This is a genomic window from Microbulbifer mixtoriginis (SeqCode) (genome assembly GCF_052467515.1).
The window spans coordinates 982,665-1,145,000 of record NZ_CP174314.1; the positions used below are offsets into that span (position 1 = coordinate 982,665).

At 50.2% G+C, this 162,336-nt stretch carries 143 protein-coding genes, 1 other RNA gene and 1 pseudogene (1 of these 145 cut by a window edge); 98 read left to right on the forward strand and 47 right to left on the reverse strand.

Translation table 11 applies throughout. From position 1 onward, the window contains the following. Both ACJJIT_RS04150 and ACJJIT_RS04155 read left to right on the forward strand, forming a co-directional pair. A protein-coding gene (locus ACJJIT_RS04150) for a GGDEF domain-containing protein (RefSeq protein WP_444900061.1) crosses the window boundary here: on the forward strand, window positions 1–692 show its 3' portion. Its footprint begins 409 nt before the window's first position; the window shows 692 of its 1,101 coding nt (coding positions 410–1,101); its start codon lies beyond the left edge, outside the window; it ends in the stop codon at window positions 690–692. Window positions 693–798: 106 nt separating this feature from the next. Then, window positions 799–1,422, forward strand: a complete 624-nt coding sequence (locus ACJJIT_RS04155) for a Yip1 family protein (protein ID WP_252082979.1) — start codon at window positions 799–801, stop codon at window positions 1,420–1,422. A gap of 19 nt (window positions 1,423–1,441) precedes the next feature. Here ACJJIT_RS04155 and ACJJIT_RS04160 read toward each other — a convergent pair whose 3' ends face one another. Further along, the gene (locus ACJJIT_RS04160; RefSeq protein ID WP_444900062.1) at window positions 1,442–3,337 is read right to left on the reverse strand and encodes a M48 family metallopeptidase; all 1,896 of its coding nucleotides are present in this window, start codon (window positions 3,335–3,337) and stop codon (window positions 1,442–1,444) included. 3 nt (window positions 3,338–3,340) lie between these two features. Further along, on the reverse strand, window positions 3,341–3,937 hold the full coding sequence (locus ACJJIT_RS04165; RefSeq protein WP_444900063.1) for a LemA family protein: 597 nt from the start codon (window positions 3,935–3,937) through the stop codon (window positions 3,341–3,343). Window positions 3,938–4,115: 178 nt separating this feature from the next. Between ACJJIT_RS04165 and ACJJIT_RS04170 the strand changes: the two genes are divergently transcribed. Further along, window positions 4,116–5,306: a thiolase family protein gene (locus tag ACJJIT_RS04170; protein ID WP_444886954.1), complete on the forward strand. Its 1,191-nt coding sequence runs from the start codon at window positions 4,116–4,118 to the stop codon at window positions 5,304–5,306. A 128-nt stretch (window positions 5,307–5,434) separates the two neighbouring features. Here the strand turns inward: ACJJIT_RS04170 and ACJJIT_RS04175 are convergent, their stop codons facing one another. From ACJJIT_RS04175 to ACJJIT_RS04190, 4 genes are all read right to left on the reverse strand, one after another. Beyond that, window positions 5,435–6,025: a BON domain-containing protein gene (locus ACJJIT_RS04175; RefSeq protein ID WP_252082975.1), complete on the reverse strand. Its 591-nt coding sequence runs from the start codon at window positions 6,023–6,025 to the stop codon at window positions 5,435–5,437. A 3-nt stretch (window positions 6,026–6,028) separates the two neighbouring features. After that, window positions 6,029–6,619 (reverse strand): SIS domain-containing protein, encoded by a 591-nt coding sequence (locus tag ACJJIT_RS04180; protein WP_226645585.1) that lies wholly within the window; start codon window positions 6,617–6,619, stop codon window positions 6,029–6,031. Between the two features lie 63 nt (window positions 6,620–6,682). Beyond that, complete coding sequence (locus tag ACJJIT_RS04185; protein ID WP_444900064.1) at window positions 6,683–7,045, reverse strand: YraN family protein; 363 nt, start codon at window positions 7,043–7,045, stop codon at window positions 6,683–6,685. Further along, a complete protein-coding gene (locus ACJJIT_RS04190) occupies window positions 7,032–8,945 on the reverse strand; it encodes a penicillin-binding protein activator (protein WP_444900065.1) in 1,914 nt (637 codons plus the stop codon). The genes ACJJIT_RS04185 and ACJJIT_RS04190 overlap by 14 nt, the downstream gene beginning before the upstream one ends. A gap of 39 nt (window positions 8,946–8,984) precedes the next feature. Here ACJJIT_RS04190 and rsmI point away from each other — a divergent pair, with 39 nt between their 5' ends. The 21 genes from rsmI (at window position 8,985) to mutT (ending at window position 34,249) form a co-directional block, all read left to right on the forward strand. Continuing rightward, the gene (rsmI, locus tag ACJJIT_RS04195) at window positions 8,985–9,827 is read left to right on the forward strand and encodes a 16S rRNA (cytidine(1402)-2'-O)-methyltransferase (protein ID WP_444900066.1); all 843 of its coding nucleotides are present in this window, start codon (window positions 8,985–8,987) and stop codon (window positions 9,825–9,827) included. Window positions 9,828–9,896: 69 nt separating this feature from the next. Beyond that, an RNA gene (gene rnpB / locus ACJJIT_RS04200) (RNase P RNA component class A) lies at window positions 9,897–10,264 on the forward strand. Window positions 10,265–10,729: 465 nt separating this feature from the next. Next, a complete protein-coding gene (gene mraZ, locus ACJJIT_RS04205; RefSeq protein WP_252082971.1) occupies window positions 10,730–11,173 on the forward strand; it encodes a division/cell wall cluster transcriptional repressor MraZ in 444 nt (147 codons plus the stop codon). Between the two features lie 12 nt (window positions 11,174–11,185). Then, window positions 11,186–12,118 (forward strand): 16S rRNA (cytosine(1402)-N(4))-methyltransferase RsmH, encoded by a 933-nt coding sequence (gene rsmH, locus ACJJIT_RS04210; protein ID WP_444900067.1) that lies wholly within the window; start codon window positions 11,186–11,188, stop codon window positions 12,116–12,118. Between the two features lie 4 nt (window positions 12,119–12,122). Beyond that, entirely contained in the window at window positions 12,123–12,398 is a 276-nt protein-coding gene (ftsL, locus tag ACJJIT_RS04215; RefSeq protein ID WP_252082969.1) for a cell division protein FtsL, read from the forward strand. A gap of 165 nt (window positions 12,399–12,563) precedes the next feature. Further along, the gene (locus ACJJIT_RS04220) at window positions 12,564–14,324 is read left to right on the forward strand and encodes a peptidoglycan D,D-transpeptidase FtsI family protein (RefSeq protein ID WP_444900068.1); all 1,761 of its coding nucleotides are present in this window, start codon (window positions 12,564–12,566) and stop codon (window positions 14,322–14,324) included. Beyond that, the gene (locus tag ACJJIT_RS04225) at window positions 14,321–15,850 is read left to right on the forward strand and encodes a UDP-N-acetylmuramoyl-L-alanyl-D-glutamate--2,6-diaminopimelate ligase (protein WP_444900069.1); all 1,530 of its coding nucleotides are present in this window, start codon (window positions 14,321–14,323) and stop codon (window positions 15,848–15,850) included. Before ACJJIT_RS04220 ends, ACJJIT_RS04225 begins: the two co-directional genes overlap by 4 nt. Further along, a complete protein-coding gene (locus tag ACJJIT_RS04230) occupies window positions 15,847–17,226 on the forward strand; it encodes a UDP-N-acetylmuramoyl-tripeptide--D-alanyl-D-alanine ligase (RefSeq protein ID WP_444900070.1) in 1,380 nt (459 codons plus the stop codon). Before ACJJIT_RS04225 ends, ACJJIT_RS04230 begins: the two co-directional genes overlap by 4 nt. Next, complete coding sequence (gene mraY, locus ACJJIT_RS04235; RefSeq protein ID WP_252082965.1) at window positions 17,226–18,311, forward strand: phospho-N-acetylmuramoyl-pentapeptide-transferase; 1,086 nt, start codon at window positions 17,226–17,228, stop codon at window positions 18,309–18,311. Before ACJJIT_RS04230 ends, mraY begins: the two co-directional genes overlap by 1 nt. Window positions 18,312–18,318: 7 nt before the next feature. Then, the gene (gene murD, locus ACJJIT_RS04240) at window positions 18,319–19,701 is read left to right on the forward strand and encodes a UDP-N-acetylmuramoyl-L-alanine--D-glutamate ligase (protein WP_444900071.1); all 1,383 of its coding nucleotides are present in this window, start codon (window positions 18,319–18,321) and stop codon (window positions 19,699–19,701) included. Beyond that, the gene (gene ftsW, locus ACJJIT_RS04245; RefSeq protein WP_444900072.1) at window positions 19,698–20,930 is read left to right on the forward strand and encodes a putative lipid II flippase FtsW; all 1,233 of its coding nucleotides are present in this window, start codon (window positions 19,698–19,700) and stop codon (window positions 20,928–20,930) included. Before murD ends, ftsW begins: the two co-directional genes overlap by 4 nt. After that, window positions 20,930–22,027, forward strand: a complete 1,098-nt coding sequence (murG, locus tag ACJJIT_RS04250; RefSeq protein WP_444900073.1) for an undecaprenyldiphospho-muramoylpentapeptide beta-N-acetylglucosaminyltransferase — start codon at window positions 20,930–20,932, stop codon at window positions 22,025–22,027. The genes ftsW and murG overlap by 1 nt, the downstream gene beginning before the upstream one ends. A 55-nt stretch (window positions 22,028–22,082) precedes the next feature. Continuing rightward, window positions 22,083–23,525 carry a UDP-N-acetylmuramate--L-alanine ligase gene (gene murC / locus ACJJIT_RS04255; protein ID WP_435583648.1) on the forward strand — a complete coding sequence of 481 codons (1,443 nt, stop codon included), beginning with the start codon at window positions 22,083–22,085 and terminating at the stop codon, window positions 23,523–23,525. Window positions 23,526–23,531: 6 nt separating this feature from the next. Beyond that, window positions 23,532–24,338, forward strand: a complete 807-nt coding sequence (locus tag ACJJIT_RS04260) for a cell division protein FtsQ/DivIB (protein WP_444900074.1) — start codon at window positions 23,532–23,534, stop codon at window positions 24,336–24,338. Window positions 24,339–24,450: 112 nt separating this feature from the next. Next, window positions 24,451–25,686: a cell division protein FtsA gene (gene ftsA, locus ACJJIT_RS04265; protein ID WP_444886942.1), complete on the forward strand. Its 1,236-nt coding sequence runs from the start codon at window positions 24,451–24,453 to the stop codon at window positions 25,684–25,686. Between the two features lie 88 nt (window positions 25,687–25,774). Beyond that, window positions 25,775–27,034: a cell division protein FtsZ gene (gene ftsZ, locus ACJJIT_RS04270; RefSeq protein WP_444900075.1), complete on the forward strand. Its 1,260-nt coding sequence runs from the start codon at window positions 25,775–25,777 to the stop codon at window positions 27,032–27,034. Window positions 27,035–27,465: 431 nt separating this feature from the next. Continuing rightward, window positions 27,466–28,377 (forward strand): UDP-3-O-acyl-N-acetylglucosamine deacetylase, encoded by a 912-nt coding sequence (gene lpxC / locus ACJJIT_RS04275; RefSeq protein ID WP_252082957.1) that lies wholly within the window; start codon window positions 27,466–27,468, stop codon window positions 28,375–28,377. Window positions 28,378–28,578: 201 nt separating this feature from the next. Further along, on the forward strand, window positions 28,579–29,514 hold the full coding sequence (locus tag ACJJIT_RS04280) for a peptidoglycan DD-metalloendopeptidase family protein (RefSeq protein WP_444900076.1): 936 nt from the start codon (window positions 28,579–28,581) through the stop codon (window positions 29,512–29,514). Between the two features lie 162 nt (window positions 29,515–29,676). Next, the gene (secA, locus tag ACJJIT_RS04285; protein ID WP_444900077.1) at window positions 29,677–32,421 is read left to right on the forward strand and encodes a preprotein translocase subunit SecA; all 2,745 of its coding nucleotides are present in this window, start codon (window positions 29,677–29,679) and stop codon (window positions 32,419–32,421) included. A 217-nt stretch (window positions 32,422–32,638) separates the two neighbouring features. Continuing rightward, window positions 32,639–33,841: a bifunctional glutamate N-acetyltransferase/amino-acid acetyltransferase ArgJ gene (gene argJ, locus ACJJIT_RS04290; RefSeq protein ID WP_444900078.1), complete on the forward strand. Its 1,203-nt coding sequence runs from the start codon at window positions 32,639–32,641 to the stop codon at window positions 33,839–33,841. Between the two features lie 9 nt (window positions 33,842–33,850). Further along, on the forward strand, window positions 33,851–34,249 hold the full coding sequence (mutT, locus tag ACJJIT_RS04295) for an 8-oxo-dGTP diphosphatase MutT (RefSeq protein ID WP_444900079.1): 399 nt from the start codon (window positions 33,851–33,853) through the stop codon (window positions 34,247–34,249). A gap of 53 nt (window positions 34,250–34,302) precedes the next feature. On the opposite strand, the gene yacG is transcribed toward mutT, so the two are convergent. The 5 genes from yacG to pilB all read right to left on the reverse strand — a co-directional run bounded on the left by yacG (window position 34,303) and on the right by pilB (window position 39,275). Next, a complete protein-coding gene (gene yacG, locus ACJJIT_RS04300) occupies window positions 34,303–34,518 on the reverse strand; it encodes a DNA gyrase inhibitor YacG (RefSeq protein WP_444889643.1) in 216 nt (71 codons plus the stop codon). 73 nt (window positions 34,519–34,591) lie between these two features. Beyond that, window positions 34,592–35,260, reverse strand: a complete 669-nt coding sequence (gene coaE, locus ACJJIT_RS04305) for a dephospho-CoA kinase (protein ID WP_444900080.1) — start codon at window positions 35,258–35,260, stop codon at window positions 34,592–34,594. A gap of 62 nt (window positions 35,261–35,322) precedes the next feature. Beyond that, entirely contained in the window at window positions 35,323–36,201 is an 879-nt protein-coding gene (locus ACJJIT_RS04310) for a prepilin peptidase (protein ID WP_444900081.1), read from the reverse strand. A 5-nt stretch (window positions 36,202–36,206) separates the two neighbouring features. Continuing rightward, the gene (locus ACJJIT_RS04315) at window positions 36,207–37,421 is read right to left on the reverse strand and encodes a type II secretion system F family protein (RefSeq protein WP_444900082.1); all 1,215 of its coding nucleotides are present in this window, start codon (window positions 37,419–37,421) and stop codon (window positions 36,207–36,209) included. A gap of 141 nt (window positions 37,422–37,562) precedes the next feature. Next, entirely contained in the window at window positions 37,563–39,275 is a 1,713-nt protein-coding gene (pilB, locus tag ACJJIT_RS04320) for a type IV-A pilus assembly ATPase PilB (RefSeq protein ID WP_444900083.1), read from the reverse strand. 395 nt (window positions 39,276–39,670) lie between these two features. Between pilB and ACJJIT_RS04325 the strand changes: the two genes are divergently transcribed. After that, the gene (locus ACJJIT_RS04325; RefSeq protein WP_444900084.1) at window positions 39,671–40,090 is read left to right on the forward strand and encodes a pilin; all 420 of its coding nucleotides are present in this window, start codon (window positions 39,671–39,673) and stop codon (window positions 40,088–40,090) included. A gap of 667 nt (window positions 40,091–40,757) precedes the next feature. On the opposite strand, the gene ACJJIT_RS04330 is transcribed toward ACJJIT_RS04325, so the two are convergent. Continuing rightward, on the reverse strand, window positions 40,758–41,933 hold the full coding sequence (locus tag ACJJIT_RS04330) for a Y-family DNA polymerase (RefSeq protein ID WP_444900085.1): 1,176 nt from the start codon (window positions 41,931–41,933) through the stop codon (window positions 40,758–40,760). Window positions 41,934–41,954: 21 nt separating this feature from the next. Then, window positions 41,955–42,662: a translesion DNA synthesis-associated protein ImuA gene (gene imuA / locus ACJJIT_RS04335; protein WP_444900086.1), complete on the reverse strand. Its 708-nt coding sequence runs from the start codon at window positions 42,660–42,662 to the stop codon at window positions 41,955–41,957. Between the two features lie 204 nt (window positions 42,663–42,866). Between imuA and dcd the strand changes: the two genes are divergently transcribed. Genes dcd through ACJJIT_RS04350 form a run of 3 tightly spaced genes read left to right on the forward strand, consistent with a single transcriptional unit; the run spans window position 42,867 to window position 44,860 of the window. Further along, window positions 42,867–43,436 carry a dCTP deaminase gene (gene dcd, locus ACJJIT_RS04340; protein ID WP_444900087.1) on the forward strand — a complete coding sequence of 190 codons (570 nt, stop codon included), beginning with the start codon at window positions 42,867–42,869 and terminating at the stop codon, window positions 43,434–43,436. Window positions 43,437–43,464: 28 nt separating this feature from the next. Further along, window positions 43,465–44,673 carry an NAD(P)/FAD-dependent oxidoreductase gene (locus ACJJIT_RS04345; protein ID WP_444900088.1) on the forward strand — a complete coding sequence of 403 codons (1,209 nt, stop codon included), beginning with the start codon at window positions 43,465–43,467 and terminating at the stop codon, window positions 44,671–44,673. A 1-nt stretch (window position 44,674) separates the two neighbouring features. Then, window positions 44,675–44,860, forward strand: a complete 186-nt coding sequence (locus ACJJIT_RS04350) for a hypothetical protein (RefSeq protein ID WP_252082943.1) — start codon at window positions 44,675–44,677, stop codon at window positions 44,858–44,860. Window positions 44,861–45,002: 142 nt separating this feature from the next. Here the strand turns inward: ACJJIT_RS04350 and ACJJIT_RS04355 are convergent, their stop codons facing one another. Continuing rightward, complete coding sequence (locus ACJJIT_RS04355) at window positions 45,003–45,272, reverse strand: hypothetical protein (RefSeq protein WP_444900089.1); 270 nt, start codon at window positions 45,270–45,272, stop codon at window positions 45,003–45,005. A 152-nt stretch (window positions 45,273–45,424) separates the two neighbouring features. Here ACJJIT_RS04355 and ACJJIT_RS04360 point away from each other — a divergent pair, with 152 nt between their 5' ends. Further along, window positions 45,425–45,634, forward strand: coding sequence for a DUF3820 family protein (locus ACJJIT_RS04360; RefSeq protein WP_252082941.1), 210 nt, complete (start codon window positions 45,425–45,427; stop codon window positions 45,632–45,634). 589 nt (window positions 45,635–46,223) lie between these two features. Here ACJJIT_RS04360 and ACJJIT_RS04365 read toward each other — a convergent pair. The 5 genes from ACJJIT_RS04365 to gltA form a co-directional block, all read right to left on the reverse strand. Continuing rightward, window positions 46,224–46,772, reverse strand: coding sequence for a Tll0287-like domain-containing protein (locus ACJJIT_RS04365; protein WP_252082940.1), 549 nt, complete (start codon window positions 46,770–46,772; stop codon window positions 46,224–46,226). Window positions 46,773–46,784: 12 nt separating this feature from the next. Then, on the reverse strand, window positions 46,785–48,137 hold the full coding sequence (locus tag ACJJIT_RS04370) for a cytochrome c3 family protein (protein WP_444900090.1): 1,353 nt from the start codon (window positions 48,135–48,137) through the stop codon (window positions 46,785–46,787). After that, complete coding sequence (locus tag ACJJIT_RS04375; protein WP_444900091.1) at window positions 48,138–50,168, reverse strand: FAD-dependent oxidoreductase; 2,031 nt, start codon at window positions 50,166–50,168, stop codon at window positions 48,138–48,140. Window positions 50,169–50,867: 699 nt separating this feature from the next. Beyond that, on the reverse strand, window positions 50,868–51,404 hold the full coding sequence (locus ACJJIT_RS04380) for a hemerythrin domain-containing protein (protein ID WP_252082936.1): 537 nt from the start codon (window positions 51,402–51,404) through the stop codon (window positions 50,868–50,870). Window positions 51,405–51,722: 318 nt separating this feature from the next. Further along, window positions 51,723–53,012 carry a citrate synthase gene (gene gltA, locus ACJJIT_RS04385; protein ID WP_252082934.1) on the reverse strand — a complete coding sequence of 430 codons (1,290 nt, stop codon included), beginning with the start codon at window positions 53,010–53,012 and terminating at the stop codon, window positions 51,723–51,725. A 442-nt stretch (window positions 53,013–53,454) separates the two neighbouring features. Here gltA and sdhC point away from each other — a divergent pair, with 442 nt between their 5' ends. From sdhC to ACJJIT_RS04435, 10 genes are all read left to right on the forward strand, one after another. Next, complete coding sequence (gene sdhC / locus ACJJIT_RS04390; RefSeq protein WP_252082932.1) at window positions 53,455–53,829, forward strand: succinate dehydrogenase, cytochrome b556 subunit; 375 nt, start codon at window positions 53,455–53,457, stop codon at window positions 53,827–53,829. Continuing rightward, the gene (gene sdhD, locus ACJJIT_RS04395) at window positions 53,823–54,191 is read left to right on the forward strand and encodes a succinate dehydrogenase, hydrophobic membrane anchor protein (RefSeq protein ID WP_252082931.1); all 369 of its coding nucleotides are present in this window, start codon (window positions 53,823–53,825) and stop codon (window positions 54,189–54,191) included. Before sdhC ends, sdhD begins: the two co-directional genes overlap by 7 nt. 3 nt (window positions 54,192–54,194) lie before the next feature. Then, entirely contained in the window at window positions 54,195–55,967 is a 1,773-nt protein-coding gene (gene sdhA / locus ACJJIT_RS04400) for a succinate dehydrogenase flavoprotein subunit (protein ID WP_252082930.1), read from the forward strand. Between the two features lie 19 nt (window positions 55,968–55,986). Then, window positions 55,987–56,691 carry a succinate dehydrogenase iron-sulfur subunit gene (locus tag ACJJIT_RS04405; protein WP_252082928.1) on the forward strand — a complete coding sequence of 235 codons (705 nt, stop codon included), beginning with the start codon at window positions 55,987–55,989 and terminating at the stop codon, window positions 56,689–56,691. Window positions 56,692–56,898: 207 nt separating this feature from the next. Beyond that, window positions 56,899–59,727 (forward strand): 2-oxoglutarate dehydrogenase E1 component, encoded by a 2,829-nt coding sequence (locus tag ACJJIT_RS04410; protein ID WP_252082927.1) that lies wholly within the window; start codon window positions 56,899–56,901, stop codon window positions 59,725–59,727. 46 nt (window positions 59,728–59,773) lie between these two features. Further along, the gene (gene odhB / locus ACJJIT_RS04415; RefSeq protein WP_444884076.1) at window positions 59,774–60,967 is read left to right on the forward strand and encodes a 2-oxoglutarate dehydrogenase complex dihydrolipoyllysine-residue succinyltransferase; all 1,194 of its coding nucleotides are present in this window, start codon (window positions 59,774–59,776) and stop codon (window positions 60,965–60,967) included. Window positions 60,968–61,031: 64 nt separating this feature from the next. Then, window positions 61,032–62,474, forward strand: a complete 1,443-nt coding sequence (lpdA, locus tag ACJJIT_RS04420) for a dihydrolipoyl dehydrogenase (RefSeq protein ID WP_020412682.1) — start codon at window positions 61,032–61,034, stop codon at window positions 62,472–62,474. A 162-nt stretch (window positions 62,475–62,636) separates the two neighbouring features. After that, window positions 62,637–63,803 carry an ADP-forming succinate--CoA ligase subunit beta gene (gene sucC, locus ACJJIT_RS04425; RefSeq protein WP_252082922.1) on the forward strand — a complete coding sequence of 389 codons (1,167 nt, stop codon included), beginning with the start codon at window positions 62,637–62,639 and terminating at the stop codon, window positions 63,801–63,803. A gap of 2 nt (window positions 63,804–63,805) precedes the next feature. Beyond that, entirely contained in the window at window positions 63,806–64,678 is an 873-nt protein-coding gene (gene sucD / locus ACJJIT_RS04430; RefSeq protein ID WP_020412684.1) for a succinate--CoA ligase subunit alpha, read from the forward strand. A 467-nt stretch (window positions 64,679–65,145) separates the two neighbouring features. Further along, entirely contained in the window at window positions 65,146–65,865 is a 720-nt protein-coding gene (locus ACJJIT_RS04435; protein ID WP_444900092.1) for a M12 family metallopeptidase, read from the forward strand. A gap of 176 nt (window positions 65,866–66,041) precedes the next feature. Here ACJJIT_RS04435 and ACJJIT_RS04440 read toward each other — a convergent pair whose 3' ends face one another. Further along, window positions 66,042–67,415, reverse strand: coding sequence for an MATE family efflux transporter (locus tag ACJJIT_RS04440; protein WP_444900093.1), 1,374 nt, complete (start codon window positions 67,413–67,415; stop codon window positions 66,042–66,044). Between the two features lie 12 nt (window positions 67,416–67,427). Next, the gene (locus ACJJIT_RS04445; RefSeq protein ID WP_444900094.1) at window positions 67,428–67,991 is read right to left on the reverse strand and encodes a DUF2239 family protein; all 564 of its coding nucleotides are present in this window, start codon (window positions 67,989–67,991) and stop codon (window positions 67,428–67,430) included. A 256-nt stretch (window positions 67,992–68,247) separates the two neighbouring features. Here ACJJIT_RS04445 and mtnP point away from each other — a divergent pair, with 256 nt between their 5' ends. From mtnP to ACJJIT_RS04475, 6 genes are read left to right on the forward strand one after another with little or no spacing between them, the layout of a single operon-like run. Next, entirely contained in the window at window positions 68,248–69,147 is a 900-nt protein-coding gene (mtnP, locus tag ACJJIT_RS04450; RefSeq protein ID WP_444900095.1) for an S-methyl-5'-thioadenosine phosphorylase, read from the forward strand. Window positions 69,148–69,152: 5 nt separating this feature from the next. After that, complete coding sequence (gene arsS, locus ACJJIT_RS04455) at window positions 69,153–70,100, forward strand: arsenosugar biosynthesis radical SAM (seleno)protein ArsS (protein ID WP_444900096.1); 948 nt, start codon at window positions 69,153–69,155, stop codon at window positions 70,098–70,100. A gap of 36 nt (window positions 70,101–70,136) precedes the next feature. Further along, entirely contained in the window at window positions 70,137–70,820 is a 684-nt protein-coding gene (locus ACJJIT_RS04460) for a TVP38/TMEM64 family protein (protein ID WP_444900097.1), read from the forward strand. Window positions 70,821–70,827: 7 nt separating this feature from the next. Next, a complete protein-coding gene (locus ACJJIT_RS04465; RefSeq protein ID WP_444900098.1) occupies window positions 70,828–72,303 on the forward strand; it encodes a dihydrolipoyl dehydrogenase family protein in 1,476 nt (491 codons plus the stop codon). A 42-nt stretch (window positions 72,304–72,345) separates the two neighbouring features. Continuing rightward, window positions 72,346–73,020 carry a TIGR04283 family arsenosugar biosynthesis glycosyltransferase gene (locus tag ACJJIT_RS04470; protein WP_444900099.1) on the forward strand — a complete coding sequence of 225 codons (675 nt, stop codon included), beginning with the start codon at window positions 72,346–72,348 and terminating at the stop codon, window positions 73,018–73,020. Further along, window positions 73,013–73,654 (forward strand): TIGR04282 family arsenosugar biosynthesis glycosyltransferase, encoded by a 642-nt coding sequence (locus tag ACJJIT_RS04475; RefSeq protein ID WP_444900100.1) that lies wholly within the window; start codon window positions 73,013–73,015, stop codon window positions 73,652–73,654. Before ACJJIT_RS04470 ends, ACJJIT_RS04475 begins: the two co-directional genes overlap by 8 nt. Window positions 73,655–73,986: 332 nt before the next feature. Here ACJJIT_RS04475 and ACJJIT_RS04480 read toward each other — a convergent pair whose 3' ends face one another. Continuing rightward, complete coding sequence (locus tag ACJJIT_RS04480; protein ID WP_444884086.1) at window positions 73,987–74,139, reverse strand: hypothetical protein; 153 nt, start codon at window positions 74,137–74,139, stop codon at window positions 73,987–73,989. A gap of 18 nt (window positions 74,140–74,157) precedes the next feature. Beyond that, window positions 74,158–75,633 carry a membrane-bound lytic murein transglycosylase MltF gene (gene mltF, locus ACJJIT_RS04485; protein ID WP_444884087.1) on the reverse strand — a complete coding sequence of 492 codons (1,476 nt, stop codon included), beginning with the start codon at window positions 75,631–75,633 and terminating at the stop codon, window positions 74,158–74,160. Window positions 75,634–76,046: 413 nt separating this feature from the next. On the opposite strand from mltF, the gene purL reads away from it, so the two are divergent. The 3 genes from purL (at window position 76,047) to ACJJIT_RS04500 (ending at window position 81,882) form a co-directional block, all read left to right on the forward strand. Then, window positions 76,047–79,913, forward strand: a complete 3,867-nt coding sequence (gene purL, locus ACJJIT_RS04490) for a phosphoribosylformylglycinamidine synthase (RefSeq protein ID WP_444900101.1) — start codon at window positions 76,047–76,049, stop codon at window positions 79,911–79,913. Between the two features lie 464 nt (window positions 79,914–80,377). Continuing rightward, on the forward strand, window positions 80,378–80,701 hold the full coding sequence (locus ACJJIT_RS04495) for a TfoX/Sxy family protein (protein ID WP_252082900.1): 324 nt from the start codon (window positions 80,378–80,380) through the stop codon (window positions 80,699–80,701). 299 nt (window positions 80,702–81,000) lie between these two features. After that, on the forward strand, window positions 81,001–81,882 hold the full coding sequence (locus ACJJIT_RS04500; protein ID WP_444900102.1) for an aldo/keto reductase: 882 nt from the start codon (window positions 81,001–81,003) through the stop codon (window positions 81,880–81,882). A gap of 80 nt (window positions 81,883–81,962) precedes the next feature. Here the strand turns inward: ACJJIT_RS04500 and ACJJIT_RS04505 are convergent, their stop codons facing one another. The 3 genes from ACJJIT_RS04505 to ACJJIT_RS04515 all read right to left on the reverse strand — a co-directional run bounded on the left by ACJJIT_RS04505 (window position 81,963) and on the right by ACJJIT_RS04515 (window position 83,986). Beyond that, window positions 81,963–82,481 (reverse strand): TrmH family RNA methyltransferase, encoded by a 519-nt coding sequence (locus tag ACJJIT_RS04505; protein WP_444900103.1) that lies wholly within the window; start codon window positions 82,479–82,481, stop codon window positions 81,963–81,965. A gap of 24 nt (window positions 82,482–82,505) precedes the next feature. Next, window positions 82,506–83,105: an SLATT domain-containing protein gene (locus tag ACJJIT_RS04510; protein WP_444900104.1), complete on the reverse strand. Its 600-nt coding sequence runs from the start codon at window positions 83,103–83,105 to the stop codon at window positions 82,506–82,508. A gap of 209 nt (window positions 83,106–83,314) precedes the next feature. Then, on the reverse strand, window positions 83,315–83,986 hold the full coding sequence (locus tag ACJJIT_RS04515) for an outer membrane beta-barrel protein (protein ID WP_444900105.1): 672 nt from the start codon (window positions 83,984–83,986) through the stop codon (window positions 83,315–83,317). A 400-nt stretch (window positions 83,987–84,386) separates the two neighbouring features. Here ACJJIT_RS04515 and ACJJIT_RS04520 point away from each other — a divergent pair, with 400 nt between their 5' ends. From ACJJIT_RS04520 to ACJJIT_RS04530, 3 genes are all read left to right on the forward strand, one after another. Beyond that, window positions 84,387–85,766, forward strand: a complete 1,380-nt coding sequence (locus ACJJIT_RS04520) for an SLC13 family permease (RefSeq protein WP_444884093.1) — start codon at window positions 84,387–84,389, stop codon at window positions 85,764–85,766. A gap of 149 nt (window positions 85,767–85,915) precedes the next feature. Further along, window positions 85,916–86,191 (forward strand): hypothetical protein, encoded by a 276-nt coding sequence (locus tag ACJJIT_RS04525; protein ID WP_444900106.1) that lies wholly within the window; start codon window positions 85,916–85,918, stop codon window positions 86,189–86,191. Between the two features lie 240 nt (window positions 86,192–86,431). Then, a complete protein-coding gene (locus ACJJIT_RS04530) occupies window positions 86,432–87,100 on the forward strand; it encodes a DNA-3-methyladenine glycosylase I (protein ID WP_252082888.1) in 669 nt (222 codons plus the stop codon). Between the two features lie 93 nt (window positions 87,101–87,193). On the opposite strand, the gene ACJJIT_RS04535 is transcribed toward ACJJIT_RS04530, so the two are convergent. Beyond that, on the reverse strand, window positions 87,194–87,964 hold the full coding sequence (locus ACJJIT_RS04535) for an SIMPL domain-containing protein (protein ID WP_444900107.1): 771 nt from the start codon (window positions 87,962–87,964) through the stop codon (window positions 87,194–87,196). A gap of 575 nt (window positions 87,965–88,539) precedes the next feature. Here ACJJIT_RS04535 and ACJJIT_RS04540 point away from each other — a divergent pair. The 4 genes from ACJJIT_RS04540 (at window position 88,540) to ACJJIT_RS04555 (ending at window position 92,671) form a co-directional block, all read left to right on the forward strand. Continuing rightward, a complete protein-coding gene (locus ACJJIT_RS04540) occupies window positions 88,540–88,716 on the forward strand; it encodes a hypothetical protein (RefSeq protein WP_444900108.1) in 177 nt (58 codons plus the stop codon). Between the two features lie 80 nt (window positions 88,717–88,796). Continuing rightward, window positions 88,797–89,501, forward strand: coding sequence for a hypothetical protein (locus ACJJIT_RS04545; protein ID WP_444900109.1), 705 nt, complete (start codon window positions 88,797–88,799; stop codon window positions 89,499–89,501). An 879-nt stretch (window positions 89,502–90,380) separates the two neighbouring features. After that, complete coding sequence (locus ACJJIT_RS04550; RefSeq protein WP_252082881.1) at window positions 90,381–91,598, forward strand: hypothetical protein; 1,218 nt, start codon at window positions 90,381–90,383, stop codon at window positions 91,596–91,598. A gap of 542 nt (window positions 91,599–92,140) precedes the next feature. Continuing rightward, window positions 92,141–92,671 (forward strand): redoxin domain-containing protein, encoded by a 531-nt coding sequence (locus ACJJIT_RS04555; RefSeq protein WP_444900110.1) that lies wholly within the window; start codon window positions 92,141–92,143, stop codon window positions 92,669–92,671. A 160-nt stretch (window positions 92,672–92,831) separates the two neighbouring features. Here ACJJIT_RS04555 and ACJJIT_RS04560 read toward each other — a convergent pair whose 3' ends face one another. The 4 genes from ACJJIT_RS04560 to ACJJIT_RS04575 form a co-directional block, all read right to left on the reverse strand. After that, a complete protein-coding gene (locus ACJJIT_RS04560; protein ID WP_252082877.1) occupies window positions 92,832–93,218 on the reverse strand; it encodes a DUF2750 domain-containing protein in 387 nt (128 codons plus the stop codon). A gap of 871 nt (window positions 93,219–94,089) precedes the next feature. Continuing rightward, on the reverse strand, window positions 94,090–95,586 hold the full coding sequence (locus ACJJIT_RS04565; RefSeq protein ID WP_444900111.1) for a hypothetical protein: 1,497 nt from the start codon (window positions 95,584–95,586) through the stop codon (window positions 94,090–94,092). Window positions 95,587–96,267: 681 nt separating this feature from the next. Next, the gene (locus tag ACJJIT_RS04570; protein ID WP_444900112.1) at window positions 96,268–96,429 is read right to left on the reverse strand and encodes a hypothetical protein; all 162 of its coding nucleotides are present in this window, start codon (window positions 96,427–96,429) and stop codon (window positions 96,268–96,270) included. A gap of 3 nt (window positions 96,430–96,432) precedes the next feature. Then, window positions 96,433–96,660, reverse strand: a complete 228-nt coding sequence (locus ACJJIT_RS04575; protein ID WP_444900888.1) for a metallophosphoesterase — start codon at window positions 96,658–96,660, stop codon at window positions 96,433–96,435. A 908-nt stretch (window positions 96,661–97,568) separates the two neighbouring features. Between ACJJIT_RS04575 and ACJJIT_RS04580 the strand changes: the two genes are divergently transcribed. From ACJJIT_RS04580 to ACJJIT_RS04615, 8 genes are all read left to right on the forward strand, one after another. Next, window positions 97,569–97,739 (forward strand): hypothetical protein, encoded by a 171-nt coding sequence (locus ACJJIT_RS04580; RefSeq protein ID WP_444900113.1) that lies wholly within the window; start codon window positions 97,569–97,571, stop codon window positions 97,737–97,739. Between the two features lie 94 nt (window positions 97,740–97,833). Continuing rightward, on the forward strand, window positions 97,834–97,998 hold the full coding sequence (locus ACJJIT_RS04585; RefSeq protein ID WP_444900889.1) for a DUF2793 domain-containing protein: 165 nt from the start codon (window positions 97,834–97,836) through the stop codon (window positions 97,996–97,998). An 18-nt stretch (window positions 97,999–98,016) separates the two neighbouring features. After that, entirely contained in the window at window positions 98,017–98,196 is a 180-nt protein-coding gene (locus ACJJIT_RS04590; protein WP_444900114.1) for a hypothetical protein, read from the forward strand. Between the two features lie 629 nt (window positions 98,197–98,825). Then, window positions 98,826–100,706, forward strand: a complete 1,881-nt coding sequence (locus ACJJIT_RS04595) for a DUF6531 domain-containing protein (RefSeq protein WP_444900115.1) — start codon at window positions 98,826–98,828, stop codon at window positions 100,704–100,706. A gap of 47 nt (window positions 100,707–100,753) precedes the next feature. After that, entirely contained in the window at window positions 100,754–102,625 is a 1,872-nt protein-coding gene (locus tag ACJJIT_RS04600; protein ID WP_444900116.1) for a hypothetical protein, read from the forward strand. After that, on the forward strand, window positions 102,622–104,538 hold the full coding sequence (locus ACJJIT_RS04605; protein WP_444900117.1) for an RHS repeat domain-containing protein: 1,917 nt from the start codon (window positions 102,622–102,624) through the stop codon (window positions 104,536–104,538). The genes ACJJIT_RS04600 and ACJJIT_RS04605 overlap by 4 nt, the downstream gene beginning before the upstream one ends. 89 nt (window positions 104,539–104,627) lie before the next feature. Beyond that, window positions 104,628–107,486, forward strand: a complete 2,859-nt coding sequence (locus ACJJIT_RS04610) for an RHS repeat-associated core domain-containing protein (protein WP_444900118.1) — start codon at window positions 104,628–104,630, stop codon at window positions 107,484–107,486. After that, window positions 107,487–107,939 (forward strand): hypothetical protein, encoded by a 453-nt coding sequence (locus ACJJIT_RS04615; protein WP_444900119.1) that lies wholly within the window; start codon window positions 107,487–107,489, stop codon window positions 107,937–107,939. Between the two features lie 665 nt (window positions 107,940–108,604). Here the strand turns inward: ACJJIT_RS04615 and ACJJIT_RS04620 are convergent. Next, window positions 108,605–108,892: a hypothetical protein gene (locus tag ACJJIT_RS04620; protein WP_444900120.1), complete on the reverse strand. Its 288-nt coding sequence runs from the start codon at window positions 108,890–108,892 to the stop codon at window positions 108,605–108,607. Window positions 108,893–108,993: 101 nt separating this feature from the next. After that, window positions 108,994–109,425 carry a metallophosphoesterase gene (locus ACJJIT_RS04625; protein WP_444900121.1) on the reverse strand — a complete coding sequence of 144 codons (432 nt, stop codon included), beginning with the start codon at window positions 109,423–109,425 and terminating at the stop codon, window positions 108,994–108,996. Between the two features lie 862 nt (window positions 109,426–110,287). Here ACJJIT_RS04625 and ACJJIT_RS04630 point away from each other — a divergent pair. From ACJJIT_RS04630 to ACJJIT_RS04640, 3 genes are all read left to right on the forward strand, one after another. Next, window positions 110,288–112,288, forward strand: a complete 2,001-nt coding sequence (locus ACJJIT_RS04630; RefSeq protein ID WP_444900122.1) for a DUF6531 domain-containing protein — start codon at window positions 110,288–110,290, stop codon at window positions 112,286–112,288. 66 nt (window positions 112,289–112,354) lie between these two features. Further along, window positions 112,355–113,842, forward strand: coding sequence for a hypothetical protein (locus tag ACJJIT_RS04635; protein ID WP_444900123.1), 1,488 nt, complete (start codon window positions 112,355–112,357; stop codon window positions 113,840–113,842). Between the two features lie 491 nt (window positions 113,843–114,333). Then, on the forward strand, window positions 114,334–115,068 hold the full coding sequence (locus ACJJIT_RS04640) for an RHS repeat domain-containing protein (RefSeq protein WP_444900890.1): 735 nt from the start codon (window positions 114,334–114,336) through the stop codon (window positions 115,066–115,068). Between the two features lie 1,097 nt (window positions 115,069–116,165). On the opposite strand, the pseudogene ACJJIT_RS04645 reads toward ACJJIT_RS04640, so the two are convergent. The 3 genes and pseudogenes from ACJJIT_RS04645 to ACJJIT_RS04655 all read right to left on the reverse strand — a co-directional run. Beyond that, window positions 116,166–116,327: pseudogene (locus ACJJIT_RS04645) on the reverse strand (ribonucleotide-diphosphate reductase subunit beta); the annotation flags it as partial. Window positions 116,328–116,635: 308 nt separating this feature from the next. Continuing rightward, window positions 116,636–117,883, reverse strand: coding sequence for a ribonucleotide-diphosphate reductase subunit beta (locus tag ACJJIT_RS04650; protein WP_444889675.1), 1,248 nt, complete (start codon window positions 117,881–117,883; stop codon window positions 116,636–116,638). A 451-nt stretch (window positions 117,884–118,334) separates the two neighbouring features. Continuing rightward, window positions 118,335–121,274 (reverse strand): ribonucleoside-diphosphate reductase subunit alpha, encoded by a 2,940-nt coding sequence (locus tag ACJJIT_RS04655; protein WP_444900124.1) that lies wholly within the window; start codon window positions 121,272–121,274, stop codon window positions 118,335–118,337. A 39-nt stretch (window positions 121,275–121,313) separates the two neighbouring features. Here ACJJIT_RS04655 and ACJJIT_RS04660 point away from each other — a divergent pair, with 39 nt between their 5' ends. Next, complete coding sequence (locus ACJJIT_RS04660) at window positions 121,314–121,568, forward strand: hypothetical protein (protein WP_444884105.1); 255 nt, start codon at window positions 121,314–121,316, stop codon at window positions 121,566–121,568. A 529-nt stretch (window positions 121,569–122,097) separates the two neighbouring features. Here the strand turns inward: ACJJIT_RS04660 and argF are convergent. Together argF and ACJJIT_RS04670 are read right to left on the reverse strand one after the other, a co-directional pair. After that, window positions 122,098–123,012, reverse strand: coding sequence for an ornithine carbamoyltransferase (argF, locus tag ACJJIT_RS04665; RefSeq protein ID WP_444900125.1), 915 nt, complete (start codon window positions 123,010–123,012; stop codon window positions 122,098–122,100). A gap of 22 nt (window positions 123,013–123,034) precedes the next feature. Further along, window positions 123,035–124,219: an acetylornithine transaminase gene (locus tag ACJJIT_RS04670; RefSeq protein WP_444900126.1), complete on the reverse strand. Its 1,185-nt coding sequence runs from the start codon at window positions 124,217–124,219 to the stop codon at window positions 123,035–123,037. A 322-nt stretch (window positions 124,220–124,541) separates the two neighbouring features. Here ACJJIT_RS04670 and grxD point away from each other — a divergent pair, with 322 nt between their 5' ends. After that, a complete protein-coding gene (gene grxD / locus ACJJIT_RS04675; protein WP_444884108.1) occupies window positions 124,542–124,874 on the forward strand; it encodes a Grx4 family monothiol glutaredoxin in 333 nt (110 codons plus the stop codon). A 112-nt stretch (window positions 124,875–124,986) separates the two neighbouring features. Here the strand turns inward: grxD and bfr are convergent, their stop codons facing one another. The 3 genes from bfr to ACJJIT_RS04690 all read right to left on the reverse strand — a co-directional run bounded on the left by bfr (window position 124,987) and on the right by ACJJIT_RS04690 (window position 127,498). Continuing rightward, window positions 124,987–125,478, reverse strand: a complete 492-nt coding sequence (bfr, locus tag ACJJIT_RS04680; RefSeq protein WP_252082861.1) for a bacterioferritin — start codon at window positions 125,476–125,478, stop codon at window positions 124,987–124,989. Window positions 125,479–125,777: 299 nt separating this feature from the next. Beyond that, a complete protein-coding gene (locus ACJJIT_RS04685) occupies window positions 125,778–127,106 on the reverse strand; it encodes a DUF2254 domain-containing protein (RefSeq protein ID WP_444900127.1) in 1,329 nt (442 codons plus the stop codon). Between the two features lie 149 nt (window positions 127,107–127,255). After that, window positions 127,256–127,498, reverse strand: a complete 243-nt coding sequence (locus tag ACJJIT_RS04690) for a bacterioferritin-associated ferredoxin (protein ID WP_435583619.1) — start codon at window positions 127,496–127,498, stop codon at window positions 127,256–127,258. A 305-nt stretch (window positions 127,499–127,803) separates the two neighbouring features. Between ACJJIT_RS04690 and ACJJIT_RS04695 the strand changes: the two genes are divergently transcribed. From ACJJIT_RS04695 to ACJJIT_RS04725, 7 genes are all read left to right on the forward strand, one after another. Continuing rightward, on the forward strand, window positions 127,804–128,406 hold the full coding sequence (locus ACJJIT_RS04695) for a peroxiredoxin (RefSeq protein WP_252082857.1): 603 nt from the start codon (window positions 127,804–127,806) through the stop codon (window positions 128,404–128,406). Window positions 128,407–128,652: 246 nt separating this feature from the next. After that, window positions 128,653–129,864: a serine hydrolase domain-containing protein gene (locus ACJJIT_RS04700; RefSeq protein WP_252082855.1), complete on the forward strand. Its 1,212-nt coding sequence runs from the start codon at window positions 128,653–128,655 to the stop codon at window positions 129,862–129,864. A 261-nt stretch (window positions 129,865–130,125) separates the two neighbouring features. Continuing rightward, window positions 130,126–132,042: a molecular chaperone HtpG gene (gene htpG / locus ACJJIT_RS04705; RefSeq protein ID WP_252082854.1), complete on the forward strand. Its 1,917-nt coding sequence runs from the start codon at window positions 130,126–130,128 to the stop codon at window positions 132,040–132,042. Between the two features lie 252 nt (window positions 132,043–132,294). Continuing rightward, window positions 132,295–133,326 carry an NAD(P)H-dependent glycerol-3-phosphate dehydrogenase gene (locus ACJJIT_RS04710; protein WP_444900128.1) on the forward strand — a complete coding sequence of 344 codons (1,032 nt, stop codon included), beginning with the start codon at window positions 132,295–132,297 and terminating at the stop codon, window positions 133,324–133,326. A 12-nt stretch (window positions 133,327–133,338) separates the two neighbouring features. Further along, entirely contained in the window at window positions 133,339–133,857 is a 519-nt protein-coding gene (locus ACJJIT_RS04715) for a DUF4389 domain-containing protein (protein ID WP_444900129.1), read from the forward strand. A 19-nt stretch (window positions 133,858–133,876) separates the two neighbouring features. Next, window positions 133,877–134,335, forward strand: a complete 459-nt coding sequence (sixA, locus tag ACJJIT_RS04720; RefSeq protein ID WP_444900130.1) for a phosphohistidine phosphatase SixA — start codon at window positions 133,877–133,879, stop codon at window positions 134,333–134,335. Window positions 134,336–134,468: 133 nt separating this feature from the next. Further along, on the forward strand, window positions 134,469–135,335 hold the full coding sequence (locus tag ACJJIT_RS04725; protein ID WP_444884112.1) for an alpha/beta fold hydrolase: 867 nt from the start codon (window positions 134,469–134,471) through the stop codon (window positions 135,333–135,335). On the opposite strand, the gene ACJJIT_RS04730 is transcribed toward ACJJIT_RS04725, so the two are convergent. Further along, window positions 135,332–135,676, reverse strand: a complete 345-nt coding sequence (locus tag ACJJIT_RS04730; RefSeq protein ID WP_444900131.1) for a 5-carboxymethyl-2-hydroxymuconate Delta-isomerase — start codon at window positions 135,674–135,676, stop codon at window positions 135,332–135,334. The genes ACJJIT_RS04725 and ACJJIT_RS04730 overlap by 4 nt on opposite strands. 61 nt (window positions 135,677–135,737) lie before the next feature. Beyond that, window positions 135,738–136,280 (reverse strand): GTP cyclohydrolase I FolE, encoded by a 543-nt coding sequence (gene folE / locus ACJJIT_RS04735; RefSeq protein ID WP_444900132.1) that lies wholly within the window; start codon window positions 136,278–136,280, stop codon window positions 135,738–135,740. A 373-nt stretch (window positions 136,281–136,653) separates the two neighbouring features. Between folE and prmB the strand changes: the two genes are divergently transcribed. Next, window positions 136,654–137,577: a 50S ribosomal protein L3 N(5)-glutamine methyltransferase gene (gene prmB / locus ACJJIT_RS04740; protein ID WP_444900133.1), complete on the forward strand. Its 924-nt coding sequence runs from the start codon at window positions 136,654–136,656 to the stop codon at window positions 137,575–137,577. 177 nt (window positions 137,578–137,754) lie between these two features. Then, window positions 137,755–138,831 carry a chorismate synthase gene (gene aroC / locus ACJJIT_RS04745; protein WP_444900134.1) on the forward strand — a complete coding sequence of 359 codons (1,077 nt, stop codon included), beginning with the start codon at window positions 137,755–137,757 and terminating at the stop codon, window positions 138,829–138,831. 52 nt (window positions 138,832–138,883) lie between these two features. On the opposite strand, the gene ACJJIT_RS04750 is transcribed toward aroC, so the two are convergent. Continuing rightward, on the reverse strand, window positions 138,884–139,918 hold the full coding sequence (locus tag ACJJIT_RS04750; protein ID WP_444900135.1) for an integron integrase: 1,035 nt from the start codon (window positions 139,916–139,918) through the stop codon (window positions 138,884–138,886). 363 nt (window positions 139,919–140,281) lie between these two features. Between ACJJIT_RS04750 and ACJJIT_RS04755 the strand changes: the two genes are divergently transcribed. After that, window positions 140,282–140,731 (forward strand): hypothetical protein, encoded by a 450-nt coding sequence (locus ACJJIT_RS04755; protein ID WP_444900136.1) that lies wholly within the window; start codon window positions 140,282–140,284, stop codon window positions 140,729–140,731. A 112-nt stretch (window positions 140,732–140,843) separates the two neighbouring features. Beyond that, window positions 140,844–141,230 (forward strand): hypothetical protein, encoded by a 387-nt coding sequence (locus ACJJIT_RS04760; RefSeq protein ID WP_444900137.1) that lies wholly within the window; start codon window positions 140,844–140,846, stop codon window positions 141,228–141,230. Between the two features lie 28 nt (window positions 141,231–141,258). Here the strand turns inward: ACJJIT_RS04760 and ACJJIT_RS04765 are convergent, their stop codons facing one another. After that, the gene (locus ACJJIT_RS04765) at window positions 141,259–142,200 is read right to left on the reverse strand and encodes an IS110 family transposase (protein WP_444900138.1); all 942 of its coding nucleotides are present in this window, start codon (window positions 142,198–142,200) and stop codon (window positions 141,259–141,261) included. A gap of 314 nt (window positions 142,201–142,514) precedes the next feature. On the opposite strand from ACJJIT_RS04765, the gene ACJJIT_RS04770 reads away from it, so the two are divergent. From ACJJIT_RS04770 to ACJJIT_RS04805, 8 genes are all read left to right on the forward strand, one after another. Then, on the forward strand, window positions 142,515–143,108 hold the full coding sequence (locus ACJJIT_RS04770; RefSeq protein WP_444900139.1) for a hypothetical protein: 594 nt from the start codon (window positions 142,515–142,517) through the stop codon (window positions 143,106–143,108). Between the two features lie 610 nt (window positions 143,109–143,718). After that, window positions 143,719–144,042 (forward strand): hypothetical protein, encoded by a 324-nt coding sequence (locus tag ACJJIT_RS04775; protein ID WP_444900140.1) that lies wholly within the window; start codon window positions 143,719–143,721, stop codon window positions 144,040–144,042. A gap of 115 nt (window positions 144,043–144,157) precedes the next feature. Then, window positions 144,158–144,610 (forward strand): hypothetical protein, encoded by a 453-nt coding sequence (locus tag ACJJIT_RS04780; protein ID WP_444900141.1) that lies wholly within the window; start codon window positions 144,158–144,160, stop codon window positions 144,608–144,610. A gap of 122 nt (window positions 144,611–144,732) precedes the next feature. Then, complete coding sequence (locus tag ACJJIT_RS04785) at window positions 144,733–145,032, forward strand: hypothetical protein (protein ID WP_444900142.1); 300 nt, start codon at window positions 144,733–144,735, stop codon at window positions 145,030–145,032. A 183-nt stretch (window positions 145,033–145,215) separates the two neighbouring features. Next, a complete protein-coding gene (locus ACJJIT_RS04790; protein WP_444900143.1) occupies window positions 145,216–145,614 on the forward strand; it encodes a VOC family protein in 399 nt (132 codons plus the stop codon). 68 nt (window positions 145,615–145,682) lie between these two features. Then, window positions 145,683–145,919 (forward strand): hypothetical protein, encoded by a 237-nt coding sequence (locus tag ACJJIT_RS04795; protein WP_444900144.1) that lies wholly within the window; start codon window positions 145,683–145,685, stop codon window positions 145,917–145,919. A gap of 193 nt (window positions 145,920–146,112) precedes the next feature. Beyond that, window positions 146,113–146,412, forward strand: a complete 300-nt coding sequence (locus ACJJIT_RS04800) for a hypothetical protein (protein ID WP_444900145.1) — start codon at window positions 146,113–146,115, stop codon at window positions 146,410–146,412. A 514-nt stretch (window positions 146,413–146,926) separates the two neighbouring features. After that, window positions 146,927–147,733: an amidohydrolase family protein gene (locus tag ACJJIT_RS04805; protein ID WP_444900146.1), complete on the forward strand. Its 807-nt coding sequence runs from the start codon at window positions 146,927–146,929 to the stop codon at window positions 147,731–147,733. A 161-nt stretch (window positions 147,734–147,894) separates the two neighbouring features. Here the strand turns inward: ACJJIT_RS04805 and ACJJIT_RS04810 are convergent, their stop codons facing one another. Further along, a complete protein-coding gene (locus ACJJIT_RS04810) occupies window positions 147,895–148,503 on the reverse strand; it encodes a tRNA-uridine aminocarboxypropyltransferase (RefSeq protein ID WP_444900147.1) in 609 nt (202 codons plus the stop codon). Between the two features lie 28 nt (window positions 148,504–148,531). Here ACJJIT_RS04810 and ACJJIT_RS04815 point away from each other — a divergent pair, with 28 nt between their 5' ends. After that, window positions 148,532–148,966, forward strand: a complete 435-nt coding sequence (locus ACJJIT_RS04815; protein ID WP_444886873.1) for a GNAT family N-acetyltransferase — start codon at window positions 148,532–148,534, stop codon at window positions 148,964–148,966. A gap of 302 nt (window positions 148,967–149,268) precedes the next feature. Here the strand turns inward: ACJJIT_RS04815 and ACJJIT_RS04820 are convergent, their stop codons facing one another. Then, complete coding sequence (locus ACJJIT_RS04820; RefSeq protein WP_444900148.1) at window positions 149,269–151,335, reverse strand: family 16 glycosylhydrolase; 2,067 nt, start codon at window positions 151,333–151,335, stop codon at window positions 149,269–149,271. Between the two features lie 511 nt (window positions 151,336–151,846). Here ACJJIT_RS04820 and ACJJIT_RS04825 point away from each other — a divergent pair. From ACJJIT_RS04825 to ACJJIT_RS04870, 10 genes are all read left to right on the forward strand, one after another. Continuing rightward, a complete protein-coding gene (locus ACJJIT_RS04825; RefSeq protein WP_444886871.1) occupies window positions 151,847–152,362 on the forward strand; it encodes a CinA family protein in 516 nt (171 codons plus the stop codon). 174 nt (window positions 152,363–152,536) lie between these two features. Further along, window positions 152,537–153,571 carry a recombinase RecA gene (gene recA, locus ACJJIT_RS04830; RefSeq protein WP_252082775.1) on the forward strand — a complete coding sequence of 345 codons (1,035 nt, stop codon included), beginning with the start codon at window positions 152,537–152,539 and terminating at the stop codon, window positions 153,569–153,571. Beyond that, on the forward strand, window positions 153,572–154,060 hold the full coding sequence (locus ACJJIT_RS04835) for a regulatory protein RecX (protein WP_444900149.1): 489 nt from the start codon (window positions 153,572–153,574) through the stop codon (window positions 154,058–154,060). Between the two features lie 97 nt (window positions 154,061–154,157). Further along, a complete protein-coding gene (glpK, locus tag ACJJIT_RS04840; RefSeq protein WP_444900150.1) occupies window positions 154,158–155,636 on the forward strand; it encodes a glycerol kinase GlpK in 1,479 nt (492 codons plus the stop codon). Window positions 155,637–155,683: 47 nt separating this feature from the next. Further along, window positions 155,684–156,703, forward strand: a complete 1,020-nt coding sequence (locus tag ACJJIT_RS04845; RefSeq protein WP_444900151.1) for a class I fructose-bisphosphate aldolase — start codon at window positions 155,684–155,686, stop codon at window positions 156,701–156,703. Window positions 156,704–156,749: 46 nt separating this feature from the next. After that, window positions 156,750–157,586 carry a lysophospholipase gene (locus ACJJIT_RS04850; protein ID WP_444900152.1) on the forward strand — a complete coding sequence of 279 codons (837 nt, stop codon included), beginning with the start codon at window positions 156,750–156,752 and terminating at the stop codon, window positions 157,584–157,586. Window positions 157,587–157,721: 135 nt separating this feature from the next. Further along, window positions 157,722–157,907 carry a Trm112 family protein gene (locus ACJJIT_RS04855; protein ID WP_152452364.1) on the forward strand — a complete coding sequence of 62 codons (186 nt, stop codon included), beginning with the start codon at window positions 157,722–157,724 and terminating at the stop codon, window positions 157,905–157,907. A gap of 4 nt (window positions 157,908–157,911) precedes the next feature. Continuing rightward, complete coding sequence (locus ACJJIT_RS04860) at window positions 157,912–158,259, forward strand: histidine triad nucleotide-binding protein (RefSeq protein WP_444900153.1); 348 nt, start codon at window positions 157,912–157,914, stop codon at window positions 158,257–158,259. 71 nt (window positions 158,260–158,330) lie between these two features. Further along, the gene (gene alaS / locus ACJJIT_RS04865) at window positions 158,331–160,943 is read left to right on the forward strand and encodes an alanine--tRNA ligase (RefSeq protein WP_444900154.1); all 2,613 of its coding nucleotides are present in this window, start codon (window positions 158,331–158,333) and stop codon (window positions 160,941–160,943) included. A 129-nt stretch (window positions 160,944–161,072) separates the two neighbouring features. Further along, a complete protein-coding gene (locus ACJJIT_RS04870; RefSeq protein WP_444884137.1) occupies window positions 161,073–162,296 on the forward strand; it encodes an aspartate kinase in 1,224 nt (407 codons plus the stop codon). The last annotated feature ends 40 nt before the right edge of the window (window positions 162,297–162,336 follow it).

A 162,336-nucleotide genomic window follows, 5' to 3' on the forward strand; every position in this document is an offset into this window, starting at 1 on the left:
CTTCAATGGGGGCATTCGCTCTATTGATCCTTTACCCAGGACCAACAGCCATGGGGTTGCTAAGTTGCAACCTGCTTATGCTTTATGGGGTTTGGAGTGGTATGCCCTTGGTTCCTCTGATGTCTGTAGCGGGCTTACTTCTTCTAACTTCGTTGCTTGGGAGTAGTTATGAGTTGGCTTTTCGCGATGAACTGACCGGGGTTAAGTCTCGGAGGGCGTTTCGCTATCAAATGCTTACACCGGGGTGGCACTATTGCATTGCGATGATTGATATCGATCATTTTAAAAAGCTGAACGACCGCTTTGGGCATCAGCTTGGAGATCAGGTATTACGGATGGTGGCTACCCAAATTGCCAGATATGCACCGGGGCAATTATTTCGCTACGGTGGTGAGGAATTTGTGTTGCTGATACCGGGGCGTGACCGGGAAGCGGCAGAGAAACAGCTGGAATTTATGCGGGAGAAAATTGCCTCTTACCCTATGCATCTTCGCTCAGGAAAACGTAGCTCTGGGAATAAATTTTGGCGTTCTGAGAACCGTACGGGCCAGCAAGTCAAGGTAACAGTTAGTATCGGCCTTGCCCAGAAAAGCAGGAGATTGAGAAGGGCTGAGGAGATTCTAAAAGCTGCGGACCAGGCACTTTATAAAGCCAAACGCAGTGGTCGAAATCGCATGAGCATCCACCTTTGATATAAATCAACCTGATTTGAAAGTGGCGCTTAATTTCTTATTTGCATTGGTTATTTTCGCGCCGACCCCCGATACTGCAAAGCAGGGTATTAAAGGGAGAATAAGCGTGCGGTTACTCAGTCACACTATTGGTATTCTGACCAACCCAGAGAAAGAGTGGAAGGCTATACGGGCGGACAGGCATTCTTTCTTCCAGGTATTCATGACCCATGTGCCATTTCTAGCTTTGATACCTACAGTTGCCGGTTATTTTGGTGTAACTAGGGTAGGGTTTGAGGTAGGCGGGCACTTGGCGAAGCTGACCCCTGAGAGTGCGGCGGTTTTATCAATCGTTACCTATTTTGCTCTTTTGGTTGGTGTTTATTGCCTAGGGGAATTTATCAACTGGATGGCTAGGTCCTATGGGGTCGAGGGGGATGAGCCCACTAGGCACTATGAAGGTACAGCACTCGCCGTTTTTATCACCACACCGATTTTTCTTGCCAGCATTGTCGTGCTTTTCCCACACCCCTGGTTGACTATGGCTGCGGTCGGAATTGCAGGTATGTATTCCATTTATCTGGTGTTTGCAGGCATCCCCATTTTGATGAATATGAATAAAGAGCGGGCCTTCCTTTATGCTTGCGCAGTGTTGACCGTGGCCTTGGTGTTGATGGTCACAGTACTAATCACCTCCGTTATTTTATGGAGTGTGGGCATAGGCCCAATCTATCAGCACCACGCGCCTTAAGAGTAAATAATTTGCCAGGCTAGTTTTCTTTTAATACTAGGGGCGGCATAGGGCAATCCAGGCTGTCCGCTATCGCTCTGAGCAACTCAATCTCTTCCGCCTTGATAATGCCATTGTGGTTTAGAGTGTAAACCAGCGCTTTTAGCAGTAAGGGCTTTTCTAAAGGCTTCATTTGACTGGCTATAGCGATCGCTTTGTCCAGGTGCTGCAGATCGATATCTTTGCGGCTTGGCAGCGGGGTGACCTCTAGCTGTAAAAACTTTAGCCCCTGCTCGTAGGCGCGTTTTGCCGGTAAGTACTCGCTATTACCCGCATGGGCAATGGCTGCGATCAGGAAGCGAGAGGCATCGTTACCAGCGCCTTTCTTGTTGGAAAGGCGTTGCCGATCGGGACTCTCTTCCATGGCGTGCATCAATACTCGATACAGGGCCCACTCCCAGATCTCAATCTTCCCATCGCTGCGCAATAGTTTAATCAGGTTTCTCTTGAATACCTGGTATTGCTGTGGAACCAGTACTTTGAGTGCGGGTACGCAGAGATCTAAAAGCGGTAGGCGCGCATTGTCGGGCAGGGCTTTTAGTTGTGGAGCTAACTTGTGCATTTCTCTTACTACCGCGGGATGGGCGATTTTCTTCAATAGCACCATCTGGGTCTCGCGCTCGCTCTCCCCGCTGTGCAGCAGCAGATGATAAATCAGAGCACGAGCGATGAAGGGGTCGTGAGCAGCCTGCAGGATAGCGGAGGGGATAGATTCCAGTAGCTGACGGCCGTATTGCACTTGTTGTGCACTGGGGCAGGCAATACTGTTGTCCACCGCTTCCAGGGCGACCTGGAAGGGGGCTGAGTCGACGAAATGGATAGTTGATCCGGAATTTGTTTCTTTAGTTTGTGTTTGTGCAGTGGAGCTTCGCTCATTGAGGTAGAGGCCATTCCAGCTAGGTTCTAGCCGCGCTATGCGTTTGCTCAGGGGAGGGTGGCTGGCGAACAGGTTGAAAAAAGAGCGCTTTAGGCCGCTGCTAAAAAACATATGACTGAACTCAGCCGCTCTGCCACTGCTGAGGTTTGAGCCAGTGCTGTAGCCGCCAATTTTCTTGAGGGCGTTGGCAATACCTGCGTTGTTGCGGGTGAACTGGACCGCAGAGGCGTCAGCAAGATATTCCCGTTGCCGACTCACAGCGGATTTGATTAGGTTGCCGAGTAATGTGCCTGCATAGCCCAACACCATCAGAGCTAGGCCCAAAGCAAACAGGGGTATACGACCGCGGTTATCTCTACTGTTGGGGTAGACGCCGCGCACCAGCCAGTGACCCAGCAGGCCGATAATCAATATGCCGTTCAGTAGGCCGACGATACGGATATTCAGACGTGTGTCGCCATTGAGGATATGGCTGAACTCATGCGCCACCACGCCCTGCAGCTCGTCTCGGTTGAGATTTTCAATGCAGCCGCGTGTAAGACCGATCACCGCATCGCAAGGCTTGTAGCCGGCGGCGAATGCATTGATGGCTTGATCTTCAATCAGGTACACATCTGGCACCGGGGTACCGGAGGCGATGGCCATCTCCTCTACCACATTCAGGGCGCGCTGTTCGGCAGGGCCCTGAGGGGCGATATTGAGTTTGCGCCCGCCCAGCGACTCAGCTACCACTTTACCGCCGGCGGCCAGCTGCTGCAGTTTGTACAGGCTGCCCAGGGCCACGATAGCCACAATCGTAAGTGCTATGTAGCCCACTGTCTGCCAGCCGAGCAGCTGCTCGATCGCCAGTGGGGAAAAAGCCTGGCCGCGGGAATACGAAACCGCAGCGGCAGCCACCAGGGTGGTCAATCCAACCAGCAGAATTAACGCCAAAGTAAAGAGTCCGACTAACAAGCCGCTGTTGCGCCTGGCCTTATCCTGGTGCTCGAAGAAGTTCATCGCTTAAAACTCGATTCGTGGTGCTACCTGGATGGCTTCGCAGTCGGCAAACTCCAGTAAGCGGCCGTCGGCGCGGTGGCCAAAGAATCCCGCCAGTAGAACGGGGGGAAAGCTCTGTTTGTAAATGTTGTAATTGGTGACTGCGTCGTTAAAGGCTTGGCGGGCAAAGGCAACCTTATTTTCGGTGCTACTCAGCTCCTCGTTGAGCTGCATCATATTCTGGTTGGCCTTGAGATCTGGATAGGCCTCCATAACAGCATTGAAGCGGCCCAGAGCGCTGTTCAGGGCACTTTCAGCACGGCCGAGGTTGTCGATCGCACTGGCGTTGGAAGGGCTGGCTGCCGCGGCTTTCAGGTCGCTAATGGCGGTGTTGCGTGCACTGACCACCGCTTCAAGGGTATCCCTCTCATGCTGTAAGTAGCCCCTGGCGGTTTCCACCAGGTTGGGGATCAGATCGTGGCGGCGCTTAAGCTGCACCTCAATCTGAGCGAAGGCATTCTCGTTGCGATTTTTTAGGGATACCAGCCGGTTGAAGATGCCGATCCCGTAGAACAACAGTGCGGCCAAAACAACCAGAACGACGATGCTTGAAATCTCCATAATCCCCTCGCCACTTTTTCTTGTGATTGGCGTCGATAGTAACATGCCCCTGTGGCGATCGAGACGTATTGCCCCGGGGTTCTGGCGGAACGGGGTATGGCTTCGGCTATAATGCCGCGACATTAAAAACAATTGCCGCCACGACAGGGATGGCGGCGCTGAACTGGGAGCAGACAGAATGAGCGATGTAACCTCAGATCCAGTAGTGATCGTTGGAATGGCACGCACCCCAATGGGTGCTATGCAGGGGAGCCTGTCGGCGTTGAGCGCGCCGCAGCTGGGCGCCGCGGCCATTCGCGCGGCGCTGGAAGACGCCGGCGTGTCTCCTGCCGATGTCGATGAAGTACTGATGGGCTGTGTGCTTCCGGCTGGTGTTGGGCAGGCGCCTGCCCGCCAGGCTTCCCTGGCTGCGGGTATTCCCGAAGGCACGCCCACTACCACAGTTAATAAGGTCTGCGGCTCCGGTATGAAGACCGTGATGATGGCCCGCGACGCACTACTCTTGGGTGAAGGCAAAGTTATCGTTGCCGGCGGTATGGAGAGCATGAGTAATGCCCCGTACCTGCTGGCCAAAGCTCGCTCCGGCATGCGCTTGGGACACGGCGAGGTCAAGGATTCAATGTTTCTTGACGGCCTGGAAAACGCGGCAGATGGCAAGTTGATGGGCACCTTTGCCGAGAGTACGGCCGAAAAATACGGCTTTACCCGTGAGGAGCAGGATGCTTTCGCACTGGAATCCCTGGCTCGGGCCCAGGCAGCCATCGAGAGTGGCAGTTTCGCTCGTGAGATCGCCCCAGTGACCATCGCTTCTCGTAAGGGCGAGGTAAAGGTTGATACGGATGAGGCTCCCGGCAATGCCCGCCCAGATAAGATTCCCCAGCTGAAGCCGGCCTTCCGCAAGGATGGTACTGTCACCGCGGCCAACTCCAGCTCTATTTCTGACGGCGCCGCCGCTCTGGTGCTGATGCGCAAGAGTGAAGCGGAGAAGCGCGGTCTCAAAGTGTTGGCAGTGATCAAGGCACAGGCTCAGTTTGCCCGCGAACCCGAGTGGTTCACCATCGCTCCGGTGGGCGCCATGCACAAGCTGCTGGAAAACTCTGGTTGGTCCGTCAGCGATGTAGACCTGTTTGAAATCAATGAGGCCTTTGCTGTGGTGACCATGTCGGCCATGCGCGAGCTGGATCTGCCCTGGGAGAAGGTCAATGTGAATGGCGGCGCCTGCGCATTGGGGCATCCTTTGGGCGCGAGCGGTGCCCGCATCCTGACCACCCTGCTGGCGGCGATGGAAAAGCGCGATGTGAAAAAAGGGGTGGCGAGCCTCTGCATCGGTGGCGGTGAGGCCACAGCAGTAGCGATTGAGCGGGTATAGGTCCCGCGCGATAGTTAGAAATAAAAAACGGAGGCTTTTGCCTCCGTTTTTTTGCGCTTGTTCTTTTTGACCGATATCACCAGGCTCTTATTAAGGCCTAGCTGCAGTAGCGTGCAGTGGATGTGTTGTTAGTTGATATATTCCACCGCTTTCACCACTTTCTGAACCCCGCCAATCGAGCGGGTGAGGTCAGCAGCGCGCTCGGCCTCGGCTGGGGTGAGCAGTCCCATCAGGTAAACGACTCCGTTTTCCGTCACGACTTTAATGCGCGCACCATCAATTTCTTTGTGAGCGAGTAAGTTGGTTTTTACTTTGGTGGTCAGCCAGGTATCACTGGTAGAGGCTAGAAAAGTAACTTTACCGCGAACCTGAGTTTCATTGTAAACCTGGCGAACATTTTGTACTTGGCTGGCAGTGCGCCCGGCGAGTAGGCGCAGTTCCTGATCGGGCACCTGTCCAGTGAGTAGCACGACTCCGTTAAAGGAGGTCACATCGATATTTGAGGTCTTCAGATCCGGATGTGCCTTGTTGATATTGACCGTCACTATCGTTTCGATTCTCTCGTCATCGATATAGGTGCCCAGTGAACGCTTGCCGGGATCTTGTTGAATGGGGCCATCGTGGGTGGCCTCCATAACGGTGCTGCAGCCACCGAGTAATGCGGTTGCGGCAAGGGCAGAGAGAAGGCGTTTTCCCAAGGAAAGTTGGTTTTTTTTCATGGTTCAGTCCTCGTAGCCACCAAAAAGGCTGCTGTCGATTAGATCACACAGGCAAAAAATAGTCAGAAGGTGCACCTGGTGTACCTCTGCTGCGACATCAGAAGGCACTCGCAGTTCAATATCGTGTGTGTCTAGCAGGGCTGCACAATCGCCACCGTCGCCACCGGTCAGCGCCAGTATGCCCATATCGCGATCCCGTGCAGCGCGCATGGCTTGAACGAGATTTGAGTCGCGACCATCACTGCTGATAATTACCAAAAGGTCGCCGGGTTGTCCCAGTGCGCGCACTGGGTGCGCAAAGGTATCGGCGCTGCCGTGATTTTGCGCAACGGTGCCCATGGAGACGCCGTCACTGTTAAGGGCCATGGCGGGCAGGCCTGGGCGCTCGCGCTGGAACCCCCCGGTAAGTTGAGAGCAAAAACTCTGTGCCAGGGCGCCGCTGACCCCATTGCCGCAGAGCAGCACCTTGCTCTCTGCTAGCAGTGTGTGCACCACCATCTCACTGGCTTCCGCAATCAGGGGCGCCAGTATCTCACCGGCGTTCATGGTGGCTTCCAGGCTGTGGTGAAAAAGGGTTACGACTCGCTGTTCCATTGTGTCCTTAATACTGGCGAACTGGGGTTCGCCATACTTGGCAAGGTAAATCTCGGTTTTGCCTCAAGTTTCGAAGGCGTTTTTAATCCACTGAATGTTTTGCGCATCGCCCTCTATAGCAAGGACATCGAAGCGGCAGGGACAGTCCAGTTTGTGTTGTTGCAAATAGCCGTGGGCAGTGGCGAGCAGTTTCTGTTGCTTGCGAATATCTACACTGGCTCCGGCCCCGCCGAAACGGTTGTTGCGGCGGAAGCGCACCTCCACAAACACTACAGTATCGCTTTCACGGGCGATAAGGTCTATCTCTCCGTGGCGACTTCGGTAATTTCGTTCGATCAGGGTGAGTCCGGCACGCTGTAAATAGCGTGCCGCGGCGTCCTCCATGTGGGCGCCGATACTGCCTGCGGAGCCTTTAAAAAGTTTCACTATTATCCGCTTGCAGGCTGGGCTGTCGCGCTGGCATCGGGGGTTCTATGGTTGTAATCGGTACCGGCACTCCTTTTTCAATTTGAGCCCACATCTGCTCGCGCACTATGCGCCCGTCGGTGCTTAGGCTCAGTGCGCCGGTGAGGCCGTGTACTTTTTGCTCTGGGAACTGGCGCAACATTGGCAGACGCGGGTAGAGGCGGAAAGCATCTGCGCCCAGAGCGTAAAGGCGAGCGAATGCTGCCTGCGGGGCTACCTGCTCTTCGATATCCCGTTTGGTTTCACTGTCTTCAAACAGCCAGGGCAGTGCGGTAAAGCGCACGCCATTGATATCGCGATCGCGATTTGGGTTGGCCTGGCCGGCAAAAACATGTGAGGTCGCATAAACTGGCAGGTCTCCAGCATAGAAGTAGGTCAACATGGGGTTGAGCTGTCGCGCCTGCTGCGGCAGGGCGGTAACAAAGATCATATCGACATCACCGCGCCGGCGCGGGGTGAACTCCAGTGGCGCCGATAGGCGTCCCTGGAGTACCTTCTTGCGTGCCTTACTGTCGGGAATGAGTAGGACATCGCTGACCAGGTCAGAAAATTTGCTGTTATTAGTGAAGGTTTCATTGATGCTTACGGAGCCGCCGAGTTGCTGCCACTCCTCCACGAACGTTTCGGCACCACGCCGTCCCCAGCTGCTATTGGTGCTCAAAACCATCGCTTGGCGATGTCCCTGGCGATAGGCGTGACGAGCAATCTGGCGAGCTTCATCCTCAACTGCCAGTCCAAATTGGACCAGGTCGCCAGTAAGTCGGCCCCTGTCGCCATAGTTCAGCGCGAGTGTGGGGACGGGTAGCTTTTCAGTGGCCAGCAAATTAGCGACCTTACTTTTATCGAGTGGGCCGACAATAAACTGCGCTCCTGCGTCTACAGCATTTTGATAAATCTCCTCGAAAGGTTGCTCGGTACCGGTGTCGTACACCAATACCCGAGGCGTTGCTGCACCAGCTTTTAAAGCGGTGTAGTGGGCGGCCATAAAACCATCGCGAATCGCGCGGCCGGCACTGCCCAGTGAGCCACTGATAGGCAGTAATAAGGCAATATTATCTGCCCGCTGCGCAGCTAGGCGTTCCAGTAGTTGTAGTGCCTCGGGTGGGTGGGAATTGGCACTGTGTGCCGGCCAGCGCTCCCGCCAGCGGCTCAGGGCGGTGAGTTGAGAGCTGATATCGGCCTGGGTATCGCGCCCCAGCAGGGCGAGCTGATACCAGCCGCGCATCTGGGTATCGCTGCTACTGTTAGCGCGCTGCTGAAGTTCGCTGGAGGGCAGCTGGGTTAACAGCTGCCAGAAACCGTTGTTGTTCTCGGTGATGCTTTCATCAGATTGGGCCAGGTAGGAAATCTCGCGGCGCTCAGATATAGCGCTATCCAAGTCTCCCAAAAGTCCCCATAGGTCGGCACGCAGGTTTCGCAACGGCAGGGCGGTATCGTGGGGTAGTTGCCTCCAGACGCTGTCGAGGCGCGTCGAGGTTGCTAGGTCTAAAGCCTCGAAGAAATCGTCATTATCAACCAGTAGATGGCCGTAAACCTGGGCGTAGCTGGCAAACAGGGTGTCGTCGAGCTGCTCGGGAATTATTAGGGTTACTGCGTCTTTGGCCGTCTCTTTGTCGCCCAGCTCGTATAGAATAGCCGCCGCTTGCAGACGCTGTTGGTCCCTAGCGGGTGCCTGCAGGGTATCTGCGCGGCGAAGCAGCCGCAGGGCATCACTGCGGCTGACTTGGTGGTTTGCCGGATAGGAGGGCTGGTAGCCCCCAGGCCGTGAGGCTGGAGTCTGGCAGGCAGCTAAGGCCAGTGTCAGGGCGGCGGCTGCCACGCTGGTGATCACAGTAGAGGTACGCCGGGAAGAGGCGAACATATTCTTCTCCCGCAATATTTATATTTGGAGTGAACAGCTATGGGGCCGGATCAGGCGCTGCTATATATTGTTGCTACGCCCATCGGTAATTTGGCCGATATGGTACCGCGAGCGATTGAAGTTCTACAATGCGCCGATTTGGTTGCGGCAGAGGACACACGTCACAGTCAGAGACTCTTTTCCCATTTCAATATCGATACGCCGCTAATGGCCTATCACGATCATTCCGATGGCAAGCGTACGGGACAGATACTACAGCGCCTGGAGCAAGGGCAAACGGTGGCGCTGATCTCCGATGCCGGTACCCCACTAATCTCCGACCCCGGCTATCGCCTGGTGCGCGAGGCGCGAGAAAAGGGTATTCGCGTGGTGCCAATCCCGGGTGCCTGTGCCTTTGTCGCCGCGCTGAGTGCTGCCGGCTTACCCAGTGACCGATTTAGCTTTGAGGGTTTTCTACCCGCTAAATCCGGCCCCCGTGAGCGAGCATTACAGGAGTTGGCATCAGACAGTCGAACTCTGGTTTTCTATGAGGCGCCCCATCGGGTCGCAGATACCTTGCAGGCGATGGCAGAGATTTTTGGCGCTGAGCGCGAAGCGGTCATAGCGCGGGAGGTGAGCAAGGCCTTCGAGACATTCCAGTTGATGCCTTTGGGTGAGTTGGTAAATTGGGTGCGTTCCGACAGTAATCAGCAGCGAGGAGAGATTGTATTGTTGGTGCGTGGTGCTGAGCGTCGCCACGACAACGAGCTGGATGGAGAGGCGCAGCGAGTGATGACTCTGTTGCTGGCCGAGTTACCACCGAAAAAGGCCGCCGCTATTGCTGCGGAGATTACCGGTGTTAAAAAGAAGGCTCTGTATAACTGGAGCCTGGAGCAAAAATAAGGCGCTGTCTTTCGCGGTTCAGGGAAAATGCCTGTTGCATTCCGGCTGTCGCCTCATTACTCTTCGCCGCGAGCTGGCCGGGCAATCGCTGTCGCCTTGTGCGATGGAGGAAAGTCCGGGCTCCATAGGGTGGAACGCCAGGTAACGCCTGGGGGGCGCGAGCCTACGGAAAGTGCAGCAGAGAGTAGACCGCCGATGGCTTCCCTCGATTTTGGTCTGGGGAAGCACAGGTAAGGGTGAAAGGGTGCGGTAAGAGCGCACCGCGCGGCTGGTAACAGTCCGCGGCACGGTAAACCCCGTTCGGAGCAAGACCAAATAGGCCCTCTATAGGTGTGACCCGCACTGAGGGCGGGTAGGTCGCTTGAGGTGTCTGGTGACAGGCATCCCAGATGAATGGTTGTCCTCGACAGAACCCGGCTTACAGGCCAGCTCACACATTTCTAAAGCCCGGCATCCGCCGGGCTTTTTATTTTGTTCCCTCTAGCCTGGCATAGCCTTTGGCGGAGAATGGAACGGATGTACCTCTATTTTTGATCGTGGCGCGCTTACTGGTGCTGTGGCGGCTAGTTTAATATGGTTGACTATTTTGTAGGTGGGCACTCACTCCATTTTGTTACTTTGTGACAGTGATTTATATGTCATTACTCCCATCTTTGCTGTAGACCCCGATTTTACTGGGGCTTATGCGGACTTTGCGGTCGATTTCCTTGACTTTGCGTCGACCAGTTTTATAGTGTCGAGAGTGGGTAAAAGTGGAAATTCGTGGAACTTTGTGGTTTATTCGTCGCCGGTAAGTGGGCATTTACACAGTGCGGCGTAAGTTTAAATTTTTCCCGCTATCGGCCTGCTGGATGAAGGGGCCTTCCGCGACAATCGCCTAGCAGAGCGAGTGAACTCACAAAGTGTATTTAGGCAGCCATGCAATCAATATGGACGCCAAGGGGCGTCTGGCGATACCGGCGAAGGTCCGCGACCGCTTGCTGGAGGAGTGCGCTGGTAGCCTGGTGATCACAGCTCATACAGAGGAGCGTTGCCTGCTGGTCTATCCGGCGCCGCAGTGGCAGCAAATATTGCCTAAAGTCGAGGCTCTTCCCAGCTTTAATAAGGTGGCGCGCCGGGCCCAGCGATTACTGATTGGTTATGCCTGTGAGCTGCAGGTGGATGGCAATGGCCGCGTTTTGATCCCTCCCACTCTGCGCGAATATGCGGGGCTGGAGAAAAAGCTGATGCTCGTGGGGCAGGGCAAGAAATTAGAACTTTGGAGCGAGGAGCGATGGATGTCCTGGCTCGATAATAGTGACGACGAGGAGGGAATGCCCGAGGAAATGGCTTCTCTTTCTTTATAAGGAGTACACCGAGTGTCTCAAGAATTGCATCGCAGTGTGTTGTTGCGCGAGGCCGTGGACGCTCTGGTGACTGACACCGAAGGTTTCTATGTGGATGGGACCTTCGGGCGCGGTGGACACAGCGCTGCGATCCTCGAACAACTGGGCCCCAAGGGGCAATTGTTGGCTGTGGATAAAGACCCCCAGGCGATTGACTATGCGCAGCAGCGTTTTGCTGCTGAGCCGCGCTTTTCAATTTGGCACGGCTCCTTTGCCGATATGGATCTCGCTGTTGGCGAGAGGGCGGGAAGTGTTAACGGAATCCTGTTGGACTTAGGGGTTTCATCGCCCCAGTTGGATCAGGCTGAGCGCGGCTTTAGCTTTATGCAGGACGGGCCGCTGGATATGCGTATGGATACTAGCCGGGGTATCAGCGCAGCGCAGTGGGTGAATACCGAGGCCGAGGATGAGATGGTCCGGGTGTTTAAAGAATATGGCGAGGAGCGTTTCGCGCGGCGAATGGCTGCAGCCATCGTTCGCCGTCGCACTGAAAAGCCCTTCGAGCGAACTTTGGATTTGGCTGAGGTAGTGAAGGCAGCCAATCCAGCTTGGGAAAAGGGTAAGCACCCGGCTACTCGAGTCTTCCAGGCTATTCGCATTCATGTAAATGGTGAGCTGGATGACCTGCAGAGCACATTGGAAAAGTCTCTGCAGTTGCTCGCGCCGGGAGGCCGGTTGGTGATTATCAGCTTCCATTCGCTGGAGGATCGCATGGTCAAGCGTTTTATCCGCGAAAAAGAGCGCGGACCCAAATTGCCCCGCGGACTTCCGGTAATGGATAGCCAAATCGCCAAGCCCCTGCGTTCAGTGGGCAAAGCGGTCAAGGCTAACACCATCGAGGTGGATGAAAACCTGCGCTCACGCAGTGCGGTGATGCGGGTTGCCGAAAAGCAGGGTGGGTGCTGATTCTGTGCCTATACGGTCGTTTCTTGGCATTGCTGTGCTCTGGGTGGGTGCAATTGCCTCGGCGTTGGCAGTGGTGTATTCGACTCAGCGCAGCAGAGAATTGACCGCAGAGCTAGGCCGCGCACAAAAGACCCGCGATGAATTGCGTTATGAGCAGGAGCGCCTGCTGCTTGAGCGGGGGGCCTGGTCTGCCTATAGCCGTGTGGAGAAAGTGGCCCGGGAAGAATTAAAAATGCGCATGCCGAGCCCTTCAGAGCAGATCTTGGTGCCAGTGGAGTGATTGGCTTGGTCGGAGTGTAGGCGGCCCTTTTAGGCAGTGTACACCGGAAATTGACTTAATAAGCATAAGAAAATTTGTTTATCGATGCGCTGTCGGGGTACCGGTTAAATTGCCCCGCTAAGAGGTTTGCCCTCAGGATGACAATATAACGCCAATTGGAAAATTATGGGCGCAGTAAAGAAAAAGCAAGTTCAACCGGGAATCGCTCGCTGGCGCTTTGTGCTGGTAGCGGTTCTGTTGTGCCTGCTCGCCCTGGCACTGGTGTCTCACTTAGCGCGGTTACAGGTGGTTCCTGCAGCAGAGCGGGGATATCGCTTCCTGCAGGATCAGGGGCGCGCGCGCACCATCCGTACCGAGGAGATAGCCGCCTATCGGGGTTCCATTGTCGATCGCAACGGAGAGCTGTTAGCGGTTAGCACCCCGGTGCACAGCCTCTGGGCCAATCCCAAATTATTGCGCGAGAGCAGTCCCGAACAAGTAAAGCAACTGGCTAAGACGCTGAGGTTAAAGGCGGATAAGTTGACCGCGCGCCTGGAAAAATACCGCAATAAGGAATTTATGTATCTGCGTCGCCACCTGACCCCAGAGCAGGCGGAGCGGGTCTTGTCTCTCGATTTGCCCGGTGTCTACAGCAAAAAGGAATACCGCCGCTTCTATCCCGCCGGCGAGGTGGTTGCGCAGCTATTGGGCTTTACCAATATCGACGATCGCGGTCAGGAGGGCATTGAGCTTGCTTACGATAACTGGTTGTCCGGAGAGCCAGGTGCGCAGCAGGTGGTTAAGGACCTGAAAGGTCGCACGGTGCAAGAACTGGCTATTCAGAGAGAGGCTCAACCCGGTCAGGAGTTGCGCCTCTCGATTGATATGCGTCTGCAATACCTCGCCTATCGGGAATTAAAAAGTGCTGTGGCAGAAAATGGTGCCGCTTCCGGTTTTATGGTGATTTTGGATATCCACAGTGGCGATGTCCTCGCCATGGCTAACCAGCCCTCTTTTAACCCCAATAACCGCAAGGGAGTTAGGGCGGCGGCCATGCGCAATCGCGCCCTGATTGATCAGTTTGAGCCGGGCTCTACGGTAAAGCCTTTGACGGTATTGGCGGCGCTGGAGACAGGTCGCTACAAGCCCCATACCCAAATAGATACAAGCCCGGGTTATATCCGCGTGCCCGGTAAAACTTTGGTGGATCCGGTCAACTACGGCAAGTTGGATCTAACCAGCATTATCACCAAGTCGAGTCAGGTGGGTATTACAAAAATTGCCCTGGATTTGGAACCAAATACGCTTCGAGAACTCTTTTACCGCCTGGGTTTGGGGGAGGCGGTTGGCAGTGGTTTTCCTGGTGAGACGCCGGGAATCCTACCTAGCCGCAGCCGCTGGCACCCAATCGAGCGGGCTAATTTTGCCTTCGGCTACGGTTTAACCGTGAATGGGGTGCAATTGGCCCAGGCCTACAGCGTGTTGGCTAACGGTGGGCTTAAACGTCCGGTTTCCCTGATTCTATCTGACGATAAGCCCGATTCTGAGGCGCAGCGGGTAGTCGAAGGGCCGCTCGTTAAGGATGTGAGCGCCATGCTGGAGACCGTAATTGGCAGCCGCGGCACTGGCCGTCAAGCCGCTGTAGAGGGTTACCGAGTGGCGGGCAAGACTGGCACTGTTCACAAGGTTGGTAGTGGTGGTTATGCCGATAATCGCTACCGTTCAGTATTTGCGGGATTTATTCCCGCAGACAAGCCGCGCCTTGCCGCGGTTGTAGTAATAGACGATCCCAGCCAGGCGAAGTACTACGGCGGTGAAGTGGCAGCGCCGGTATTTGGCGCTGTGATGGCTGGGGCTATGCGCCTGCTGCAAGTACCGCCAGAGCTCAAAGAGCCGGCGGAACGGCAGCTGGCCGCGCAGTTAACCGGAAGGGGTTCAAAGTCGTGACTCAGCGCGAACAATCATTTATCTCCCTGCAGGAATTGGTGCCCGGATACGCGAGCATACCCGATGTACCTGTTAGTGGTGTTGCTCTGGATAGCCGCAAGGTGAAAGCTGGCGATGCTTTTATGGCGCTGCGCGGCTCTGTCGTGGATGGGCGGGAATATATTGATGCCGCAATAGAAGCTGGCGCTGCCGTAGTGTTGGCGGATGGGGACAAACTGGAAAGTAAAACCCACAAGGGTATCCTTGTGGTTACTGTACCCGGGCTTGCTAAGCGGGTGGGGGAAATAGCCGCGCGCTTCCACGATAATCCCAGCGGAAAAATGCATTTGGTGGGAGTGACCGGCACCAATGGTAAAACTACCTGCGCTTATCTCACCTCCCAGTTATTGGCTCGGCATTTTGGCAGCGCTGCCCTGATCGGTACCATTGGTAATGGCATATGGAATCACGGGGTGATTGAGCTGCATGAGACGGGGCTCACAACTCCTGACCCTGTGCGGCTACAGGAGGATTTTGCCGATTTTTGCCGACGCGGAGTAGGTGCTGCGGCGATGGAAGTTTCCTCCCATGCCCTGTCTCAGGGCCGAGTACATGGTCTTATTTTTGATACTGCAATTTTTACCAATCTTTCCCGCGACCACCTGGATTATCACGGCAATATGGCAGCCTACGGGGCTGCCAAAGAGAAATTATTTGGCCTGCCAAAATTAAAGCGCGGCATTATAAATCTGGATGACCCTTTCGGCGCACAACTGGCGGAGCGTTGCAGATTGCGCGGGCTGCGTGTATTGACCTATGGCCTGCAGGCGGGCGACCTGCATGTGACAGATTTACGCCGTCATGAAAAAGGCTTTTCTGTCCAGCTCAGCTCTCCCTGGGGGAGTGGTGAACTCAATGCATCGCTGATTGGCGACTTCAATATTTATAACGCACTTGCAGTTATCGCTGCTGCTGCTTCGGCGGGCATGCCGTTCGAGGAAATTCTCACGGTTTTTCCCTCTATTCAGGGGGTACCCGGTCGTATGGAGCGAGTTCAAGTCGAAGGTGTCTATGAAGTGGGTGTGTTGGTCGATTACGCCCATACTCCAGATGCGTTACGAGCGGCGTTGGCCGCTGCACGCCCTTATTGCCGTGGGAAATTGTGGTGTGTATTTGGCTGTGGTGGTGATCGTGATACTGGCAAGCGCGCTTCAATGGGGCGTATAGCTTCGGAAATGGCCGATCGGGCCATTGTTACCAGCGACAATCCCCGCAGTGAAGAGCCGCAAAAAATTATCGACGATATCCTCGAAGGTGCTGCCAGTAATATTGAAGTAGAAATTGATCGGGCCAAGGCTATTGGCCAGGCAGTGGCTGCGGCACAGCCGGGAGATATAGTGCTGATCGCTGGTAAGGGCCATGAGAATTACCAGATTATCGGCAGCGAAAAAATTCATTTTTGCGATCGCGAGCAGGCAGCTTCTGCGTTGCTTCGGCGTATGGGTAAGCCCCTCAAGGTTGAAGGAATGAAGGGGGAAGCCCAGTGATTGGGTCGTTATCTCTTAAGCAACTGCAAGAACGCTTCGGTGGTGAGTTGATCAATGGCTCGGTCGAATTTTCTGAGGTGTGTACAGATACTCGTAAATTAAACCCCCAAGCACTGTTTGTTGCATTGGTTGGTGACAATTTCGATGCTCATGATTTTGTCGGAGAGCTTGATGGTCAGGCACTTGGCTTAGTTGTTGATCGGGAGGTTCGGGGTTGCGGCCTGCCTCAGTGGCGGGTGAAAGATACTACCGTAGCACTCGGACAAATTGGCCTGCTGTGTCGTGAGAAATTCTCTGGTCCAGTAATTGCGATTACTGGCTCCTGTGGCAAGACCACGGTTAAGGAAATGCTATCGGCGATTTTTTCCCAACGCCACACACCTTGTGTGACTGCAGGCAACCTAAACAACCAGTACGGTCTGCCGATAACCCTTTTCGGTCTCAGCGAAGAGCACGATGTACTGATTTTGGAGATGGGGGCGAATGGCCCTGACGATATTACTTATCTGTGTAGTATCGGCAAGCCACAAGTGAGTGCCGTCAATAATGTTATGCCCGCTCATGTTGAAGGGTTTGGTTCTATTGACGCCATCGCCAAAGCCAAAGGTCAAATTTATACAGGGTTGGATGTCGGTGGAACTGCAATTATCAATGCCGATGATAATTACGCAGACTATTGGCGCGGGCGAATGCCCGAAGGTGTGCGCACTTTAGAGGTGGGGCTTGCCAGCCAATGTGAAATCTTTGCGGAAAATATTGTCCTGAATAATAGTGGCTGTGCCGGATTTGACCTAGTGATTGAAGGGCTTAGCTACCCGTTGCAGCTTCAGCTACTTGGAGAGCACAACGTGCACAACGCTCTAGTAGCGGCAGCCTGTGCTTTTGCCGCGGGGATATCGGCAAAAGAAATTGTTCAGGGGCTATCAAGCCTGAGAGGTGTCAGCGGCCGCTTGCAGGAGCAGCGCGGTATTTTGGGAGCCACAGTTATCGACGACAGCTACAACGCGAATCCGGGTTCTGTGGGTGCGGCTATTGAGCTTTTGGCACAACGACCAGGGAAACGAATCCTGGTGCTTGGGGACATGGCGGAGTTGGGGCCGGATGCTGAGGATATGCATCGCGATGTGGGTGATCTGGCGCGAGAGCGTGGGCTTGATGCGCTGTTTACCCTGGGACCATTAGGCACTGCTGCCAGCTTGGCATTTAGCCATGGGGGCAATGAGCCCCTGCAGAATTATCGGGAGCGGGAGCCGTTGATCGCGGCTCTGACCCATGAATTAGATAACAACACCACTGTTTTGGTGAAGGGTTCTCGTAGTGCCCGTATGGAACTGGTCGCTCAGGCCCTGCTTGGCAACAGCAGAGGGGAGTCGTAATGCTGCTTTGGCTGGCGGAATTATTACAACAACATGTGAGCACCTTTTCGGTGTTCAATTATTTAACTGTCCGCGCAATTCTTGCGGCCCTTACCGCACTGGGGATTTCCCTGATTGTTGGACCACGCATGATCAACTGGCTGAACCATTTGCAAGTGGGGCAGGCGATTCGCGACGATGGCCCTGAAACACATTTGAGTAAATCCGGCACGCCCACTATGGGCGGCACCCTGATTCTCGCCTCGATCTTTGCTTCGGCGCTGCTATGGTCGGATCTTGGTAATCGCTATGTGTGGGTCACATTACTGGTGACCTTTGTCTTCGGCGCGGTAGGTTTTGTCGATGACTATAAAAAAGTTGTACACAAGAACCCCCGCGGCCTCATCGCGCGCTGGAAATATTTTTGGCAGTCCATTGCCGGTTTAGGGGCGGCCATATATTTATTTATGAGTGCGACCAGCCCGGCCGAAACCCAGTTCTTTGTGCCTTTCTTTAAAGACGTCGCTATTAACCTTGGGCCAGTCACCTTTATTCTGCTGACCTATTTTGTAGTGGTGGGTTCCAGTAATGCGGTTAATCTGACCGATGGTCTTGATGGCCTGGCAATTATGCCTACGGTGATGGTAGGCGGGGCACTGGGAATTATTGCTTATTTATCTGGACATGCGGAATTTGCCGATTATCTACATATTCCTGCGATTGCTGGTGCAGGGGAACTCGCCGTATTTTGTGCCGCTCTGTGCGGTGCAGGCTTAGGGTTCCTATGGTTTAACACCTATCCGGCGCAGGTGTTTATGGGGGATGTGGGTGCCCTGGCCCTGGGTGCGGCACTGGGCATCATTGCGGTGATCACTCGCCACGAGATTGTGCTGTTTATTATGGGGGGCGTGTTTGTGATGGAAACTGTTTCAGTCATCCTGCAGGTTGCGTCCTTCAAGTTGACGGGTAAGCGTATTTTCCGCATGGCCCCGTTGCACCACCATTTTGAATTGAAAGGTTGGCCCGAGCCGAGGGTAATCGTGCGTTTCTGGATTATCACGGTAATTCTGGTTCTGGCTGGACTGGCAACACTGAAACTCCGATAAAAATACAATGAGCCTGATCGCGACTTCTTCGCAGCACAAAGTGGTAATTGGACTGGGCGCTACCGGACAATCGGTGGTGCGCTATCTGCTGCGTCATGGTCATACCCCGGTGGTGGTGGATAGCCGTGATAACCCTCCAGGGCTTGCGGCTTTTCAGGGGGAGTTTCCCCAGGTCGCGGTGGAAACCGGCCCGCTACGTGCAGATACTTTACTTGCGGCCAGTTTAATTATTGTCAGCCCTGGTGTGCCCTTGGCGGAGCCGGTTTTGCAAAAGGCCGTTACCGAGGGTATTCCGGTTGTTGGTGATATTGAATTATTTGCCCAGGCTTTAGTGCGCAAGCAGTCCAAAGCGAAGTTGGCCGCGATTACTGGTTCTAACGGCAAAAGCACGGTCACGACACTACTTGGCAGAATGGCTAAAGCCGCCAATATTTCTGTGAGGGTGGGTGGCAATATTGGCGTACCGGTGCTCGATTTATTGGATGACCCCTTACCGGAGTTGTTTGTACTGGAGCTTTCCAGTTTCCAATTGGAGACAACTTATTCCCTCACTCCAACAGTAGCGACTGTTTTGAATATGAGTGCGGACCATATGGACCGCTATCCCAGTATGTTGGAGTATCACCGGGCGAAGCAACGGATTTATCGCGGTGCAGAAGTATTTGTGGTTAATCGCGAAGACCCCCTGAGCCAGGGACCTCTGTCGCGAGAGCGGCGTGAGTGGACTTTCGGCCTTGATCGACCGGACTTAAAACAGTTTGGTGTGTGCTTATCTGGGGAGCGTGAGTGGTTGGCTCAAGGAAGTGAGAAGTTATTGCCGGTCGATGAGCTGGCGATGGTGGGCAAGCATAATATTGCCAACGCTCTGGCTGCATTGGCCATGGGTAGTGTAGTGGGACTGCCCATGGCGGCAATGCTGTCGGTGTTGCGTAGTTTCCCTGGCTTGGCACATCGCTGTGAGCGCGTGGCGGATTTACATGGCGTAACTTATGTCAACGACTCTAAGGGCACTAATGTAGGTGCAACACAGGCCGCGTTGGATGGATTGGCGACCTCAACCCGTAAAATAGTTTTAATCGCAGGTGGAGATGGTAAAGGTGCAGACTTTTCTGCATTGAAGAAATGCGCAGGCGCCTTGCGTGCAGTGGTTTCAATCGGTGTTGATGGCGACAAAATTGCCAGCGTGTTTGCCGATCAGTGCAGGACACTCAATGCTGATTCCATGGCAGATGCCGTGAGTAAGGCCCGAACTTTGGCGCATAGCGGAGACTACGTATTGCTCTCCCCGGCGTGTGCCAGCTTTGATATGTATCGCAATTTTGAAGCGCGTGGTGAAGACTTTCGCAATATTGTAGCGACGCTGTGTGAGTGCTCACGGGAGGGGCAATGAGTGAATTGCCCTCCCTAAATGCCAGGCGTGATTTTCTCGATGCTCTTTTACCTTTTAGCGTTTTGGCGCTGGTGAGCATCGGCGTTGTGATGGTGGCTTCAGCGTCGATCGCTTTTGCTACAGATATTTATGCAGACCCTTGGTATTTCCTGAAGCGTCACTTGGTATTCTTGTTAATTGGGGCAATTGCGGCGTTATTGGTAAGCCAGATCCCATTGGCTATTTGGTCGCGCCTATCTTGGCCACTGCTACTATTTTCCTGTCTGCTTTTAATCGTGGTATTGGTGCCAGGTATTGGTCGAGAGGTAAATGGTAGTCGACGCTGGTTGGTGTTTGCGGGAATTACTATCCAACCTGCAGAAGTGGCGAAGTTTTGCATGCTGGTATTTTTTGCCAGTTTTCTAACCCGGCGCAGCAAGCAATTACACCACTGGAGCAGCTTTATGGTGCCGGTGGTTATTCTCACGATGGTTGCTTTTTTACTGTTATTGCAACCGGACTTCGGCTCTGTGGTAGTACTTTCCGGCACAGTGCTGGCGATGGTGTTTTTGGGTGGTGCACGCTTACCCCACACGTTTTTACTCGTGGCGGCAGCGGCTTGCGGTTTGGCCTTGATGGCGCTGATGAGCCCCTATCGTTTGCAGCGCCTGCTAACGTTTCTAGACCCCTGGGGAGACCAGTTTGCCAGTGGCTATCAGTTGACCCAATCGCTTATCGCTTTTGGTCGTGGTGAATGGTTTGGTGTGGGGCTGGGTAATAGCGTGCAAAAACTGTTTTATCTGCCCGAGGCCCATACCGACTTTATTTTTGCCATCCTCGCCGAGGAGTGGGGCATGTTTGGTGGTTTGGTTGTTGTTGGGCTTTTTGTGCTCCTGACCTGTTCGCTATTGCGTTTGGTCCGTGAAGCCCTGGCGCAACAAAAATTTTTTGCGGCTTTACTGGCATTTGGCATGGCAATACAGATTGCTGGCCAGGCTTTTGTGAATATGGGAGTGGCTTCAGGGTTATTACCGACTAAGGGGCTGACCCTGCCGTTTGTCAGTTCCGGTGGTAGTAGTTTGATTATTTGCTGTGCCCTATTGGGGTTGGCTTTGAGGATTCGCACTGAATTGCGAGGGCAATTTGAGCAAGCCGGGGATAGTGAGAAAAGTCCTGGTTTGTTTGGGAAGTTGCCAATTTTTGCCCGGCGCCGCACCAGTGCTGGCGTTGGTAGTGGGGAGGTAGTCTGATGTCCCATGAAGAAAAAGTATTCGCCAATAAGAAGTTTTTACTGATGGCCGGAGGTACCGGTGGCCACGTATTTCCAGCACTGGCAGTGGCAAAAGCCTTGCAGGAGCGCGGTGCCAGTGTTGAGTGGCTGGGTACACAGCGCGGTATCGAAGCGCGTTTAATTCCCGAGGCGAATATTCCACTGCACTGTATTCGTGTGGAGGGCGTGCGTGGCAAAGGCAAATTGGCCCTGTTCAAGGCACCTCTGCAGATTTTTCGCGCGGTGGTCCAAGCCCGTGCCGTGGTAAGGGCTGTAGCACCAGATGCGGTGCTCGGGTTCGGTGGATTTGCCACCGGTCCCGGTGGTGTAGCAGCACGACTCAGTGGAATTCCGCTGATTATTCACGAGCAGAATGCGGTTGCCGGCACCACTAACCGCCTGCTTGCTCGAATCGCGAGTAGGGTATTGGAGGCTTTCCCCAGTGGTTTGCCTGGTGCTAAGCAGGTCGGCAATCCAGTGCGTACTGAGATTGCGAGTTTGCCTGAGCCGCAACAGCGTATCGGAAATGAGGCACCACTGCGCCTGCTGGTGCTCGGTGGCAGTCTCGGCGCTGTGGCAATTAATGAGCTGGTGCCAAAAGCTGTGGCTCTTCTGCCGTTATCCCTACGGCCGAAAGTGGTTCATCAGGCGGGTGAACGTCATGCAGCGTTGGCCCAAGAAGCTTATAAGGCTGCGGGAGTAGAGGCAGAGGTTGTACCTTTTATTGCGAATATGGCCGATGCCTATAGCGTTGCAGATTTGATCATTTGTCGCTCCGGGGCGCTAACTGTGTCGGAAATCGCTGCCGCTGGTGTGGGCGCAATTATGGTGCCTTTTCCCTTTGCGATTGATGATCATCAGACACGCAATGGCGAGTGGTTACAGAATGCCGGTGGTGCGGTGGTAATTCAGCAGAGCGCCATGGATGCACAGAGTCTGTCAGAATTATTGCAGAAGCTTCTCTCAGACCCTCAAGCGTTGCTTGAGATGGCGAAAGCTGCGCGCAGTGTGGCAAAAATTGATGCAACCGAGCAGGTAGTAGGTGCCTGCGCTGAACAGCTGGCTCTTGTCAGATAGCAAATAAAAAATGAGTGGATCAAGGTTATAAAGTATGGCTTCTGAGCGTGCCAATATGGAAAAAAGTTATGCTGTACCGACGATGCGCCGCATTCGTCGCATCCACTTTATCGGTGTGGGTGGTGCAGGCATGAGCGGCATTGCCGAAGTACTGCAGAATCAAGGTTACGAGGTTTCTGGTTCCGATTTGCGCGAATCAGCTGTAACAGACCGTCTGCAAAAGCTCGGTGTTAGGGTTGAAATTGGACACAGTTCGGAAAATATCCGCGGTGTCGATGTGGTTGTTAACTCTTCGGCCGTACATGACGACAATCCAGAGTTGGTCGCCGCCCACGAAAACCGAATTCCGGTGGTGCGCCGTGCGGAAATGCTCGGGGAATTGATGCGTTATCGCTATGGTATTGCCGTAGCGGGTACACACGGAAAGACTACAACTACCAGCCTGATAGCCTCGATTTTTGCTGCGGATAAAAAAGATCCGACGTTTGTGATTGGCGGTTTGGTCAATTCGGCAGGTGCCAATGCGGCATTGGGCGAAAGTCGTTATTTAATCGCCGAGGCAGATGAAAGTGATGCATCTTTTATTCACCTGCAACCAATGGTGACGGTGATCACGAATATTGATGCGGACCATATGGAAACCTATGGTGGGGACTTTGAAAAGGTCAAACAGATCTTTATTGATTTTGTCCATAACCTGCCTTTTTATGGCCTTGCTGTGGTCTGTGGCGATGATGCCAATGTGCAGGAAGTAATACCCAAGTTTTCCCGGCCGGTGCTGACTTATGGGTTTGCTGAGGGCAATGATTTCCGCATTGTCGAGGTTAAACAGGAGCCGTTGCGAAGCCATTTTAAAGTGCAGCGCCCGGCGGGTGATCTGCTTGAGGTCTCGGTAAATACTCCTGGTATCCACAATGTATTGAATGCTACTGCGGCAATTGCTGTCGCTACCGATGAGGGTATCGGTGATGAAGCTATTCAAAAAGGATTACAAGGTTTCCAAGGAGTCGGTCGTCGCTTCCAAATTTATGGAGATTTCTCTATTAGTGACGACAGTAACGCAGAAAAAGTGATGCTTGTGGACGATTATGGCCACCACCCAAGGGAAGTGGCAGCAACCATCAGGACTGTACGTGACGGCTGGTCCGATCGGCGCTTAGTGATGGTTTACCAACCGCATCGCTATACCCGAACCCGAGATCTGTTTGAGGATTTTGTTCAGGTGCTGTCCGAGGTGGACAAACTAATTTTGCTGGATGTTTACAGTGCTGGGGAGGCACCGATAGCCGGCGCGGATGGGCGGACTTTGGCTCGTAGCCTGCGCAATCGAGGCCAGGTTGATCCCATTTTTGTCGAAACCGTTGATCAGGTTCCCCCAATCCTGGCTGATCTACTGGAACCCGGCGATGTGGTTCTGACTCAGGGCGCGGGTAATGTTGGGGCTCTCTCACAGAGGTTGGCGGAATGGCGCCTGGGTGAGAAAGACCTCGAGGCTTGAGTGGTAGTGAGGTCTGCACAGAAAAAAAATATAGGGACTCAGCGGGCCTCGGTTCGTGGTGCCAGTCCTCTCAAAGAGAGAGAGACGCGGGGATTCCACTGGCGCCCCTGGTTGATTACCAGTTTTTTTATGTTCTTGCTTGGTGGGCTGCTTAGTGGGGGCTACTGGTTGTGGCAGCACCTACCGGCGATTCAGATCAGTCGAGTTGATGCACTGGAGCAAGTTGAGGTTCGCGGAACCTTTAATGCTGTAACTGAAGAGCAGATTAAAGAAATTTTACTGCCGTATTTGCAAGCGGGTTTTTTTTCTGTTGATATCCGCGCGATGCGCGCAGCATTGCTAGAGAAACCGTGGATTACCAAGGTTTCAATAAGTCGCCGCTGGCCCAAGGGCGTTGTTGTTGAAGTCAGCGAGGCGCAGCCACTTGCCATCTGGGGCCGTGATCGTTTGTTGGTTGCCAGTGGTGCACTGTTGCCACGGCCGAAACAAATGCAGGTGGGTACACTACCCGAGCTTGCCGGGGATGAAGAGTTGGTTGGGCAAATTATGTCCCAATACCAAGCGCTTGCTGGGCTTTTGACTACGCGGGATATGGAAGTAAAGCGCTTGTCATTTGATGACCTTAGTGGCTGGCATCTGGAGTTGATGTCGGGAATTGAATTAAAACTCGGTCATGAGGCACTGTTGGAGCGTGTTAACCGCTTTCTTACTTTGAGTCGCGGGCTACTTGCTCCTTATTTGCAAAAAGTAGCCGAGGTAGATACTCGTTACGGTAACGCGGTAGCGGTTCAGTGGAAGAACGAGCAAGAGTAAACAGGGACGCGGCAGTAGCCGCTGTGGAAAGATAAAGTTTAAAAGCGAAGGCGCTGATCCGGTTGAGAATGAAAGGAAAGCCGGGGTATGGCCTAGCGAGGTTGGAACAAAAATGACACAAGTATCCGATCAGCGCATGATTGTTGGGCTGGATATCGGCACCTCCAAGGTGGTTGCCATCGTTGGTGAGGTATCTGCTAACGGGGAGCTCAATATTGTTGGTATTGGCTCCCATCGCTCCACCGGGATGAAAAAAGGTGTGGTGGTAAACATTGAATCCACCGTGCAATCTATTCAGCGTGCCGTGGAGGAAGCAGAACTCATGGCGGGGTGTGAAATTCACTCTGTGTATGCCGGTATCGCGGGCAGCCATATTCGCAGTCTCAATTCTCACGGCATTGTGGCTATTAAAGATCGTGAAGTAACCCAACAGGATTTGGATCGGGTAATTGATGCAGCTCGTGCAGTTGCTATACCCGCAGATCAGAAAATTTTACATACGCTGCCGCAAGAATACCTGATCGACAACCAGGAGGGGGTAAAAGAGCCTCTGGGGATGTCCGGTGTGCGCCTCGAAGCAAAGGTGCATTTAGTCAGTGGTGCTGTCAATGCGGCACAAAATATTGAGAAGTGTATCCGCCGCTGTGGTCTTGAAGTGGAGGATGTCATTCTCGAACAGCTGGCTTCCAGTTACGCGGTACTGACTGAAGATGAGAAAGAACTTGGGGTATGTATGGTGGATATCGGTGGAGGCACCACCGATATTGCTGTATTTACCGGTGGCTCAATTCGCCATACTGGAGTGATTCCCATCGCTGGGGATCAGGTGACTAACGATATTGCGATGGCATTGCGTACCCCGACACCGCACGCCGAAGATTTAAAAATAAAATATGCCTGTGCTCTGGCAAAACTTGCGCGGGAAGGTGAAACCATAAAAGTACCGAGTGTCGGAGATCGGGAACCCCGGGATTTGTCCCGTCAGGCCCTGGCTGAAGTAGTAGAGCCGCGCTATGACGAGCTGTTTACTCTGGTGCAAGCGGAATTGCGCCGCAGTGGATTTGAAGACCTGTGCGCAGCAGGAGTGGTTTTAACGGGAGGCTCTTCAAAAATGGAGGGTGCGGTAGAGCTGGCTGAGGAAATTTTCCATATGCCGGTACGTCTCGCAGTGCCTCAAGGAATTTCTGGATTGAGCGATATCGTGAGCAATCCAATTTACTCCACCGGAGTTGGATTATTGATGTACGCAATGCAGCAAGAAGAGGCTGCAGAGGGAAAAACTCAGCCCGTGCGTAACGATAATCAGTGGTGGGACAAAGTAAAGCACTGGTTTCGTGGAAATTTGTAATAGCATGCAACCAGAATTAGCCGTCCCATAAGGGATTTTTTTTAGGCGTGGCTGTAAAATTCGACATGAGCAAGAAAGGGGAGCAGCGATGTTCGAGCTAGTTGATAGCGTACAGGATAAACCTGTCATCAAGGTAATAGGAGTCGGCGGCGGCGGTGGCAATGCTGTTAAGCATATGATTGCCAGCGACGTGGAGGGCGTAGACTTTATCTGCGCGAACACTGACGCTCAGGCGCTGAAAGATATTGAAGCGCAAACTATCCTACAGCTTGGTAATACGATTACCCGTGGACTAGGTGCTGGGGCCAATCCCGATATCGGTCGTCAGTCCGCTCTGGAAGACCGCGATCGCATCGCTGAAGTCTTGGGCGGTGCTGATATGGTGTTTATTACCGCTGGCATGGGGGGCGGCACTGGTACCGGTGGAGCGCCGATTGTAGCCGAGATTGCCAAAGAGCTCGGCATTCTCACCGTGGCTGTTGTTACTCGCCCGTTCAAAATTGAAGGCCGCAAGCGCACTGTCGTAGCCGAAGAGGGTATTCTCGAACTGCGCGACAAAGTGGACTCCCTGATTACTATCCCTAACGATCGCCTGCTGGAAGTATTGGGTAGCAAAATCACCATGAAGTCTGCCTATAAAGAGGCTGATAACGTGTTACTCGGAGCGGTGCAGGGTATTGCCGATCTGATGATCCGCCCCGGCATTATGAATGTGGACTTCGCCGATGTACGCACGGTGATGTCTGAAATGGGTATGGCGATGATGGGCTCCGGCTCTGCCATTGGCGAGAATCGCGCTCGTGAAGCGGCGGAGAAGGCTGTACGCAGTCCGCTGTTGGATAACGTTAACCTTGCTGGTGCACGCGGTATTTTGGTCAACATCATTACCGGCAGTGAAGAAGCTGGCTGTCAGGAGTTGACCCTGGGTGAATACTCCGAAGTGGGTGAGATTGTGCAAGAGATCGCCTCTGATGAGGCCACAGTGGTTATTGGTACGGCGGTGGATGATAAGCTGGGTGATGAAATGCGGGTGACTGTAGTAGCCGCTGGCCTGGGTGAGGGAACTCCTGCGGCTCGCCCAGCTAAAGTGGTAGATAACACACGTCGTCCCGAAGTGCGTGAATCCCGCGATGTTCGCGAGACTCGAGACATGCGTGAGAGCCGCGATATGCGCGATATGCGTGAAAGCCACGGTGCTGCAGGGCTAGTCTCTCGTGAGAGTGTGGCCGACACCCGTCCTCGGGTGGATGTAGAGCGCCCCAAGCGCCCCGCTCCGTCGCTCAGCTCTGCTGATGCCGATATGGAATATTTGGATATTCCGGCCTTCCTGCGCCGCCAGGCAGACTGAGAGTAGCCGCCGCAGCAGAGGCAGTACACCGCTCATGTCCACCCAGCTTATTGTTGGGTGTCGCCTCTGCGGGGCGGCTTATCGCAGAATTTTGTATTTGATATCACTTTTGGTATTGCTAAATCAGAAGCTTGCCCAGTTCCATAAGACCTGCTATCAGGGTTACTCTCTGCTATGAGGGGCAAGGAAATAGGCAAGTAAGAGTTTAATTAACAATTTTTTACAGTGATCCTGGCGCTCATGGTCTTAAAATGCTGTCTCAGCGACTGAGATGTGGCGCTCCAATCTTTATTTAAACTATCCTTAGAAGGACGGTGGCGGTGTGTTAAGTTGACCACACGCCCACAATTGGTATTGGCGTCGCAATTGTGCTAATATCGGCGGCTTGCTGCGCGTTTTGCGTAGACCATCGACTGGGAAAAGATAGTTTCATGATCAAACAGCGCACGCTTAAAAATGCTATTCGCGCCACTGGCGTAGGTCTGCACACTGGCAAAAAGGTCATCCTGACCTTGAAGCCGGCTCCCGTAGACACCGGCATCGTGTTCCGTCGAACGGACTTGGACCCGGTGGTCGAAATTGAAGCCCGCGCAGAGAATGTGGGCGATACGCTACTTTCCACTACCCTGGTCAAGGGTGATGTTCGCATCGCTACCGTGGAGCATTTGCTCTCAGCGATGGCGGGCCTGGGTATCGATAATGCGATTGTCGAACTGTCCGCCCAGGAAGTACCGATTATGGACGGCAGTGCCGGTCCTTTTGTGTTCCTGATCCAGTCCGCTGGTATTCAGGAGCAATCTGCGCCGAAGAAATTCCTGCGTATTAAGAAGCCGATTACCGTGGAAGAGGGCGATAAAGTAGCCAGCTTCCTGCCTTTCAATGGTTTCAAGGTCTCCTTTACCATCGACTTTGACCACCCGGTATTCCAGGGGCGTAACCTAACCTCTTCCGTAGACTTCTCCAGTACTTCTTTTGTGAAAGAGGTGAGTCGTGCGCGTACATTTGGATTTATGCACGAAATTGAGTACCTGCGCTCTAAGGGTTTGGTTCAGGGTGGTTCTGTGGATAACGCCATCGTGATTGACCAGTATCGCATTCTGAATGAAGGTGGATTGCGTTACGAAGACGAATTTGTGAAACATAAAATTCTCGATGCCATTGGCGACCTTTATCTTCTGGGTACCAGCCTGATCGGTGAGTTCAAAGCCTTTAAATCCGGCCACTCCTTGAACAATAAGTCTCTGCGTCATTTGATGACCCAAAAGGACGCATGGGAGATGGTGACATTCGAGGGAGAGCAAGAAGCTCCAATCTCCTACGTTAAGCCAATACTGGCAGTTTAAACTCTCAATAAAAAAGCCGGCATTATATTGCCGGCTTTTTTACGTGACAGATTCGCCAGAGAGGGTTGGGGTAATTCTGGTAACCTTGTTTCCCTTTGGGTATTTGGATGACCGGTCTTTTAGTGTGAGGTATTGCACTGGAGCCTCGTCTCACTTACAGAGACAGCAAAATTACAAGATATCGGACTTCTCCTGCTTGTTATGAAAGTAATTCTGGTCAATGAGCGCGGTGCAACCCGCAGCTTCAACTTTGGTGGGCTGAGCAAGGCGCTATTGAGCTTGTGCCTCTTGGGCCTCCCGGTTGGTGCCTTCTTCCTGGGTGCCAATCTTCCCGTGACCAAAACTGATTTATTTGATGCGCGTACAGCCAAGGCTTGGGAGCGCGCTTTGCGTAAGCAGCAGCAGGAAATTGAGGAGGCCGATCGCGAGGCTCACGAGCAACTTGCTGCGCTCACGGTAAAACTGGCTGAATTGCAGGCGCGCCTTACCCGATTGGATGCTGTGGGTGAGCGTCTAACCGCAGCGGCCAATCTCGATCAGGGCGAGTTTGAATTTAGCGCTGTGCCCGCAGTGGGTGGTCCGGAAGATCCCGGCATCGCCGGAGCTTCAGATTTACCCTATCACCCCCCCGAGTTTCTCGAAGTGATTGGTGACTTGTCTCACAAAGTAGATGATCGCCAAATGCAGCTCAATACACTCGAGTCCCTGATGGCAAACCTGCAACTCGAGGATGAGCAATTTATTGCCGGGCGCCCGATCACCAAAGGCTGGATGTCCTCGCGCTATGGTTATCGCACCGACCCTTTCACAGGGCGCCGCACTTGGCATAAAGGTGTGGACTTTGCCGGTAAGATGGGGTCAGACGTAGTGTCTGTAGCCGCCGGTGTTGTTACCTGGGCTGATGAGCGTCACGGCTACGGACATATGGTGGAAATCAATCATGGTAATGGTTATTCCACCCGCTACGGCCATAACAGTGAGCTCAATGTTGGGCTCGGTGATGTAGTTAAGAAAGGGCAGGTGATTGCCCAAATGGGGTCCAGTGGGCGCTCCACTGGTCCCCATGTACACTTTGAGATCTTTAAGAACAATCGCACGGTCGACCCGGCCAGCTATATCCGCCGTACAGGCAGATAACAACTATCCTTCCTTTACGCGTAATTGCTGGCAGCTTGGCATAAGAGTTGCCAGCGCTTACGCCTTCCTGTTTACTTGCACCCCTCGCATAAAGGAGTATCGGTGCAATATCTGCCCAGCATTAGCGCCGATAGCGCACATAAGATAAGTGGTTTCTAGATAATGATTGGCAAACTGATTAAATCGGTCTTTGGTACAAAAAATGACCGCGAGCTGAAGCGCATGCGACGCGTCGTGGAAAAAGTCAACGCGCTGGAAGAGGATTTCCAGAAGCTGGATGATGCAGCTCTTCGTGCCAAAACAGAAGAGTTTAAAAAGCGTATTGCAGATGGGGAAACTCTAGACCAGCTGCTGCCGGAAGCTTTTGCTGCAGTGCGTGAAGCGGGTCGGCGCACAATGGGCATGCGTCACTTCGATGTACAGCTAATCGGCGGTATGACTCTACATGAAGGTCGTATCGCGGAAATGCGTACCGGTGAAGGTAAGACTCTGGTAGCGACCTTACCGGCTTATTTGAACGCGCTCGAAGGCAAGGGCGTACATATTGTTACGGTCAACGACTACTTGGCATCCCGCGACGCCAATTGGATGCGCCCAGTCTATGAATTTCTCGGTCTGACTGTTGGAGTGATTGTCTCCCAGCAGCACCCGGACGAGAAAAAGGCCGCCTATCAGGCCGATATTACTTACGGCACCAACAACGAATTTGGCTTCGATTATCTGCGTGACAATATGGTGTTACGCAAGGAAGATCGTACCCAGCGCCCACAAAACTTTGCCATCGTGGATGAGGTGGACTCAATCCTTATCGATGAGGCACGTACCCCGTTGATTATTTCTGGTGCGGCGGAAGATTCCTCTCACCTTTACTTGGCCATGAATAAGCTGATTCCACAGCTGGAGCGTGCCGAAGAAGGTGGTGAGGGACACTACACCGTAGATGAGAAGACCCGCCAGGTAGAGCTGACCGAGCAGGGGCATCAGTTGGTGGAAGAGCTGCTGTCTCGCAGCGGCTTGATGAAAGAAGATCAATCTCTCTACGCCCCTGGTAACCTGGGCCTGCTGCACCATGTGCATGCCGCATTGCGTGCCCAGGTACTGTTTAACCGGGACGTGGACTATATCGTGCAAAACGGTCAGGTTGTCCTGATCGATGAGCACACCGGCCGTACTATGCCGGGCCGTCGTCTCTCCGAGGGTTTGCATCAGGCGCTGGAAGCCAAGGAGAATGTTCAGATCCAGTCTGAAAGTCAGACGCTAGCCTCCACTACCTTCCAGAATTTATTCCGTTTCTATCCAAAGCTCTCTGGTATGACAGGTACCGCAGACACTGAAGCGTTTGAATTCCAGCAGATTTATGGTCTGGATGTGGTAGTAATCCCCACTAATAAGAATATTCAGCGGGATGACCTCAACGACCTGGTCTACCTGAGCAAAGAAGAAAAAATGGACGCCATTATCGAGGATATTAAGTTCTGCCGTGATAAGCAGGCACCGATCCTCGTAGGTACTGCCTCTATCGAGACTTCTGAAGAGATGTCGCGCATGTTGCAAAAGGCGGGCATCAAGCATCAGGTACTAAATGCCAAATACCATGAACGTGAAGCACAAATAATTGCTCAGGCTGGCCGTCCCGGTACTGTCACCATTGCAACCAATATGGCCGGTCGCGGTACTGATATCGTGCTGGGTGGTAACTGGGAGGCTGAGGCCGAGGCGCTCACTCAGGAGAAAGGTAGTGACTTGAGTGAGGCCGAAGTGGCCAAGGTGAAGGAGCAGTGGAAGAAGCGCCACGAGCAGGTGATCGAGGCTGGCGGCTTACATATTATCGGCACCGAACGTCACGAGTCGCGTCGTATCGACAACCAGCTGCGCGGCCGTGCCGGGCGTCAGGGTGACCCCGGTGTAACCCGTTTCTACTTGTCTCTGGAAGATAATCTAATGCGTATCTTCGCCTCCGATAGGGTGAAGAACTTTATGCAGATGCTGGGAATGGAGCGCGGTGAGGCTATTGAGCACCGTATGGTCTCCAATGCGATTGAAAAAGCCCAGCGTCGCGTTGAAGGGCGTAACTTCGATATTCGCAAGCAGTTGCTGGAATATGATGATGTGGCCAATGATCAGCGCCAGGTGATTTACAGTCAGCGTAATGAGCTGCTGGAGGCCGGTCAGATCAGCGATACCATCAACGCTATTCGCGAAGATGTTGTGAATGAAATTATCTCCGCTTCTGTACCGCCACAGAGTGTTGAGGAGCAGTGGGATATCCCGGCACTGGAACAGCAGTTGGCCGGTGAACTGGGCATTGAGCTGCCTATTCAGAAATGGTTGGATGAAGACCGCAATCTGCACGAGGAGACGTTGCGCGAGAAGGTTGTTGCCGAAGCTCAAGCCGCTTACGCCACCAAGGTGGAGCGTATCAGTGAATCTTCTGGCGATGCCAATCTGATGCCGACAGTGGAACGCCAGATTATGCTGCAAGTGCTGGATCAGCTATGGAAGGAGCACCTCTCCAGCATGGACCACCTGCGAGCGGGTATTGGTTTGCGTGCCTACGCCAACAAGAACCCCAAGCAGGAGTTCAAGCGCGAGTCTTTCCACCTATTCCAGAGTATGCTGGAAAACCTCAAGCATGAGGTGGTACGTATCCTGGCCCATGTGGAACCCATGACCCGCGAGCAAATGGACGAGCTGGAGCAGCGCCGTCTGGAAGAGCAGCGTAAGCAGCAACTGGAGCTTCAGCATGCCGAGGCCTCCGCAATTCCTGAAAGTCAGCCGCAGCAGCAGGCGGCACCTGTGCCAGAGCGCCGTGGACCCAAGGTTGGCCGTAATGACCCATGCCCCTGCGGTTCTGGCAAGAAATACAAGCAGTGCCACGGTAAGCTGGCTTCCTCTACCCAGAGCTAAGGCCTTCAGACTTTAGTGCCCAAGTTAGAAAATGCCCCGCTTTGTGCGGGGTATTTTTTTGTCTCGCAAGGAAATATTCTGCGGAATTTGTATTTTTATCCGCATTAGGTGCGGTTTAATCTTGATTCAAAAGAAGCGGCCATTTAATAATGGCGCTTTCCTACCTGTGGCTAGCTCAAACAAATACAGCCCAAATCGGTACTAAAGTCGAACAGATATGCCTGAATTATTACTTCCTCCCGTAAAAGGGATTCGCCTTGCCAGTGTTCCAGCCAAGATCAAAGATTGGTCCCGTGATGACCTGTTGTTAATAGAGGTCGCCGAGGGTGCATCGGTCTCGGCCACCTTCACCCAGAATAGCTTCTGTGCGGCGCCGGTACTGGTAGCCAAAGAGCATATCGCACAGGGCAATATCCGTGCCTTGCTGGTTAATGCGGGTAACGCCAATGCGGCCACAGGCGCGTGTGGTCTAAGCGACGCCAGGGCTTGCTGTTCAGCAGTAGCTGCAGCGATGAATGTTCGAACAGAGCAGGTATTGCCATTTAGTACTGGGGTGATTGGTGAGCATCTGCCTTTGCAGCGTTTATTGGATGCTATCCCCAGCGCTGCTGCAGAGCTAATCGAAAGCGGATGGGAGCGGGCAGCAAAAGCCATTATGACAACGGATACCCGTCCGAAAAAAGCTCAGCGCCTCCTAAAAATTGGCAGTGAAGAAATTACAGTGGTGGGGATCGCCAAAGGATCCGGCATGATTCAGCCAAATATGGCGACCATGTTGGCCTATGTCGCCACTGATGCCTGCATCGCCCAGCCTTTACTGGATCAAATGGTGAAGGAGGCCGTAAATGCCTCCTTTAATCGCGTCAGTGTAGATGGCGATACCTCTACCAATGATGCTTGTGTACTCATTGCCAGTGGAGTAAAAGGCAAGCCTATCCATTCCCCTGCTGATGAAGGTTATAGCGCATTGATGGAAGCTATTACCCAGGTGCATATTGAGCTGGCCCAGGATGTGGTTCGGGATGGTGAGGGGGCCAACAAATTTGTCACGATTCAGGTGGAAGGTGCAGAGAGTAGTGAAGAAGCTCTTAAAGTTGCTTTCGAAGTGGGTAACTCCCCTCTGGTAAAGACTGCACTTTACGCTTCAGACCCCAACTGGGGCCGTCTGGTGATGGCTGTTGGCAATGCAATAACTCATAGTCTGGATACTGAAAAGGTCAATATTTACCTGGATACTGTGCAGGTAGTACAGGCCGGAGGTCGCGCGGTGGACTATCGGGAAGAGTTAGGCGAGCAGGTGTTTTCTCAGCCTGAATTCACCATTCGTATAGAGCTGGGCCGTGGCAACGCCAGTGAGCATATCTGGACCTGTGACTTCTCCCACGAGTATGTCACCATCAACGCTGAATATCGCACCTGAGGAGTTGTTGTGAGCCGTGTTATCCATGTTGCTGTTGGTGTAGTCCGTCGCAGCGATGGCAAAATTTTAATTGCCCGCCGCCCCGATCACTTGCATATGGGCGGGCGCTGGGAATTTCCTGGTGGTAAGGTGGAGTCAGGGGAAAGCGTACAGCAGGCCCTGACCCGTGAGCTACTTGAGGAGGTGGCAATTGAGGTTGATCAGCTACAGCCCCTGGTGGAAATCCAGCATGAGTATGCGGAAAAGACCGTACTTCTCGATACCTGGCAGGTAACGGCATTTTCCGGTGAGGCTCAGGGGCGTGAGGGGCAGGAGACCGCCTGGGTGGCGGTACAGGAACTAAACAATTATCAGTTCCCAGATGCCAACCAGGCGATTATTGCAGCCATCAAGACCGCGGAAGTATAAATTGAGTATGCCTATGCAGGGCTTGTGCATAGGCTGTCATCATATAGCGTTGCTTAATGGCGCTGCTTGCTCGGGTCCAGGTCATCACTCAAAACGTCATCATAAATAGACTCGCCCGGTATCTTGTGCCCCTCACTGGCCCACTCGCCAAGATCTATTAATTTGCAACGCTCGCTGCAAAAAGGTTTAAAGGGAAACTTATCGCTCCACTCTATCGGATTTTTACAGGTGGGGCAGTTTAGGCTTGGGGCTTCTTTTGGCTTGGGCATATTAGGTTTGGTACAGCTTCTTCGATGTTTGGGGTAGTCTCAGGGTCTATTATTTTACATTAGTAGAGTCGTGCTAAGACTTCGCTAATTGCAAATATTTCTGATGCAAAGCTTGTACCTGGCTGCGTAACTCTTTCAATCCTATAGAATTGTCCAGCACATCATCAGCCTTGGCCAGGCGTTCCTGTCGGTTAAGCTGCGCCGCCATAATTTTGCGTATTTGTTCTGGGTGATTTTCATCCCTGCTACTGGCCCTCTCCAGCTGTAAGCTTTCCGGCAAATCCACCACGCAGATTCTATCTACCAGCTGATATTGGCCGGATTCGATCAATAGTGGTGACTCCAGTATCGCGTAAGGGCTAGAACTTTGTTCCAGCGAGGTAATGATTTCTTCGCGTATTAAAGGGTGCAATAGCTTTTCCAGCCAGACCCGCTCTTCATCATGATCAAACACCAATACACGCAGTTGCGCTCGATCCAACTCACCATTTTCTAGTAATACATTTGCGCCAAAGTGACGGGCTATCTGCTCCAGCGCAGGTCTGCCAGGTTGTACCACTACCCTTGCGGCCCAGTCAGCGTCTACCACGTGAATGCCCAGCTCGCGAAAGTACCCCGCGGCGGCTGACTTGCCACTGCCGATACCTCCAGTTAAGCCTACTCGAAACAATGGCTTGTCCCCCTGCAATAAAAAATTTGGAGCTAAAAATAAGAAACCCGGCCAATGAGTGACCGGGTTCATGGTAATTCACTTGCCTCAAATGGGCTAATCGGGCCCTGAAAATAGCTGGTATTACTGGCTATCTATAGGCCGGAAATACTCAGGTACCAAGCAACAATCTGCTCACCCCATAGCATAGCAATCCAGCCTGCACCGGCCAGATAAGGACCAAAGGCAATCGGTAGGCTGCGATCCCGTCCAACCGCCAGGCTCCAGGAAATACCTGCTATAGCACCAACTGCGGCAGAGAGCAGAATTACCAGAGGCAGCATCTGCCAGCCAAACCAGGCCCCGATAGCTGCGAGTATCTTGAAGTCCCCAGCTCCCATACCTTCCTTGCCGGTAACCAGCTTAAAGATATGAAACACCAGCCACAAAGAAAGATAGCCCGCGATAGCTCCAATAACGGCATCTTGCAGTGGAACAAAAATACCCCAAAGGTTTATTAGTAAACCGCCCCAGAGTAACGGCAGGGTAATGTTGTCTGGTAATAACTGCTTATCGAAGTCGATACCAGTAAGTGCGACCAAAGCCCAAGTAAAGACACAGCCCGCCAGCGCCTGCCAAGTAAAGCCCAGCTGCCAAACCACTACGGCGGTGAGAATTCCAGTAGCAAACTCAATCAAAGGGTAGCGTTTGGAAATCGGCGTGCCACAGGAGCTACATTTACCGCGCAAAAATAGATAGCTGATGACAGGAATATTTTGCCAGGGCTTAATTTCAGTTTTGCATTTAGGGCAGTGGGAGTGTGGCAACACCAGGTTGAACGGTTTATTCAGTTCCTCTTGCTCAGCCTTGTTAGGCTTTGAGTCAAAATAGCTATAAAAATCCCGTTTGTATTCCCGCTCCATCATTACAGGCAGGCGCAGGATTACTACATTGAGGAAGCTGCCTATAAGTAGGCCCAAAATAAAAGCGCTGCTTATAAGCAGCGCCGGATTGTTAGATAAAATTTCTGACATGAAAACTAGATTACTTGTCCTAGCTGGAAAATTGGGAGGTACATGGCGATAAGGAGACCACCGACTAGAACACCGAGGATAGACATAATCATCGGTTCAAGAAGAGTGGTTAAATTATCAACGGCATTATCCACCGCCTCTTCATAAAAGTCTGCGGCTTTACTGAGCATCTCATCCAGCGCCCCAGATTCCTCACCAATAGAGGTCATTTGCACTAGCATTACAGGGTAGAGACCAGACTGACGCATGGCGCTATTCAAAGGAATGCCCGTCGCAACTGAGTCACGGATTTTTAATGTTGCAGCTTCATAAACACAATTTCCTGTTGCGCCGGCAACCGATTTTAATGCATCAATCAGAGGAACACCCGCGGCAAAAGTAGTTGACAGAGTCCTTGCAAATCTTGCGGCAATGGAATTGTAAGTAATGGTCCCAAGTATGGGCAGTTTCAATATTAATTTATCGAAGAATTGATCAACGGCTTTGTTCCGTTTTTTAGCTTCTAGAGTTCCGCCAACTACGAGCACAACTCCGACTAAAGCCATAAACCAATAGGCCTGCATCCACTCAGAAATACCAACTACAAACTGGGTAAATGCAGGCAACTCGGCACCGAAGCCCTTAAAAGTTTCTGCAAACTGGGGAACTACCTTAATTAGGAGAATAGAAGTAACGATAATTGCAACTGCAATGACTGCGAGAGGGTATGTCATTGCTTTTCTAATTTTTGCCTTAAGAGACTCTGTTTTCTCTTTATAGGTGGCAATTCGATCAAGCATCGTTTCCAGTGCGCCTGATTGTTCACCGGAAGCAACTAGATTGCAAAATAAGTCATCGAAGTGAAGAGGGTGTTTACGCAGAGCGTCTGCAAAGGCAGTACCAGAGGCAACATCATCGCGGACTTTGAAGATTAGCTCTTTTAATCCTTGGTTATCCAAACCATCGGCGACGATCTCAAAGCTCTGCACTAGGGGGACGCCAGCCTTCATCATAGTGGCTAACTGCCGGGTAAAAAGAGCAATATCCGCGGGCTTAATTTTTTTCTTGCCGGTACCTAGTAATGGTTTTGGCTTTTTCTGTACACGGTTGGCAATAATGCCTTGCTTTCGCAGCTGTGCTTTTACCAGTGCCGGGCTAGTACCATTGATTTCCCCTTGAACTTTAGCCCCTTTGCTATCCACGCCTTTATAGATATATACGACTGCTGCGGCATTGGCCATAGTTTTTATTCCTGGTTCTTTCGTTTGCAAGGCTGGGGCCGTGCCTAATACCTATCTTGCTCTGGAGCAGTCCAGAAGCTTAGGGCAAAGTAAAGTAAAGCTTATTACCCTGCCTGCTTACGGAGTTTTACCGTAGTAAATTTAATCTTTGGTTACTCGGTTGGCTTCTTCCAGACTGATAATACCCATTACCACCTTGCGTAGTGCTGAGGTTCTCAGGTTGCTAAAGCCTTCCTCTCGAGCTTGGTCGGCTATCTGAATCGAGTTACCGCCTTCCATTATAATTCTGGAAATGCCATCGGTGATGCGAACCACTTCATACACCCCTACGCGCCCTTTGTAACCTTTTGAGCAATGCTCGCAGCCAACCGGTTGGTAAATTGTCCAGTCACTTTTGGGAATGCTGACAGTCGAGAAGCCTTCGGCCTCCAAGACTTCATTGGGAAGTGTGGTAGCTTTTTTGCATTCATTACACAAGCGCCTTGCCAAACGCTGAGCGATAATAACACTGACAGAAGTGGCAATATTAAAAGTGGGAACCCCCATATTCATCAGGCGCGTGAGGGTTTCCGGTGCTGAGTTTGTATGTAGCGTAGAAAGCACCAAGTGTCCGGTTTGTGCGGCCTTAATGGCAATTTCTGCAGTTTCCAGGTCCCTAATCTCTCCTACCATCACAATATCAGGGTCTTGTCGTAAGAAAGAACGTAGGGCTTCGGCAAAATTTAGACCGACCTTGGAAGAGACGTTGACCTGATTAATCCCTTCCAAGTTGATCTCCACCGGGTCTTCAGCCGTGGAGATATTGCGTTCAGGGGTATTAAGTATATTGAGGCCGGTATAGAGTGAAACAGTCTTGCCCGAGCCTGTGGGGCCGGTGACCAAGATCATGCCTTGAGGTTGGGCCAGGGCATCCATATAGATTTTCTTTTGCTCGTCTTCGTAGCCGAGCGCATCAATCCCCAGTTTTGCCGAAGAGGGGTCAAGAATTCGCAAAACGATTTTTTCTCCCCATAGGGTTGGCAAGCTGTTTACCCGGAAGTCGATTGCCTTGGTCTTGGACAACTTCATTTTGATCCGGCCGTCCTGGGGCACTCTCCGTTCTGAGATATCCATCTTGGACATCACTTTTAAGCGGGCCGATAGACGTGTTGCCAACTGAATCGGAGGCCTGGCAATTTCATGGAGCACACCGTCAGTGCGAAAGCGCACCCGGTAAGACTTTTCGTAGGGTTCAAAGTGGATATCGGAAGCCCCGGTGCGAATAGCGTCAAGTAGAACTTTATTGACAAAGCGAACAACTGGGGCTTCGTCTCCTCCCGGCTCGCTTTCATCGTCGGATTCAGATTCACTTTCGCCAACATTGAGCGAGTCCAGCTCTTCATCATCAATACCTTCTAGACCACCCTCGATATCTCCTCCGTCGGATAGGTAGCTCTCTATCGCCTTGCCTAGTTTGTCAGCTTCTACTAAAACCGCGTCTGTACTGAGGCCGGTATTGAAGTTGATCTCGTCTAGCCCCGCCAGGTTGGTGGGATCTGCGAGAGCAATAAAGAGGCGATTTCCACGCTTATATAAGGGAAGGGCGAAATGTTTGCTGATCAGCTTCTCGTCGACCACCCCTTTGGGGATCATCTCGAAATCATAACTACCCAGCTCAAAGAGTGGTGTGCCGAAGGCTAGGGAAGCAAGATTGGCAAGCTCCCGGCTTTTTACAAGTTTGGCTTCCACTGCGTGTTGCACAAAAGGCTGCCCCGCGCGGCGAGCCGCCTTTAATGCGGAGGCGGCAGTGGTTTCATCGAGGATTTGGTCTGCTACTAGGCGTTTTGCCAGGCCACTAAGGGAGGAGCTTGTCATGGGGAACCACTGTTGTCTTTGCCGCACTCTCAAACTGGGTTAAATAGAGCGCACTAGTGTTTAATTTTTGTTCCAATGATATTTGTGGACGAGGAACTAGGGGTGTGACAAATATAGCGAATAAAGTTTAGGGAGCCAATTAGGCATTTAACTGGTTAAGGACTACCGACAGATAAAGGCGATTGATGTCCAAAGATGACATTTTTTGTCAGTTACTGGGTTGGGATGTCAGTAATATTTAACTCTCAGATAATTTCCTGCATTAGTGATTGCTATCTCACTTGTTAAAACGAGGTAGTGTCTCGTCTTGCCAAACTTGGCATAAACCTTGTATCTTGTTTGACGACTTCCTCACGGGATTCACTTAATTAAAAGTCTGTATGGAGACGGTTACAATGAAAAAGCAACAGGGTTTTACTCTTATTGAATTGATGATCGTGGTGGCGATTATCGGTATTTTGGCTGCAGTAGCAATTCCGGCTTATCGTGAGTATGTTGCAACTTCCTATGGTGGTTCTGCTATGAAGGGTGTGGCTGGATTCGTAGGTAAGGCTCAGGCTTGTATTGCTACAGATATAGGTTGTGGAACTCTTAAAGACGAGATCGGTGCGACTGGTGAGTTAACTTCTTCTGTAACAGATCCAGCTCAGGGTACAGCAATGAACTTAACATGGGAAAATGACGGTTGTAAGGTTCAAGCAAAATTGGACGGAGAGGGCGCTGTAGAGTACAAGTCAAATGCAGGTGCTAATGGTAAAGCAACTGCAGATCAGTGTGAGAAAGGCTCTAAAGCAACCAAAGACACTAGCATCTGAACCTAGATCTTTAGTAGTACGTGAGCTAGGGGGTATTTGTATACGCCCTAGCTCGCATATGGCAGCTGCACGTTTTCCGTTACTAAGAGGGTGTTCAAAGCTCTGTGTCAGCTAGGCAGCTATAGGTAGATGTGTTTTTCCAGGCCGCCTGGAAAAGTGGATCGCCAGATGTGAAAGTGCCAGACTTGAATTATGAATAAGGTGCATACAGGGCTCTGAGGCTTTTAATATACTGGTGCAAAGAAGTTTCAGTAATCTATTCTCATTGGCAATAGCCCCCCCTTGGTCTTGGTCAACTTACACAGCTTTCTGTGTGCAGCCTTCACCGTTCTGGTAGTGTAAATCGATGTTCGAAAATATTTCTGGCGTTTAAAGTGGAGCGAGAGGGTTGGTTACTTGCTATGCCAAGACGTAATCATTATCGAATATTTTTCTCCCTACTTAGCTTCCAGTTCATTCAAAGCGCTCGCGGCGGCATTCAGCGTTGCTGCTCTGTAGGAGCACTAAATATCCGCTATAAAGGTCTTATAATTTTTTGAGGCCACATACTTCAGTCAGTGGCGTATTTGGTGGGTAGGATCAGGACGCGGGCTTCTCCTTATAGGCGGGGCATGCTGTTCTAAGAATAGCTATTGCTATTCCACAGGGTTTGTTTCTGTTGTGTACTTCATTTCAAGGTAATGCCTGATAGGGCCTGCTTCCCAAGTCTTGCATTTAATTTATTTATAAGTTTTTGGTCTTTTCTTCGTTTATTTAATAGCTTGTTTTCAAGAGGGTTGCTCCGCAACTTTTCCAAGTTCTGAGGAAATAATTGGTAGCAAGACAGACGCAGTAAGTGAGTTGGTTTTTTAAAGGAGATTCTTTCAAGCTGAAGCTTGGACTCTTGACTCAACTTTTGCATTTCTGTTTGTGAAAAAAGTGCTTCTGTATTGAAATGGGATGCTGGTTTTCCGTTACTCTGAAGTTGCCAATGGGGTCGTTGAGCGTGGAGCTGATAACACTGCCGTTGCTGGCTGTGTTCCGGAAGCAGAAAGTTGCAAGGGTATAACAATTGCTCGTTATGACTTATTGGCCTTGAAAAAAATAGCTCTTTATCGAAGCGGGAAGATAGTGAATTGCAGGTGATTTGCTCCTGTTGGCTGCTATTGAGCCGAGCTAAGTAATCGATAAAAGTGCGACCAAAGTACCTTTCAATCTCCGATAAGGGCGCTGATAGTAATTGGCTTATCCGCTTAAACCCATAGAAATATAGTTTCTCTAAGGTTTTATTATCGCACTCTAGCAGTTTGCTGGGAGCGTGGCTGATCCACTGTTTCCACTGCTGTGTTGTCGATGGGGTGTGGGTTTGCCGTAACCAACGGCGATGCTCCGGTAATTGGCTAAGTAGCAGTGCTGCACTGAGGCTGTGGCCGAGTCCCATCCAATAGCCAATGCCCATTTGCGTCAGTTCCCGCTGTATTTTATCCAGTAATGCTCGCAGTCCGCCATGGACTTTTAAGCAGTTGCTTAGCTCAAGGTAAAGCTGTGGATGACGATAGCCTTCTTCATATTTTTCAGTTTTTATACAAGTCATCGCTGACGAGCTCAATACCCGTTGTGCAAGCTCCTCCAGCTGCAGCTCTCTTTCTCTATTGCGGTGCAATATCTGCAAACCTGGGCATAGTTGACGAGCACGGGCAATACTCAAGCCAGCAATGACTCCAAACTCGAAGGCGGCTTTATTTGCCTCCACTATGATTTGCTTTTCCACTATCGCCAGTGGCTGGTTTTTCTCTTCCGGCGTCTGAGTTCGGGTGAGCGCCTCCAGGGGAAGTTTGGGAAACTGGATACAAAGCCAGAGCATGGAGAGTCCCTTAGATGTCGCTTAGTGCAGGGCTAGATGATGCCGTTTTGATGTGCTGTGTTGCAGGAGGTTTAGCTGAAGGTGTTGACTACTAGGGTCACCCACTTGCTTCAGTAGTCTGAGGGCAAGTTGTTCTGGCTTGCTATACAGCTGTAGTCGTAGCGTGGCAGGCGAGGGCCGGGGGGCTTCTGACAGGGGGCGGAAGTGGAAGTGAATACAGTTGCTTGCCTCGGCGGATTGCTGCAGGCGCTGCAGCTCTCGATAACTTATCGCCTGCTCGCCCTGCCAACTCAAAACTGCGGAACAGCCTCCGGATTGTAGGGACTGCTCTATGGCCCAGAGGCAGTCCCTCTTGTCGCGGGGGTGGACTAATAATAGCTGTTCCAGTTGGATACCATGCTGGGCAAGTTCTGATGCACAGGGAGTAAATGGGGGTTTGATGAGAACCACCATCTCTCCTTTTTGGGTCAGTTCAGCGAGCATAGGGAGTAGGAGGCTCAATGCGTTGGCACTTGACTGGCCGACAAGTAATTCAGTAGTAGCCCCGCGGGGCCAGCCGTGGTCTTTGAGTAGGGAGTCCAAGCTAGCAAAACCGGTGGCAGCGCCTGGGTTCTGAGGTTCATTGGCTGCCTGGGAGGCCTCTCTCCCTCGAAAGCGCCGCTGTTGGATGGTGGGCTTGGCTTGGTTTTCTAAGTATTTGTTTTGTAGGCGATTTTTGGCTGTATTCACGCTGCCTCCCCGTTTCCCTGCCTCGATCTTCAATCGGATTTAGCTAGATGCCTGTATATGCATACAGTTGTCTGTGAATTTATACAGTAGTTGCTGGTTGGCGACAAGGCCGAAAGGCGTCGATTGGCACTTTTTTGCACAGTCTAAACCGGCTATGATTCCGCCTCTTTTGTTGAGCACTGATTATTCTTTTAGGGGGACGGAGTGAGTATCAAGTCCGATAAGTGGATTCGCCGCATGGCTGAGCAGCACGGCATGATTGAGCCTTTTGAGCCGGGCCAGGTGCGCCATGGCAATGATGGCGAGCGACTCATCTCCTACGGTACTTCGAGTTACGGTTACGATGTGCGCTGTGCAGGCGAGTTTAAGATCTTTACCAACGTGCATTCGGCTACCGTGGACCCCAAGACCTTCGATGAAAACAGCTTTGTCGATGTGGAAGGGGAGTACTGTATCATCCCGCCGAACTCCTTTGCCCTGGCGCGTACCGTGGAGTATTTCCGTATTCCGCGCTCTGTATTGACTATCTGCCTAGGTAAATCCACCTATGCGCGTTGCGGCATAATCGTCAATGTAACGCCGCTGGAGCCGGAGTGGGAAGGGCATGTGACCCTTGAGTTTTCAAATACCACCAATCTGCCGGCGAAGATCTACGCCAATGAAGGTGTAGCTCAGATGTTGTTCTTCGAGTCTGATGAAGTCTGCGATGTGTCCTATGCGGATCGCGGTGGTAAGTACCAGGGGCAGCGCGGCGTGACCCTGCCTCGTACCTGATACTTGGCTGATTGCGCAGCCCTATTTCATGAGTGATGTATCCCATAGCCAGCTGCCTAAAAGTGTCGATGTACTGATTATCGGCGCCGGGGCAGCGGGTTTAATGTGCGCCGCCACTGCCGGCCAGCGCGACCGTAACGTGCTGGTTTTGGATCATGCCAATAAAGTTGGCAAGAAGATCCTGATGTCTGGCGGTGGCCGCTGTAATTTCACCAACCTCTACACCAGCGCGGAAAATTTCTACAGCCGCAATCCCCATTTTTGTAAGTCTGCCCTGGCGCGCTATAGCCAATGGGATTTTATTGCATTGGTGGAAAAGCATGGAGTTTCCTACCACGAGAAAACACTGGGCCAGTTGTTTTGCGACAACAAGTCCAAGGATATTCTCGACCTGTTATTGGCGGAGTGCCGTGCAGCCAAAGCTCAGGTTCGCACCCGTTGTGCCATATCCTCAATAGAGTCGGGGCAAAGTGGTTATCGTGTTGAGACCAGCCTAGGGCTGGTTCACTGTGAGTCCCTAGTCGTGGCTACTGGTGGATTGTCGATACCCACCATGGGGGCCACTGGCTTTGGCTATGATATCGCTCGCCAGTTTGGGCTCAATATCATTCCCACTCGTGCGGCCTTGGTGCCCTTTACCCAGCACAAGCGCCATTTGGAGCGACAGGCTAGCCTACCGGGCAGCTCGCTTAGTGTGACGGCCTCCTGTGGTGAGGGTAGCTTTCACGAGCAGATGCTGTTTACTCACCGAGGTTTGAGCGGACCGGCAGTGTTACAAATATCCAGCCACTGGCGCGAAGGCGAAAAGGTGACTTTCGATCTGGCCCCGGATCGTGATCTGGCCGATTGGCTGCAACAGCGCCGCCGGGAGAGCCCGGAGATTCACTTGCACAGTGTTTTGGCTGAGCTTTGGACTAAGAAGCTTGTGCAGTTTTTCCTACAGCGGCAGCATATCGACAGCCGTCCCCTTAAGCAGTTTACTGAAATAGAGCTGCACGAACTCGGAGCCAAGTTGCAAGCCTGGACGCTGGTTCCCGATGGCACCGAAGGCTATCGCACTGCAGAAGTTACCCTCGGCGGCGTAGATACAGATCAGATTTCTTCGCGTACTATGGAGTGCAAAACCCAGCCAGGGCTGTATTTTATCGGCGAGGTGCTGGATGTGACTGGCTGGCTGGGCGGCTTTAATTTCCAATGGGCTTGGGCTTCTGGGCACGCGGCGGGGGAGGTCGCCTAATATGGGAGATGTGATTCCTTTTAAAAGAAAAACCACCTGGCAGAAACACAAAGGCAGCACTCTTTGCCGGGAAGGTTTTCACAAGTGGAAAGTGGTTACCGAGCGCAAGTTTGATGTTAAGCAGGGCAAGCTCGTCACAGAGTATTGCTGTGAGCGCTGTGGAAAAACCAAGACCAAGTTGCTTTAGAGTGGCTCGCTAGAGAAAACGCAGCTTCCTGAATGTTGCTCATTGTCCCGGTAGCTCTTATCCCGGATAACCCCTGGTGCGTTAGGCGCACCAGGGGCTGCGCCATGCATTAACTCTGAGCCTGACGATTCTCCATTAAACACTAATAGCGATAGTAGCCTCCGCGATAGCGATAGTAGTCTCTGCGTTTTCTTTCTCTATCGTAGAGATAGCCTGCCCCTGCGCCAATCACTGCGCCTGCTGCAGTGCCACCGGGCCGACCACCACTGATTAGGGCACCGGTTACGGCACCAACGCCGATGCCGGTTCCGATGCGACGGTCGGTATCGCTCATATTGGCACAGCCTTGCCCGCCGAGGCCTAGGGCCAATATTGCGGTTAAGCTGAGGTATTTAATCGCTTTGATACGCATAGTCACCCCTTTCAGTGATGCTTGAGGGATAGATATTCGGTAAGACAGACCGAATAATTTCGCAGCCAGTGTAGGGTGGAGATAAGTCAGCAACAAATATCTAAGCTGTGGGCTGCGTATAGCACAAAATAAGAGATTTGAAGGATTTTGCGATGTTTGAAAAGCAACAATTGATTGATATTGCCCAAACTCCAATGCCATTCGGTAAGTATGCGGGTAGAGTACTTATCGATCTCCCTGAGGAGTACCTGCTTTGGTTTGCCAAAGAGGGTTTTCCTACTGGGAAGTTGGGGCAGTTGATGGCTCTGACATTGGAGATCAAAATTGAAGGGCTGGAAGGGCTGATTGCGCCGTTAAAATAATCTGAAGATGTTCATCGTTGTCTCTTGGTAAAAGTCAAAAAAATCTAAGCAAGTGACCACTTAAAAAACTCCTAGGTTGCTCTTTTCTTTGTTTCGTTTTCCATGATTTTTTGTGGAAAAAATGCCTACTAGCTTGGTTAAGAGCATGTTATACCAGTACCTTGATTTTGATATTCTAGGTTGCGAGTCTAATATGTAAATGCCTAGGTGAGCTTTGCGGAGCGAAGCGTTAACAACAAGCGGTCCGTAATGGAGACTGGACTAGCCCGGAAATAGGCCCACAGCGGGTGACCACTGGTCTGAATGATTTCAGCGAGGTTAAAGCGGGAGTAGAGCCAGTCATATTAAAGAGGGAGCGGTCGAAATGAATTCGGCCGCTAATTAATTGTATTTACTGAAAATATTTTTCTTAATTTCTTCTTATTATTTTGCTGATTTGATCGGTAAATATTGGAATTCTGAGAGATTTTGCAATTAGCTCTGTGGGATAAAAGAAAATCGTTGATTGTTAAATGTAGAGAGCGTTGGGGAGAGCCCCGGCAGTGGATTTGCCGGGGGCTGGATCAGCTAAGAAAGTTCAAGCGATAAATTAAAGCGGTATACGAACAACTACACCACCCATAGTTTCGCCAAGCTCAAAATTATCTCGTGGACTATCCGCGTGGTCATTGTGACAGCTGACACAAGCTGGGGATACACCCACATCGGCATAAACTGCCGTAAAGTATTCGGTATCACCGAGTGTCTCACGGCCATAGAAGTTTTTACCTGGGTTGTCGATGACAAACTGCAAACCTTGCTTTTCCATTTCGGTGCGCGGCTTGTTCTGTTTATTTACCGGCCATAGGGACAGCAGGGCGTAGCTGAAGCCAGATTCTTTTTCCGCGACTCGCTCAGCACCCATTCGCATCATTTGTGCGGGCAACGGCAGTAATTTTTTATCCTGCCAGTGCTCGTCGGCATCCAGAACTTTTTCCTCATTTTGCAAACGGTTAACTACCTTGTTGGTGTAATTGGCTCTGTCTGCCTCAATCACGGCAAAGATAGCATCCGCCATTCGCTCCGGTGCCACGCCCTGGTTTTTTTCACAGCCAGTGAGTAGGGCCAGTCCGGCGATAAAACAAGCGGCAATACGCATAGTGTTCCCCTCCTATTGGGATTGTGTTTGCTTATTTTTGCTTTTGGAAATTTTTGCAATGCGGTCGCGGATTAAGTCAAACGTTTCATGTTTATCCGCAGGCTTATGCTTGAAATTCTGAGAGATCAGTTTTTCGTCCGCCATGGCTGCCAGGGAAAACTCCGCTCCATGGCAGTTCAGGCAGACAGGCAACATTTTTTCATTGGGGCGGAGATTGTGGTTCTGATTATGATTGACCACAACCTGTTCTCCGTGGGTTTCCCGCGGCAAGTGACAGCTGGCACAGCTAACTCCGTTTTCTGGATCTGATTGCCAGGTATTGAAATGCGGCGATTCCTTGTAGGCCAAGCTGTGCTCATCGCTGTGGCAGCTGAGACAGGATTCCACAGCAGCGAACTGCAAGTCGACATCGTGCGGGCCGTGACAACTGGTGCAACTGAGTTCCCCGGAAGCGTCAGACTGCATGGGTATCCAGGCCTGGTGTGGCGTCATGGCACCAACTTGTTGAACAAATTCCTGTGGCAACTTGGATGAGAGGCGCATTCCGTGTTTACCTTGGGTAAAAGATTCTCGTTGCTCGCTGTGGCAGCTTGCACACTGTTCCACAACCTCAGCACTAGTAAATTGCATTTGTCCATTGGCGTGGCAGCTGCTGCAGTTCACGTCCACTTGAGCATGGGGGCTTTGCGCCCAAGCCGCAGCGATTTCTACAGTTGCAGTTTCTTCCTGTATATCCGCCTGCTGCATCTGTAGGGGCTGAGCATCGGGATGTTCCTGTAACCAGGATTGCATGGCGGTACGGGCCGGAAGCTTTGCCTCCTCGAGCAGATCGGGTTGTCCGACATGGGCGATTAAGAAATCTTCATAAAGGGTGCCGTTATCGTGGTAGTTGTGGCAGCCGGCACTGGCACAGGTCTCGAAGCCCATACCTTCATGGCTACTGCGCTCTTCGGCAATTTCGCTGTGGCAATGAAAGCAGAAATCCCCGGCCAGGCTGACACCCATTTCGCGAGTAATTTGCTGTTTGTGTTCTGTGTGGCAGCTGATGCACTGGCGTGCATCCAGGGTTTCCAGTAATTGGGCGTTACGAGGGTCGAGAAATTTTTTGCGCGGATGGGAGTCATCGGCCAGCTCTAATTCTTCTGCGTGACAGCTTAGGCAAGATTGCTGAATAGATTCCTCCCCTGAAAACCCATCGGTATGACAAGAGGTGCAAGCGAGTTCTATCTGATGATGGCCATGTGTGGGCTCGCCAGTTATAAATAAAGACTTGTCATCTGCCGTTAGGTTATAGGAAGCGTAGGCACCTACAACCAGGGTCAATAGCAGTCCGTAATGCCAAAATTTAAATTGATAAGATTTCATTTAGAAGTAATAAACCGCAAGAATGTGATAGGCGAGGAGTACCGGCAGTGCCCAAAGTAAGGCGTAGTGAACGCGTGACCACCACTTGCGATGTTCGCGTAGTCTGAGATCGGTCCAGTGATGGTTGCGGGCCATAAAAACACCAACAAGGGAGCCAGTAGCAGTAACCCCAAGGAAGACCAGCATGAGTGCGAGGTTGAGGTTTTGCCCCATACGGAAGCCTGTGTGCACAGCAAGTGCGACCACGGCAACTACCCCAGTAAGGCTGTGGGCGTAGCGCCAGTGATCCACATGGCCGAAAGATAGTTTTTTCCAGCGCTTTCGCACACTGAGTGCAGCGGTAAAAAAACACAGCGCGAGAATCGTGTAGCCGGTTACCTGTTTCCAGAAGTTGTCGTACCAGAGTTTTTCCCAGAATTGGCCGGCCTGTACCGAGTCGGATATTGGCGGGGGTGGCATCAGGAATGACAAGGTAATTAAAAGTAACGATATGATCGAAGTGATTAATATACCCTTGGCGTGGCGCATAACCAGATTAGGCGCAGGGGTATCGAGTAGCTCGGCCATTAAGGGTCGGCAGCTGCCGCAGACAGATCCGGCGGTGGTTGCCTGCTGCAGTTCGTTTAACGTGCGCTTGCCTTCGGAAATAGCCTTGCATAATTCCCCTTTGCTGACGGAATTACACTGGCACACCAGGTAGCTGTCGGGAAAACTCTTGATACTGTTTGACGCCTGCTGGCCAAATAGACGGCCCTCGTCTGCAAACTGCTTAAGCGCTTGTGCGCTGACTTTTTCCTCCTGAGCCACCGCTTGGCGCAAGCTGTTGGCCTCATCCCAGCTGCCAATATAAATAGCACCGAGAATGCGCCCATTTTGAACAAATAGCCGGCGATAAATACCCTTGAACCGATTACGGAAAACGTGGCTCTGTAAATTTTCCTGCTGGTGAAGGTTATCGGAGGCAACGTCTCCCATAATAGCGCAAGGAATATGGGCGATTTTGAGTTGGATATCTGTGTAACTGCCGGAGTAGGGGCGCTCTAAAATCTCTCCGCCATGTTCGCGGCGAATATGTGAACAACAGCTTTCCGCCTGTTCATAGCCGGGGCGAACCAGCTGATAAACCTTTTGATCAAACTCGGCACATTCACCAATTGCGTAAACATCTGGATCGGAAGTTTGCATCCACTCGTTGACTACAACCCCTCTATCGATTTTTAGTCCGGCTTTTTGGGCAAGGGAGACTTCCGGCTGAATACCAGTGCAAAGAACAATGGCATCGACGCTGAGGTTTTCGCCGTCCTCAAAGTGTAAATTGGATTTTTCTTCCTGCTGCTCAATTGACTTAAGAATTGAGCCCGTTTTCAGCTGCACACCAAGGGCGGCAAGAGAAGATTTTAAAAACTCCTCGCCTTCCTCGCCTAAAAGGCCACTCAGTAATTTTCCGCGGGATTGAAGCGTGACAGTGTTTTTCGGTGTTTTTAGAGCCGTTGCCGCTTCCAGCCCCAGGGCGCCGGCGCCGATCACGCAAATGTCGGCGTGCCGCTCCCGCAGGGCGATTAGATCATTGGTATTGCGCAAGCTGCGAAAGGGGTAAACGCTGGGCAAGCCTGCACCGGGGATTGTGGGAATTTTGGGGTTAGAGCCGGTGGCTAGAATCAACTTGGTGTAGGGCTGAATATTACCGGCAGCATCTGTTACCGTTTTTTTGACGCGGTCTATAGAGACGATTTTACGGTCGATATATTCTGCGAGTCGATGGTCAGTTTTACCTAGGATGGGATTATCCAGTTCCTCCCGTTCCACATGGCGAGAGAGGTACTGAGATAATTTTACACGATTGTAAGGTAGTTCTGTTTCCGCACCATAGATAACAATTTGCGCTTCGTCACAGAATTCAAGCAGCTTTTGTGCGCAGCGAACCCCGACCGGTCCAGTGCCTACAATTACATAAATCGGATAGCTACTGTCGCCGGTGCGGGCGCCATCTGGTAAATATTGACGAGCAGCTGAACTTTCTAGTTCAGTCATATTTCCCCCAAATCCCCCGGCTTTTACTACTGGCCTTTTGTCCTTTTTGTTTTAAGCCACAAAGCTTCCAGAACTTCCTAGACCAATATTCCACCGTTATGAGTTTTTTTGAATTCTAATTTCTATATGTTTAAACAAAATTAAATAAACGTCTAGTGTTGAATAGAAATCGCGAGAGAGAATAGGAAGGTATGGGAGGTCAGGCTGGAAAGTTTTTTTAAGTTGTTGTTATTATTCGCTTTTTTTGATGTTGGCTTTAGCAAAAAAAGTAGCTGGCCTGATCGTGGTTGCCACTTTTTATTTGTTGAGGAAAAATTTTTAATCAGGTCTTCGCTGTCAATACCTATTAGGTGGGTAAGTTTGATTAGCCTTGGGGTGTAGCTTTAAATAAGCTAAAAAATATGCAATCCACTCTTATGGGCTAGATGCGCTTACCCGAAATAATTCCAAAATAATTTTCACTTACCTGTCGGGTATGCGTCTAGCGCTTTTGGGTTGGTAAGCGGTTTTTAGAAAAATATTTTGAGTCAGCGAGGGCCTGGAGCCAGGCTTCTAAAGGGAAAAGGTTTGCGCCCCGTCCTTGTGGGTCGCAGACATCCATTCAAAGTATTTTTTAATAAGTTGTTACTCACTCATTGGCTCACGCCTAATTCCTGTAGATGTTGAGTAACGAACTGGACCTCTCTAGCCCGAAAATACTTAGGAGGGCTGATAGAGAACGTAAAGTTCTTTTTCTTCCAGTGCGGTGCGGCGAGTGAGTGCTTCACCTATCTTTTGGTAATCCATTTTAAAGTCGCGAACCATTTCCGGGGTGAAGGCTTCATGGTTGTAGCGTTTGCAGAATTGCACCACGGCATTGGCGATTTCATTCATATCGGTGCGGAAATCTTTTACAACCTGCAGTGTGTGTGCATCGCCGGCGAGGGCCTGCTCCAGATAGACGTAGAAGCGAACATTTTCCTTTATTAGGTGTGCCTGGAAGCCGGACTTAAATTGAGTGAGTAGTTGTGACAGTTGGCGATAGTTTTGCTTTTCAAAGCCTTCGGACCACATACGCTGGAAAATGCCAATTAAGTGGCGGTGATCGTCCTCCAGGGCTTTGATCAGAGTTGGGTCGTAAGAAATTGTGCGGCTGCCTTTAGCGCTGGCATAGTTGCTGCGGGTATATTTTTCTTCCAGGTCGACGCTGTCGGAGGACTTGCTACCTCTGAACATGCCGGAGATAAAGCTAAGCATATGCTGTGCCCTTAATAGGTTTAATTTTGTGTGTTGTATGGGTAAGGGAAACCGCGGGCGGGTAGTCGCTGAGGTGCGGTAACTACACAGCAAATTCACCCGGTCCGAGAGGCGCGGATTTTACATTGCATGACAGGTGTTTTTCTGTGTGGCGGGAGTTGCATCAGGGTGAGAATTTTAATATTGAGAACCTTGTCACAATTAATAGAGGTCTAGGTTGTTGCGTTATTTGAATTTTGTTGAATATTTTTAAATTCCAGGTGGTTATTTCAGGAAATAAAAAACCCGGCATTGCCGGGTTTTTTATTTTGAGCTTTATTAGCGTTGTTCCAGTGGAACATAATCGCGCTGGGCATAGCCGGTATAAAGCTGGCGAGGGCGACCAATTTTGTACGGGTTGGAAATCATTTCGTTCCAGTGTGCGATCCAGCCTGAAGTGCGGCCGGTGGCAAAAATTACGGTGAACATATCGGTGGGGATGCCGATAGCCTTCATAATAATACCGGAGTAGAAGTCGACGTTCGGGTAGAGTTTCTTCTCGACGAAGTAATCGTCCTCAAGGGCGATTTTTTCCAGTTTCTTAGCGATCTTCAGCAGAGGATCATTTTCTGCACCCATGGCTCCCAGAACTTCATCGCAGATGCCCTGCATTACGCGGGAGCGAGGATCGAAGTTCTTGTAGACGCGGTGACCAAAGCCCATTAAGCGGAAGGGGTCATTCTTGTCTTTGGCGCGCTTCACGAATTCGTCGATACGGCTCTCATCGCCGATTTCCTGCAGCATGTTCAGTACTGCCTCGTTGGCGCCGCCGTGAGCGGGTCCCCATAAAGTGGCGATACCGGAGGAGATGCAGGCGAAGGGGTTGGCGCCAGAGGAGCCCGCCAGGCGCACGGTAGAGGTGGAGGCGTTTTGCTCATGGTCAGCGTGTAACAGGAAGATGATGTCCATTGCCTTGGCGACAACCGGATCGATCTTGCTGGGCTCGCAGGGATTGCCAAACATCATGTGCAGGAAGTTCTCGGAATAGCTGCGGCTATTGTCCGGGTACATGAAGGGCATGCCTTGGGAGTGCTTGTAGCACATGGCTGCCAAGGTTGGCATCTTGGCAATCAGGCGGTGCGCGGAAATCTCGCGGTGCTCTGGATTGGTGATATCCAGGGAGTCGTGATAGAAGGAGGCGAGGGCACCCACTACGCCACACATCATCGCCATCGGGTGGGCATCGTAACGGAAGCCTTTAAAGAAACTCACCAGGGATTCGTGAACCATGGTGTGAGACATAATAGTGTCTACATACTTCTTCTTTTCTTCTGCATTGGGCAGTTCGCCATTCATCAGCAGGTAGCAGGTTTCCAGATAGTCGGATTTTTCTGCTAATTGCTCGATGGGGTAGCCCCGGTGCAATAATTGGCCTTTGCCGCCATCAATAAAAGTGATCTTGGAATCACATGAGGCGGTAGATACGAAGCCCGGGTCGTAGGTGAAAAAGCCTTTGCTGGTCAGGCCGCCGACATCGATCACATCGGGGCCGAGGGTGCCGGAGCGAACGGGCATCTCAAGAGCGCCGTCGATACCATCGACTGTGAGGTGCGCTTTTTTATCGGACATTGCGGACTCCTAAAAACTGTTCTTATGGCGGCCTTTTCCTAGTGTTTTCGGGTGCTGGCGGCCTTTTGAGCGGGGCCAAACTTAAGTGCCGCGCCGCAAATTGTCAAACCCAAAGGGGTGGACGGTCAGTCGGCTGGCAACAGGATATTCGGCGACAGCGTGGGCTGGTAGAGCTTTTGCCTGGTCGTGGGCGCAAAAATCTGCGGAAATCCCGTTGGGCTAAATCCTGTGCCTACGAGGTGCGCTGAGGTGGCGTATTCCTAGGCGTTCGTTGTGTTTTGACTATCGAATGCCTATAATCCGCGCGGCTTGCGCCATGGTACGGCTACTTTGTACAAGGCTTCATCAGGTCGAGTGCAAAGTGATCAGCAAGCAGCTCGTCCCTCCCAATTTGAAAAGCTAACGGGCGCCCGGTCGTTCAGGGCAACAAGGTGTTTTTCCTGTGAACAAAAACAGACCTGTCAATTTAGACATTTCCACTATAAAGCTTCCCGCTGCCGCTTTGGTTTCCATTTTGCACCGTGTATCCGGTGTGGTGCTCTTCGCCGTTGTGGCGTTGCTGCTCTGCATGCTCGATGCCAGCCTGGAATCCGAACAGGGCTTCGCCGATATGGCGGCAGCATTTAACAGTATTCCAGCCAAGCTCATCCTGTGGGCCTCCCTGGCAGCTCTTATTTACCATTTGCTGGCCGGTGTGCGTCACCTGTTTATGGATATGGGTATGGGTGAGAGCCTCGAAGGTGGTCGCCGCAGCGCAATTGCCGTGCTGGTGGTGAGTGTAATCCTTATTCTTTTAGTGGGAGTATGGTTGTGGTAAGAACAGTAACTAGCTTCGGCCGTAGCGGCACATTCGACTGGCTCTACCAGCGCGTTACCGCAGTAATACTGCTCGCTTATGTCCTCTTTATAGTGGGCTTTATCTTTTTCACCAAAGACTTCGGATACCAGGCCTGGTCTGAATTGTTCGCCCAGCGCTGGATGCGTGTATTCAGCTTGGTTGCCTTGCTGTCCACCGTGATTCACGCCTGGATCGGCCTCTGGTCTGTGGTTACCGACTACATCACCAACCGGGTGATGGGCGGTAAGGCCACTGTTCTGCGTCTGTTCGTAGAAGTGATCCTGGCTGCGGTTGCCGTGCTTTACACGGTGTGGGGCATTGAAATTCTTTGGGGTGTATAAGCAATGGCGAACATGCGAACTATTTCTTTTGACGGGATTGTGATTGGTGGCGGCGGTGCGGGTATGCGCGCGGCTCTGCAGATGGCCCAGTCCGGCTATAAAACTGCGGTAATTACCAAGGTATTCCCAACCCGTTCTCACACGGTATCCGCCCAGGGTGGTATTACCTGTGCGATTGCCAGCTCTGACCCCAATGATGATTGGCGCTGGCACATGTATGACACCGTTAAAGGCTCCGACTATATCGGTGACCAGGAAGCGATTGAATACATGTGTTCTGTAGGCCCCGAAGCGGTATTTGAGCTGGAGCACATGGGCCTGCCTTTCTCCCGAACTGAGGAAGGCCGTATTTATCAGCGCCCATTCGGCGGTCAGTCCAAAGATTTCGGCCGCGGTGGCCAGGCAGCCCGTACCTGTGCTGCCGCCGACCGTACTGGCCACGCACTGCTGCACACGCTGTACCAGAATAATGTTAAGCACCAAACCGAGTTTCTGAACGAGTGGTTTGCGATTGACCTTGTGAAGAACCAGGACGGTGCCGTGGTGGGTGTGATCGCCATGTGCATCGAAGATGGCGAAGTGGTGTTTATTAAGTCCAAGGCGACAGTATTCGCTACCGGTGGTGCCGGCCGTATCTTCGCCTCCACCACTAACGCACACATCAACACCGGCGACGGTGTCGGTATGGCCCTGCGCGCAGGTATGCCTGTACAGGACATCGAGATGTGGCAGTTCCACCCGACTGGTATTTACGGTGCCGGTGTACTCGTGACCGAAGGTTGTCGTGGTGAGGGTGGCTACCTGATCAACAAAGACGGCGAGCGTTTTATGGAGCGTTACGCGCCCAACGCTAAGGACCTCGCTTCTCGCGATGTTGTAGCCCGCTCCATGGTACTTGAGATTCTCGATGGCCGCGGCTGTGGCCCCGAGGGCGATCACGTGTTCCTGAAGCTTGATCACTTGGGCGAAGACTTGCTCAACAGCCGTCTGCCCGGTATCTGTGAGTTGTCCAAGACCTTTGCCCATGTCGACCCAGTTAAGGCGCCGATTCCGGTTGTTCCCACCTGTCACTACATGATGGGCGGTATTCCGACCAACGTTCACGGCCAGGCCTTGACCCAGGACGCTGCGGGCAACGACCAGATCATCGATGGCTTCTACGCCTGTGGTGAGGTTGCCTGTGTATCTGTACACGGCGCTAACCGCCTGGGTGGTAACTCGCTGCTGGACCTGGTGGTATTCGGCCGCGCATCCGGGCTGTTTATCGAGAAGGCGCTGCGTGAAGGTATCGAGCACCGCGAAGCTTCCGAGTCCGATCTGGAGGCGGCGATGGCGCGTCTGAACCGTCTGGAAACCAACGAAACCGGTGAGAAAGCTGCGGACCTGCGCAAAGAATTGCAAGGTGTAATGCAGAATCACTTCGGCGTATTCCGCCGCGGCGACTACATGGCGGAAGGTGTGAAGAAGCTGGCTGACCTGCGTGAGCGTATTGAGAATGTACGCCTGGATGACAGAAGCCGTGCCTTTAACACTGCCCGTGTCGAAGCCCTGGAGCTGCAGAACCTGCTGGAAGTTGCCGAGGCCACCGCGATTGCCGCTGAGACCCGCACTGAGAGCCGCGGTGCCCATGCCCGCGAAGACTTCCAGGAGCGCGATGATGAAAACTGGCTGTGTCATTCCATGTACTTCCCAACTGAGAAGCGTGTGGGCAAGCGTGCGGTAAACTTCGCACCGACCACCATGGAAGCCTTTGAACCGAAAGCTCGGACCTACTGATTCGGGAGCGGAATAGAGTATGTTGAAAGTAAGCATTTACCGTTACAACCCGGAAACTGATAAAGCGCCTTACATGCAGGACTACCAGCTCGACACCCAGGGCAAGGACCTGATGGTGTTGGACGTGTTGGAGTTGCTCAAGGCTCAGGATCCGACCCTGTCCTTCCGCCGCTCCTGCCGCGAAGGTGTGTGTGGTTCCGACGGTATGAATATTTCCGGCCGCAATGGCCTGGCGTGCACTACGCCACTGTCTGAAGCTGCCCCCAAGGGTAAACTGATTCTGCGTCCGCTGCCGGGCCTGCCTGTGATTCGCGACCTGGTTGTGGATATGGAACAGTTCTACGAGCAGTACAAAAAGATTGAGCCGTATCTGCAGAATGACACTCCGGCACCGGCGATTGAGCGCCTGCAGTCCCCAGAGGATCGCGAAAAGCTCGACGGTCTGTACGAGTGTATCCTGTGTGCCTGCTGCTCCACCGCCTGTCCGTCCTTCTGGTGGAACCCGGACAAGTTTATCGGTCCGGCCGGCCTGCTACAGGCTTACCGCTTCCTGGCGGATAGCCGCGACCTGGCCACTGACGAGCGTCTATCCAACCTGGACGACCCCTTCAGTGTGTTCCGTTGTCACGGTATTCAAAACTGTGTCAACGTATGTCCTAAGGGTTTGAATCCGACTCGCGCCATTGGCCATATTCGCAATATGCTGCTGACGCGTGCTGTATAGGGATTAATGAAGGCTGCAAAGCAGTCTTCAGGGCTCACCTTTGGTGGGCCCGGTGCCAGGTAGGGCGCTTATCTAATACAAAAGCCGGCTCCGGTCGGTATTAAATTAAAAAGGGGAGGTGGCTTTGTGCGCCTCCCCTTTTGTGAGTGAAGGAAAGCGCAGTGGCTGTAGCGATGAGAGTCCACTGCAATCGAGGTAGGCATCAAAATGCACGAAAGTACCATGGAGCAGCTGTGGCGTAGCTCCCATATCTCCGGGGGCAATGCTGCCTATGTGGAGGAGCTTTACGAGACCTATCTGCACGACCCCAACGGTGTACCGGAGGAGTGGCGCAATTACTTCGACAGCCTCCCCCGCGTTGAGGGCAGCAGCGATGTCTCTCACGCCGCAGTGCGCCAGCACTTCGAGCTGCTCAGCAAACACCGCGCGCGCCCAGTAGCGGCGCCCGGTTCCGGCTCCGTCAATATCGAACACGAGCGCAAGCAGATTAAAGTTCTGCAGCTGATCGATTCCTATCGCCATCGCGGCCATAAGAAAGCGACCCTGGACCCGCTCGGCCTGATGGCCCGCGAGCAGGTGCCCGATTTACAGTTGAGCTACCACGGCCTGACTGAGGGTGATTTCGATACCACCTTCAATACCGGTAGCCTGTTCCTCGGCAAAGAAGAGGCGACCCTGCGTGAGATCGTAGAGGGGTTGGAGCGCACCTACTGTGGCAATCTGGGTGCAGAGATCATGCATCTCTCCAATCTGGAAGAGCAGCAGTGGTTTCAGCAGCGCCTGGAGCGCAGCCAGTCCAAGGCCAACTTCGGCACCGATATCCAGATTGAAATCCTGCAGCGCTTGTCTGCAGCAGAGGGCCTGGAGCGCCATCTGGATTCCAAATACCCGGGTACCAAGCGCTTTGGTGTCGAGGGTGGTGAGAGTCTGATCCCGATGATGGACGCCCTGATCCGCCGCTCCGGTACCTACGGGGTGAAGGAAATCGTGATCGGCATGGCCCACCGTGGCCGTCTGAATACCCTAGTGAATATCCTCGGTAAAAACCCATCGGACCTGTTCGAAGAGTTCGAGGGCAAGAAAACTCTGGATACCTCTGGCGACGTGAAGTACCACCAGGGCTTCTCCTCCAACGTAATGACTCCCGGTGGTGAAGTACACCTGGCGCTGGCCTTTAACCCGTCACACCTGGAAATCAGTGCGCCTGTGGTGGTTGGTTCTGTACGCGCTCGCCAGGACCGTCGTAAAGACGGGACTGGTGAGAAAGTAATGCCGATTAACATCCACGGCGACGCGGCTTTTGCCGGTCAGGGTGTGGTGCAGGAAACCCTACAGATGTCTCAGACCCGCGGTTACTACACCGGTGGTACTGTGCACATCGTACTGAACAACCAGGTGGGCTTTACCACCAGCAAGCGCGAAGATGCTCGCTCCACCGAGTACTCTACCGATCCGGCTAAGATGATCGATGCGCCGGTGCTGCACGTAAACGGCGACGACCCGGAAATGGTCGTATTGGCCGCGCTGCTGGCGGTGGACTACCGCTACGAATTTAAGAAAGACATCGTTATCGATTTGGTTTGCTACCGTCGTCGCGGCCATAACGAGACCGATGATCCCTCTGGTACCCAGCCGCTGATGTACCAGACTATCCGCAAGCATAAAACTACCCGTACCCTCTACTCCGAGAAGCTGGTGGGTGAGGGCATTCTCGATAAGGCTGCCGCGGACAAGCTGGCCAACGACTACCGCGATAAACTCGATGCGGGTGAGGACGTGGCCACCGGCTTGGTGAAGCAGCCGGACTCCTCCATGTTTGTAGATTGGAGCCCCTACCTGGGCCACGACTGGCAAGTAGCTGCAGATACTGGCTATGCGTTGCCGAAGTTGCAGGATGTGGCCAACCGTATGACCGCTGTGCCCGATGGCATTGTGATGCAGCGCCAGGTCTCCAAGATTTACGATGACCGCCGCAAGATGGCCGGTGGCGCACTGCCCTTGAACTGGGGCATGGCGGAAACACTGGCTTATGGCACTTTGCTGGAAGAGGGCTTTATGGTCCGCTTTACCGGTGAGGATGTGGGTCGCGGAACCTTCTCCCACCGTCATGCGGTGATTCACAGCCAGAAAGATGGCCAGAGCTATGTGCCTTTGCAGCATATGTTCGAAGACCAGCCGCCTTTCTACATCTACGACTCGCTGCTGTCTGAAGAGGCGGTGTTGGCGTTTGAATACGGCTACGCCACCACTACACCAAAATCCCTGGTGGTTTGGGAGGCTCAGTTCGGTGATTTCGCCAACGGTGCCCAGGTAGTAATCGACCAGTTCATCACTTCCGGTGAGCACAAGTGGGGCCGTATGTGTGGCCTGGTAATGTTGCTGCCGCACGGCTACGAAGGCCAGGGTCCGGAGCATTCCTCCGCACGTCTAGAGCGCTTTATGCAACTGTGTGCCGAGCACAATATTCAGGTGTGTAATGCCACTACTCCGGCACAGATCTTCCACCTGCTGCGTCGTCAGGCGGTACGCCCGATGCGTCGTCCGCTGGTGATTATGAGCCCGAAATGGATTTTGCGTCACAAGCTGGCCACCTCCAGCCTGGAAGAGCTGGCCGAAGGCCGCTTCCATAACGTGATCCAGGACCAGGGCGTAGACCCAGAAAAAGTGAAACGCTTGGTGCTGTGCTCCGGCAAGGTTTACTACCACCTGCTGGAAGCCCGTATGGAGCGTGAACAGGAAGATGTTGCGTTCGTACGAATCGAACAGCTGTACCCATTCCCAGACGAAGAGTTTGTGGAAGCGGTATCCGCATTCAAGAAGATCAAGAGTGTTGCTTGGTGTCAGGAAGAGCCCATGAACCAGGGCGCCTGGTACTCCAGTCAGCACCACTTGCGTCGTCTACTGTCGGAAACCCATCCGAAGCTGGATCTGGAATACGTGGGCCGCGCCCCATCCGCAGCACCTGCGGCGGGCTACATGTCCACGCACCTTGAAGAACAGAATAAGTTCATCAACGAGGCGCTGACCGTCAAGTAACCGGCGGCAGTAATAAGTGAAGAGTCAATCTCAGGAAACAGAAAAAATGACGATCGAGATTAAAGCGCCAACTTTCCCTGAATCTGTTCAGGACGGAACTGTCGCCACCTGGCATAAACAACCCGGTGAAGCTGTGTCCCGCGATGAACTGATCGTGGACATCGAGACCGATAAAGTTGTGCTGGAAGTTGTTGCACCTGCCGATGGTGCCCTGACTGAAATCATCAAGGGGGAGGGCGATACCGTCCTCTCCAATGAAGTGATTGCCAAGTTTGAAGCGGGCGCTGGCGCGGCCGCTGCCCCGGCGGCAGAAAAAGCAGAAGCTCCGGCTGCCGAAGCGGCTGCCCCCGCTGCTGGCGACAAAATTGCCATGCCATCCGCCAAGAAAATGGCCGCTGAGAAGGGTGTCGATCTGGCGGGTGTTGAAGGCACTGGCAAGGGTGGCCGTGTTCTCAAAGAAGATGTAATGAAGGCGGGCACTGCGCCTGCCGCTGCTGCTCCCGCCGCTGCTGCTGAAGTGGCTGTTGCTCCGGGCGAGCGCGTGGAGAAGCGTGTTCCTATGACCCGCATGCGCAAGCGTATTGCTGAACGCCTGCTGGATGCCTCCCAGTCCACCGCCATGCTCACCACCTTTAACGAGGTGAACATGAAGCCGGTCATGGACCTGCGCAAGAACTACAAAGACCTGTTCGAGAAGACCCACAACGGCACTCGTCTGGGCTTTATGGGCTTCTTCGTGAAAGCTGCGGTAGAAGCGTTGAAGCGCTACACCGCGGTGAACGCGTCTATCGATGGTAACGATATCGTTTACCACGGTTACCAGGATATCGGTGTAGCGGTTTCCTCTCCGAAAGGCCTGGTTGTACCGATTCTGCGCAATGCGGAAAACATGGGCCTGGCGGATATGGAAAACAATATCCGCGATCTGGGTGTTCGCGCCCGCGATGGTAAATTGTCTATCGAAGAGATGACTGGCGGTACCTTCACCATTACCAACGGTGGTGTATTCGGCTCTCTGCTGTCCACTCCGATCCTGAACCCGCCGCAAACCGCAATTCTGGGTATGCACAAAATCCAGGAGCGCCCGATGGCGGTAAATGGCAAGGTGGAAATCCTGCCGATGATGTACCTGGCGCTGTCCTATGACCACCGTCTGATCGACGGTAAAGAAGCGGTTGGCTTCCTGGTAGCGATCAAGGAAATGATCGAAGATCCAGCGCGTATCTTGCTCGAAGTTTAAAAAATAAGTTCTGGGGCCTGCGGGCCCCTCGATCACACTGCATTAGAAATATCTGGAACTGATCATGTCGGAAAAATTTGACGTAATCGTAATTGGCTCCGGTCCTGGTGGTTATGTCGCTGCCATCCGTGCCGCTCAGCTGGGCCTGAAGACTGCTTGTATTGAAAAGTGGAAAAACAAGGAAGGTAAATACGTTAACGGCGGTACCTGCCTGAACGTAGGTTGTATTCCCTCCAAGGCACTGCTGGACAGCTCCTGGAAGTACCACGAGGCCAAAGACGCTCTCGACGTGCACGGCATTGAAGTCGGCAAGGTCAAGATGGATGTGAGCAAGATGATCGAGCGCAAGGGCGAGATCGTTAAGAAGCTGACCGGCGGCGTAGCGGGCCTGTTCACCGCCAATAAAGTGACCTCCATTTTCGGTACCGGTAAACTGCTGGCCAACAAGAAAGTGGAAGTCACTGACGACGAAGGCAACAGCACTGTCTACGAAGCCGAAAATGTCATTCTGGCTTCCGGTTCTGTACCGGTAAATATTCCGCCTGCTCCGGTAGACAATAAAATTATTGTCGACTCCACCGGCGCTCTGGAATTCACTGAAACGCCCAAGCGTTTGGGCGTTATCGGTGCCGGCGTTATCGGTCTGGAGCTCGGTTCAGTATGGAACCGCCTGGGCTCTGAAGTAGTTGTTCTGGAAGCGATGGATAAGTTCCTGGCGATCATGGACCAACAGGTTGCCAAAGAATCCCAGAAGATCTTCAAGAAGCAGGGCCTGGATATCCGCCTCGCTTGCCGCGTAACCGGCTCTGAAGTGAAGGGCGAGGAAGTGGTTGTTACTTACCAGGACAAAGATGGTAAAGAGCACCAGGAAACTTTCGACAAGCTGATCGTCTGCGTTGGCCGTCGCCCTTACACCGAAGGCCTGTTGTCTGAAGATGCCGGCGTGAAGATGGACGAGCGTGGATTTATCTACGTTAACGACCTGTGCATGACTTCTGCACCGGGCGTATGGGCGATCGGTGACGTGGTACGCGGTCCGATGCTGGCGCACAAGGCTTCTGAAGAAGGTGTTGTGGTTGCCGAGCGCATCGCCGGCCAGAAGCCAATGATGAACTACGACGTGATCCCCAACGTGATCTACACCCACCCGGAAATCGCTGCGGTTGGTCGCACCGAAGAGCAGGTGAAGGCCGATGGCGAGCCCTACAACGTAGGTAGCTTCCCGTTTGCCATCAACGGTCGCGCTATGGCTGCCAACGATACCCAGGGCTTTGTGAAAATCATCGCTCACGCGGAAACTGACCGTGTACTGGGTGCCCACATCGTTGGCCCGTCTGCTGCCGATCTGGTTCAGCAAGTGGCGATCGCGATGGAATTCGGTTCCAGCGCCGAAGATATCGGTATGACCGTATTCGCACACCCGACTCTGTCTGAGACCGTGAAAGAAGCGGCATTGGGCGTGAACGGTCATGCGATTCACACCGTAAATCGCAAGAAGCGCAAGTAAGAAGTTTTTTCGATGTCGGGGCACTAATTATTGATTAATTAGCGCCCCGGTTTCATTTGCGGAATTCAAAATTTGCAACGACGGAAATTTTGAGTTTTGTCTTTCAGGTGCAGAGAGATCTGCAATTAATAAACACATTTCACATGTGAATTGGTATTGACTATGAACTTGCATGAGTATCAGGGCAAACAACTGTTTGCGGCATACGGATTGCCGGTTTCCAAAGGCATTGCAGCGGAAACCCCGGCAGCGGCAGTAGCAGCGGCTGACGAAATTGGCGGTGATAAGTGGGTAGTAAAGGCCCAGGTACACGCTGGTGGCCGCGGTAAGGCTGGCGGAGTAAAGCTGGTAGATTCCAAGGCAGAAATTGAAGAGTTTGCCAAGAAGTGGCTGGGCGAGCGCCTGGTAACTTATCAAACAGACGAAAATGGCCAGCCTGTTTCCCGTATCCTGGTTGAAAGCTGCACTGACATTGACCAAGAACTGTACCTTGGCGCCGTTGTTGACCGCTCCACCCGTCGTATCGTTTTCATGGCTTCCACCGAAGGCGGCGTTGAGATCGAGAAAGTAGCGGAAGAGACTCCGGAAAAAATCTTGAAAGCTACCATCGACCCGCTGGTAGGCGCTCAGCCTTACCAGGCGCGCGAGCTGGCTTTCAAACTGGGCCTGAACCCGACTCAGGTGAAGCAGTTCACCAAGATCTTCCTCGGCCTGGCGAAAATGTTCGAAGAAAAAGATCTGGCCCTGCTCGAGATCAACCCACTGGTAATTACTACCGAAGGCAACCTGCACTGCCTGGACGCCAAAGTGGTAATCGACAGCAACGCGCTGTACCGCCACGCGGACCTGCGCGAAATGCACGATCCTTCCCAGGAAGATTCCCGTGAAGCGCACGCTGCCAAGTTCGATCTGAACTACGTAGCCCTCGATGGCAACATCGGCTGCATGGTAAACGGTGCTGGTCTGGCCATGGGTACCATGGACATCGTCAACCTGCACGGCGGCAAGCCAGCTAACTTCTTGGATGTTGGCGGCGGCGCGACCAAAGAGCGCGTTGTTGAAGCGTTCAAGATCATCCTGTCTGACGAGAACGTAAAAGCCGTACTGATCAATATCTTCGGTGGTATCGTTCGCTGTGACATGATCGCCGAAGGCGTTGTGGGCGCAGTAAAAGAAGTTGGCGTTAAAGTACCGGTTGTTGTGCGCCTGGAAGGTAACAACGCAGACCTGGGCGCCAAGGTTCTGAGCGACAGTGGCCTGAACATTATCGCGGCGACCAGTCTGACCGATGCGGCTCAGCAAGTGGTTAAAGCTGCGGAGGGTAAATAATCATGTCAGTATTGATTAACAAAGACACTAAAGTAATCTGCCAGGGCTTCACCGGCTCCCAGGGTACTTTCCACTCCGAGCAAGCGATTGCTTACGGTACCAAGATGGTTGGTGGTGTAACTCCGGGTAAAGGCGGCCAGACTCACCTGGGCCTGCCAGTATTCGATACCGTTAAAGAAGCGGTAGAGAAGACCGGCGCTGAAGCTTCCGTAATCTACGTACCTGCGCCTTTCTGTAAGGATTCCATCCTGGAAGCGGCCAACGCTGGTATCAAGCTGATTGTTTGTATCACCGAAGGTATCCCGACTCTGGATATGCTCGACGCTAAAGTGAAGTGCGACGAGCTGGGCGTGCGCCTGATCGGCCCGAACTGCCCGGGTGTTATCACTCCGGGTGAGTGCAAGATCGGTATTATGCCGGGTCACATCCACAAGCCGGGTAAAGTGGGCATCGTTTCCCGTTCCGGTACCCTGACCTATGAAGCGGTTAAGCAAACTACCGATTACGGCTTCGGCCAGTCCACCTGTGTGGGCATCGGTGGCGACCCCATCCCGGGCTCCAACTTCATCGATATCCTGGAAATGTTCCAGAATGATCCGCAGACCGAAGCGATTGTTATGATCGGTGAGATCGGTGGTACTGCTGAAGAAGAAGCCGCTGCTTACATCAAGGAAAATGTTACTAAGCCTGTAGTTTCCTACATCGCTGGTGTAACTGCTCCTCCCGGCAAGCGTATGGGTCACGCGGGCGCGATTATCTCCGGTGGTAAAGGCACCGCTGACGAGAAGTTCGCTGCTCTGGAAGACGCTGGTGTTAAAACCGTGCGCTCCCTGGCTCAGATCGGCGACGCTCTGAAGGAAGTTACTGGCTGGTAAGTAATTACTAGCTGGCTAGCACAAAAAAAGGCCACCCTTTGGGTGGCCTTTTTTTGTTTATTAAACTCAACCGTCATCCTAATTCCGTACCAATCTTTCCCTTGGCTTCTTTTGTTGCCAGATTAATTTCGCTGCGCAGCCATTTTAATTTTCACGCTACTCACTATTTCTGTGCATTTTGCCGATATTTTTCTTCTGCCTTGTGGTTTTTTTCACATTTTTGTTTTTTTATGCAATTAAATATTGAATGATATTTATTGTTGTTTGAGAAAGTATCTTATTTTTTATTTTTTCTTGGAGTGTTTTAGGAGTTATTTAATTTTTTCTAGGTGTTGTGAATTTGTTGGGGTATAAATTCCTTGTTGGGATTAAATGCGGAGGTTGGCTTTTAAAAGTCCGGTTGTAAGTTAGATAAAGGATTTATTAACCCTCAAAATAATGACCAAATAATTGTGGAGGTTCACAGCATGGGACTATCAATAGATAAAAATATTCGAAATATTTCATATAAGCTGGTCTTTAGTGGTTTTTCTTTGGATAGAAATGAGGATGTTGGCGGAGTCTGGCCTAATGGGATCGTTAAATATTACGTACCGAATAATCTTGATGCTGGCTATGTGACGGCGGTTAAGAAAGCCATGTCCCGCTGGGAGTTGTGTATTTATCGGACGTTTCAGTTTGCGGCGATTAAATTTTTGCAGGTGGGAGCGGCGGGGCAGGGTGTGATTACTATCCGGGATAATGATAGTAGTGCCACCGTAGGTTATACCAATACAACAAATCAGTATTGCGGTGTTAATTGGAGAGGGAATCGGGCTGCGATTGCCTCGCTTCCACATGAAATTGGTCATACCCTGGGATTGGCCCACGAGCATATGCGTTCAGATGCTCCCATGGCAGTGCAGAGCACTCTGGACTCTTTACAAGTGCAAACCCGCACCCAGACAATGGCACGCTTTATGACTCATGGCTCGTCATTCGATGGTCAGTCTATCATGATGTACGATGCTCAAGCCCAAGCGCTGGGGGTCAGGGAAAATACCAGGACAGGCGGTTGTAAAATTACCCCCAACCAGGTAAATAATTCAAGTTGGAATCCCAGCGCGGGTGATTTGAATATGCTTTCCTATTTGTATGATGGCAGGCGTCTGACCTTACCAAGATCTTTTGCGATGCCAATGGTGTAGATCAGTTCGTTGCTGCGAAGGTGACTTAAAAAAGGGAGTCAGCATCTCCCTTTTTTACTTTTTTATTTTCTTCTCTAAACGTACCCTCTAAATTTCTAGCTCTTTAGGCTTAAGCGCAAAATTTACTAAAAGATAAATTGCATTTTCTATCTGTGCCGCTGAAGTATTCGGTACTGCTAGGTGCTATACAAACCGTATTTGTGACCGTGTGTGCGGCTGCGTTGGTAAAGAATAAAAGCCGTCAGGCTAAGTAGTAATAACTCTGCAATGGGCCCTGCATACCAGATCCCAACTTCACCAATGGCCAGAGGTAGTAGCACTATTAAAGGCAGTAAAAATATATAAGTTTTTGCCAGTCCGAGAATGGCTGCTCGTTTGGCGTCACCAATCGCCTGGAAGAAGGTATTGACCATCATGAGGGGGCCAGCCAAGAAATAAACCAGAGTCATCATTGGCAGGATGCGCGCTACTTCTTCAATGATCAGAGGGTCGTTAACAAATAATCCACCTAAAGTGTCTTTAAAAATAATGACAGCGAGTTGAAGCAGCAGGCAGTAGCCGAATGCCGCAGTCAGGGCGATATTGATGCTACTATCCATTCGCGACCAGATCTTTGCGCCAGCATTATTTCCAGCCACCGTTTGAAAAGCCTGGCTTAAGCCGAGTAGGGGTAGAAAAATAAAAGTCATAATCCGAGTGGTAATACCGTAGGCACTAACGGTAGCGTCATAGTTTTCCGCTCCCCAAGCCTGTAAGCTGAATATAACTGCCATGGATGTGAGGGAAACGCCGATATAGCTCAAACTAGCCGGTAGGCCCAAGGACAGAAACTCTCTCCAATATTGTTTCTCATAGGAGAGGCGAATGACCTGTGTATTAATGACTGTTTTTCCGTAATGACGATAGCCGGCCACTATCATCAGGGCGATTGATTGAGCCAATGCTGTTCCATAAGCGGAACCTGCTACTCCCATTTGAAAATGGGCAATAAAAATATAGTTAAAAACGATATTAAGAAGTATGGAGCTTAAAGAAACTATCGCCATCAGCGATAGTTTCCCCTCACAGCGTAATGTGTCGGAGTTTACGGAACCAATAAATAGGGCGGGAGACAGGAAAACAAGAATTGTTAAATAGGTGTAGCCCATATCCGCCAACGGCTGGGAGCCATTGGCTACTAACATCGTCAATTGTTTACCCCCAAGAGTAAACAGCACCATAAGAAGGCCACAAACTAACAGTGCCAAGGTGATTGCCTGAGAGAAAGCCTGTTTTGCCTTATCTGTTTTTCCCGCGCCCAAGAGTCTGGCCTGAACGCTGGAGTAGCCAGCCGATATTAAGGAGGATAGTGCCACTAGCAACATAAACATTGGAAATGTCAGGGTGACAGCTGCCAGTGCGTCAGGGCCTACATACTCCCCCAGGAAATAAGCATCCAGCAGGGTAAAAGAGCCGTTTACCAACATTATAAAAATGATCGGTGCCGCTGTTTTGAAGAAAACCGGTAAAAGTGCACCCTTGAGGAAAATGTTGTCTTGTTGTTCGCTCATATACGATCCCTATTACTTATTTCCACTATGTATCTCTGCAATATCATTAAATTTGGCCAAAACAAAGTGTTTGATTTCTTCTGGCCAGGCTCGGATGGCTTTTTCAAAGCTTACTTTGCTATTTCGATAGAGGGAGCGGCTGGCATCTTCGAAGCCTGGGGCGTCACCAACAACCTGCAGCATAAATCTATCGAGTTGATGCTGGCTTGTGGTGATACGCTCTTCGAGTGAAATATCTTTCTGGGCCTGCTCCACCAGCTTGCGCAGGGTTACGGAGGCTCCGCCTGGTTGCTGTCTCAGCCACTCCCAGTGACGGGGTAACAATGTGACTTCCTTGGAAATGACTCCCAACTTTGGGCGCCCTCGCTTTGCACTGGTAGGTGTTGTGCTGGGCTTCAATCTGGTTAGTACCGTCTCAATATCGCCTTGCCAATCGATCTCGATTCTTTGGCAGTTATCGGTTGAAAAAACCATGGGTTCAAGTGGTGTTTCACGGGATTTTACCTGGCGAACGATCGACTCCAGTGTGCCCCGTGCAATCAGTTGTTGTCGCTCAATGGCTATGTACTCTGGCACAACAAAAGTCTCCTATTAATTTATCCGGGCAAAATAATATTACCCTGGTAAATATAGGCGATCAATTTGTCTATGTACAGCAAAGGTCTCTCGCAAAATCTACTGGTATGTGCTGAAGGACTACTATCGGTGGGATTACCGTGAGTATTTCTGGCTCTAGGTGCGTTCTTAGGGAGTATTTTGCACCCTATCTGGCGATATACAGGGTCATTGCTCAATTCTATACTGCGGAAAAACTAACTACTTAGGAGTGAACATGGCTAGAGCACTGGTTGGTGTGATTGGGGGGAGTGGTCTCTATGAAATGCCGGGGCTGACTGATGTGCAAGAGGTTCAAGTGGAGACCCCATTTGGCCCGACATCGGATCCGATTCTGTGTGGCAAGCTGCAGGGTATCCCGGTTGCCTTTCTCTCCCGCCATGGACGCGGTCACAGGCTGATCCCCTCTGAGGTGCCCTACAGGGCAAATATCCATGGGTTGCGTCAGTTGGGTGTGCGCTATCTGCTCTCTCTCTCTGCGGTTGGCTCTCTGCAGGAGAAGGTCAGGCCACTGGATATGTTGATTCCCGATCAGTTTATCGACATGACGCGCAAGCGTGAGGGCACTTTTTTTGGTGGTGGCGCTGTAGCCCATGTCTCTATGGCAGACCCCGTATGTTCCGCAGTGGCGGATTGTCTGGCGCGGGCCTTTGCTTCCACCCAGGCCGAGCAGCCGGTGCAGTTACATCGGGGTGGTAGTTACTTGTGCATTGAGGGGCCACAGTTCTCAACGCGAGCGGAATCCTCCTGGTATCGCAGCATGGGGGCGTCGGTCATTGGTATGACCAATATGCCAGAGGCGAAATTGGCGAGAGAGGCGCAGATTGCCTACGCCACACTCGCAATGGCCACCGATTACGACTGTTGGCACCCTCGTGAGCAAGCGGTTACCGCGGAAGTGGCGATCGCCAATCTGCAGCAAAATGCTGCGCGTGCCCAGTTGATAGCAGCAGAGGCCATTCGATTATTGGGTATGGAGAAACCTGACTCCATTGCCCATACGGCATTGACCAGTGGATTGGTCACACCTGTGGAAACAATGTCGCAGGGCCAGCTCGCTGTAATAAAACCACTGCTTGAACCGACACAATCAGTGTTGGAAGAAGTGGAGCACTGAGACATATGCATGAAACACTGCCGTTACTTGAAATATCTGATTTCCCGGCAATACGCCGCAGTACTATCGAAACCCTGCAGCTCAACATTGGTTATCGCTGTAATCAGTCTTGTGTGCACTGCCATGTAAACGCGGGCCCCAATCGCACGGAAATGATGTCGGATGCAAACCTGGCACTGCTGTTGGAGGTCATTGAGAAGCGCCGTATTCGGAGACTGGATATCACTGGTGGCGCACCGGAATTACATTGGGGGTTTCGTGGCTTGGTCAGTGCTGCACGGGCATTGGGAGTGCAGGTTATTGATCGGTGTAATCTCACAGTTTTGTTCGAGCCAGGCCAGGAAGATACTGCGGAGTTTCTCGCCCGAAATCATGTGGAAGTGGTCGCTTCCCTTCCTTGTTATTCCATGGATAACGTCGATAAACAGCGCGGCAAAGGGGTCTTTGACAAGAGTATTGCCGGTCTGCAAAAGCTCAATGAACTGGGTTATGGCAAGCCAGACAGTGGTTTGCAGTTAAATTTGGTATACAACCCTCAAGGCCCCTTCTTACCCCCAGAGCAGAGTGTCCTGGAGGCGGACTATCGCAGAGAATTGAGAAGGCAATTTAATATTGAGTTCAATCAATTGTTTGCGCTCGCCAATATGCCCATCAAGCGCTTTGGTTCCATGTTGATTTCCAAGGGGCAGTTTAAAGATTATATGACTTTATTACGTGACAGTTATAGCGCTGAAAATCTCGATGGCGTTATGTGTCGCAGCCTGGTGAGTGTTGACTGGCAGGGGAATCTATTCGATTGCGATTTTAATCAGCAGCTAGATATTCCTGTGCCAGGTAGGCCGCACCTGCATGATTTACTCGATGAGAATCTGCAGGGGAGCGCGATTGCAGTGGCAGATCACTGCTACGGCTGTACTGCGGGTCAGGGTAGTAGCTGTGGTGGAGCACTGTAAGAGGAAAGGGTTTTATAGCCATAGGGCAGGAATACTATGAGTAAAAAAATACTGCTGTTGGTGGTTATCGCGGTATTGGTGATTGCTTTTTACGCACTTGATTTACATCACTGGTTGAGTCTAGACAAGTTGCAGGAAGGCGGGGAGCAGTTCCAGCAATGGAAAGCGGCCTCACCATTTTTAGTGAGTTTCCTGTTTTTAATTTTTTATATTTTGGTGACCGGCTTGTCCTTGCCTGGGGCGGCTATTCTCACCATAGCCGCTGGTGCGATTTTTGGTTTGTTGTGGGGCACTGTTATTGTGTCTTTTGCTTCCAGTATCGGTGCCACTCTGGCTTTTCTTATGGCCCGCTACTTATTTCGCGATTATATTCAGGAAAGGTTTGCGGTACGCCTCCAAGTTGTGAATAAAGGTATTGAGCGGGAAGGCGCATTTTATCTTTTTGCCCTGCGCCTTGTACCTATTTTCCCGTTTTTTCTGATTAATATCTTGATGGGGTTAACCCACCTGAGAGTCTGGACATTTTATTGGGTGAGCCAGTTAGGCATGCTTGCGGCCACAATTGTCTACGTGAATGCGGGAACGCAACTCGCCCGAATAGAAAGCCTTAAAGATATCGCTTCGCCTCAATTGCTTTTGTCCTTTGCGCTGCTGGGTATTTTCCCTCTGTTGGCAAAATACTTCCTCAACTGGCTTAAACGTCGCCGCGAGGCCAAGTGAGACTCCAATGAAAAAACCTAAAAAGTTTGACCGTAATATTATTGTTATCGGAGCAGGTGCTGCAGGGTTGGTCAGTGCTTATATTTCTGCGGCAGTAAAAGCTAAGGTGACATTAATTGAGTCTGGGGACATGGGTGGGGATTGCCTGAATACCGGCTGTGTGCCCAGTAAGGCATTGATCAAGTGTGCTCGTGTGGCGCACTCCGCACGTACTGCGGGTAATTTCGGTGTGCGGCTGCCGGAACCGGAGATTAATTTTCCTGGGGTGATGCGGCATGTGCGTGCATCTATCCAGCAGATAGAGCCTCATGACAGCGTGGAGCGTTATTCAGAGCTCGGTGTGGAAGTGATAAAAGGCTATGCACGATTGGTTGATCCCTGGACAGTTGATATCACTTTGAAAAGTGGCGGTGAAAGATCTTTGCGTGGGCGTGCCATTATCCTGGCTACTGGTGCCGAGCCTATAGTGCCGCCATTCCCCGGCCTTGATACAGTTAATTATCTGACGAGTGAAACACTCTGGGATAGGTTTGCTGAACTGGATAAGGTTCCGCATAGATTGGTATTACTGGGTGGCGGTGCCATTGGTTGTGAGCTGGCCCAGGCATTTACCCGTTTGGGGTCTCGGGTGACCTTGATTGAGCGGGATAAACGTCTACTCCCCCAGGAAGACCACGAAGTATCGGAGGCTGTTGCCAAGGCATTGAAATCTGAAGGGGTATGTCTTCTCACTGGGCATGAGGCAGTTTCTTTTAGTGGCAATAAAGATCGCCAGGAGAGCACATTACATTTACGTAATGCCGAGGGTGAAACACAGGTGACATTTGATGAGGTTATCCTGGCACTTGGCAGGCGCGCTCGCACCAAGGGCTTCGGGCTAGAAAAATTGGATTTGTTACAGGATGGTAAACTGACAACCGATACTTTCCTGCGCACTCGCCACCCCCATATTCTCGCGGCTGGGGATCTTGCCGGTCCCTATCAGTTTACCCATATGGCTTCGCACCAAGCCTGGTATGCTGCAGTGAATGGCCTTTTTGGTGATATCAAGAAATTTGCCGTAGATTATTCGCTGGTACCTCGGGCAGTTTTTATCGATCCTGAGGTGGCCAGTGTTGGGTTCAGTGAACTCGAGGCCAAGCGACATGATATTGCCTATGAGGTAACTCGTTATAATCTTGATGATCTGGATCGGGCTATTGTAGATGGGGCGGCACAGGGTTTTATTAAAGTAATAACAGTACCAGGTAAAGATAAAATATTAGGCGTTTCAATTGTTGGTGAAAATGCGGCAGAGCTTATCGCCGAGTTTGTGTTTGCTATGAAGCAGGGGCTGGGGCTGAATAAAATCCTATCCACCATTCATATCTATCCGACAATGACCGAAGGCAATAAATTTGTTGCAGGAAACTGGAAGCGGGCCAATGCACCCAAACGCTTGCTGCGCTGGTTGGAAAAATTTCACCAGTGGAGACTGGGGTAAGGCCTAAGTAAAAAAGGGATGAGGCGGAGTTGAGGCAAGATAGTGCAATACAGTGTTATTGTGCCCCTGTTAAATGAGCGGGAGCAGTTACCCAAGCTTGTAGCGCAACTGAGGGAGCTGGTCGCATACAGCAGTTGTGAAATAATCCTGGTTGATGGTGGCAGTAGTGATGGTAGTGCAGAGATAGCCACTGCAGCCGGGTTGCGGGTAATTCAATCCCAACGTGGACGCGCGCTTCAAATGAATGCGGGTGCTTCGGTTGCCTGTGGCAGTTGGTTGTTATTCCTACATGCGGATACTCGCCTACCGCAAGGTGCTCTGAGTGCCATTGCCTCTGCCTCGGTTAGGGGGGCACAATGGGGACGTTTTAATATTCGTATCAGTGGAGACAGCCTGTGGTTTCCCCTGATTTCTACCATGATTAATTGGCGCTCTCGTTTGAGTGGGATCGCCACAGGTGATCAGGCGATTTTTGTTCGCCGCTCCCTCTTCAATGAGGTGGGAGGTTATGCCCGGCAACCACTGATGGAAGATATTGAGTTGAGCCGGCAACTGTTAAAAATAGCGCGGCCCCATTGTTTGCGTCAGAGAGTCACTACCTCTGGGCGCCGCTGGCAAAAGTTCGGAATTTGGCGCACAGTCTTGTTAATGTGGCGTTTGCGTTTCGATTACTGGCGCGGCGTTCCGGCGGAGTGTCTGGCAAAACGCTATGAGTAACTCTTCTCTGACCTCTCTGCGTCTGGTGGTAATGGCTAAGGCGCCCCTTCCCGGCTATGCAAAAACCCGTTTGATTCCAGCTCTTGGGGAGCAGGGTGCCGCCTCTTTGGCTGAGCGTTTGTTGCAGCAGACATTAATGGAAGCAGTAAAAGCCGACCTCGGCCCAGTAGAGTTGCATGTTGCGCCGGACTCACTGCATCCCTTCTGGCAAACACTAGCCCTACCCAGGGGGGTAACTCTGCATAATCAGACGCAAGGCGACCTAGGTCAGCGTTTGTGGCATGCGGCCAATACTTGTCAGGTGGCGGGCCAGGGACTTTTATTACTGGGCACAGATTGCCCTGCATTAACGGCCGCGCGTCTGCGTAAGGCGGCCGTTGCGCTAAAGAATGCCGATGCAGTTATGTACCCGGCAAAAGATGGTGGTTACACCCTGTTGGGGCTCAAGTGGGTGCACTGGAGATTGTTTGAGGACATTTCCTGGAGCACGGAGGTGGTTGCCCAGCAAACCCTGGAGCGCCTGCAGGAATGTGCAATGCTCTGCCGGTGTTTGGAAGTGCTACCAGATATTGATGAGCCAGAGGACTTGCAGTTTTTGCCTTGTGCCTGGGGAGTGTCTCAAGCGGAAAGCTAGCTGGTTTCTATTAGCCTGGTGGGGATTCAACAAATTATCCGTTGTACAGTGGGCCTTTTATAGGGGGCGGCCAGTGTAGCTGCTGTGTAGGGATTAGCTAGGGTAGAAGGGCTCCAGAAAGATGATTTCCCGAATGACTTGCCAGCGCCCATCCTCATAAACTAGGTCGATGCCCAGCCTTAATTTTCTTTCCTGGCCAGCTAAGTTATTTTTTCGGGAAAATATTACCAGCGCAGAGTTGTTGTTCGCTGCCACATGGTGAATTTTTTCCAGCTGTTCAGTGGCAATTCACCGGCATCGTGCTTGTGTTTGAATAAATCGATAAATGCGCTCTAATCGGCCAGGGTCAACTGGTCGGATTCATCGAGCATGTAGACCTGCATATTCCTGTAGTAGACGCTCTCCAGCTCATCCACTCGGCAGTGGACTCCTGCCTGTACAAGATAATCGATAAACTCCTCGATCTCTTTAACAGTGTCTTCCATCTCTCTGGCGCCTGTAATTTATAGCGCGGGTGCGGCACTGCCTTCCGCTTCCACTGCGCTGTTCTCTGCAAGAATCCCACCGTTTTCATCATTGGCCGCCAGGCGTTGTTCTTCGATACGGCTGGTCCAGCTCAGCAGAGCCTGGTAGTGGCGGATATTTTGCACATAGGTGACCGGCTCCCAGCCGCGTGCGTAGCCGTGCTTGGTAGATTTGTAATATTGGCGCTTGGCCAGTAGTGGCAGATGGTCGCGTACATCCGGCCACAGATCCGGGTTGCCGCCCATGCGCTGGGTGAGTACGCGGGCATCTTCCAGATGACCGTAGCCCACGTTGTAGGCGGCCAGAGCCATCCAGGTTCTGTCGGGCTCGCGGATGCGTTCCGGTAGCTTGTTGCGGATATGCACGATATAGCGAGCGCCGCCCTCAATACTCTCTTCCGGGTTGAGGCGGTTGACCCCCAGCTCTTTGGCGGTATTCAAAGTAAGCATCATCAGGCCACGAACCCCAGTGCGTGAGCGAGCGCGGGGATTCCAGTGGGATTCCTGGTAGCTGAGTGCAGCCAACAGATGCCAATCCAACTCGTATTGATCGGCCACTTTTTGCATAACTCCGCGCCACTTGGGCAGTCGCTCGCGGCTACGCCTGGCGAATGCCTGGGCACCACCGGGATTCAGTTCGCTGACGTGACCAAAAAATTCCTCGCGCAGCTGTGCAATCATGCCATTGGTATTGGCACGCAACATAAACAGTCGTGCTCGCTGATAGAGGCTGTCGTCGTCACTTTTGGGAAAAGCCCAGGAAACCGGTTGGAACTGGCTGAGATTAAAAGCCACTCCAGTTTTGGGATAGAGCCCACGGTGCACAGCGTAGGCGTTGGAATCCACCACCGCATAGCTGTATTGGCCCTGGTGTACCATCTCTACCAGTTCCATAGCGTCGACATCAGAAACCTCCTCCCAGCGCAAATTGGGGTAACGCTGTGAGAGTTTTTTTAATTCTTCGGCATGGGCGCTGCCAGCGATAACCGCAATGGTCTTACCTTCAAGGTCACTGGTTCTGCGCGGACGTTTTTCTCCGAGGCGGTAGATAATCTGTTGGCGAACTTCAAAATAAGAAGGGGAGAAACGCACTTGTTCACGGCGCTCCGGGGTCACTGTCAGTCCGGCGGCGGCAAAGTGAGCACCCTCTTCGGGATCGCGCAGGCGAGCGAACATATCATCCAGGCTGTGCACATCGCGAATCACCAACTTGACTCCCAGCTCTTCGGCAAAGGCGTGCAGCATGCCGTACTCAAAACCGGTGGGATTGCCAGAGGCGTCTTCGTAATAGGTGGTAGGGCCGTTTTGCGAGAGGACAACCAGTTCACCGGAAGCTTTAATTCGCTCCAGGGTATTCGGTGCTTTACTGGCAACTAATAGGGAGGCACAGCAGGACAGCGCGATACCTTTGCACACGCGGCGGACATAGCGCAGCGCTCGGCTTCTCATCATCATAGGCTGTCCCCTCTAGCTCGTCCGTTGGTTTTATCGCTGTTATGCCTAAGGCCTGCTGCGGGTATTTCCGCCAGGGCTTTCCTCGCCAATGCTGGCACAGCCTGCCAATTTTACATTATTTGACGACAATCTGCCCAATTTGGCTTTAGGACACTGTGACATGGGCGCTTGAAATGCCATTAAGACTTTTGTAGGGAGTTTTAACCCCCTAATAAAATCGGTGAATTTACGATTGGTTTTGTTCGCCTTTTGATCACATTGATTGCTATTTAGTTCATGTGTACTCAAGTGACGGGCGGGTGTGTTGGAGTTGCGGCGCTTCGGGTACAATTGCGCCTCTCAAATTTCCGGGGCCTTGTGCGATTCTTCTTTCGCGCAATCTTTCTCATTTAGACAAGAGGCTATCTCCCGCAATGTTAGTTCTGCGTGGTGCTCCCGCACTGTCGAAATTCCGCCATAAAAAACTACTCAACCAACTGCGCGCGCTGCTACCGACCATCGACGATCTTTACGCCGAGTTCGTACACTTCGCCGATAGCGACGCACTGGATAACAAGGAGATGGCGCTGCTTGAGCGGCTACTCCAGTACGGCCCCAGCGAAGAGAAGCACCAGCCGAAAGGCGAGCTGATCCTGGTGGTGCCGCGCCCGGGCACTATTTCTCCCTGGTCTTCCAAGGCCACTGATATTGCCCACAATGCTGGTCTCACCCAAATTCATCGGCTTGAGCGTGGTGTTGCCTACTATCTGAGTGGGGTTGAGCTTAGCGAGGCCGAGCGCCAGGCGCTGGCCTCACAACTACACGATCGTATGGTCGAGGTGGTCTTTACCGAGCTCGAGCAGGCTGAGCAGCTGTTTGTTGAAGAAGAGCCCCGCCCGCTGCGTGGTGTGGATATTCTCGAAGGTGGTCGCGAGGCATTAGAAGTTGCCAATGTGACACTGGGCCTGGCCCTGGCCGAAGACGAAATTGATTACCTGCTCACCAGCTTCCAGGAATTGGACCGCAACCCCACCGATGTGGAGCTGATGATGTTCGCCCAGGCGAACTCCGAGCACTGCCGCCATAAAATCTTTAATGCCTCTTGGACAATCGACGGCGAAGAAATGCCGCATTCTCTATTTGGCATGATTAAGAATACCTACCAAAAAGGCGGCGACAACGTCTTGTCTGCCTATGCGGATAATGCCGCAGTTGTGGTGGGCAACGTGGCTGGACGTTTCTACCCAGACCCGGAAAGCAAGGAATACGGTTTCAGTCATGAAGCCATTCATCTGCTGATGAAGGTGGAGACGCACAACCACCCCACCGCAATTGCTCCTTTCCCCGGCGCTGGTACCGGTGCCGGTGGTGAAATTCGCGATGAGGGCGCGGTGGGCCGCGGCTCCAAGCCGAAAGTGGGCCTGACCGGTTTTACCGTTTCCAACTTGCAGATCCCCGGTTGGGAACAGCCCTGGGAGTCCAATTACGGCAAGCCCGAGCGTATCGTTACCGCTCTGGACATTATGATCGAAGGCCCCATCGGTGGCGCAGCATTCAACAATGAATTTGGCCGCCCGAATATCTGCGGTTACTTCCGTACCTTTGAAGAAAATTTCGATGGCGAGCGTCGCGGCTATCACAAGCCGATTATGCTGGCCGGCGGCTACGGCAATATCCGTGAAGAGCATGTAGAGAAGCCCGAGTTCTCCCCTGGCGCCAAACTGGTAGTGCTGGGTGGCCCGGCCATGTTGATTGGCCTCGGTGGCGGTGCGGCCTCCAGTATGGCCAGCGGCTCCAGCTCTGAAGACCTGGATTTCGCTTCAGTACAACGCCAAAACCCGGAAATCGAGCGTCGCTGCCAAGAGGTGATCGACCAGTGCTGGCAGCTGGGTGAGAACAACCCGATTGCCTTTATCCACGATGTGGGTGCAGGTGGTTTGTCCAATGCTTTCCCCGAGTTGGTGAAAGATGGCGGTACCGGCGGTAATTTCGAACTGCGCAATGTGCCCTGTGATGAGCCGGGTATGAGCCCGCTGGAAATCTGGTGTAACGAATCCCAGGAGCGCTATGTACTGGCGGTTATGCCGGAAGACCTGGAGCGTTTCGAGCAAATCTGTGAGCGTGAGCGTACGCCTTACGCTGTTGTTGGTGAGGCTACCGAAGACAAGCACCTGTTGCTGAATGACAAGAAGTTTGATTCCAAACCAGTGGATCTGCCGATGTCGGTACTGTTCGGTAAGCCGCCGCGCATGCACCGCGAAGCAGAGACTCGCCACGTTGAAGCCAAGGCTTTCTCCACCGCGGATATCGACCTGAACGAAGCGGCTGAGCGCGTGCTGCGCCTGCCCACTGTGGCCAGCAAGAGCTTCCTGATTACCATTGGTGACCGCACTGTAACCGGCCAGGTATCCCGCGATCAGATGGTCGGTCCCTGGCAGGTACCTGTAGCGGACTGTGCGGTGACTACTGTTGCCTATGACAGCTACGCCGGTGAAGCCATGTCTATGGGTGAGCGTACCCCAGTGGCACTGTTGGATGCGCCGGCCTCAGGCCGCCTGGCTGTGGGTGAGGCAATTACCAATATCGCCTGTACTCCGGTGAAGCAGCTGTCCGACATCAAACTTTCCGCCAACTGGATGTGCGCTGCGGGCCACCCTGGTGAAGAGGAAAAACTCTATCGCACCGTAGAAGCGGTGGGTATGGAGCTGTGTCCTGAATTGGGCATTACCATCCCAGTGGGCAAGGACTCCATGTCTATGCGCACCGCTTGGGAAGATGAGGGTGAGCAAAAGTCGGTTACCGCACCGCTGTCTCTGGTAATTTCTGCCTTTACTCCGGTTACCGATGTACGCAAAACAGTGACCCCGCAACTGCACACCAATAAAGGTGAGAGTGAGCTGCTGTTGGTTGATCTGGGTGCTGGCAAAAATCGTTTGGGCGCTTCCTGTCTGGCACAGGTCTACAACGAGTTGGGCGACAAGCCCGCAGACCTGGACGATGCCAAGAAGCTGAAAGGTTTCTTCGAGGTGGTACAGCAGGCTCTGAATGAAGACCTGATCATGGCCTACCACGACCGCGCTGACGGCGGTCTATTTACAACCCTGGCGGAAATGGGCTTTGCCGGCCGCGTGGGTATGGATGTGGAAATCTATGAATTGGGTGAAGACCCGATTGCCGCGCTGTTCAGTGAAGAGTTGGGTGCAGTATTACAGGTTCCCGCTTGTGAAGCGGATATGCTGGTACAGCGCTTTGCCGCTGTCGGTGTACCTACCCACAAGATCGGTTACCTGAATAATAACGAACACCTGTGCATCACCAATAACGGTGTTGAAATCTTCAAGCGCTCCCGTGCTGAATTGCAGCAGATCTGGTCGGAAACCAGCTTCCGTATCCAATCCCTGCGCGATAACGCCGAGTGTGCCGAGCAGGAATTTGCTGCAATCGCTCAGGAAGATCCGGGCCTGACAGTAAATCTTACTTTCGATATCAACGAAGATATCAGTGCGCCCTATATCGCTAAAGGTGTTCGCCCGAAAGTTGCGGTACTGCGAGAACAGGGTGTGAACAGTCAGGTGGAAATGGCGCACTCCTTCCATCGCGCGGGCTTTAACGCTGTCGACGTACATATGAGTGACATCTTGTCCGGCCGCGTCGCTTTGGACGAGTTCAAAGGTTTGGTGGGCTGTGGTGGCTTCTCTTACGGTGACGTTCTGGGTGCCGGTGAGGGGTGGGCTAAAACCATTCTGTTTAATGATCGTGCCCGCGATCAGTTTGAGGGCTTCTTCAATCGCAACGATACCTTCGGCTTGGGGGTGTGTAACGGTTGCCAGATGTTCTCAGTGATCAAAGAGCTGATTCCAGGTGCGGATCACTGGCCGCGCTTTGTGCGCAACCTCTCTGAGCAGTATGAAGCGCGCTTCGCATTGGTAGGCATTGAAGACTCACCTTCCGTGTTGTTTAAAGGTATGGCGGGTACTTACATGCCGGTTGCCGTTGCTCACGGTGAGGGGCGCGTGGAGTTTGCCGATCAGCAGGCGCTGGAGAAGTGTGAAGCTTCTGGCACTATCGCGATGCGCTACCTGAATAACAAAGGGGAAATCAGCCAAACTTATCCGGCCAACCCCAACGGCTCGGTCAATGGTATTACCTCCCTGAGTTCTGAAGATGGCCGCGTGACTATTATGATGCCGCACCCCGAGCGTGTTGCCCGAGCTGTCAGCAACAGCTGGCATCCAGATGAGTGGAAAGAAGATTCCGGCTGGATGCGCTTGTTCCGCAATGCACGGGTATTTGTTGACTAAGCCGATTCTCTTCTGCACCCCACAATTCTGTCGGGGTGCAAATTATTTTCTAGGCAGGCAAATGGATTTTTGTGGCATAAGGATATGCCGCCTGTATCAGCTGTTAAATCGCCCTTCAAAATCGATAGTGATTCTTCGAATTCAGTGCCGAGTGTATTTTCACTGTTAATTGATTTTTTATGGTTTTGTCAGTGTTTGCATCTGGCACGATTTACTTTTTGGGGCGCTTTGGATATTTCCTGCTACACTTAAAGGATTATTCGAAATAACTTTTCTCGCTATGGTGCAGTTATCTGTATCGATTCACAATCTTTTAATTGGCTTCTATGCAGAAATTCGGCATGGGGCGCTACTCATAAACTCCCTTCGACTGATCTTTCGCTTGTCGCGTTTTTATTGGCGCAGATCCCAGCAGTACCAAAAATTCTTTTTCCTACCTAGCAACAGTGACTAAGGAGATTGTCATGGCGTACAACGAAACACTAGCAGAAAAAGTGCGCAATTTATTACAGGGAAGTCAGGGGCTCTCTGAAAAACAGATGTTTGGTGGCCTCGCATTTATGTTAAATGGCAATATGGCTTGTGGTGTGGTTGGTGAAGAGTTGATGGTGCGGGTGGGGCCGGATAATTATCAGGATGCTTTGGCTGAGCGTTATACTCGCCCTATGGATTATACCGGTCGCCCTCTAAAGGGGATGGTCTATGTGGAGGAAGATGCAGTGGAGCAGGACCTCGATGAGTGGGTAAATCGGGGGGTGGAATTCGCGGGGTCTCTACCGCCTAAATAACATAAGGCAAAGAATTGAGATGCAATGGTAGCCAAGATTTCCTGGCTTTTGCACTTCGATTTTTATATCGATTCGCAAAAAAGAGTGCACTATTCTCGAAATATTTCGACAAATGACATTGAGATCGTTTATGCAATCGAGAGTGGTGTATTTCTTTTTTCCTTTTTAATTAAATGTCTATTTATTTGAAAACTTCGTCGCGAACAACTTGTATCACCTATATTCAGCGCCGGACGTTATTAGAACAAGGGTGGCTGTTTGTTGTGGGTAGAGACTGCAGCATTTGGCAAGGATCGAGTATGTATTTCATCGAATTAAATAATGGCGTGGAGATTCCCCAAATTGGAATGGGGATGGCTGCGATAGGTAGTTGGCAGCAAGATGGCGGTTTTGTCACCGAGGTAATCCTAAAGGCCATGGCAATTGGCTATAGGCATTTCGATACGGCATCTTTATATGGCAATGAACGCGCCTTGGGCCGAGCTATCAAGGAGTCGGGTATCCCCAGGAGTGAACTGTTTATTACCAGTAAGGTCTGGGATACCGAGCAGGGAGGAAAGAAGACTCACGATGCTTTTGCACGAAGCTTGGAGCGTTTGAAACTGGAGTACCTGGATCTTTATTTAATCCAGTGGCCCGTTCCCGCTTATACACGGGAAACCTGGGAGGCGATGGAGGGGCTATACCAACAGAAAAAAGTTCGAGCTTTAGGGGTATCAAATTTCCGCAAATCAGATATTGAGCAAATAGCATCTTTTGCCGAAGTTCGCCCGGTTATTAACCAAATAGAGTTGCATCCATATTTCACCCAGCAACCACTAGTTGACTATTGTCAATTTCATAAAATTGCAATTAGTTGTTGGTCCCCACTGGGTACCGGGGGCTGGGCAGAGGTGCCTTTGGCTGAGAAGCCGATAATGGACCCGGTGATCGCTGAAATTGCTGAAAGGCATTCAGCTACGCCGGCACAAGTCATCTTAAAGTGGAATATTCAGCAGCATCGTATTGTTATACCTAAATCGGAATCTTTAGAGCATATAGGAACTAACTTCTTACTAAGCGATTTTAATCTGAGTAACTCCGATATCCAGTCGATTAACAACTTGAATTGTAACAAGCGGCTTGGCGGTGATCCGGATTATGTACACAAGAAAAATATAACTTTAAAAGTACCGGATTGAGGGCAGAGCTTAAATAACGAAAGAAGATAAATTATCTATCCTGCCGTTGTGTCTATAACTCTGTAAAGGAGTTTATTATTTTAAGCGGGCCGCGAGGGAGTTATTTTTCTTAATAGCTCATAACTTGCGATAGCACAGGCCGAAGTGACATTCATTGAGGAATTAACCCCATGCATAGGGATGTGCACCGTTGCATCGGCTATTTCCAGTATTTCGGAGGCAATTCCATCTTTTTCAGCCCCCAAAACCAAGCAGACCTTATCTCCCTCAACGACAGGGGCTTGACCCAGTTCAACGCTTCTGGATGTGATCTCTAAACAGATTATCCGGTATCCCTCTTCCCGTAGTGCTAAGGCGGCTTTTAGGGCATCTTCCTCGTGTTGATAGGGAATGTGCTGCTCAGTTGAGCGGGATACCTTACGGATCTTGGAGTTTGGTGGTAGCAGACTATCTCCAGCTAGGTAAATTTTCTCTACGCCCAGGGCATCGGCAATGCGAAAGAGCCCACCGATATTGCTGGGTGTGCGAATATCAGTGGCCAAATAGCAAAGGGGAAAGTTGTGTTTGCTGGGTGAATGATCGCTGTGCTCTTTCTGCATAGTTACCGCTGCTGAAAATGACTACTAACTGCTGAGAGGTTCTTGGGAACTCTCTACCTGTGAGCCTATTTTAGCTTCTTCGAAAGAAGTATTCCTCATGCGCTCCACTAAAGAAGGCTCCTTGCTGGCCTTTTGGCTTTGTATCTGCATCGCTTGGCGATAAACCTTGTCGGAGACAATAAATTCTTCGGCTCGTTGATTAATTTCACTGTAGCGGGTATTGAGTTCGGAAATTTTATTGGAGAGATGCTCCAGGTCGAGAATGCGATCAAAGTAGAGGGCAATTAACCGCTCACATTCTCTGGCAATGGCTAGGTATTCATTACCCACCTGGCGGTGTCCCTCATAGTTTTTCTTAAAGTTGAAGAAAGTCTGTACTCCCCCCAGTAAAGCAGCCAGCAAGGCTAAAGCGGCGCCACTCCACTTGGTCCAGTCAGGAAGTTCCGCATTGATTAGGGAAAAGAATAGAGAGCCGAGGAATAAGTTGACCACCACTATGGGGACTCCGCAGAGCACATGCTGATTGCGCCCCTTCATAGATGCGCGGAAGTGGCTGTGCTTACACAGATGGGCATTCCAGCGCAGTTTGTCCAGTACTGCCACGGTATTCGGTATCGTGCTCATGAATCCCTTCTGCCTCTTTAGTGTTATTTTTGGAGGGCGATAGTTTGCCGGATAAAAATGAGATGTACAGGGTGGAGCAGGGAAGATTGGGATTGATGTGTTTAATTTACACACTGAGGGTTTAGTGGGCCTTGTGCTGGCGGTTAGTGAGCACCCGCCTTACAAGGCCTCAATTTGAGGGCTTCAAATAGGAGCTGGCAGTGAATTGCCTAGAAGCTATACGTTACGCCGACAGAAGACAGGTTGGCCTTCTCTTTTTTAATCTCGTAGATGGTGTGTTCCAGGTTGATGCCCCAGTCACCGTTCTTCCACTTAACTTCAGCACCGTAGTATGGGTTGCTGCCGCTGTCCTTCTCATTACTCCAGCTATAAGACCTATCGTAGGACTCTGCATATAAGAGCTCGCGATCTAGGCTGTATACGCTGAGGTTGCCGGAGTCTTCAGTCTGGCCGCTGTTATTTTCATTCCATTGGTGTACACCAAAGCGAACTCCGGCATTTAAGTTTTGTTGAATTTGCGTCGAAAGGGTTAATCCTAAGCTATAAGAATTGTATTTGGATTCCTGCTGACTTCTGAAATCGTAGTTTTCTATTAATACTTCATCTTCATTGTGCCACTCGAGGCCGTGAGCGCTCTGTTCATAGTCTCTGTGGATATTGCTGAGATTCGCTATACCGCCTTCGAAGGCAATATAGTTATTTACCTGATAGCCAACAGTCAATGCGTAGCCGGTTGAGTGGAGGTCCTCTCTTATCGCAGTGGAGTCTTCGCTATCAAACTGCATATTACCCAGTGAGGCTTTTAGGTAAAAAGGCTTCTCCTCTGCGTAAACGCCGCTACTAACTAATGCGATTAGGGCGGTGAGAGCGATATGATTCAAGGGGTACCTCAATTCAGTCAGTCGACAGGCGCTTGGGTGTTAGCAAGCGGTAAAGATCGTAAAGTCATGATTGGCGCGCATTGTACATCTGTACAAATTAAGCGTTAAGCAGAAAGGGTCCTTCATTACTGGATTGAAGCGGAAATTCTCATTGCTCTGACACTAGGCTTGTCTTTTGGTGACGGCGGTTGAGCCCTTCCCTCATGACTACTAGGTCTGCTTATTTAAATATGCCCCCTTCCCGGAGTATTTTCTTCAGGTCAAGGCTGCGAAAGCCCCTCGATTTCTTGTATTTTGTGCAGCTCCAGATGAGAGGGGTAGCACTGCTCACCAAATTCACCTGGGGAATAAATCAATAAGAAAGTTAACCCTTCTGGCTAGGGGGGAATTGGGAGCTGGTATGTCGATTGCGCGGCAACAATTTATCGTCTTGGGGCCGTTACTGGCTGTAGCGTTTTACATTTCTTTGACTCTACTGGGGATGCAGTATCTTCCCGCAGTGACGGCAGCGATCACCCTGCTAACAGTGACTTGGTGGGTAACAGAGGCGCTTCCTATTCCCGCCACTTCTCTGGTGCCATTTGTGCTTTTACCCCTATTTGGGGTGACAGATCATAAGACTGTTGCGGCATCCCTCGGTAGCCATGTAATTCTGCTTTTGATGGGCGCTTTTATTCTGTCGAAAGCCCTTGAAAAGAGTGGTGCCCACGAACGGTTGGCTCTATATATGTTGCGTATCTTTGGGGTATCTAGCGGTAGGCGCTTGGTGCTCGGTTTTATGCTGGCCGCTGGTTTCCTCAGCATGTGGATTTCCAATACCGCCACAACCCTGATGATGTTACCCATTGCCCTGGCAATTCTCTCTCGTATTGATAATCAGCGCCTCACTGTTGCCCTGGTTCTGGGGATTGCCTATGGAGCAAGCCTTGGAGGCGTGGGGACGCCTCTGGGGACACCGCCCAATGTCATTTTCATGGGAATATATGAAGAGGTCACCGGTCGGGAGTTTAGCTTTCTTGGCTGGATGAAGATCGGGGTACCGGTTGCCCTGGTAACTTTACCGATAATGGCCCTCTGGCTTACCCGCAATGTTCACCTGAAGAATGAAATTGAGCCGCCCCAAGTCGGTGAGTGGCGGGCTGAGGAGAAACGTACTCTGCTAGTGTTCGCCATCGCTATTTTCTTCTGGGTAACCCGCAATGCACCGTTTGGTGGCTGGAGCGATTGGCTGGGGATAGGAGCGGCGGGAGACAGTACTGTAGCTCTCGCTGCAGTGGTGGCAATGTTCCTGGTACCCAATGGCAAAGGGGGGCGCTTGCTGGACTGGCAGACAGCGGAAACCATTCCCTGGGGCATGTTGTTATTGTTTGCAGGTGGTATAGCCCTGGCCAAAGGATTTTCAACATCTGGCTTGAGCGACATGCTCGGTAATGGATTGTCCTTTCTTACTGCCATGCCACTATGGCTGATGTTGGTGATTCTATGTTTGGGAGTTACCTTTCTTACAGAGATCACCAGTAATACAGCCACAGCGACTCTACTCATGCCCATTCTCGCTGTGGCGGCGACCTCTGCGGGCTTTGAACCTATGGTATTGATGATCCCCGCTGCCATGAGCGCCAGCTGTGCCTTCATGTTGCCTGTTGCCACGGCCCCGAATGCCATTGCTTACGGGACTGGTAAAGTGCGTATACAGGATATGGTTCGCGAGGGGGCGGTACTCAGTGTGACCGCATCGTTGATTATTGCTGGGATGAGTTGGTTGATTTTACCGGGTTGAGTTCACAGGTTTCTCTAGGGCTGATATCCATTACTTTAGAGTGGGTGGTAAGTGTTTTAAACTCCGCCCCTTTGAGCCTAATAAGGTTATGTACCGGTTACAGAGTGTGAATGGCGTAATCGGAAAAACATGCGGTACAGGAGGTAGATGTGAAGAAAGCTGAGTATAAAATTGCCGTCGTGAAGTCTGGTTTTTCCAGTTTGGAAGAGGAAGTTACCCAGCTGCTGAATGAGGGCTGGAAGCCGATTGGTGGCTTGGCGTTTAATGCGGGATACCCCTACCAAGCGATGGCGCGAGTGGTGAATGTTACCAAGCCTTCTGGCCATTCACAAAGCCAGGCCCAAGCGTCATCTGAAGCTGAACCTACCAGAAGGCAATCCTATGGTGCTCAGGATGCGATGCGTATGATTGATGAGCTCACCTGAGATTATTGATTCGTAGATTGTTATGCGCTGATGCATGGAGGCAACTTTACATCCCTGCGGTGATCAAGCCAATTATAAGAGCTCCCCTACTGATTAACGGCCTTCTAAAGAAGGTGGGAGAAGAGGCTATGATAGGCTCACTCCGATAGCCTGGACACACTGTGGTCCTGTCAAATGTGCTCACCGCTAACTTCATCACTCGTACGACATGCTTTAGCTATTAAAGGATATTAAGCATAAATGCGAAATTTTCTCGATATTGAAGCCCCCGTCATTGACCGTTTCGGCGGAAAGAAAGGCCTTACGGCCAGACTCACAAAGCCTAAACCCGCTAAAGAAATCTCAGCAATACCCAACAGCCAATGGTTGTCTGCGGCTTCTCGGGCTGTATTTCAGGCGGGGTTTAGTTGGAAAGTCGTGGAGAAAAAATGGCCGGGGATAGAGCATATTTTTTATGGCTTTGATTTGTCCTTTTGCCGATATCTCTCTGAGGAAGCGCTGGATGACTTAATGCGCCAGGAGGGCATGATAAAGCATTGGACCAAAACCCGCTCAATCTCCCGGAATGCAGACTTCTTCTGGCATTTATCCAATGAGAATGGGAGTCTGGGGGAGTATTTTGCTAGCTGGAATACGAAAAACTATGTAGAGAATCTCCAGAGTTTACGCAAAGGTGGAGACCGACTGGGAGGCAAAACCGCCCAGGTTTTTTTGCGTCGTATGGGGGTGGATACACTGGTCTTTGCCAGCGATACTATTCGTGCTCTGGTGAGAGAGGGGGTAGTAGATAAATCTCCCTCTTCAAAAAAAGACTGGGCCGCACTACAAGCAGCTATTGAAACTTGGCAGGCACAGTCGAACCGCAGCTTAAATGAGATTAGCCAGATATTATCCTTATCTGTTGGGTAGTTGGTTAAGCTTGGTAGATGGAGCCCACTGCTTAAGCAGTTTAAAGAGTGGGCTCAGATCATCAGAATTGTAATAACACTAGAACTGGTTTAACTATGGCTGAGGACGAACACGAAAGTCTACAGAGAGCTCCGCCTCATAAATAACCTCATCAAATGATTTATCCTGGCCAGAATCAATATAATTGCTCTCAAAGTTACTGCTGGAGTCACGGAAAGCGGTAACAACAACCTCTTCTATAGCCATGGCGCCTTCAGTAGCTCGGTAGTGTATGTTATCACCGCGAATGCCTATCGGTGTCAGCTGGACACCAAGCGCCTTTTCATAATCCGCTTTCTGTTCCAGAATATCTTGCAGAGCCCTGGATTTAACTTTCTTGTTAAACAAATGCTTTTCTGAATGCTCAAATGTGGTGTTTGCTATTTCAACTTCTCTATTTTGATCTGTGAGCTGCGCAATACTGTGGAGTTGGCTTTCCTCGTTGATTGAAATAGTTACGCGGTTAACAACCTTATAGCTCTTGGGCTTCTTTCCCATCCAGCCATATTGGGGTGAGGAGGAAAATTTTGAGCTTTTAATATTTGCTCCCTTGATTCCAGCCTCTGTCAGGCTCTGATGCAATTTGGAACGGAGCCTGTGATTGGCGTCAATTGCATTTGAAAGTAGCTCTTCTTCCGTTGTGACAATCAAACTGACAATGGCCTTATCGGAGTAGGCGGTTTCTTCCGCGCTGCCACGGATGGTAACAATACTCTCCGCCGGGTGGAGGAGTCCACGTAGGTCCTGGGGTGTACCTCTAATTTCTGGAGCTGCCAGGCAAGCACTAGATAAGAGCAAGCTGATAATTAGTAGTGGTAGTTTCATTTCACTATATCCTTGTTAGGTTTTTACAGGTGTACTACTTATGTGGTGGAATATCGATTTATTTCATGGGTGTATATTGTTGCCAGGCTCTAATAGCTTGAAGAATGATTATTTTTGTTAAAAGTCGTATAACCTAGCAGCTTTCTATCTCAATCAAAGTATATAGATTGCTTACTGAACATTAATAAAAAATACCTTGATTATTTGTTTGCCTTCACTTTTATTGAATTGTATCTATGATTTTTTAATAAGTTATCTTTTGGTGACTGTTCGCATCAATGTTCAATACTTTGCATTGTATTTTTGCTCTCATGTTGCTTTATCAAGACCTTTTGTCTTTTGCGGCTTGATCTATGTCACGGTTTTTGTGGTGAGTGTATCACGGAAAGTCGATTGCATAGCTAATAAGGTCGCGTTGGCTTACATGTATCTCAAACCAAATAATAACTATATTTGTAGCGACTTACGGGATAAATAAAAATCATGGGAGTTCTTTTTAACAAAAAAATATTGGCCCTGGCTCTCACTACTCTGCGGGCTTAACAATCATTAATAGAAATGATTGGTCTTTGAAAATGAGTGGCTCAGATAACCGTGGCTGGGACTGGGCTTGCGGCAATGGTCACGTGGTCAATATCCGTGCTTTTTACAATCCAGATAATGAAAGCTATGGTGCTCTATGTACCAGCGATTGGAATGACTGGATTGGGAGTTCACGTGGTCAGTTGGGCACAATTGCGATAAAAATGTAGTGGAGTGATTCACTCGAAGGCTATTTTAATCATTTTGTACTTCTACTTTAGCGATGGTATCCAATGGAGGAGGCCATACGGTGGTACCTCTAGATGAGGAGACCAACCTATCAGTTATTGTTTCTCCTAAATACATAGAAGATTCAGATATGGAGCGCTACTTTCGTGATGAGGTTGGTGCTGATCTTAATGATGTAGATGCTTTTGATGAGGGATGTAGTTCAAATTGGGAGGTTAATTGTTTTCTCTCTTATAGGGCCCATAAGAGTGAATATGATAATGATGATTATCCCATTATAGAGCGCCAGGCTCTTTATTCCGGTAACGGACTGGATTCCTCTTTTTTAACTCGTGTGGGAATTACCAAGGTTAATGGTAGTGGCAGCATTGATGGTGAGGGCTTTAAATGGTTGGTTGAGGATAATAATTGCCAAATTAGTGATCCTCAGTTGATTGGCTTAAGAAATGGTCGTTATTTACTCGGTTATGCTAAATTTCAATGTATTTCGGATAATCTGAAATTTGATCGAATTAATAGCCCTAACTCTCTGCGGTTATTAGTCCCAAAAGCGTATTATGTTTTAGATATCGATTCGGATTTGAATATTCTTGAGGGCCCAGTTCAACTTCCTAACCATGGTTGGGGAGGGATAGATGAACCGATGTATTTAGGTGATGGTGAGGTAGCTTGGAGCTACATTAAGAACCCGAAAATTGAAAATTATGGTGGTGGTCAGCAGAATGTGTGGCAGGGAATAATTTATCATTCCAAAAGTACCAATTAAGCCCCTCCGTCAAAAAGGATAGTAAGTTTGTGCTCAGTAATGTTGCTGGGGCATTTTCTATAAATGGTGGAATAAGTTTTATGTTTCTGCTTGAACTCTGCAAAACTTATTTTTTTGTTTGATAGGTAAGCAAAGTTTCAAGGTATATTTTCTAAATTAGACTGGCCTTCCTTTGCCAAAGCGGTGCCTGCTGAATATCTACTGTATTAGCCCGTGAAGCTCCAATCCTTTCCTTTCTGGAGCTGCTGGTATCATTAAGTTAAAGCGGCAGGCGGGTAGTACCTCCTGGAACAAAATAGACTCCAGCTATGGAATCGAATACTTCGATTTTGCACAGACGTCTGCGATGTAATTCATCTCATATTTTGGGTTTATATCCATATAGAGCGTTTGCCTAGCACCCCATACCTTTACCCCGTCTTGAATATCTTCCTCAGGGGAATGCATAGTTGCCCTAATTTCTATAGCGTTTTTTTGAGAAGTCTAAGGATGTAAATGACTTGATGATACCTCGTAATCTTTACTAAATGGGCCTGGTGGAGGGTGAGCCTCAATAGGCTTGGGCAGACTTTCTTTCTTGAGAGAGGGGGGGGGAATAGAGGGGAATAGTAACTTCAATATTCCTTGCATTGGGTTTATGGATCAGTACCGATCAAGGCAATTTTGATTTGAGTTAATTCGATTAGCAGCTGGTAGTCAAATGTATGTGACTGGCTAGTCCGCAAGCCTGTCGCCCCCGGTTCTCGTTTGGCGCCCTAAGTCCTATATCCGTTGAGCATCCCCGGATAACTTTCCCTGTCCAAAAATGACTCCGGCCAATAAAAATAATTTTTTGGGAAGTGTGATCTAGAGCCGGGAAATAAATATAAGGAAACAACAATGACTCTTTGTAAACGACTAGGTGCGAGTCTCTCACTCGCACTGGCTGGCCTATTTGCTTCCGTATCTGCTGCGGCAGATAACTGCTATATCCTGGTTCACGGACATGGTACCGAAGGGCATATAAAACAGCGCACCAACTCCCAGGGTAAGTTAGAGCAACCAGCCCTAGATTATTGGAGTGAAGCTTTCTTTGATAAATATAACGGCAGTAATTTTATTGAGCAGCTGCGAATCAATGGTGGCAACTATGGAGTTGTAGGTTATAACTCCACCGATGAAGGTGAAATGCCTTACTGGCATGATGGCACAGCTGGCGAAATTGCCAGGCAGATTATCGATATTCGCAGCGGTAAGGGAGATGGCTATCAACATGAGAATCAATGTAAAGCCGATGATACTTTTTGGGTGATTGCCCATAGCCAGGGCGCTGCACAAATGATGTACTTATCTGGTAACGCAGTGCCTGGGTCTCCTTATTACAATCGTGCTTATAATCAGTTTGATAGTAATACTATTACTGAGAGCAATAAGGTTTGTACTGGTCGCTGGTTTTGGAAGAGATGTAAAACGGAAACCAAAACCAGAAATGTTGCCGGTTTAGATGATCGCTATGCTGTAGAGGTCGACTTCGACAAAGCTATGAATGGTATTGCTGCGATCTTTACCACTGGAGGGGCTATTACAGGCACCGAGTTCGTCGATCGCCTGTGTAATGGTAGCTGGATCGAAAGCGTGGTTAACGACCTATTTATCGGTCGTGAATGCTCAGCGGTACGTTATCTGCAAACTAATGATGTGTACTCCGTGCGCAACTATGTGGGCACTAACTTGGCATCGCCCGTATATACCATTGGTGGTTATGCTGGCTTCCCTGGTGTTGCAACCGCAAGTTCTATATTGCTTGCTGGTGAGGACGATGGTTATATTAATCTCGCATCCCAGATGAACTGCTCCGGTTCTGCCAAGCGTAATCTCTATTCAGACCTGAAGGAATACAAAACCTTCCTGGGCATTGCCTATGGCAGCGCTATCTTCTCCTGTGACAACGATCACAAGGGCACAGCGCGTTCATATAACCTGGCAAGCCTCTATACTGACCACGATGCACAGCGTAATGGTGGCATTATGTCCCCAGATTATACCGGCATTCCTAATGGTCTGAACTGCGGTATTGGTAAGAACAGCGCTGGTCGTATTGCTGCCTGTACTCAGTAATTTTTAGATTTACTTTTGTGCCTTTTTTGGCACATTAGGGGGCTTAATCGCTTCCTGCTTCCTCACAGGATAAAGCCCGCTTATTTATAGCGGGCTTTTTTTAGGGAAAGTTCAAGGTGGGTGGTATCAACCGTTGTTACTTACCAGTGCCATTCGGTCATCTTTTCCTTGGAAATGGTGCGTATTCCAAAACGTTAACTATCTATATTTTTTATTGTATGGGGCTTACCGGAATAGTTCGAAGAACTCATTCCTGGGAAATATATATCTGGCAGTGCCAGTCAGTAATCTCTCCAGATAGTCTCGCTCAGTGCAAATATATCCTTTAAAGAGTATCAAATAGAATAAAACTGATAAGAGTTACTTCATATATTCACCTGTATTTAATATTTTATTTTTTGTCCGATTGGTCATAACTATAGCTTCTATCATTGGAGAGTGGGCGATGTAGTCCTCCTTACATTTGGCTTCTCAAGTCAGTCGTGTTCTAAAGGACTAGTCTTGATAGAGTGTCTTTGGCAGTAGTCTTATGGAGCGGCTTTATGGGCAATCTTAAGTTGGCAGCGGGTGTTGAAATCCCTGCTATTGAAGTGGCCAAGCTGGGTGGTGGGAAAATTCAGCTGGGTAAAACGGAAGGGAGCTTCCCCTGGCAAATGGTAGTGGTTTATCGAGGTAAGCACTGTCCGCTCTGTACCAAGTATTTACGGGAATTGAATGTGCTGCTGCCGAGATATCATGAAGAGGGCGTTTATGTGACAGCTGTGTCAGCGGATAGCGCCGAGAAAGCGTCTGAACAAATGAAGGAGGTCAAACCAGGTTTTCCGATAGGTTACAATTTATCCATCCCTCAGATGCAGCAACTTGGAGTCTATATCTCCAATCCCAGGTCTCCAGAGGAAACTGATAAGCCTTTTGCCGAACCCGGGATTTTTGTGATTAATGAGGCTGGTAAGCTGCAAATCGTTGATATTTCTAATGCACCCTTCGCCAGACCAGACTTGCAGACCTTGTTGATGGGGATCGAGTTTATTCGAAATCCGGAGAATAACTATCCAATTCGGGGAACCTACTAAAGTCCCTAAGCTGGGGCCGAGTTTCTTAGAATAACGCAATAAAAACCCCATTGGGATGTGAGATTTTTATTGCGAGTTAACGGTTAACTTTGTAGCTATTTATCAATTCTTTTTAGAGTGTCAGAGGTTTGCCATAGAACCCAGTTTGAGGCCAGTGACATTAGAAATTATTCAACTCTTCACGTAGGTCGTGTTCCAGCTCCTCAGTGCCGGTAATCCAAACGCTTTTATCTGGTGCAGGAAATACGCCGACTTCAATATTATCTTTTCTCAAGCCGGGGAGCCATTTCTTCAGAAACTGTGGCAGGGGAATACTTTTAGGCGTGAGTTCGGTTTCATCTTTAGCATAAGCGCTAGCAAATTCTGACGTAGGCCATACGGGTAAATATTCAAAACCTCCGTCCTCATCGGTATGTATTTTGAGGAAGCAGTTTTGGTTATCGACTAATATCCAAATTTCCCGCTCTTCACCGATTGCACTCAAGAAATATTCGTATCGGTCTTCACAGCTCTGGTTAATTACTTCATTTAGATTGGGAGTACTCATATATAAATTCGCAATGGCTGATTGGTAGCAGGCTGATATTTACAGGCCTGCTCGAATAAGTGTGTAACTGTAACACAGTCAATGCGAGGCATTATGCGCGAATACAAGATACTGTCCAGATGGTTTGATGTGTTGCCCGGTAGTGGAGAAGAGCGGGAGGGATTCTATAGAATATAGGTCTATGAATGGTTTGGAGAGTAAATCGAAGTACTCTAAATAAAATTCTGGCGGAAGGCTTGTTTCCAATACCTCTCTCTATGAGCGACAACTTTTCTTCTTTTGTAATTCATTGGTCAGAAACCTGTTGCGAACTCTACCATATAATACAGTATAAAACCTCAATAAAATCAATTAGTTACAGATTGGCTTTTACAGCAGATAACGCTCAGATTTGCTCTATCAAACGACGTTTATATTAGATAGGTACTTTATCTGGTGGCTTAGCCTGTTTTTGACCTAGAGCCTCTAGTTGCTATTAGAGAAGCTCTGTCAACATTGGAGCTTGTTTATACAAGCTAGGGGCAGTTTATCATTGTGCAATTTAAGTCATGAGTCGATAAAGCTTCAGTTTCCACTGTTACTGCTCTTGTCACAAAGCTGTGATCAAGAAAGGTATCGAAAAGGGCTTTTGCCTGTGACTCTGAAATTCGGGGCAGCCATCAGAACATCGAGACCAGTGCCGAGTATTTCCTCGGCAAAGTTCTTGTGATGGCCGGGTAACCGCGAAAGCGGTTACCGAAAAGATCGCGCCTACCGGCGATTGTTTGGCCATGTTATGTGGCTACTCCTGATTTCATTAAAGACATGGCGGGCCAGTTTCGCTTGCTGGAGTTTGGCAAAGTTGAATTACTATCGAGGAATTGCAGTTCCTTTAAGCAAGCCGCTCAAACTCTTTCTTCGACATATACTTCGCAGTAGGGTAGTAGGGCCCCATGACCAGGCTGTCCATAGGCGCGGGATTTTCCTCAGTAGGTACCGGAATATTGAGGGGGGAGTTCGGCCAGTCGTAGTTGCTCAGTGACGCCTGGTAGCGTATGTAGACGCAGTTGACCCAGCTGCGAGCGCCGATATAGTGCCCCTCGCCGGCTCCGAACTCTATCCATTTGACGCCGTGCTCACGGTCTGCATTTTTGGGCCGATCGATCGCCCGGCTCATGACGATAGTGAACTTACGATCCTCAACCAGTGGTATCTCTTCATCGAAGATTGTCGACCAGCCCAGACCCGACGGCGCTGTGCCCCCAGTGGTAAGAGACCAGTAGCGTACCTGGGTTTGCTCTTCGGGCCAGCTCACCTGACCATGCTTGGTTTTAGGAAAAGTCGGCATCTTACCTTCGATCACCACGACCTCGCCAAAAGCTAGCGAGAACAGGCCAACCATGTATACAGTGTCGGGGTTGTTCAGCCATGCACCTTCATTGCTTGCAGGGCAACGGATAACCCGCTTGATCGGATCGGGGATGAAGGCGCCTTTGACACTGTAATCCATATTCCAGAATCGCTGGAACATGGGGGCGGGCATAGCAGGCGCATTGACCCGGTCCCAGGAGTCCTCGATCAATTGAAGCCATTCTTTAGTCGGGAATTCCTGCTTCTGCCCCTCCTTAGAAGCCAATAATGCACGGCACATTCTCTCGCCTGTTAGCACCACATCGTCGCTGTTGTACAAGCCTTCTTCACTCTGGATCGGGGTCTCCGGAAGGTGCAGCGTGACTGTTGGTAGGCCCAGCTCAACTGGCAATCCACCCTCCTCAAGAGGCGGCATGCGCACGTTGCCTGTGCCATCATAGCCTTTGTCGGGCATATAGTTACGAAACGCGAGGTGGATGCCGGCTCGCTCAGAGTTGGTACCGGTATAAAGTGTATTGGGGCGCGGCTTGCGAGGAGCCTGCCCCGAGCGGATATATACGGTGTAGCGTCGGCGTTCTGTCGGTACATCGCGTCTATTGGGCGACATAAAAGGGTTGATTGAGCCCTCATCGGGCACGATTTGGTCGTCACGCAGGTAACTACCGTTCCCCTGTACTCCGCCCGGCAAATTGTTTGCGATGGTGAGTGAGAAATAACGCAGGTGACCGTAATGTCCCCGCAGCTTCAGGTAAGCGCCTTTTGGCAATTTGAACTGACCGACGAAATAAGTGGAATTTTGATCCGGGTAGGCATTCGCGACTTGAATATCCTGATGCCCGCGCAATAAACCGTAATCGAGCCCCTTTGGCCCACCCCAGAAGCAGCTTAAGCGCTGGTAACGCCAATTAGTGACCTCGACAACAGTCATGGGTACCGGCGTGAGTGCAGTCGTGTCGCCAGGCAAGGTAGTCGGCTCAACCTCTTCCGTGCGTTCAGGTGTCACTTCATCGTTCTTCATGGGGAGTCTCCAAGTGATGCTGCGCCTCGGCCAGTAGCCTAGGGCCCCTGGGCAGAGCGTTTGCATGTGAGTTTTATTAGTGTCATTTTGTTATCTGGGGGGACATCAAGTGAATTGGGCTCACTTACAGCGTGAGAACCTATAGCATAGAAATTTAGATTTATGCTTGCTTTACGCGACATTTTTCATGCGATGACATGGCAGGCTTGAGCGCACCTTTTCGTCGCTTTTTTATTTGCAAGAAACTATGAGATTTTGTCGAAAGCTAGCCCTCCTCTACGAGTACGCTGGGTTCCAGCAAGATAGAGTCGTACAAGTCATTGCTACTCCCTCAGTTCAACTAGCTTTATGAAGAGCGCTTCTTGAGGCTTGACCACTAAAACGAAAGCGAATTTAGCCGATTTCGTACTCAGCGACATTGAACTTCTGCCTGAGGCTGTTGAGTCGATCGATAAATTACATATTTGGTAAATTAATAAATACAATCATTTAATAGCTGCCTCATCAGTCCGAACTATGAGGTATGGGGTTTTCAGGAGATAGGCTAGGTTGGCTGAGGGGATTATGTTCAAGCGCTCTAGAAAAAAGCGTTTGTATTCTTTTATTCTACGCTTGCACCAACCATGCCGAGCAGGTACTGGTGTAGCTGCTTAACCGGGGAGCGGCCCATAAAAAATACCCCTAAGCTCTCGCAATCGCCTCCTCCTCTTCGATCGATACTTCAGCGGACCAGGCTTTATCATTGGCGACTAGGGTGCATAGTATGAGTGGGCAGCTGTTATTGATGACGCCCGCGTGAATCAGGCCAATACGCTGACCACCAGCATCTAACTCTATAGCCAAAGGCTAGCGCCTAATTTGGTTCACTAAATACTGACGTCCTTCCGCCCTTAGCTTGTAGAACCATTCACCACCGTTAGATTTGTGTCTGGGTGCAGTTTTAGGATTCTCATGTCCGGAAATCATCATGGCTTCATGGTTGCCTAAAACACTGAGGTCGGGTTTGTGATCAATAAGCGTGAGTAAAGACTCGTTGTGAAGGCCTCTATCGATCAGATCTCCAAGGTAAAACAGAAGGTTGTAGAATAGATCGAAAGTACCTCTTGCAGTTGTTTATTTAATTGATGAAAGTGGCCGTGAACATCTCCAACACCTAAATCCCGACCAAATTGGTTTATTCAGATCTCCTTCAGCTTATAGTCCACATAATTGCAAGGCTTGGGCTTGGTCTTGGTCTTGGTCTTGGTCTTGGTGCTTGAGATTAAGTGTCGGTAAAACCCCATCGTAAACCAGGTTGGATACCGTCAGGTCTTCATCCATCTCCTCACCTTGTAGCGGTATGGTTTTGAGTTTTCTACGTAGGCATCTGCCGGATTTTACTGATTTCCAGTTATGGAGATGATGAAGTGAGGGCAGCTTACTGTGCCTCTAAGCGAAGCATACCGAATCGAAGATATCCTTAAGTGTGTATGGAATTACCTTTACCAAGTTTTCATGAAACATCCCTTAGATGTTGGGAGAGTCGTCAGCATGAATAAAACTTCATTACCTCCAGTGCCGAATTATATCTAAAACTGGTATTGGAGCAGTATGTAAACAGAGGCTATTTCAATAAATCACCTGAAAAAAAGATAAGTTCTGCCTGATCTTGTAGAGAATCATATACGTTTGTGCCAGAAATATTAGTCTTAATTTATCGCTTTTCCGCTTGCCTTAGCTGAGGTGAGACTTCAGACTCGCAGCTTTTATTGATGCGCATGGATAAGTAACTAAAAATTAAATGTGGTGATGTGAAGTATATAATAAGGGTGTCAATTCCATTTTTTCTGTTTGTTGGCTTATCCCAGTGAGGGGGAGTAAATGATTCATATTATTGGGCCACTTAGAGCCCAAATCCCCAATACTTTAAAAACCCAAATAATGCCTGTGACTATATAGTGTGGTTATGCAATCACTTTCAGGTTCATATCGACAGGATTTGAGTGAAAATCGCCCTTCTGACCCTCAGATATTTCATTGTGGATTCTGCTCAGCTATGTGGTGTCCCGTTTTTGCGAAGATATACGGAAAAAGACCTGGGTTCCGCCACTATTCAAGTTAGCCAACTAAACAGCATCACCGAGGCCGGCCCGGCTGCACAGATCACTGTATAAGAAACGGTATTGACAGATAAGAACTACACCTAACAACACCATACCCTACGCCGCCCAGGGCCTAATAGACCCCGCCGCCAGTCTTAATCTGGCCCTGGATACAGTAGACGCACTGCTACAGCTGGAAGTGCTCAATATACAGAACGATCCACCGGGCTCCGCCATCAATGGCGATCGCTATCTTGTCGGTACCGGCTCTGGCGCCTGGTCCGGCAAAGACGGCCAGCTTGCCCGCTATGTGGCAGACCCCGGCTACTAGCAATTTTTCCCGGCAAAAGTGGCCCTGAATAAAGCGGACGGCTTGCTGTATGTAAATGGCAGCAGCGGCTGGCAAATTGCCAACCGCCCGGCGATTTTGACACAGATTACTGGGGATACATCGACGGATTTAGCGGGGGTGGTTAAGCAGATGTTAGGTGCTTTGAATGGGCTCTATTGGGAAAGCCAGACTATTTAAAGATGCAAGTTTAAAATGCAGTTGAGCTATGGATATAGACTATGAAGTCACCGCAAAGCACCATCGTATTAGATGTAAAAACCGGCTCAAGAGGCCGTATCGTGAAAGTAACGCCCTTCATTTGCGTGGAATATTTCCACGGCGAGACAAAGTCCTCCACATTTGGGAGCAAGGCTTTGTTCTGGGAAACACATTTGAGCATGTGATGGCTCTCCGGCCTGAAGGCTGGAGCTTATGGGCTCTAAGCCGCAACCGTCGCTATATCGGATTTACGCCTGCCGCCATCAACAGTGATTGCTACCCCTTCCGTCTTTAACCCCATCAAGCTTATGTTTTTTGTTAATCACGTCACAAAATCCAGAGCAAACTTCTCGATGTGATGACGCGCAATCGATTTGTGCGGGTCCTCAAAATATAGTCCAATAATTTTTAATTATTTGGGAATGTTTGGCTCACGAGCCCTGAAGCAACCTAAAAAGGTCACGGCATCCAATCGTACACTGGGTACAGATACGACTCTGAGGGCCGCACACTTAGTAAAACGCTTATTTCGTAGGGGCCTCCAATTGAAGTTCTCTTGAAAATTTTGATTTCTTCGTGAATGTATCTAGGAATGATAAGAGATAGTTTTGAAAAAAATATTTAATCTATTTTTTCGGTGCCTTGGGGTTTTGATGCTTGTTGATTTAGCGCATGCTGGCCCAAAATATTGTTCAAATCCAGGGGCTTACTACTGTGCTTCAATAGTTTTTGATCCGGTATCCTCTGATATTTGTAGTTCAGATCCTCTAGGAGCAATTATTGTTGGAGTAAATTACAGTCAGTTGGATATGGATCAAGCTGCAGGTATGACTAATAGCCCGGATTGGAGCGGTCCGACAGGCTGGGATTATTACGGAAAAACAGAAAATCCTAATTTAAGTGGTGGTGTTTCCGCTTGGATTTACTACAAAAAAAGTTGGACTTATATAAAAGATTCATCGACACGAAACCATATTGTAGCAGTTAGATTATATGACTGCCTGCCATGCGAATACCCATACTCTTGGGACCCTCTAGAAAGGCGGTGTATGAAATATTGCCCCCCATCTCGCCCCATTCTAAATACTGAAACTGGACTATGTGAATCTGAGGGGCCCCAACAATGTGAAATTACCGAAGGTAATCCGGTGGTGGTGGCAACAGGAGAAAAAGTTCAGTATGAGCTTCCAGATTATCAGTCTATAGGTGATTTTCCATTGGTATTCAAGAGGAATTACAGAAGCCAGAGAGCGATTGATGCTAATCCTATCTATAATTATCAGTTCCTTAATGTAGACGCTACGGATCTATTTACAGATATCACCAACTCATCGTCTGGTTGGAAGAAATACTACCAACCGAGTGGTTATGTTTCGGGGAAATCTTATTCCGGGTGGAATCAGTCTGAGAATCCAGATGGTAGCCAATCTTATATTCCCCCAGAAGTAGGGTTCAAACAGTGGCGTCATAACTACCAATATAGTTTGTGGATTTCTGAAGATGGTGTGTCTGCCAAGTTGCGTAACCCTAATGGTGAGGATTTTAGATTTTCTAAGGATGGTGATTTATTTGTTAGTAGTCAGCTCAATGGAAAGAATCTGACTCCCATTTTTATCGATAGTATCAATACCGGTTGGCTTTATAGGCCAAAGAGAGGTGTATCTCATACCTATGATTTAGAAGGTAAGTTAGTTCGTGTAGAGAAAACAGCTGATATCTACCACTCGCTTGAATACGATGATCAAGGGTATCTTGTTAAAGTATCTCACAGCCTGGGTGGGGAAATTGTGCTCTCCTACAATGCTAAAGGCCAGTTGTCTTCTATAGCCCCAAAAGACCAAAAACTTAAGGTGAGTTATAGCTATGATGGAAGTGGAAACCTAAATTTGGTGACATTTCAAGAGTTAAATTCTGATGGTGAAGGAACTGCTGAGTACTCTAGACAGTACCATTATGAGAGTAACCGCCATCCATATGCACTCACAGGTATTACGGATGAACGTGGTATTCGTTATGTAACCTGGGTATATGACGATATGGGACGTGTTACTAGAAATTCACTGGCGAATGATAATGGGACTTATACCTTTGGGTATCCTAGTGAGGGTAAAACTAGCGTTACTAATCCATTAGGAAAAAAAACTGACTATTTCTATAGTCTGACTTCAGATACCAAAAGACTCTATAAGGTTGAAGGCCAGCCATCTGCCAGCTGTTTAGGGGCTACCCGGACTATAAGTTATTACTCCAACGTTTTGCCACATAAGGTTACTGATTGGGAAGGTGTTCAAAATTTTTATGAGTACAATACTCGAGGGTTGGAAAGAAAGAAAATTGAAGCACCTTTTGATAAGGCTCAAAGAAATATCTATACCGAATGGCATCCTACCGAGCCCTGGCCTGTGAAGATTACTACTGAGAGTGAAATCATAGAATATGAATATGATTCCAATGGAAATATCCTCTCTGAAACTAGAACTCAAAAATGAAATTATTGAGTTCTATTGTTAGTTATAATATAAGGTTGAGACTTGTTTTGAATATTATTAAAAATTTATTCTTTGGGCTATTAGGGCTTTTTGTTCTTGTCGCCACGACGCATGCTGATCCAAAATATTGTTCGACTCCGGGGACCTACTACTGCGCTACTAGAGTTTCGGATCCGGAAACCTCAAATAGTTGCAGTTCAGATCCTCTAGAAGCAATTATTGTTGGAGTAAATTATAGTCAGGCGGAGATGGATGAAGCAGCAGATATGACTAATAGCCCGGATTGGAACAATCCGACAGGCTGGGTTTATTACGGTGAATCAGAAAATCCTAGTTTAAGTAATGGTATTTCCGCTACGATTTGGTACCGTAAAATTTGGACTAGTACAAAAGATTCATCGACACGAAGCCATATAGTAACAGTTAAATTGTATGACTGCCTACCATGCGAATATCCATACTCCTGGGATCCTCTAGAAAAGCGGTGTATGAAATATTGCCCTCCTTCTCGTCCCACTCTAAATTCCGAAACTGGGTTGTGTGAATCTGAGGGCCCTAAACAATGTGAAATTACCGAAGGTAATCCAGTTGTGGTGGCAACAGGAGAAAAAGCTCAGCATGAACTGCCAGATTATCAGTCTCTTGGTAATTTTCCATTGATATTCATGAGAAATTATAGAAGCCAGAGAGCAGTTGATGCTAATCCTATCTATAATTATCAGTTCCTTGATGTAGATGCTACGGATATATTTACAGAGGTGGCCAACTCATCTTCTGGTTGGAAGAAGCACTATCAACCGAGTGGTTATGTTTCAAATACACCTTATTCAGGGTGGAATCAGTTAGAGAACCCAGATGGTAGCCAATCTTACGTTCCCCCAGAAGTAGGGTTCAAACAGTGGAGTCATAACTACCAATATAGTTTGTGGATTTCTAAAGATGGTGCGTCTGCCAGGTTGCGAAACCCTAATGGTGAGAGCTTTAGGTTTTCGAAGGAAGGGGATACATATGTTAGTAGTCAGCTCAATGGTAAAAATCTAACCCCCATTTATACCGATAGTATCAATACCGGTTGGCTTTATAGGCCAAAGAGAGGTGTATCTCATATTTACGATCTAGTGGGTAAGTTAGTTCGTGTAGAGAAAACAGCCGATATCTACCACTCGCTTGAATACGATGATCAGGGGTATCTTATTAAAGTATCTCACAGCCTGGGTGGGGAAATTGTGTTCTCTTACAATGCTAAAGGCCAACTTTCTTCAATAAAGCCAAAAGACCAAAGGCTAAATGTAAATTATAGCTATGATGATCGTGGTAATCTCACTGTGGTTACATTTCAGGAATTTAATGTAGATGGTGAAAAAACTGTAGAGTATTCCAGGCAGTATCATTATGAGAGTGGCCGTCATCCATATGCGCTCACAGGTATTACGGATGAGCGTGGTATTCGTTATGTAACCTGGGTATATGACGACATGGGGCGTGTTATCAAAAATTTTCTGGCCGATAACAAGTCGACCTATATTTTTGAGTACCCTAGTGAGTACAGGACTATTGTTACTAACCCATTAGGCAAGAAAACCGATTACGTTTATGGTTTGTCTGGCAAGCTCTATAGCGTTGAAGGGCAGCCTTCCGCCAATTGTTTAGGAGCAAGCCGGTCTATTAGCTATTACTCCAACGGTTTACCACATAGGATTACTGATTGGGAGGGGGTCCAAACTGCTTATGTGTACAATAGTCGGGGGTTAGAAACGATGAAAATACAAGCAATTTTTAAGGATGGTCGGAGAACAACTGATACCGAATGGCACCCTACAGAGCCCTGGCCTGTGAAGATTACTACTGAGAGTGAAATCATAAAATATGAATATGATTTCAATGGAAATATCCTCTCAGAAACCAGAACTCAAAAATGAAAGTATTGAATTCTATTGTTAGTTATAATATAAGGTTGAGATTTGTTTTGAATATTATTAAAAATTTATTCTTTGGGGTATTAGGGGTTTTTGTTCTTGTCGCCGCGGCGCATGCTGATCCAAAATATTGTTCGAGGTCGGGAACCTATTATTGTGGTGTAAAAGTGGATGATCCTGCATCGCATGAGGATTGCCGGACGGATGTGAAAAGTGCATTTATTCCCGGGGTAAATCTTCATTGGAGAGAGTTTGACTGTTCCGGTTGGAAAGGCCCGTCAGATTGGGTTTATCAATATGATATTGCTCTCAGCAGTACGGAGGAATCTGCAGGGGTTTATGGGAAGCAGCTTTATTGGAGGACTTGCGAACTTACTGACGGCACAATAAAGAAGATTCAATCTGGTGTCGTGTATATGTATCAGTGTCAAACTTGTGAGCATCCTTACTCCTGGGATCCTGTAAAAAACCAGTGTATCAAATATTGCCCTCCATCTCGTCCCGTTTTAAATGAGGAAACTGGGCTATGTGAATCTGAGGGTCGCCAACAATGTGAAATTACCGAAGGTAATCCGGTTGTGGTGGCAACTGGGGAAAAAGTTCAGCATGAACTGCCAGATTATCAGTCTCTAGGTGATTTTCCATTGGTTTTCAAAAGGAATTATAGAAGCCAGAGGGCGATAGATGCTAATCCTATCTATAATTACCAGTACTTTAATGTAGATGCTACGGATCTATTTACAGAGATAACCAACTCATCGTCTGGTTGGAAGAAATACTACCAGCCGAGTGGTTATGTTTCGGGAAAATCTTATTTCGGGTGGGATCAGTCTGAGGATCCAGATGGTAGTCAGTCTTATGTTCCTCCAGAAGTAGGGTTTAAACAATGGCGTCATAACTACCAATATAGTTTGTGGATTTCTGAAGATGGCGCTACTGCCAGGTTGCGAAACCCTAATGGCGAGGACCTTAGGTTTTCTAAGGGTGGTGATTTATTTGTTAGTAGCCAGCTCAATGGTAAAAATCTAACTCCCATTTTTACTGATAGTATCAATACCGGATGGCTTTATAGGCCGAAGAGAGGCGTATCTCAAACTTATGATTTAGAGGGTAAGTTAGTTCGTGTAGAGAAGACGGCTGATATCTACCACTCGCTTGTATACGATGACCAAGGGTATCTTGTTAAAATATCTCATAGCCTGGGTGAGGAAATTGCGCTTTCCTACAATGCTAAAGGCCAGTTGTCTTCTATAGCCCCTAAAGACCAAAAACTAAAGGTAAATTATAGCTATGATGGAAGTGGAAACCTAAATTTGGTGACATTTCAAGAGTTAAATTCTGATGATGATGGAACTACTGATTACTCTAGACAGTACCATTATGAGAGTAGCCGCCATCCATATGCACTCACAGGTATTACGGATGAGCGTGGTATTCGTTATGTAACCTGGGTATATGACGATATGGGACGTGTTACCAGAAATTTACTGGCGAATGATAATGGGACTTATACCTTTGAGTATCCTAGTGAGAGTAAAACTAGCGTTACTAATCCATTAGGTAAACAAACAGATTATCTGTACAGTTCTTCATCAGGTAGTAAGCGCTTGTATGGAATTATAGGTCAACCCTCTACAAATTGTGTTTCGGCAACTCGAAGTATTACCTATTTATCAAATGGGTTGCCATACAAAACAACAGACTGGGAGGGCAATGAAACTATATATGGATATAACAGTCGTGGCCTTGAAAATGTAAGGTATGAAGCCTTTTATGATAATGCTCAGAGAAAAACTGATACCGAATGGCATCCCACCGAGCCCTGGCCTGTGAAGATTACTACTGAGAGTGAAATCATAGAATATGAATATGATTCCAATGGAAATATTCTCTCTGAAACTAGAACTCCAAAATAAAGTGATTGATTACAGTTAATAGCAATAGAGGAAGCCCTGAGTAAATCAGGGCGGCAAACTAGAAATCAAGTAAGTTCGAAGGAATTGATATGTATTTAAGCAAGTCTATTCTTGCGGGGGCTTTTAGCTTATTGGTGGCTCATGGCACCCATGCAGCGATTACCGAGCAAAGCTGGTCCTATACCTACACCACCGCGGGCAAGATGGAGACGGCGGATGGTCCGCGTACGGATGTTACCGATGTCACCACTTATACCTACGATGGTAATAATCGCCTAGCAACAACCACTAATGCTTTAGGTCACTTGGAATCTATCCTGGAGTACGATACGGCTGGTCGTCCTTTAAAAGCGCAGAATGCAAATGGTGTACAAACGCACTTTACCTATACGGCGCGTGGTTGGTTAAAAACTACGACGGTTAAAGCCGCCTCCGGTGATTTGGTCACTACCTATACCTATGATCCTGTGGGCCAGGTTACCAATATTGCCTATCCAGATGGCTCCAGCGTTACCTTTGAGTACGATGCCGCGCGGCGTTTAACCGCGACAGAAAACTCCCTGGGAGAGCGGGTGGAATACACCCTGGATGCCGCCGGTAATATCAAAGAAGAGAAGGTATTTGCTGCGGATGGCACAACCCTGGTGCGTTCCGTCAGCCGTAGTTACGATGAGCTGAGTCGCCTGATCGATGTCGATGGTAACAACGGCCAGAACACCTCTATTGCCTACGATAAAAACGGCAAGCGTATATCCACCACAGACGGTAATCAAAATAGCACCGGTGAAGCCCGCGATGCCCTGGGTCGGGTAGAAACGGTCACCGATGCCGATAGCAATCAGATCAAGTACACCTACGACAGTGCCGACCGTATCACCTCGGTCACTGATCAGCGTGGCAATAAGACGACTTACCAATACGACTTTGCCGGCAACCTGCTCAAGCTGACCAGCCCGGATACCGGGATTACCACCTACGATTACGACGAAGCCGGCAACCTCAAGGTACGCACCGATGCCCGTGGTATCACCGCCAATTACAGCTACGACGCCCTCAACCGCCTCACTGCCATTAGCTACCCAGGTAATACCAGTGAAAATGCCATTTTCATTTACGACAGTACCGAAGGAGGTAATAAAGGGATAGGGCAGCTCACCGGCTACAGTAACGATGCGGGCTCCACTGCGCTCACTTACGATGACCTGGGCCGAATTACCCGGCAGGACGACACCATTGCCAGCTGGAGCTTCAGCACCCAGTACAGCTACGACAGCCTTGGCCGTATCAGCAGTATTACCTATCCCTCCGGCCGCATCGTTAGCTACAGCCGCGATGCCCTGGGCCGTATTTCAGCAGTTACCTCAAAGGAAAATAGCCAAGCCAGTGCACGCCCACTGGTCAGCAATATCCAATACCAGCCCTTCGGCGGTATTAGCTCCATGGATTACGGCAATGGCATTACCCAACGCTATAGCTACGACCTGGATGGCCGCTTGGAAACCGTTAGCGCCTCAGGTATCGGCACTATCCGCTCCGAGTTCTATACCTACGACCTCGCCAACAATATCACCGGTATAGCCGACAACCTGGATAACACCAAAGACCGGGGTTTTATCTACGACAAACTTAACCGCCTCACTGACGAAGGGTTTGTCGAAGGGGAGAATCGCTACTACTACGACCTGGTTGGCAACCGCACGCAAAAGGATGAGAAGGATACTGAGAATACCCAGAACAGTACCGTCTACAACTATGAAGCCAACTCCAACCGCCTGACCAGCAAAGCTGGCAAAGTCTGGGTTACCGACGAGGTCGGCAACACCATCAGTAGTGAAGATGGCAGTAAGCTTTATACCTACAACCATGCCAACCGCCTCAAAACCTATAGCGAAGATGGCACACTTAAAGGTACCTACTACTACAACGCCCTCGGCCAAAGAGTGCGTACCGACAAAGCGGAAGACAACCTGCTGCACTACGACCTAAGTGGCCAATATCTGGGTGAAACCAATATGACTACTGATGGTAGTCCCATCCAAAGTCAGGTGGATTACATCTACGTTGATAACATGCCTATTGCCCAGGTAAGAACCACTTATAGCGACGGGCAGGTACAGAGTACAGCACTGACCTATCTTCACACCGATCACCTCAATACCCCTCGTATTGCTACCAATGAGAGTCAAGCGATTGTATGGCGCTGGGACAGTGATGCGTTTGGGAAATCCGAGCCTAATGCTGATGCGGATGGAGATACCAATCAGACCTTAGTGAATCTGAGATTCCCTGGGCAGATTAAAGGCACTGAGGCTCCGCATTACTATAACTATTTCAGGGATTATGATGCGGGTAGTGGGCGTTATTTGCAGAGTGATCCGATTGGTTTAGATGATGGGCCGAATACTTTCGTTTATGTAGGAGGCGACCCGGTAAATTCTTTTGATTCCAATGGATTAAATCGGCGACGAGTTAATGCCCCATCCAATAATCAAACGCTTATTAACTTACAGGTTAACACATTAGTAAATACTATTCGAAGAAATTATGACCCGGGATTTAGCTATCGAACAGTAAGGCCGCTAAATCATAGGTATAATCGCGATGACGTGACAGCTCTCCAAAATGCCTTGAATCAATATCAGCGTTACGGGCAATGTCCTGCCTCAGGGTATTCTCCAACTGGACAATCGGGTAGTCCTTTGAATGTATTGCCAGGGCCTTCAAACTTGCCCACTGCTATTAACGGAACTTTTTTCTCTTCGCACGCAATGCAAAGAATGCAAGGAAGAGGTATCCCTCCGTCAGCTGTTTTGAATACGATTAATAATGGCCAGGCTTCGCCAGGAAATCGGCCCGGCACAACTTATCATTCAGGTAGTAGAGTTAATGCAGTAACAAACTCCTCAACAGGCAATGTTGTAACTGTTATCCCATCAGGAGGTAGTTAAGTGGATTTGAAGACTCAGGCGAAAATAAAACGAATTGGACTTCTAGTCGGATTATATACCATAGATGATATTGTGAAGTGGGCGGAAAAAATAATTCTTGATCTTGATGATATAGAGGAATACGAGATCTTTGATATTGCAGGTGGTCAAATGATGAATGTAAACGAGATGTCTTCTTTACTTGCGCAGCTTTCAGGAGGGGAGGATTCTGAGAATGTATTGCCTCACTTGTATGCAGACCTAAAAAGTAAGGCTCAAAATTCTAGAGAAGGAGTTCGTTTAGCTGTTAGCTGTTTGGCAAACTTATCTTCTTTGACCTCTGGAAATGAGGGCTCCTTATATTTTAAGGATGCATTTGAAGATGCCGACAAAGGGGTTTATGGAAATGAATCTAGCTTGACTAACGAGCTATTTTTATTCTTAGAGAAAAAGTCACAATTTAAAAATAATTAATCCAATGAATGCCCAGTTATATGCTGGGCTTACCTCTTAAATCCAATTTTAGGGGTAGCCTTGGATATCCAACGCTTTTAAAGCTAGATTATAAGCAAGACCTTTTGTTTCAATGCATGCATGATGAGTAGTAGTCCAATCTAGACGATATTCTAAAGTAGATTAGTTCAGGCCAAATCTATCAGCACCTAAGTTGCTCGGCCTAGAAGTTTGCATAGAAGTTTCAATGTACTTCCTATTGTTCATAAAAAGCGGGCATAATGCTCGCTTTAATAAATAACTTCCTGTGAGTGACTCTTTTTGTAGTAATTCGATTTCTACAGCCTGTTGGGGAAGGTTCCACATGAGCGAAACCTCAATTCTGGTATTTATAATTTTCTCTTTATGTATTTCGTTACGCCCAGTTCAGCAAATAAGGAATATTCTCAAAGTCACCGGATGCTGTGATTTGAGTCACTTAGTGCTGTAATTCACACCTCTATTGTGAATCCTGCCTCTCAGCGACTTTAAAAATCCAGTTAAATCAACAAGTTACAGCTTTATCATACCAACAAGTGACTCTCGGATTCACAACATCTAGCGACTCTAATGTTATGGAGGCACACTATCTGGTGACTCAATCCGTTTTTGGCCTTGGGTCACTAGTTGCTATGAAAGATTCTCGGTCAATGTTGGAGCTCATTTAGGCAGACTAGGGTCATTTCCTCGCCCGGCTCTCCACGGTATGAGTCCATAAAGTGGCAGTTCCCCACTGTTACGCCTTTGGGAACAAAGTTGTGACCAAGGAAGAGGGCATCGATACCCTTAATCTTGAAAGGAGCAAGGCTTTTTAAGTCGGCTGAGTGTATTGTGTCCAAGCGCTCTCGAAAAAGTCGTTTGTATTCGGCCATTGTACGCTTCGCGTCGCCCATGCCTAGCTGATGCTGGTATAGCTGCTTAGCCAGGGGGGCCATAAGAAATCCTCTGAAGCCCTTGCAATCGCCCCCTCCTCTTCGAGCGATACTCCAGTGGACCAGGCTTTATCAATGGTAGCTAGGGCGTGCTGCGTAAGTGGTCAGCTATTGTTGAGAGCGTTCGCGTGGATCAGGCCAATACGCTGATCACCAGTATCTAACTCTATAGCCCAAGGCCAGTGCCTAATACGGTTCACTAAATATTGACGTTCTTCCGCCCTCAGCTTGTAGAACCATTCACCACCGTTAGATTTGTGCCTGGGTGCCGTTTCAGGATTCTCATGTCCAGCAATCATCATTGCTTCATGGTTGCCTAAAACACTGAAATAGGTTTGTTTGTCAATCAGTGAGAGTAAAGACTCGCTGTGAGGGCCTCTATCGATCAGATCTCCAAGGCAAAATAGGCGGTCGCAGGATGGATCGAAAGCAACCTCTTGCAGCTGTTTATCTAATTGATGTAAGTGGCCGTGGATATCTCCGACAACGAAATCCCGACCAAACTGGCTTCTTCCGATTTTTAGATAAATGCTCATGAATTTTAGGAGTTCGCTGCAAGTAAGTTCTTAAATTGTTAAAAGTTACGTCTTGGTCATCGGGGGTGATTTACAAAATTAGCGTAGGTGAGATTAGCATTTACCTTTTCTCTACTCCGGGCTCCATCTCAAGTCGTATATGGTCGAGGAATACAGCATCGCCTTTGCTAAGTGTTCGTAAAGTACCTCTTAGGTTTTGGGAGAATCGACACTATAGAATAAGACTTTTTTACCTCCTGTAGCGAATTATATCTAAAGCTGGTATTGGAGAAGAAGGTGAATAGAGGCTCTTTCAATAAATCATTTCCTAGATTGCCAGCATAAATAACACTCACCTATCCATTCATAAATATAATTTTGCTCGATGGTTTGACACCTTGAATTGTCTTCGTAGTTTCGCATGATTCCGTGACCAACTAAGGTATAAAGCTTTGCCCTCTGAGGTTTATTCTATTTATGATTGGTCATAATTTATCTGGTGACATTTCTTATACTAACCTTGAAGCTTACAACGTCGAGGTTCTCATTCTAATCCACCAAACATATAACAAGAAATAATTCTACGATTAGCCTGGCAAAAAAAATAAGTTCTGTCTGGTTTTATAGAAAATCATGTACGTCTGTGCCAGATTCATTGGTCTTAGATTATTGCTTTTCCACTTGATTTACCTAAGGTGAGACTTCAGACTCGCATATTTTTATAAGTGCGCATGATTTGGTGGGGAGGGAAATAAGAGATGAAAATTTTAGGTTGATTCACTCTGGTATATAAGGAAGTGGGATATATCTTGTTTTCATTACTACTCTGCTATTATCTCAAGTTTAAATCTATATCTTTATAAGCTAATTAAGAGCTGTATTCATGCATTATTTTTTTGGGTTTTTGTTATTCTTTTCAACTTCTATTGTTATGGCAAAGTGCCACAACATCGACAGGGGTTTTTTCTCAAGTTACAAGGCGGCTGAGCAGGCTTGTGAGGGTGATGCAGGAGGTGGCTTTAATTGTACCACCGGGCTGGATAATGACTCAGGGCTTAACTACCATGCTTATGCGCGTATAGAAGAAAGATCAGGGGAGATTTTGGAGCCGGTATCGGCTGGAGGACGTTGTGGATCTTCTTCAAGAACAGAGACTAGATATTTCTATTATTATAAATGGGATCTCTCTGAGTGGCAAAGTTGCACTGAGAAGACTGAAGGATATTATAGCTCGTATGAAGCTGCTGGAGAGGCCTGTAGTGCGGCCGCGGGTAATGGTTTTATTTGTACGACCGGGTTAGATAGGGAGACAGGTTATAATTATCATTCTTATCGAATACGAGAGCATGCTAATACTGGTGAGGGTGCTGATGTCATTCGGTCGGCGGGTGGTTCTTGTCTTGAGTGGATGTATCATACAACGGATTATTACTATTACTACTCCAATGAAGAGCCCAAGTGTGAAATGCCTACCACATGGAATGGGTCTCATTGTATTAAAGAGTGCCCAGTAGATAAGCCTTGGTCAGATAAAGTTCGTGATTGTGTAGCTCCTCCAGAACCTCAAAGCTGTGGTAATTTGGCAGGTAATCCGATCAATTTTCTTAATGGTCAAAAATTACAAAGGGAGTCAGTATTTTCCTTGACGGGTGATTTCCCTCTGACCTTTTCTTGGCTCTACAACAGCTTTGGTAATCAGATTAAGTCAGGTGCTGGTTATTCCATAAGCAAGTACTATACAGGTTCGAAGGTCACACATATTGAAGATCCTATTTCACTGAAGCAGAAAGCTATTACGTTTGCGCTGCCGCTTGATAGAGGAATAAACACCGAATATACCGGGAGCGCCAAAGATCACTGGCGCCATAATCACAGCTACTTTCTTGCCTACTATACATTGCCTGATGGTAAAACAGAGCGAATGATTGCATACCGTCCAAATGGAAATGATCTTCACTTTGAAAATGAGAATGGCAGTTTTGTAGCGGAGGCCAATAGGGATTGGCAGGTAACAAAAATATTAGATGAAAGTAATGAGTATTCCGGCTGGAAGCTTCAGGCAAATGCCCGCATAGAAACCTATGATACTGCTGGCCGTATTCTTCGTATAGAAAATCAGCAGGGACAGGGCATTAGCTATACCTATGATGATAATGGTGTTTATCAATCCTCTATTGCCGATGACAATGGCAATAGCGTTGCTCTTACCTGGATCGATGGCAAAGTAACCCAGATTACACGCAATAATGGGTCTGTCTACAAGTTTGCCTACACGGAAAATGGCTTGCTACAGTCTATTACTTTCCCTGGCAGCGATAACCCTCAACGTACTTTCCGCTATGAAGACAGTCGCTTCCCTAATGCCTTAACCGGGGTTACCGATGAGGCTGGAAAAATTTACAGCACTTTTGCTTATGACGATCTAGGCCGGGCAATTCGTACAGAGCACAACGGCGGTGCAGAATCTGTGGATGTGGAATATATCGATGAGAATACTCGTCGCCTTACCAATGCTCTCGGCAAGAAGACCACCTATAGCTATTCCGAAGTGAATGGGGTAAAGCGTATAAAATCAGTAGACGGAGAAGCATCCGCTAATTGTGCCGCAGCAAATAAGGCTTATACCTACGATGCTAATGGGTTTGTAGCTAGTGAAACGGACTGGGATGGCAATAAAACTACTTATACCCGAGACAACCTAGGGCGTGAATTGACTCGCACGGAAGCCGCTGGAACCCCCGAAGCCAAGCTAATAACTACCGAGTGGCATGAGACCCTCAATCTACCTAAAAAGGTCACTACTCCCGAGGCTATTACTGAGTACAGCTATGATCCCGAAGGTCATCTACTCAGTAAGAAAGTCACGCCAATAGAAGGTTCTTAATAAGAACGGTTTACACTAATTTTAAACAAAACCAACTTACGAAAAAGAAAGTTCGAAGGAATTGATATGTATTTTAGCAAGTCTATTCTTGCGGGGGCTTTTAGCTTATTGGTGGCCCATGGCACCCATGCGGCGATTACCGAGCAAAACTGGTCCTATACCTACACCACTGCGGGCAAGATGGAGACGGCGGATGGTCCGCGTACGGATGTTACCGATGTCACCACTTATACCTACGATGGTAATAATCGCCTAGCAACAACCACTAATGCTTTAGGTCACTTGGAATCTATCCTGGAGTACGATACGGCTGGTCGTCCTTTAAAAGCGCAGAATGCAAATGGTGTACAAACGCACTTTACCTATACGGCGCGTGGTTGGTTAAAAACTACGACGGTTAAAGCCGCCTCCGGTGATTTGGTCACTACCTATACCTATGATCCTGTGGGCCAGGTTACCAATATTGCCTATCCAGATGGCTCCAGCGTTACCTTTGAGTACGATGCCGCGCGGCGTTTAACCGCGACAGAAAACTCCCTGGGAGAGCGGGTGGAGTACACCCTGGATGCCGCCGGTAATATCAAAGAAGAGAAGGTATTTGCTGCCGATGGCACAACGCTGGTGCGTTCCGTCAGCCGCAGTTACGATGAGCTAAGTCGCCTGATCGATGTCGATGGCAATAACGGCCAGAACACCTCTATTGCCTACGATAAAAACGGTAAGCGTATATCCACCACAGACGGCAATCAAAACAGTACCGGTGAAGCCCGCGATGCCCTGGGCCGGGTCGAAACGGTCACCGATGCCGATAACAATCAGATCAAGTACACCTACGACAGTGCCGACCGCATCACCTCGGTCACTGATCAGCGTGGCAATAAGACGACTTACCAATACGACTTTGCCGGCAACCTGCTTAACCTGACCAGCCCCGATACCGGCATTACCACTTTCGATTACGATGAAGCTGGCAACCTCAAGGTACGCACCGATGCCCGTGGTATTACCGCCAACTACAGCTACGACGCCCTTAACCGCCTCACGGCGATTAGCTACCCAGGCAATAGCAGTGAAAATGCCATTTTCACTTATGACAGCATCGACGGTGGCAATAAAGGGATAGGGCAACTCACCGGCTATAGTAACGATGCGGGCTCCACTGCGCTCACTTACGATGACCTGGGCCGAATTACCCGGCAGGACGATATCATTGCCAGCTGGAACTTCAGTACCCAGTACGGCTACGACAGCCTTGGCCGTATCAGCAGTATTACCTATCCCTCCGGCCGCATCGTTAGCTACAGCCGCGATGCCCTGGGCCGTATCTCAGCTGTTACTTCAAAGGAAAATAGCCAAGCCAGCGCACACACACTGGTCAGCAATATCCAATACCAGCCCTTCGGCGGATTAGCTCCATGGATTACGGCAATGGCATTACCCAACGCTATAGCTACGACCTGGATGGCCGCCTGGAAACCGTTAGCGCCTCCGGTATCGGCACTATCCGCTCCGAGTTCTATACCTACGACTTCGCCAACAATATCACCGGTATAGCCGACAACCTGGACAATGCCAAAGACCGGGGTTTTATCTACGACAAACTTAACCGCCTCACCGACGAAGGGTTTGTCGAAGGGGAGAATCGCTACCACTACGACCCGGTTGGCAACCGCACGCAAAAAGATGAGAAGGATACTGAGAATACCCAGAGCAGTACCGTCTACAACTATGAAGCCAACTCCAATCGCCTGACCAACAAAGCTGGCAAAGTCTGGGTTACCGACGAGGTCGGCAACACGATCAGTAGTGAGGATGGCAGTAAGCTTTATACCTACAACCATGCCAACCGCCTCAAAACCTATAGCGAAGACGGCACACTCAAAGGTACCTACTACTACAACGCCCTCGGCCAAAGAGTGCGTACCGACAAAGCGGAAGACAACCTGCTGCATTACGACTTAAGTGGCCAATATCTGAGTGAAACCAATATGACTACCGATGGCAGTGCCATCCAGAGTCAGGTGGATTATATCTACGTTGATAACATGCCTGTTGCCCAGGTAAAAACCACTTACAACGAAGGGCAGGTGCAGAGCACAGCACTGACCTATCTTCACACCGATCACCTCAATACCCCTCGTATTGCTACCAATGAGAGTGAAGCGATTGTATGGCGTTGGGACAGTGATGCGTTTGGGAAATCCGAGCCTAATGCTGATGCGGATGGGGACACGAATCAGACCCTAGTGAACCTGCGATTCCCTGGGCAGATTAAAGGCGCTGAGGCTCCGCAATACTATAACTACTTCAGGGATTATGATGCGAGTAATGGGCGTTATTTGCAGAGTGATCCGATTGGTTTAAATGCTGGAATTAACACATTTGAGTATGTTACTAGCAATCCTATTATTTTTGTAGATTACTGGGGGTTAGAAGGAGTAATTGGCGATAAACTTAATCGTGTTGGACCAACCGATCAAAGTGGCAGGTCCGGACGTACTGGTAGTTACATTAGTGAGCCTACAGAAGCAACTCGTACATGGAAAGATAAAATGGCGAATCAAGCGGCTAGTAGAGCCCTTGGAAAACTGACGGGGAAGTTACTTAAGGTCGATCCTGCTACAGGACTCATAAGGGCAAATCCAATTGGTTTTGGATTGGGTGCACTTTTCTATTCTGAGCCAGGGGCATGTCAGACGTTAACATGTGATAAAGATGGGGATGGCTTATCGGATTGGCATCATGATCTTGGTCTGTGTGTAAAGGGGCTAAATAATTGAAGGTTGATTATGTCTATTTATTCAAAGTGGTGGTTCTCTGGAATAGTCATGCTGCCCTCCTATATCGCTGTAGCATTGGCGAGCACTCAGTTTAATGGGGGTTGGTGGATTTTAGCTTTAATCGTGTTTGTCTGGATAATTGGATATATATACTCGAAACTAATGGTTGATCAGTTTGGTTTTTTGAAGCATGTAAGCAAGATGAAAATCTTGTTTTTCATACTTCTGTTTCAAACTGGTTTAATTACTTTTTTTGGGGTATTTTTGCACGAGTTTGAGTGAGAATGAATTAGGTAATTTTATTCGTGATAGTCTATTACTAGTTAGAAAAACCTGATGATAAGAAAGGGCTCTTGGCCAAATATTGGACGATGAGCCGTCGCTCCAGATTACAACAGCTGGGCGAACCAATTTCAGTTCAAGCGGATACTAATTAGTTACTTATTAAGGGGGGATTAGCACGCTCTCCAAAAACTAGGGAACTTCAAGTAATTTGAAAGCGGGCTGATGCCAGCCCATGTCTTCAAAAGCCCCAGTTCTTGACTGGGGCTTTTTCTGTTAGACCTTAATTGCAGAAATCCACTTTATCCTCGCATAAATTCCCAAATCAAGTCGCATATAGTCGAGGAATGCAAAATCGCCATTGGTAAGGAGAAACACTAGGGCTGATTAAAGGTGTAATCGAAAAGGTCTGTCTTGATCGTTCTGTATTAACACCTCAAAGCCCAGCCAAGTACTGGGCTTTTACTTTTACTGGCGTCTCGCCTTCAAATCATCCGCAAAGGCCCGCCGGGCGTTGTGCTTGAGAATCAGACTTTCCAGCAGCGTTTTGACGATCTTCCGCTCTTCCTCGTTTGTGCATAAAAAAGCGGGCATAATACTCGCTTCAATACAAAACATCCTGTGAGTGGCTCTTTTTGTAGTAATTTCATTGCTACAGCCTGTTGGGGGAGGTTCCACATGAGCGAAACCTCATTATTGGTATCTATAACCTTCTCTATATGTATTTCGTTACGCCGAGCTCAGCAAATAAGAAATATTCTCAAAGTCACCAGATGGTGTGATTTGAGTCACTTAATGCTGTGACTTACAGCCACTTACCACTGCAGCGCGCCGTCGCTCTGATATTCGATAATGCGGGTTTCAAAAAATTTTTTCTTTTTGCGCAGGTCCACAACCTCAGACATCCACGGGAATGGGTTCTGTGCGCCAGGGAATTTTTCTTTGGGGCCCTGCTGGCTGAAGCGACGGTTAGCAATGCGCTGGAAGAAGCTGCTTGATGAGTGAGGGAGAGGGGCCTCGCTCTGCTAAAACGTTAATGAGTCACTCATTATCCGGGATTTAGCAGGCTCCACTAAAAATAGACTCCGAGGGGGCAGGGTGTATTGCAATGAGTGTTGAGTTTGGTGGGGGCCTGTGGAAAGGCAAGGAAAGCCTTTTTACGCTTCTGTTTTAACTATTCAGAATTTAAATAAAAAAAACGGGCTGAAAGCCCGTTTTCAATACTTCTCTTCCTGTGAGCGACTACTTTTTCCTTTTGTAGTAATTCACTGGCCGGAAGCCTCTCTTACCACTGTAGTGCGCCGCCGGTTTGATATTCGATAACGCGGGTTTCAAAGAAGTTTTTCTCTTTGCGCAGGTCCATAATCTCAGACATCCACGGGAATGGGTTCTGTGCGCCTGGGAATTGCTCTTTCAGACCCAGCTGGCTGAGGCGGCGGTTGGCGATAAACTGGAGGTATTCCTCCATCATATTCGCATTCATGCCGAGTACGCCGCGGGGCATGGTGTCGCGGGCGTAGGCCACTTCGAGTTCCATACCTTCGAGAATCATCTGGGTCACTTCCTGCTGGAATTCCGCCGTCCACAGGTGTGGGTTTTCCAGCTTGATCTGGTTGATCACGTCGATGCCGAAGTTCAGGTGCATAGACTCGTCGCGCAGGATGTACTGGAACTGCTCGGCAACACCGGTCATTTTGTTGCGGCGGCCCATGGACAGGATCTGGCTGAAACCACAGTAGAAGAAGATACCTTCGGTGACGGCATAGAAGGCGATCAGGTTGCGCAGCAGCTCCTGGTCGGATTCAACGGTGCCGGTTTTGAAGTTGGGATCGCCAATGGCCTGAGTGTGGGACAGGCTCCAGGCCGCCTTTTTGGCAACGGCGGGTACTTCGCGGTACATATTGAAGACTTCGCCTTCATCCATGCCCAGGGATTCTACACAGTACTGGTAGGCGTGGGTGTGGATGGCTTCTTCAAAAGACTGGCGCAGCAGGTACTGGCGGCACTCTGGGTTGGTGATATGACGGTAGATCGCCAGTACCAGGTTGTTGGCAACCAGGGAGTCTGCGGTGGAGAAATAACCCAGGGAGTATTCTACGATGCGACGCTCGTCCTCGGTCAGACCGTTGGGGTCTTTCCACATGGACACGTCTTTGTTCATGTTGATTTCCTGGGGCATCCAGTGGTTGGCGCAGCCATCCAGGTATTTTTGCCAGGCCCAGTCGTATTTAAAGGGGACCAGCTGGTTGAGGTCGGCGCGGCAATTAATAATGCGCTTTTCATCCACCTGGATGCGGGCTGCGCCCATTTCCAGTTCTTCCAGGCCGGGCGCTGGGTCCAGGCTGGCAACGGCTGCACGTGCAGCTTCAACAGCGGCGGAGCCATTTTTTGTGGTGGAGCTCGCTGGAGCTTCCGCAGAGTAAGAAGCGCTGGGCTCTTGTACGGATTTCGCCTGGGGCTCCGCTGCGGTCTGCGCCTTAACGGCTTTTTCGGGTTGTTGGGGCTTTGTCTCGAAATCGTCCCAGCTCAGCATAGTCGGCCCTTTTAATCGGTCTCGTTATCAAAAATTCGATATTAATTTCTGTGTTCTTCCTGGCGCTACATTCGCAGAGCGAGGCCAGGGGTGCTATTCCGGAATTTTCCGGCAGTGGTCAATCGCTGCAGGTATTTTTACCCCAGCGGGGCACAAAGTTTCTGTGCCAGATCAATTATCACTTTGCTTTTAGCCAAAATTTATTTTTGGGTTTTCACCGCACGGCTGTGAGGTTTATGGCAAAGTTTCTTCGTAGTTTTCATGCGCCGCACAGTTTGTACGGGTTACTGAAAACGCAGTTGGGAAAAAACGCAGACGATCCCCGGCCCGAAAATTCTTCCCGGTTTTTGCAGCCGGGTGGGCCGGGGTCGTTGCGCATGGTCATGCCCGCACTTGCGGTTACGACGCTCTCCCCCGAGAGTGAGTACAGGCCCCAGGAGGGGCCAAATTTTTACTGACAGGCTTCGCAGTCTGGGTCGTCCAGAGAGCAAGCCTGCGGCACTGCAGCCGGTGCGGGTGCAGCCTGTTCTACAGGCGCTGCGGCGGCGGCACCATTGCTGCTGCCGTGTGCGCTTACCGCGTTCAGGGTGCCGCTGTTTACAGTGGATTTCTCTGTGGTAGTGGCAGCCAGGGCGCGCAGGTAGTAAGTGGTCTTCAGGCCGCGGAACCAAGCCATGCGATAGGTCAGGTCCAGCTTCTTGCCATCAGCGCCGGCAATATACAGGTTCAGGGATTGGGCCTGGTCGATCCACTTCTGGCGACGGCTGGCGGCATCCACAATCCAACGCGGTTCCACTTCAAACGCGGTGCGGTATTTTGCTTTCAGGTCTTCTGGTACGCGATCGATTTTCTGTACAGAACCCTCGTAGTATTTCAGGTCGTTAACCATGACCTGGTCCCACAGGCCGCGATCTTTCAGATCGTGTACCAGGTAGGGGTTTACTACGGTGAATTCGCCGGACAGGTTCGATTTCACATACAGGTTTTGATAAGTCGGTTCGATCGACTGGGAAACCCCGGTGATATTGGCAATGGTCGCGGTAGGGGCGATCGCCATCACGTTGGAGTTGCGCATACCCTGGGCTTTTACTTTTTCGCGCAGGCCGTTCCAGTCCAGAGTGGAGCTGGTGTCCTGATCGATAAATTGCTGGCCGCGCTGCTCAGCCAGGATCTGGATGGAATCCAGTGGCAGAACACCTTTGCTCCACAGGGAGCCTTCGTAAGTCTGGTACTTGCCGCGCTCAGCAGCCAGGTCGCTGGAAGCGGAGATGGCTTCGAAGCTAATCGCTTCCATGGTGTTGTCGGCGAAGGCGACGGCTTCATCGCTGGCGTAGGCGATGCCGGCTTTGTACAGCGCGTCCTGGAAGCCCATCAGGCCCATGCCCACAGGGCGGTGACGCATGTTGGACTGACGTGCACTTTCAACCGCGTAGTAGTTAATGTCGATAACGTTATCGAGCATACGTACCGCGGTTTTTACGGTATTAGCCAGTTTGGTGCGGTCGAGTTCACCGTTGTCAGTGATGTGTTGAGCCAGGTTGACAGAGCCCAGGTTACATACGGCGATTTCGTCGTCGGCCTTGGTGTTGAGCGTGATCTCGGTGCACAGGTTGGAGCTGTGTACCACACCGGCGTGCTGTTGCGGGCTGCGCAGGTTGCAGCTGTCTTTAAAGGTGATCCAGGGGTGGCCGGTTTCGAACAGCATGCCCAGCATCTTGCGCCACAGGTCGAGAGCGCGGATTTTCTTGAACAGGCGCAGCTTGCCTTCGGCAGCCAGTTGCTCGTAGTGGTTGTAGCGCTCTTCGAATGCGGTGCCGAACAGGTCGTGCAGGTCCGGGCAATCGGCCGGGGAGAAGAGGGTCCACTCTTTGTCTTCGAACACGCGCTTCATAAACAGATCGGGGACCCAGTTGGCGGTGTTCATATCGTGGGTGCGGCGGCGGTCGTCACCGGTGTTTTTGCGCAGCTCGAGGAATTCCTCGATATCCAGGTGCCAGGTTTCCAGGTAGGCACACACAGCGCCCTTGCGCTTACCGCCCTGGTTGACGGCTACTGCGGTGTCGTTGGCCACTTTCAGGAAGGGCACAACACCTTGGGACTTGCCGTTGGTGCCTTTGATATAGGAACCCAGGGAGCGCACTGGCGTCCAGTCGTTGCCGAGACCGCCGGCCCACTTGGACAGCATGGCGTTGTCGCGGATTGCGCCGTAAATACCGTGCAGGTCGTCCGGTACTGTAGTCAGGTAGCAGGAGGATAGCTGCGGACGCAGGGTGCCGGCGTTGAACAGGGTCGGGGTGGAGCTCATGTAGTCGAAAGAGCTCAACAGGTTGTAGAACTCTACCGCGCGCTCGTTCTTGTTTTCTTCGTTAATGCTGAGGCCCATGGCGACGCGCATAAAGAAAATCTGCGGCAGCTCGAAACGAATATCATCACTGTGCAGGAAGTAGCGGTCGTACAGGGTCTGCAGGCCCAGGTAGGTAAACTGGTGATCGCGTTCGCCTTTTAAAGCTTCGCCGAGTTTTTCCAGGTCGAAGGTGGCCAGGGCTGGGTCCAGCAGGTCCAGCTCGATACCCTTTTTCACGTAAGCGGGCAGAGTGGAAGCGTAGAGTTTTTCCATCTCGTGCTGGGTGGCGCGCTCGGCGATATCGAGGAAGCGCAGGGCTTCGGAGCGCAGCTTGTCCAGCAGTAGGCTGGCTGTGGCGTAAGTGTAATTTGGCTCTTTCTCAACCAGAGTACGCGCAGTAATTACCAGGGCGGTATTGATATCGTTTTCGGAGACGCCGTCGTAAAGGTTCTTCAGGGCCTCGCTGAGGATGGCCTCGGCGTTAACGTCTTTCAGACCTTCACAGGCTTCGCTGACAACAGTGCGTAGGCGCTCCATATCCAGGGGAACGAGGCTGTCGTCGTCGAGTTTAACGCGGATGCTGGGGTGCGCATCGACAGCCTGTTCGGTTTGACTGGCACTTTTTTCTTTTTCCGCGCGCAGGCGTGCGTGCTCTTCGCGGTAGAGTACGTAGTCGCGGGCAACCTTGTGTTCACCGGCGCGCATCAGGGCCAGTTCCACCTGGTCCTGAATTTCCTCGATATGGATAGTGCCGCCAGAGGGCATGCGACGCTTAAAGGTGGCGCTGATCTGGCCAACCAGCTCCTCGACTTGCTCGTGTACACGGCTGGACGCAGCGGCGGTGCCGCCTTCAACAGCGAGAAAGGCCTTGGTAACGGCAACGGAAATTTTGCCATCGTCGTAGGGGACAACGGTACCATTGCGCTTGATGACGCGGATCTGGCCCGGTGCGGTGGCGGCCAGAGTGGTGCCGTCAGTAGCCTGGTCGCTGGTTGTGCCTGATTTTGCCGCAGGCACGGTTTGAGAGCGCCCTGTCTCTGTGTGCATGTAAATCTCCGAAAGGTTTGTATTGTTGTCTGTCCGCGTGTGTTCACCAGAACAGCGCCACTGGACTGCGTGGCATGTGCGGAGCGAGTCCATCGCTTGGCCAGTGATTCCTCCCACACCGTGAAGGCACTGGAAACAGGCGGCTCGGTGGCCGGCATTCAATTAAGCTTTGCCGGCTGCTGCCTGTGGCGGATCATTCCTTTCCGCCCGCTTACCTCTGATTCTGCTTTGAAAAAAGCAGCGTCTGGCACCGGCCGCCAAAAAGTGTGGCGGAGTGCCGGGATTCGCCCCTAGATTTGGGGATGCTCAAGGTCCCTTACCCCAATATATAGGGGGTATGCCTCGAGCGCGCTACAAGATAATGCGGTAGGCGGGTCAGTTCAAGCCGAATAACTTTGTGGTTGTTTGTGGATAAATTGTGGGTAGGCGTGTTGAGTCAGTAGCCACTTCTGCGGCAGGTCCCGCCACAGCTGGGCTGCATGGCATTTATCAGTGAAGGGAGAAGGGTAATACAAGCTCTTACAATTTTTTTTAATAGCCGGGGCGTTCTAAATTAACAACGGCAATAACCATTTGCGAATGTGCGCAATTTGAGCAAGTTGGTACTAAGATGATCAGTTTTGTGGCGTGATTTTTTTGTTGCAACATGCCTGGTTATTATTTGTTCATCCGTATTGTTTCGTCTGAACCTGTATTTTGATGCCACGAAAAAAGTGCGTGGTCGTTTTTTATACGGATGTCAGTTGGTGGAGGGGTGGTAGGGCGGAGGATGGGCCAGTCGACAGGTTGTAAATAACGCCATCGACCGACGCATAATAAAACCTTACTGGCTGTGCTCCTGTAAAAACTCCATGAGTGCTTTCTGTGCATGTAGGCGATTTTCCGCCTCGTCCCACACCTTGGAAATACGCTCGTCCTCCAGTAATTCGGCGCTGACTTCCTCACCGCGGTGCGCTGGCAGACAATGCATGAAAATTGCGTCTTCGTTGGCGTGGCTCATCAGCTCGTGATTCACTTGATAGCGGTCGAAGGCTTCTCTGCGGGCTTGTTGTTCTGTCTCCTGGCCCATGGAAGCCCACACATCGGTACTGACCCAGTCGGCATCGCGCACGGCCTCCACAGGGTTATGCACAACTTTTACCCGATCGCCGGCGGCAGCGACAATATCGGCATCTGGAGCATATCCTTGGGGGCAAGAGATACGTAGTTCAAAGTCGCAAAGCCGCGCCGCATTGATATAGGAGTGGCACATATTGTTGCCGTCGCCCACCCAGGCCACCACTTTGCCCGCGGGGCTGCCGCGGTGTTCGACGAAAGTCTGGATATCGGCGAGTAACTGGCAGGGGTGGTAACTGTCAGATAAAGCATTGATTACGGGCACCCGTGAGTGGGCTGCGAAGCGCTCCACATTTTGATGGCCGAAGGTGCGGATCATTACTATGTCGACCATGCGTGAGATCACCCGAGCGCTGTCTTCGATAGGCTCGCCGCGCCCTAGTTGGGTGTCGCGCGGTGACAGAAACAGGGCGCTGCCACCCATCTGCGCCATGCCTGCTTCAAAAGAGACACGGGTGCGAGTGGAAGACTTTTCAAAAATCATTCCCAGCACTTTGCCGCGAAAAAGGTCAGTGGTAATGCCCTGGTTGCGCAGGGTTTTTAATTCGATAGCGCGTTCGGTAATTTGTTTTAGCTCCTCTGCGGAGAGATCCATTAAGGTGAGGAAATGCCTGGTCGCCATAAATTGTTCTCCTTTGAGTGCTTCAGACTGCCTGCGGGGTAAATTGTTGAATCAGAGTGCTGACATCGTCGGCCAGTTGCTGGCACTCCTCGTCAGTAAGGGTGAGTGGAGGCAGTAGCCGCACCACATTGCCGGCGGTGACGTTGATCAGTAACGCCTGCTCCCTAGCCCGCTCAACCAGCTCAGCGCAAGGGTGGTTGAGTTCAATACCGATCATCAGACCCTGTCCGCGAATATCCACAACCTCAGGGCAATCGCCCAGTCGCATGCGCAGGGAGTGTAGTAATTGTTCGCCCAGTTTTTCTGCGCGCTCGATTAACCACTCGCCCTGAAGAGTCTCCAGCACGGCAAGACCGGCACGGCAAGCGAGAGGGTTGCCGCCGAAGGTCGAACCGTGGCTGCCAGCGGTGAAAAGGCCGGCAGCCTTGCCGCGGGCGAGACAGGCGCCGATAGGGACACCATTGCCGAGCCCTTTGGCGGTGGTTAATACATCCGGCACTATGTCGGCGTGCTGGTAGGCAAACATTCTGCCGCTGCGACCGTTGCCGGTCTGGATCTCATCCAACATTAACAGCCAGTCGTGTCGATCGCAGAGTGTACGAAGTTGTTTTAGGTAATCGGTATCTGGTACGCGGACACCGCCTTCCCCTTGTATTGGTTCCACCAGTATGGCGACGATATCGCTGTGCTGTTGTGCCAGGTTTTCAATGGCTTGCACATCGTTGAAAGGCACCCGCAAAAAACCCTCGGGTAAGGGGGCGAAGCCCTGTTGTGCCTTTTCATTGCCTGTTGCCGTAAGCGTGGCGAGTGTTCGCCCATGGAAAGCGCCCTCCATAACCACAATTTGCGGTGTCACCAGCCCGCGCTCATTACCGAGTTTACGCGCTAGCTTGATAGCGGCCTCATTGGCCTCAGCACCGGAGTTGGAGAAAAATACATTATCCATACCCGATAGGAATACGAGCCGGTCGGCCAACTGCTGTTGGGGAGGAATGTTGTACAGGTTGGATACATGCAGCAGGGTGTTGGCTTGCTCCTGTAGGGCTTCGGTGACTTTTGGGTGACAGTGGCCAAGACCGCAGACGGCGATACCGGAAATAGCGTCCAGGTAGCGGTGGCCGCGATCATCCCACACGTAGTTTCCCTCGCCGCGGACTAGGGTCAGGGTCCTTTCGCCATAGTTGTGCATCAGTGTGTGGGGGGGCACTGAGACGCCTCCTTATTTAATCGTTGGGTTTGTTTAATAGAAGCTATTTCCGCAGATAATTCTGTTTGATGTATTTTAATCTGCAAATTATATTGTTGAACTAATGCTAACACAGCCTTTGCGGCGTGTGGGCCATCTATTTGATTTCTCTTTGTAAAGGATGGGGCCATTGGGGAGTGGTGCGCATTTTTTGGCTATGCACTACTGCGGGTACTTATTCCCCCCTGCGCTGAGGTACAATGGCCGACCGTGCGCAATGGCTGGGTGCCGATGCGATACACGTTAATAAATTTGCTTCCACCACCTGAGGTTTCTCACGCTTATGGATACACTGGAGAACATCAAACAGCAGATTGCTGACAACGACATTCTGCTCTACATGAAAGGTAGCCCCAACGCGCCCCAGTGCGGCTTTTCCATGCGCGCCTCCCAGGCGATGATGGCCTGCGGTAAGCGCTTTGCTTATGTGGATATCCTGGCTAATCCAGATATTCGCGCTGAATTGCCCAAGTATGCCAATTGGCCGACTTTCCCTCAGCTTTGGGTGAAGGGTGAGTTGGTCGGCGGTTGCGACATCATTATGGAAATGTATGAAAATGGTGAGCTGAAAACCCTGATCGATGAGGCATCGGCGGAGAGTGAAGGCGAAGGTTAATTTTCGTTTTTGCTTCGATGTATCTGCCTGGTGAAAGCGGCAGTACATGGTTGAGAATAAAAAAACCGCAGTTGAAACTGCGGTTTTTTTATACCTGTTAAGGTTGTTCTAATTATTTGCCAGAGTGGCCGGCTGCAGTTTCCATTTGAGTTTGCAGGTAGTTTTGAATGCCCACTTTGTCAATCAGTTCGAGCTGAGTCTCCAGCCAGTCGACATGCTCTTCTTCGGAGTCGAGAATTTTTTCCAGTAATTCACGGCTGCCGTAATCGCGTACCGATTCACAGTAGGCGATGGCTTCGCGCAGATCGGGAATTGCTTTGGATTCAATCTTCAAGTCGCACTTGAGCATTTCCTCGGTATTCTCACCGATCATCAATTTGCCCAGGTGCTGCAGATTGGGGATACCCTCAAGGAACAGGATACGCTCGATCAGCCAATCGGCGTGTTTCATTTCATCGATGGATTCGTGGTATTCCTGTTTGCCCAGCTCTTTTAAACCCCAGTTGTCGTACATGCGCGCATGCAGAAAATACTGGTTGATAGCTACCAGCTCATTGCCCAGTACTTTATTTAAATGTTCGATAACCTTGGGATCGCCTTTCATAGCTTTTGCTCCTGTGGCCCTGCGAGCTAGATAACACCCTCAGAGAATTCCTATTTGTTGGTTACTTGAAATAAGTAGCAATAAAAAGTCACTAAATTGTGTTAGTCACTTATGTCTGCAGCTGACCGATTTCCCACAATTTATTTTAGGGTGATAGCTGCAATCCGGGCCGAGTTTGCGTTGCGATTTGCGGCAAGTCAAGAAGAAGTTGTTAGCTGCGGAATGCAGAAAAAACACGGTTTTTAACACGAATTTGGCCGAAAATAGCAACGAAAATGATTCTTGTTTAGGTTGCAGTGTCAGCTGGCGAGCTTTTTTTGAATAGCAGATATTATTTGCTGAATTTCAGTAGAATCGGTTTCACTCCTAATAAAGTTTTTATTGTCGTTGGCCAGACGTTGCAGATAATTAAATAGTGCAGTCTTGTCTTTTTCCCTTTGGCAAACTTCGGCGAGATGTTCCAATGCGTTGAGTAAGTGGCGCATAAAAACGCCATTGGCGCGGCCGTGTTCGACGATTTCATCCAGTGAAGCATCAAGCAGCTGAGCAAATTCCAATTTGCAGCTGATTAGGCGTAAAGCTCCGCTGGAGTCAGTAAAACAATTCGCAGGTTCCGGTCTTTGCAGCACAGTACCCAGCCCCTCAATGAGGCGGTCAACACATGAATAGGCTGTGAAAGGATCATTAATACCGGGGGATAGTGCACGTACTGCAATCTGTGATAACTGGCGCACTGAAAACACAATGTCCTGCTCGGCAGTGGGCAATGCGCCAATTTGTAGGGCGGACTGCAGTGGTGGAATTATCTTTTCAGGGTTGTCGCCCTGATAAATTCTGCCGATGTGTCCCCAGTGATGCACATAGGAGCCTGGGTGACAATGGACCTGCACACAGCAATTAAATTTTTCCGCAATGGCAATCATTTTTTCCCGATCGATGATTTGTATATAGCCCCCGCGGGGAGTGGGTAAGGGGATCCACCCAGGCCCCAGTGCCAGGCGCTCAGTATCGAAGTGCTCGCCGCGTTTGGGCTCTGTTGAGCTTGGGTATTCACGGTTTATTGCCTGGTGGAATTCCAGGTTGATCTGGTGGGCGATGTTATCCACTTGGATGGATTGCGCCACGTTGTGGATGAAATAAACGAGGTAGCCGACGCTGATTAGAGTGAGCAGTAAAGCGACTTGGATAGCAAAGCCATAGGTAGTGATTTCCCCAGTGCTACCCTCAATACCGCGCATTGTGACCAGTGCATAGACATAAGTTGAGAGAAAGATCCCGAGGGACCCCTGGGTACTGCGATCGCGGATAAAGTTTCTTACCAGGTGAGGGCCAAATTGGTTGGAGGCAAGGGTTAGGGCCACCACAGTAATTGAGAATACAGTACCGGCAACTGTAATAGTTGAACCGGCAATTACCGAGAGCAAGGCGCGTGCGCTGTTAACGTCGGTCATATGCAGCCAGTCGAGAGTGGCGATATGGCCTGTTTCAAATACAGGCAGTGCGCTTAAAAGGGCGTCCAGCTGACGCATCAGGTAGGCGAGCAGCAACGCCGACAGAATCATCACGAGTGGCACACTCCAAAAGCTGGAGCGAAGCCGTTCATAGAAGTGTAAGAGGTGCTTCTTCATGGGCAAAGCTGAGCACATTGATGTGCACCCAGCTTAGCGCACCGAGTGTGATTGCCAGAAGTCTAGGGAAAGCTGCAGGGGTAGGGCTTTAAGTATAACTGGCCGCCATTCATGGCAATCTATTCGTGCGCGGCGGCCAAAAAGAGAGCTTAGCTGGCGGAGTAAAACAGTCCGCTGGTGGCAGAGGAAATCATTCCGGTACCCAGGGTTTCACTGATAATTTCCTTGGTCTGCTCGGCGCAGCGACCGCACTGGGAAGAAACTCCGAGCTGGCGTCTTAAGGCCTTCACTGATGTGGAGCCATCGTAGACAGCCTCTTTGATTTGGCGGTCGGTTATACCTTTACAGATACATACATACATCGTGGTGGGCTCTGCTCGATTTCTGTTCAATACTAGACTGATGTGAATCCTATTGCAATTGAGAATGAGTGTCAATAAGATTCCAGAAAGATTAAAAAGCGACCTCTGTGTTTCTTTTTTATGCGAATTATCGGTTGTTTTTTCCTAATTTGAGGCCTGGTTCACGCATAGCTTTTCCGCTATCAGGCTCATTAAAAAAATTTATGGGCCTGCAATTAGTGGATGTGTATCATAGCGGCCCACTATCAATTCCTATTCAATTTATAGCTGTTGCGTATAAATTGAACACTTCACTCTCTTTATCAACAACCCATCATTGGATTGAGGAGGTTTTCATGGCAGTACTGGTAGGCAAGCCGGCTCCGGACTTCACCGCTGCAGCGGTATTGGGTAATGGCGAAATCGTCGATACCTTTAACCTGAAAGAAGCGATTAAAGGTAAGAAAGCAGTAGTTTTCTTCTATCCGCTGGACTTCACCTTCGTATGTCCCTCTGAGCTGATCGCTTTCGACCACCGCTTTGCCGAGTTCGAAAAGCGTGGTGTTGAGGTAATCGGTGTTTCCATCGACTCTCAGTTCTCTCACAACGCATGGCGTAACACCCCGGTCAACGACGGTGGTATCGGTCCAGTAAAATACACTCTGGTTGCCGATGTTAAGCACGAAATCTGCCAGGCGTACGACGTAGAAGCTGACGCTGGCGTTGCTTTCCGTGGCTCTTTCCTGATCGATGAGGAAGGTTTGGTTCGTCACCAGGTTGTGAACGATCTGCCACTGGGCCGCAACGTTGACGAAATGCTGCGTATGGTTGATGCTCTGGCGTTCCACCAGGAGCATGGTGAAGTTTGCCCGGCCGGTTGGCAGGAAGGCGACAAAGGTATGAACGCTTCTCCGGAAGGTGTAGCGGCTTACCTGAGCGAGAACGCTGAGAAGCTGTAAGCTCAAGTTCGCTGGGCTAGCTCGAAGCTAGTCCCGATGCAGAAAAAACCGCCGAAAGGCGGTTTTTTCGTTTTAATGAGTGCCAATACGCAGATCTATGCGGGTGGCATGGGGATTCACACAAGACTAATGGCAAGCGACTAGAATTCAGCAGTCAGTCCTGCGTGGCGCCTAAATAGAGTTTTTGCCCGTTGGCTGCTAGTCTTATCTGCATGTACCGGATTGCTTTGGCGGCTCGATTTGCTTATGAGACCTGCAATTCTTTCAAATATCGTCTACCACCTACGTGCCTGGAAGGCGTGTACCATTCTTTCACTACTGCTCCTATGCGCTGTGGCGCTGCCTGTGCGGGCGATGGATATAGACGCCAGGGCCAAGGAGTTCGATCGATACTTCCGCAAGATGATGGCTGGCAAGTCGATCCCCGGTGGTGCCTATGTCATTGTTGATGGCAACCGGGTGGTGGCCATGGACACTTACGGTGTGCGCACACGCGGAAAGAAAGGTAAGGTGGATTCGGATACCGTTTTTCGCCTGGCCTCGGTCTCAAAGACCTTTGCCGCTAGTATGGCCACTCTGTTGGAGCATGAGGAGCGCTTTAATTGGGATGACAAGGTCGTCAATTATGTGCCGGATCTTAGCTTCAAGACGCCGTCCCTGTCTCGCCAGCTGCAGGTAGAGCATTTACTCAGTCACTCCTCCGGCTTAACGCCCAATGCCTACGATGATTATCTGGAGGACAATAAACCGCTCAGCAAAATATTGCCGAAATTCGCCAATATTGACCCACGCTGTACTCCAGGGAAATGCTATGGCTACCAGAATGTGCTGTTCAGCCTGATTGAAGATGTGATTCTTGAGGCGACAGGTACCACCTTTGCCAAACAACTCAAGACGCGAATCTTTGTACCGCTGAAAATGCAGAATGCCTCAGTGGGTTGGGAGAGCTTTATGGCCTCGGACAACCGCGCCGCGCCGCATGTGCAAACAGGCAGTGGCTGGCGTCCGGTGAAGGTGGAAAAAGAGTACTATTTCGCTGCCCCAGCGGCGGGTGTCAACGCCAGTATTTCGGATATGGCCCAGTGGTTGAAAGCACAAATGGGTTACTACCCCAAGGTACTTTCTCCCGCAATGATCGAGGATATGACCACCGAGCGAGTGTCCACTCAGCGCCATATGCGCCACCGTATCTGGCGGGATTACCTATCTCATGCCGGTTATGGCCTCGGCTGGCGTCTCTACACCATTGGTGATGACCGCATTATCTATCACGGTGGTTGGGTGGCAGGTTTCCGTGCGGCAGTTGCCTACTCGGAGAAACTAAAAATCGGTATCGCCATTTTGCTGAATGCCGAATCCCGGGTGATCTCCGATATGACCGCCAACTTTGTGATCGACGTGACAGGCAGCAAGGGCAAAGCCGCTACGCTCAAGGCTAAGGCCAGTCGCAAGCGTTAGTTGACTGTGTAATAGTCAATAATGTACTCCCCTTAAAGCCCCAGTTGGTGGGGCTTTAAGGGGAAGTCCCAACCCTAAAATGTCTTCTTGAAACCCCACCGTTTCCCGTAAAGTCTAATCTGAATAGCGAATTACTGTCAGCGCCGTTTGAGTTACGGCATCATGCAGATATCCTCTATTTCCAGCTTTGCCCTTGAAACCTGTCAGCAGGTCCCAATATTTGCTCCCTGTTCCGATTGACGTGTATGGGGAGACCTACAGATGACCGTTGAGGCCCACAAAGAGAGCCACGGGTTCCAGACAGAAGCCAAGCAACTGCTGCACCTGATGATCCACTCGCTCTACTCCAATAAGGAGATTTTCCTGCGCGAGCTGGTATCCAATGCCTCCGATGCCGCTGACAAGCTGCGCTTTGAAGCGCTGTCCAAGCCAGAATTATTTGCTGATGATACGGATTTGCGTATTCGTATCGAGTTCGATAAAGATGCGGGCACCCTGACCATTACCGATAACGGTATTGGTATGAGCCGTGACGAAGTGATCGAAAACCTCGGTACCATCGCTCGCTCCGGTACCTCCGCCTTTATGCAGCAACTCACCGGTGACCAGAAAAAAGACGCGCACCTAATCGGTCAGTTTGGTGTTGGTTTTTACTCAGCATTTATTGTCGCCGATAAAGTGGATGTGTTTACCCGTCGCGCAGGTGCAGAAGCCGATCAGGGTGTGCACTGGGAGTGTCACGGCGAAGCGGAATATTCCGTAGAAAATGCAGAGTTGCCCCAGCGCGGTACCCGTGTCGTTCTACATCTGAAAGAAGATGCCAAAGAGTTTGCCGATGGTTGGCGCCTGCGCTCCATTATTAAAAAGTACTCCGACCATATCGCTATTCCGGTAGAGATGCTGAAAGAGGAAATGCCGGCGGCAGAGGGTGAGGAAGAAAAAGAAGAGAAGGCGCCCGAGTTTGAAGCGGTCAATGCGGCCCAGGCGTTGTGGACCCGCCCGCGCTCCGAAGTGAAAGCCGAGGAGTACAAAGAATTCTATAAGCATATTTCCCACGACTTTGATGATCCACTCAGCTGGAGCCATAACCGCGTTGAAGGCAAGCAGGATTACACCAGCCTGCTGTATATCCCGGCGCGCGCACCCTTTGACTTGTACCAGCGCGATGCCGCCCGCGGTCTCAAGCTTTATGTACAACGCACTTTTATCATGGACGACGCCGAGCAGTTCCTGCCGCTGTACCTGCGTTTCGTGAAGGGTGTACTGGACTCCAACGATCTGCCGCTAAACGTTTCCCGTGAAATCCTGCAAAAAGACCGCAATACCGATGCGATCAAAAGCGCACTGACTAAGCGTGTGCTGGATATGCTGGATAAGCTGGCGAAGAAGGATGGTGACGAGTACCAGAAATTTTGGGACCTGTTTGGCAATGTGCTGAAAGAGGGGCCGGCCGAGGATTTCTCCAACAAAGAGAAAGTGGCCAAGCTACTGCGTTTCGCCACCACGCATACCGATACCGACAAACAAGATCAGTCCTTGGAAGACTACGTCAGCCGCATGAAAGATGGCCAAAAGGCGATCTACTACGTATGCGCAGACAACTTCGCGACAGCGAAATCCAGCCCTTACCTGGAAGTATTCCGCAAGAAGGGTATCGAGGTGCTGCTGCTCACCGATCAGGTGGACGAGTGGTTCGTGGGCCATATGAACGAGTTTGATGGCAAGCCGTTCCAGGACGTGGCCAAAGGCGCGCTGGATTTGGGTGAAGCCGAGAGCGAAGAGGATAAAGCCGAACGCGAGAAAGTTGAGAATGAGTCGGGTGCGCTGGTTGAGCGCGTTCAGTCTGTTCTGGATAGCCGTGTGGAATCTGTACGCGCTACCACTCGCCTGGTGGACTCGCCGGCGTGTCTGGTGGTGAGCGAACAGGATATGGGTCCGCAGATGCGCCGCATCCTCGAACAGGCCGGACAGGCGGTACCTGAGGCCAAGCCAATTTTTGAAATCAACCCATCGCATCCGCTGGTACAGCGCCTGGATCAGGAGCAGGATGAGGATCGCTTTGCCGACCTCACCAATATTCTGATGGATCAGGCCAACTTGGCGGCGGGTAACCAGCTAACAGATCCGGCCGACTATGTGCGTCGCCTGAACACACTGCTGCTGGAAATGCACGACTAAGTTTTAATCAGTTGTTATTGGCTTTCAGGAGCCTGGCGCGGTGATTTCTTCGGAAGTTCTTGCGCCTTATTTCTGCGGCCTCAGCGGAACAGCCCGGTTGTGCAACCGGTAGCTTGTCCCGCTGGGGCCGTTTTCCGTTTTTGGCGTGTTAATTTGTAACTTAACGCGCAAGATCCTGATAGTTGAACCCTTTGGGCTGAGCGGGTCATACCTCTATAATCCCTGCCCTCGAGAAGCTTTATCGGTATCAATATGCAAAAGGAAACTTCCAACCCTCTCTCCATCGCTGTATTGGGCGGCGGTAGTTTCGGTACGGCCATTGCTAATATTATTGCGGGTAATGGTCACGATACCCGCCAGTGGATGCGGGATTCGGAGAGCGCGGAAGCCTGTCGAGAAACCCGTGAGAACAGCAAGTATTTGCCCGGAGTGGCCCTGCACCCAGAGCTTTGTATCAGCAGCGACCTGCAGGAAGTGGTACGGAACTGCAATATTGTATTTGTCGCTATCCCCAGTAAATCTTTCCGTGAAGTGGTCCGCCGGGTGGCCCCGCTGCTAAAACCGGGCACCATGTTGATTTCCACCACTAAGGGAATAGAGCACGGCAGTTTTCATTTGATGAGCGATATCCTGCGCGAGGAGACCCAGGGTATGCGCGTGGGGGTGCTGAGTGGGCCCAACTTTGCCAAGGAAATTGTCGCGGGTCACTACACCGCAACCGTGGTTGCCAGTGAAGATGAAGCGCTGTGCAAGGATATCCAGTCCGCGCTGCACTCCGAGACCTTCCGCGTTTACTCCAGTAACGATGTATTTGGCGTGGAACTGGCGGGGGCGCTGAAAAATATTTATGCCATTGTCACCGGTATGGCGGCGGCCTTGGACCGGGGGCAAAATACCATCAGTCTGCTGATTACCCGTTCGCTCGCAGAGATGATGCGCTTTGCCGAGGCTATGGGTGCAGACCCGATGACTTTTATAGGCCTCGCCGGCGTTGGCGATTTAATCCTGACCTGTTCCTCCGACCTCAGCCGTAACTACCGGGTAGGTTATTTGGTGGGCAAGGGCAAGCCTTTGGATCGTGCTGTCGCGGAAATCGGTCAGGTTGCCGAAGGGGTGAATACGGTTCGTCTGATTAAAAAGAAAGCGGATGAAATGGGCGTCTACATGCCCTTGGTTTCCGCAATTCACGCCATATTATTTGAAGAGCGGCCGATTCCTGAGGTAATTCGCAATTTAATGTCGGGCGCGCAAACTTTTGATGTGGCCTACTCGGCCAAGCCTTGATGGAAGCCTCTTATGAAAAATGATGATTTAAAGCGCAACCTGACTTCCGGGAACCAGTGGGTGCGTCTGATCTATATGGTGCTGTTTGCGATCTGCCTGCAGATTGCCAGCTGGGTGCTACTCGCGGTGGTTGTGCTGCAGTTCCTGTTCTCGATTATTGGTGGCAGTGCCAATGATAATTTGCGTCGTTTTGGCGACCAGCTCGCCTCCTATATTTACCAGGCGATACAGTTTTTAATTTACAACTCTGAGGAAAAGCCTTTTCCTTTTGCAGAGTGGCCGGAATCTGAAGTGGACGATCTCTCCGGTTACGAGGGCGCGCAAGAGGTTAATACAGAAGTTATGGCTTCCGATGATGAAGCCGAGACCGAGAAAAAAACTGAGTCCAAAAAGGAAGAAGAAGCTGAGGAGGCCATTATCCTCGGTAGTGATGACGGTAAGCCCGAGCTGGTAGAGGAGAGCGCAGAGGAGTCCTCAACGCCCTTCAGTGAGCAGAAGGGTGAGTCTGACAAGCGCGGCGACACACACTAAACCGATTGAGGCGAAGTCAATGCAGCTGTTTATCCTGCGTCATGGTAAGGCCGAACCCATGTACGGTAACGATGCCGGCCGCGCGCTTACGGAGCGCGGTCGTAAGCAGGTGGCGCAGGTATGCAAAGAGCGCGCTGGGGAGTTGTCCTCCGTGCGCGCTATTTGGGCGAGCCCATTTGTGCGCACTCAGCAGACAGCTGATATTGTCTCCGCCCACTTGGGGTTGCCTGTTGTTACCGAGTCATTGCTGATTGGCGATACCGATCCGCAGCAGCTACTCGACAAGTTACAGAAACAGCAAGCCGATCATTTCCCTCTTCTCCTGGTGAGCCATCAACCACTGGTGGGTAGCCTGTTGAACGGTCTATGCGGTAGTGGCAATCAACACCCGATGGGGACTTCCAGCCTCGCCTGTGTCAGCGCGGAGGTCTGGGCCAATGGTTGTGCTGAGTTGCAGTGGTTACAGCACGCCGGCTAGCCATTTTTCCCTCCGGTTTTTACCCTTTGCCTTCAAATCCCTAGGTTGCTGGCGCTAACTGTCATTGCCTGCGGGCCTTTGGACCTGCACCATCTGGCTCTTTAATATTCACTTTCTTCTGGAATCAGCGCGCATGAAGCAAGCCGCCCCCCGTGAGATCAGCTTGGAATTCGACAGCAAGACCATTGCCGCAAAGCAGTGGGGGGATGGCACAGGGGAGCCGGTATTGGCACTGCACGGATGGCTGGATAATTGCGCCAGCTTTGATCGTCTGGCCCCACTCTTGAAAGGCGTTAATTTGGTCGCCGTGGATATGGCAGGCCATGGGCGCAGCTACCATCGGTCTCCCCATGCTAATTACAATATTTGGGAAGAAGCTGAGGATATTATTGGTGCCTCCGAAGCACTGGGCTGGCGCAATTTTTCTTTACTGGCCCATTCCCGCGGTGCTATTGCCAGTGTGATAACGGCAGGCACCTTCCCCAAACGCATCAAACGCCTGGCCCTGATTGATGGCCTGGTACCTCCTGCTACCAAGGATAGCGAGGCGCCGGAAATTCTCGCTAAGGCTATCGCCCAGCGTGCCCGTTACAGCCAGCGCAGGGCAAAGATTTACCCCACTTTTGAGGGGGCGGTAGAAGCGCGTATGAACGGCATGTTCCCGCTGACAGAATGGGCGGCGCGTGCGCTGGCCGAGCGGGGGACCCTGCCACTAGAAGGTGGCTTCACCTGGAGTAATGATCCGCGCCTGATGGCGGCGTCCTCTGCCAAGCTTAACGAGGCACAGGTGCGCGCTTTTCTATCCCGCCTGAGCATGCCGGTGCGCCTGGTGCTGGCGAAGGAGGGGATTGCGAATATGATCGAGCGGCTGCGTCCGGTGTTGGAGAGCTATAAGACGATCGAGGTTAGGGAAATACCCGGCAGCCATCACCTGCATATGGAAGAGGGCGCCGAGGGCATTGCCGAATGGTTTGGTCCCTTCCTGCGTGGAGAAGCTTAGAAGGGCACCCGCTTTGAGTAACTGCCGGGGTCCATTTCACGCACTTCTACCGAGACCGCCGGTACCCCATCGGCAAATTGGCACAGGCAGTTAAAAACCGCTGAACTCAACGCTTCACGCTCGCGGTTGTTGCGGCCTGCCAGTAGGCGGATTTCCGCGTGAATAAAGCTATCGCCGTGCTCACCGGCAATAAACTGGTCGTAGGCCTTGGCGCGGGTTTTGATGGTATGGGAGGCGAATAAGCCGGAGCTATGCATTGCCTCTTGAGCCGAGCTGACCAGGGCGGCGACAGAAATACGTTCTTCCAGGTTTTTTGCGTATTCGATGATCAGATGGGGCATGGTATTCACTCTGTGAAGCTGTGCGGCCCAGGGGCCGAACAGCGTGGGTGAGTGTATCTCGTTAATTGCGAATCAGGGAAAGGAATTCATTGCGTGTTACCTGGCTGCTGCGGAAAGTGCCCAGCATCGCGGAGGTTTTCATCATAGAATTCTGCTTTTCCACGCCACGCATCATCATGCACATATGCTTGGCTTCGATGATAACACCTACGCCAGTAGCGCCGGTGACATTTTGTAAGGTCTCGGCGATTTCCACGGTTAGTTGTTCCTGAATTTGCAGGCGTCGTGCGAACATATCTACGATACGTGCCACCTTGGATAGACCGATAACCTTACCATTGGGAATATAGGCTACGTGGGCGCGGCCGATAAATGGCAGCAAGTGGTGCTCACATAAAGAGTAGAGTTCGATATCCTTAACCAACACCATTTCGCTGCAATCGGTGGGGAAGAGCGCATCGCCGACCACCTCTTCCAGGGTTTGTTTATAACCACGGGTCAGGTATTGCATGGCTTTGGCGGCACGCTCAGGAGTATCTTTGAGTCCGGGGCGTTGTAGGTCTTCGCCGATTGCTTCAATAATTCGTGCGTAGTGTTCGTTCATGCTGCTCTTTCCAACATCTCAGCCCGAGGGGCGGGTGCGCTACCCTAAGCGTTTGTAACCCGAGAGTAAAGATCCGTGCGGACCTAGGGGTCTATTGGTACCAATTTAATCGCTATTGTCGGGGCCATTGCGAGCTCGGGGAGGCAAAAGAAGCGAATCCACATAAACGACCGATAATGCAGTTGGGTGAAAAATAGCCTAGGCCCTTCGGGTTACAGCTGTTAAACCGTCACTCAGCGTTACACGTCGCTTATTTGGAACAACCAAACTACACTCCTCGTGCCTTGATTGGCGCTTCTATAGCCTCAGCAGAGGCTACTTAATGAGTGACAATAGGCCTTGATGAGATACATAGCACTTAAGGATAGATTCAATGATAGAAAGGCGTGAATCCAGCCTGCACGAGCTGACCACGGTTTTGGACTATATCCGCTGGGGAGCCAGCCGTTTTAGCGAAGCGGGCCTTTGGTATGGTCACGGCACGGACAATGCCTGGGACGAGGCGGTACTGCTGGTAACCCACGCACTGCACCTGCCGCCCTACAGTAAGCAGGAAATCCTGCATGCACGTTTGACCATGGAGGAGAGACGGGAGGTGCTTACTCTCCTAGAGCAGCGCTTTATCGAGCGTTTGCCAGCGGCTTATCTGACCAATGAAGCGCATTTTTGCGATATGACCTTTTATGTGGATGAGCGAGTGCTGGTGCCGCGCTCCCCCATAGGTGAAATGATCCGCCACAATTTTGAGCCCTGGCTCAATGTAGAGCCGTTGGCAATCCTCGACCTCTGTTGTGGCAGTGGCTGTATCGGTCTCGCCTGTGCAGAGGCTTTCCCTGAGGCGAGAGTCGACCTGGGTGATATTTCTGAAGGTGCTATTGATGTGGCACAGCTGAATATCAATCGCCACCAGCTCAATGAGCGTGTGCGCGCTGTGCAGTCGGATCTTTTCAGTGGTTTGCAGGGTATGAGTTACGAGCTGATCGTTTGTAACCCTCCCTATGTGGATGCACGCGACCTGGCAGAGATGCCGCAAGAATACCTGGCCGAGCCTGAGATTGCCCTGGGTTCCGGTGACGATGGTCTTGATTTTACCCGCCGTTTGCTGCGTGAGGCCGCCAATCACCTGCAGCCAGAAGGCTTGCTGGTCTGTGAGGTGGGCAACAGCTGGGAAGCGCTGGAGCAGGCCTTCCCGGAAGTGCCATTTATGTGGCCCGAATTTGAGGATGGTGGCCACGGTGTGTTTGTGATTAGTCGCGAAGAGCTGCTCGCCTACCAAAGCCACTTTGAAAAAGAGTAATTCTTTTTCTAAACCCGGCAAAAGCTATTGCCGGGTTCTCTGATAAAGCCACATAGCTGCAGCAATTGTGCTTTTTACCTTGAACGCCGCGCGCGGCGGCTAGATCCTTTATAATGCGCGGCTCTGCATAAAGCCAACCGCTGTTAATTTATCAACTGTTATCTGGAAAAGTCGCATATGTCGGGCAATACCTTTGGCAAGCTGTTTTGCGTCACCACCTTTGGCGAGAGCCATGGTCCAGCCTTGGGCTGTATCGTCGATGGCTGCCCCCCGGGGTTGGAGATCAGTAAAGAGGAGATCCAGCTGGAGCTGGACCGCCGAAAGCCGGGTACTTCTCGCTATACCACACAGCGCCGTGAACCGGACCAAGTGAAAATTCTCTCCGGTGTATTTGAAGGAAAAACTACCGGTACCCCTATTGGCCTGTTGATTGAAAATACGGATCAGCGCTCCAAGGACTATGGCAATATCGCCGAGCAGGTACGCCCGGCGCACGCCGATTACACCTACTGGCAAAAATACGGTATCCGCGACTACCGCGGTGGCGGCCGCTCTTCTGCACGGGAGACCGCCATGCGTGTTGCGGCCGGGGCTATCGCCAAGAAATGGTTAAAGCAGAAATACGGTATTGAAGTGCGCGGTTACCTGTCCCAGCTGGGACCGATTAAAGTGCAAAAACTAGATTGGGAGCAAGTCGAGCAAAATCCATTCTTTTGCCCGGATGCCGAACGAGTACCCGAAATGGAAGCCTATATGCAGGCGTTGATCAAAGAGGGTAACTCCATCGGCGCGCGCATCTCAGTACACGCCAGTGGCGTTCCCGCAGGGCTGGGCGAGCCGATTTTTGATCGTCTGGATGCAGACCTGGCCCACGGCCTGATGAGTATCAACGCGGTAAAAGGCGTGGAGGTTGGAGCCGGCTTTGATTGTGTGGAGCAAAAGGGTACCGAACATCGCGATGAAATTGCTCCTGAGGAGGGTTTCCTCTCCAATAATGCCGGTGGAATCCTCGGAGGTATTTCCAGTGGTCAGGATATTGTTGCTCATATTGCCCTGAAACCCACTTCCAGCTTGCGTATCCCCGGCCGGAGTATCGATCGTTCCGGTAATGCTATCGAGGTGGTCACCAAAGGTCGCCACGATCCCTGCGTGGGTATCCGTGCAACGCCAATTGCTGAAGCAATGATGGCTCTTGTTTTGATCGACCATGCTCTGCGCCACCGAGGTCAGAATGGGGATGTGACACCGGGATAATTTGATCGGCCTTTTTCTATTGCGATACCGGCGAAAGCCGATATCCTCGCTGCTAAGATGCAGCCAACAAGCTAAGCCCCTGTACTCCCTCTACTTTACTCCCAAAAAAATAGTTAGCTCCAGCTTCCTCAATTTTATTAATGTTGTGCAGTCGATCTGAGGGGCTTAAAACGCCTTTATTTCCCCGATTTACGACATGGGTATAAATTTCAGTAGTACTAACATCCGAATGCCCTAGCAACTCCTGAATCGTACGCAAGTCATAACCTGCTTCGAGCAAGTGAGTTGCAAAACTATGGCGAAATGCATGGCAACGAGCCGGTTTGTTGACTCCCGCTAGCTTGACAGCTATACGAACCTGGCGGGCTAAAGTTGTTGCGTGCATATGGTGCCTTCTGTTTTCACCGGAGCGAGGGCATTGGCCGATGGTGCTGGAAGGGAAAAGGTATTGCCAAGCGAGTTGTCGGCTTGCACTTGGATGCTTTCTTTCCAAAGCGTTAGGTAAATAAACCGAACCAAAACCAGCCAAAAGATCTTGTTGGTGCAATAGGGAAACAGTCTCTATTTGCCTATGTAATTGCACAATTAGCCCGTTGGGTAATATTGTGCTGCGATCCTTATCTCCCTTACCACCTCGAACAAAAATATTATTGCTGTCGAAGTCTATATCCTTTATACGTAAAGAAAGCAGTTCGGCACTGCGAAGGCCGCTACCGTACATTAGCTCAACTTGTAATCTGTAAGTGCCTTCAAGATGATCCAAAATTGCTGATATTTCTCTACGGCTATAAACCACAGGCAAGTACTTTTGTTGTTTTGCCAGTTTAAAGTCCAATGCTTGAATATCCCTACCTAAGAGTCTCTTGTACAGGTATATCAAAGCGTTCAGAGCTATTCGCTGTGTATTTGCGGAGCAAAGACCTTGAACTGCAAGGTGAGAGAGAAACGTCTCAATCTCAACAGCCCCCATATCAGCAGGGTGCTTCTTTTTATTGAAATGAATGAAGCGTTTAACCCAATGCGTGTAAGTTTGCTCTGTTCGGTACGATAGTCCTTGTTTTCGAATATGAAATCGCAGGTTGTCCATATACGTTCAGGCTTACTTGGAATTTTGTGGCGAATGTCGTCCATGATATTGCCCTCAAACTGTTTTTATATACAGTATTTACTCTTTTGTTCTGCTGTCAATATCAGAATTCAAGAGAAGCTCCTCCTATTTCTGGGGATGAGGATCTATCTCTTTGATTTTTATGGGGTTGGCAATGTTATAAAGAGCAAAAAAAGCAGGTAGATATATAGTGTCTGCTATATATCTACCTGTTGAAAATTATGCTAAAGATCTTAACTTTTTGATATTATTAGGTTTTTTAGGTTATCTTGAAAGAAGTGAGTAGAATTATATAGAAGGGTGATATAAAGACGCTTCTTTTGAATTAATTGTTAGGGCCCTATGAAGATTATCCAAGATTCCCGGCTTGATGAATTTAAGCGAATTGAGCATCTTCTATATGGGATTAATTATGAAGTTTGGTTCAATCTGTATGGCCCAGCTGACCCTGATGCATCACTAGAAGTAGCTTTAAAATCTCTAATATCAAAGAATTGCAAGATATCTGGTGTAGTGCCTTCATCTGCGCAACAAGCAACATCCGATATTATGGAAATGGTACTTCATGAAGGTGATATCGGGTCTGGCCCTTTGGATCTTGAATCTAAAAAGTCAGAGATTATCGGCCTAATGAAGGCCGTCTTCACTCGCATAGGCCTTGAGCAAGCTGATCTGGTCTCAGAATTTCGTTTTAAAGAAGGATTTCCTTCATATCCTGTTTTTTGGGATTTTGCATACGATCTACATTCAAATGGTCAGCGTTGGGTATTTGTCGGCTCAAGCAGTGATTAGCCCTAACAAATTGCTGCATCCGACCACCTACACTCCGCTCGCTTTGTGCTGTACGCTACGCTAGCACAAAGCAGTTACGTTCCGGTGGCGGCTGAGCAAGGCGTTAAATGTCATGAGAGTATTCATAGTAATCGCATCTCTTCTACTTGCTTCTTGTACATATTTCTACAACATAAAGTCGCAGTATGATGAGCAAAGTCGTCTGGAATTTTCAGTCGAACCAGACGGTTGGTTGTTTAAAACACAAAAGGCGGTAGGCCGTGTTTCCGTCCACTATTCTGAGGGTGCTAATAATGTAGTTGTCTGGGAGCTAAGTGCAGACTACAGCTCGGGCAATGCAAATTGGCCATCACCCGGCTTCATAAAGTATGGTGTTGTGCCCGAAGGCCTGCATGAAGTAGCTCCGGCAAAAGAGCTAGTCCCAGGCATAGAGTACACAGTATCTATTAGTGGCCCGGGTTACATCGCAGAGGGTAAAGTCCGTGCCAAAAACATTTAACAAGTGACTATGGTCCTTTGTCAAGTATTTAAGCCATTTTCTCATCCCAGTAAGTGTTGTTTTTTACCATTGTATTTAGGATGGTAAGTTGCTTCCTCATACAAGCGATAAGGGCTACTTTCTTTGGTTTACCAGCAGCGACCAGGCGCTCATACATTGGCTTTAATTTAGGGTGGCATTGTATTGCCGACATCATAGAAGCAAACAAAACCGTGCGTACACGATGTCTCCCACCTCGAATATAGCGCTTACCCTGGAATCTGCCGCTATCACGATTCATCGGGGCGATACCCACAAGGGCCGCAATCTCTTTGCGGTTCAGCTTGCCCAGCTCAGGAAGTTCGCTCATTAGCGTGTAAGCCAGTACATTGCCGACTCCTTTAGCGCTTAATAAGAGATCGCGTTTTTGTCGCCACTCGGCAACGCTGTTAACAAGTTTATCAAGTTGCTTATCGACTCCTTCTAGCTCTTTTTTGATGGCCTTTAAGATAGCCTGAATGGGCTTGTGAACAGACTTAGGCATTCTCTTGAGGCGATTCTTTTGCATTGTGCTCATTTCTAAGCACTGGTTCCTGACCGTCAGCAAATCACTGATATTTCTTAGTTTTTCTGGTTTGATCGATGACAATCTTGGCTTCATTGCTTCACCAAAATGTGCGATATCAATTGCATCCAGCTTATCTGTTTTTGCGAGCCGCCCCGCTGACTTTGCAAAGTTTCTTACTTGTGAAGGATTGCAAACAACTATCGGCAGTCCCGCTTTATGAGCAGCACAGACAAATTCTAATTCTAGCCTTCCTGTGGACTCGATCAATACTCTTTCAGGTTTAAGAGGTTGTAGTTGTTTAATGGCATCCTTAATACCATTTTTATCATTGGTAACACTAAAGAATTGGCCATTAGGTCTCACATAAATATCGAGTTGTTTACTGCTGGTATCGATACCGACATTGATCTCTTGAGGTTCCATAAGATAAGCTATCTCCGCCTTGCTATTCGGGCTCGAGGCCCACATGACTATTCGAGTTATGCCTAGTGAGTGTCTGTCACGTTCATACTTGTTAACGGTCTTTATGAACCGGCGCAGCAACGAACTGTGACAAACAAGGCCTTCGGTGGCCGCCGAAGGTGGGTCTCAATTTACCCGTTAGCGAAAAGGATTTTCAACATCAGAATTGGACAAGAACAACCATACAAGTTGCGGCACAATCGCGCGCTTCGCGGCTGGACAGCCAAACCTGCGGTTTGGCTGCCTGTGCGCAAGGCGTTAGGTTCGGGGAGAGTATGAATAGGCTTATTTTATTGATTTTACTTTTTCTTCCAGTTGTATCGGCCGGTACTACTTTGCCGAGGGTTGAAATTGGTGAGCTGCTAGATCGGTCAGATGTTACTGCTATTGTTAGAATAGAAAATGGTAGTACATTAGGAACTGAAGAGAAGCCATGTGGAGTTTCTTACAAGGCAAAGGTAATCAATCCTATAAAAAATTCAAAAGTAGGTGAATATATAGAGTTCGGTTATTTTATTGGTCACGGTTTAGGTAATTATTATCTTGTATTTCTAAATAGGAAAGAAAGTGTCTTTAGACCTTTAATGAGTACGAATTCTACTTCGCAAGCAGCTGAGGCAGAATTACGGAAAAATTGTCTATCAAGTTTTCCTGATTTGATTGTCATGCACAGTGGTTATGGTATTAGAAAGTTAGAGCGCCCAAGCGAAAATGGATACAAGGATGCCATATTACTTCCTACTCGTTATGTGGATATCAATACACCTGAAAAACTTTTAGAAACAGAAGGGGAAATATGTTACAACTGGGAAATCTGTAAATGGATTAATAAAGAATATTTATTGGAATATCTTGGTAGGCAAAAATAAAATACCTAACAAATTGCTGCAGCTGACACCTTGAACTTAGTTTGAATTTCGCGCTGATGCGCAAAATAACCCTAAGTTCAATGCGCAGCTGAGCAAGGCGTTATGTGTCTACTGAAATTAAATTATGCTGCAAAAAATAAATACTAAGCTAATTGGCGCAATCTTTGTTGGCACACTCGTTATTGGGTGGTTGATGCTCTATTCGCGACTAAGTAATCCCATCAAGCTAGGTGATGGTAGTACGTTGCCTCCAATAGATCCGAGCATACTAAATATAGTTAGCAATCTACATTTGAATTTGTATAGCACGGCCATATTCTTAATTTCAGGAATTATTCCTCTTGTGCTAGTAAAGTATGCAAAGTTCAGAGGGGTAATTAATGTTTCGAGGGCCCTGTGGGTTTGCTCTATTGGACTATTGTTTTTGGTGTCTTATTTAGCTGCTTAACACATAACAAGCTGCTGTAGTCGCGCCGTAGGCGCTGGGACAGCCTTTCCATTGCTCGTTTATGGGCTTTTACGCTACGCTAGCCCAACACAATCAACTACAAGTCTGCCCCTAAGCAGGGCGTTACATATGAAGTACCAATTATCTATACAAGGATAGTCCATGAAAAAATTAGTAGTTCCAGCAATTGTTTTTTTTATAGCATCTTGTAGCAGTACGTTCACAATAACCGGTGATGTATCTCATAATGCATTTAGTAAGAATTGTGAAGTTACTGTTTTCACAATACCGCCTAAGAAAGATTTTGATGAACTGGGTGTTGTTGAGTTTAAACTTATCCCATTTGTTGGTTATCCAAGAACCATTTCATCAGCTAAATCTCAAGCAAGCCCACTAGTGTGCGCAAATGGTGGTAATGCCTTGCTATTATGGGAAGCAAATGGCATTGGGCAGTATTTGAAAGGTACTGTTATTCGAGTTAAGTAAGTTATATAACAAGTCGATGCTGTTCGTTACGGCCCTACGGGCCTCCACCGGACAGCCTACGCTTTGCTTCGGCTGTCCTTGCTGGCAACGTTATGTATTTTAGTTTGTGGTAATTATGAGAGAAGAATTTAAAAAAATAATCTATGAAGGGCTTAGGAAGGCCAAAGCGCGTGAATTAGATATATATACCTTTGCCTTGTATCATGACCATGAGTCGCATGTGGCAACGGTATGTATTGAAACAGTTGAGTCTTCATTACGAGCTGTTATATCAAGTAATAAATTTTCAAATGAGCGATTTATGAGGGCGGTAGATAATGGAGATATAGAAGCTGCAGCATCATGGAATGCCATCAGTGGTAGGAGCTTAATGCTTGGTGATTTTGCACTTGCTAATGCATCAGAAGTAGATGTTCCTCGTAAGCCAAAGAAACCTGAGTTTTATCAAGAAATGGTTAAAGCTATCGAAGAGATGCGAGATTTAATAAAGCATCAGAGTAGCCATGGTTGTAACTTAATGTTTTGCTGCTCAACTGAGGCATCTGAGGTGGGGTTGGTTTGGTCATAAACATAACAAGCCGCTCAAGCACTATTCCGGCCGCGAAAAGCGCAGCCTCCACTGGACTCGCTATGCGTTGCTTCGCTCGCCGCTTAGCGGGGCGTTAATGGGCGCGGGTACAATCGAAAACAATGAATAACAAACTAAATATAAATACGTTGGTAATGCTTCTTGTGAGCTTGGCATTCAATTATTTTACTGTCAGCCTAATTGCAACTAACGAAGGACCTTCAGCATATGACATAGGATTTGTTTTTGGCCGTGCCATAATCAGTGTTCTAATTGCTTTTGCAATAGTAGGTATACCTCTTGCCATTTTTCGCCGCGGGAAAAAGAAATTTACTAGAGGGGCTTACATAGTCTGGTGGGTTATCTTTGTTGTGCTAAGTTTAATGGCTTTGTTTGGTAATATGTTGCCGCCGGTGGGTTAAGCCATTAACAAGTTACTCAAGTTCACTCCGGGCCTTCGGCCCTCCGCGGGACAGCTTACCTTGTGCACGTTTTGCACAGGTCGCTGCGCTCCCATTGTCGCGCAAAATGTGCACAAGGTAAGCTGCCCCTGCCGGCGGCGTTAGCTGCTCCGAATCATTTACACTCAATATCAAGGAACGATGATGAAAGATATAACCAGAATTAATCATGTAGGATTGAGGGTTAGAGATTTGGATGTCTCTCGTGAATTCTATGGCAAGCTAGGTTTTGAGTTTATAGTTGGCCCAGTAGGCCCTGAGCCAGTAGCTATAGTTGAGCATCCATCAGGAGTTAACATCAACTTGATCCTTAATGCTTCAAAGGATGCACCAAGGAAAAATGTGCTAATGGAAGGTGATATGAAATATCCAGGCTATACGCACATCGCTTTAGAAATAACAGACTATGACTCAGCCAAAAGTAACGTCGAAGCTCTGGGTTTTACTATAACAGGTGAAGCCGAATACAACGGTGCTCAGTTTTTCTTTATAAGAGATCCAGATGACAATGTTATAGAGTTCCACCAACCAGCACGCAGCTAACAAAGCATTCCAGGTGACGCCTACGGCGTACCTGAATGCGGCATTAAGTGAAAACGTAGTTCCAGAGTATGAGTATTGAATTCCCCAAAATTGAAAAGTACATAATAGCTAGTGATGTCGGTGGTGATAGGGATGGCATCGGCGTAGAGGTATACACCGGAAAGGATATGGTGTTGGAGGTTTTTCGTGATGACTCCAAAAAAACTAGAGAAGTTACTCTTTACAAAAAGGATCTCGATTTAGAGCTAGTAGAGCAAACTATTGCTCTATTTAAAAAGGAAATTCCATGGGATTTTCAAGATTAGCCTTAATCTCACATAACAAGGCGGTGTTGTCGCCTTCGGCTGGGACTGCCATTCCACTGGCGCTCCATGTCAGCCCCAAACCACGGCTTATGAATTCATGAGAAATACTAAATCAATACTACTTCTAGTTCTCTTGGGGCTGACCGCTTGTAGTAATAAGCCGTCCGGCGGGTTCATGTGAGGAGATGTGCCTATGGTTGTCGGTATGTTTGAAAGTTACTACGGCAATCATGTTCAAGTTGTCGGTTATATGTACAAACCACCCAGAGGCAATGTTTTAGTATTAATTCCATCAAAAGATCATGTTAATTTACAGACACGGCCTCCAGCTAACGTATTGAGTTTACTGTTATTCTCCGACACAGCAATTAGAAATGGCAGGATTCACTCCGAGATGGAAGGGTGTATTGGTAAGACTACCTATGTGTTTGGGCTAGTCGGCATTTTTTCTGGGTTACCTGCAATTGAAGAGATTCGTGAAGTGGCGTGCTAAATTCATACCAAACGCAAGCAGGATGCTCCGCCCCTTCGGGCTTCCGCGGGACGCCCAACGCAGTGCACATTTTGTGCGGATCGCTGCGCTCCCAGTTTCGCACAAAATGTGCACAGCATTGGCCGCCCCTGTTTCGGGCGTTGTGTTTTTATTGATTCTTAGCTTCAATTTTAAATTTGTGATGACTAAAGGGATTTAGTGTGAAAGAAGATATAGCCGAGTTAAAAAGTGAATTTAAGACTAAGTTATTATTCTGGAATAACATCAAAAGTAAAAAACTTAAAGTAGCCTTAATAGTTCTGTTTGTTGGCCTCGTAGGTTTGAAAATTCTTACAAGCATTTTTACGTTCGATTGGCTAGTAAGTTTTTTCAATTGATAAAACAGTGTAGTAAAACATAACAAAGCACTCAAGAACGGACAAAAAACAGTTGGCTGTTGTTCACTACGTTCACTATTTTAGCCAACAATGTTTTGCCACTTAGTGCGGCGTTAAGCAGCAAAGGAGAAAAGTAGATGATTGTTGATGCTTGGGCACAGCACCCAACATTACGGCACTCGCAAGATCCAGTCTTCAAGTCGCTACGCAGGTGGACGAAGATGCCTATGCCGACAACAGAAATCCCGATAGAGATGACTCTCGGAATGATGGATCAAGGTGGTGTGGATCGCAGTCTGATATCGGCTTGGGTTGCTCCCCGAAATGTCATGATCTCCAATGATGAAGTCGCAGGTTTCGTGGCTAAGGCACCTGACAGGTTGGTTGGCGTGGGGTCAGTGGACATCTCGAAGCCGATGGAGGCTGTTCGAGAGATCCGACGTTGCATGAACGAACTAGGTTTCAAAGCGATTCGGGTTTTGCCCTGGATTTGGGAGGTGCCGCCGATCGATCGCCGGTTTTATCCCGTGTACACAGCATGCTGTGATCTTGGTGTTCCGTTCTGCACCCAGATTGGTCACACCGGGCCGCTCATGCCGTCGGAGGTTGGTCGACCTATCTACCTAGATCAGGTGGCCCTGGATTTTCCTGAGCTAAAAATCGTCGGTGGTCACATTGGCTACCCTTGGACAGATGAGGCTATTGCGGTGGCTACAAAGCACGAAAACGTATACATCGACACGTCAGCGTACACCGCTAAGAAATACCCACAGCCTCTAGTCGAGTTTATGCGAGGACATGGCCGCAACAAAGTTCTCTTCGGCACAAATTATCCAATGATCATGCCCGCCAAAGCGCTCGAGAATCTTCCAGAGCTGGCGTTGGGAGAAGATGTGGAGGAGCTTTTCTTGAGTGGTAACGCATGCCGAGTATTCAATTTATAGTCAGAGCGGTGTGGCCTAACAGGCACTGCCAGGGACAAACCTACGCTGCGCTTCGGTTTGTCCCAGAGCGCGGCGTAAGGTGTAAGACTTACCCACGTTTAGTAGACACCCCGTATAGTTAGGTTTAGGCCTAATACGAAATTTAACATGGGTTTGGTTATTCACGCGGGTTCAAATGTAAAGCTCTTCTGTTGCAGCTCAACCATTTTCTCAAATGGCGCTAACAATTTTAAAAAACTGTTATTCCCCTCAAGCAATTGCATTGCCATGGCGATACTTTCAATTGTCGATAGCCCGTCCGCTACAGAAGTCTTTCGAATTGTATAATTTGATTTTAGGCCCCCGCCAAGATTGATCCGTGGAAGTTGTTGCAATTGGGGGTTGAGGTGGAGAATTTTTTTGGATTTCTTCCAGGTCGCATCTAGCACGATCAGCTGTTTAACAGGTGCTTGTTTACTTGAAGTTTTATCAGATTGGTGATTATTAGAGTTCAGCTCGCCACTGTCAGGTAACCATTCCAGGGATGGGTAGAGTAGGGCGGAGGGCGTGCAAAGCAAAGCATTTAGCTGATGGGTCGATAGGCTCTCGGCTATGATCATTTCGCTGTTACTCAGGCATAGATGTGCCATACGTCCTGTATTGAATGGGTGCTTCTCCTCCTGCGGGTGCTGTATGATCACCACTTTTATGGTGCTTGTTAGGCTCATCAATGCGCTGCAATAGCAAACATTGGGTGGGCGCAGGCAAGTATTGCAGGTTTCTCTGGGCATTTTTCGACTACTGAGTACAGGCAGGTTTATGGGAGTTACGCAGCCTTCTTATAAGGTTCAATGGTTGGCAGATATTGAGATTCCGCTAGCGAACAAATTCTATCGCATGCATGGATTTCGTGGCAAAGCCAAGCGACATGAAGATTGTGCAGTCGTGCGTAACGAGCGGAGTGAGGTGATCGGCTGTGGCTACCTGCGTAGATATGAATCTTTTAAATTACTTGCAGGGGTTGCGGTGGCCCCTGAGTACCAGGGGCGGGGAGTCGCGCGTTTATTGCTAGCACTCCTGGCTAAGAGGTTTGATAGGAATACCTATACCTTTCCCTATATCCACTTAGAGTCTTTTTATTTGTCGCTGGGCTTTGAGGTAGTGGAGGCCGAATTGCTGCCAACCCCTGTAGCTGAACTGTATAGTAGCTACCTGAATCAAGGGCGCTCCATATCAGCAATGGGTTATCGATAGCTGTTTTTTTGGTTTATATTTCTCTAAATGATTGAGTGCAGAGTATATATACCCTTTTGTGCGATTTAATTGAAATTTTATAACTTTCCTCACAATCAGATAATAAACTGGGCATCATCATTAAGATGCTGCTCAGACCGTCCAGAAGGCGTTGGTTTCTCAGGTAGGTAATCTGTACGCTGTGCTCCGTTTGGTACAATTAATTTTTAGGCAGGGTAGTTGCAGTTTACACTGATTGAGTGTTGACGTTTGTGGTTACTTAATCCGTACAGGGACTGGATATTGTCCGGCGGCTGTCACCGTTATTCTCCAGCAGAGTCTAGACAGCGGTGTTGGTGACCTCCCAGTCGATAGTTACAGAGCTGATCATTGCTGAAGTCACTTAGGGGGCTGCAGGGCTTGCACTTTCTTTTAGGGTGCTCCTGTCGCCCGTGATGTGGATGGCACTTGTGGGGTGGGTGCTGACAGTGGGATCCAGAGGCTTCACTGGAAAAATAGATGTTATCGATCTCAATATTAGTGATATCTCCTTCTACACCTAATATTTCAAATAACTGAATCAGGTTGGACATATCCACTTCATCGCTGAAGTCGCTGACTGGAATGGATATTTGATGCCATTGGCCGTCACGGACAAATTCATAGGGATCAGGGTTTTTATTAAATTCGATCCACTTTTGTTCAATATTAGTGATGCTGCCACTCTTCATGCCGACTTTAAAAGGGGTGTCACTGCTGGTTTTAAGGAAAAAATTTAGTGTGGCTCTATCGTTATCGTAAGCGGATAGGTCGTGGTAGCTGTTGGCGGTAAACGCCATGCCAAACCAGCCGGCTCCAGAGGATTGGTAGGAGAGGGACTTTTCGCCTTCGAATGGTGATTGAGAGACTTCCAGCAGGGTGTTTTCCCACACGAATAAATTGCCATCGCTACCCAGCTTAAAAGTCGAATCGGCTTCGAGCGTTTCACTGTATACGGAAAAAATGCCAGCGGGGATAGTCTTTGCCTCTCCCTCACTGAAGTAAATGTCATCAATGGCCAAGGTGAACCCCTTTGCAGGTGCGTCACCACGAACCATTATGGCCTGGCTAATGGTGTGGAAGTCCACAGCATATTTGCTTAGCGGAATGCTGACCAAGTGCCATTGTCCATCTCGTTTTAACCCATAGTCTTCACCGCCATCGACTAAATCAACCCAACTATCGCTACCACTGCCAGTGCTGGCGATACCAATACCAATCGTTTCAGTGCTGCTGGTCTTGATACGTAAGTTTAAGTGACCATTTTGATAGTGCATCATATTTAGGTCGTAGTGCATCCAAAAACCCATGCCAAACCAATCGCCAGCGTCAATATTAAATTCCAAGGCCTCATTGTCATCAACACTTGCGGTGGATTCCATATTGTTCCAGATATAGAGTTCGGTATCGGTGCCAAGCTGCAAAGACTCAGGGATATCTTCACCGTCACCGTATATGCTTAGGTTGCCGAATTTTGCCTTGTCTTCGGCCAGGGTGATTTCTGTGTTGTAGTTATTATCGTCGTTATCATAGATACGGATATAATCCACATACATTTTGGCGGGCATCGGTGCAGTGATTTCTTCATTGCTAAAAATCTGTGGGAAAATACCGCCCACAGCGAGGTTGAGTATCAGGAAGTGCTCTTGACGAAACTCATCAAACGCCGGGTCTTCACTGTCAATGTTGATAATTTCGTTGGCTTCATCGTCCACCCACATCGTAATACGGTCGGGTGTCCAAGTCATACCAAAGATATGGTAATCCTCGGTTAAATCCCTACTGTAGCCAAAATCTTTGATGAGGTTTTTACTTTGACCGTAATCAGCTTGTCCTGTGTATTCATCGGACTCGTGATGCCAGTGGAAGGCACTGGAAATCGTTGAATTGACACTGCCGCTTTCGAGCGCCTCGGCCATGCCGGCTTCGAGAATATCCAGTTCACCGCATGCGGGCCAGCCGACCTGCCCATAGTTATTGCCGAGCTGCCAAAAAGCCGGCCAGAGACCGGCGTTAAGATCAGGTAGTTTGATGCGGGCCTCAATCGTACCGTATCGATAAGAGAAACGGCCAATCGTTTTCAGGCGGGCAGATGTAAAACTGCCATCAGTATTGCGTTGTGCCTGAATAACCAGATTACCCTCTTCAATATAGGCGTTATTACTATTGTCCGTGTAATCTTGTAGTTCGTTATTGCCCCAGCCCCAGCTGCCTACATCGTAAGTCCAGACGGATTTATTAATACTGTTTCCATCAAAATTATCTTCCCAGATTAAAGTTTTTGCGTTGATTAATGGAGAAGCGCAGCTTCCCAGGATAGTCATAACCATCACTGATTGTTTTATTCGCATAGCTTTTTATTCTTTTTTGGCTATCAAAGGGGTGTCGTTGATTTTTTTATCGACGAATAAAGCCTAACAAATAGCGGGTTATTCTTGGGTGAGTGCTTTCCCCCTTTATCGCGTGCTCAGTCCTGCTTATCGCACGAGGTTAGTACCATGCATTTTTCTTTGTCCTGTAGCTATATTTTCCGCACTTTTAAAACCTATGAGGATGCTTATGTGTTGGGCGTGCCCGACTAGAAGAGCTACATCTTTTTTGTGGGTAGTTATGTCTTGATTAAAGGGAGGTAGTTTTTTGAATCTACAGAGGCTGTAGTACCGCTTCAGTAATTTTAAGGCTGGCACGGTAATGTTATTTTCGTTTGCTGCTTGTAGGTCTATGGATGGCTATACGCCATTGCTTGGTGCAGCGGATGGCGGTCTTGTTAGTGGAGGTTGCGTTCAGTTGGCATAATATAAGGTGATGTGCGGGTTGCTCCTGGCGAGTGAGTACCTTGAGAAATGATACGCGGGTAGAAAAATGGCTGATCATGGCGAGATATTAAGTTTGGCACAGCAGCTTGGTGAGGAATTGATAAAGCGCTGTTGGTTTGTAACCTCTGCGGAGTCCTGTACTGGTGGTGCGATTGCCGCGGCGATCACTTCTATTCCCAATGCGTCCAATTGGTTTGATGGTTCAGTCGTTAGTTATGCCAATCGCATCAAGCACAGTGTGTTAGGGGTGGATGCGAAGGACCTAAAACAGTTTGGTGCGGTCAGCGAACCAGTTGCCCGGCAAATGGCTTGTGGAGTGCTGGCTATGATGGATGCCAACCTGTCCGTGGCGGTAAGCGGTATTGCTGGTCCCAGTGGCGGTACCGAAGAGAAACCAGTCGGAACTGTGTGGATTGCCTGGGCTCATGCGGAAGGACAGGAACCGGTTCAGATTGATGCTCGGTGTTTCCACTTTAAAGGGGATCGGGCCACAGTTCAGGCACAAACGGTGCTGGAGGCTCTCAAAGGGATGCTGAAGATCCTGGAGGAACACCCTGTTTAAAGGTGGTCTACCTGGTCAGTTTACTGGTGTGATAGCGGGGTTGTGCTGAATTTAGAGCGGTGTAACCGTGTTGGGAAGATTGGTACTGATTGCGCTGGAATTACTGGTTGCTTATACAGTAATCCTTCGATAAGCTTGCCCCACTCAACACAGCTCAGATATACGGGAACGGTCATGGATTCCAATAAAGACAAGGCATTGAAAGCGGCGCTGTCGCAGATCGAGCGCCAGTTTGGCAAGGGTACAGTGATGCGTATGGGGGATAAGGAGCGCGAGCGTATCCCCGCAATCTCCACTGGCTCTCTCGGCCTGGATGTGGCACTGGGTATAGGCGGCCTGCCCCGCGGCCGTATCGTTGAGATCTATGGCCCGGAATCCTCTGGTAAAACCACTCTGACCCTGCAAGTGATCGCCGAGGCCCAGCGCAAAGGCGGTACCTGTGCTTTCGTGGATGCAGAACACGCCTTAGATCCCATTTATGCCGAGAAACTCGGTGTAAATGTTGATGAGTTGATCGTCTCCCAGCCAGATACCGGCGAGCAGGCCTTGGAAGTGGCAGATATGCTGGTGCGTTCCGGTGCTGTGGATGTATTGGTTGTGGACTCCGTTGCAGCTTTGACACCGCGCGCTGAAATTGAAGGAGAGATGGGAGATTCCCACGTAGGTTTGCAGGCTCGTCTGATGTCCCAGGCACTGCGTAAGTTGACCGGTAATATCAAGAACACCAATACCTTAGCGATCTTTATCAACCAGATTCGTATGAAGATCGGTGTAATGTTCGGCTCCCCGGAAACCACTACTGGTGGTAATGCTCTTAAGTTCTACTCCTCCGTGCGTTTGGATATCCGTCGCATCGGCTCGGTAAAAGACGGCGATGAAGTAGTGGGTAACGAGACCCGCGTGAAAGTGGTGAAGAACAAGGTGGCTCCGCCCTTTAAGCAGACTGAATTTCAGATCATGTACGGCGAAGGCATCAATATGATTGGTGAGGTTGTTGACTACGGTGTGAAGCTGGGCTTGGTTGATAAGGCGGGCGCTTGGTATAGCTACAAGGGTGATAAGATTGGTCAGGGTAAGGCCAATGCTACCAAGTTCCTGCGTGATAACCCCGATATCCGCAATGAAATTGAGGCTCAGCTGCGCGCACAGCTGTTAGGCGATCTGGTTCCGGCCAGCCCTGAAGAGGCTGCCGAACTGCCCCAAGAGTAAGTGTCTTTTTCCTCCAAGGCGGCCTTCACCGCCGACCCCGCTCAAGCGCTTTTCGGCGCGGCGCTTGAGCTGCTTACTCGCCGCGAGCACTCCCGTTTGGAATTGAGGCGGAAGCTGGTGGGTAAGTTCCCCGATGCCGACTTCGATGCGCTATTCGCGCGCTTGCAAGAACTCAACTACCAGTCTGATCAGCGCTTTGCCGAAGTTTTTGCCCGTTCTCGTGTTCAGCGTGGTCAGGGCCCCCTGCGTATCCGCCTGGAATTACAACAGCGCGGCATTTCCGCTGAGCTTTTATCCCAGGTCTTAGAGCAGTTAGAGGTGGACTGGTTTTCCCTGGCCCATGAGCAGCTGCAGCGCAAATATCGCTCGCCAATTGATTTGGCGTTGCCGCGGGAACAGCAACTGAAGGAGCGCGCACGTCGCCAACGCTACCTGTCTTACCGCGGTTTCTCTTCAGATGCTATTAGCTGGGCGCTGGACGAAGAGTAATCACGCTTATACTCTCATGCTTGCTTGAGGCGCGAAGGTAATGCTCACCCTCAAGCTTAGGGTAATGAGAGAAAGAATAATAAGCGCGAGAGACTTTATGATCCTGTCTATTGATCAGGGCACTACAGGCACTACGGCTTTCGTTTTTGATAGTAGCGGCACTCTGGTGGGGCGCAGTTACTCAGAGATCCCCAATTACTATCCAGAGCCTGGATGGGTCGAGCAGGATGCCGAGGAGATCTGGCAAGTCACCCAACGTGTCTGTATGGCTGCTCTGCAGCGTGCTGGTGTTTGCGCATCCGAAATCAAATCGGTTGGTATCACTAACCAAAGAGAGACCACGATCCTGTGGGATCGCCACACAGGCGAGCCAGTTCATAGGGCAATTGTCTGGCAGTGTCGGCGCTCAGCAAATATTTGTGCGCAGTTTGCCACGGAAGGAAAGTCCGAATGGCTGCGCGCACGCAGCGGACTACTATTGGACGCGTACTTTTCTGCCAGTAAGCTGCTGTGGCTATTTCGAGAGCAGCCGGATCTACAGGCGCGTGCTCGCAAGGGGGAGCTGTGTTTTGGCACGGTAGACAGCTGGTTGATCTGGAAGATGAGTGGTGCCCGCGCGCACATGACTGATCATACTAACGCCAGTCGCACCCTACTTTATAACTTGGAGCAGAAAAGCTGGGATCCAGAGCTATTGGCGCTTTTTGAGTGCCCTGAATCGATTTTGCCAGAAATCAGGCCGTCTGCCGGATATTTTGTCGATACGGATCCAGCAGCTTTTGCTGGCGTCAGTGCACCTATTTGTGGGGTGGCTGGAGATCAGCAGGCGGCGCTGTTTGGGCAAGGCTGTACGAACCCAGGAGATCTCAAAAATACCTATGGCACAGGCTGCTTTATGCTGGCCTACGCCGGGGAAAAACGCCCTGAACCGCCTCACGGCCTGCTGGCCACAATCGCCTGTGATCCCCATGGGTTACCAGGCTATGCAGTTGAGGGCTCAGTTTTTACCGCGGGTTCTGCAATACAGTGGCTGCGTGATGAAATGGGATTGATTCAGCGGGCTGTCGATAGCGAGATTATTGCGCAGAGCATTCCCAATACCCGCGGAGTGTATTTGGTGCCGGCGTTTAGCGGCCTGGGTGCACCACACTGGGATTCGTCGGCGCGGGGGACCTTGTGTGGCCTGAGCCGGGGCGCGGGGCGGGCTGAAGTGGTTCGCGCCACTCTTGAGTCCATCGCCTACCAGAGTGATGAGCTGGCGCGGCTTATGGAAGAGGCTCTAAAGGTTGATATCAGCCATATGCGTGTCGATGGCGGGGCAAGCGCGAACAATTTCTTGATGCAGTTTCAGGCCGACATTTCCGATCTGCGTGTAGAGCGCCCCAGACAGATTGAGTCCACGGCAATCGGCGCGGCGCTATTGGCGGGGATCGGCAGTGGTCTCTGGCATTTTCACCAGCTACCGGAGCGTTTGCTGGAGATTGAGCGCGATTTTCTGCCGGGAATGCCAGCAGAAAAAAGGGATTCCTTACTGACGGGTTGGAAGCGGGCAGTTGCAGCCTGCAAAGCATTCTAATTTAAGCGTCTATCCTTGACTGGGTTTTGGCACATGGAGGTGTTTCTATGACAGTTCACGATGAGTTAAAAGCAACGATAGATTCTCTGGTCGATGGTCGCCGGGGAATCCTGGCTGCAGATGAGAGCAGCGGAACTATCGCCAAGCGCTTTTCTGCTGTAGGGGTGGAATCAACCGAAGCAAACCGCCGAGATTACCGTGCGGCCCTGCTGTCGAGTGAGGGGCTTGGGGACTTTATTTGTGGTGTCATTCTGTTTGAGGAAACGCTCGGTCAGAGTGATAGAGGTGGTACGCCTTTGCATGAGGTGGCGGCGGCACAGGGGATTCTACCGGGTATTAAAGTTGATAAAGGCAAGGGGCCTCTTCCCGGCGCGGAGGGGGACATGATCACCTATGGGCTCGATGGCCTTATCGAACGCTTGCGGGAATATAAGGCGCAGGGAGCGCGATTTGCCAAGTGGCGGGAAGTGTATCCCGTGAGTGCTCACAACCCCACTGAGTTGGGGCTTACGGCTAACGCGGAAATGCTGGCTCGGTATGCCGCCGCTTGCCAGTCTGAGGGGGTGGTGCCCATTGTTGAGCCGGAAGTGCTAATGGACGGCAGTCACAGTCTCGAACGCTCCGCGACTGTTAACGAACAGGTTTGGAGCAGTGTTTTTCATGCCTTGAATCGTCATGGTGTTATTTTGGAGTTGATGTTGCTTAAGCCGAGTATGGTCACTCCTGGAGCAGAGTTGCCTAGTGCGGAGCCGCAAGAAGTGGCTGAGTACACTTTGCGCAGCCTGCGTCGCAGTGTGCCTGCCGCAGTGCCCAGTATCAATTTTCTTTCTGGTGGCCAGGGCCCGGAAGAGGCTACAGAAAACCTGAATGCCCTTAACCAGCTTAACAATGCCCCATGGCAGTTGAGCTTCTCCTATGGAAGGGCATTGCAACAGCCGGCGTTAGCGACTTGGCATGGCAAGCTGGAAAATATCGAAATGGCGCAGAGAGCTTTGGTTAAGCGAGCATGTATGAATCATCTGGCTATGTTGGGTAAGTATCGAGATAGCCTTGAGGGGGAGGGTTAGGGGTGATCAAACCTCGATAAAACAATAAGGAAAGTGGGCTGCGACAATGGAATTTTTAACAAGAAACATCAGTTTGCATTACCGCCGCTGGTGGGTTGAAGGCGCGCGGGGAACTGTGGTGATTTCCCATGGGCTGGGTGAGCACAGCGGCCGTTACGTTAATTTAGCGGCACATCTTAATCGGGCAGGTTTCAGTGTGTATGCGCCGGACCATTATGGTCATGGTTTGTCCCAGGGGAAGAGGGGGCACATAGAGGATTTCTCGCTCTATAGCGAGGACCTCTATGAATTTATCTGCCTGGTCAAAAGTGGTAGCCCCGGTACAGGGCTGCATCTGTTAGGGCATAGTATGGGGGCGGTGGTCGCATGTGGCAGTGCCATTCGCTACGGGGCTGTAGATAGCCTCATCCTATCAGCACCGGGTTTCCGCGGGGCCAAGGAGCCTTCGGGACTCGAGTTGAGGCTGGTACTGATGCTGGCAAAGATGTTCCCAGGGCTAGTGCTTTCCAGCAGGATAGATAGCCAGTGGTTGAGCCGGGACTCTGCGGTAATTGAAGCTTACCGAGAGGATGAGCTAACGCATCGAGGGGTTTCACTGCGCTGGTTTGAGACATTTCTTCGCGAGCGGGAGTTTCTCTCCGCTAATCTGGAGCGATTACTGGTGCCTTGTCTGATGTTGCTGCCGGAATCCGATCGGCTGGTGGATGTTGGAGTGAGTCGTGAGTGGTTTGGGCGGATGGGCTCGGCCGGCAAAATGCTGCACTGCTTTCCCAAGGCTTATCACGAGCTTTTTAATGAGGTCGAAGAGGGGCGTTTAGCACGTGATCTGCTGCTTGGTCATTTAAAATCCTACGAACCGCAGGCGGGGTCTGTCGTCTCTTGATAAAAATAAGGGGCAGTCAACCATGCTGGTTGTCACCCTTGGCGAATGCCGTGAAAAACCCTATGAAGCATTGTATGATACGCGGTCATTTTTGCCCCCTGCTTGTTACGCCAGGGGGAAATAGTGGGGTGGAACATGGATAAGAAGTTACTGAGCCTGTTAGTGTGTCCGGTAAGCAAGGCGCCGCTTGAGTACCGTGAGGAGACCCAGGAGCTGGTGTGTAAAGCTAGCGGTCTGGCCTATCCAATAAAAGACGGCATTCCGGTGATGCTGGAATCCGAGGCGCGTCAGCTAACTGCTGAGGAAAAGCTGGAAAAATAAACCAATGGGTGAACCCAGCGTTTTCAGTCGAATTATCTCGGGCGAAATAGCGAACGAGAAAATCTACGAGGACGATCTTTGTATCGTTATTGAGGATCGGGCGCCACAAGCCCCGACCCATCTCCTCATTATCCCGCGTAAACCCCTGGTTAACTTGTTCGACGCCAAAAGCGATGACAAGGCTCTGCTCGGCCATTTGATGTGGGTGGCCGCTGAACTTGGCAGAAAGCTGGGATTAGAGGGATTTCGACTTGTGGTCAACAATGGTCGAAGCGCGGGACAGACCGTATTTCACCTGCATGTCCATCTACTGGCTCAACAAACAATGCCCGAGCAGGGGCTTGCACAGTAGCGGGACAGACGAGACACCGCGTCACCGGTGTCATTCAATAACTCTCAACTAACGAAGTGGAATTACGCCGGATGAAAAGCGCACAGATTCGCGACGCCTTTCTGAATTACTTTGCCGAACAGGGCCACACTGTGGTGCCGTCAAGCTCCTTGATTCCGGGCAATGACCCGACCCTGCTATTCACCAACGCCGGCATGGTGCAGTTTAAGGACACCTTCCTCGGTCAGGAAAAGCGTCCCTATAACCGGGCCACTAGTTCGCAGCGCTGTGTGCGTGCTGGGGGTAAGCATAATGACCTGGAAAATGTAGGTTATACCGCGCGCCACCACACCTTCTTCGAGATGCTGGGTAATTTCAGCTTCGGTGATTACTTTAAGCGCGATGCCATCCGTTTTGCCTGGGACTTCCTCACCAAGGTGCTGAACTTGCCAGAAGAGCGCCTGTGGGTAACCGTGCATATCAGCGATGATGAAGCAGCCGATATTTGGCAAAAGGAAGTTGGGGTGAGCCCTGAGCGCTTCTCCCGTCTTGATGAGGATAATTTCTGGCAGATGGGGGACACCGGCCCCTGTGGTCCCAGTTCAGAAATTTTCTTTGACCACGGCGAAGATGTACCCGGTGGCCCTCCCGGCTCCGACAACGACGATCTCGATCGCTATATCGAGATTTGGAACCTGGTATTTATGCAGTACGAACGCACGGCGGACGGTGAGCTGCACCCGCTGCCTAAACCCTCTGTCGATACCGGGATGGGGCTGGAGCGTATCGCCGCTGTTTTGCAGGGCGTGCACTCAAATTATGAAATTGACCTGTTCCAGGCGTTGTTACGAGCAGCCAGTAGCATTGTTGGTTGCGATAACCTAGAGGAAAAGTCTCTGCGTGTGATCGCTGATCATATTCGCTCTTGCTCCTTCTTAATTGCTGATGGTGTTATGCCTTCCAATGAAGGTCGTGGCTTTGTATTGCGTCGTATTATTCGCCGGGCAGTGCGTCATGGACACAAGTTGGGCCACAAAGAAGTCTTCTTCTTCAAGTTAGTGAGCGCTCTAGTAGAGCAGATGGGAGAGGCCTATCCAGAATTGCGTGAGAAACAGTCGCTGATTGAGCAGGCTCTGCGTAAAGAGGAAGAGCAATTCGCCAAGACCTTGGATAAAGGCATGGCCTTGCTGGAAAGCGCATTGAGCTCTCTCGAAGGCAGTGAAGTGCCCGGCGAGCTGGTATTTACTTTGCACGATACCTACGGTTTTCCTACAGATCTAACCCAGGACATTGCCCGCGAGCGCGGCCTATCTCTGGATATGGCGGGTTATGAAGCCGCCATGGAAGCTCAACGTGAGCGGGCCCGTGCCGCCGGTAAATTTAAGCAGGATTATACCGAGGCGTTGGATCTTCAAGGTGCCACGGAGTTCCTTGGATACGAAACCACCGAAGCTGAAGGCACAGTAACCGCGATTCTCAAAGGCGGAGAGCAGGTTGAGCGTCTGGAGAATGGGGAAGAAGGCGTGGTAATCCTCGATCGGACACCATTTTACGCTGAGTCAGGTGGTCAGGTTGGCGATAGCGGTTATCTAAAGGCCGCATCGGGCCGTTTTGAGGTGCGTGATTGCACCAAGCAGGGCAGTCATCATTTACATACCGGCAAGCTGCTGCAGGGAACAGTAGTTGTTGGTGAGCGGCTCACTGCTGAGGTATCAGCGGATGTGCGCCAGGCAACGGCATTGAATCACTCTGCGACTCACTTGCTACACGCCGCTCTGCGCAAAGTGCTCGGCGAACACGTAACCCAGAAGGGCTCATTGGTGGATTCCGAGCGCTTGCGTTTTGACTTCTCCCACCCGGAAGCGGTCACCGCAAAGCAATTGCACGCGATCGAATCCCTGGTGAACACGCAGATTCGCGCGAACACACCGGTTGATACCTGCGAGACAGACATTGAGTCAGCCAAAGAAATGGGTGCCATGGCACTGTTCGGTGAAAAGTATGGCGATACAGTGCGCGTTCTCTCTATGGGGGCTGTAGAGGGCAGGACTTTTTCTGTAGAGCTGTGTGGTGGCACCCACGTGAAACGCACGGGGGATATTGGTCTTTTGCGTATTGTCAGCGAGAGTGGCATCGCCTCCGGCCAGCGACGTATTGAGGCGGTCACCGGTGCGCATGCGCTGTCACAATTTGATCGCGCTGAGCAGCGGCTGGAGCATGTTGCGGCTCTCCTCAAGGCGCGCCCGGACACTCTTGCAGATAAGGTAGAGCAGTTACTGCTCAATAACCGCAAGTTGGAAAAGGAAGTTGCGCAACTCAAGACTAAGCTGGCCAGTGGCGCTGGTGGAGACCTCAGTGCCCAGGCAATAGAGATTGCGGGCTTTAAACTGTTGGCTACATCAATCGACGGCGCCGACCCTAAATCTTTGCGTGACCTGGCTGACCAAATGAAGAGTAAATTGGGCAGCGGAGTTGTATTGCTGGCGGCGCCGGGAGAGGAAAAGGTTGCCCTGGTTGCGGCAGTGACTAAAGACCTCACCGACCGCCTATCGGCAGGAGACCTGATGCGTTTTGCTGCTGGCAAGATTGGCGGCAAGGGCGGTGGTCGCAGCGATATGGCGCAGGGGGGCGGCACCGACGCTTCGGCTCTGCCAGGTATGCTACAAGAAGTGCCTGTATGGGTAGAGAACGCCCTAAAAAGCTGATTTAGGTCAATTTGGCGCCATAAATAGCGTGTGAAGTTGATTTCGCCGAAGTTTGGTGATTAAGTGCGCGCCTGCACGATTTCGGGTGGTGCGCGGACTTGGCCTGGAGCTAAGGAAACACAGAAAGTTATGAGTTTGTTCGTGCAGAAATACGGCGGGACTTCCGTAGGCTCTATTGAGCGTATTGAAGCCGTCGCCGATAAAGTAGCCGCATTTCGTGCAAAGGGGCACGGTATGGTTGTCGTTCTTTCCGCTATGAGTGGAGAGACCAACCGCCTGATTGAGCTCGCCTACCAGATTCAGGAAAAACCCGATCCCCGCGAACTCGATGTACTGGTGTCCACAGGTGAGCAGGTCACTATTGCACTGTTGAGCATGGCCCTTAAGAAGCGCGGTTACGATGCCTGCTCCTATACTGGCGGGCAGGTCAAGATCCTCACGGATAATGCCCACACCAAGGCTCGCATCCAGCGCATTGATGTCGAGCGAATGCGCACAGACCTGGATGAAGGCAAAGTAGTTGTGGTTGCCGGTTTCCAGGGCGTGGATGACAACGGAAATATCACCACTCTGGGGCGCGGCGGTTCAGACACCACGGGGGTAGCGCTTGCTGCTGCCCTTGATGCCACGGAATGCCAAATCTATACGGATGTTGACGGGGTCTATACCACTGATCCACGTGTGGTGGATAGTGCGCGCCGTATGGATCGGATCACTTTTGAGGAAATGCTGGAAATGGCCAGTCTTGGCTCCAAGGTCCTGCAAATCCGCGCCGTGGAGTTCGCTGGCAAATACAAGGTTCCGTTGCGCGTGCTCTCAACATTTGAAGAGGGTGAAGGAACCCTGATAAGCCTGGATGAGGAAGATAACGAGATGGAGCAGCCTGTCGTATCCGGCATCGCATTTAACCGTGATGAAGCCAAACTAACGATCCGTGGTGTCCCAGACACCCCTGGTGTTGCCTGCCGTATTTTGGCACCTGTCGGTAAAGAGAATATCGAGGTCGATGTAATCGTGCAGAATATCAGTGCGGTTGACGGGACTACCGATTTTACTTTCACGGTACATCGCAATGATTTGGTTAAGGCTCGCGAAGTCTTGGAGCGTGTTTCGGCGGAACTTGGCGCCCGTGAGGTGATCACAGACGACAAGATTGCCAAGGTTTCTATTGTCGGCGTGGGAATGCGTTCCCATGCGAATGTGGCCAGTCGTATGTTTAGTGCGCTGGGTGAAGACAATATCAACATTCAGATGATCACTACTTCGGAAATTAAGATTTCGGTGATTATCGATGAGCGCTATCTCGAGCTGGCAGTGCGTGCTTTGCACAGTGAGTTTGAACTCTCCAAGTGAGAGAGCTGAAAGAAACACTATAACCGGAGTTAAGGCAAAG

Bases quoted from the DNA above. Each gene is read 5' to 3' on its own strand.
- ACJJIT_RS04160 (WP_444900062.1), bottom strand. From the start codon at position 3,337: ATGAACTTCTTCGAGCACCAGGATAAGGCCAGGCGCAACAGCGGCTTG.
- ACJJIT_RS04165 (WP_444900063.1), bottom strand. From the start codon at position 3,937: ATGGAGATTTCAAGCATCGTCGTTCTGGTTGTTTTGGCCGCACTGTTG.
- ACJJIT_RS04170 (WP_444886954.1), top strand. From the start codon at position 4,116: ATGAGCGATGTAACCTCAGATCCAGTAGTGATCGTTGGAATGGCACGC.
- ACJJIT_RS04175 (WP_252082975.1), bottom strand. From the start codon at position 6,025: ATGAAAAAAAACCAACTTTCCTTGGGAAAACGCCTTCTCTCTGCCCTT.
- ACJJIT_RS04180 (WP_226645585.1), bottom strand. From the start codon at position 6,619: ATGGAACAGCGAGTCGTAACCCTTTTTCACCACAGCCTGGAAGCCACC.
- ACJJIT_RS04190 (WP_444900065.1), bottom strand. From the start codon at position 8,945: ATGTTCGCCTCTTCCCGGCGTACCTCTACTGTGATCACCAGCGTGGCA.
- rsmI (WP_444900066.1), top strand. From the start codon at position 8,985: ATGGGGCCGGATCAGGCGCTGCTATATATTGTTGCTACGCCCATCGGT.
- ACJJIT_RS04220 (WP_444900068.1), top strand. From the start codon at position 12,564: ATGGGCGCAGTAAAGAAAAAGCAAGTTCAACCGGGAATCGCTCGCTGG.
- mraY (WP_252082965.1), top strand. From the start codon at position 17,226: ATGCTGCTTTGGCTGGCGGAATTATTACAACAACATGTGAGCACCTTT.
- murD (WP_444900071.1), top strand. From the start codon at position 18,319: ATGAGCCTGATCGCGACTTCTTCGCAGCACAAAGTGGTAATTGGACTG.
- ftsW (WP_444900072.1), top strand. From the start codon at position 19,698: ATGAGTGAATTGCCCTCCCTAAATGCCAGGCGTGATTTTCTCGATGCT.
- murG (WP_444900073.1), top strand. From the start codon at position 20,930: ATGTCCCATGAAGAAAAAGTATTCGCCAATAAGAAGTTTTTACTGATG.
- murC (WP_435583648.1), top strand. From the start codon at position 22,083: ATGGAAAAAAGTTATGCTGTACCGACGATGCGCCGCATTCGTCGCATC.
- ftsA (WP_444886942.1), top strand. From the start codon at position 24,451: ATGACACAAGTATCCGATCAGCGCATGATTGTTGGGCTGGATATCGGC.
- ftsZ (WP_444900075.1), top strand. From the start codon at position 25,775: ATGTTCGAGCTAGTTGATAGCGTACAGGATAAACCTGTCATCAAGGTA.
- lpxC (WP_252082957.1), top strand. From the start codon at position 27,466: ATGATCAAACAGCGCACGCTTAAAAATGCTATTCGCGCCACTGGCGTA.
- ACJJIT_RS04280 (WP_444900076.1), top strand. From the start codon at position 28,579: ATGAAAGTAATTCTGGTCAATGAGCGCGGTGCAACCCGCAGCTTCAAC.
- secA (WP_444900077.1), top strand. From the start codon at position 29,677: ATGATTGGCAAACTGATTAAATCGGTCTTTGGTACAAAAAATGACCGC.
- argJ (WP_444900078.1), top strand. From the start codon at position 32,639: ATGCCTGAATTATTACTTCCTCCCGTAAAAGGGATTCGCCTTGCCAGT.
- yacG (WP_444889643.1), bottom strand. From the start codon at position 34,518: ATGCCCAAGCCAAAAGAAGCCCCAAGCCTAAACTGCCCCACCTGTAAA.
- coaE (WP_444900080.1), bottom strand. From the start codon at position 35,260: ATGAACCCGGTCACTCATTGGCCGGGTTTCTTATTTTTAGCTCCAAAT.
- ACJJIT_RS04310 (WP_444900081.1), bottom strand. From the start codon at position 36,201: ATGTCAGAAATTTTATCTAACAATCCGGCGCTGCTTATAAGCAGCGCT.
- ACJJIT_RS04315 (WP_444900082.1), bottom strand. From the start codon at position 37,421: ATGGCCAATGCCGCAGCAGTCGTATATATCTATAAAGGCGTGGATAGC.
- pilB (WP_444900083.1), bottom strand. From the start codon at position 39,275: ATGACAAGCTCCTCCCTTAGTGGCCTGGCAAAACGCCTAGTAGCAGAC.
- ACJJIT_RS04325 (WP_444900084.1), top strand. From the start codon at position 39,671: ATGAAAAAGCAACAGGGTTTTACTCTTATTGAATTGATGATCGTGGTG.
- ACJJIT_RS04330 (WP_444900085.1), bottom strand. From the start codon at position 41,933: ATGCTCTGGCTTTGTATCCAGTTTCCCAAACTTCCCCTGGAGGCGCTC.
- ACJJIT_RS04345 (WP_444900088.1), top strand. From the start codon at position 43,465: ATGAGTGATGTATCCCATAGCCAGCTGCCTAAAAGTGTCGATGTACTG.
- ACJJIT_RS04350 (WP_252082943.1), top strand. From the start codon at position 44,675: ATGGGAGATGTGATTCCTTTTAAAAGAAAAACCACCTGGCAGAAACAC.
- ACJJIT_RS04355 (WP_444900089.1), bottom strand. From the start codon at position 45,272: ATGCGTATCAAAGCGATTAAATACCTCAGCTTAACCGCAATATTGGCC.
- ACJJIT_RS04360 (WP_252082941.1), top strand. From the start codon at position 45,425: ATGTTTGAAAAGCAACAATTGATTGATATTGCCCAAACTCCAATGCCA.
- ACJJIT_RS04365 (WP_252082940.1), bottom strand. From the start codon at position 46,772: ATGCGTATTGCCGCTTGTTTTATCGCCGGACTGGCCCTACTCACTGGC.
- ACJJIT_RS04370 (WP_444900090.1), bottom strand. From the start codon at position 48,137: ATGAAATCTTATCAATTTAAATTTTGGCATTACGGACTGCTATTGACC.
- ACJJIT_RS04375 (WP_444900091.1), bottom strand. From the start codon at position 50,168: ATGACTGAACTAGAAAGTTCAGCTGCTCGTCAATATTTACCAGATGGC.
- ACJJIT_RS04380 (WP_252082936.1), bottom strand. From the start codon at position 51,404: ATGCTTAGCTTTATCTCCGGCATGTTCAGAGGTAGCAAGTCCTCCGAC.
- gltA (WP_252082934.1), bottom strand. From the start codon at position 53,012: ATGTCCGATAAAAAAGCGCACCTCACAGTCGATGGTATCGACGGCGCT.
- sdhA (WP_252082930.1), top strand. From the start codon at position 54,195: ATGGCGAACATGCGAACTATTTCTTTTGACGGGATTGTGATTGGTGGC.
- ACJJIT_RS04405 (WP_252082928.1), top strand. From the start codon at position 55,987: ATGTTGAAAGTAAGCATTTACCGTTACAACCCGGAAACTGATAAAGCG.
- ACJJIT_RS04410 (WP_252082927.1), top strand. From the start codon at position 56,899: ATGCACGAAAGTACCATGGAGCAGCTGTGGCGTAGCTCCCATATCTCC.
- odhB (WP_444884076.1), top strand. From the start codon at position 59,774: ATGACGATCGAGATTAAAGCGCCAACTTTCCCTGAATCTGTTCAGGAC.
- lpdA (WP_020412682.1), top strand. From the start codon at position 61,032: ATGTCGGAAAAATTTGACGTAATCGTAATTGGCTCCGGTCCTGGTGGT.
- sucC (WP_252082922.1), top strand. From the start codon at position 62,637: ATGAACTTGCATGAGTATCAGGGCAAACAACTGTTTGCGGCATACGGA.
- sucD (WP_020412684.1), top strand. From the start codon at position 63,806: ATGTCAGTATTGATTAACAAAGACACTAAAGTAATCTGCCAGGGCTTC.
- ACJJIT_RS04435 (WP_444900092.1), top strand. From the start codon at position 65,146: ATGGGACTATCAATAGATAAAAATATTCGAAATATTTCATATAAGCTG.
- ACJJIT_RS04440 (WP_444900093.1), bottom strand. From the start codon at position 67,415: ATGAGCGAACAACAAGACAACATTTTCCTCAAGGGTGCACTTTTACCG.
- mtnP (WP_444900095.1), top strand. From the start codon at position 68,248: ATGGCTAGAGCACTGGTTGGTGTGATTGGGGGGAGTGGTCTCTATGAA.
- arsS (WP_444900096.1), top strand. From the start codon at position 69,153: ATGCATGAAACACTGCCGTTACTTGAAATATCTGATTTCCCGGCAATA.
- ACJJIT_RS04460 (WP_444900097.1), top strand. From the start codon at position 70,137: ATGAGTAAAAAAATACTGCTGTTGGTGGTTATCGCGGTATTGGTGATT.
- ACJJIT_RS04465 (WP_444900098.1), top strand. From the start codon at position 70,828: ATGAAAAAACCTAAAAAGTTTGACCGTAATATTATTGTTATCGGAGCA.
- ACJJIT_RS04475 (WP_444900100.1), top strand. From the start codon at position 73,013: ATGAGTAACTCTTCTCTGACCTCTCTGCGTCTGGTGGTAATGGCTAAG.
- ACJJIT_RS04480 (WP_444884086.1), bottom strand. From the start codon at position 74,139: ATGGAAGACACTGTTAAAGAGATCGAGGAGTTTATCGATTATCTTGTA.
- mltF (WP_444884087.1), bottom strand. From the start codon at position 75,633: ATGATGATGAGAAGCCGAGCGCTGCGCTATGTCCGCCGCGTGTGCAAA.
- purL (WP_444900101.1), top strand. From the start codon at position 76,047: ATGTTAGTTCTGCGTGGTGCTCCCGCACTGTCGAAATTCCGCCATAAA.
- ACJJIT_RS04495 (WP_252082900.1), top strand. From the start codon at position 80,378: ATGGCGTACAACGAAACACTAGCAGAAAAAGTGCGCAATTTATTACAG.
- ACJJIT_RS04500 (WP_444900102.1), top strand. From the start codon at position 81,001: ATGTATTTCATCGAATTAAATAATGGCGTGGAGATTCCCCAAATTGGA.
- ACJJIT_RS04505 (WP_444900103.1), bottom strand. From the start codon at position 82,481: ATGCAGAAAGAGCACAGCGATCATTCACCCAGCAAACACAACTTTCCC.
- ACJJIT_RS04510 (WP_444900104.1), bottom strand. From the start codon at position 83,105: ATGAGCACGATACCGAATACCGTGGCAGTACTGGACAAACTGCGCTGG.
- ACJJIT_RS04520 (WP_444884093.1), top strand. From the start codon at position 84,387: ATGTCGATTGCGCGGCAACAATTTATCGTCTTGGGGCCGTTACTGGCT.
- ACJJIT_RS04530 (WP_252082888.1), top strand. From the start codon at position 86,432: ATGCGAAATTTTCTCGATATTGAAGCCCCCGTCATTGACCGTTTCGGC.
- ACJJIT_RS04535 (WP_444900107.1), bottom strand. From the start codon at position 87,964: ATGAAACTACCACTACTAATTATCAGCTTGCTCTTATCTAGTGCTTGC.
- ACJJIT_RS04540 (WP_444900108.1), top strand. From the start codon at position 88,540: ATGAGTGGCTCAGATAACCGTGGCTGGGACTGGGCTTGCGGCAATGGT.
- ACJJIT_RS04550 (WP_252082881.1), top strand. From the start codon at position 90,381: ATGACTCTTTGTAAACGACTAGGTGCGAGTCTCTCACTCGCACTGGCT.
- ACJJIT_RS04555 (WP_444900110.1), top strand. From the start codon at position 92,141: ATGGGCAATCTTAAGTTGGCAGCGGGTGTTGAAATCCCTGCTATTGAA.
- ACJJIT_RS04560 (WP_252082877.1), bottom strand. From the start codon at position 93,218: ATGAGTACTCCCAATCTAAATGAAGTAATTAACCAGAGCTGTGAAGAC.
- ACJJIT_RS04565 (WP_444900111.1), bottom strand. From the start codon at position 95,586: ATGAAGAACGATGAAGTGACACCTGAACGCACGGAAGAGGTTGAGCCG.
- ACJJIT_RS04605 (WP_444900117.1), top strand. From the start codon at position 102,622: ATGAAAGTATTGAATTCTATTGTTAGTTATAATATAAGGTTGAGATTT.
- ACJJIT_RS04610 (WP_444900118.1), top strand. From the start codon at position 104,628: ATGTATTTAAGCAAGTCTATTCTTGCGGGGGCTTTTAGCTTATTGGTG.
- ACJJIT_RS04620 (WP_444900120.1), bottom strand. From the start codon at position 108,892: ATGGCCCCCCTGGCTAAGCAGCTATACCAGCATCAGCTAGGCATGGGC.
- ACJJIT_RS04625 (WP_444900121.1), bottom strand. From the start codon at position 109,425: ATGAGCATTTATCTAAAAATCGGAAGAAGCCAGTTTGGTCGGGATTTC.
- ACJJIT_RS04630 (WP_444900122.1), top strand. From the start codon at position 110,288: ATGCATTATTTTTTTGGGTTTTTGTTATTCTTTTCAACTTCTATTGTT.
- ACJJIT_RS04635 (WP_444900123.1), top strand. From the start codon at position 112,355: ATGTATTTTAGCAAGTCTATTCTTGCGGGGGCTTTTAGCTTATTGGTG.
- ACJJIT_RS04640 (WP_444900890.1), top strand. From the start codon at position 114,334: ATGCCTGTTGCCCAGGTAAAAACCACTTACAACGAAGGGCAGGTGCAG.
- ACJJIT_RS04650 (WP_444889675.1), bottom strand. From the start codon at position 117,883: ATGCTGAGCTGGGACGATTTCGAGACAAAGCCCCAACAACCCGAAAAA.
- ACJJIT_RS04655 (WP_444900124.1), bottom strand. From the start codon at position 121,274: ATGCACACAGAGACAGGGCGCTCTCAAACCGTGCCTGCGGCAAAATCA.
- argF (WP_444900125.1), bottom strand. From the start codon at position 123,012: ATGGCGACCAGGCATTTCCTCACCTTAATGGATCTCTCCGCAGAGGAG.
- grxD (WP_444884108.1), top strand. From the start codon at position 124,542: ATGGATACACTGGAGAACATCAAACAGCAGATTGCTGACAACGACATT.
- bfr (WP_252082861.1), bottom strand. From the start codon at position 125,478: ATGAAAGGCGATCCCAAGGTTATCGAACATTTAAATAAAGTACTGGGC.
- ACJJIT_RS04685 (WP_444900127.1), bottom strand. From the start codon at position 127,106: ATGAAGAAGCACCTCTTACACTTCTATGAACGGCTTCGCTCCAGCTTT.
- ACJJIT_RS04695 (WP_252082857.1), top strand. From the start codon at position 127,804: ATGGCAGTACTGGTAGGCAAGCCGGCTCCGGACTTCACCGCTGCAGCG.
- ACJJIT_RS04700 (WP_252082855.1), top strand. From the start codon at position 128,653: ATGAGACCTGCAATTCTTTCAAATATCGTCTACCACCTACGTGCCTGG.
- htpG (WP_252082854.1), top strand. From the start codon at position 130,126: ATGACCGTTGAGGCCCACAAAGAGAGCCACGGGTTCCAGACAGAAGCC.
- ACJJIT_RS04710 (WP_444900128.1), top strand. From the start codon at position 132,295: ATGCAAAAGGAAACTTCCAACCCTCTCTCCATCGCTGTATTGGGCGGC.
- ACJJIT_RS04715 (WP_444900129.1), top strand. From the start codon at position 133,339: ATGAAAAATGATGATTTAAAGCGCAACCTGACTTCCGGGAACCAGTGG.
- sixA (WP_444900130.1), top strand. From the start codon at position 133,877: ATGCAGCTGTTTATCCTGCGTCATGGTAAGGCCGAACCCATGTACGGT.
- ACJJIT_RS04725 (WP_444884112.1), top strand. From the start codon at position 134,469: ATGAAGCAAGCCGCCCCCCGTGAGATCAGCTTGGAATTCGACAGCAAG.
- ACJJIT_RS04730 (WP_444900131.1), bottom strand. From the start codon at position 135,676: ATGCCCCATCTGATCATCGAATACGCAAAAAACCTGGAAGAACGTATT.
- folE (WP_444900132.1), bottom strand. From the start codon at position 136,280: ATGAACGAACACTACGCACGAATTATTGAAGCAATCGGCGAAGACCTA.
- prmB (WP_444900133.1), top strand. From the start codon at position 136,654: ATGATAGAAAGGCGTGAATCCAGCCTGCACGAGCTGACCACGGTTTTG.
- aroC (WP_444900134.1), top strand. From the start codon at position 137,755: ATGTCGGGCAATACCTTTGGCAAGCTGTTTTGCGTCACCACCTTTGGC.
- ACJJIT_RS04750 (WP_444900135.1), bottom strand. From the start codon at position 139,918: ATGGACAACCTGCGATTTCATATTCGAAAACAAGGACTATCGTACCGA.
- ACJJIT_RS04755 (WP_444900136.1), top strand. From the start codon at position 140,282: ATGAAGATTATCCAAGATTCCCGGCTTGATGAATTTAAGCGAATTGAG.
- ACJJIT_RS04760 (WP_444900137.1), top strand. From the start codon at position 140,844: ATGAGAGTATTCATAGTAATCGCATCTCTTCTACTTGCTTCTTGTACA.
- ACJJIT_RS04765 (WP_444900138.1), bottom strand. From the start codon at position 142,200: ATGGAACCTCAAGAGATCAATGTCGGTATCGATACCAGCAGTAAACAA.
- ACJJIT_RS04770 (WP_444900139.1), top strand. From the start codon at position 142,515: ATGAATAGGCTTATTTTATTGATTTTACTTTTTCTTCCAGTTGTATCG.
- ACJJIT_RS04775 (WP_444900140.1), top strand. From the start codon at position 143,719: ATGAAAAAATTAGTAGTTCCAGCAATTGTTTTTTTTATAGCATCTTGT.
- ACJJIT_RS04780 (WP_444900141.1), top strand. From the start codon at position 144,158: ATGAGAGAAGAATTTAAAAAAATAATCTATGAAGGGCTTAGGAAGGCC.
- ACJJIT_RS04785 (WP_444900142.1), top strand. From the start codon at position 144,733: ATGAATAACAAACTAAATATAAATACGTTGGTAATGCTTCTTGTGAGC.
- ACJJIT_RS04790 (WP_444900143.1), top strand. From the start codon at position 145,216: ATGAAAGATATAACCAGAATTAATCATGTAGGATTGAGGGTTAGAGAT.
- ACJJIT_RS04795 (WP_444900144.1), top strand. From the start codon at position 145,683: ATGAGTATTGAATTCCCCAAAATTGAAAAGTACATAATAGCTAGTGAT.
- ACJJIT_RS04800 (WP_444900145.1), top strand. From the start codon at position 146,113: ATGGTTGTCGGTATGTTTGAAAGTTACTACGGCAATCATGTTCAAGTT.
- ACJJIT_RS04805 (WP_444900146.1), top strand. From the start codon at position 146,927: ATGATTGTTGATGCTTGGGCACAGCACCCAACATTACGGCACTCGCAA.
- ACJJIT_RS04810 (WP_444900147.1), bottom strand. From the start codon at position 148,503: ATGCCCAGAGAAACCTGCAATACTTGCCTGCGCCCACCCAATGTTTGC.
- ACJJIT_RS04815 (WP_444886873.1), top strand. From the start codon at position 148,532: ATGGGAGTTACGCAGCCTTCTTATAAGGTTCAATGGTTGGCAGATATT.
- ACJJIT_RS04820 (WP_444900148.1), bottom strand. From the start codon at position 151,335: ATGCGAATAAAACAATCAGTGATGGTTATGACTATCCTGGGAAGCTGC.
- ACJJIT_RS04825 (WP_444886871.1), top strand. From the start codon at position 151,847: ATGGCTGATCATGGCGAGATATTAAGTTTGGCACAGCAGCTTGGTGAG.
- recA (WP_252082775.1), top strand. From the start codon at position 152,537: ATGGATTCCAATAAAGACAAGGCATTGAAAGCGGCGCTGTCGCAGATC.
- glpK (WP_444900150.1), top strand. From the start codon at position 154,158: ATGATCCTGTCTATTGATCAGGGCACTACAGGCACTACGGCTTTCGTT.
- ACJJIT_RS04845 (WP_444900151.1), top strand. From the start codon at position 155,684: ATGACAGTTCACGATGAGTTAAAAGCAACGATAGATTCTCTGGTCGAT.
- ACJJIT_RS04850 (WP_444900152.1), top strand. From the start codon at position 156,750: ATGGAATTTTTAACAAGAAACATCAGTTTGCATTACCGCCGCTGGTGG.
- ACJJIT_RS04855 (WP_152452364.1), top strand. From the start codon at position 157,722: ATGGATAAGAAGTTACTGAGCCTGTTAGTGTGTCCGGTAAGCAAGGCG.
- ACJJIT_RS04860 (WP_444900153.1), top strand. From the start codon at position 157,912: ATGGGTGAACCCAGCGTTTTCAGTCGAATTATCTCGGGCGAAATAGCG.
- alaS (WP_444900154.1), top strand. From the start codon at position 158,331: ATGAAAAGCGCACAGATTCGCGACGCCTTTCTGAATTACTTTGCCGAA.
- ACJJIT_RS04870 (WP_444884137.1), top strand. From the start codon at position 161,073: ATGAGTTTGTTCGTGCAGAAATACGGCGGGACTTCCGTAGGCTCTATT.